Origin of the sequence: Achromobacter xylosoxidans, assembly GCF_002192695.1 — a bacterium.
GTDB lineage: Bacteria > Pseudomonadota > Gammaproteobacteria > Burkholderiales > Burkholderiaceae_B > Achromobacter > Achromobacter xylosoxidans_C.
In genome coordinates this window covers 57,672-287,170 of record NZ_MTLG01000053.1, presented here as the reverse complement: position 1 = coordinate 287,170, position 229,499 = coordinate 57,672, and the positions used below count along the sequence as shown (strand labels likewise).

204 protein-coding genes and 3 pseudogenes (2 of these 207 cut by a window edge) are annotated in these 229,499 nt (G+C 66.5%); 86 read left to right on the top strand and 121 right to left on the bottom strand.

All coding sequences use genetic code 11. The features are described 5' to 3' along the window. Positions 1-57, top strand: partial view of an enoyl-CoA hydratase/isomerase family protein gene (locus BRO63_RS07760; RefSeq protein ID WP_088139158.1) — the final stretch only. It extends 768 nt beyond the left edge of the window; the window shows 57 of its 825 coding nt (coding positions 769-825); its start codon lies beyond the left edge, outside the window; the stop codon is at positions 55-57. Here the strand turns inward: BRO63_RS07760 and BRO63_RS07755 are convergent. After that, positions 54-950 carry a LysR family transcriptional regulator gene (locus tag BRO63_RS07755; protein ID WP_088139157.1) on the bottom strand — a complete coding sequence of 299 codons (897 nt, stop codon included), beginning with the start codon at positions 948-950 and terminating at the stop codon, positions 54-56. The genes BRO63_RS07760 and BRO63_RS07755 overlap by 4 nt on opposite strands. A gap of 117 nt (positions 951-1,067) precedes the next feature. On the opposite strand from BRO63_RS07755, the gene BRO63_RS07750 reads away from it, so the two are divergent. The 8 genes and pseudogenes from BRO63_RS07750 (at position 1,068) to BRO63_RS07715 (ending at position 12,928) form a co-directional block, all read left to right on the top strand. Then, positions 1,068-2,681, top strand: a complete 1,614-nt coding sequence (locus tag BRO63_RS07750) for an FAD-dependent monooxygenase (RefSeq protein WP_088139156.1) — start codon at positions 1,068-1,070, stop codon at positions 2,679-2,681. Between the two features lie 85 nt (positions 2,682-2,766). Beyond that, positions 2,767-4,092 (top strand): MFS transporter, encoded by a 1,326-nt coding sequence (locus tag BRO63_RS07745; RefSeq protein WP_088139155.1) that lies wholly within the window; start codon positions 2,767-2,769, stop codon positions 4,090-4,092. 30 nt (positions 4,093-4,122) lie between these two features. Continuing rightward, positions 4,123-4,827, top strand: a complete 705-nt coding sequence (locus tag BRO63_RS07740) for an SDR family NAD(P)-dependent oxidoreductase (RefSeq protein WP_088139154.1) — start codon at positions 4,123-4,125, stop codon at positions 4,825-4,827. Positions 4,828-4,973: 146 nt separating this feature from the next. Beyond that, positions 4,974-6,127: pseudogene (gene wecB, locus BRO63_RS07735) on the top strand (non-hydrolyzing UDP-N-acetylglucosamine 2-epimerase). 31 nt (positions 6,128-6,158) lie between these two features. Next, on the top strand, positions 6,159-8,372 hold the full coding sequence (locus tag BRO63_RS07730; protein ID WP_088139153.1) for a cellulose biosynthesis cyclic di-GMP-binding regulatory protein BcsB: 2,214 nt from the start codon (positions 6,159-6,161) through the stop codon (positions 8,370-8,372). A 12-nt stretch (positions 8,373-8,384) separates the two neighbouring features. Beyond that, complete coding sequence (locus BRO63_RS07725) at positions 8,385-10,088, top strand: glycosyl transferase family protein (protein WP_088139152.1); 1,704 nt, start codon at positions 8,385-8,387, stop codon at positions 10,086-10,088. Continuing rightward, on the top strand, positions 10,085-12,442 hold the full coding sequence (locus BRO63_RS07720) for an NfrA family protein (protein ID WP_088139151.1): 2,358 nt from the start codon (positions 10,085-10,087) through the stop codon (positions 12,440-12,442). The genes BRO63_RS07725 and BRO63_RS07720 overlap by 4 nt, the downstream gene beginning before the upstream one ends. 135 nt (positions 12,443-12,577) lie before the next feature. After that, a complete protein-coding gene (locus BRO63_RS07715; RefSeq protein ID WP_256943257.1) occupies positions 12,578-12,928 on the top strand; it encodes a hypothetical protein in 351 nt (116 codons plus the stop codon). Between the two features lie 30 nt (positions 12,929-12,958). On the opposite strand, the gene BRO63_RS07710 is transcribed toward BRO63_RS07715, so the two are convergent. From BRO63_RS07710 to BRO63_RS07695, 4 genes are all read right to left on the bottom strand, one after another. Continuing rightward, complete coding sequence (locus BRO63_RS07710; protein WP_088139149.1) at positions 12,959-13,939, bottom strand: DUF4434 domain-containing protein; 981 nt, start codon at positions 13,937-13,939, stop codon at positions 12,959-12,961. A 20-nt stretch (positions 13,940-13,959) separates the two neighbouring features. Further along, positions 13,960-14,373 carry a YidB family protein gene (locus BRO63_RS07705; protein ID WP_088139148.1) on the bottom strand — a complete coding sequence of 138 codons (414 nt, stop codon included), beginning with the start codon at positions 14,371-14,373 and terminating at the stop codon, positions 13,960-13,962. Positions 14,374-14,484: 111 nt separating this feature from the next. Continuing rightward, positions 14,485-15,729 (bottom strand): lytic murein transglycosylase, encoded by a 1,245-nt coding sequence (locus tag BRO63_RS07700; RefSeq protein ID WP_256943256.1) that lies wholly within the window; start codon positions 15,727-15,729, stop codon positions 14,485-14,487. Between the two features lie 9 nt (positions 15,730-15,738). Beyond that, a complete protein-coding gene (locus BRO63_RS07695; RefSeq protein WP_088139147.1) occupies positions 15,739-16,560 on the bottom strand; it encodes a ferritin-like domain-containing protein in 822 nt (273 codons plus the stop codon). A 99-nt stretch (positions 16,561-16,659) separates the two neighbouring features. On the opposite strand from BRO63_RS07695, the gene BRO63_RS07690 reads away from it, so the two are divergent. Beyond that, on the top strand, positions 16,660-17,796 hold the full coding sequence (locus BRO63_RS07690; protein ID WP_088139146.1) for a GNAT family N-acetyltransferase: 1,137 nt from the start codon (positions 16,660-16,662) through the stop codon (positions 17,794-17,796). Positions 17,797-17,799: 3 nt separating this feature from the next. Here BRO63_RS07690 and BRO63_RS07685 read toward each other — a convergent pair whose 3' ends face one another. Both BRO63_RS07685 and BRO63_RS07680 read right to left on the bottom strand, forming a co-directional pair. After that, positions 17,800-18,270 carry a cyanophycin metabolism-associated DUF1854 family protein gene (locus BRO63_RS07685; protein ID WP_088139145.1) on the bottom strand — a complete coding sequence of 157 codons (471 nt, stop codon included), beginning with the start codon at positions 18,268-18,270 and terminating at the stop codon, positions 17,800-17,802. A gap of 21 nt (positions 18,271-18,291) precedes the next feature. Further along, positions 18,292-20,577, bottom strand: coding sequence for a cyanophycin metabolism-associated ABC transporter (locus tag BRO63_RS07680; protein WP_088139144.1), 2,286 nt, complete (start codon positions 20,575-20,577; stop codon positions 18,292-18,294). Positions 20,578-20,839: 262 nt separating this feature from the next. On the opposite strand from BRO63_RS07680, the gene cphA (BRO63_RS07675) reads away from it, so the two are divergent. The 5 genes from cphA (BRO63_RS07675) to BRO63_RS07655 all read left to right on the top strand — a co-directional run bounded on the left by cphA (BRO63_RS07675) (position 20,840) and on the right by BRO63_RS07655 (position 27,482). Beyond that, entirely contained in the window at positions 20,840-23,455 is a 2,616-nt protein-coding gene (gene cphA, locus BRO63_RS07675; RefSeq protein WP_088139143.1) for a cyanophycin synthetase, read from the top strand. A gap of 62 nt (positions 23,456-23,517) precedes the next feature. Next, positions 23,518-26,088, top strand: a complete 2,571-nt coding sequence (cphA, locus tag BRO63_RS07670; protein WP_088139142.1) for a cyanophycin synthetase — start codon at positions 23,518-23,520, stop codon at positions 26,086-26,088. A 593-nt stretch (positions 26,089-26,681) separates the two neighbouring features. Further along, positions 26,682-26,882, top strand: a complete 201-nt coding sequence (locus BRO63_RS07665; protein ID WP_006389412.1) for a CsbD family protein — start codon at positions 26,682-26,684, stop codon at positions 26,880-26,882. A gap of 27 nt (positions 26,883-26,909) precedes the next feature. Continuing rightward, on the top strand, positions 26,910-27,074 hold the full coding sequence (locus BRO63_RS07660; RefSeq protein ID WP_006389411.1) for a DUF1328 domain-containing protein: 165 nt from the start codon (positions 26,910-26,912) through the stop codon (positions 27,072-27,074). A 69-nt stretch (positions 27,075-27,143) separates the two neighbouring features. Further along, positions 27,144-27,482: a BON domain-containing protein gene (locus BRO63_RS07655; protein WP_088139141.1), complete on the top strand. Its 339-nt coding sequence runs from the start codon at positions 27,144-27,146 to the stop codon at positions 27,480-27,482. 103 nt (positions 27,483-27,585) lie between these two features. On the opposite strand, the gene BRO63_RS07650 is transcribed toward BRO63_RS07655, so the two are convergent. From BRO63_RS07650 to BRO63_RS07605, 10 genes are all read right to left on the bottom strand, one after another. Continuing rightward, positions 27,586-28,458, bottom strand: coding sequence for a PhzF family phenazine biosynthesis protein (locus BRO63_RS07650; RefSeq protein ID WP_088139140.1), 873 nt, complete (start codon positions 28,456-28,458; stop codon positions 27,586-27,588). A 78-nt stretch (positions 28,459-28,536) separates the two neighbouring features. Then, positions 28,537-29,934, bottom strand: a complete 1,398-nt coding sequence (locus BRO63_RS07645; RefSeq protein WP_088139201.1) for a 4Fe-4S binding protein — start codon at positions 29,932-29,934, stop codon at positions 28,537-28,539. 39 nt (positions 29,935-29,973) lie between these two features. Further along, the gene (locus tag BRO63_RS07640; protein ID WP_088139139.1) at positions 29,974-30,825 is read right to left on the bottom strand and encodes an FTR1 family iron permease; all 852 of its coding nucleotides are present in this window, start codon (positions 30,823-30,825) and stop codon (positions 29,974-29,976) included. Between the two features lie 13 nt (positions 30,826-30,838). Then, entirely contained in the window at positions 30,839-31,192 is a 354-nt protein-coding gene (locus tag BRO63_RS07635; protein WP_088139138.1) for a cupredoxin domain-containing protein, read from the bottom strand. Between the two features lie 2 nt (positions 31,193-31,194). Beyond that, entirely contained in the window at positions 31,195-31,731 is a 537-nt protein-coding gene (locus BRO63_RS07630) for an iron transporter (protein WP_088139137.1), read from the bottom strand. A gap of 281 nt (positions 31,732-32,012) precedes the next feature. Beyond that, positions 32,013-32,579, bottom strand: coding sequence for a polyhydroxyalkanoate synthesis repressor PhaR (gene phaR, locus BRO63_RS07625; protein ID WP_088139136.1), 567 nt, complete (start codon positions 32,577-32,579; stop codon positions 32,013-32,015). Positions 32,580-32,696: 117 nt separating this feature from the next. Beyond that, positions 32,697-33,434: an acetoacetyl-CoA reductase gene (gene phbB / locus BRO63_RS07620; RefSeq protein ID WP_088139135.1), complete on the bottom strand. Its 738-nt coding sequence runs from the start codon at positions 33,432-33,434 to the stop codon at positions 32,697-32,699. Positions 33,435-33,511: 77 nt separating this feature from the next. Next, a complete protein-coding gene (phaC, locus tag BRO63_RS07615; RefSeq protein WP_088139134.1) occupies positions 33,512-35,146 on the bottom strand; it encodes a class I poly(R)-hydroxyalkanoic acid synthase in 1,635 nt (544 codons plus the stop codon). Positions 35,147-35,270: 124 nt separating this feature from the next. Continuing rightward, entirely contained in the window at positions 35,271-36,035 is a 765-nt protein-coding gene (gene pgeF / locus BRO63_RS07610; RefSeq protein WP_088139133.1) for a peptidoglycan editing factor PgeF, read from the bottom strand. Further along, positions 36,023-37,021: an RluA family pseudouridine synthase gene (locus BRO63_RS07605; protein ID WP_088139132.1), complete on the bottom strand. Its 999-nt coding sequence runs from the start codon at positions 37,019-37,021 to the stop codon at positions 36,023-36,025. Before BRO63_RS07605 ends, pgeF begins: the two co-directional genes overlap by 13 nt. Before the next feature lie 137 nt (positions 37,022-37,158). On the opposite strand from BRO63_RS07605, the gene BRO63_RS07600 reads away from it, so the two are divergent. Continuing rightward, complete coding sequence (locus BRO63_RS07600) at positions 37,159-37,917, top strand: outer membrane protein assembly factor BamD (protein WP_256942918.1); 759 nt, start codon at positions 37,159-37,161, stop codon at positions 37,915-37,917. A 49-nt stretch (positions 37,918-37,966) separates the two neighbouring features. On the opposite strand, the gene BRO63_RS07595 is transcribed toward BRO63_RS07600, so the two are convergent. Beyond that, positions 37,967-39,073, bottom strand: coding sequence for a GlxA family transcriptional regulator (locus BRO63_RS07595; protein WP_088139200.1), 1,107 nt, complete (start codon positions 39,071-39,073; stop codon positions 37,967-37,969). Between BRO63_RS07595 and BRO63_RS07590 the strand changes: the two genes are divergently transcribed. Next, positions 38,994-40,205, top strand: a complete 1,212-nt coding sequence (locus tag BRO63_RS07590) for an MFS transporter (RefSeq protein WP_088139130.1) — start codon at positions 38,994-38,996, stop codon at positions 40,203-40,205. The genes BRO63_RS07595 and BRO63_RS07590 overlap by 80 nt on opposite strands. A gap of 69 nt (positions 40,206-40,274) precedes the next feature. Here the strand turns inward: BRO63_RS07590 and BRO63_RS07585 are convergent, their stop codons facing one another. After that, complete coding sequence (locus tag BRO63_RS07585) at positions 40,275-42,371, bottom strand: ATP-dependent DNA helicase (RefSeq protein WP_088139129.1); 2,097 nt, start codon at positions 42,369-42,371, stop codon at positions 40,275-40,277. Positions 42,372-42,576: 205 nt separating this feature from the next. Between BRO63_RS07585 and tex the strand changes: the two genes are divergently transcribed. Both tex and BRO63_RS07575 read left to right on the top strand, forming a co-directional pair. Continuing rightward, the gene (tex, locus tag BRO63_RS07580) at positions 42,577-44,952 is read left to right on the top strand and encodes an RNA-binding transcriptional accessory protein Tex (RefSeq protein WP_088139128.1); all 2,376 of its coding nucleotides are present in this window, start codon (positions 42,577-42,579) and stop codon (positions 44,950-44,952) included. A gap of 278 nt (positions 44,953-45,230) precedes the next feature. Further along, positions 45,231-45,737 carry a hypothetical protein gene (locus BRO63_RS07575; protein WP_088139127.1) on the top strand — a complete coding sequence of 169 codons (507 nt, stop codon included), beginning with the start codon at positions 45,231-45,233 and terminating at the stop codon, positions 45,735-45,737. Positions 45,738-45,771: 34 nt separating this feature from the next. Here the strand turns inward: BRO63_RS07575 and BRO63_RS07570 are convergent, their stop codons facing one another. The 13 genes from BRO63_RS07570 to BRO63_RS07510 all read right to left on the bottom strand — a co-directional run bounded on the left by BRO63_RS07570 (position 45,772) and on the right by BRO63_RS07510 (position 62,095). Further along, positions 45,772-47,124 carry a tryptophan--tRNA ligase gene (locus tag BRO63_RS07570; RefSeq protein WP_088139126.1) on the bottom strand — a complete coding sequence of 451 codons (1,353 nt, stop codon included), beginning with the start codon at positions 47,122-47,124 and terminating at the stop codon, positions 45,772-45,774. Positions 47,125-47,180: 56 nt separating this feature from the next. Next, positions 47,181-47,504, bottom strand: coding sequence for a DUF3325 domain-containing protein (locus BRO63_RS07565; RefSeq protein WP_088139125.1), 324 nt, complete (start codon positions 47,502-47,504; stop codon positions 47,181-47,183). Next, the gene (locus tag BRO63_RS07560; protein WP_088139124.1) at positions 47,501-49,174 is read right to left on the bottom strand and encodes a PepSY-associated TM helix domain-containing protein; all 1,674 of its coding nucleotides are present in this window, start codon (positions 49,172-49,174) and stop codon (positions 47,501-47,503) included. Before BRO63_RS07560 ends, BRO63_RS07565 begins: the two co-directional genes overlap by 4 nt. Next, a complete protein-coding gene (locus BRO63_RS07555; RefSeq protein WP_179215052.1) occupies positions 49,171-49,452 on the bottom strand; it encodes a DUF3649 domain-containing protein in 282 nt (93 codons plus the stop codon). Before BRO63_RS07555 ends, BRO63_RS07560 begins: the two co-directional genes overlap by 4 nt. A 23-nt stretch (positions 49,453-49,475) precedes the next feature. After that, positions 49,476-50,108 (bottom strand): DUF4198 domain-containing protein, encoded by a 633-nt coding sequence (locus BRO63_RS07550; protein ID WP_088139122.1) that lies wholly within the window; start codon positions 50,106-50,108, stop codon positions 49,476-49,478. 104 nt (positions 50,109-50,212) lie between these two features. After that, on the bottom strand, positions 50,213-52,717 hold the full coding sequence (locus BRO63_RS07545) for a TonB-dependent siderophore receptor (protein WP_088139121.1): 2,505 nt from the start codon (positions 52,715-52,717) through the stop codon (positions 50,213-50,215). A gap of 89 nt (positions 52,718-52,806) precedes the next feature. Further along, positions 52,807-53,751 (bottom strand): FecR domain-containing protein, encoded by a 945-nt coding sequence (locus BRO63_RS07540; RefSeq protein WP_088139120.1) that lies wholly within the window; start codon positions 53,749-53,751, stop codon positions 52,807-52,809. Next, complete coding sequence (locus BRO63_RS07535) at positions 53,744-54,277, bottom strand: sigma-70 family RNA polymerase sigma factor (RefSeq protein WP_088139119.1); 534 nt, start codon at positions 54,275-54,277, stop codon at positions 53,744-53,746. Before BRO63_RS07535 ends, BRO63_RS07540 begins: the two co-directional genes overlap by 8 nt. Positions 54,278-54,387: 110 nt before the next feature. Continuing rightward, entirely contained in the window at positions 54,388-55,479 is a 1,092-nt protein-coding gene (gene zapE, locus BRO63_RS07530) for a cell division protein ZapE (RefSeq protein ID WP_088139118.1), read from the bottom strand. Positions 55,480-55,555: 76 nt separating this feature from the next. Beyond that, positions 55,556-56,983, bottom strand: coding sequence for a dihydrolipoyl dehydrogenase (gene lpdA / locus BRO63_RS07525; RefSeq protein ID WP_088139117.1), 1,428 nt, complete (start codon positions 56,981-56,983; stop codon positions 55,556-55,558). Positions 56,984-57,100: 117 nt separating this feature from the next. Next, positions 57,101-58,327 carry a 2-oxoglutarate dehydrogenase complex dihydrolipoyllysine-residue succinyltransferase gene (gene odhB / locus BRO63_RS07520; RefSeq protein WP_088139116.1) on the bottom strand — a complete coding sequence of 409 codons (1,227 nt, stop codon included), beginning with the start codon at positions 58,325-58,327 and terminating at the stop codon, positions 57,101-57,103. Between the two features lie 101 nt (positions 58,328-58,428). Next, positions 58,429-61,296 (bottom strand): 2-oxoglutarate dehydrogenase E1 component, encoded by a 2,868-nt coding sequence (locus tag BRO63_RS07515; protein ID WP_088139115.1) that lies wholly within the window; start codon positions 61,294-61,296, stop codon positions 58,429-58,431. A gap of 328 nt (positions 61,297-61,624) precedes the next feature. Further along, the gene (locus BRO63_RS07510) at positions 61,625-62,095 is read right to left on the bottom strand and encodes an Lrp/AsnC family transcriptional regulator (protein ID WP_088139114.1); all 471 of its coding nucleotides are present in this window, start codon (positions 62,093-62,095) and stop codon (positions 61,625-61,627) included. Between the two features lie 181 nt (positions 62,096-62,276). On the opposite strand from BRO63_RS07510, the pseudogene BRO63_RS07505 reads away from it, so the two are divergent. The 4 genes and pseudogenes from BRO63_RS07505 (at position 62,277) to BRO63_RS07490 (ending at position 67,546) form a co-directional block, all read left to right on the top strand. After that, positions 62,277-63,292: pseudogene (locus BRO63_RS07505) on the top strand (1-aminocyclopropane-1-carboxylate deaminase). Between the two features lie 290 nt (positions 63,293-63,582). Next, complete coding sequence (gene puuE, locus BRO63_RS07500; RefSeq protein WP_088139199.1) at positions 63,583-64,527, top strand: allantoinase PuuE; 945 nt, start codon at positions 63,583-63,585, stop codon at positions 64,525-64,527. An 11-nt stretch (positions 64,528-64,538) separates the two neighbouring features. After that, positions 64,539-66,308: a 2-oxo-4-hydroxy-4-carboxy-5-ureidoimidazoline decarboxylase gene (gene uraD / locus BRO63_RS07495; protein WP_088139113.1), complete on the top strand. Its 1,770-nt coding sequence runs from the start codon at positions 64,539-64,541 to the stop codon at positions 66,306-66,308. 5 nt (positions 66,309-66,313) lie between these two features. Beyond that, positions 66,314-67,546 (top strand): M20 family metallopeptidase, encoded by a 1,233-nt coding sequence (locus tag BRO63_RS07490; protein ID WP_088139112.1) that lies wholly within the window; start codon positions 66,314-66,316, stop codon positions 67,544-67,546. Positions 67,547-67,577: 31 nt separating this feature from the next. Here the strand turns inward: BRO63_RS07490 and BRO63_RS07485 are convergent, their stop codons facing one another. Beyond that, entirely contained in the window at positions 67,578-69,623 is a 2,046-nt protein-coding gene (locus BRO63_RS07485; protein ID WP_088139111.1) for an OPT family oligopeptide transporter, read from the bottom strand. A gap of 224 nt (positions 69,624-69,847) precedes the next feature. Here BRO63_RS07485 and mdeB point away from each other — a divergent pair, with 224 nt between their 5' ends. The 3 genes from mdeB (at position 69,848) to BRO63_RS07470 (ending at position 75,604) form a co-directional block, all read left to right on the top strand. Beyond that, positions 69,848-72,529 (top strand): alpha-ketoglutarate dehydrogenase, encoded by a 2,682-nt coding sequence (gene mdeB / locus BRO63_RS07480; RefSeq protein ID WP_088139110.1) that lies wholly within the window; start codon positions 69,848-69,850, stop codon positions 72,527-72,529. A gap of 190 nt (positions 72,530-72,719) precedes the next feature. After that, on the top strand, positions 72,720-75,017 hold the full coding sequence (locus BRO63_RS07475; protein WP_088139109.1) for an NADP-dependent malic enzyme: 2,298 nt from the start codon (positions 72,720-72,722) through the stop codon (positions 75,015-75,017). Positions 75,018-75,151: 134 nt separating this feature from the next. Next, positions 75,152-75,604 (top strand): DUF2214 family protein, encoded by a 453-nt coding sequence (locus BRO63_RS07470; protein WP_013392314.1) that lies wholly within the window; start codon positions 75,152-75,154, stop codon positions 75,602-75,604. A 27-nt stretch (positions 75,605-75,631) separates the two neighbouring features. On the opposite strand, the gene BRO63_RS07465 is transcribed toward BRO63_RS07470, so the two are convergent. The 8 genes from BRO63_RS07465 to BRO63_RS07430 form a co-directional block, all read right to left on the bottom strand. Further along, positions 75,632-76,741 carry a hypothetical protein gene (locus BRO63_RS07465; protein WP_088139198.1) on the bottom strand — a complete coding sequence of 370 codons (1,110 nt, stop codon included), beginning with the start codon at positions 76,739-76,741 and terminating at the stop codon, positions 75,632-75,634. A 129-nt stretch (positions 76,742-76,870) separates the two neighbouring features. Then, on the bottom strand, positions 76,871-78,181 hold the full coding sequence (gene gltA / locus BRO63_RS07460) for a citrate synthase (protein ID WP_059375329.1): 1,311 nt from the start codon (positions 78,179-78,181) through the stop codon (positions 76,871-76,873). Positions 78,182-78,200: 19 nt separating this feature from the next. Further along, positions 78,201-78,461, bottom strand: coding sequence for a succinate dehydrogenase assembly factor 2 (locus BRO63_RS07455; protein ID WP_013392311.1), 261 nt, complete (start codon positions 78,459-78,461; stop codon positions 78,201-78,203). A gap of 133 nt (positions 78,462-78,594) precedes the next feature. Beyond that, a complete protein-coding gene (locus BRO63_RS07450) occupies positions 78,595-79,311 on the bottom strand; it encodes a succinate dehydrogenase iron-sulfur subunit (RefSeq protein ID WP_088139108.1) in 717 nt (238 codons plus the stop codon). A gap of 18 nt (positions 79,312-79,329) precedes the next feature. Continuing rightward, positions 79,330-81,108, bottom strand: a complete 1,779-nt coding sequence (gene sdhA / locus BRO63_RS07445) for a succinate dehydrogenase flavoprotein subunit (protein WP_088139107.1) — start codon at positions 81,106-81,108, stop codon at positions 79,330-79,332. Between the two features lie 3 nt (positions 81,109-81,111). Then, entirely contained in the window at positions 81,112-81,495 is a 384-nt protein-coding gene (sdhD, locus tag BRO63_RS07440; RefSeq protein ID WP_013392308.1) for a succinate dehydrogenase, hydrophobic membrane anchor protein, read from the bottom strand. Continuing rightward, positions 81,495-81,908, bottom strand: a complete 414-nt coding sequence (sdhC, locus tag BRO63_RS07435; protein ID WP_008161845.1) for a succinate dehydrogenase, cytochrome b556 subunit — start codon at positions 81,906-81,908, stop codon at positions 81,495-81,497. The genes sdhD and sdhC overlap by 1 nt, the downstream gene beginning before the upstream one ends. A gap of 121 nt (positions 81,909-82,029) precedes the next feature. Then, on the bottom strand, positions 82,030-82,809 hold the full coding sequence (locus BRO63_RS07430; RefSeq protein ID WP_088139106.1) for a GntR family transcriptional regulator: 780 nt from the start codon (positions 82,807-82,809) through the stop codon (positions 82,030-82,032). Positions 82,810-83,200: 391 nt separating this feature from the next. Between BRO63_RS07430 and BRO63_RS07425 the strand changes: the two genes are divergently transcribed. The 14 genes and pseudogenes from BRO63_RS07425 to BRO63_RS34425 form a co-directional block, all read left to right on the top strand. Beyond that, complete coding sequence (locus BRO63_RS07425; protein ID WP_088139105.1) at positions 83,201-84,190, top strand: malate dehydrogenase; 990 nt, start codon at positions 83,201-83,203, stop codon at positions 84,188-84,190. 252 nt (positions 84,191-84,442) lie between these two features. Continuing rightward, positions 84,443-85,333 (top strand): methylisocitrate lyase, encoded by an 891-nt coding sequence (gene prpB, locus BRO63_RS07420; protein WP_088139104.1) that lies wholly within the window; start codon positions 84,443-84,445, stop codon positions 85,331-85,333. A 94-nt stretch (positions 85,334-85,427) separates the two neighbouring features. Then, the gene (gene prpC / locus BRO63_RS07415) at positions 85,428-86,621 is read left to right on the top strand and encodes a bifunctional 2-methylcitrate synthase/citrate synthase (protein ID WP_088139103.1); all 1,194 of its coding nucleotides are present in this window, start codon (positions 85,428-85,430) and stop codon (positions 86,619-86,621) included. 64 nt (positions 86,622-86,685) lie between these two features. Next, a complete protein-coding gene (locus BRO63_RS07410; RefSeq protein ID WP_088139102.1) occupies positions 86,686-88,137 on the top strand; it encodes a bifunctional 2-methylcitrate dehydratase/aconitate hydratase in 1,452 nt (483 codons plus the stop codon). Positions 88,138-88,236: 99 nt separating this feature from the next. Then, positions 88,237-88,665 (top strand): CopD family protein, encoded by a 429-nt coding sequence (locus BRO63_RS07405; protein ID WP_179215050.1) that lies wholly within the window; start codon positions 88,237-88,239, stop codon positions 88,663-88,665. 34 nt (positions 88,666-88,699) lie between these two features. Next, positions 88,700-90,451 carry a THUMP domain-containing protein gene (locus tag BRO63_RS07400; RefSeq protein ID WP_088139101.1) on the top strand — a complete coding sequence of 584 codons (1,752 nt, stop codon included), beginning with the start codon at positions 88,700-88,702 and terminating at the stop codon, positions 90,449-90,451. Between the two features lie 254 nt (positions 90,452-90,705). Next, positions 90,706-90,894, top strand: a complete 189-nt coding sequence (locus BRO63_RS07395) for a hypothetical protein (protein ID WP_006389355.1) — start codon at positions 90,706-90,708, stop codon at positions 90,892-90,894. A gap of 132 nt (positions 90,895-91,026) precedes the next feature. Then, positions 91,027-91,545 carry an RDD family protein gene (locus BRO63_RS07390; protein ID WP_088139100.1) on the top strand — a complete coding sequence of 173 codons (519 nt, stop codon included), beginning with the start codon at positions 91,027-91,029 and terminating at the stop codon, positions 91,543-91,545. A 148-nt stretch (positions 91,546-91,693) separates the two neighbouring features. Next, positions 91,694-92,602: a DUF2167 domain-containing protein gene (locus BRO63_RS07385; protein WP_088139099.1), complete on the top strand. Its 909-nt coding sequence runs from the start codon at positions 91,694-91,696 to the stop codon at positions 92,600-92,602. A gap of 94 nt (positions 92,603-92,696) precedes the next feature. After that, positions 92,697-93,569, top strand: a complete 873-nt coding sequence (locus BRO63_RS07380) for a UDP-2,3-diacylglucosamine diphosphatase (protein WP_088139098.1) — start codon at positions 92,697-92,699, stop codon at positions 93,567-93,569. A gap of 127 nt (positions 93,570-93,696) precedes the next feature. Then, positions 93,697-95,412 carry an acyl-CoA synthetase gene (locus BRO63_RS07375; protein ID WP_088139097.1) on the top strand — a complete coding sequence of 572 codons (1,716 nt, stop codon included), beginning with the start codon at positions 93,697-93,699 and terminating at the stop codon, positions 95,410-95,412. A gap of 2 nt (positions 95,413-95,414) precedes the next feature. Then, a complete protein-coding gene (locus tag BRO63_RS07370) occupies positions 95,415-95,936 on the top strand; it encodes a gamma carbonic anhydrase family protein (RefSeq protein ID WP_088139096.1) in 522 nt (173 codons plus the stop codon). 73 nt (positions 95,937-96,009) lie between these two features. Beyond that, positions 96,010-96,939 (top strand): Hsp33 family molecular chaperone HslO, encoded by a 930-nt coding sequence (gene hslO, locus BRO63_RS07365; RefSeq protein WP_088139095.1) that lies wholly within the window; start codon positions 96,010-96,012, stop codon positions 96,937-96,939. Between the two features lie 67 nt (positions 96,940-97,006). Then, positions 97,007-97,186 (top strand): annotated as a pseudogene (locus BRO63_RS34425) (TadE/TadG family type IV pilus assembly protein); the annotation flags it as partial. A gap of 615 nt (positions 97,187-97,801) precedes the next feature. Here BRO63_RS34425 and ftsB read toward each other — a convergent pair. The 4 genes from ftsB to BRO63_RS07335 form a co-directional block, all read right to left on the bottom strand. After that, positions 97,802-98,215, bottom strand: a complete 414-nt coding sequence (ftsB, locus tag BRO63_RS07355; RefSeq protein ID WP_088139196.1) for a cell division protein FtsB — start codon at positions 98,213-98,215, stop codon at positions 97,802-97,804. A 68-nt stretch (positions 98,216-98,283) separates the two neighbouring features. Further along, positions 98,284-99,570: a phosphopyruvate hydratase gene (gene eno, locus BRO63_RS07350; protein WP_013392290.1), complete on the bottom strand. Its 1,287-nt coding sequence runs from the start codon at positions 99,568-99,570 to the stop codon at positions 98,284-98,286. A 4-nt stretch (positions 99,571-99,574) separates the two neighbouring features. Further along, complete coding sequence (locus tag BRO63_RS07345; protein ID WP_088139094.1) at positions 99,575-99,859, bottom strand: DUF1330 domain-containing protein; 285 nt, start codon at positions 99,857-99,859, stop codon at positions 99,575-99,577. A gap of 203 nt (positions 99,860-100,062) precedes the next feature. Continuing rightward, positions 100,063-101,715: a CTP synthase gene (locus tag BRO63_RS07335; RefSeq protein ID WP_088139092.1), complete on the bottom strand. Its 1,653-nt coding sequence runs from the start codon at positions 101,713-101,715 to the stop codon at positions 100,063-100,065. A 220-nt stretch (positions 101,716-101,935) separates the two neighbouring features. Between BRO63_RS07335 and BRO63_RS07330 the strand changes: the two genes are divergently transcribed. Continuing rightward, the gene (locus BRO63_RS07330; protein ID WP_088139091.1) at positions 101,936-102,937 is read left to right on the top strand and encodes a hypothetical protein; all 1,002 of its coding nucleotides are present in this window, start codon (positions 101,936-101,938) and stop codon (positions 102,935-102,937) included. A gap of 71 nt (positions 102,938-103,008) precedes the next feature. Here the strand turns inward: BRO63_RS07330 and BRO63_RS07325 are convergent, their stop codons facing one another. From BRO63_RS07325 to BRO63_RS07285, 9 genes are all read right to left on the bottom strand, one after another. Beyond that, a complete protein-coding gene (locus BRO63_RS07325) occupies positions 103,009-104,799 on the bottom strand; it encodes an aminopeptidase P family protein (protein WP_088139090.1) in 1,791 nt (596 codons plus the stop codon). 14 nt (positions 104,800-104,813) lie between these two features. Then, complete coding sequence (locus tag BRO63_RS07320) at positions 104,814-105,638, bottom strand: M55 family metallopeptidase (RefSeq protein ID WP_088139089.1); 825 nt, start codon at positions 105,636-105,638, stop codon at positions 104,814-104,816. 20 nt (positions 105,639-105,658) lie between these two features. Next, positions 105,659-106,753, bottom strand: a complete 1,095-nt coding sequence (locus BRO63_RS07315; protein WP_088139088.1) for a DmpA family aminopeptidase — start codon at positions 106,751-106,753, stop codon at positions 105,659-105,661. 108 nt (positions 106,754-106,861) lie between these two features. Next, positions 106,862-107,761: a glutathione ABC transporter permease GsiD gene (gene gsiD, locus BRO63_RS07310; protein WP_088139087.1), complete on the bottom strand. Its 900-nt coding sequence runs from the start codon at positions 107,759-107,761 to the stop codon at positions 106,862-106,864. A gap of 7 nt (positions 107,762-107,768) precedes the next feature. Then, positions 107,769-108,689 carry a glutathione ABC transporter permease GsiC gene (gsiC, locus tag BRO63_RS07305; protein ID WP_013392281.1) on the bottom strand — a complete coding sequence of 307 codons (921 nt, stop codon included), beginning with the start codon at positions 108,687-108,689 and terminating at the stop codon, positions 107,769-107,771. 89 nt (positions 108,690-108,778) lie between these two features. Next, positions 108,779-110,332 carry a glutathione ABC transporter substrate-binding protein GsiB gene (gene gsiB / locus BRO63_RS07300; protein ID WP_088139086.1) on the bottom strand — a complete coding sequence of 518 codons (1,554 nt, stop codon included), beginning with the start codon at positions 110,330-110,332 and terminating at the stop codon, positions 108,779-108,781. A gap of 66 nt (positions 110,333-110,398) precedes the next feature. Continuing rightward, complete coding sequence (locus BRO63_RS07295; protein WP_088139085.1) at positions 110,399-112,279, bottom strand: dipeptide ABC transporter ATP-binding protein; 1,881 nt, start codon at positions 112,277-112,279, stop codon at positions 110,399-110,401. 44 nt (positions 112,280-112,323) lie between these two features. Next, a complete protein-coding gene (locus BRO63_RS07290) occupies positions 112,324-113,304 on the bottom strand; it encodes an isoaspartyl peptidase/L-asparaginase family protein (protein WP_088139084.1) in 981 nt (326 codons plus the stop codon). Further along, on the bottom strand, positions 113,301-114,176 hold the full coding sequence (locus BRO63_RS07285) for a MurR/RpiR family transcriptional regulator (RefSeq protein ID WP_088139083.1): 876 nt from the start codon (positions 114,174-114,176) through the stop codon (positions 113,301-113,303). The genes BRO63_RS07290 and BRO63_RS07285 overlap by 4 nt, the downstream gene beginning before the upstream one ends. Positions 114,177-114,402: 226 nt before the next feature. On the opposite strand from BRO63_RS07285, the gene BRO63_RS07280 reads away from it, so the two are divergent. Further along, positions 114,403-114,861 (top strand): GNAT family N-acetyltransferase, encoded by a 459-nt coding sequence (locus BRO63_RS07280; RefSeq protein ID WP_088139082.1) that lies wholly within the window; start codon positions 114,403-114,405, stop codon positions 114,859-114,861. 45 nt (positions 114,862-114,906) lie between these two features. Here BRO63_RS07280 and BRO63_RS07275 read toward each other — a convergent pair whose 3' ends face one another. The 3 genes from BRO63_RS07275 to BRO63_RS07265 form a co-directional block, all read right to left on the bottom strand. Next, complete coding sequence (locus tag BRO63_RS07275) at positions 114,907-115,560, bottom strand: CoA transferase subunit B (protein ID WP_054450695.1); 654 nt, start codon at positions 115,558-115,560, stop codon at positions 114,907-114,909. 11 nt (positions 115,561-115,571) lie between these two features. Then, positions 115,572-116,270, bottom strand: a complete 699-nt coding sequence (locus tag BRO63_RS07270; RefSeq protein WP_088139081.1) for a CoA transferase subunit A — start codon at positions 116,268-116,270, stop codon at positions 115,572-115,574. Between the two features lie 185 nt (positions 116,271-116,455). Beyond that, positions 116,456-116,905, bottom strand: coding sequence for an acyl-CoA thioesterase (locus BRO63_RS07265; RefSeq protein WP_088139195.1), 450 nt, complete (start codon positions 116,903-116,905; stop codon positions 116,456-116,458). 112 nt (positions 116,906-117,017) lie between these two features. On the opposite strand from BRO63_RS07265, the gene BRO63_RS07260 reads away from it, so the two are divergent. The 4 genes from BRO63_RS07260 (at position 117,018) to BRO63_RS07245 (ending at position 121,119) form a co-directional block, all read left to right on the top strand. Continuing rightward, on the top strand, positions 117,018-118,664 hold the full coding sequence (locus BRO63_RS07260) for an electron transfer flavoprotein-ubiquinone oxidoreductase (protein WP_179215049.1): 1,647 nt from the start codon (positions 117,018-117,020) through the stop codon (positions 118,662-118,664). A 74-nt stretch (positions 118,665-118,738) separates the two neighbouring features. Continuing rightward, on the top strand, positions 118,739-119,602 hold the full coding sequence (locus BRO63_RS07255) for an NAD-dependent epimerase/dehydratase family protein (protein WP_088139080.1): 864 nt from the start codon (positions 118,739-118,741) through the stop codon (positions 119,600-119,602). A 72-nt stretch (positions 119,603-119,674) separates the two neighbouring features. Next, positions 119,675-120,778 (top strand): cytochrome, encoded by a 1,104-nt coding sequence (locus tag BRO63_RS07250; RefSeq protein WP_088139079.1) that lies wholly within the window; start codon positions 119,675-119,677, stop codon positions 120,776-120,778. Then, positions 120,775-121,119: an antibiotic biosynthesis monooxygenase family protein gene (locus BRO63_RS07245; RefSeq protein WP_088139078.1), complete on the top strand. Its 345-nt coding sequence runs from the start codon at positions 120,775-120,777 to the stop codon at positions 121,117-121,119. Before BRO63_RS07250 ends, BRO63_RS07245 begins: the two co-directional genes overlap by 4 nt. 10 nt (positions 121,120-121,129) lie before the next feature. Here the strand turns inward: BRO63_RS07245 and BRO63_RS07240 are convergent, their stop codons facing one another. The 5 genes from BRO63_RS07240 to BRO63_RS07220 are packed head-to-tail and all read right to left on the bottom strand — an operon-like array spanning position 121,130 to position 127,410. Then, positions 121,130-122,905: an ABC transporter ATP-binding protein gene (locus BRO63_RS07240; protein ID WP_088139077.1), complete on the bottom strand. Its 1,776-nt coding sequence runs from the start codon at positions 122,903-122,905 to the stop codon at positions 121,130-121,132. Next, the gene (locus BRO63_RS07235) at positions 122,902-123,723 is read right to left on the bottom strand and encodes an ABC transporter permease (RefSeq protein ID WP_088139076.1); all 822 of its coding nucleotides are present in this window, start codon (positions 123,721-123,723) and stop codon (positions 122,902-122,904) included. Before BRO63_RS07235 ends, BRO63_RS07240 begins: the two co-directional genes overlap by 4 nt. Positions 123,724-123,730: 7 nt before the next feature. Then, positions 123,731-124,675, bottom strand: coding sequence for an ABC transporter permease (locus BRO63_RS07230; protein WP_088139075.1), 945 nt, complete (start codon positions 124,673-124,675; stop codon positions 123,731-123,733). A gap of 6 nt (positions 124,676-124,681) precedes the next feature. Beyond that, positions 124,682-126,253 (bottom strand): ABC transporter substrate-binding protein, encoded by a 1,572-nt coding sequence (locus BRO63_RS07225; RefSeq protein ID WP_088139074.1) that lies wholly within the window; start codon positions 126,251-126,253, stop codon positions 124,682-124,684. Between the two features lie 50 nt (positions 126,254-126,303). Continuing rightward, positions 126,304-127,410, bottom strand: a complete 1,107-nt coding sequence (locus BRO63_RS07220; protein ID WP_088139073.1) for a C45 family autoproteolytic acyltransferase/hydolase — start codon at positions 127,408-127,410, stop codon at positions 126,304-126,306. Positions 127,411-127,567: 157 nt separating this feature from the next. Between BRO63_RS07220 and BRO63_RS07215 the strand changes: the two genes are divergently transcribed. Together BRO63_RS07215 and BRO63_RS07210 are read left to right on the top strand one after the other, a co-directional pair. After that, the gene (locus BRO63_RS07215) at positions 127,568-128,449 is read left to right on the top strand and encodes a GntR family transcriptional regulator (protein WP_088139072.1); all 882 of its coding nucleotides are present in this window, start codon (positions 127,568-127,570) and stop codon (positions 128,447-128,449) included. A gap of 160 nt (positions 128,450-128,609) precedes the next feature. After that, positions 128,610-129,944, top strand: coding sequence for an aspartate aminotransferase family protein (locus BRO63_RS07210; RefSeq protein ID WP_088139071.1), 1,335 nt, complete (start codon positions 128,610-128,612; stop codon positions 129,942-129,944). A gap of 14 nt (positions 129,945-129,958) precedes the next feature. Here the strand turns inward: BRO63_RS07210 and ltaE are convergent, their stop codons facing one another. The 6 genes from ltaE to BRO63_RS07180 all read right to left on the bottom strand — a co-directional run bounded on the left by ltaE (position 129,959) and on the right by BRO63_RS07180 (position 137,874). After that, positions 129,959-130,969, bottom strand: coding sequence for a low-specificity L-threonine aldolase (ltaE, locus tag BRO63_RS07205; protein WP_088139070.1), 1,011 nt, complete (start codon positions 130,967-130,969; stop codon positions 129,959-129,961). A 38-nt stretch (positions 130,970-131,007) separates the two neighbouring features. Then, the gene (locus BRO63_RS07200; RefSeq protein WP_088139069.1) at positions 131,008-131,895 is read right to left on the bottom strand and encodes a DMT family transporter; all 888 of its coding nucleotides are present in this window, start codon (positions 131,893-131,895) and stop codon (positions 131,008-131,010) included. A gap of 150 nt (positions 131,896-132,045) precedes the next feature. Beyond that, positions 132,046-134,025 carry an acetate--CoA ligase gene (gene acs / locus BRO63_RS07195; RefSeq protein WP_088139068.1) on the bottom strand — a complete coding sequence of 660 codons (1,980 nt, stop codon included), beginning with the start codon at positions 134,023-134,025 and terminating at the stop codon, positions 132,046-132,048. 218 nt (positions 134,026-134,243) lie between these two features. Next, positions 134,244-135,584 (bottom strand): MFS transporter, encoded by a 1,341-nt coding sequence (locus tag BRO63_RS07190; protein WP_088139067.1) that lies wholly within the window; start codon positions 135,582-135,584, stop codon positions 134,244-134,246. Further along, positions 135,581-135,988 (bottom strand): heme-binding protein, encoded by a 408-nt coding sequence (locus BRO63_RS07185; RefSeq protein ID WP_088139066.1) that lies wholly within the window; start codon positions 135,986-135,988, stop codon positions 135,581-135,583. Before BRO63_RS07185 ends, BRO63_RS07190 begins: the two co-directional genes overlap by 4 nt. Further along, positions 135,985-137,874, bottom strand: coding sequence for a propionate--CoA ligase (locus BRO63_RS07180; RefSeq protein ID WP_088139065.1), 1,890 nt, complete (start codon positions 137,872-137,874; stop codon positions 135,985-135,987). Before BRO63_RS07180 ends, BRO63_RS07185 begins: the two co-directional genes overlap by 4 nt. 287 nt (positions 137,875-138,161) lie before the next feature. Here BRO63_RS07180 and BRO63_RS07175 point away from each other — a divergent pair, with 287 nt between their 5' ends. Beyond that, positions 138,162-138,821 carry a C40 family peptidase gene (locus BRO63_RS07175; RefSeq protein WP_059374739.1) on the top strand — a complete coding sequence of 220 codons (660 nt, stop codon included), beginning with the start codon at positions 138,162-138,164 and terminating at the stop codon, positions 138,819-138,821. 157 nt (positions 138,822-138,978) lie between these two features. Here the strand turns inward: BRO63_RS07175 and BRO63_RS07170 are convergent, their stop codons facing one another. From BRO63_RS07170 to BRO63_RS07155, 4 genes are all read right to left on the bottom strand, one after another. Next, positions 138,979-139,302: a DUF2325 domain-containing protein gene (locus BRO63_RS07170; protein ID WP_042796837.1), complete on the bottom strand. Its 324-nt coding sequence runs from the start codon at positions 139,300-139,302 to the stop codon at positions 138,979-138,981. A 204-nt stretch (positions 139,303-139,506) separates the two neighbouring features. Beyond that, on the bottom strand, positions 139,507-140,451 hold the full coding sequence (locus tag BRO63_RS07165; protein WP_088139063.1) for a CysB family HTH-type transcriptional regulator: 945 nt from the start codon (positions 140,449-140,451) through the stop codon (positions 139,507-139,509). 94 nt (positions 140,452-140,545) lie between these two features. Beyond that, entirely contained in the window at positions 140,546-142,039 is a 1,494-nt protein-coding gene (locus tag BRO63_RS07160) for a CoA-acylating methylmalonate-semialdehyde dehydrogenase (RefSeq protein WP_013392252.1), read from the bottom strand. A 93-nt stretch (positions 142,040-142,132) separates the two neighbouring features. Beyond that, entirely contained in the window at positions 142,133-143,350 is a 1,218-nt protein-coding gene (locus tag BRO63_RS07155; protein WP_088139062.1) for an ABC transporter substrate-binding protein, read from the bottom strand. Between the two features lie 223 nt (positions 143,351-143,573). On the opposite strand from BRO63_RS07155, the gene BRO63_RS07150 reads away from it, so the two are divergent. Then, complete coding sequence (locus tag BRO63_RS07150) at positions 143,574-144,494, top strand: LysR family transcriptional regulator (protein WP_088139061.1); 921 nt, start codon at positions 143,574-143,576, stop codon at positions 144,492-144,494. 51 nt (positions 144,495-144,545) lie between these two features. Here BRO63_RS07150 and lptF read toward each other — a convergent pair whose 3' ends face one another. Continuing rightward, positions 144,546-145,649, bottom strand: a complete 1,104-nt coding sequence (lptF, locus tag BRO63_RS07145) for an LPS export ABC transporter permease LptF (protein WP_088139060.1) — start codon at positions 145,647-145,649, stop codon at positions 144,546-144,548. Positions 145,650-145,706: 57 nt separating this feature from the next. Here lptF and BRO63_RS07140 point away from each other — a divergent pair, with 57 nt between their 5' ends. The 9 genes from BRO63_RS07140 (at position 145,707) to BRO63_RS07100 (ending at position 154,461) form a co-directional block, all read left to right on the top strand. Beyond that, positions 145,707-147,215: a leucyl aminopeptidase gene (locus tag BRO63_RS07140; protein ID WP_054450650.1), complete on the top strand. Its 1,509-nt coding sequence runs from the start codon at positions 145,707-145,709 to the stop codon at positions 147,213-147,215. A gap of 22 nt (positions 147,216-147,237) precedes the next feature. Then, positions 147,238-147,702 (top strand): DNA polymerase III subunit chi, encoded by a 465-nt coding sequence (locus BRO63_RS07135; RefSeq protein ID WP_088139059.1) that lies wholly within the window; start codon positions 147,238-147,240, stop codon positions 147,700-147,702. Positions 147,703-147,749: 47 nt separating this feature from the next. Beyond that, positions 147,750-148,148 carry a hypothetical protein gene (locus tag BRO63_RS07130; RefSeq protein ID WP_088139193.1) on the top strand — a complete coding sequence of 133 codons (399 nt, stop codon included), beginning with the start codon at positions 147,750-147,752 and terminating at the stop codon, positions 148,146-148,148. Between the two features lie 130 nt (positions 148,149-148,278). Further along, positions 148,279-148,989 (top strand): Bax inhibitor-1/YccA family protein, encoded by a 711-nt coding sequence (locus tag BRO63_RS07125; RefSeq protein WP_013392245.1) that lies wholly within the window; start codon positions 148,279-148,281, stop codon positions 148,987-148,989. 97 nt (positions 148,990-149,086) lie between these two features. Then, positions 149,087-150,001 carry an aldo/keto reductase gene (locus BRO63_RS07120; protein WP_088139058.1) on the top strand — a complete coding sequence of 305 codons (915 nt, stop codon included), beginning with the start codon at positions 149,087-149,089 and terminating at the stop codon, positions 149,999-150,001. A 4-nt stretch (positions 150,002-150,005) separates the two neighbouring features. Then, positions 150,006-151,295, top strand: a complete 1,290-nt coding sequence (locus tag BRO63_RS07115) for an NTP/NDP exchange transporter (RefSeq protein ID WP_088139057.1) — start codon at positions 150,006-150,008, stop codon at positions 151,293-151,295. Between the two features lie 90 nt (positions 151,296-151,385). After that, positions 151,386-152,348 (top strand): Bug family tripartite tricarboxylate transporter substrate binding protein, encoded by a 963-nt coding sequence (locus BRO63_RS07110; RefSeq protein ID WP_088139056.1) that lies wholly within the window; start codon positions 151,386-151,388, stop codon positions 152,346-152,348. Positions 152,349-152,379: 31 nt separating this feature from the next. Then, positions 152,380-153,360 (top strand): succinylglutamate desuccinylase/aspartoacylase domain-containing protein, encoded by a 981-nt coding sequence (locus BRO63_RS07105; protein WP_088139055.1) that lies wholly within the window; start codon positions 152,380-152,382, stop codon positions 153,358-153,360. A gap of 3 nt (positions 153,361-153,363) precedes the next feature. Then, positions 153,364-154,461 (top strand): pyridoxal-phosphate dependent enzyme, encoded by a 1,098-nt coding sequence (locus BRO63_RS07100; RefSeq protein WP_088139054.1) that lies wholly within the window; start codon positions 153,364-153,366, stop codon positions 154,459-154,461. Positions 154,462-154,485: 24 nt separating this feature from the next. Here BRO63_RS07100 and BRO63_RS07095 read toward each other — a convergent pair whose 3' ends face one another. From BRO63_RS07095 to BRO63_RS07005, 19 genes are all read right to left on the bottom strand, one after another. Then, positions 154,486-155,394 carry a LysR family transcriptional regulator gene (locus BRO63_RS07095; protein ID WP_088139053.1) on the bottom strand — a complete coding sequence of 303 codons (909 nt, stop codon included), beginning with the start codon at positions 155,392-155,394 and terminating at the stop codon, positions 154,486-154,488. An 18-nt stretch (positions 155,395-155,412) separates the two neighbouring features. After that, the gene (recO, locus tag BRO63_RS07090; protein WP_054450631.1) at positions 155,413-156,000 is read right to left on the bottom strand and encodes a DNA repair protein RecO; all 588 of its coding nucleotides are present in this window, start codon (positions 155,998-156,000) and stop codon (positions 155,413-155,415) included. After that, on the bottom strand, positions 155,993-156,883 hold the full coding sequence (gene era, locus BRO63_RS07085; protein WP_088139052.1) for a GTPase Era: 891 nt from the start codon (positions 156,881-156,883) through the stop codon (positions 155,993-155,995). The genes recO and era overlap by 8 nt, the downstream gene beginning before the upstream one ends. Next, positions 156,880-157,641, bottom strand: a complete 762-nt coding sequence (gene rnc / locus BRO63_RS07080; RefSeq protein WP_042792396.1) for a ribonuclease III — start codon at positions 157,639-157,641, stop codon at positions 156,880-156,882. Before rnc ends, era begins: the two co-directional genes overlap by 4 nt. 2 nt (positions 157,642-157,643) lie before the next feature. Beyond that, positions 157,644-158,528, bottom strand: coding sequence for a signal peptidase I (gene lepB / locus BRO63_RS07075; protein WP_088139051.1), 885 nt, complete (start codon positions 158,526-158,528; stop codon positions 157,644-157,646). Between the two features lie 23 nt (positions 158,529-158,551). After that, positions 158,552-160,345 carry a translation elongation factor 4 gene (lepA, locus tag BRO63_RS07070; protein ID WP_088139050.1) on the bottom strand — a complete coding sequence of 598 codons (1,794 nt, stop codon included), beginning with the start codon at positions 160,343-160,345 and terminating at the stop codon, positions 158,552-158,554. A gap of 199 nt (positions 160,346-160,544) precedes the next feature. Continuing rightward, positions 160,545-162,035 (bottom strand): DegQ family serine endoprotease, encoded by a 1,491-nt coding sequence (locus BRO63_RS07065; RefSeq protein WP_088139049.1) that lies wholly within the window; start codon positions 162,033-162,035, stop codon positions 160,545-160,547. A gap of 40 nt (positions 162,036-162,075) precedes the next feature. Then, complete coding sequence (locus BRO63_RS07060) at positions 162,076-163,155, bottom strand: MucB/RseB C-terminal domain-containing protein (RefSeq protein ID WP_088139048.1); 1,080 nt, start codon at positions 163,153-163,155, stop codon at positions 162,076-162,078. Continuing rightward, on the bottom strand, positions 163,155-163,664 hold the full coding sequence (locus BRO63_RS07055) for a sigma-E factor negative regulatory protein (RefSeq protein ID WP_088139047.1): 510 nt from the start codon (positions 163,662-163,664) through the stop codon (positions 163,155-163,157). The genes BRO63_RS07060 and BRO63_RS07055 overlap by 1 nt, the downstream gene beginning before the upstream one ends. 12 nt (positions 163,665-163,676) lie before the next feature. Beyond that, entirely contained in the window at positions 163,677-164,276 is a 600-nt protein-coding gene (gene rpoE / locus BRO63_RS07050; RefSeq protein WP_006223829.1) for an RNA polymerase sigma factor RpoE, read from the bottom strand. Beyond that, positions 164,273-164,656: a hypothetical protein gene (locus BRO63_RS07045; RefSeq protein WP_256943255.1), complete on the bottom strand. Its 384-nt coding sequence runs from the start codon at positions 164,654-164,656 to the stop codon at positions 164,273-164,275. Before BRO63_RS07045 ends, rpoE begins: the two co-directional genes overlap by 4 nt. A gap of 106 nt (positions 164,657-164,762) precedes the next feature. Next, a complete protein-coding gene (gene fabF, locus BRO63_RS07040; protein WP_013392228.1) occupies positions 164,763-165,992 on the bottom strand; it encodes a beta-ketoacyl-ACP synthase II in 1,230 nt (409 codons plus the stop codon). A 192-nt stretch (positions 165,993-166,184) separates the two neighbouring features. After that, complete coding sequence (gene acpP / locus BRO63_RS07035) at positions 166,185-166,424, bottom strand: acyl carrier protein (RefSeq protein ID WP_003813816.1); 240 nt, start codon at positions 166,422-166,424, stop codon at positions 166,185-166,187. 213 nt (positions 166,425-166,637) lie between these two features. Further along, the gene (gene fabG / locus BRO63_RS07030) at positions 166,638-167,390 is read right to left on the bottom strand and encodes a 3-oxoacyl-ACP reductase FabG (RefSeq protein WP_088139046.1); all 753 of its coding nucleotides are present in this window, start codon (positions 167,388-167,390) and stop codon (positions 166,638-166,640) included. 4 nt (positions 167,391-167,394) lie between these two features. Beyond that, positions 167,395-168,330: an ACP S-malonyltransferase gene (gene fabD, locus BRO63_RS07025; RefSeq protein ID WP_088139045.1), complete on the bottom strand. Its 936-nt coding sequence runs from the start codon at positions 168,328-168,330 to the stop codon at positions 167,395-167,397. A 97-nt stretch (positions 168,331-168,427) separates the two neighbouring features. Then, complete coding sequence (locus BRO63_RS07020; protein ID WP_013392225.1) at positions 168,428-169,414, bottom strand: beta-ketoacyl-ACP synthase III; 987 nt, start codon at positions 169,412-169,414, stop codon at positions 168,428-168,430. Further along, the gene (gene plsX, locus BRO63_RS07015; protein ID WP_088139044.1) at positions 169,414-170,481 is read right to left on the bottom strand and encodes a phosphate acyltransferase PlsX; all 1,068 of its coding nucleotides are present in this window, start codon (positions 170,479-170,481) and stop codon (positions 169,414-169,416) included. The genes BRO63_RS07020 and plsX overlap by 1 nt, the downstream gene beginning before the upstream one ends. Before the next feature lie 59 nt (positions 170,482-170,540). Beyond that, a complete protein-coding gene (gene rpmF / locus BRO63_RS07010; protein WP_013392223.1) occupies positions 170,541-170,723 on the bottom strand; it encodes a 50S ribosomal protein L32 in 183 nt (60 codons plus the stop codon). A 52-nt stretch (positions 170,724-170,775) separates the two neighbouring features. Continuing rightward, entirely contained in the window at positions 170,776-171,324 is a 549-nt protein-coding gene (locus tag BRO63_RS07005) for a YceD family protein (protein WP_218824089.1), read from the bottom strand. A 170-nt stretch (positions 171,325-171,494) separates the two neighbouring features. Between BRO63_RS07005 and BRO63_RS07000 the strand changes: the two genes are divergently transcribed. Genes BRO63_RS07000 through BRO63_RS06990 form a run of 3 tightly spaced genes read left to right on the top strand, consistent with a single transcriptional unit; the run spans position 171,495 to position 173,593 of the window. Continuing rightward, entirely contained in the window at positions 171,495-172,097 is a 603-nt protein-coding gene (locus BRO63_RS07000; RefSeq protein ID WP_088139043.1) for a Maf-like protein, read from the top strand. After that, entirely contained in the window at positions 172,094-172,804 is a 711-nt protein-coding gene (locus BRO63_RS06995; protein ID WP_088139042.1) for an SAM-dependent methyltransferase, read from the top strand. The genes BRO63_RS07000 and BRO63_RS06995 overlap by 4 nt, the downstream gene beginning before the upstream one ends. Positions 172,805-172,807: 3 nt before the next feature. Next, positions 172,808-173,593, top strand: a complete 786-nt coding sequence (locus BRO63_RS06990) for an N-acetylmuramoyl-L-alanine amidase (protein WP_088139041.1) — start codon at positions 172,808-172,810, stop codon at positions 173,591-173,593. Between the two features lie 12 nt (positions 173,594-173,605). Here BRO63_RS06990 and msrQ read toward each other — a convergent pair whose 3' ends face one another. The 4 genes from msrQ to BRO63_RS06970 form a co-directional block, all read right to left on the bottom strand. Next, complete coding sequence (gene msrQ / locus BRO63_RS06985) at positions 173,606-174,256, bottom strand: protein-methionine-sulfoxide reductase heme-binding subunit MsrQ (RefSeq protein WP_088139040.1); 651 nt, start codon at positions 174,254-174,256, stop codon at positions 173,606-173,608. A 9-nt stretch (positions 174,257-174,265) separates the two neighbouring features. Then, the gene (gene msrP / locus BRO63_RS06980; protein ID WP_088139039.1) at positions 174,266-175,228 is read right to left on the bottom strand and encodes a protein-methionine-sulfoxide reductase catalytic subunit MsrP; all 963 of its coding nucleotides are present in this window, start codon (positions 175,226-175,228) and stop codon (positions 174,266-174,268) included. A gap of 173 nt (positions 175,229-175,401) precedes the next feature. After that, on the bottom strand, positions 175,402-176,052 hold the full coding sequence (locus tag BRO63_RS06975) for an HAD family hydrolase (RefSeq protein ID WP_088139038.1): 651 nt from the start codon (positions 176,050-176,052) through the stop codon (positions 175,402-175,404). 2 nt (positions 176,053-176,054) lie between these two features. Beyond that, positions 176,055-177,017, bottom strand: a complete 963-nt coding sequence (locus BRO63_RS06970) for an RluA family pseudouridine synthase (RefSeq protein ID WP_179215048.1) — start codon at positions 177,015-177,017, stop codon at positions 176,055-176,057. A 521-nt stretch (positions 177,018-177,538) separates the two neighbouring features. Here BRO63_RS06970 and BRO63_RS06965 point away from each other — a divergent pair. Next, a complete protein-coding gene (locus BRO63_RS06965) occupies positions 177,539-180,574 on the top strand; it encodes an Rne/Rng family ribonuclease (protein ID WP_088139036.1) in 3,036 nt (1,011 codons plus the stop codon). 143 nt (positions 180,575-180,717) lie between these two features. On the opposite strand, the gene BRO63_RS06960 is transcribed toward BRO63_RS06965, so the two are convergent. Beyond that, positions 180,718-181,614, bottom strand: a complete 897-nt coding sequence (locus BRO63_RS06960; protein WP_088139035.1) for a LysR family transcriptional regulator — start codon at positions 181,612-181,614, stop codon at positions 180,718-180,720. 174 nt (positions 181,615-181,788) lie between these two features. Between BRO63_RS06960 and BRO63_RS06955 the strand changes: the two genes are divergently transcribed. Further along, positions 181,789-182,724, top strand: coding sequence for a dihydrodipicolinate synthase family protein (locus BRO63_RS06955; RefSeq protein WP_088139034.1), 936 nt, complete (start codon positions 181,789-181,791; stop codon positions 182,722-182,724). 138 nt (positions 182,725-182,862) lie between these two features. Here BRO63_RS06955 and BRO63_RS06950 read toward each other — a convergent pair whose 3' ends face one another. The 7 genes from BRO63_RS06950 to argE form a co-directional block, all read right to left on the bottom strand. After that, a complete protein-coding gene (locus tag BRO63_RS06950) occupies positions 182,863-184,410 on the bottom strand; it encodes a UxaA family hydrolase (RefSeq protein ID WP_088139033.1) in 1,548 nt (515 codons plus the stop codon). Between the two features lie 49 nt (positions 184,411-184,459). After that, entirely contained in the window at positions 184,460-185,467 is a 1,008-nt protein-coding gene (locus BRO63_RS06945; RefSeq protein WP_088139032.1) for a Bug family tripartite tricarboxylate transporter substrate binding protein, read from the bottom strand. A 292-nt stretch (positions 185,468-185,759) separates the two neighbouring features. Continuing rightward, a complete protein-coding gene (locus tag BRO63_RS06940; protein WP_088139031.1) occupies positions 185,760-186,308 on the bottom strand; it encodes an acyloxyacyl hydrolase in 549 nt (182 codons plus the stop codon). A 235-nt stretch (positions 186,309-186,543) separates the two neighbouring features. After that, positions 186,544-187,419, bottom strand: a complete 876-nt coding sequence (gene accD, locus BRO63_RS06935; RefSeq protein ID WP_054450581.1) for an acetyl-CoA carboxylase, carboxyltransferase subunit beta — start codon at positions 187,417-187,419, stop codon at positions 186,544-186,546. 35 nt (positions 187,420-187,454) lie between these two features. Then, on the bottom strand, positions 187,455-188,318 hold the full coding sequence (trpA, locus tag BRO63_RS06930; protein WP_088139030.1) for a tryptophan synthase subunit alpha: 864 nt from the start codon (positions 188,316-188,318) through the stop codon (positions 187,455-187,457). Between the two features lie 10 nt (positions 188,319-188,328). Further along, entirely contained in the window at positions 188,329-189,528 is a 1,200-nt protein-coding gene (gene trpB, locus BRO63_RS06925; protein WP_088139190.1) for a tryptophan synthase subunit beta, read from the bottom strand. Positions 189,529-189,659: 131 nt separating this feature from the next. Then, a complete protein-coding gene (gene argE / locus BRO63_RS06920) occupies positions 189,660-190,811 on the bottom strand; it encodes an acetylornithine deacetylase (protein WP_088139029.1) in 1,152 nt (383 codons plus the stop codon). A 120-nt stretch (positions 190,812-190,931) separates the two neighbouring features. Here argE and BRO63_RS06915 point away from each other — a divergent pair, with 120 nt between their 5' ends. After that, entirely contained in the window at positions 190,932-192,245 is a 1,314-nt protein-coding gene (locus BRO63_RS06915) for an MFS transporter (RefSeq protein ID WP_088139028.1), read from the top strand. Positions 192,246-192,282: 37 nt separating this feature from the next. On the opposite strand, the gene BRO63_RS06910 is transcribed toward BRO63_RS06915, so the two are convergent. Beyond that, complete coding sequence (locus BRO63_RS06910; protein ID WP_088139027.1) at positions 192,283-194,550, bottom strand: RelA/SpoT family protein; 2,268 nt, start codon at positions 194,548-194,550, stop codon at positions 192,283-192,285. Positions 194,551-194,655: 105 nt separating this feature from the next. Between BRO63_RS06910 and BRO63_RS06905 the strand changes: the two genes are divergently transcribed. After that, complete coding sequence (locus BRO63_RS06905) at positions 194,656-195,489, top strand: M90 family metallopeptidase (protein ID WP_088139026.1); 834 nt, start codon at positions 194,656-194,658, stop codon at positions 195,487-195,489. Continuing rightward, positions 195,486-195,995 carry an NAD(P)H-dependent oxidoreductase gene (locus BRO63_RS06900; protein ID WP_088139025.1) on the top strand — a complete coding sequence of 170 codons (510 nt, stop codon included), beginning with the start codon at positions 195,486-195,488 and terminating at the stop codon, positions 195,993-195,995. Before BRO63_RS06905 ends, BRO63_RS06900 begins: the two co-directional genes overlap by 4 nt. A gap of 96 nt (positions 195,996-196,091) precedes the next feature. Here the strand turns inward: BRO63_RS06900 and BRO63_RS06895 are convergent, their stop codons facing one another. Both BRO63_RS06895 and pncB read right to left on the bottom strand, forming a co-directional pair. Continuing rightward, on the bottom strand, positions 196,092-196,442 hold the full coding sequence (locus BRO63_RS06895; RefSeq protein ID WP_042796825.1) for a RidA family protein: 351 nt from the start codon (positions 196,440-196,442) through the stop codon (positions 196,092-196,094). A 72-nt stretch (positions 196,443-196,514) separates the two neighbouring features. Further along, positions 196,515-197,690: a nicotinate phosphoribosyltransferase gene (pncB, locus tag BRO63_RS06890; RefSeq protein ID WP_173143444.1), complete on the bottom strand. Its 1,176-nt coding sequence runs from the start codon at positions 197,688-197,690 to the stop codon at positions 196,515-196,517. Between the two features lie 156 nt (positions 197,691-197,846). Here pncB and fdxA point away from each other — a divergent pair, with 156 nt between their 5' ends. The 14 genes from fdxA to BRO63_RS06820 all read left to right on the top strand — a co-directional run bounded on the left by fdxA (position 197,847) and on the right by BRO63_RS06820 (position 211,685). Further along, on the top strand, positions 197,847-198,170 hold the full coding sequence (fdxA, locus tag BRO63_RS06885) for a ferredoxin FdxA (RefSeq protein ID WP_006389264.1): 324 nt from the start codon (positions 197,847-197,849) through the stop codon (positions 198,168-198,170). Positions 198,171-198,219: 49 nt separating this feature from the next. Further along, on the top strand, positions 198,220-199,020 hold the full coding sequence (locus tag BRO63_RS06880) for a ferredoxin--NADP reductase (RefSeq protein ID WP_088139023.1): 801 nt from the start codon (positions 198,220-198,222) through the stop codon (positions 199,018-199,020). A 211-nt stretch (positions 199,021-199,231) separates the two neighbouring features. Continuing rightward, positions 199,232-200,458 (top strand): polyhydroxyalkanoate depolymerase, encoded by a 1,227-nt coding sequence (locus BRO63_RS06875; RefSeq protein WP_088139022.1) that lies wholly within the window; start codon positions 199,232-199,234, stop codon positions 200,456-200,458. A gap of 174 nt (positions 200,459-200,632) precedes the next feature. After that, a complete protein-coding gene (rsxB, locus tag BRO63_RS06870; RefSeq protein WP_088139021.1) occupies positions 200,633-201,277 on the top strand; it encodes an electron transport complex subunit RsxB in 645 nt (214 codons plus the stop codon). Next, positions 201,274-201,909, top strand: a complete 636-nt coding sequence (nth, locus tag BRO63_RS06865; protein ID WP_054450563.1) for an endonuclease III — start codon at positions 201,274-201,276, stop codon at positions 201,907-201,909. Before rsxB ends, nth begins: the two co-directional genes overlap by 4 nt. 355 nt (positions 201,910-202,264) lie before the next feature. Next, entirely contained in the window at positions 202,265-203,038 is a 774-nt protein-coding gene (locus BRO63_RS06860) for an ABC transporter ATP-binding protein (protein ID WP_088139020.1), read from the top strand. Then, complete coding sequence (locus BRO63_RS06855) at positions 203,035-203,745, top strand: ABC transporter ATP-binding protein (protein ID WP_013392192.1); 711 nt, start codon at positions 203,035-203,037, stop codon at positions 203,743-203,745. Before BRO63_RS06860 ends, BRO63_RS06855 begins: the two co-directional genes overlap by 4 nt. A 62-nt stretch (positions 203,746-203,807) precedes the next feature. After that, positions 203,808-205,022, top strand: coding sequence for an ABC transporter substrate-binding protein (locus BRO63_RS06850; protein ID WP_088139019.1), 1,215 nt, complete (start codon positions 203,808-203,810; stop codon positions 205,020-205,022). A 113-nt stretch (positions 205,023-205,135) separates the two neighbouring features. Beyond that, positions 205,136-206,023: a branched-chain amino acid ABC transporter permease gene (locus BRO63_RS06845; RefSeq protein WP_088139018.1), complete on the top strand. Its 888-nt coding sequence runs from the start codon at positions 205,136-205,138 to the stop codon at positions 206,021-206,023. Further along, entirely contained in the window at positions 206,020-207,003 is a 984-nt protein-coding gene (locus BRO63_RS06840) for a branched-chain amino acid ABC transporter permease (protein ID WP_088139017.1), read from the top strand. The genes BRO63_RS06845 and BRO63_RS06840 overlap by 4 nt, the downstream gene beginning before the upstream one ends. A gap of 113 nt (positions 207,004-207,116) precedes the next feature. Beyond that, positions 207,117-208,142 carry an ABC transporter substrate-binding protein gene (locus BRO63_RS06835; RefSeq protein ID WP_088139016.1) on the top strand — a complete coding sequence of 342 codons (1,026 nt, stop codon included), beginning with the start codon at positions 207,117-207,119 and terminating at the stop codon, positions 208,140-208,142. Positions 208,143-208,228: 86 nt separating this feature from the next. Continuing rightward, entirely contained in the window at positions 208,229-209,074 is an 846-nt protein-coding gene (locus BRO63_RS06830) for a branched-chain amino acid aminotransferase (RefSeq protein WP_088139015.1), read from the top strand. A gap of 71 nt (positions 209,075-209,145) precedes the next feature. Then, positions 209,146-211,290, top strand: coding sequence for a phosphocholine-specific phospholipase C (locus BRO63_RS06825; RefSeq protein ID WP_088139014.1), 2,145 nt, complete (start codon positions 209,146-209,148; stop codon positions 211,288-211,290). Continuing rightward, complete coding sequence (locus tag BRO63_RS06820; RefSeq protein ID WP_088139013.1) at positions 211,287-211,685, top strand: ASCH domain-containing protein; 399 nt, start codon at positions 211,287-211,289, stop codon at positions 211,683-211,685. The genes BRO63_RS06825 and BRO63_RS06820 overlap by 4 nt, the downstream gene beginning before the upstream one ends. Positions 211,686-211,735: 50 nt before the next feature. Here BRO63_RS06820 and BRO63_RS06815 read toward each other — a convergent pair whose 3' ends face one another. From BRO63_RS06815 to BRO63_RS06785, 7 genes are all read right to left on the bottom strand, one after another. Then, the gene (locus BRO63_RS06815; RefSeq protein ID WP_054450551.1) at positions 211,736-212,488 is read right to left on the bottom strand and encodes an ABC transporter ATP-binding protein; all 753 of its coding nucleotides are present in this window, start codon (positions 212,486-212,488) and stop codon (positions 211,736-211,738) included. Further along, a complete protein-coding gene (locus BRO63_RS06810; protein WP_088139011.1) occupies positions 212,488-214,323 on the bottom strand; it encodes a branched-chain amino acid ABC transporter ATP-binding protein/permease in 1,836 nt (611 codons plus the stop codon). Before BRO63_RS06810 ends, BRO63_RS06815 begins: the two co-directional genes overlap by 1 nt. 5 nt (positions 214,324-214,328) lie before the next feature. Continuing rightward, complete coding sequence (locus BRO63_RS06805; RefSeq protein WP_088139010.1) at positions 214,329-215,366, bottom strand: branched-chain amino acid ABC transporter permease; 1,038 nt, start codon at positions 215,364-215,366, stop codon at positions 214,329-214,331. A gap of 151 nt (positions 215,367-215,517) precedes the next feature. After that, positions 215,518-216,681: an ABC transporter substrate-binding protein gene (locus tag BRO63_RS06800; RefSeq protein WP_088139009.1), complete on the bottom strand. Its 1,164-nt coding sequence runs from the start codon at positions 216,679-216,681 to the stop codon at positions 215,518-215,520. Between the two features lie 242 nt (positions 216,682-216,923). Further along, positions 216,924-217,481 carry a biotin transporter BioY gene (locus tag BRO63_RS06795; protein WP_088139008.1) on the bottom strand — a complete coding sequence of 186 codons (558 nt, stop codon included), beginning with the start codon at positions 217,479-217,481 and terminating at the stop codon, positions 216,924-216,926. A 39-nt stretch (positions 217,482-217,520) separates the two neighbouring features. Next, a complete protein-coding gene (locus tag BRO63_RS06790) occupies positions 217,521-218,117 on the bottom strand; it encodes an energy-coupling factor transporter transmembrane component T family protein (RefSeq protein WP_088139007.1) in 597 nt (198 codons plus the stop codon). Beyond that, positions 218,114-218,791, bottom strand: a complete 678-nt coding sequence (locus tag BRO63_RS06785; RefSeq protein WP_088139006.1) for an energy-coupling factor ABC transporter ATP-binding protein — start codon at positions 218,789-218,791, stop codon at positions 218,114-218,116. The genes BRO63_RS06790 and BRO63_RS06785 overlap by 4 nt, the downstream gene beginning before the upstream one ends. A gap of 52 nt (positions 218,792-218,843) precedes the next feature. Here BRO63_RS06785 and msrB point away from each other — a divergent pair, with 52 nt between their 5' ends. The 4 genes from msrB to BRO63_RS06765 are packed head-to-tail and all read left to right on the top strand — an operon-like array spanning position 218,844 to position 220,939. Beyond that, positions 218,844-219,242 carry a peptide-methionine (R)-S-oxide reductase MsrB gene (msrB, locus tag BRO63_RS06780; protein ID WP_088139005.1) on the top strand — a complete coding sequence of 133 codons (399 nt, stop codon included), beginning with the start codon at positions 218,844-218,846 and terminating at the stop codon, positions 219,240-219,242. After that, the gene (locus BRO63_RS06775; protein ID WP_088139004.1) at positions 219,243-219,821 is read left to right on the top strand and encodes a septation protein A; all 579 of its coding nucleotides are present in this window, start codon (positions 219,243-219,245) and stop codon (positions 219,819-219,821) included. 54 nt (positions 219,822-219,875) lie between these two features. Next, positions 219,876-220,145, top strand: a complete 270-nt coding sequence (locus tag BRO63_RS06770; protein WP_013392175.1) for a BolA family protein — start codon at positions 219,876-219,878, stop codon at positions 220,143-220,145. Between the two features lie 17 nt (positions 220,146-220,162). Beyond that, a complete protein-coding gene (locus BRO63_RS06765) occupies positions 220,163-220,939 on the top strand; it encodes a peptidylprolyl isomerase (RefSeq protein ID WP_013392174.1) in 777 nt (258 codons plus the stop codon). Positions 220,940-221,020: 81 nt separating this feature from the next. On the opposite strand, the gene BRO63_RS06760 is transcribed toward BRO63_RS06765, so the two are convergent. Genes BRO63_RS06760 through BRO63_RS06745 form a run of 4 tightly spaced genes read right to left on the bottom strand, consistent with a single transcriptional unit; the run spans position 221,021 to position 225,033 of the window. Next, entirely contained in the window at positions 221,021-222,010 is a 990-nt protein-coding gene (locus tag BRO63_RS06760; protein WP_088139003.1) for an alpha/beta fold hydrolase, read from the bottom strand. A 9-nt stretch (positions 222,011-222,019) separates the two neighbouring features. Next, positions 222,020-222,862: a TauD/TfdA dioxygenase family protein gene (locus tag BRO63_RS06755; protein ID WP_256943254.1), complete on the bottom strand. Its 843-nt coding sequence runs from the start codon at positions 222,860-222,862 to the stop codon at positions 222,020-222,022. Positions 222,863-222,882: 20 nt separating this feature from the next. After that, on the bottom strand, positions 222,883-224,031 hold the full coding sequence (locus BRO63_RS06750) for a M24 family metallopeptidase (RefSeq protein WP_088139001.1): 1,149 nt from the start codon (positions 224,029-224,031) through the stop codon (positions 222,883-222,885). 21 nt (positions 224,032-224,052) lie between these two features. Next, positions 224,053-225,033: a tripartite tricarboxylate transporter substrate binding protein gene (locus BRO63_RS06745; RefSeq protein ID WP_088139000.1), complete on the bottom strand. Its 981-nt coding sequence runs from the start codon at positions 225,031-225,033 to the stop codon at positions 224,053-224,055. A gap of 149 nt (positions 225,034-225,182) precedes the next feature. Here BRO63_RS06745 and BRO63_RS06740 point away from each other — a divergent pair, with 149 nt between their 5' ends. After that, entirely contained in the window at positions 225,183-225,977 is a 795-nt protein-coding gene (locus tag BRO63_RS06740) for an IclR family transcriptional regulator domain-containing protein (protein WP_088138999.1), read from the top strand. Positions 225,978-226,000: 23 nt separating this feature from the next. Here BRO63_RS06740 and ligA read toward each other — a convergent pair whose 3' ends face one another. The 3 genes in view from ligA to smc are tightly spaced (at most 46 nt apart) and all read right to left on the bottom strand, a layout consistent with a single transcriptional unit that may run on beyond the window. Beyond that, positions 226,001-228,109, bottom strand: a complete 2,109-nt coding sequence (gene ligA, locus BRO63_RS06735; protein WP_088138998.1) for an NAD-dependent DNA ligase LigA — start codon at positions 228,107-228,109, stop codon at positions 226,001-226,003. After that, positions 228,110-229,189, bottom strand: coding sequence for a cell division protein ZipA C-terminal FtsZ-binding domain-containing protein (locus tag BRO63_RS06730; RefSeq protein WP_088138997.1), 1,080 nt, complete (start codon positions 229,187-229,189; stop codon positions 228,110-228,112). It abuts the gene before it with no gap. Positions 229,190-229,235: 46 nt separating this feature from the next. Continuing rightward, positions 229,236-229,499, bottom strand: partial view of a chromosome segregation protein SMC gene (gene smc / locus BRO63_RS06725; RefSeq protein ID WP_088138996.1) — the 3' portion only. The gene runs 3,270 nt beyond the window's last position; only the last 264 of its 3,534 coding nucleotides appear in the window; the start codon falls outside the window, past its right edge; it ends in the stop codon at positions 229,236-229,238.

Sequence of the window (229,499 nt, the reverse complement as noted above, 5' to 3'; positions counted from 1 at the left end):
GGCCGCTTTCTTGACAAGGTGGCGCAACGCTTCCAGTGGCCGGCAGCCGGCCTCTAAGCCTGGGCCCGCGCGCTTGCCCGCCGCGCCAGCGTGCAGTAGTACTCGGCCGCCGGCGTCAGCGGCAGGCCGGCGCGCTGCACGATACATACCGGCGGCGCGGGCAGCGGTTCCTTGACGCGGATTTCCTGGAACACGCCTTGCAGCAGCGGATACCGCAGCCATTGCACCGGCAGCATCATCAACAGGTCGGAATGGGTCAGGGCCGTGATGAAGGTCAGCGCGGACTGGGCCTTCAGGGCCAGGTGCGGCGGCGGCAGGCCATGCTTGTCGAACAGCGGGCCCAGCTCCTCTTCGGCCTTGTGCGTGATGGAGGTGGTGATCCATTGCGCCCCCGCCAGGTCGCGCAGGGAGCGGGCGCGCGCCAGCGGATGGCCCTTGCGGCCGATGATCACGCGCGTGTTGTCGAATAGCTTTTCCACCTGTAGTTCGCCTGGCGTGCGCGCGGGCACCGGCCCGATATAAAAGTCCACGGTGCCGTCCAGCAGGGACGCTTCGACCAGCGGGTAGACCCCGTCGATGATCTCCAGATGGGTATCCGGGTAGCGCGCCCGGAACTCGCGCAGCACTTCGGCGAACAAGCCCAGATGCGGCGCGGTCGACATGCACAGCGTGACGCGTCCGCGGGACTCGCCATTCAATTGGCCGATCTCGTCGCGCGCGCGCTGCATCTCATGGCGTATGGCGTTGGCCCGCCTGAGGAATACGGCGCCCATGGGGGTCAGGCGCACGCCCTTGGCATGCCGTTCGAACAGGACGCACCCCAGTTCTTTCTCGAGTTCGCGGATGCTGCGGGAGATGGCCGGCTGCGGCGCGTCCAGATGGCGGGCCGCAGCCCTGACGCCGCCGCGTTCGGCCACGGCCAGGAAATCCCGCAAGGTATTCAGCTTCATGGAAGTGAATCAAATTTGATATCGGTAAGCTGATTCTGCCATCTTTCAGCATCGGCGGCATAGGCCTAGGATGCGTCCAAAGCCTGCAGCGTAAGCAGGCAACCGAGGAGACCGAAGGTGGAAAAGCGAGCCTCGCCCCGCGTGCTGATCGTGGGCGCCGGACCGGCCGGACTGAGTCTGGCGATCGAACTGGGGCACAGGAAGATTCCGTGCCTGCTCATCGAGCGCAACGACCGCGTGGGATACGCGCCGCGCGCCAAGACGACCAATGTGCGCACGCGCGAACACCTGCGCCGCTGGGGCATCGCCGACCGCTTGCGCGCGGCATCGCCGCTGGGCGCCTACTACCCCTCCAACGTGGTGTTCTGCACCCGCCTGGCCGGCTTCGAACTCGCGCGGCACGAGAACGCCATGTACTGCGCGCCCGGCCGCAATCCGCTGTACTCGGAACACGCGCAGTGGATACCGCAATACACCGTCGAAGAAGTCTTGCGCGCCCATGCTGCTACCCTGCCCGATGTGGAGATCCGGTTCCGCTCCGAACTGCTGGACCTGGCGCAGGATGCCGGCGGCGTGCGCGCCCGCTTGCGCGATCTGGCGCAAGGCCGCGACATCGAGCTGGACGTGGACTATCTGGTGGGCGCCGACGGCGCGCGTTCCCTGGTGCGGGACCTGATCGGCACGCGCATGGAAGGCAGCCATGACCTGTCCCGCAACTACAACATCGTGTTCCGCGCCCCCGGACTGGCCCAGGCCCATCGGCACGGCCCCGCCATCATGTACTGGCAGATCAACGGCGACGCGCCCAGCCTGATCGGCCCGATGGACAGCGGCGACACCTGGTTCTTCATGCCCACTCACGTGGACCCGCAGCAGCGCGCCAGCGACATCGACGCGCGCGCCATGATCGCCCGCGCCACCGGCATCGACCTGCCTTACGAGGTGCTCAGCAGCGACGAGTGGACCGCCAGCAAGCTTCTGGGCGACCGCTACCGGCAGGGGCGCGTCTTCCTGGTGGGCGATGCCTGCCATCTGCACCCGCCCTTCGGCGGCTACGGCATGAACATGGGCGTGGCCGACAGCGTGGACCTGGGCTGGAAGCTGGCCGCCGCGCTGCAAGGCTGGGGCGGCCCCGCCCTCATCGACAGCTATGAGCGGGAACGCCGGCCGGTGCACCAGTGGGTGCTGGACGAAGCCGAGCACAACCATTCGATTCTCGGCAATCACTTGCTGGCCGATCATCTGGAAGAGGCCGGCGCGGCGGGCGAGCGGGCGCGCCAGGAAGCCGGCGCGCGCATCCGGGCGGCAAAGATGCGCGAGTTCGCCACCCTGGGCGTAGTGCTGGGCTATCAGTACGCGGATTCCCCCGTCATCGTGCCCGACGGCAGCCCCGCACCGGCCCGGGACTTCATCAACTACGTCCCTACGTCCCGTCCTGGCGCCCTGGCCCCGCATGCCTGGCTGCATGACGGCAGTTCGCTGTACGACCATTTCGGCCCGGGATTCACCTTGCTGGCCTTGCCCGCGGCAGCCGCCCGCGACGTCGAGGCCGCCGTCTCCGCGGCGCGGACGGCGGGCGTGCCCTTGACGCTGATCCGTCCGGAAGAAGGCGGCGTGGCCAACCTCTACCCCGCCCCGCTCACTCTGATCCGGCCCGATCAGCACGTCGCCTGGCGCGGCGCCGGCTGGCCGGATACCGACCTGTACGCCCGGGTGACGGGGCGCCACTGACATCGAGACTGGCAGCGCTGCCCCGCGCCGCCGCAATCCCAGCCTAGCGAGATCCGCCACCAAGGCGGACGACAGGAGACCTACCATGATCCGCAATGAAGATCTGGCGCAAGCCGAACAGGCCGTCGCCGGCTTTCGCAACCGCGTCCTGCCCTTGCTGTTCGCAGGATATCTGCTCAACTTCCTGGACCGCACCAACATCAGCTATGCGCAGCTGCAGATGGGCGCGGACCTGGGCATTTCCCTGGCGGCCTACGGGTTCGGCGCGGGGCTGTTCTTCATCGGCTACGCCAGCGTATGCGTGCCCGCCAACCTGGCGCTGCAACGCTTTGGCGTCAGGCGCTGGCTGGCCTGCATGTTCCTGGCCTGGGGCCTGGTCTCCTGCCTGATGGCCGCGCTGCATGGCGAAAAATCGTTCTACGCGCTGCGCTTCCTGCTGGGCGTGACGGAAGGCGGCTTCATTCCCGCCGTGAATTTCTACATCGCGTCCTGGATTCCGCCCCGCTACCGCAGCCGCATCAATTCGATCTTCATCATGGCGCTGCCGCTGGCCATGATCTTCGGCGGGCCGCTGGCGGGCGCGCTGCTGAAGATCGACGCCGGCATGCCGGGCTGGCGCTGGCTGTTCCTGATCGAAGGCCTGCCGACCATGCTGCTGGGCCTGCTGATCCTGCGCTACCTGCCTGGCACGCCGCAGGAAGCCAGTTGGCTCAGCGAAGGCCAGCGTCAGGGCTTGCGCGCCCTCATGGAACACGAGGCCCCCGCCCGCACGGCCGGCCCCACTGCTTCCTGGGCGCACGGATTCGCCGTCTTCCGCCAGCCCATGCTGTGGGGCCTGCTGCTGATTCTGCTGGCTGCCTACGCCGCGACCTTCGCCCTGGCGTACTTTCTTCCCACGATTCTCAAGCAGCTGTACGGCATCACGCCGCTGGAAATCGGCGCGCTGCTGATGATTCCCAACGTCGTGGCGCTGGTGTTCAGCTATGTGGTCGGACGCAGCAGCGAACGCACCGGCGACATCCGCTGGCACCTGGCGGCCGTCTGCCTGGTGGGCGCTGCCGGCTTCCTGATGCTGCACGGCGCGGCGACGGTGTCCCTGGCGGCATTCCTGGCCGTGGTGTCCATCATCACCGGCTACACCATCGCGTATTACGGTCCGCTCAATGCCGCCGTGCAGAACTACATCGGCGCCAGCGCCGGCCCGCTGGCACTGGTGACGACCATCGGCTCGCTGGGCGGCTTCTTCGGCCCGACCCTGACCGGCGCGGTCATGCAGGCCAGCGGCGGCGAATGGGAACTCGCGGCCCAGGTGTTCGCCCTGGCGACGCTGGCGAGCGCGGGCCTGGCGATCCTGTGCGTGCGCAACCGGCGCGCGGCGCCGGCCGCGCAAGCAGCGGCCTCCGGCACCTGAAATCAACACAACCCACATAGCGAGTCAGACATGAGCACGAATACTCAAGCAAAGATCGCCGTCATCACCGGCGGCGCAAGCGGAATCGGCCAGGAATGCGCGCGCCAGCTGCGCGCCGAAGGTTGGCAAGTCGTGGTGTGGGACCGGACCGCCGCGGACGGAGCCGTGGCCGTCGACGTTGCCGACTACGCCAGCGTGGCCCGCGCGGCGGCGCGGCTGGACGGCGTGGACCTGCTGATCAACGCCGCCGGCATCGCGGGCAGCCGTGCCCCGGTCGCGGAAAAGGATCCTGCGGAATGGGCCCAGGTCCTGGCGGTGAACCTCAACGGCACCTTCCATTGCGCGCATGCGCTGTATCCGGCGCTACGCGCCCGCGGCGGCGTCATCGTCAACATCGCCTCGGTCGCCGGCATGGTCATGATGAAGGGCCGCGCCCACTACGCCGTGTCGAAGGCCGGCGTGGCGACGCTGACCCGGTCGCTGGCCAACGAATGGGCCGGGGATGGCATCCGCGTCATCGCGGTGGCGCCCGGCTACGTCAAGACGCCGCTGATCCAGCATTCGATCGATGCGGGCGAACTGGACGAGGCCCGGCTCGCGGCCATGCATCCGATGAACCGCCTGGCGACCACCCAGGAAATCGCGGCGTCGATCATCGCGTTGAGCAGGCCGCCGTTCCTGTTCATGACCGGCTCGGTCGTCACCATCGATGGCGGCATGACACTGGGCAAATAGTCAGGGGTATCGCGCGAAAGCAACAGATTGTCCCTAAATTTTCCGACAACCCCCTTTTCTTGAAATAAACCGTCACATATTACGATTACTTTCAATCCATAATCTACGCAAGAAAATGCCACCGGCGTAGGGGGCCCGCTCTTGCGATGAAAGTCCTTTCCATATTCGGGACGCGTCCCGAAGCGATCAAGATGGCGCCCCTGGTGTCCGCGCTGCAAGGCGAACCCCGGATCCAGAGCGTCGTCTGCGTGACGGGCCAGCATCGCGAGATGCTGGATCAGGTGATGGCCCTGTTCGATCTGCGGGCGCAGCACGACCTGGACATCATGGTGCCCAACCAGACGCTCAACGGCCTCTATGCGCGGCTGATCAGCCGGGTCGACAGCGTGCTGGAAGCTGAGCAACCGGATTGCGTGCTGGTCCATGGCGACACCAGCACCGCATCGGCCTGCGCACTGGCCTCTTTTCATCGCCGCGCGCGCATCGGCCACGTCGAAGCGGGCCTGCGCACCGGCGACCTGAGCAAGCCCTTCCCCGAGGAAATGAACCGCCGCGTGGTCGACGCGATAGGCGACTGGCTGTTCGCGCCCACGGCGCAATCGCGCGCCAACCTGCTGCGCGAAGACCTCTCGGGGCGTATCACGATCACGGGCAATACCGTGATCGACGCGCTCGCCATGACCTGCGCCAAGCTCGCGCCCGATGGCACGCTCGCGCAGCAGCTGTCGGCTCGCTATGGCTGGCTGGATCCGCAGCGCCGCCTGCTGCTGGTCACCGGGCACCGGCGCGAGAGCTTCGGCGAGGGCTTCCGGCACATCTGCGCCGCCCTGGCCGAACTGGCGCGGCGCGAGGACCTGCAGATCTCTACCCCGTGCACCTGAATCCGCAGGTGCGCAACGTGGTGATGGCGCAGCTGGACGGCCTGTCGCGCGTGCATCTGATCGCCCCGCTGGATTACCTGGACTTCGTCTGGTTCATGCAGCGCGCCTACCTGATCCTGACCGACTCGGGCGGCGTGCAGGAGGAAGCGCCCTACCTGGGCAAGCCGGTGCTGGTGATGCGCGACGTCACCGAGCGCCCGGAAGCCGTGCAGGCCGGCACCGTGACGCTGGTCGGCACCGACACGCAGCGCATCCTGGCCGAAGTGAACCGCCTGCTCGACAACCCGGAACTGCACGCCTCGTTCTCGCGCCGCATCAATCCCTATGGCGACGGCCTCGCCAGCCAGCGCATCGTCGACGCGCTTTGCGGCCGCGCCGTATCCGAGTTTGCGCCTCAAGCACCGGCCGCGGCCCGCTAGCCGCCCCATGCCCCTCACCACCGGAGCCCTCATGCCCCACGCCCCGCATTCCCCCGCCGCCCGCACCCTCTGCCGCGCGCTGATCGCCGCCGGGTTGCTGCTCCCCTTGGGAGCGATGGCCAGTCCCGCGGGCGACGCCTTGCGGCGCTTGCTGGGCGACGACTGGGTGACGCGCGACACCAGCCTGGAAGACCTGGGCATCCGCGAACCGGTGGTGCTTAGCAATAGCGACGCGCGCCAGGAGTTCTATCTGCCGGTGCCCCGCGGCGTGCCGATAGCCGACGCCACGCTGGACTTCGACGCCCGCTACATCAAGGGCGAGCCGGGGCGCGCCAGCATGGTGCTGTGGGTGGACGGCGTGCCGCAGACCGCGCAGCGCATTGCCGACGGCGAAGGCTCGGCCACGCGCAAGCTGAACGTGGAACAGCGCGTGCGCGACACCGGCTTCGTGCGGCTGGCGGTGGACTGGCAATCGGAGATCGCGCTGCGCCGGTGCGAAAGCAACCGCGCCACCGCCAACGCCTTGATGGTGTCGCCGCGCACACGCCTGAGCTACCGCTACGACGCCTCGGCCATCGGCAGCCTGGACGAAGCCTGGAGCACCCTGCCCGGCAAGCCCGTGCTGATGGTGGCGGGCGCCAAGCTCGACCAGCAGGCCTTCGACAGCGCCTGGCGCATGGGCGTGGCAATGGCGCGCAGCGGCAAGCAGGTCGCGGTCCGCGCCTTCCCGGCGGTGGGCGACGAGGTCGACACGCGCGGCCTGCAGGCCCCGAACGGACTGGGGCAGGTGCCGGCGTTCGCAGCCCTGGCGGGGAATGACAAGCACAAGCTGGCCAGCCCCGCCGAGATCGGCGCGCTGTTGATCATGGGCGCCCCCGCCGTGAGCGGCGACGTGGTGATCGCCGACGCCGCGCTGCGCGCCCGCTACAACGAGGCGTTAGATGCCTTGCAGGCCCAATTGGCGCAGGACGCCGACGCCGCCGAGGCCTTCAAGGCCTGGCGCCAGCGGCGCATGCCCTTGGCCGGCCAGGACCTGCAGACCAAGGAAATCCGCCTGGCGCCGCTGGGCCGACAGGCGGTGATCGCGGTGTCCGCCGACGCCGGCGCGCAAGGCGCTGGCGCCTTCGACACGGCCTGGCGCCGCATCCTGGTCACGCGCCAGGCGCAGGTCAAGGCAGCCGAGCCGCCGCAGGCCTCCAGCGAGGACGGCATGCGCCTGACGGCGCTGGGCGGCTCATCCGCCAGCTTCGACGTGGTCGCGCGCGGCGACTGGAACGCCACGTTCCCGCTGGCCGCGGTCTCGGCGGACGGCAGCATGCCCGACGAACTGGTCATGGACCTGGCTGCCGCGCCGGGCGCCTCGGCGACCCGCCCGGTCGCCTCGGTGTTCTGGAACGGCATCCTGCTGGCCGCCAAACAGATGGACGCCGACGGCCATCCCGAACGCCTGACGGCGCGCGTGCCCGGCTATGCCCTGGGCCTCAGCAACGCCGTGCGCGTCACCTTCCAGCGCCAGCCGGTATCGGTGGACTGCAACGAAATCCCGCAAGGCTATCCCGTCAACGTCTTGCCCACCAGCTATGTAAGACCGGGCCGCGCGCAGCCCGACGGCACCTTCGTGGGACTGTTGCCGCTGCTGGCCGGCAGTCCCCAACTGCTCATCCCCGACACCTATCTGGCCGATGCGCCGGCCAACCTGCAGCGTGTGATCGGCATCGCCACGGCCAGCGGCCTGTCGGCCACGCGCGCGACGCTGTCGCTCACGCCGGCGGGCCAGGCGGCCAAGCCCAGCGGCCCGTTCGTGGCGATGGAAGTGGCCGTGGACGGCGCCAAGCCCATGGTCAAGGTCACGGACCGCAAGCAGTTGACGGTGGACGGCAAGAACGCGCCCTGGCTGGACATTTCCGGCCTGGACCAGCTGAGCACGGCCGAAGTCGTGCGCGCGGGCGGCCAGGACGGCCTGCTGTGGCACACGCTGGGCCAGCGTCCGGTGATGCCGCAGGCGCCCTTCGTGCTGAACCGCGGCAATATCGCCATCATCGGCGCGGCAGGGCCGCTGGCCTGGATCGACAGCGCCAATCCCGCGGCCGGCCAGCCGCCGGGCGCGGGCGCAAGCGCCTTCTTCGAATGGCGCAACTACCTGTCGTGGAGCGTGCCGGCGCTGAGCGTCGGTCTGCTGGTCCTGCTCCTGATCCTGATCGCCGCACTGCGCGTCACGCGCAGGAAGAACAAGGAAAGCAAGTAACCCGGAGGCGCCATGTCCTCGCTTTACTGGCCCTACCTCATCGCCGACTACTACCGCGGCCTGGAGATCGTGACGGCGGTGGTCGGCGTCATCATCCTGATGTCCAGCCTGGACGACCTGTTCATCGACGGCTGGTTCTGGCTGCGCGAGCTGCGCCGCGGGCTGACGGTCAAGCGCCAGTATGCGCCGCTGAGCGCGGAACAGTTGCGCGCCAAGCGGGAACAGCCGCTGGCGATCATGGTGCCGGCCTGGCTGGAATATGACGTGATCGCGCCCATGCTGGAAAACATGGTGTCCACGCTGGAGTACAAGAACTACACGATCTTCGCTGGCACCTACCAGAACGACGAGCGCACCATCAAGGAAGTGGAGCGCATGCGGCGCCGCTACCGCCAGCTGATACGGGTGGAAGTGCCGCACGACGGCCCGACCTGCAAGGCCGACTGCCTGAACTGGATCGTGCAGGCCATCTTCGCGCAGAACGCCCTGCAGCCCGAGCCGTTCGCGGGCGTGATCCTGCACGACAGCGAAGACGTGCTGCACCCGCTAGAACTCAAGTACTACAACTACCTGCTGCCGCGCATCGACTTCATCCAGCTGCCGGTGACCTCGCTGGAACGCGAGTGGCACGAGCTGGTCGCCGGCACCTACATGGACGAGTTCGCCGAATGGCACACCAAGGACCTGGTGGTGCGCGAAAGCCTGTCCAAGATGGTGCCGTCCGCCGGCGTCGGCACCTGCTTCTCGCGCCACGCGCTGGAGGTGCTGGCGGCAGAGACCAACAACCAGCCCTTCAATACCGATACGCTGACCGAGGACTACGACATCGGCGCGCGCCTGGCCCAGCGCGGCATGCGCCAGATCTTCGGCAAGTTCGAGGTCGAGTACGTGACGCGGCGCCACTCCTGGTTCGGCCTGGGACCGGAGAAGATCTCCGTCATCAGGATGCCGCTGGGCGTGCGCGAATACTTCCCCAACACCTTCCGCACCGCCTACCGGCAGAAGGCGCGCTGGACGCTGGGCATCGGCCTGCAAGGCTGGCAGCAGGTGGGGTGGACGGGATCGCTGGCCACCAAGTATCTGCTGTTCCGCGACCGCAAGGGCCTGTTCACCTCGTTCATCGCGATACTGGCCTATCTGCTGCTGGCCAACTTTTTCCTCTTCTTCCTGGCTGATCGCTTCGGCTGGTGGCAGGTCTACTACCCCTCCTACTTCCGTCCCGGCGGCTGGCTGGTGACGCTGATGTGGCTGAACGCGGGAGCGCTTCTGCTGCGCGTGGTGCAGCGCGCGTACTTCGTCGGCCGCATGTACGGCTGGGAGCATGCCCTGCTGTCCATGCCGCGCATGATCGTCGGCAACTTCATCAACGCCATGGCGGCGGCGCGGGCCTGGCGCCTGTTCATCGGCCACCTGATCACGGGCAAGCGGCTGGCCTGGGACAAGACCATGCATGACTTCCCCTCCACCGACCAGTTGGCGCAGCAGCGTCAGCGCCTGGGCGACCTGCTGCTGTCCTGGCAGGCCATCGACCACCAGATGCTGGAGCAGGCGCTGGAGATCCAGGCGCGCGAGAAGCGGCCGCTGGGCGAAATCCTGATGGAACGGGGCTGGCTCGATGAAAAGACGCTGCACGAAGCGCTTTCATTCCAGCAGGGCGCTCCGACACAGACCGAACATCCCGCGGACCCGCTATCGCACAGGCCTTCTCCTCCATGACCGTCATTTCGCGTTCGCTGGCTTTCAGCGCCCTGCTGCTGTGCGTGGCAGCGGCTCCCGAAGCCGCCGCCCAAGCCGCGGCCGCAACCGAACGGCCATTGGAGGGCGACGCTTACCAACTGGCCGACCAAGCCTATAAGCAGTACGACGCCGGCCACTACGAAACCGCCCAGATCATGGCGGAGAACGCCATCCGCCTGCGGCCCGACGTGGCCCGCCTGCGGCTGCTGCTGGTCTATGCCCTGGAAAAGCAAGGCAAGCGCCAAGAGGCCGCGCGCGCCGCCGACGCCGCCATCGCGGCCGGCCTGGGCTCGCCCGAACTGCGCCAGGCCCGCGCCAACCTGCAACGCCCGCCGGCCGTGGCCGCCACGCCTGCGCCGCCCGCGGCGCAAACGCCTGCGCAAGCGTCCGGACAAGCTCCCGCACCAGCTTCCAAGCAAGCGCCCGCACAAACGTCCGCGCCGGTCCGCAAGCCCGCGCCGCAAACACCGTACCAGCGGGCCTATCCCGTGGCGGCGCGCGCCTACGCGGACTACGCGCGGCAGGACTACGCCGCGGCCGCCGCAGGCGCCGAGCGCGCCTTCCGCGCCGCGCCCAGGCAAGGCGAATGGGCCTTGCTGTGGGTGGAATCGCTGGGCGCGCAGCAGCGCTACGAAGCCGCCAGCCAGGCGGTCGACACGGCGCTGGCGCTGGGCGCGCCCAACAAGGCAGCGCTGCAGGCCCGGCAACAGGCCTTTCAGAAGCAGATCGCCGCCAGCCAGGCGCCCGCCGCGCCGGCTCCGGGCAGCGTGGCCGCCACGGGCGCCTACGCCGCCTACGACCAGGGCGACTACCAGGAAGCCATCGCCCTGGCGCGCCAGGCCGTGGCGCAAGCCCCGGACAACGAGAGCTATGCCCAGCTGCTGACGACCGCGCTGGCGGCGGGCGACAAGGCGCAAGCCGCCGAGGCGGAAACCCGGCTCAGCGACGCCATCGCCCGCCAGCCGGACTCGGCCCAATTGCTCGCGCAGCGCGGCTACGCGCGCCAGCGCCTGGGCCAGCCCGCGGGCGCGGCGTCCGACTTCGCGGCCGCGCGCGCCACCGGCCAGGCGCCGCCGCGCCTGATCCTGGACCAGGCCTATGCGCAATCCGCAATGGGCGACAACCGCGCCGCCACCGACTCGCTCAAGCAAGCCATCGACATGGACGATGCCGGCCAGCTGGGCCTCACGCCGCTGGAACGCTACAACACGCGCAGCGGCGTCGCCGCCCTGTCGCGCGAATGGGGCGGCTCGTTTTCCGCGTCCTATCGCGGTGCGCGGCCGGCCAACTCCAGCATGGGCGGCGCCGCCATCAACACGCCAGGCGACGTGGTATTCAGCACTGCGGAAATCTTCTGGCGCCCGCCGCAGCTGAACAACCGCTGGGGCATGCTCGAAGCCTATGCGCGCAGCTCGAACACGCTGTACGACGGCGGCAGCACCTACGAGTCGCGCAGGAACGTGGATCCCTGCACCGGAGAAAGCACGCCGGACAACCGCTCGGCCGACGAACGCCTGCGCAACAGCAGCTCGGCCGCGGGCATCCCCAGTACCATCGGCGCGCTGGGCCTGCGCTACCTGCTGGCCGACACCGGTGTGACCTTCGGCATAGAACGGCGCTTCTTCCTGGGGTCGGCCACCCGCCAGGGCTACGCCTATCCGGAATCCAGCGCGGTGCAGTGCGCGGCGCAGCAGGCCTTCCACAGCGCCTATCCCAACCTGCAGGACCAGAGCGCGGTCGCGCGCTACAAGCTCAACGGCAACGCGGGCGGATGGATGACCTATCTCACCTACGGCTATTACCAGGGCCGCGAGCTGCGCGTGGACGTGCCTAGCTGGCTCACCATCGAAGGCTATGCGCAGGGCGGCTATCTCTGGGACGACAATAGCGCCAACTACACCGCCTACTCGGTGGACTCGAAGGGCCAGCGCCAGCAGGACCTGGGCAGCTCCTCGGGCCGCCTCAAGCGCGACCAGGCTTTCCTGTCCGGCGAGCTGCGCGTGGGCCGCAGCTTCCGCGCCACCGGCATCAGCGACAAGCTGGTGTTGTTTCCCTATGCGGTGGTGGGCGCGGACTGGCTGTGGCAGAAGAGCGTGGCAAAGCTCAACGACCTGCCCGGCTACGGCAGCCAGTCGGTGGTCCTGTCCGACCATGGCACCTCGTGGTCGCTGGGCGTGGGGCCCGGCTTCAACGTGCGCTACTGGTTCCGCGAAGACCACTACAACGCGCCGCGCTCCTACCTGGACTTCGGCGTCCAGTACCGCACCAGCTTGGGCGGCGGCGAGAGCGACCGCGCCAAGGGCTGGTTCATGAACATGACGCTGTCATACTGAGCCGCTGATACACACCATTACATCAGTTCATAAGCCTATAACAATGAATCGGGCATAGTGCTCCGCGCCACGCAGGCTGCGCGATCGCCAGGCGTGCAAACCTCATCCCTCACCGCGTTGGAGATTGAATTGCCGATGTTCAAACAAGCCCGTATCGCCCTGACGGCCGCCGCCCTGACCCTGGCCAGCGGCGCCGCCCTTGCCCAGCAGACCATGCCGGGCCAGATGCCCAACCTGGCGGCCGTGAGCGGCCAGATGCATGCCGCCGCCGAGTACTGCGGCGCCTACTCGGCAGCGCAGCTCGAGCAGATGAAGCAACAGCAGAAGACCGCGACCGGCGCCCAGGGCATGTCCGCCGCGGACTTCGACGCCGCTTTCTCGAAGTCCTACAGCCAAGCCAAGGTGCAACTGGGCACGCTGAGCGCGGCCGACAAGGAAAAGACCTGCGCGCAGCTCAAGGCCATGGCCGCGGCGCAACCGCGCTGACCCCTTCCCTCCAGACTGCTTGCCGGCCGCCTAGAGCGGCCATTCCTGGCGCAGGCGCTCGGCTTCGGGCGTAGGCCCGATCAGCCAGGGATCCGCGGCAAAGGCAACCACGCTTTGCGCGCGGTAGCGCCGCGCGATGCGCAATTGCCGGCGCACGCGCGCCGCGTCGGCGGAGCGGGCATTGAAGGTAGTGCCGTCCTGGCGTCCGGACGGCAGTTCCTCGAACAGTTCGACGATCAGGTCGAACGGCGCGCGACGCGCCAGCAGCATGCGGTGCAAGGGCTCCAGCGCCTCGTACGCCGCCATGCCGGACACGCCTACCCCGTCCTGCAGCATGGGCCTCAGGCTGGCGGCATCCAGCAATCCGCTCCACAGGTCGGCCAGTCCCAGCGTTCCCGGCAATTTGCTGTGATACGTGGAGATGGCGGGCATGCGCCCACTCTGTTGCGCAAGCGGATCGGACAGCTCGCGCAGCCATTGCGCCAGGCGCGCCTGGCGGCCGGGCGCGGCCCAGCTATGCTGCTCGATCTCGTAGGGGATGTACCAGCCGCGGAACGCGGCCAGCCCGATTGCGCTCGAGGCCCGCGCATAGGCCAGCGCCTGTGCCTGCGCGTCCTGCAGGAATGCGGCCAGCGCCGCCTCATCCGGATTGCCCAGCTGCCGCCACCAGCGCTCGTCGTAGGGCAGGCCCAGTTGCAGCCCCATGCCCAGGCGCTCGGCCTCGTCGAAGATCAGCGCCAGCGTGGCCGCAGGCAATTGCCACGGCTGGGGACCGCCGCCAGCCCCTACCCATTGGATGATGATCTCGCGGAATCCCAGCGCATGCATGGCGGCGATGCGCTCGCGCCAGGCCTCTGGACTCAATTCCAGATGGCTGGGCCATAACTGCCAGAAGGTGCTTTGCACCGACCAGGCCGGCGCGCAGGCGGGCAGGCTGGCGGCCAGCGCCGCCACGCCCAGGCCCTGCAACAGACGCCGCCGGCCGGTGGAAGCAGGCATCGATGCCAGCATGGGCTGCCTGGCGATAGGACTTAACCGCGGTTGCCGAAGATGCCCGACAAGGACGCCAGCAGGTCGGCCGGGTTGAATTGCTGCCCGCCCTGGACCTCGCCGTTGGGGGTGGCCTTGTCCACCAGTTGCGGCAGCAGCGAGGACAGCGAACCCAGCACGGAATCCGTGTCCTGTCCGGTCTTGGCGGCCAGTTCATTGACGACGCCGGGATCCAGCACGGAACCGAGCTGGTCGGCGCTCACCGGCATGTTCTGGCCGGTACCCACCCACGAGGCCACGATCTCGCTCAAGCCGCCCTTCTGGAAGCTGGCGATCAGGCCGGTCAAGCCGCCCGGGTACTTGTTCAGTTGCTCGATCAGCGCGGGCAGCAGCGAAGCCGAGCCCCCTTGCTGACCGCCGCCGGCCATCGAGGCCAAGGTATCCAATAGGCTCATCATCGTGCTCCTGAAAAAACGGAGATTCAGTATAGGCCCATGCCCGCCGCCCCGCCTGTCATCCGATGGATGACACCCGGCATCTTTGCAAAGCTTGTCGATTCCGTCCCTTCAATTGGCGGCCTTTCCCGCCTGCAAGGCCTGCAGCGACTTCAGGCCGGCGCGGCCGTCCGGCCGCAGGCCCAGTTCGCGCTGCACCGCCTGCAGCGCCTGCCGGGTGCGGGCGCCGATCATGCCATCGGGTTCGCCGATCTCATAGCCACGGGCAATCAACAGCCGCTGCAATTCTCGCCGCTGCGCGCGCGACAGGCCCGGATCGTCGGTCGGCCAGGCTTGCGCCAGCGGACCGCCGCCGCGCAGCCGATCGGACAGATGGGCGATGGCCAGCGCGTAGCTTTCCGCGGCGTTGTAGGAATACAGGGCGTCGAAGTTGCGCGTGACCAGGAAGGCGGGGCCGCCGCGGCCCGCCAGCAACAGCAGGCCGGCCGGCGTGTCGCCCGCGGGCAGCGGCTGGCCATCGGCGCGCGTCACGCCCCGTCCGGCCCAGTACGACATCGGGCGCTTGTTCTTGCGGCCCGCGCCCGAGGTATCCAGACCCGCCGGCAGGCGGACTTCATAGCCCCATTGCAGCGCGCTGTTCCAACCAGCGCGCTTGAGGAAGTTGGCCGTGGAAGCCAGTGCGTCCGGCACGCTGTCGACCAGGTCGCGGCGGCCGTCGCCGTCGAAATCCACCGCCAGCCGCAGGTAGGTCGAGGGCATGAATTGGGTCTGGCCGAAGGCGCCCGCCCAGGAGCCGGTCAGGCGTTCGGGCGCGATGTGCTCGTCCTGGATGATCTTCAGCGTGGCAAAGAACTCGCCCCGGAAATAGGCCTGGCGCCGGCCGAAGCAGGACAGCGTGGACAGCGACGTCAGCAAGGGCCGGCCGCCCAGGGTGCGGCCGTAGTTGCTCTCCACGCCCCACACCGCGGCAATGGTGGCCGCGTCCACGCCGTAGCGCGATGCGGCGCGGTCCAGGTCGGACTGCCAGCGCGCCATGCCGGCCTGGCCGTCGGCCACGCGCTCGTCGTCGACCAGGGCCGCCATGTAGTCCCAGATGGGCGTCTTGAATTCCGGCTGGGCGTCCAGCAGATCCAGCACCGTCATGTCGGGCGCGAGTCCCGCAGTCTGGGCGTCGAACGTGGCGCCGGACACGCCAGCCTTGAGCGCCGGGCCGCGCAATTGCGCGAGGCAGGCCGCGAACGCATCGGCGGCCGACGCCGCGGGCGCCAGCGAGATGAGAGCGCCGCCGGCCAGACCGCAGACCAGCGCGTGCAGCGGGCGGGCCCGCGGCGTCTTGAAGAAGTTGTGGTTGTTCATGTCGTCCAGTCAGCCGGCCTGCAGCGCGGCAAGTTCGGCATCGTCGAATCCGGCGGCGCGGCGCGCCTCCAGGTTGAAGGGGCCGCGCAGTCGGGGCGCGTCGTAACGCTGTGCGAGTTCGGCATAGCAGGACACGGGATCCTTGCCTGCCTGCTCGCACAGCTGCTTGTACCAATGGTTGCCGATGGCAACGTGGCCGATCTCGTCGGCCAGGATGATGTCGACGATGGCGGCGCTCTCCGCGTCCCCTGCCCCCGCCAGCTTGGCGCGGATCGCGGGAGAAGCATCCAGGCCGCGCGCCTCCAGCGTGCGCGGCACCAGCGCCAAACGGGCCAGCAGATCCTCTTGCGTGCGCTGCGCCATGTCCCAGAGACCGTTGTGGGCGGGCAAGTCGCCATAGGCGTAACCCATCGCGGCCAGGCGCTGCCTGAGCAGATCGAAGTGATAGGCCTCTTCGCGCGCCACGCGCAGCCAGTCGCGGTAGAAGGCTGGCGGCATGCCGGCAAAGCGCCACATGATGTCCAGCGCCAGGTTGATGGCATTGAATTCGATGTGCGCCAGCGCGTGCAGCAGCGCGGCGCGCCCTTGCTCGGTGGCCATGGAGCGTTGCTTGACCTGTGCGGGAGCCACCAGCTCGGGCCGCGCCGGGCGGCCCGGCAGTTCCGCCGTGGGCGTATAGGTCTGCTCGCAGTCCAGCGCCGCCTCATCCGACATGGCGCGCACTGCCGCCAGCTTGTCCTGCCAGGCCGTGGCGGCCAGGGCCGCCAGCGCCTGCCCGCGCAGGCAATCCGGGCGATGCCCGGCCGCGGCGGGCGTCGTGTTGCTATCCATATGCTTCTCTGTGCCGGGCGGCCTCGCGCCAGCCCGAAATCCCTTGAAAGCGCCGTGGCCGCAAGCCTCGCGCATACACGGAGACTTTATCATTCAGCCATGGATTCCCTGCGCCTGACCATAGAGACCGACCTGTCCCGCATCGACGCCCAGCAATGGGACGCGCTGGCGGGCGACCAGCCCTTTCTGCGCCATGCGTTCCTGCGCGCGCTGCACGAGACCGGGTGCGCCACGCCCCAGACCGGATGGGCGCCGCATTACCTGGCGCTGTGGCGCGACGATGCGCTGGTCGCCGCCGCGCCGCTCTACCTGAAGTCCCATTCGCGCGGCGAGTATGTGTTCGACTACGCCTGGGCCGACGCCTTCCAGCGCCACGGGCTGCGCTACTACCCCAAGCTGCTGTCGGCCATTCCGTTCACCCCGGTGACCGGACCCAGGCTGCTCGCACGCAGCGACGAAGACCGCGCCACGCTGGTGCGCGGGCTGGTCGCCTTTGCCGAAGAGCTCAAGGTGTCGTCGCTGCATCTGCTGTTCCCCGCGGACACCGACATGCGCGCGCTGCGCGAGGCCGGCTTCATGATCCGCGAAAGCGTGCAGTTCCACTGGACCAATCCGGGCTATGTGGACTTCGACGCCTTTCTGGCCACGATGAGCCACGACAAGCGCAAGAAGATCCGCCAGGACCGCAAGAAGGTCGCCGCCGCCGGGCTGTCGTACCGCTGGCTGCGCGGCGCGGAGATCGGCGCTGCCGAGCTGGATTTCTTCTACGAATGCTATTGCCGCACCTATTTCAGCCATGGCAATCCGCCCTACCTCAGCCACGAATTCTTCCGGCGCGCGTACCGCGAACAGGCCGAAGCCTTTGTGCTGATCCTGGCAGAACGCGACGGCCTGCCGGTGGCGGCCGCACTCAACCTGGCGGGCGGCGACGCGCTGTATGGGCGCTACTGGGGCGCGACCGAATACGTGCCGGGGCTGCACTTCGAGACCTGCTACATGCAGTCCATCGCCTACTGCATCGCCCACGGCATCGCCCGCTTCGAGGGCGGCGCGCAAGGCGAACACAAGATGGCGCGCGGGCTGCTGCCCACGCCCACCTGGTCGGCCCACTGGGTCGCGCACCCCGGCTTCGCGGACGCGATCCAGAACTTCCTGGACGAGGAAACGGCGGCGGTGGCGGACTACCTGGGAGAACTGGAAACGCACTCCCCGTTCAAGCGGCCGCGGGAAGGCTGAGGTCTAGAGGAAGCGGTCCAGCAGCTTGCGGCTGTGCTTGTCCAGCGACTGGATGTCGCGCACCAGATAGAAGATGCCGTGGCTGTCGGCGATCAGCAGCGTCTGCGGACTCAGGCGGCGGATGTCCTCTTCGCCGCGCAGCGTGAACGAGGTGGGGCCGCGGTCGGTATCGACCTGCCAGGTGCTCGGCGTGGCAAAGGTGGAGACGCTGGCCAGCTTGCGGATTTCGGGCATGAATTCCCGGCTCGCCAGCTCTTCCTCGATCAGCTCGCGCTGCGGCGCCGGCACATCGGACAGGTGTTCGATCCAGACCAGCTCGCGCCCGTCCGCCGTCACGAGCGACAGGCCGCGGCCCGGCTCGCTGATGGGAAAGGCCCGCACGGGCAACACGCCCTCGTGGTTCTGGCCATCGGCGGACTGGAACTCCAGGCGCCCGAAGGCATTGCGGCGCAACTGAAAAGACGGCAGGGTCATGACGATAATTCCGGTTCCGCGTCAGGCCACGGCGGCCATGTCTTCGCTGCCCGACGCCTGCGCGTCGGCCTCGGCCTGGCGCGCCTGCGCCTGGTACAGGCGATAGTAGGCGCCCTCGCGGGCCATCAGCTCTTCGTGCGGGCCCTGCTCCACGATCTGGCCGCGGTCCAGCACCACCAGGCGGTCCGCCTTGCGCAAGGTGCTCAAGCGGTGGGCGATGGCGATCGTGGTGCGGCCGCGCACCAGGTTGTCCAGCGCCTTCTGGATTTCCTTTTCGGTGGTGGTGTCCACCGACGAGGTGGCCTCGTCCAGGATCAGGATGCGCGGATCGATCAGCAGCGCGCGCGCGATCGAGATGCGCTGGCGTTCACCGCCGGACAAGGCCTGGCCGCGTTCGCCGACCAGCGAGTCGTAGCCATGCGGCAGCCGCAGGATGAATTCGTGCGCATGCGCGGCGCGCGCCGCGGCCACGATTTCGTCGCGGGTGGCGTCCGGCTTGCCGTAGGCGATGTTCTCGGCGATGGTGCCGAAGAACAGGAAAGGCTCCTGCAACACCAGCCCGATGTTGCGGCGGTAGTCGGCCACGCGCACCGAGCGTATGTCGGCGCCGTCCACCAGCACCGCGCCTTCGGACACGTCATAGAAGCGGCAGATCAGGTTGATCAGCGTGCTCTTGCCCGAGCCGCTGTGGCCCACCAGGCCGATCATCTCGCCTGGGGCGATATTCAGGTTCAAGCCACGGATGACCTGGCGGTTGCCGTAGCGAAAGCCCACGTCGCGCAATTCGATGCGGCCGTTGATATGCGGCAGCTTGGCGGGATTCTGCGGTTCCGGCACGCTGGAGACATGGTCCAGGATGTCGAAGATGCGCTTGGCGCCGGCGGCCGCTTTCTGCGTGACCGAGACGATGCGGCTCATCGAATCCAGGCGCATGTAGAAGCGCCCGATGTAGGCCAGGAAGGCGGCCAGCACGCCGACGGTGATCTGCTTCTGCGACACCTGCCAGATGCCGAAGATCCACACCACCAGCAGCCCCACTTCGGTCAGCAGCGTGACGGTGGGCGAGAACAGCGACCAGGTGGTGTTCACGCGGTCGTTGACTTCCAGGTTGCGGTTGTTGGCTTCGCGAAAGCGCGCCACTTCGCGCTTTTCCTGCGCGAAAGCCTTGACCACGCGGATGCCCGGTATGGTGTCGGCCAGGACGTTGGTGATCTCCGACCAGATGCGGTCGACCTTTTCGAAGCCATGGCGCAGGCGGTCGCGCACCGCGTGGATCATCCAGATGATGAACGGCAGCGGCACCAGCGTGACCAGCGCCAGCCATGGGTTGATGGACACCAGGATGACCGCGGTCATGACGATCATCAGGATGTCGTTGGCGAAATCCAGCAAGTGCAGCGACAGGAACACGCAGATGCGGTCGGTTTCGCTGCCGATACGGGAAATCAGGTCGCCGGTGCGCTTGCCGCCGAAATACTCCAGCGACAGCTGCTGCAGGTGTTCATAGGTGGTGGTGCGCAGGTCGGCGCCGATGCGCTCGCTGACCCAGGCCAGGATGTAGGTGCGGGCCCAACCCAGGCCCCAGGCCAGGAAGGCCGAGGCCAGCAGTCCGCCCAGATAGAGGCGGACCTTGTCGTAGTCGATGGGCGCGCCGTTCTGGAACGGAATCAGCACATCGTCCATCAGCGGCATGGTCAGGTACGGCGGCACCAGGGTGGCGGCGGTGCCCAGCAGGGTCAGCACGAAACCCGCCAGCAGCGGCCCGCGGTAGGGCCGGGCAAAACGCCACAGGCGCAGCAGCGCCCAAGTGGTGGATGGCGCCGCCTGTTCCTGGTTGCAGGTCGGGCATTCTTCCTCGCCCGCCGGAATGACGTTATTACAGACGGTGCAGGTGCGCTCAGCCAGCTCCTCGTCCTGATGGCCGGACAAACGGATGGCCTGCTGGGTCTCGAACTGCGCCAGCAGGCGCAGCGCGGCCGGATTGCGCGCCAGCGTGAAACGCCAGGCGCCCAGACGCGAGCCATCGTCGTTCAATTCCAGCAGCGCGGCGCCGGCGTGGTCGGTCAGGCTCAGCTTTAATTGGGGGCCGTATGCCCAGGATTCCCAGCGCGGCTCGTCCGGATGGCGGGCCAGCAGCCGGCGGTCGGTCGCGGCGACCAGCCCCGGGCGGAACTTCAGGCGCTGATCCAGGTCTATTTCAACCCAGGCCAACAAGGTTTCGCCATCCGCCAGTTCGGCGCGGATTTCATCCCGCCAGCGGGCAGGAAAGGCTTCGGCAAGGCCGGAAAGCAGGTTTGGTTTTTTCATTGGTACGCATACCGGGCCAGGACTCTGCCCTACTAGGCGGCAACCGGTTCGCAACCTGGACTGGCGGCAAACGTGTCCCTTCCTTACAACATAACGATTTCACGCTTTGAAGGCGTCGTATAGTAGCAGCCGATTTTTCTAATTAGGAATATCTGGGATCCCCCACTCGTTGGCATTATTCTAAAGGCGCAACCCCAATAAATTCGCGGTCTTGCATAGGGGCGTCCGCGCGTGCCAACCTGCTTCTCTCGTAAATTAAAACATGAAAAAGAAAGACATTGAATTTCTCGATGTCGTGGCTTTGCGCGGCCCGAACATTTGGACGTATCGCCCGGTACTCGAGGCGTGGGTGGATATCGGCGAACTGGAGGACTATCCCTCCAACACCATTCCCGGCTTTTACGAGCGCCTGACGGAATGGCTGCCGACCCTGATCGAGCACCGCTGCAGTCCTGGCGTGCGGGGCGGCTTCCTGTCGCGCCTGAAGGAAGGCACCTGGCCTGGCCACATACTTGAACATGTCACCCTGGAACTGCAGAACCTGGCCGGCTTGCGCGGCGGTTTCGGCAAGGCCCGGGAAACCTCCACCCGCGGCGTCTACAAGGTCGTGGTGCGCGCCTGGCAGGAACAGGTCACCCGCACCGCCCTGAACGAAGCCCGCGACCTGGTCATGGCCGCCATCGAGGACCGCCCCTTCGACGTGCCCGCCGCCATCGCCAAGCTGCGCAGCCTGATCGACAAGCACTGCCTCGGCCCCAGCACCGCCTGCATCGTGGATGCCGCCGACGACCGCGACATTCCCTATATCCGCCTGTTCGAGGGCAACCTCGTGCAGTTCGGCTATGGCTCGGCCCAGCGCCGCATCTGGACGGCCGAGACCGACCGCACCAGCGCCATCGCAGAAGGCATTTCGCGCGACAAGGACCTGACCAAGGAACTGCTGTCGACCTGCGGCGTGCCCGTGCCCGAAGGCCGCCTCGTGCGCAGCGAGGACGACGCCTGGGAAGCGGCCGAGGATATCGGCCTGCCGGTGGTCGTGAAGCCCTATGACGGCAACCATGGTCGCGGCGTGTTCACCAACCTGACGACGCGCGAGGAAGTGGTGTCGGCCTACCGCGTGGCCGTGGACGAAGGCAGCGGCGTGATCGTCGAGCGCTTCGTGCTGGGCAACGAGCACCGCCTGCTGGTCGTGGGCGACCGCATGGTGGCCGCCGCCGCCGGCGAACCGGCCTGGGTGACGGGCGACGGCAAGTCCACCATCACCGAACTCATCGACAGCCAGATCAATACCGACCCGCGCCGCGGCCGCACCGAGAACCATCCGCTGAATCCGGTGCGCCTGGATTCCGCCGCGCGGCTGGAAATCGCCCGCCAGGGCCTGTCGGAAGACAGCGTTCCACCCGAAGGCCAGCGCGTGCTGGTGCAGCGCAGCGGCAACGTCGCCTTCGACGTCACCGACCGCGTGCACCCCAGCATCGCCGCCACCGTGACCCTGGCCGCGCGCATCGTGGGCCTGGACATCGCGGGCGTGGACCTGGTGGCCGAAGACATCTCCCGCCCGCTGGAAGAACAGCGCGGCGCCATCGTCGAAGTCAATGCCGGTCCCGGCCTGCTGATGCACCTGAAGCCTGCCGACGGCACGCCGCGCCCGGTGGGCCGCGCCATCGTCGACCACCTGTTCCCCGAAGGCGACGCCGGCCGCATCCCCATCGTGGGCGTGACCGGCACCAACGGCAAGACCGTGGTGGCGCGTCTGGTGGCCCGCCTGCTGAGCCTGTCCGGCAAGCGCACCGGCCTGGCCTGCAGCGAAGGCCTCTATCTGGACCGCCGCCAAGTGCAAAAGGGCGACCGCGCCGATTTCGCCTCGGGCACGCGCCTGCTGATGAACCGCAACCTGGACGCCGCCGTCATCGAGAACGACAGCGGCGTGATCCTGGGCCAGGGCCTGGCCTACGACCGCTGCCAGGTGGGCGTGGTCACCAACATCGACGACGCCGACCACCTCGGCGACTTCGACATCAACGAAACGGAACGCATGTTCAACGTGTTCCGCACCCAGGTCGACGTGGTCCTGCCCGGCGGCTCCACCGTGCTGAACGCGCGCGATCCGCGCGTGGTGGAAATGGCCGAGCTATCCGACGGCGCCGTGATCTTCTTCGGCATCGACCCCGCCCTGCCCGCCATCGCCGCGCACCTGCAGCAGCACGGCCGCGCCGTGTTCGTGCGCGACGGCGGCATCGTGCTGGCTCAAGGCACGCGCGAGGAACGCCTGGCCACGGTGGCCTCGATCCCGCTGACCCATGGCGGGCGCGTGGCCTTCCAGGTCGAAAACGTGCTGGCCGCCGTGGGCGCGGCCTGGGCGCTGGATATCCCGGTGGAGCTGATCCGGGCCGGCATCGAAACCTTCGACATCGACCAGGCCGACGCGCCCTGGCAGTTCACGCTGTTCGAGCGCAACGGCAGCACCGTGGTGGTCGACGACGTGCACAACGCCTCGGCGCTGCGCCCCCTGATCACCGCCATCGACCAGTTCCCGTCGACCACCCGCGCCGCCGTCTACTCGGCCGGCGCGGACCGCCGCGACGCGGACCTGATCGAACAGGGCAAGCTGCTGGGCGACGCCTTCGACCGCGTGGTGCTCTACGACGACCTGACCGTGCGCAGCAAGCGCCCCGCCGGCGAGGCGCGCGCGCTGCTGCGCCAGGGCCTGGCGCAGGGCGCCCGCATCAAGGACATCCAGGACGAGCCGGACCACGGCAAGGCCATCCAGAGCCAGCTCGACGGCATCGCCGCAGGCGACTTCGTCCTGCTGCAGTCCGACGAGGCCTTCTCCGGTCCCACCATCGACCTGGTCCGCCGCTGGATTCAGCAATACTGACAATATCTGCGCGCGCCCTCGCCCAAGCGCGGGCGCGCGTGAGCTAGACAGGAATACCTGCCATGGAAGTTTCCCGTATCCGAGCACTGCGCGGCCCCAATCTGTGGAGCAAGAACACCGCGATCGAGGCCATAGTTTCCTGCGCCGACGCCGAATGCTCCATCGACAACCTGCCTGACTTCGAGGCGCGCCTGCGCGCGCGGCTGCCCCAGACCGGGCTGCTGCGTCCGGAAGGCCATCAGGGCGCGATCTCCATCGCGCATGTGCTGCAGATCGTGGCCCTGACGATGCAGGCGCACGCCGGCTGCCCCGTCACATTCGGCCGCACCGCCTCCACCATCGAGCCTGGCGTGTTCCAGGTGGTGGTCGAGTACAGCGAAGAAGAAGTCGGCCTGCTGGCGATGGAACTGGCGCAAGTGCTGGTGCGCGCCGCGCTGGACGACACGCCCTTCGATCTCGCCGATGCCTTGAAGCGCCTGCGCGAGCTGGACGAAGACGTGCGCCTGGGGCCCAGCACCGGCTCCATCGTCAACGCCGCCACCGCCCGCAACATCCCCTACCGCCGCCTGACCCAAGGCAGCATGGTGCAATTCGGCTGGGGCAGCAAGCAGCGCCGCATCCAGGCCGCCGAAACCGACCTGACCAGCGCCATCTCCGAGTCCATCGCCCAGGACAAGGACCTGACCAAGATGCTGCTGGACTCGGCCGGCGTGCCGGTGCCCATGGGGCGCTCGGTCACCACCGCCGAGGAAGCCTGGGCCGCGGCCGAGGAACTGGGCGGCCCGGTCGTGGTCAAGCCGCGCGACGGCAGCCAGGGGCGCGGTGTCGCCGTCAACATCGAAACGCGCGAACGCGTGATCCAGGCCTTTGAAGTGGCCGAGGAAATCAGCTCCGAAGTCATCGTCGAGCGCTACATCCCCGGCCACGACTTCCGCCTGCTGGTGGTGGGCGGCGCGCTGGTCGCGGCCTCGCGCCGCGACCCGCCGCAGGTCACGGGCGACGGGGTGCAGACCATCCGCCAACTGGTGGACCAGGTCAACGCCGATCCACTGCGCGGCGACGGCCACGCGACCTCGCTGACCAAGATCCGCTTCGACGACATCGCCCTGGCGACCCTCAAGAAGCAGGGTTTCGAGGCTGACTCCGTGCCGCCGTCCGGCACCCTGATCTTCCTGCGCAACAACGCCAACCTGAGCACCGGCGGCTCGGCTACCGACGTGACCGACGAGGTGCACCCCGAGATGGCCGCGCGCGCCGTGTCGGCGGCCCGCATGATCGGGCTGGACATCTGCGGCGTGGACGTGGTGGCCGAAAGCGTGCTCTACCCGCTGGAAGAGCAGAACGGCGGCGTGGTGGAAGTGAACGCCGCGCCCGGCCTGCGCATGCACCTGAATCCCTCGTTCGGCAAGGGCCGCGCCGTCGGCGAGGCCATCATCGCCAATATGTACGCGGACGGCGACGACGGCCGCATCCCGGTGGTGGCCGTGGCCGGCACCAACGGCAAGACCACCACCGTGCGCCTGACCGCCCATATCCTGGGCGTGGCCGGCAACCGCGTCGGCATGACCAACTCCGACGGCGTCTACGTCGACACCCTGCGCATCGACACGGGCGACTGCAGCGGCCCGCGCAGCGCCCGCAGCGTGCTGATGCACCCGGACGTCGACGCGGCCGTGTTCGAAACCGCGCGCGGCGGCATCCTGCGCGAAGGCCTGGCCTTCGACCGCTGCAACGTGGCCATCGTCACCAACATCGGCATGGGCGACCACCTGGGCCTGGGCTACATCAGCACGGTCGAGGACCTGGCCGTGGTCAAGCGCGTCATCGTGCAGCACGTGCACCCCACCGGCACCGCGGTGCTGAACGCGGCCGACCCCATCGTGGCTGACATGGCGGCGAGCTGCCCGGGTTCCATCACCTACTTCGCCGAAGACCGCAATCATCCCGTGCTGGCCACGCATCGCGCGCAAGGCCTGCGCTGCGTGTACCGCGACGGCGACTCCATCGTCACCGCGCAGGGCGGCGAAGAGACCCGCTACCCGCTGGCCGCGATTCCGCTCACGCGCAACGGCACGATCACCTTCCAGGTGGAAAACGCCATGGCCTCGATCGCCGCGGCCTGGGCGCTGGGCCTGGACACGGACATCATCCGCCGCGGCCTGGCCAGCTTCGTCAACGACGCCCAGACCGCGCCCGGACGCTTCAACGTGTTCGACTACCGCGGCGCCACGGTGATCGCCGACTACGGCCACAATCCCGACGCCATCCTGGCCCTGGTGCGCGCCGTGGACGCCATGCCCGCCAAGCGCCGTTCCGTGGTCATCAGCGGCGCGGGCGACCGGCGCGACGAAGACATCCGGATGCAGACCGAGATCCTCGGCGACGCCTTCGACGACGTGCTGCTCTACCAGGACCAATGCCAGCGCGGCCGCGCCGACGGCGAAGTGCTGGCCCTGCTGCAGCAGGGCCTGGTCAATGCCACGCGCAGCAAGCATGTCGAAGAGATCCACGGCGAGTTTCTCGCCATTGACACCGCGCTGGCGCGCCTGGGCGCAGGCGACCTTTGCCTGATCCTGGTCGACCAGGTCGAAGAGGCGCTGGACCACATTGCGCGCCGCATCGCGCAAGCCTGAGCCGTAAGCGGTTCCTGAAGTAAAGACGGGGCGCCCATGGGCGCCCCGTTTGCGTCAGCGCGCGCCGGTCAGCTGCTGGACGACGCCACGGGCGCGGCAGCCTGATAGCGGTCCGTCACGTGCGTGCATCCCATCGCCGCCATCGCGGCCAGCGCCAGCAAGATAGCGCTGCAAAGTCGTTGCGTCATGCGGGTTCCTCTTCCTTTTTCTGCGGCCGAACGTGGTTGCCGGTTCCGCCATGACTATACCGTCGCGCCCGCCCGCAAGCCAGCCGCGCCCGCCCCTGCATGACCCCGCAGATCCGGTTACCAGCCCCGCTCAAAAGAGGACAAGACATTGCCGGAATGTAACTGCCACATCTAGTGCGCCTGTAACCCCGCCCCGCTGGAAACCGGACCTTTTTGCGGACCTCTTGCCGTTACATTTGCCCACAGCCTGGTTTGACGGCCATGCCGCAGGCTCGTACGGTGAATGCATGGCCTGCACGACATCTTTTGCATCGGCAGGCTCTAGCTGATCAGTGTCCCACTCAACCGCGACAGCCCGGTTTACAGGCCGCAAACCGGATGGCGCAAGCAACAGGAGAGGTCACCATGAACAACGACATCATCGCTGGCAAATGGAAGCAACTGACGGGCAAGGCCAAGGCCGCCTGGGGCGAGCTCACCGACGACGAACTGACCCGCACCGAAGGCAACGCCGAACGTCTGGCGGGCCTGATCCAGGAGCGTTATGGCAAGACCAAGGAGCAGGCTGAAAAGGAAGTCCGCGACTTCTTCGACCGCAATCCTTGATCCGACCAACCACCAGGAGAAGCTGACATGTTGCACTACGCCGTAGTTTTCTTCGTCATCGCCATCATCGCGGCTGTCCTGGGCTTCGGCGGCATCGCCGCCGGCGCTGCCGGTATCGCCAAGATCCTGTTCTTCGTCTTCCTGGTACTGGCGCTGCTGTCCATCCTCGGCGGCGCTTTCCGCAAGAAATAGAACTCGCACCCAAGACACTACGCAGTTCCCGCGCCCCGACGCGCTGAACCACTAACAAGGAGCATGACTATGGAATTCCGCAAGCTGATCGCCGCCGCTGCACTGGGCACGGGCGCCGTCTTCACTTCCATGGCTTTTGCCGCCGACGACGGCAAGCCGAAGCAGTCCGTGGGTGAATACGCGTCCGACGCCACCGTGACCACCAAGGTCAAGGCCGCCATCGTGGCCGACAAGCAGCTGAGCGCGCTGGACATCGCCGTGGAGACCAACGGGGGCGTCACCAAGCTGACGGGTACCGTCGGCACCGCAGCCGAAGCCGATCATGCCGCCACCGTGGCGCGCGGCGTCGAAGGCGTCAAGCAGGTGATGAACAACATCAAGGTCGACCCGGCCAAGAACAAGAAGTAAGCTCGGCAGGGCCGTTCCGGCCCGGTCTTGAAAACAAGGCGGCGCCTGTGTCCAACACAGGCGCCGCCTTGTTTTTGCGCCGCGTCCCGCGCGGCGGTCCAGATCAGATGTCCACCACGCCCCGGCCTATCTGCAGCGCGCGTCCGCCCACTTGGATCCGGCCATTGGCCTGGACGTCCAGCAACAGCCGGCAGGGCCTGCCCATCTGGTCGCCCTGCTCCACCAGGATGCTGGCGGGCAAGGAACGCTTTTGATGCAGCAGCCAGCCGCCCAGATTGGCGCAGGCCGAACCCGTGCCGGCATCTTCGTTCACACCGCCGCCCGCCTTGGCGTAGAAATAGCGCGCCACCACCACCTGCCGGCCATCCTGCTGGCGGCTGTCGTCGAAAGCGAAGGCATACATGACCTTGCGGCCCAGGCTGTTGGCCTGCCAACGGTCCAGCCGCGAGGCGTCGGGCGCAACGCGGCGCACCGCAGCCACGCTGGCCAACGGCACCAGCAGTTGATCGGCGCCGGTGTCCAGCCAGATCGGATCGCCCAGCAGATCGCGCGCATCCAGTCCCAGCAGGCTGGCGATTTCGCCTCGATCCAGCGCGGGCGCGGCGGTGCGCACGCCATCCGGACACGGCGCGGTAAAGGTCCAGGCATCGCCGCGCGCCGTCACCGGCACCACGCCGGCGGCGAACTCCAGCGTCAACGCATCGCCGGTCTGCCGCAAGTCACGCACGACCTGAGAAGTACCTATGGTGGGATGGCCCGCGAACTTCATCTCGAAGCCCGGCGTAAAGATCCGCACCCGCGCCGCCGCCTTGTCGGATGGCAGGATGAAGGTCGTTTCGGAGAGATTGAATTGCGCCGCCAGGTTCAGCATGGTGGCGTCGTCCATGCCGCGCGCGTCTTCGAACACGCAAAGCTGGTTGCCGCTGAAGGTGGAGGAAGCGAAGACGTTGAGCAGGCGGAAAGCGTAGGTGGCCATGGCGGTAGCGATAGTTGAAAACGTTGCGCCGGCTTGGGCCGGCGCGTTCCCCACTTTATCGCAAGCCTCGGACCCGGGCTACCAGACCGCGAAGAACAATACCCAGGCCAGGCAGAACGGCGCCAGGCCGGCCGCCAGCACCAGCCAGGCCAGCCCCTTGCGCCAGCCGCTCGCCACGCGCGGCTTGAGCAGGCGCGCAAACAGGCGCAGCGTCCACAGCACCGCCAGGCTCAGCAGCGTGAAGCGCACGGGCGCGGCCCAGGCGGCCTGCATCCCTTCGTGCTTGAGCAGGTTGACCGTGGTGGCCGACAGGCCCAGGAACACGCCGATGCCGGCCGAAGGAATCAGGGCCTGCGCCAGCTTGTGCAGGCCAGGACGGCCCCAGCGCGTCGCGGGTTCGCCTGCCACGGGCGCGGCCGGCGCCAGGCGATCGGCGATCCACAACGACAGGAAACTCGCTCCACCTACGCAAATCGTGGCGCCGACGACGAACATCAGGATGCCCGCGCCGTCCAGCCACGAGAAGCTGTCGTTCACTTCCGGGTAATGCGTCAGGATGAACCAGGGCGCGTTGTCCAGCAGCGGCCACATGATGTCGTGCTCGACCAGCCAGGTCGCGGCCCACTGCTTGGCGGTCACGTACCAGGGGCTGGCGCTCCAGAGGAAGGCGCCGATCGCGATGCCCATCAGGCCGAAGCACAGCAGCGCGGTCTGCCACGGGTCGCCATGAGTGACATGCACGATCTCTTCTTCGGGCGAACGCGGCGTCAGCTCAATCGCGCCGCGATAGCCGCTGCAGCGTCCGCAGACATGGCAGTCGCCCGCGCCCTTCATGTGGCGCAGCGGCACCAGCGGCGCACAGTTAATGGGCTCGATGCGGATGACCGGATGGCGCCACTTCTCTTCGTCGACCTTGAAGTGCCAGGGCGCCAGCTTGGCCAGCAGATTGAAGACGCCGTTGACCGGGCACAGGTACTTGCACCACACGCGCTTGCTGCGGCCGTAACGCCAGCCGACGATCATGGCCGCCACCGTGGACCCGCCCAGCACCGCCAGCACCGCCAGCGGATACTGGTACACGCTGACCAGCTGGCCGTAAACGGTGGTCAGCGCAAACGCGACGAAAGGCCAGCCGCCCCAGCGCATCCATTTCGGGATCGCGTGGCCTTGGCCGCGCTCGCTGGCCCATTCCGTCAGCATGCCTTCGGGACAGAGCCAGCCGCACCAGGCCCGGCCCAGGATGGGCATGGAAATCAGCACGAACGGCCACCACACGCCCCAGAACGCGAACTGCGCCACGATGGTCAAGTTGTTGAACACCGAGGCCGCATTGTCCGGCAAGGGCAGGATCGCGGGCACGATCAAAAGGAACGCGTACATCGCAACAATGCCCCACTGCAACTTGCGCAACAGCGGGGCATGGTCACGGAGAAAGTCGGCGATACGGGAGGTTGCCCTCCCGAGTGCAGCTGCCATGGTCAAACCTTCAAGTATTCAGTCCGGCGATAGTCGGGTTCAGGACGCGCTGCGGACCGCGGCGGCAGCCTTCGCAGGCTTGCCTCCCACCCAGCGCAGCAGCGCCCACACAATGATCCAATAAGCCACCCACAACAGTACCGAGGTCAGGGCGGGCAAGGCACGGTAGCCGGCGAAGTCGGCCAGGACCTTGCCCACGCCGGTGCTGTCGCTCAGGAGCCAGGAGCTGTCCCAGACCGGATCCACGATGGTCGGAAGGACGTCCAGCGAAATCAGATGATCCAGGCCGCCCACCAGCAGCGAGCCGGCCAGCAGCAGCAACAGGATTTCGGTCACGCGGAAGAAGCGGCGCCAGGTGATGAGCTTGCCGCCCAATTGCAGCAGCCAGAACGTCAGCAGCGCCACCACGAAGCCAGCCGCGCCGGCCAGCGCCAGCATCAGCATGTCGCTGCCGCCCTCGCTCGCCGACACGGTGCCGTACAGGAACACGACGGTCTCGCTGCCTTCACGCGCCACCGCGATCGCCACCAGCACGAACAAGCCCCACCAGTTGTCGCTGGCGACCGAAGCCCGTGCGCCGCCTTCGAGTTCGCCCTTGAGCGTGCGGCCATGCTTCTTCATCCAGACGACCATTTGCACCACCAAGGCGCAAGCGGCCAGCGACATGATGGCCTGGAACCATTCCTGGCCTTCGTCGCTGAGCCAGTTGGACACGCCCAGCAGCACCAGCGCCAGCGCCACGGCCAGTGCCAGGCCTGCGGCGACGCCGCCCCACAGGTAGTTCAGGCCGCGCTTGCCCTCGGGCGTGGAGCGCAGCCAGGTGTAGAGTATGCCCACCACCAGCATGGCTTCGACGCTTTCACGCCAGACGATAAAGAGGACCTGTTCCATATATTGCTACCGCTTATTCCTTGGGTTTGACGACCAAGGTGCCTTTCACGCTCTGGTGAAAGTCATCAAAAAATGGATACTCGCCGGGACGGGAAATCGTGATCACGACAAAGGACTTCACGCCCGGCCCCAGGACTTTTTCCTTGCGCAGCGGAATGCTTTCGAATTCCACCGGCTCGTTGCTCTCGTTGATGAGCTCGATCTTGAAGCGACCCGCCGGCACTTCCAGCGTGGCGGGTTCGAACGTGCCGTTCGGCTTGAAGGTCAGCGTGAACGTGGGCAGTTCATCCGCCTGCGCGGTCGCCGCGCCGGCCAGACCTGCCAAGCCGATCAAGATTGCCGCGGCGACGCGAAGCAGGCTGCGCACGATCAGTAACCGCCCTTCTTGCCGGTGCCGGCGTAAACGAATTCATATTCCAGATCGAAAGGCTCGAACCATGGGCCCACGCCGGTTTCCTTGTCGATGTGGCGGCCGAAGTGACTCATCTTGTCCGCGGTCGGCGGCAGGATGGAGTACTTCAGCTTGTACTTGCCCGGACCTTCCAGCTTGACGTTCTCGCCGTAGTGCGGACCGTCGTTGGCGACCATGGGCATGAAGGTGCCCTTCTGCACGTTCTGGCTGCCGACCTTCTGGATTTCGTACTTCACGACCAGGTAAGGCACCCACTCGCCTTCAGGGAAGCCCGTCTTGTTGCCGGCAGTGGCGTGGATGTCGGCCTCGAGGTGCACATCCGAATCCTTGGCCGGGCGCATCATGCCCGGGGGGTCCATTTCGATCGGCTGCAGGTACACCGCGCCGATTTCCATGCCGCCCTTTTCCACCGGTTTGCCGATGGGGTATTCGGCCGCGTTCGCGGCGGAAACGCTCAGGGCGACGATGGCCAGGGCCAAGGCTTTCTTGATCATGTGCATAATCCTTGAGACACGAATGAGACGACGGCTCCTAAAATACAAACAAGAACCGTTTTCATTAATGTAACCAAATCAACTGACAGAACCCTGAACCTGGAGCCAGGAAAATCTGCGGATCATTGCGTTTGATCAAGCGCTGAAAGCGCTACGGACCGCCCCTACAGAGCCCGAGAAAAAAGCCTGAACGCGTCGATGAAAAAACACCCCAAGAACCGGAACGCCATCCGGCTTTTGGGGTGCTGATCGATGAGGCCGCGCCAGGCGCGGCCCCGCCGTTACTTGCGGCCGGGACCTTGCGGACCGCCGGGCGTGAACGGGAAGGTCGAGAACATGGCGCGGGTCTGGTCCTGCATCTGGTCCTGCATCTGCACGAACAGATTCTTGCTCTGGTCGATGTAGTTGTTCATCATGTTCTGCAGCATGGGCGTCTGCACGTTCATGAACTGGGTCCAGGCCTCGGGGCCGAACTGGCTGCCGTACAGGCCCTTGGACTGTTCCGCCATGCGCTGCTGGATTTCCATGAAGGCCTGGATGTTCTTTTCCAGGTAGGACCCCATGATGCCCTGCATGGCATGGCCGTAGAAACGGATGATCTGCGACAGCATGTTCGACGAGAACATGGGCATGCCGCCGCTTTCCTCTTCGAGGATGATCTGCAGCAGGATGCTGCGCGTCAGGTCTTCGCTGCTCTTGGCATCGACGACCTGGAATTCCTCATTGGCCAGGACCAGTTGCTTGACATCTGCCAGGGTGATGTACGTGCTGGTCCGGGTGTCGTACAGGCGACGGTTGGGGTACTTTTTAATCAGGCGCAGGCTGGCGCCGGTTTGTGCTTGCGTCATGGTTGTCCCCGGATCGGGCGATCTCTAAGGCTTCGGATAGGGTTAGTGTAATCCGGAGGGCCCTCTCCCCGAGGCCCTCCGGCGCCGACGGGCCGCCCGCTGGCGGCCCGCGATGGGTCAGCCCATGTGCAGGCCGCCGTTGAGCGAGAAGTCCGCGCCGGTCGAAAAACCGGACTCGTCCGAGGCCAGCCACGCTGTCATCGACGCGATTTCCTCCGGCGTGCCGAGGCGACGCACGGGAATGGTGGCGACGATCTTTTCCAGCACGTCGGGACGGATGGCTCGGACCATGTCGGTGCCGATATAGCCGGGCGAAATCGTATTGACCGTGACGCCCTTGCTGGCCACTTCCTGGGCCAGCGCCATGGTGAAGCCATGGATGCCGGCCTTGGCCGTGGAATAGTTGGTCTGGCCGAATTGTCCCTTCTGCCCGTTGACCGAGCTGATGTTGATGATGCGGCCCCACTGACGCTCGACCATGCCTTCGATGACCTGCTTGGTCACATTGAACAGGCTGTTCAGGTTGGTGTCGATGACCGCGCGCCAATCGTCGGCGCTCATCTTGCGGAACAAGCCGTCGCGGGTGATGCCCGCGTTGTTGACCAGCACGTCGACCGGGCCCAGTTCCTTCGTGACCCGTTCGAAGGCCTCTACCGTGGAGTCCCAATCGGACACGTTGCCCACGGACGCGTAGAACGTATAGCCCTGCGCTGCCTGCTCATCCAGCCATTGCTGGTAGTTGCGGCTGGGGCCGCAACCTGCCACCACGCGAAAGCCATCCTTGGCCAAGCGCTGGCAAATAGAGGTGCCGATACCGCCCATCCCGCCTGTAACGTAAGCCAGTTTTCCGCTCATTGGACTTCCTCCTGTGTGCGACGGACGCCTCGTTGATTAACCTTCTTCTTGTCTGGGCCTAACCGCTGGTCGCGGCTTCAGGCTGCCCGGACTTTCACATACCTGCCAGGCGCCGGCTCTATCGGCCGGTGCTTGGCATTGCCCAATTTTTCACGCGCCTTGACCTGCTTGCCCGAATGGCCCGACAGCCAGCCGGCCCAATCGGGCCACCAGCTGCCCGGCGTCTCGACGGCCTGCGCGAACCAGGTGTTCGGGTCGCCAGGCAGATGATGGCCCGACTGCTCGAGCTTGTCAGCCGCCCAATAGCTGCGGCGCTTCTTGGCCGGCGGATTCACCACGCCGGCGATGTGGCCGGATGCCCCCAACACGAAACGCTGCGGTCCGCGCAGCACCTGGGTCGACGCATACGCCGAGACCCAGGGCACGATATGGTCCTCGCGTGACCCGAAGATGTACGCCGGCATTTCGAGCCGCGTCAGGTCCAGCGGCAGGCCCGCGGCATGCGCGCGGCCCGGCACCTTGAGGTTGTTCTCCAGGTAGGTATTGCGGAAGTACCAGGAGAAGAACGGTCCGGGCAGATTGGTGCTGTCGCCATTCCAGAACAGCAGGTCGAACGCGGGCGGCTTCTGGCCTTTCAGATAGTTGCCGACCACATAATTCCAGACCAGTTCGTTGGGCCGCAGGAACGAGAACGTGGTGGCGAGGTCGCGCCCGGGCATCAGCCCGCCCTGTCCCAGCTGGTGGTCGCGCAGCAGCGCGTGGGCCTCGTCGACGAAAACGTTGAGGATGCCGGTATCGTGGAAATCGAGCAGCGAGGTCAGCAGCGTCAGCGACGCCACGGGATGCTCGCCGCGCGCCTCGGCCAGGGCCAGCGCGGAGGCCAGCATGGTGCCGCCCACGCAGAAGCCCAGCGCGTTGACTTGCGGCTGCTTGGTGATGTCGCTGGCCACGCGCAGCGCCTGCAGCACCGCATCGTCCAGATAATCAGACCAAGTCGCGCGGTCCACGCCATCGGTGTCACTGGACACCGGATTGCGCCACGAAATCAGGAACACCGTATAACCCTGGTCCACCGCATGCCGCACAAAGGAGTTCTCGGGCTGCAGGTCCAGGATGTAGAACTTGTTGATGTTCGGCGGCACGATGACCAGCGGCCGTTCGTGCACGGTGGCGGTCGACGGCGCGTACTGGATAAGCTGGAACAGCCGGTTCTCGAACACCACTTCGCCGGGCGTCACGGCGACATTGCGGCCGATCTCGAACTGCGATTCGTCGGTCTGCGTGATGCGGCCTTTCTTGACGTCGCCCAGCAGATTGGCCAGCCCTTCGTTGAGCGCGCGTCCGGCGCTTTCGACGATGGATTGCTGGGCATCCGGGTTCAGCGCCAGGAAGTTCGACGGCGACAGCGCGTCGACCCATTGCATGATGGAAAAGCGCAGGCGGTCGCGCATGGGCTCGCTCACCTGGGCCGCATCGACCATGCGCGACATGGCGCGCGCCGACAGCAGATAGGTATGCGCCAGCAACAGGTGCGAATGATGGGAGGCCCAGGCGTCGCCCGAAAAACGGCGGTCTGGCGGCGGCGCAAGCGCGCCACGGCGGGCGTCATCGCAAAGGCGCTGCCACTCGCGGGAAAATTCGGCCTGAATATCGGCCATGACATCCGGTGCCACGCTCACCGGAATGGGCCCTGCGGAGAGATTGGCATTCACTTCGACACCTTGTTATCGAAACTACGCGATTGATGTTGCATTCCGGGTCCGGGACTGTCAATGCGGGTATACAAGGAGGCCTGACAGGGTATGCCGCAAGGCCCGCCGCGGGCCTTGAGCCAGATCAAGCCGGGTCGAGCCAGGCCAGCAAAGCCATGCGTCCGGTTTCGCCGTCGCGGCGGTACGAGAAGAACCGCTCGGACTCGGCCACCGTGCACATCCCGCTCAAGGACACCTCTTGTACCCCGGCGCGACGCAGGCGGAAATCAGCCAATCCGGCGAGGTCGGCCAGCCATTTCCCGGAGATTCCGGGCCGCGGCGTGAAGTAGCGCAGGGTTGCCGGATCGTCCTTGGCGAACGCGTCCAGCACGTCCTGGCCGACCTCGAACGCCTGCGGGCCGATACCCGGCCCGACCCAGGCGCGCCAGCCGGAAGCCTGCGGCGCCTTGGCGCGCATGGCTGCCAGCGTGTTCTCCAGCACGCCGCCCGACAGGCCGCGCCAGCCGGCATGCGCCGCGCCCAGCACCGTGCCTTGCGCATCGGCGATGACCACGGGCAGGCAATCGGCCACCATCACGGCCAGGACTCGGCCAGGCCGCGCCGTGACGCTGGCATCGACCGCCGGCTCGTCCGGTAGGTCCGCCTGATCAGCGTCCACCACTTCGCTGCCATGGACCTGGCGCAGCCACAGGGGTTCGGCCGGCAGTGCAGCACGCACGCGGCGCCGGTTCTCAGTCACCGTGTCCGGATCGTCCCCGGCGCGGCGGCCCAGATTCAAGGTGTCGTGCGGCGCAACGCCCACGCCGCCTGCCCGGGTCGTGCAGAAGTAGTTCACGCCCGGCCATTGCGGGCCGGTCACCACCGGCAAGCCTGCCACTACGCGTTCCATGCAATCTCTTCCTGGACCAAGCTCATGTCGGGAGGCACGGCCGCGGCGAACTCGACTTCGCCGCGGCCGCCCGGATCTTCGAAATGCAGCGCGCGCGCATGCAGCATCTGCCGCTGCGCGCCCGCAATGTTCTTGCCGCCGTAGATCGTATCGGCCAGCAGCGGATGCCCCAGGCTGGCCATGTGCACGCGGATCTGATGGGTGCGGCCCGTTTCCAGGCGGCACACCACTTCGGTGACGCGGCCTCCGGGATCCGCCTCGCCGCGGCGGGCGGGCATGTAATGGGTGATGGCGGGCTTGGGCGCCACCGGGCGCTCCACGCTCATGCGGACCGGCACGCGCGAATCGCGGCCGATGGGACGGTCTACCTTGCCCCCCGCGGCCAGCCAGCCATGGGCCAGCGCCACGTACTCCCGGCCCATGCTGCGCGCCTGCAATTGGCGCACCAGATGCGTCTGGGCGGTTTCGTTGCGTGCCACGACCATCAGGCCGGAGGTGTCCTTGTCCAGGCGGTGCACGATGCCGGCGCGCGCCACCTGCGTCAGTTCGGGATAGCGGTACAGCAGGCCGTTGAGCAGCGTGCCGCTCCAGTTGCCGGCGCCGGGATGCGTCACCAGGCCCGCGGGCTTGTTCACCACGATCCAGTCGGGGCTTTCGGCCACGACCGCGAAATCCACGGGTTCGGGCGCAAAAGCCAGGGTTTCGGGTGCGGGCTGGGGCCAGACGGTGAGTTCGTCGTCGGGGCCGACCGTCTGGCGGACCTTGCCGGGCTTGCCGTTGACGTGGACGTTGCCGGCCTCGATCCAGCCCTGCAGCCGGCCGCGGGAATGTTCGGGCATCAGCCCCGCCAGCACCTTGTCCAGCCGGTCGGCGCGCGTGCCGGAAGGCACTGTTACAAATTGCGGCTCTCCCCGGGGATTTTCTTCGGAAATACCCAGGAGTTCGTCGTCGGAATTGAGATCCGCGCCGGAGGCTGTATCAGACATGGAGACAAATCATATAATCAGCCTTGCATGCTAACACCAAGGATACGATTCTCGTGATTCACCACTCCGCAGCTCCCTCGAATCCCGCCTCCCGAAGCGGGCCGGTCTTGCGCGTGGTTATCGCGCTGCTCGCCGTGATGGTCATTGCCGGTTGCGGCTCGACCAACAGCAAGTATGACAAGACCACCAACTGGAGCGCCGAACAGCTCTACGCGGACGCCAAGGCGGAAATGGCCTCGGGCGGCTGGAAAGAAGCGCGCGAACGCCTGACCGCGATCGAAAGCCGCTACCCCTTCGGCGTCTACGCGCAGCAAGCCCTGCTCGAGCTTGCCTACGTCAACTGGAAGGACGGCGAAAACGAACAGGCCCTGGCCGCCATCGACCGCTTCCAGCAGCTCTACCCCAACCATCCTGGCACCGATTACGCCCTCTACCTGAAGGGCCTGATCAACTTCACCCCGGCCAGCGCCTTCATGAGCAACATCACCGGCCAGGATCCCGCCGAGCGCGATCCCAAGGGCCTGCGCGCGTCCTACGACGCGTTCAACGAGCTGATCAAGCGCTACCCCGACAGCAAGTACACGGTGGATGCCGAGAAGCGCGTCGCCTGGCTGGTCAACACCATCGCCATGAACGAAGTGCACGTCGCCCGCTACTACTACGAGCGCGGCGCCTACGTGGCCGCGGCCAACCGCGCGCAGACCGTCATCACCGACTTCGAAGGCGCCCCCGCCACCGAGGAAGCGCTCTATCTGATGGTCGAGTCCTACGACAAGCTCGGCCTGACCGAGCTGAAGAACGACTCGCAGCGCGTGTACGACAAGAACTTCCCCAACAGCGAATTCAAGACCAAGGGCCTGAAGGCCGACCGGAGCTGGTGGAACCCGTTCAACTGACGCGCCGTTTCTCCAGCCTGGACCAAGCCCCTGCCATGCAGGGGCTTTTTCATGCCGGCACGGCGCGGCGCAGGGCTTGCGGCGGCTGCCCGTAGATGCGGATGAAGGCGCGGCGCATGCGTTCCGTATCGCCGAAGCCCACCCGGCGCGCGATGGCATCCATGCCGGCCTCGCCCTCCTCGACCAGTTCGCGGGCGGCCTCGGCGCGCACGCGCTCCACGGCCTTGGCCGGGGTCTGCCCGGTTTCCAGCTTGAACTGGCGGCAGAACTGGCGCGGGCTCAGGCAGGCCACGCCGGCCAGGCGCTCGATGTCCAGGACTTCGTCCAGGTGCTGGCCCACATGGGCCAGCACCTCGCGCATGCGTCCGCTGGCCGGCGCCAGATCCTGCAGCGCCGAGAACTGCGACTGCCCGCCCGTGCGCCGGTGATAGACCACCATCTCCCGAGCGGTGGCGCGGGCGACCGCCTCGCCGTGGTCCGCCTGCACCATGGCCAGCGCCAGGTCGATGCCGGCGGTGATGCCCGCCGAGGTCCAGACCGCGCGGTCCTCGACATAGATGCGGTCCGCCTCCACCGCCAGGGCGGGATGGCGCTGCTGCAGTTCGGCGGCGTGGCGCCAGTGGGTGGTCACGCGCCGCCCCTGCAGGATGCCGGCCTGCGCCAGCACGAAAGCGCCGGTGCAGACGCTGGCCACGCGCCGCCCGCGCGCATGCGCGGCGCGCAGATAAGCCAGCATGGCGGGGGCCGCCCGAGGTTCGCGCGCGCCCTGCCCGCCAGGCACCAGCACGGTGTCGGCGCGCAGGCCGCGCCAGGACCGCGTCTGCACGGCCACGCCGGCCGAGCAGCGGACCAGGCCACCCTCGGCCGACGCCACCGCCACCTCGTAGGCGCCCGGCACCAGTTCGGCGGCGATCTGGAAGACCGACAGCGGCCCGGCCATGTCGAGCAGCTGGAAGTTGGGCACGGGCAGGATGCAGACGCGATGAGTCACGGCCAGAAAAGAGGGAAAATAGTCATTCTTGCCAAAGTGTCCGCCGCTAGAGTGGGGGCTGTCAATCCTCCGGACTCCCACAGCCATGACCTCCTCCTCGCGCGGCCTGCGCAATGCCCGCATCCTCGCCGTCTGCCAGGGCCTGTACATCGCGGCGATCTCCATCGACCTGACCCTGACGGCGCTGACCGGCCAGATGCTGGCGCCGCATCCGGCGCTGGCGACGCTGCCCTTCGCGCTGATCACGGTGGCGGGCGCCGCGGTCACCTGGTATGCATCGCTGCTCATGCAGCGCATCGGCCGCCGCGCGGGCTTCATGCTGGGATCGCTGGCGGGCGCGGCCGGCGGGCTGATTTCCGTGGGCGCGGTCTTCGCCAGCGATTTCTGGTTCTTCTGCCTGGGCACGGCGCTGGTCGGCGTGTTCCAGGCCTTTGCGCAGTACTACCGGCTGGCCGCCGCCGACGCGGTGCCCGCCGAGGCCAAGAGCCGCGCCATTTCCGTGGTCCTGACGGGCGGCGTCATCGCCGCCATCGCGGGGCCGGCGCTGGCGGCCTGGGCCAAGGACATTTTCCCCGCCGCGATCTTTTCCGGCGCCTATCTGATGGTGGCCCTGCTGGGAGCGGCCAGCGCCTTGCTGCTCATCGCCTACCGCGACCAGGAGGGCGATGGCGGCCAGCCCGCCGACACGCAGGCCGCGGGCCTGCCGGCCCGTCCTTTGGGCGAGGTCATGCGGCAGCCGATTTTCGTGGCGGCCCTGGCCAACAACGTCGTGGGTTCGGTGTCGATGATGTTCGTCATGACGGCGGCGCCGCTGGCCGCGGTGGCCTGCCAGCACAGCATCGCCGACGGCGCCAGCATCATGCAGTGGCACCTGATCGGCATGTATGCGCCGGCCTTCTTCGCCGGCGCGCTGATCAACCGGTTGGGCTTGCCCCGCGTGCTCGGCATGGGCATGGCGCTGAACGCCGCCTGCTCGCTGATCGCAATGCAGTCGACGTCGCTCACGGCCTTCCACGCGGCATTGTTCTGCCTGGGCGTGGGCTGGAACTTCATGTTCGTCGGCGGCACCACGCTGCTGGCGCAGTCCTACCGCCCCGCCGAACGGGCGCGCGTACAGGGGGCCGCCGAGATGCTGCGCTATGCCACCACCGCCCTGGCCACGCTGGCCGCGGGTCCGGCGCTCGCGCGCATGGGCTGGGAAACGTTGAATGCCGCCATGCTGCCCATCGTGGGCCTGGCCGCGGTCATGACCGGTTGGTGGGCGATGTCGCGGCGGACGGAACGGGTCGCGGCCTGACGCGGCTGGCAGGGGTGCCCGCTGGCGCGGGCGGTCCCCAGGGCCGGCTCATTGTGCCGTGAACGGCCGCTAGTCCCGCGGTTCCTGCTTGCGCCGGTAAAACGCCAGCACCTCTTCCAGCTCGCGCGTCCGCGCGAACGGCGGCAGCCCGCGCCACAGGCGCTTGCCATAAGGCTTTTCGACCAGCCGCGCGTCGCCCACCATGAGCACGCCCCAATCCGATTCCGTGCGGATCAGGCGGCCGGCGCCCTGCTTGAGCGAAATCGCGGCTTCGGGCAACTGGTACTCCGCAAAGGGATTGCCGCCATGCGCGCGGCACGCGCGCAGCCGCGCCTCGATGACCGGATCGTCGGGCGGCGCAAACGGCAGCTTGTCGATCGCCACCAGCGTCAGCACGTCGCCGGGCAGGTCTATGCCTTCCCAGAAACTGGCGCTGCCCACCAGCACGGGATGCTCCAGCTTGCAGAAGCGGTCCAGCAGGTCGCGCCGCGTGCCCTCGCCCTGCTTGAGCAAGGGCCATTCGTGGCCGGCATCATCAAAGGCGTCGGCCAGCAGGTTGGCGACCTTGTCCACGGCGCGCAGCGTCGTGCACAGCACCAGCGTGCCGCCTGGGCTGGCTTCCAGCAAGGGCAGCAGCGTCTGCACGAAACGATCGAGGAACTGCGGCGATTGCGGTTCGGGCATGCCGCGCGGCACGAACAGCAGGGCCTGTTCGGGGTAGTCGAAGGGCGATTCCCATTTGCCCGTGCGCGCCTTCTCCAGCCCCAGCTGGCTGGTGAAGTGGGTGAACTCGCCGTTCACGGACAAGGTGGCCGAGGTCATGATCCAGGCCTGGCCCGGCTTGCGGTACTTGGAAAAAGCCTGGGCCACCGACAGCGGCGCCGAATGCAGGCGCACGTGATGCTGCCCGTGCTCGACCCAGCGTACCGCCGGGCCGGTCCATTGGGCCGCCGCCGCTGCGCCCTCCAGGAGGGCGGCGGGCGTGGACAGCCCGTCGCCCAGCGCGGATTGCACCGCAGGCTCGGGCGCCTGGTCGTCGCGGCCCCAGCCTTCCTCGGAATAGTCCGCGCCCGCCCGTCCCGGCGTGGCCCAGCGCTTCAGGCGCACCGAGATCTCGGCGCCGCTGCGCGCGGCGGCCATCAGGTCCGGGTGCTTTTCGGCCACCGCGCCCAGCGCCTTCGCCGCGCCGTCCACGGCTTCGCGCAGCGCCATCAGCGCCTCGTCGAATTCCTCGGGATTGGGGATGGCCTCGAAGGTGGCCTTGCGGCCGGGCATCCGGTCCAACGGCGCACAGACCAGGCGCAGCTCGCGCGCCGCCGTTTCCACATGGCGGCTGACGTCGCTCCATTTGGCGGCTTCGCGCGCATAGGCCAGGCCGGCTGCTTCCAGCGCGCGGCCGAAATCCAGCAGCTGGTGCGTGGACACGCTGCTGCCCAGGAAGCGGGTGGCGGTGTCCGGCAACTGGTGCGCTTCGTCGAAGATCACGGTGTCCGCTTCGGGCAGCAGATCGGTCACGCCTTCTTCGCGCAGCACCAGGTCGGCCATGAAGAGGGCGTGGTTGACGACCACCACATCGGCTTCTTGCGCCTGGCGGCGCGCCTTCACCACGAAGCAATCGCGGATGCGCGGACATTCCTGGCCCAGGCAGTTCTCGCGCGTGGAGGTCACGCGCTGCCAGATGTCGGCGTCTTCAGGCACCTGCGCCAGGTCGCTGCGGTCGCCGGTCTTGGTGATGCCAGCGAATACCTGGATCTGGCGCAGCTGCTGGATCTCGGTGCGCGACTTCAAGGCGCGCTCGTCGCCCTGCAGACGGTCCAGGTGGTAGTGGCAGACGTAGTTGCCGCGGCCCTTGAGCAGCGCGGCGGTCACCGGCGCGGCCAGCGCGGCGCGCACGCGCGGCAGGTCGCGGGCGAAAAGCTGGTCCTGCAGCGTGCGCGTGCCTGTGGAAATCAGCACCTTGCCGCCCTGGATGAAGGCGGGTACAAGATAGGCCCAGGTCTTGCCGATGCCGGTGCCCGCCTCGGCCACCAAGGTGGCGCGGTCCTGGATGGCCAGCCCTATGGCCTGCGAGAGTTCGATCTGCGACGGTCGCGGCTTGTAGCCGGGCAAGGCCGTGGCCAAGGGGCCCTCGGCGTCAAAGAATTCGGAGATATCCAGGTCCAGCATAGCGAGTCAACGGTGAACCGGTGCCGGTTGCGGTTCGGGCGCCAGACACATGTGTGGGAAAGGACCAAATGATACCCGCTGCCGGGCCGCGGATTGGCCGCCATGCCGCCGCAAGGGGGACATATCCGCCCATCCTGGCACGTTTTGTAACAGCGGCTTATGGCACAATCCGCCCCTTGTTTTTCCTTTTTGTCGTCGTATCGAGATGTCTGAAACTTCCGCTATCACGTACGTCGCCGCCGGCGTCGACAACGCCCGCATCGTCGCGCAGCTCGCCACCGAGCTGGGCACGCGCGCCTCCCAGATCGCTTCGGCGGTGGAACTGCTGGACGATGGCGCCACCGTGCCGTTCATTGCCCGCTATCGCAAGGAAGCCACCGGCGGCCTGGACGATACCGTGCTGCGCAACCTCGAAGTGCGCCTGGGCTATCTGCGCGAACTCGAAGAACGCCGCGGCTCCATTCTTGAATCCATCTCGCAGCAGGGCAAGCTCACGCAAGCGCTGCAGCAGGAAATCGCCACGGCCGACACCAAGCAGCGCCTGGAAGACTTGTACGCGCCGTACAAGCCCAAGCGCCGCACCCGCGCCCAGATCGCCCGCGAAGCGGGCCTGGAGCCGCTGGCCGACGGCATCCTGGCCGATCCCGCCTGCGACCCCGCCGCGCTGGCCGCGCAATACCTGAATCCCGAAGCGTCCATCAACGACGCCAAGGCGGCGCTGGACGGCGCGCGCGACATCCTGGCCGAGCGCTACGCGGAAAACGCGGACCTGCTGGCCGACATGCGTGAACACCTGTGGTCCACCGGACTGATCCATTCCAAGATGGTCGACGGCAAGGAGACCGAGGGCGCCAATTTCCGCGACTGGTTCGACTTCAACGAACCGCTGCGCACCCTGCCCTCGCACCGCATCCTGGCGCTGCTGCGCGGCCGCCAGCAAGGCGTGCTGGAACTGCGCCTGGGCCTGGAAGCCGAACTGGAAGCGCAGACGCCGCATCCCTGCGTGGCCCGCATCGCCGGCTTCCTCAAGCTGGGCAACGGCCTGTTCGCACTGGACGCCACGCCGCGCGCGCGCTGGCTGGGCGAAGTCTGCCGCTGGACCTGGCGCGTGAAGCTGCTGACTGCGTTCGAAAGCGAGCTGATCGGCCGCCTGCGCGAAAGCGGCGAAACCGAAGCCATCCGCGTGTTCGCCGCCAACCTGAAGGACCTGCTGCTGGCCGCGCCCGCCGGCCCCAAGGCCGTGCTGGGCCTGGACCCCGGCATCCGCACCGGCTGCAAGGTCGCGGTAATCGACCAGACCGGCAAGGTCGTGGACACCACCACGGTCTACCCGTTTGAGCCGCGCCGCGACCGCGAAGGCACCATCAACACGCTGGCCGCCCTGGTGGCCCGCCACAAGGTCGACCTGATCGCCATCGGCAACGGCACCGCTTCGCGCGAAAGCGAAAAGCTGGTGGGCGACATGATGGAACGCTTCCCGGACCTGAAGGTCACCCGCGTGGTGGTTTCCGAAGCCGGCGCCTCCGTCTATTCCGCCTCCGAAACCGCCGCGCTCGAATTCCCCGACCTGGACGTCACCCTGCGCGGCGCGGTGTCCATTGCCCGCCGCCTGCAGGATCCGCTGGCCGAACTGGTCAAGATCGATCCCAAGGCCATCGGCGTGGGCCAGTACCAGCACGACGTCAACCAGCGCGAGCTGGCGCGTTCGCTGGACGCCGTGGTCGAGGATTGCGTGAACGCCGTGGGCGTGGACGTGAATACCGCGTCGGCAGCCTTGCTGGCCCGCGTGTCCGGCCTGAATTCGCTGCTGGCCAAGAACATCGTCGCCTGGCGCGACGAGAACGGCGCCTTCCCGACCCGCGAAATCCTGCGCAAGGTGCCGCGCTTCGGCGACAAGGCCTTTGAACAAGCTGCGGGCTTCCTGCGCATCCCCAACGGCGACAACCCGTTGGACGCCTCGTCGGTCCACCCCGAAGCCTATCCGGTGGTCGAACGCATCGTCGCCAAGATCAAGGCCGAGGTGAAGCAGATCATCGGCCAGCGCGAAGCCCTCAAGGGCGTGTCGCCGTCGGACTTCACCGACGAGCGCTTCGGTCTGCCGACGGTGCGCGACATCTTCGCCGAACTGGAAAAGCCCGGCCGCGATCCGCGTCCGGAGTTCAAGACGGCGCAGTTCAAGGAAGGCGTCGAGACCCTCAACGACCTGTACCCCGGCATGGTGCTGGAAGGCGTGGTGACCAACGTGGCCAACTTCGGCGCGTTCGTGGACATCGGCGTGCACCAGGACGGCCTGGTCCACATCTCGGCCCTGGCCGAGAAGTTCGTGAAGGATCCGCGCGACGTCGTGCGCGTGGGCCAGACGGTCAGCGTGAAGGTGCTGGAAGTGGACGTGGCGCGCAAGCGCGTCGCGCTGACCATGCGCATGAACGACACCGCGGCTCCCGCTCGCCGCAGCGGCGACGCGCCCAAGGGCGCCGACCGCAACCGCCGCCCGCAAGGCGACGGCGGCCGCGGCGGTTCCGGGGCCGGCGCCGGCATGAACAGCGCCATGGCGGATGCGTTCGCCAAGCTCAAGCGCTGAGCGTAAGTCGCTCAACGAAAGACCGGCGCCTGGGGCGCCGGTTTTTTTTACCTAGGGCTTACCCGTAAAGCGACGGCTTACTTGTGTTCGCTCAAGCCGCAACTATCAAAAATGATAGAAAATATCTAATTGTGTCTAAATAATAAGACCCGGCGGCGCCAGGCCGCAAAGCGACACAAGCCCCCCGCGAGCAGGCGAGCCATGGCGCGCAGCGCCTGCCGGGGAGCAGCACAAGAACGACAGCGCCCTGCCCCGAACGACCGGAGATCTGCCCAGCCATGCCCCATACCATCACGCTTGCCGCCAATGAAACGGCAACCATCACCGCCGAGCAAGCCAACGCCAGCGGCGCCTACAGCGAAATCACCCTGGGCCAGTATTCGCACCTGCTTGTCGACGGCGCCGAAGTGAGCTTCAAGCACATCACGCTGGAGCGGCTGGGCAGCCGCGTCATCGAATTGAGCAATGGCGCGCAGTTGCACGTCGGCGCGCTGGGATTCGCCAGCATGGGAGCCAGCATCACTTACCGCATCGGCGCGGGTTGCGCGCTGACCTTCGACGCCAGCCAATGGGATCCGGAAGTGGTCGCCAACACCACTTTCGATTTCGCCAGCCAGGGCAGCGGCACGCTGAAGTACTTCCCGTTCATCAACCCGGAATGGCTGGACTGCCCGAACGTCACGGGCTACACGGAAGGCGACATGCTTGAGATCGCCGGCCAGGGCAGCGCCCAGCGCTTCCAGGTGCGCGACGGACGCATCGTGGCCAACGCCCGCGCCGCTTAGGCAGCCGGGCCGGCATTGCGCCGGCCCCTTGGGTTTATTCCTGCGACAGCGACGACAGCGCGGCGCGCGCGCGCGCCAGCAAGGCGCCGGATTCGTCCTGCGCGCCCGTCGGCGCGGTCGCCACGGCCACGCCGTCGATCATCGCGGCATAGCCCTGCCCGTCGGCCTGCAGCGCCACATCCGCCGGTTCGGCCTGCAGACGGCGCATGGCGGCGCCAGCTTCCTTCGGATCGGCGAAGCGCTGCGACAGCAGCAGTTCCTCGCCGTCGGCGGCCAGCAGGCGAAAACGGAAGCCGCCGTCTTCATCGCGGAAGCTGACGAAGCGCGCGCCCTTGCCCTTTTCCTTCTTGGGCTGCGCGGCCTTGGCGCCGGAACCGGCTTCCAGGTTGCGCAGGCCCACGGCCTGGCGCAGTTCCTGCATGAACGGCGTAGCCAGCTTGCGCGCCTTGGCGGCGCCGGCCTGCAGGATGTCTTCGATGCGGCCGGGGTTGGCCATCAGGTCGAAGTACTTCTCGCGCATGGGCGCCAGCAGGTTTTCCAGATGGTCGTACAGCGCCTGCTTGGCTTCGCCCCAGCCCATGCCCTCTTCGAGCTGCTTGCGCAGCGCGGCGGCTTGCTCGTGCGTGGCGAAGGCGCGGTAGATGGTGTACAGGTGCGAGTTTTCGGCGTCCTTGGGCTCGCCCGGCGCGCGCGAATCGGTCACGATGCGCATCACCGCCGCGCGCAGCGCGCTGGCGCCGCCCTCGAACAGCGGAATGGTGTTGTTGTAGCTCTTGGACATCTTGCGGCCGTCCAGGCCCGGCAAGGTCGCCACGTCTTCTTCGATCACGACTTCCGGCAGCGTGAAGTAGTCGCGGCCATAAAGGTGGTTGAAGCGCTGGGCGATGTCGCGCGCCATTTCCAGATGCTGGATCTGGTCGCGGCCCACCGGCACCTTGTTGGCGTTGAACATGACGATGTCCGCGGCCATCAGCACCGGGTACGAAAACAGGCCCATGGTCACGCCATCGTCCGGCTCCAGGCCCTTTTCCGTGTTCTGGTCCACCGACGCCTTGTAGGCATGCGCCCGGTTCATCAGGCCCTTGGCCGTGACGCAATTCAACAGCCAGGTCAGCTCGGGGATCTCGGGGATGTCCGATTGGCGGTAGAAGGTCACGCGCTCGTGGTCCAGGCCCACCGCCAGCCAGGTCGCGGCGATTTCAAGGCGCGAGCGGGCCACGCGGGCGGGGTCGTCGCACTTGATAAGGGCGTGGTAGTCCGCCATGAAGAAGAATGCGTCCACGCCGGGCTGCGCGCTGGCCTGGACGGCGGGACGGATCGCGCCCGCGTAATTGCCGAGGTGGGGAGTTCCAGAGGTGGTGATGCCGGTAAGGACGCGGGTATTCATGAGGCGAAGAGGCGTTTGCTAGGGGAAACGCCCAGTGTAACGTGCCGGACGGGCGGCTACAGAACGGCCAGTACCGGCGCCGCCAGCGCGCACAGGCCGCCGGCGGTCAGCGCGGCGCGCGGCCGGAACGTCAGGAACCAGATCAGCAGCAGTCCGGCAATGCTGAGAATGCCGATCCATTCGACCGTGCCGTAGCTCCAGCCCCAGACCGCCGCCGAAGCGCACAGGGACAGGGCCAGCGCCACCCAGCCGAACAGGCGCAAGGGCAGGCGATGGCGGCGGGGCAAGGCGCGGTCGAACAGGTCCTCGTAGTGACGGTCCATGCCCAGGCACAGGGCGGAAAAGCCCGCATAGGCCAGGCAGAAGGCGGCTAGCGTCATGGCGTATCCCCTCTAGGTTCGTAGGCGGGCTGGACAGGAGAAGTCTGCGGCTGCACGGCGGGCTTGGCGGCTACGTTCGCCTTGGCGGCCCCTTTGGCCGTCCCCTTGATTGGCGCCCTGGCAGCCGCCTTGCCGGCGCGGGCGGCCTTGCGGGCCATCCAGGCCAGCAGCAGCGCCCCTGCCAGGCAGGTCAGATCGAAACCGGCCATGACCCAGTCGCCCGCCGGCAGCGACACGCCCAGATGGCGCGCAGTCGTCAGGACGTTGACCACGGGCACCAGCGCCAGGGCAACGGCTGCGGCGGCCAGCAGATCGCGCCACTTGCGGTGCTGGAACAGGAAGGCGTAGACCAGCGACAGTCCCCAGGCGGCGAAGAAGGCGCGCGATTCCCAGAACTGCCTGCCCGGCAGATCCGCGGGCAAGAGGCGGTTGGCCCAGAAAAAGGCCGCGACCGAGATGAACAGACCCGCGATCGTGCCGGCATTGAGCGCATCCACCAGCCGCAGCGAGAACGCTTCACGCGCGCCCGGACGCGCCTTCTGGCGCCGCTTGGCGATCCACAGGACCATGCCCGTGCCGACCATGGCCGTGCCCGCCATGCTGACCAGGAAATAAAGCCAGCGCAGGAACGGTTCGGCAAACAGGCCGAGGTGCAGGCCGACGATGACGCCGGCGGTGCGCGCCGTGGCGCCGACTTCGTCCTCGCTTTCCTGCAGCGCGCCCGTGACGCCGTCAAAGCGCATATAGGGCGCCAGCTTGCCGAACGACACGCCATCGGCGGCGTCGCGCACCAGGGTCACGGTCGCGCCGGCATCGCCTGGGTGATTGACGGTGACGCGCCCCACCCTGCCTTGCCAATGCTGCTGCGCCTGCTCCACCAGCGGCGCAAGCGCGAGCAGCGGCGCGGGCTCGTTGCGCGGGGGGGTGATCTTGAACGACTTGAAGACGTCGTCGGAATACTGGCGCGGGCTCTCGTAAACGGCCAATATGCCGGCCGGCATCAGCATGGCCATGAACAGCACCAGCCCGCTGAACGTGATCATCAGATGGAACGGCAGCCCCAGCACCGACAAGGCGTTGTGGCCGTCCATCCAGGCGCGCTGCCCGCCCTTTCTGGGCCGGAAGGTGAAGAAATCGGTGAAGATCTTCTTGTGGGTGATGATGCCGCTGATGATGGCCACCAGCATGAACATGCCGGCGATGCTGGCGAGCCAGCGTCCCCAGGGAAACGCGGTTTCCAGTTCGAAATGGAAGCGGTAGAAGAAGTCGCCGCCGCGCGTCTCTCGCGCGGTCACGGCCTGGCCGGTGGCCGGGTCCAGCTTCACGCGCACGAAGCCGCGTTCGCCGGGCTTGGGCTTGGGCACCTGGTAAAGCAATTGGATCGACGGCTCGCGGTCGGACGGCGGCGTGATGAACCAGCGCGTGGCGTCCGGCGCATGTTCGCTCAGGTAGCGCTGCGCAGCCGTCACGGACTGCGCGGCAGGCGCGGGCCGCACCTGGATCTCGGGCTGCATCCAGGCCGTGATCTCGGGCCGGAAGAACGCCAGCGTGCCGGTCAGGAACATCGCGAACAGCACCCAGCCGAAGATCAGCCCCGACCAGGTGTGCAGCCACGACATGGATTGGCGCAGGCCTTCCTCGCCTGGCGCCTTGTCCACTTTCGCCTTCATGCCGCCCCCATGGTCCGGCCGGCCAGGAACAGCGCACCCATCAAGGCGGCGGGCAACAGCACGCCGGCCCAGGCGCGCCAGGCATTGCGCGTGGCGAACACCCAGATCACGCCGCAGGCGTAGAACACGAAGGACAGCATCTGCGCCGTGACCACGGCGTCCGGCCGCCGCATGGGCAGCCAGATCGCCAGGCAGGCGGCTGCCGCCGACGCCAGGACGTAGCCGCCCAGGATGGCGGCCGCCGCCCTGGAAAAGACGGCCAGACGGTAGCGCATCATGCCTGCGCCGGCAGCGGGAGCTTTCACTGGGACACGTTGAAGGTAGTGGTGGAAACGTAGCGGATCTTGGCGTATGCCTTGCCGTCGGCCTCGCCCGCCTTGTCCTCGACGTGGGCGGCTTCGAGCACGTACTGGCCGGGCCACGGCGTGGTGATTTCGATGCGGCCGTTTTCATCGCTGTGGAAGCGCTTCTCCCATTTGGGCGGGCCGAACACGGTGACTTCGGTCTTGGCCAGCGGCTTGCCCTTGAACTGCAGCACGAAGGCGTTGGTCCCGGCCGCGACCGGCACGAGTTCCAGGTCCAGCTTGCCCTCGGTGTCCGCACGGCCCGCCTTGGCGCCGTACTGCACCAGGGTGTCCTTGAACTGGTAGGCCTGGCGCAGGCGCACGTCGCCCTTGCCTGCCGCCGCGAATTCCAGGAAGTCCGCGCCCTCGCCCGAGGCCTTCAGCGCCTTGCCGTCGGTGCCCGTCACGACAGGCGCCACCATGATCTTGCCGAGCAGGCCGTCGCGCTTTTCGCGCACGTCGTCCGCCCATTCCCCGAAGTACGCCTTGGCCGGTCCCTCGGCGCTGCGTTCCAGCCAAACGAAATGCGCCTGCGCGGCGCCCGCCGCGCCCATGAGGGCGATGGCGGCCAAGGTTCTTGCGAATGTCATTGTTGATTTCCTTTAGAGGACCGGATCGGGCCAGCCCCGCGGCCAGGACCCGATTCGGAGGGTTTTAAATTATAACCATTCTCACTTCGAAATAGCGGCAAGTCTTACCAGCGATAGCGCAGGCTGGCCTTGATGGAGCGCTGATAGCCATACCAGCACCAGGACTCGCCCGAGCACGACGCGATGTATTCCTTGTCAAACAGGTTCTGCACGTTCAGCGCCACCTGCATGCCCTTGAGCGACGGCGAGGCGCGGCCCAGGTCGTAATCCAGCATCAGGTCGAACAGCGTGACCGACGGCACCTTCAGCGTGTTGGTCTCGTTGCCGTACGAGGAACCGATGTAGCGCACGCCGCCCCCCACGCCCATGCCCGCCAGCGAACCGTCCTGCAATTGGTAGCGGGCCCAGGCCGACGCCTGTTGCGAAGGCACGCCCACGGGCGTCTTGCCCTTCAGGTTCATGCCCGCGGCGTTGGGATAGCCCTTGGAATACTCGTTGTCCATCAAGGAGTACGCCGCCACCAGCGTCAGCCCGCGCAGGGGCTCGGTCTTGGCTTCGAATTCGATGCCCTGCGTGCGCAGCTCGCCCGCCTGGATGGAGCAGCGTCCGCCGGCCGTCCCGCAGATGTGGGTCGGATCCGGATCGGTGGTCGTCATGTTCTCGCGGCGGATGTCGAACGCCGCGACCGACAGCAGCGTCGCGCTGCCCGGCGGCTGGTACTTGATGCCGACCTCGTACTGGTTGCCTTCGATCGGCTTGAACGGCTTGTTCTGCCAACCCGTTCCCGACTGCGGCTCGAACGACTCCGAATAGCTGAAGTACGGCGCCACGCCGTTGTCGAAGTTGTAGATCACGCCCAGACGGCCCGTGAACTTCTCCGCGTTCAGCGAGGACGGCGCGACCCGTCCAGTGGCGATCGTGGTGGTTTCGCCCACGGTGCGCGACCAGTCGTAACGGCCGCCCAGCAACACCGAAAGGCGGTCGAGCTTGATCTGGTCCTGGAAGTACAGACCGGTCTGGTACTGCTTATTGGTCGCGTCCGTCGAGAACGCCGGCACCGGAATGTTCTGGCGGTTATTCGGGTTCAACACGTCCAGCGCAGGCGCGGTGCCGAAGCCGGACAGCGTGTCGGTCTTGACGTGCTGGTAGTCAAAGCCCACCAGCGTGGTGTGGGCGAAGGGACCGGTGTTGAAGCGCGCCTGCACGTTGTTGTCCAGCACCAGCGCGCCCACGTCCACGTCGGTCGCGATCGATGCGCGCTGCTGGTAGCGGTAGGTCTTGTCGGTGTAGCCGTAGTTGTTGGTCATGGCGCCGTAGATGCTGCGGTACTGCGCTTCCGCGCGCGTCCAGCGCAGGCTTTGCGATGCCTTGATGTTGTCGTTGAAGCGGTGCTCCAGCACATAGCCCAGCGAATAGCTCTTGCGGTCGCTCTTTTCGAAATTGGCGTCGCCGTCGTAGTAATCGGCCGGCAGGCGGATGCCGTCGGGCGCGGAAAGCAGCGTGCGCATGGCCGGCACGCTGCCGTAGGAACCCATGTCGGGATCGCGCTGGAAGTTCGTCAGCACCGTCAACGTCGTGTCGCTGCTGGGCTTCCAGGTAAAGGCCGGCGACACAAAGTAGCGGCGTTCCTTGGTGTCCTTGACCTGGCCGTCGGACATATAGCCCGAGCCGACCAGGCGGTACAGGAATTTGCCCTCGTCATCCACCGGACCGCCGAAATCGAAGTTGGCGCGGCGATAGTCATAGTTGCCGACCTGCACCTCGACCTCGCGCAGCGTCTCTTCCAGCGGGCGCTTGCTGACCTGGTTGACCACGCCGCCCGGACCGCCCTGCCCGTACATGACTGAGGCCGGGCCCTTCAGCACGTCCACGCGCTCCAGGCGATAGGCGTCCACCTGCGGCAAGGCGTCGCGGCCGCCGAACACCCGCAGGCCGTCCAGGTAGGTCGACGCCGAAAAGCCGCGCACGCTGAACTGGTCCAGGCGCGTGGCGGTGGCGCCGCGCGATTCCGTGGCCACGCCCGCGGTGTAGCGCAGCACCTGATTCAGCGTCTGCGCGCCCTGCTCCGTGATCTGCTCGCGCGTGACCACCGACACCGACTGCGGCGTTTCGATCAGCGGCGTGTCGGTCTTGGTGGCGCTGGCGCTCACCGTGGCCACATAACCCACCGTCGTGATTGCGCTTTCGGACATGCCCGACACGGTCACCGGCGCCAGCGTGGGCGTGTCGCCCGCGGGCGCGGCAACCTGCACCAGGGTCCAGGTATTGCCCGATTGCGCGCGCGCCTGCAGGCCGCTGCCCGCCAGGATGCGGGCGAACCCCGCGCCCAGCGAATAGGCGCCGTCCAGCCCTTCGGAGCGGCGTCCGCGCACCAGCGCGGGATCGAACGACAGGACCACGCCAGCGCTGCGCGCGAACTGCGTCAGGGCATCGGCCAAGGAGCCGGCAGCGATCTGGTAGCTGCGCGGCGCGTTCGCGGAGGCCGGCGCCGACTGGGCCCAGGCCTGCGGCATGCCAGCGGCAAGCCCGCCCGCGCATAGGGCGGCCAGCACGGCGATGCGGCCGGCGGACAAAGGGGCGCGCAAGCGCGGGTGAGATGAAGCGGACACAAAACTCTCCCTGTACGGTGGTATCTATCCCTGCCTTCCGTACGGGATCGGAAAACCTGCAAGCCTCAGGCAAAAAAAATTTGTAACGCTCAAGCCTCGCGCGGCCCGACGTGCAGCCAGTACCGCGTATGCCGCAACACTTGTATGGGCAAGGCTGGCTCCAGGGCCTTGAGCGCGCGCTCGGCGTCGTCCAGCGGGAAGACGCCCGACAGCCGCAGGCCGGCCACCGCCGGATCCACCCGGATCATGCCCAGGCGCTGGCGCGCCAGGTATTGCGCGAAGTAGTCCAGGCGCCAGTCCTTGGCCACCACCAGCCCATCGGTCCAGGCCAGCCTGTCAGGGTCGGAGGCGTGGCGGCCAACCTCTCCGCGCTCGGAGAATTGCAGGCGTTCACCGGCTTCGGCATGCGTGGCCACGCCGGCGCGCAGCAACACCACGCTGCCTTCGTACACGCCCACGCGCGCGCCTTCGGCGGTACGGCGCAGGTCGAAGCGCGCCCGTTCGGCGCGCAGCTCGCCATGCCCCGTGTCCACGCGCAGCGCCGCCGTGTCGGGCCGCATTTCGGTCCGTACCAGCACTTCGCCGCGCAGCAGATCCAAGCCGCGCGCATCGCCCTGCAAGTGCAGGCGCACCGCGCTGTCGCTGTTCAAGGTGATGTGCAGCCCATCGGCCACCGCCACCGCCAGCCGCTCGCCGACGCCGGTGCTGAGGTCCGCGGCCAGCCGTTGCCACGGCGTGTGGCGGTATGCGGCCCAGCCGGTAAAGGCCGTGCCGCCGATGGCCAGCAACCCGCGCAATACCGTGCGGCGGCCAGCCGACCGTGGTGCTGACAACGCGGAATGCGCCAGCGCCGCCGGCACGCGGCGCGCGTCCTGGCTGATGCGCTGCAAGCGGTCCCAGGCCTGACGGTGCGCGGGATCCTGCGCCAGCCATGCCTCACAGGACTGGCGTTCCGCCACGCCGGCCAGGCCGGATTGCAGCCGCACCCACCAGCCGATCGCCTGCTCCGCCACCGGATCCGCGGCGCTAGTCATCAAACGCCGCATAGCATGCAGTCATGGCGCGCACCATGTACTGCTGCACCGAACTCAAGGAAACCCCGAGCCGCTGGGCGATCTCGGGATAGGTCAGCCCGTCGAGCTGCGACAGCAGGAACGCGGAACGAGCCTTGGGCGGCAATCCGTCCAGCAGGCGGTCCAGCCGCGCCAGCGATTGCAGTTGCCCGGCCTGTTCTTCGGGGGACGGCGCATAGGCTTCGGGGATGGCGGCCAGATAGGCGAGATACGCGCGCTCCAGCGCCGCATGCCGCTGGTGATCCACCACCAGCCCGCGGGCGATGGTGGTCAGCAGCGCGCGGGCTTCGCCGGCGCGTACCGCCTTGCGGCCCTGGATCACCCGCAGGAACACGTCCTGCGCCAGGTCTTCGGCGCGATGCTCGCAGCCCAGCCTGCGGCGCAGCCAACCGAATAGCCAGGGGCGGTGATCGCGGTACAGGCCATCGACGGGCGCGGCGGAAGCGTCGGTGCGCGCGGCCGATGCGGACAAGAGGGTGGAAGACACGTTGGAAACTGCGGTACTGGACCAGAAGTCTCCAAATCTTAATTGATAATGACTTGTATTACCAATTTCAACCGTGATCTGCCCGGAAAATCCGGACAGATGCGGCGCGACTACAACGACACGGTGTGCCGGCGTTCCGACTCCAGGTACTCGCGCGACTGCATTTCCAGGATGCGCGAGACGGTGCGGTGGAACTCATTGGCCAGCGCACCCTCGGTATAGATTTCCTCGGGCTGGCACTCGGCGGACATGATGAGCTTGACGCGGTGGTCGTAGAACACGTCGATCAGCCAGGTGAAGCGGCGCGCCTCGGAGGCCTGGCGCGGTCCCATGCGGGGCACGCCCGACAGGATCACCGCGTGGAAGCGGTTGGCCAATTCCAGATAATCGTTCTGCGAACGCGGTCCGCCGCAAAGCGTGGCGAAGTCGAACCACACCACCGACCCGCCCAGCGCCAGCGCGCGGATCTCGCGGTGCTCGATATGCAGCACCGGGTCCTGGGGCGGCGTATCGGCCAGGCTGTCGAACGCCTTTTGCAGCGCCTGCTGGGCATGCTCGTCCAGCGGCGTGTGATAACACTGCACCTGTTCCAGCGAGCGGCGGCGGTAGTCCACGCCGGCATCCACGTTCATGATGTCCATGCGCGCCTGGATCAACTGGATGGCGGGCAGGATGCGGTCGCGATGCAGGCCGTCCGGATACAGGGTCGAGGGTTCGTAGTTGGACGTCATCACGAAGGACGTGCCGTACTCGAACAGCTTGAACAGCAGGCGGTGCAGGATCATCGCGTCGGCCACGTCGGATACGTGGAACTCGTCGAAGCAGATCAGGCGGTAGCGCTTGGCCACGCGCCTGGCGACTTCGTCCAGCGGATCCTGCATGCCCTTCACTTCTTCGAGTTCGCGGTGCACGCCGCGCATGAACTCGTGGAAATGCAGGCGCGTCTTGCGCACCACGGGCACGGTGGCGTAGAAGGCGTCCATCAGGAAGCTCTTGCCCCGCCCCACTCCGCCCCACAGGTACACGCCACGCGGCACGTCAGGGCGGTTCAGCAGCTTCTTCAGCGCGTTCGAGCGCATCGACTTGAACTTGACCCATTCGTCGAAATAGCGCTGCAGCCGGTCGATCGCCTTTTTCTGGGCTTCGTCGGGCTTGTAGCCGCGCTCGGCCAGGGCATGTTCGTAGTATTCGCGGACGTTCATGTGGGAGCAGGTAAAGCAGAATGAAAAAAGGGCGGATCCGTGAACCCGCCCCCGTCTTGCATCGGCTATGCGCGTATCAGAAGTTCAATGCGCGCTTGTCCACGGCCAATGCGGCTTCCTTCACGGCTTCCGACAGCGTCGGGTGCGCGTGGCAGATGCGGGCGATGTCTTCGGCGGCGCCGCGGAATTCCATGATGGTCACGGCTTCCGAGATCAGTTCCGAGGCCATCGGGCCCACGATGTGCACGCCCAGGACCTCGTCGGTCTTGGCATCGGCGATCACCTTGGCAAAGCCCGTGGTGTCGCCCAGCGCGCGGGCGCGGCCGTTGGCCAGGAAGGGGAAGCTGCCGGCCTTGTACTCGCGGCCTTCGGCCTTGAGCTGCTGCTCGGTCTTGCCGACCCAGGCGATTTCCGGCGAGGTGTAGATCACCCACGGCACGGTGTCGAAGTTGACGTGGCCGTGCTGGCCGGCGATGCGCTCGGCAACCGCCACGCCTTCTTCCTCGGCCTTGTGCGCCAGCATCGGGCCGCGCACCACGTCGCCCACCGCCCAGACGTTCGGCAGGTTGGTCTTGCAGTCGCCGTCCACGGCGACGAAGCCGCGCTCGTCGAGCTTCAGGCCCACGGCGTCGGCGTTCAGGCCGCCGGTGTAGGGCACGCGGCCGATCGAGACGATCAGCTTGTCGACCACCAGCTTCTGCTCGGCGCCCTTGGCGTCGACATAAGGCACGGTGACGGACTTGGCGGTCGCCTTGATCTCGCCGATCTTGATGCCCATCTGGATGTTCAGGCCTTGCTTGGTGAAGGCTTTCAGGGCTTCCTTGGCCACTTGGCCGTCAGCGGCGGCCAGGAATTCCGGCATCGCTTCCAGGATGGTGACTTCGGAACCCAGGCGGCGCCACACGCTGCCCATTTCCAGGCCGATCACGCCGGCGCCGATCACGCCCAGCGTCTTCGGCACGGCGCCGATGTTCAGCGCGCCGTCGTTGGACAGCACGACCTTTTCGTCGAACGGCAGGCCGGGCAGCTCGCGTGCCGACGAACCGGTGGCGACCACCACGTGCTTGGCAACCAGGTCTTCCTCGGCGGTGCCGGTGACCTTGATGGCCCAGCCGCCGTCAACCTGGCCGGCGAACGCGCCCTTGCCATGGAAGAAGGTGACCTTGTTCTTCTTGAACAGGTACAGGATGCCGTCGTTGTTCTGCTTCACCACCGTATTCTTGCGGCCGATCAGCGTGTCGAGCTTCAGGCTGACGCCCTTGACTTCGATGCCGTGGTCGGCGAAGTGGTGATTGACCTGCTCAAAGTGTTCGGACGATTGCAGCAGCGCCTTGGACGGGATGCAGCCGACGTTGGTGCAGGTGCCGCCGGGAGCCGGGCCGCCTTGGCCGTTCTGCCAGGCGTCGATGCAAGCCACCGACATGCCGAGCTGCGCGGCGCGGATGGCGGCAATGTAGCCGCCGGGGCCCGCGCCGATGACGACGACGTCAAATTGTTTGGACATAGTGTTCTCGCGATGAGGTATTGAGTGGAGCACGCCCCGCCCTGCGGGCCGGCACGAAGCCGGCCGGGGCGCCGCAAGACCCAGGGGTCGCTTGGGCGCCGGGCCGGGGCGTCGAGATTACAGGTCCAGCAACAGGCGCTGCGGATCTTCCAGGGCGTCCTTCATGGCGACCAGGCCCAGCACGGCTTCGCGGCCGTCGATGATGCGGTGGTCGTAGGACAGCGCCAGGTAGTTCATCGGGCGAATGACGATCTGGCCGTTTTCAACCACGGCGCGATCCTTGGTGGCGTGCACGCCCAGGATGGCCGATTGCGGCGGGTTGATGATCGGGGTCGACAGCATCGAGCCGAACACGCCGCCGTTGGAGATCGAGAACGTGCCGCCGGTCATTTCTTCAATGCCCAGCTTGCCGTCAGCGGCGCGGCGGCCGAAGTCGGCGATGGTCTTTTCGATGTCGGCGATCGACAGCTGGTCAGCGTTGCGCAGGATCGGCACAACCAGGCCGCGCGGGCTGCCGACAGCGATACCGATGTCGAAGTAGCCGTGGTAGATGATGTCCTTGCCGTCGATCGAGGCGTTGATCAGCGGGTACTTCTTCAGCGCGGCAACGGCAGCCTTGACGAAGAACGACATGAAGCCCAGCTTGATGCCGTGCTCTTTCTCGAACTTGTCCTTGTACTTGCTGCGCAGGTCGATGACGGCCTGCATGTTGACTTCGTTGAACGTGGTCAGGATCGCGTTTTCCTGCTGCGATTGCAGCAGGCGCTCGGCGATGCGGGCGCGCAGGCGGCTCATCGGCACGCGCTGTTCCGGACGGCCGTCCAGCGACAGCGTCGGGGGCGCGACCGGCGCGGCGGCCTTGGCCGGAGCGGCCTTGGCGGGTGCGCTGGCGGCCAGGGCGTCGCCCTTGGTCACGCGGCCGTCACGGCCGGTGCCGGCCACGGAAGCGGCGTCGACGCCCTTTTCGGCCAGGATCTTGGAGGCGGCGGGCGAAGCCACGCCGGCGGCAGCCGACGAAGCGGGAGCGGCGGGAGCGGCAGCGGCTTGTTCAGCGGCCTTGGGCGCTTCGGCGGCGGGCGCGGCGGCGGCGACGGCGGCCTTGCCAGCGGTGTCGATGCGGGCCAGCACTTCGCCGGAGGTGACGGTGCTGCCGTCGCCCTTGACGATTTCGGCCAGCACGCCCGAGGCGGGAGCCGGCACTTCCAGCACGACCTTGTCGGTTTCGACTTCGATCAGGATTTCGTCCGCTTCAACGGCAGCGCCCGGCTGCTTCTTCCAGGTCAGCAGCGTCGCTTCGGAGACGGATTCGGAGAGTTGGGGGACGACGACGTCGGTAATAGCCATTTTGTTTGTTCCGTAAAGTTTGTGTTCTGGTCGCGCTGCGCGGCAAGCCTCGAATCGGAATTCCAGAAACCTGCGCGCGCGGCGCGTGCATCAAGCGAGTGTTACTTCGTCAACATGACCTTGAACTTGGGCGCGAAGGCCGTTTCGATCAGGGCCTTCTGCTGCTCCTGGTGCTTGGCCAGGTAGCCCACGGCCGGCGATGCCGACGCGGCGCGGCCGGCGTAGCCCAGCTTCTGGCCTTCGACCATGTTTTCGTACACATGATGCTGAACGTAGAACCAGGCGCCCTGGTTCTGCGGTTCGTCCTGAACCCAGATCACTTCGGTTGCCTTCGGGTACTTGCGCAGTTCCGTTTCGAACGACTTGTGCGCGAACGGATACAGCTGTTCGACGCGGATGATCGCCACGTTGTCGGCGCCACGCTCGCGGCGGGCGTTGACCAGATCGTAGTAGACCTTGCCCGAGCAAGCCAGCACGCGCTTGACCTTGCTGGCGTCGATGGCCTCGTCGACCTCGCCGATGACCGGACGGAAGCTGCCGCCCGCCAGATCGGTCAGGGGGGAGCCGGCGTCCTTGTTGCGCAGCAGCGACTTGGGCGTGAACAGCACCAGCGGCTTGCGGAACGGGCGGATCATCTGGCGGCGCAACACGTGGAAGATCTGCGACGCGGAGGTCGGCTGGATCACCTGCATGTTGTTGTCGGCGCACAGCTGCAGGAAGCGCTCGATGCGGCCCGAGGAGTGCTCGGGACCCTGGCCTTCGTAACCGTGCGGCAGCATCAGGGTCAGGCCCGACTGGCGGCCCCACTTGGCTTCGCCGGAGCTGATGAACTGGTCGATCACGACCTGGGCGCCGTTGACGAAGTCGCCGAACTGGCCTTCCCAGATGGTCAGCGTGTTCGGTTCGGCGCTGGAGTAGCCGTATTCAAACGCCAGCACCGCCTCTTCGGACAGCACGGAATCGATCACGGTGAACGGAGCCTGGCCTTCCGAGACATTCTGCAGCGGAATGTAGGTGCCGTCGTTCCAGCGTTCGCGGTTCTGGTCGTGCAGCACGGCGTGGCGGTGCGTGAACGTGCCGCGGCCCGAGTCCTGGCCGGTGATGCGGATGGCGTAGCCCGAGGACACCAGGGTGGCGAAGGCGAGGTGTTCGCCCATGCCCCAGTCCAGGTTCATTTCGCCCTTGGCCATGGTGCGGCGGTCGTTCAGCAGCTTGGCGACCAGCGGGTGCACCGTGAAGCCTTCCGGCACGGCGGTGATGCGTTCGCCGATGCGCTTGAGTTCGGCCAGCGGCACGGCGGTGTCGGCCTGGTCGGTCCACTTGGCGCCCAGGAACGGCGACCAGTCGATGGCGTACTTGCTCTTGTAGTCGGTCAGCACCGGCTCGATGGTGCGCTGGCCGTCTTCCATCAGCTGGCGGTAGTCCTTGACGAGCTGATCGGCTTCGCCTTCGGCCAGCACGCCTTGCGTGGTCAGCTTGTCGGCATACAGTTTGCGCGTGCCGGGGTGGTGGCCGATGCGCTTGTACATCAGGGGCTGCGTCAGCGACGGGGTGTCTTGCTCGTTGTGGCCCAGCTTGCGGAAGCAGACGATGTCCACGACGATGTCGTGGCGGAACTGCAGGCGGTAGTCCAGCGCCAGCTTGGTGACGAACACCACGGCTTCGGGATCGTCGCCGTTGACGTGGAACACCGGCGCTTCGATCATCTTGACCACGTCGGTGCAATACAGCGTCGAGCGCGAGTCGCGCGGGTCGGACGTGGTAAAGCCGATCTGGTTGTTGATGACGATGTGCAGCGTGCCGCCCGTGCCGTAGCCGCGGGTTTGCGCCAAGTTCAGCGTTTCCATGACCACGCCCTGGCCGGCGAAGGCCGCGTCGCCGTGCACCAGCACCGGCAGCACTTGCTTGCCTTCGGCGTCGCCGCGGCGTTCCTGGCGAGCGCGCACGCTGCCTTCGACCACGGGGTTGACGATTTCCAGGTGGGACGGGTTGAACGCGAGCGACAGGTGGACCGGGCCGCCACGGGTGGACAGGTCGCTGGAGAAGCCGTTGTGGTACTTCACGTCGCCGTCGGTCAGGCCTTCGGCGTGCTTGCCTTCGAACTCGGCGAACAGGTCGCCGGGCATCTTGCCCATGATGTTCACGAGCAGGTTCAGGCGGCCGCGGTGGGCCATGCCGACCACGATTTCCTGGATGCCGTTTTCACCGGCGTGGTTCACCACTTCGTCCATCGAGGCGATGAAGCTTTCGCCGCCTTCCAGCGAGAAGCGCTTCTGGCCGACGTACTTGGTGTGCAGGAAGCGCTCGAGGCCTTCGGACTCGGTCAGCTGCTGCAGGATGTGGCGCTTTTCTTCGACCGAGTAGGTGGGCGCGCCCAGGGTGGTTTCCAGGCGTTCCTGGATCCAGCGCTTGGCGGCGGGGTCGGAGATGTGCGTGAATTCGGCACCGATGCTGCGGCAGTAGGTGTCGCGCAGCGCCTTCAGGATGTCGCGCAGCGTCATCGTGCTGGCGGTCGTGAAGTAGGTGTTGGTGGCCGAGTAGGTTTGGTCCAGATCGGCTTCGGTCAGGCCGTAGAAGGCCGGATCGAGTTCGGGGATCGGGGGACGTTCCTGGCGCTTGAGCGGATCCAGGTCGGCCCAGCGCGAACCCAGGGAGCGGTAGGCCGCGATCAGCGACTGCACCGAAACCTGCTTGCTGGCCACGGTCAGGTCGGGTTCGGCGGCGCGTTGCACGAAGGCATTGGCCTTGGCGCGCTGGGCGAACGATTCGACGATGGGAGCGTGGGCCTGGTCGCGGGTGGATTCCTGGCCGTCGGTGGCGGGAGCGTGTTGCAGCTGGTCGAAGTATTCGCGCCAGTTGTCAGGTACCGAACCGGGATTGTCGAGGTAGGCTTCGTAAAGCTCCTCAACATAAGGGGCGTTACCCCCAAAGAGATAAGACGTGGATAGAGATTCTATTTCCGAAGACATATCGCTTCACCTTTACGAGTGCTTCACTCGACACGATGCAGGAAAACCTTCCGCGACACGGGCTTCCCGTTAAGCGGATAGCAGGGGCAGAAGGCGCGTACAAGCCTTAAAAGCCGTATGGGATAAGAGTATAGCCCTTTGAGTTTAAGGACGTCTTCTTGCGTTTGCGTGACGCAAAAGCGCATTCGGAATGCCGTCATGCAGCATTGGAATGTCCAGCCAACCCCTTCCATTGCGCCGTCTACTCGCATTCAATTTCCGGCAACCCAAAATGCCGCGCCGCATCATTTTCACTGGCAGAAATGGCAGTGTTGCGCATTAGCCTCGTTCATACGGGCAATTCGGTGGTCGACAGGATCTCTTTCAGGACGAAAAACGTGCGGATCTGGCGTACGCCGGGCAGCTTGATGATCTCGCCCGCATGCAGCTTGTTGAAGCGCTCCAGGTCGCGGATGCGCAGCATCAGGAAGTAGTCGAACTCGCCCGCAACCAGGTGGCATTCCAGACAGCCGCTGATGCCGCGCGCCGCGGCTTCGAAATCCGTGAAGGACTCCGGCGTGGAGCGGTCGAGCACCACGCCCACGATGACCAGGGTGCCCATGTCCACTTCCGCCGGTTCGAGCAGGGCGACGGTCTTGCGGATGATGCCTTCGCTCTTGAGCTTTTCCACGCGGCGCAGGCAGGCGGCCGGGCTGAGATGGACGCGCGCGCTCAGTTCCAGATTGGTGATCTGGGCGTCCTGCTGCAGGACTCGCAGGATGTTGCGATCGATGCGGTCCAGGCTGGAAATGGCTGGCATTTGATACGTCCCTGAAAATTAAATTTCGATCAAGAATCCAATATTCAAATATTAAATAGAATTTCTTGAACCTATTTAATTATTTTCCTTTTAAACAATAAAAATACGCAATTGACGATAAATCTTTGAAATTCCTATGATTTTTCCATCCGCGCCACCCGGCCGGCACAGGAGAACTCACATGGATCTGCAACGATTTCCGCGCCACCGCCTGACCTTCGGCGACACCCCCATCGAAAAGCTCGAGCGCCTGTCCGCGCACCTGGGCGGCAAGGTCGAGATCTACGCCAAGCGCGAAGACTGCAACAGCGGCCTGGCGTTCGGCGGCAACAAGCTGCGCAAGCTGGAGTACCTGATCCCGCAGGCGCTGGAACAGGGTTGCGACACGTTGGTCACCATCGGCGGCATCCAGTCCAACCACACCCGCATGGTGGCCGCCGTGGCCGCCAAGCTGGGACTGGCCTGCGTGCTGGTGCAGGAAAACTGGGTGGACTATTCGGACGCGGTTTACGACCGCGTCGGCAACATCATGATGAGCCGCCTGATGGGCGCCGACGTGCGCCTGGTGGACCAGGGGTTCGACATCGGCTTTCGCCGCAGTTGGGAAGAGGCACTGGAAGACGTCCGCAAGCGCGGCGGCAAGCCCTACGCGATTCCGGCCGGCGCGTCCGACCACGAGCTTGGCGGCCTGGGCTACGTCGGCTTCGCCGAGGAAGTGCGGCGCCAGGAAGCCGAGCTGGGCTTCAAGTTCGACTACATCGTGGTATGCGCGGTCACGGGCAGCACGCAGGCCGGCATGGTGGTGGGCTTTGCGGCGGATGGCCGCGCGGACCGCGTCATCGGCATCGACGCCTCGGGCACGCCGGAGCAGACCCGGGCGCAGATCCTACGCATCGCGCGGCGCACGGCCGACATGGTCGGACTCGGGACCGCCATCGAGGAGCGCGACGTGGTGCTGGACACCCGCTATGCCTACCCGGCCTACGGCCTGCCGTCGGCCGAAACCAACGAGGCCATCCGTGTTTGCGCCCGGCTCGAGGGCATGATGACCGACCCGGTCTACGAAGGAAAATCCATGCAGGGCATGATGGACATCATCCGCCGCGGCGAGATTCCGGCAGGTTCGCGGGTTCTGTATGCGCACCTGGGGGGGTGCCGGCGATCAACGCCTACAGCTTTCTCTACCGCAACGGATAAGGGCGCCTACGGCGCCTTCGGCTGGCCTTGCGGCGACCTGCGCTGAAAGGCCGGCCAGGCCCAGGGCTTGCCAGTCCTGGCCGCCAGCGCCCATGATGAGCGCAGGAAGCGCAGCCCAGCCGGCGTATCCGCCGACTGGGCTTTTCGTGTGGGCTGACCATTCCCGCGTGTGGTCGCCGCATAATTATGTACATAGTTTGTATACAAAACTATGATTTCCAGCTATGGTGCTGAGCATCAGGAAGTCGTCCGCCCAACCACACCCGCCGTTGCATTCTGCCCGCCTGTCCATGACCGTCTACGATTCCACGCTCCCCTACCCTCGCGACCTGGCCGGCTACGGCCGCAATCCGCCGCATGCCCGATGGCCGGGCCAGGCGCGCATCGCGGTGCAGTTCGTGCTGAATTACGAGGAAGGCGGTGAGAACAGCGTGCTGCATGGCGACGCCGGGTCCGAACAGTTCCTGTCGGAAATGTTCAACCCCGCCAGCTATCCCGAACGCCATCTGAGCATGGAGGGCATCTACGAATACGGCTCGCGCGCGGGCGTATGGCGCATCCTGCGGGAGTTCGAGAAGCGCGGGCTGCCGCTGACCGTGTTCGGCGTCGGCATGGCCTTGCAACGCCACCCGGAACTGACCGCCGCCTTCACGGAACTGGGGCACGAGATCGCCTGCCACGGCTGGCGCTGGATCCACTACCAGCACATCGACGAAGCCACCGAACGCGAACACATGCGCCTCGCCATGGACGCGATCACGCAATTGACCGGCAGCCGTCCGTTGGGCTGGTACACGGGCCGCGACAGTCCGCGCACCCGGCGCCTGGTGGCCGACTACGGCGGCTTCGAGTACGACAGCGACTACTACGGCGACGACCTGCCCTTCTGGATGCGCGTGCAGAAAACGGACGGCAGCGTGGTGCCGCAACTGATCGTGCCCTACACGCTGGACTGCAACGACATGCGCTTCGCGCTGCCGCAAGGCTATTCGCACGCCGATCCCTTCTTCCAGTACCTGAAGGACAGCTTCGACGCGCTCTACGCCGAAGGCGACGAAGCGCCCAAGATGATGAGCATAGGCATGCACTGCCGCCTGCTGGGGCGGCCCGGCCGCATCGCCGCGCTGCAACGCTTCCTGGACCACATCGCCCGCCACGACCGCGTCTGGGTCTGCCGGCGCCTGGACATCGCGCGCCACTGGCAGGCGGCGCATCCCTACACCCCCAACGCCTGAACAGGACGGCCATGGCCCACACCCTAGCCCAACTCAATGCGGCGGCGCCCACGGACGCCGCCGCCATGCTCGACGCCCTGTACGGGCACGCGCCCTGGATCGCCGAACGCGCGCTTGGCCACCGGCCGTTCCGCTCGTTGGCCGACCTGGCGCAGCGCTTGCGCCACGCCGTGAACGAAGCGGACGCCGAAGCCCGGACGGCGCTGCTGCGCGCCCATCCCGAACTGGGAACCGCGCACGGCACGCGCCTGGATCCGGATTCGGCGCGCGAGCAGGATCTGGCCGGCCTGGCCGGCTGCACGCCCGCCGAACTGGCGCGCCTGCAGGAGCTGAATGCCGCCTACCTGGCCCGGTTCGGCTTTCCCTTCGTCCTGGCCGTGCGTGGCGCTCGCGGCGCCGGCATGGCGCGCCAGCAAGTGATCGACGAGTTCGCCCGCCGGCTGGACAACCCGCCCGACCTGGAGTTCGAAGAGGCCCAGCAGCAGCTGCACCGCATCGCCGAAATCCGCCTGCGGGATAGCTTTGGCGCCGAGCCAGCCATCGGCAACGACATCTGGGACTGGGGCGAGCAACTGGCCGTCCATAGCGATCCGGGCTATGCCGAAAAGAGCCAGTTGACCGTCACCTACCTGACCGCAGCCCACCGCGCCTGCGCCGGGCTGTTGTCGCAATGGATGCGCGATTGCGGCTTTGACGAAGTCGGCATCGACGCCGTGGGCAACGTGGTCGGCCGCTATCTGGCCGCCCGCCCCGACGCCCCCACCCTCATGACCGGCAGCCATTACGACACGGTGCGCAATGCCGGCAAGTACGACGGCCGGCTGGGCATCTTCGTGCCGATGGCCTGCGTGCGCGAACTCCACCGCCAGGGCAAACGCCTGCCCTATCACCTGGAAGTCATCGGCTTCGCCGAAGAGGAAGGGCAGCGCTATCGCGCCACCTTCCTGGGTTCGGGCGCGCTGATCGGCGACTTCAAGCCGCAATGGCTGGACCAGCAGGACGCCGACGGCGTCAGCATGCGCGACGCCATGGCGCAGGCCGGCCTGCGCAGCGAGGACATCCCCAAGCTCAAGCGCGACCCCGCCCGCTACCTGGGCTTCGTCGAGGTCCATATCGAGCAGGGCCCGGTGCTGTACGAAATGGGGCTGCCGCTGGCCGTGGTCACTTCGATCAACGGCTGCGTGCGCTACCAGGTGCGGATCAACGGCCTGGCCTGCCACGCCGGCACCACGCCCATGAACCGCCGCCGCGACGCCGCCACCGCCAGCGCCGAGCTGGCCTTGTACGTGGAGCAGCGCGCCGCCCGCGACGGCGACTCGGTAGGCACCATGGGCATGCTGGAAGTCCCCGGCGGCTCGATCAACGTGGTGCCGGGAGAATGCCGCTTCAGCCTGGACCTGCGCGCGCCCAGCGACGCGCAGCGCGATGCGCTGGCGCGCGACGTGCTGGCCGAACTGGAAGCCATCTGCCAGCGCCGCGGCCTGCGCTACACGCTGGAAGAAACCATGCGCGCCGCCGCCGCGCCCAGCGATCCCGCCTGGCAACAGCGCTGGGAACGCGCCGTGGACGCGCTGGGACTGCCCGTCCACCGCATGCCCAGCGGCGCGGGCCACGACGCCATGAAGCTGCACGAGGTCATGCCCCAGGCCATGCTGTTCGTGCGCGGCCAGAACTCCGGCATCAGCCACAACCCGCGCGAATCCACCTCCAGCGACGACATCCAGCTTGCCGTGCTGGCGTTCCTGAGCCTGCTCGACGACCTCGCCAACGACACCAAGTAAAGACCATGACCGACTACGCCCGACTCGACGCCTGGGTTGACGCCCACTTTGACGAAGAAGTCCGCTTCCTGCAGGAGCTGGTGCGCGTGCCGACCGACACGCCGCCCGGCAACAACGCGCCGCACGCCGAACGCACGGCCGCATTGCTGCAAGGCTTCGGCCTGGACGCCGAGGCCCATCCGGTGCCGGCGCAGGAGGTGCGGGACTATGGACTGCAATCGATCACCAACCTGATCGTGCGCCGCGAGTACGGCGCGGGCGGCCCGCGCGTGGCGCTCAATGCCCACGGCGACGTGGTGCCGCCGGGCGAAGGCTGGGAACATGACCCGTACGGCGGCGAAATCGACAACGGCAGTCTCTATGGCCGCGCCGCCGCCGTCAGCAAGAGCGACTTCGCCAGTTTCACGTTCGCCTTGCGCGCGCTGGAAGCCGTCGCCCGCCCCCGCCGCGGCGCGGTCGAATTGCACTTCACCTACGACGAGGAATTCGGCGGCCTGCTCGGCCCCGGCTGGCTGCTGTCCCAAGGACTGACCAAGCCCGACCTGCTGATCGCCGCCGGTTTCAGCTACGAGGTCGTCACCGCGCACAACGGCTGCCTGCAGATGGAAGTGACCGTGCACGGCAAGATGGCCCATGCCGCCATCCCCAGCAGCGGCGTGGACGCGCTGCAAGGCGCGGTCGCGATCCTGAACGCGCTGTACGCGCAGAACGCGCGGTACCGGGAGATCCGCTCCGAGGTGCCGGGCATCAGCCACCCCTACCTGAACGTCGGCCGCATCGAAGGCGGCACCAACACCAACGTGGTGCCGGGCAAGGTGGCGTTCAAGCTGGACCGGCGCATGATCCCCGAAGAAAACGCGGCCGAAGTCGAAGCCGACATCCGCCGCATCATCCAGGAAACCGCCGCGTCAGTGCCCGGCATCAGCGTGGACATCAAGCGCCTGCTGCTGGCCAATTCCATGCGCCCGCTGCCGGGCAGCCAGCCGCTGGTGCAGGCCATCCAGAAACATGGAGAGGAACTGTTCGGCGAGCCCATCGCCGCCATGGGCACGCCGCTCTATACCGACGTGCGCCTGTACGCCGAAGCGGGCATCCCTGGCGTGATCTACGGCGCCGGACCGCGCACCGTGCTGGAATCGCACGCCAAGCGCAACGATGAGCGGGTGGTGCTGGAAGACCTGCGGCGCGCCACCAAGGTCATCGCCCGCACATTGGCCGACCTGCTGGACGCCGCCTGAGGCGGCCGCCCGGCAGGACCGGCCGGGCGCCTCACGCCAGTTTCATCACCCGGCGCCAGAACAGGATCGCCACCGCCACGAAGACGGCCAGGCCCAGGAACGAGGCCGTGTGCTCGAAGCCTGCGCCCGCGATCGCCAGCGGCGCTTCGGTGCCGGCCGCGCCGATGATGCCGGCCATCAGCACGCCGACCAGGCTTTCGCCCACGATCAGGCCCGAGGCGATCAGCACGCCGCGGCGGTTGGCCGCGTCGGCAAACTGTTCGTAGGGCTTGCCGGCGGCGGCGCGACGGCGCAGGGCGCGTTCCAGCAGCCATGCCAGGACCGCGCCGACCACGATGGGCGCGGCAACGGTGGGCGGCAGATAGATGCCGATACCCACGGCCAGCACCGGAATCCGGGCCACGCGGCAGGTGCGCTTCATGATCTCGTCCACCACGATCAGGCCCACGCCGACCGCCATGCCGATCAGGATCATGGTCCAGTTGAGCTGGTGCGTGAAGATGCCGCGCGCGATCGCCAGCATCAGTGTCGCCTGCGGCGCCGACAGGGCCTGCGCCGGGTCCATGCCCTCGCGCGGCATGGCGTCGGCAAAACCGTAGGCGTTGTAGAGCAGTTCCAGCACCGGCGAAATCACCGCCGCGCCGGCCACGCAGCCGATCAGCAGCGCCACCTGCTGGCGCCAGGGCGTCGCGCCCACCAGCCAGCCGGTCTTCAGGTCCTGCAGGTTGTCGTTGGAAATGGAGGCCACCGCCACCACCGCCGAGGTGCTGAAGATCGACAGCGCAATCGCCATCTGCACGCCGTTCTGCGCGCCCAGCAATTCGCCGCCCAGCGCCAGCATCAGCAGCGACACCAGCACGATGGCGACAATGCCCACGCCCGAGATCGGACTGGTCGACGAGCCCACCAGGCCAGCCATGTAGCCGCAAGCCGCGGCCACCAGGAAGCCGAAGACGAAGGCGAACAGCACGGCGTAGGCCACCAGCTTCCAGATGCCGGCGGGCGAGAGCGGCGCGCCGGACAGGAACACCTGGAAGGTCACCACAAGAACCGCCACCAGCACCAGCGTCACGGCCGAGATCCAGCCGGCCGACAGGTCGCGCTCGGTGCGCGGCGCGCGTCCGGCACGGGCCGCGCCCGCCTTGGTCAGGGCCGCGAACGAGGCCTTGACGCCGCGCGCCATCGGCATGAACAGCGTGGCCAGCGTCCAGATGGCGCCCACGCCGATCACGCCGGCGCCGATGAAGCGCACCTGCGAGGCCCACAGGCCGGTGGCGTATTTCGCCAGCGACGTGCCCGCGGGCATGTCGCCCATGGCAGTCAGGATGGGTACGGCAATGCCCCACGAAATGATCAGCCCGGTCAGCATGGCCAGGCCGGCGACGATGCCGATCAGATAGCCCGCGCCCAGCAGCGCCAGCGAGAAGCCCATGGGCAGCCGGAACACCGCGCCGCCCAGCGCGAACCAGCCGCTGACGCTATCGCCCAGCACGCGCAGGCCGCTGGCCGCGAAGCTGACGGCGGCAGCGACCACGCCGCCGGCCACGATGTCGCCCATGCCGGTCTCGGCCTTGGCCGGCGCGCGTCCGTCCTCCGCGGCCTCGTCCTGGGCGCGCTCGGCGCTGCCCACCCGCAGGATTTCAGCGGCGGCCACGCCTTCCGGATACGGCAGGTCGCTCTGCACCACCATCACGTGGCGCAGCGGAATGGTGAACATCACGCCGAGCATGCCGCCCGCCGCGCAGATGCCCAGCGTCTGCCAGAACGGGAAGCCCTGCCAGTGCCCCATCATGACCAGGGCCGGCAGGATGAAGATGATGGAGGACAGCGTCCCGGCCGCGGAGGCCTGGGTCTGCACCATATTGTTCTCGAGGATGTTCGCGTCCTTGAACAAGCGCAGGACGGACATCGAGATCACCGCCGCCGGAATGGCGGATGAGAACGTCAGGCCGACTTTCAGCCCCAGGAAGACGTTGGAGGCCGTAAAGATCACGGTGATGATTGCGCCCAGGAGGATGCCGCGGAACGTAAGTTCGGGCAACGTGACCTCTGCCGGGACGCTGATGGGTTGGGTCATTGCAGTATTTCCTATCATGCCAGCCGCGAATTCTAGCGCCTTCGCGTCCACCCAGCGGCCACGCCCCTGGGGCGGTCGCTAGGTGCATCCTCGGCATAAGCTGCCGCCGGTCGCAAAACCTGCAACAGATTATGCTGAATTTTCGGGAATTCCCCCAAAATTTTGATTACCCATGCCTGGGGCTAGGGTCTAGCATGGACGTCACAACAGGAGACGACCAGACCATGCGCGACGCCAGTTCCGCCCGCCCCGGGCAAGACATCCAACACGACGCCGACCCCGCCGAAACCGCCGAATGGCGCGACGCGCTGGAATCGCTGGTACAGGCGGAAGGTTCCGAACGGGCGGGCTATGTGCTGGACAATCTGCTCGGCCATGCCGCCTCGCTGGGCCTGCGCGCCAACAGCCAGACCCGCACCGCCTACCTCAACACCATCCCCGCCGACCAGGAGCCGCCCTTCCCCGGCAACCTGGCCGTGGAGGAGCGCATCGCCCGCATCAACCGCTGGAACGCGCTGGCCATGGTGGTGCGCGCCAACCAGGCGCACGGCGAGCTGGGCGGCCACATCGCCAGCTACGCCTCGGCCGCCGACCTGTTCGAGGTAGGCTTCAACCACTTCTTCCGCGCGCAGAGCCAGGAAGGGCCGGGCGACCTGGTCTACATGCAACCGCATTCGGCGCCCGGCGTGTACGCCCGCGCCTACCTGGAAGGCTTCCTCGGCGAAGAGGACCTGGCGCATTTCCGCCAGGAGATCACGGCTGGCGCGCGCGGCCTGCGCGGACTGTCGTCGTACCCGCACCCGTGGCTGATGCCGGACTTCTGGCAGTTCCCCACGGGCTCGATGGGCATCGGCCCCATCAACGCCATCTACCAGGCGCGCTTCATGCGCTACCTCGAACACCGTTCGCTCATGCCCGGCGGCGACCGCAAGGTCTGGGGCATCTTCGGCGACGGCGAAATGGACGAACCCGAATCCATCGCCGCGCTGACGCTGGCCGCGCGCGAAAAGCTCGACAACCTGGTGTTCGTGGTCAATTGCAACCTGCAACGCCTGGACGGCCCGGTGCGCGGCAATGGCCGCATCATCGACGAACTCGAAACGCTGTACGCGGGCGCCGGCTGGAACGTCATCAAGCTGGTCTGGGGCAGCGACTGGGACGCCCTCCTGCGCCGCGACACCAACGGCGCCCTGGCGCGCGCCTTCGCCAATACCGTGGACGGACAGTTCCAGACCTTCGCGGCCAATGACGGCGCCTTCAACCGCGCCCATTTCTTCAACCAGAATCCCGAACTGGCCGCCCTGGTGGCCGACTGGAGCGACGAGGCCATCGACCGTCTGCACCGCGGCGGCCATGACATGGTGAAGATCCATGCCGCCTACCACCGCGCAGCCAACCATCGCGGCCAGCCCACCGTGATCCTGGCGCAGACCAAGAAGGGTTTCGGCATGGGCTCGGCCGGCCAGGGCAAGATGACCACGCACCAGCAGAAGAAGCTGGACGACGAGGCGCTGCTGGCCTTCCGCGACCGCTTCGCGCTGCCGATCTCGGACGCCGACTGCCTGGCGCTGAAGTTCTACCGTCCGGCCGAGGACAGCGCCGAACTGCGCCACCTGCAGGCGCGCCGCGCCGCCCTGGGCGGCCACATTCCCCGCCGCAACACCGAAGCGCCGCGCCTGGCGCCGCCCGAGGCCGAACATTGGGCGCGCTTCGCGCTGGCCGCCGACGGCAAGGAGATGTCCTCCACCATGGCCATCGTGCGCATGCTGACCGCGCTGCTCAAGGACGGCACCGTGGGTCCGCGCATCGTGCCCATCGTGGCGGACGAGGCGCGCACCTTCGGCATGGCCAACCTGTTCCGCCAGATCGGCATCTATTCCGCGCAAGGCCAGCTCTACCAGCCCGAGGACATCGGCTCGGTGCTGTACTACCGCGAGGCCCGCGACGGCCAGATCCTGGAAGAAGGCATCACCGAGGCCGGCGCGATTTCCTCGTGGACGGCCGCCGGCACCAGCTACTCGGTCAACGGCCTGCCGATGCTGCCCTTCTATATCTATTACTCGATGTTCGGCTTCCAGCGCATCGGCGACCTGATCTGGGCCGCCGCCGACCAGCGCACGCGCGGCTTTCTCATCGGCGCCACCTCCGGCCGCACCACTCTGGGCGGCGAAGGCTTGCAGCACCAGGACGGCTCCAGCCACATCATTGCGGCCACCGTGCCCAACTGCCGCGCCTATGACCCGGCCTACGCCTTCGAGGTCGCCGTCATCGTCGAACACGGCATGCGCCGCATGCTCGACGAACAGCGCGACGAGTTCTACTACCTGACCGTCACCAACGAAAACCTGGCGCAGCCGGACATGCCGGCGGGCGAGGACGTGCGCGAGGGCATCCTGCGCGGCATGTACCGCCTGCGGCCCGCGCGCGCGCAGGCCCAGGTGCGCCTGCTGGGCGCGGGCCCGATGCTGCGTGAGGCGGAACTCGCGGCAGAACGCCTGCAGGCCGATTACGGCGTGGACGCGGAAGTCTGGAGCGTCACCAGCTACTCCGAGCTGGCGCGCGCCGGCCGCGAAGCCGAACGCGCCCGCGCGCTGGGCCTGCCGGCCAGCGTCGACTGGGTCCGGACCTGCCTGGGCGCAAGCAACGCCCCGGTCGTCGCAGCCAGCGACTACGTGCGCGCCGTGCCCGAGCAAATCCGCGCCTGGGTGCCCGCGCCCTACCGCACGCTGGGCACCGACGGCTTCGGCCGCAGCGACACCCGCGCCCAGCTGCGCGACTTCTTCGAGGTCAGCGCGGACTGGATCGTGCTGCACGCCCTGGACAGCCTGGACCGCCAGGAAGACGCCAAGGCGTTGCGCGCCCGCTTGAATGCCGGCGCGCGCCAGACGCCGCCTTGGGAACTGTAGGATTGCGATCCGCGATGCAGCGAGGCCTTGCGCAAAATCGTCCATTCGCTGCACCGCAACAACCAATCGCCCGCGCTTTCTGTTGAAATACGGGTGTTCCCAAGCATTTCCAAAAAAATACGGCGGGCCGCGAGCCCGCCTTTTTCAATCCGTCTTCCTTTCCATTTTGTGCCCCTGAGGCCTGTATCCCATGGACGAAACTCTCACCAAAATGGCGTTGGACTACCACGCCTACCCCACCCCCGGCAAAATCTCGGTCACCCCGACCAAGACCCTGGCCAACCAGGACGACCTGTCCCTGGCCTACTCCCCCGGCGTGGCGGCCGCCTGCATGGCCATCTTCGACCAAGGCGATGACGCCGCCTCGAAGTACACCTCGCGCGGCAACCTGGTGGGCGTGATCACCAACGGCACCGCCGTGCTGGGCCTGGGCAACATCGGCCCGCTGGCCGCCAAGCCCGTGATGGAAGGCAAGGGCTGCCTGTTCAAGAAGTTCGCCGGCATCGACGTCTTCGACATCGAACTGGCCGAGAACGACCCGGACAAGCTGGTCGACATTATCGCGGCGCTGGAGCCCACCCTGGGCGGCGTCAACCTCGAGGACATCAAGGCGCCCGAGTGCTTCTACATCGAGAAGAAGCTGCGCGAGCGCATGAAGATCCCCGTCTTCCATGACGACCAGCACGGCACCGCCATCATTTCGTCGGCCGCCATCCTGAACGGCCTGAAGGTCGTGGGCAAGGACATCGGCAAGGTCAAGCTGGCCTGCTCGGGCGCCGGCGCCGCCGCGATCGCCTGCCTGGACCTGCTGGTCCACCTGGGCGTCAAGCGCGAACACATCTACGTGGTGGACTCGCGCGGCGTGATCTGGGACGGCCGCGACGAAAACATGGAAGCCAACAAGAAGCGCTACGCGCAGAAGACCGACGCGCGCACGCTGGCCGACGTGGTCAACGGCGCCGACGTGTTCCTGGGCTGCTCGACCGCCGGCGTGCTGACCGCCGACATGGTCAAGACCATGGCCGCCAGCCCGCTGATCCTGGCGCTGGCCAATCCGGAACCGGAAATCCGTCCCGAAGTGGCCAAGGCCGCCCGTCCGGACTGCATCATCGCCACCGGCCGTTCGGACTACCCGAACCAGGTCAACAACGTGCTGTGCTTCCCGTTCATCTTCCGCGGCGCCATGGATGCCGGCGCCTCGCGCATCACGGAAGAAATGAAGCTGGCTTGCGTCAAGGCCATCGCCGAACTGGCGCAAGCCGAACAGAACGACGAAGTGGCCCGCGCCTACGCCGGCCAGGAACTGTCGTTCGGCCCGGACTACATCATTCCCAAGCCCTTCGACCCGCGCCTGATCGTCCAGATCGCGCCGGCCGTGGCCCAGGCCGCCGCCGACTCCGGCGTGGCCGCCCGTCCCATCGAGGACATCGAAGCCTACCGCCAGAAACTGATGGGCTTCGTGTACCACTCGGGCCAGCTGATGCGTCCGCTGTTCGCCCAGGCCAAGAAGGCGCCCAAGCGCGTCATCTACGCTGACGGTGAAGACGAGCGCGTGCTGCGCGCGGTGCAGACCGTGGCCGATGAGAAGCTGGCGTTCCCGATCCTGATCGGCCGCCCGGCCGTCATCGAGATGCGCATCAAGAAGTTCGGTCTGCGCCTGGTCGCCGGCCAGGACTTCGAGATCGTGGATCCGGAAGACGACAGCCGCTTCAACGAGACCTGGGCTGCGTACTACCAGCTGAAGGGCCGCGAAGGCGTGACGCCGGCCATCGCCAAGGCGATGATCCGCAAGCACAACACGCTGATCGGCGCGATGCTGCTGCGTCGCGGCGATGCCGACGCGCTGCTCTGCGGCGTGGCCAGCAAGTACGACAACCAGCTCAAGTACATCGACGAAATCATCGGCAAGAAGGAAGGCCAGACCTACGCCGCCCTGAACGTGCTGATGCTGCCCGACCAGACGCTGTTCGTCACCGACACCCACGTCAACGAGAACCCCACGGCCGAGGAAGTCGCCAGCATCACCATCCAGGCCGCGGACGAAATGCTGCGCTTTGGCGTGGTGCCGAAGATCGCCCTGCTGTCGCACTCCAACTTCGGCAGCCGCGTGACGGAATCCTCGCGCAAGATGGCCGCCGCGCGCCAGATGGTGCAGGACCGCGCTCCCGACCTGGAAGTCGACGGCGAAATGCACGCCGACGCCGCCCTGTCGGAAAAGATCCGCGTCCTGGCCTACCCGGACAGCACGCTCAAGGGCCGCGCCAACTTGCTCGTCATGCCCACGCTGGACACCGGCAACATCACGTACAACATGCTGAAGATGACCGGCAGCAATGGCGTCGCGATGGGTCCGATCCTGCTGGGCGCGGCTCGCCCCGTGCACATCCTGACCACCAGCGCCACCGTGCGCCGCATCGTCAACATGACGGCGCTGGCCGTGGTGGACGCGCAGCAGGAAGCCGCCGAGGCCGCCAAGAAGCGTCGTTGATGATCGACCGCCGCTAAGGCAAAGAGCGCCCCTCGGGGCGCTCTTTTTCATTCCGGAGGGTCACGCCATCAAGATAGCTGCCCTACCCGCGCTGATGGTAAAAACCAAGTTCGACCTTGTTTTCTGGAGTCAACATGCTGGCCGACGCTTTGTATGCCTGGTTTCACTACCTGGCCATTTTCCTGCTCGTGGTGGTCCTGACGGCCGAAGCCGTGCTGCTGCGGCCCGATCTCAGCGCCAGCGGCCTCAAGCGCCTGGTCATTTATGACCGCCTCTATGCGCTGAGCGCCGTGGTCGTGCTTGTCACCGGCGTGCTGCGCCTGACGCTGGGCATCAAGGGCGCCGCGTTCTATATGAGCAATCCCTGGTTCCACGCCAAGATCACGCTCTTCGTCATCATCGGCCTCTGTTCGATCGCGCCTACGATGACATTCCTGCGCTGGGCCAAGCAGTCCCGCCAACAGCCGGGCTTCTTGCCTGCTGCGGCCGACATCAAGCGCGCCCGCCGCTGGGTCATGATCGAATCGCACCTGTTCATCTTCCTGCCACTGTTCGCCGTGCTGATGGCGCGCGGCATCGGCGCATAAGGCAGGCTCCCCGGCCTGCTGCGTGGCTCAGGGGCAGGCCGCGCGGCTGGGCTGCGGTTCCTCGTCGCCCACGATGATGGTGGCGAAGTGGAACACGCCCGCCTCATCGTTCTTGAGCACGTCCACGACCTCGCCGGCCAGCGTCTGCATGACCGACATGCCCTCGGGCACGTCGGCCTGACCGTCACGCCGGGCAACTTGGCCGTCCCAGGGACTCAGCACCAGCACGCCCGGATACGGCTCGCGCGCATCGCCGCGGCCGCGCCGCGCCGACTTGACCTGGGTGCCTGCGGCATAGCTCACGCCGCCGAAACGCGTCGGGCAGGCCAGTTCCGCATCGCTGACCCGCAACAGGCGCCGCGCCTCGTCAAGGTACAGCCGGGGCTCGCTCAAAGGCAGCCCGAATATCTTGACCGCCACCGGGTTCTTGACCTCGATGCGCCAGCGATCCGGATCGCGCGATCCATCGGTGTAGACGGTGCCGCTCGAGCCGTAGACGATGGAGCCCGGCGCAAGGTCCACGGTCTCGACCCGGTTGCCCGGGCCCAGCACGCACTTGTCGAACGCCTTCATGGCGCCGTCGCTCGCCACCTCGAATTCGATGTCCTGTGTGGCGTCGCACTGCCAACCCTGCACCGCCTGGCTACCCGCGCCGCGCAGGATCACATTGCGCGGGTAGCGGCGCAGCAAGGCGTAGGTTTCGTTGTCGTAATCGGTGTTGAGATAGCGCCGGGCGCTCGACGCCCGTACCCCGTACATGGCCACAGGCTGTGGAAACTCCGCTTCGAGATAGGTTTCCAGTTGCCCTTCGTCCTGCAGCTTCAGTCGCGTTCCCGCTGGCATGGCAATGCCGCCGACCGTGGTGGTTTCCTGCAGCGTGATATTGCGGGCGGCCTCCGCACGGGCGCCCTCCCGCTCGATCTGCCAGACCACCGTCTGGACCCAGGCATAGAAAGCGAACGGCACGGCCAGCACGATCGACGCCAGAGCGGAAGTCTTCCAGTACTTGCGTACGGTGCGGCGCGCGCCCGCGCTCACCGCCAAGACCACGGCCCAGCCGAGCAGCAGCAGGCCCGCAAGAAAACCCAGGGAAACGAAGATGTAGAAGCCGGCGGAAGGCAATGCTATGGGAATCATGGCCTGGATGATAAACGCCAAACCCAAACGCCAAGTTCAAACACCGGGTCGCCCGCCCGTCTTCGCACGGCAAACGGCAACAAAAAACCGCCCGGAGGCGGTTTCTTGTTCAAGCCAGGCAGCAGCGTATCAACGCTTGTCCATCGGCGGCACGTCGCGCGTGACCGAACCGGTGAACAGCTGGCGCGGGCGGCCGATCTTGTAATCGGGATCCGACAGCATTTCGTTCCACTGGGCGATCCAGCCCACCGTGCGGGCCAGCGCGAAGATGGCCGTGAACAGCGAGGTCGGGATGCCGATGGCGCGCTGGACGATACCCGAGTAGAAGTCCACGTTCGGGTACAGCTTGCGCTGGACGAAGTACGGATCCGACAGGGCGATGCGTTCCAGTTCCATGGCCAGCTTGAACAGCGGGTCGTTTTCCAGGCCCAGGGCCGAGAGCACTTCCTTGCAGGTTTCCTGCATCAGCTTGGCGCGCGGGTCGTAGTTCTTGTAGACGCGGTGGCCAAAGCCCATCAGGCGCACGCCCGAGTTCTTGTCCTTGACCTTCTCCATGAACTCGCCGACCTTGGCGATGCCGCCGTTGGCTTGCAGTTCTTCCAGCATCTGCAGGCAAGCTTCGTTGGCGCCGCCGTGAGCCGGGCCCCACAGGCAAGCCACGCCGGCCGAGATGGCGGCGAACGGGTTGGTGCCCGACGAGCCGCACAGGCGGACGGTCGAGGTCGAGGCGTTCTGCTCGTGGTCGGCGTGCAGGATGAAGATGCGGTCCAGCGCGCGCTCGACGACTTCGTTCACCTTGTAGTCTTCGCACGGCGTGGCGAACATCATGCGCAGGAAGTTGCCCGTGTAGGACAGGTTGTTCTGCGGGTAGATGAAGGGCTGGCCTTGCGAGTACTTATAGGCCATCGCGACCAGCGTCGGCATCTTGGCGATCAGGCGGATGGCCGAGATGTGGCGATGCTGCGGGTTCGTGATGTCGGTGGAGTCGTGGTAGAACGCGGACAGCGCGCCGACCAGGCCGGTCAGCACGGCCATCGGGTGCGCGTCGCGGCGGAAGCCGCGCAGGAAGAAGTGCAGCTGCTCGTTCACCATCGTGTGATGGGTCACTTGCGAATCGAAGTCGGCCTTCTGGTCCTTGTTGGGCAGTTCGCCGTTCAGGATCAGGTAGCAGATGTCCATGAAGTCGCAATTGACGGCCAATTGCTCGATGGGGTAGCCGCGGTACAGCAGTTCGCCCTTGTCGCCGTCGATGTACGTGATGCCCGATTCGCAGGCGGCGGTGGACATGAAGCCGGGGTCAAACGTGAACATGCCCGTCTGGCCGTACAGCTTGCGGATGTCGATCACATCCGGACCAACCGTACCCTTGTAAACAGGGAACTCAATGGGGGCGCTGCCATCCGAGAAGGATAGAGTGGCTTTTTTGTCAGACAGGTTCATGTTCATTCCTCTCAATTAATCAGAGCGCGCGCATCTGGCCAATGATGCTCCGAAGCCTGGGCGTGTCCAGCGCGCCCTCAAGCTCTTTGCGGGCCAGCAGCAGATCGAGAAGGTCGTTGTCTCCCATCTCGAAAAGCTGCGTCAATGCGGCTACGTCATCATCGGTAAGCTCAGCCTCGTGGGCATCCAGATACCGGGTGATGATCAAGTCGTTTTCGAGCAAGCCGCGGCGCGCCCGCCAACGCAAGCGCGCCCGCTCCAATTCAGTTAGCTTGCTCATCCTTCTTTGCACCTATAAAAGCCCCCACGCCGCACCCGCTACGCGGGCTTGCTGCCCCCCGAGGGGGCGTTTTTGCCTTGGGACGGCCCGGCGGCAAAAAATGCCGCCGGAGGCAAAATGCGCTTAATAAAAACTAGACCGTACGGCGAACCATCAGTTCCTTGATCTTGCCGATCGCCTTGGTCGGGTTCAGTCCCTTGGGACAGACGTCGACGCAATTCATGATGGTGTGGCAACGGAACAGGCGGTACGGATCGTCCAGGTTGTCCAGACGGCTGCCCGTGGCTTCGTCGCGGCTGTCGGCGATGAAGCGGTAGGCTTGCAGCAGGCCGGCCGGGCCGACGAACTTGTCCGGGTTCCACCAGAACGACGGGCAGGAAGTGGAACAGCACGCGCACAGAATGCACTCGTACAGGCCATCCAGCTCTTCGCGCGCCTCGGGCGACTGCAGGCGTTCCTTTTCGGGCGGCGGCGTGTCGTTGATGAGGTACGGGCGGATCGAGTGGTACTGGTTGAAGAAGTGCGTCATGTCCACGATCAGGTCGCGGATGACGGGCAGGCCCGGCAGCGGACGCAGAACGATGGGTTCCTTCAGTTCGCGCAGGTTGGTCGTGCACGCCAGGCCGTTCTTGCCGTTGATGTTCATGGCGTCCGAACCGCACACGCCTTCACGGCACGAGCGGCGCAGGGCCAGGCTGTCATCGACGTCGTTCTTGATGCGCACCAGCGCATCAAGCAGCATCTTGTCGGTCGGCTGGAGTTCGACTTCCAGCTTCTGCATGTACGGGCGCTCGTCCTTGTCCGGATCGTAGCGGTAGATTTCGAACTTGACGATTCTCTTGTTGCTCATAGTGGGCTCAATCCGGACTTAGAAGGTACGCGCCTTGGGCGGGAAGGACTCGACCGTCAGCGGCTTCATCTGCACGGGCTTGTAATCCAGGCGGCTGCCTTCGGAGTACCACAGCGTGTGCTTCAGCCAGTTTTCGTCGTCGCGCGTCGGGTGGTCGTCCAGCGCGTGGGCGCCGCGGCTTTCGGTGCGGGCGGCGGCCGACTTGATGGTGGCGCGGGCCACTTCCGTCATGTTCGCCATTTCCAGCGCCTCGACGCGCGCGGTGTTGAACACCTTGGACTTGTCCTTGAAGTAGATATTGTCGGCTTGCTTGGCCAGATCTTCGATCTGGGTCACGCCTTCGTTCAGCAGCTCCAGCGTGCGGAACACGCCGCAGTGGCGCTGCATCGAGAAGCGGATGGCGTTGCCGATATCTTGCGTCTTTTCGCCCGAGGTGCGCGATTCCAGCTTGTTGATGCGGTCCAGCGAGAATTCGACGGCTTGCTGCGGCACGGGCTGGTGCTCGTGCTGGCGTTCCGGGTGCGAATTGACGATGTGGTTGCCGGTGGCGCGGCCGAACACGATCAGGTCCAGCAGCGAGTTGGTGCCCAGGCGGTTGGCGCCGTGCACCGACACCGCGGCGCATTCGCCGATGGCGTACAGGCCGTTGACGATCTTGTTCTCGCCGTTTTCGCGCGTCAGCACCTGGCCGTGGTAGTTGGCCGGAATGCCGCCCATCTGGTAGTGGATGGTCGGAACGACGGGGATCGGTTCCTTGATCGGGTCCACGTTGCCGAACTTGATGGCGATTTCGCGGATCGAGGGCAGGCGCTTGTTGATCACGTCGGCGCCCAGGTGGTCCAGCTTGAGGACCACGTAGCTGCCGTCCGGACCGCAGCCGCGGCCTTCCTTGATTTCCTGGTCCATCGAGCGGGACACGAAGTCGCGCGGGGCCAGGTCCTTCAGCGTGGGCGCATAGCGCTCCATGAAGCGTTCGCCATCCTTGTTCAGCAGGATGCCGCCTTCGCCGCGCACGCCTTCCGTGATCAGCACGCCGGCGCCGGCCACGCCGGTCGGGTGGAATTGCCAGAATTCCATGTCCTGCAGCGGGATGCCCGCGCGGGCGGCCATGCCCAGGCCGTCACCGGTATTGATGAAGGCGTTGGTGGAAGCGGCCCAGATGCGGCCGGCGCCACCGGTGGCCAGCACCGTGGTCTTGGCTTCCAGGATGTAGATTTCGCCCGTTTCCATTTCCAGGGCCGTCACGCCCACGACGTCGCCCGCTTCGTTGCGCAGCAGGTCCAGCGCCATCCATTCGACGAAGAACTGGGTGCGCGCGGCGACGTTGCGCTGGTAGAGGGTGTGCAGCAGCGCGTGGCCGGTGCGGTCGGCAGCGGCACAGGCGCGCTGGACCGGCTTTTCACCGAAGTTGGCGGTGTGGCCGCCGAACGGACGCTGGTAGATGGTGCCGTCGGGGTTGCGGTCGAACGGCATGCCGAAGTGTTCGAGCTCGTACACGGCGTTCGGCGCTTCGCGGCACATGAATTCGATGGCGTCCTGGTCGCCCAGCCAGTCCGAACCCTTGACGGTGTCGTACATGTGCCAGTACCAGTTGTCTTCGCTCATGTTGCCCAGCGAGGCGCTCACGCCGCCTTGTGCGGCAACGGTGTGCGAACGCGTGGGGAACACCTTGGACAGCACTGCAACGGACAGGCCCGCTTGGGCCAGTTGCAGCGAACAACGCATGCCGGCTCCGCCGGCGCCAACGACCACCACATCAAACTGGCGGCGCGGCAGGGATTTCATGACAGAGACCACGGCTTAAATGCTCCAGAGGATTTGCGCGAAGTAAACGACCGAACCGACCAGCCAGAGGATCGTCAGCACTTGCAGCAGCAGGCGCACGCCCACCGACTTGACGTAGTCCATCCAGATGTCGCGCACACCAATCCAGGCATGCCAGGCCAGCGCAATGAATGCAAGGGTGGCCAGGATCTGGCCAACCGGAAGAACGCCCACGTAGAAGTTGAACAGCGCGGTCCAGTGTTCGTACGTGAAGGCCGGCATCATCAGGATGCCGATGAGCAGCACCAGCGTGTACACGGCCATGATGACGGCGGTGATGCGCTGGATGATGAAATCCATGACGCCGTAATGGGCGCCCACGACCAGACGCTTGGGTCCGTAGTTTTTGACGTCGGCCATTACAGCACTCCGAACAGTTTGAGGGCGAACACCAGGGTCAGAGCCAGGCTCACCCCGAAAACCACGCCGGCGCTCTTCTTGGCCGACAGCTTGTCGATGCCGATGTGCAGGTCCAGCAGCAGGTAGCGGATGCCGGCACAGAAGTGATGCAGGTAGCCCCAGACCAGGACCAGGAAGACAAGCTTGACGATCGGGTTGCCGGCGTAGGCAGCCACGGCTGCGAACGTCTGCGGCGCGGCCACGCTGGCTGCGAACAGCGGCAGAATGACCAAGGGAAGACAGAGGAACAGCAGCGCGCCGCTGACGCGGTGCAGGATGGACAGCTTGCCGGCCAGGGGCAGGCGGTAGCTGGCGAGTTGCGCAATACCAATATTGCGAAACTGCGGACGTGGCTTGGCAGCGGTGTCGGACATGACGGCCTCGGTGTTTCGGAACTAGGGAATCGTTACGGCGGAAATGCCGTCGCCCTTGCGGGCAAACACGGTATTTTCGCCCAGAGATAGGGTTGGTATCAAATCGTAGGTAAAAAGCTCATCAATTCAGACTATTGCGGTAGTGGTATCGATCGGTCAAGTACAACCCCCGGCGAATTTCCATGGGGCGGTCACCATACGTATAAGACACCCTATCCACCTGCAACAACGGCGTCCCGGCGGGAACATTAAGCAGCGGACAGACCTCGGCCGGCGCGATCACCGCGCGCAGCTTTTCGTCCGCGCGCACCATGCTCACGCCGAATTCGGATTCGAACAGACCATAGAGCGGCGCCTTGTTGGCGCTCAGCAGTTCCAGGGTCAGTCCACGGAAGATGGAACCAGGCAGCCAGATGTCGTCCACGACGGTGGGCGTCTGCCCCATGGACAGCAGGCGGCGGATCATGACGACGGTTTCGCCGGCCCGCAGGTCCAGGGCGCGCGCGATCTCGGCGGGCGCCCTCAGGCGCCGGCATTCCAGGATGCGGCTTTCGGCGCGGCCGGCCTCGCCTTCTTCGTCGGCGGCCAGGCGCAGGAAGCGGTAGCGCACGCGCGCTTCGTGGTGGGTGGCGACAAACGTGCCCTTGCCCTGGCGGCGCAGCAGCATGTGCTCAGCGGCCAGCTCATCGACCGCCTTGCGCACCGTGCCCTGGCTTACCTGGAAACGGGCAGCCAGATCGATTTCGCTGGGGATGAGCTCGCCGGGCTTCCATTCGCCGCGTTCCAGGCTCTGGACAAGCAGATCCTTGATTTGCCGGTAGAGCGGACTGAAAGCGGCCCCCTCGCCCGCCGTGCGGGCGGCGCGAATGCGTAAGGAGGTTTCGGGCCGGGGCTCTGCCATGGATCTTTTAGATTGAGTCATGTTTATCCGGGGAAATGGGAGGGCGGCGCAAGGCAGCGAACCCATCCGCAATGCGCTGCCGCCGCCAGTGTTCTGGCTTGATACAGGCGCGCAACCGAAACCGGGTTGCGGCGCATTCGAATAAACGCTCTATTGTGGCATATCGGCCGGGACGCTGTCCAACGTCTTATGTCTTATATAAGATAGAAGAGCAATTGACGGACACGTAAATTCGATCTAGGATTCAACGCTGCCCCGGGCCCTGCGCCAGCCGCTTGCGCGCCACCGCGCACGCCGCTGCGCACGCCGCTGCACACGCGTTGATTTTCACGCCCAACGATTACACTGATTGGTGAGATTTTTTCTCGCCAAACCATTACGGAGAACGTCCATGTCCAAGCCTGCCTTGCGTGTCGCCGTCACCGGCGCCGCCGGCCAAATCGGTTACGCACTGCTATTCCGCATCGCCTCGGGCGAAATGCTGGGTAAAGATCAACCCGTCATCCTGCAACTGCTGGAAATTCCCGACGAGAAAGCGCAAAAGGCCCTGAAGGGCGTCATCATGGAACTGGATGACTGCGCCTTCCCGCTGCTGCAAGAAGTCACCGCCCACAGCGACCCGCGCACCGCCTTCAAGGACGCCGACGTGGCCCTGCTGGTTGGCGCCCGCCCGCGCGGCCCCGGCATGGAACGCAAGGACCTGCTGTCGGTCAACGCCCAGATCTTCACGGCTCAGGGCAAGGCCCTGAACGACGTCGCCAGCCGCAACGTCAAGGTACTGGTCGTGGGCAACCCGGCCAACACCAACGCCTACATCGCCATGAAGTCGGCGCCGGACCTGCCCGCCAAGAACTTCACCGCCATGCTGCGCCTGGACCACAACCGCGCCCTGTCGCAACTGTCCGCCAAGTCGGGCAAGCCGGTCGCCGCGATTGAAAAGCTGGTCGTGTGGGGCAATCACTCGCCCACCATGTACCCCGACTACCGCTTCGCCACCGTCGGCGGCGAATCGCTGTCCAAGCTGATCAACGACGACGCCTGGAACCGCGACACCTTCATCCCCACCGTGGGCAAGCGCGGCGCCGCCATCATCGAAGCCCGCGGCCTGTCCTCGGCCGCTTCGGCCGCCAACGCCGCCATCGACCACGTCCGTGACTGGGTCCTGGGCAGCAACGGCAAGTGGGTCACGATGGGCATCCCGTCGGACGGCTCCTACGGCATCCCCGAAGGCATCATCTACGGCGTGCCGGTCACGACCGAAAACGGCGAATACAAGCGCATCGAAGGCCTGGAAATCGACGCCTTCTCGCGCGAGCGCCTGGACTTCACGCTGAAAGAGCTCCTCGAAGAGCGCGACGGCGTCAAGGACCTGCTGAAGTAAGCAGCGCATGAGTAAAGAATTGGGCCCGTTTGCGCGGGCCCAATTCCTAGGCAAGACCGAAACATAAATCTGTCCCTTTGCTCCTGCGCAAAGGAATGTCGCGAAGGGGACAGATTTATTTTCCGGGCCAGCGGTAATGTCAGGAACCAGGACGGGACGCATCCCGGCCCGGCCTGCAGCGCGCCAGTCCGCTGTCCAGTCGTTTCATCCGGGGCCCATGAAAACACCCGGTCCAAATTACGGAGACCACCCATGTCCAGACCCGAATCCGCCGGCTCCCTCTTTCGCCGCGCGCTTGCCGAAGAAAGCCCCCTGCAGATCATCGGCGCCATCAACGCCAACCACGCCCTGCTGGCCAAGCGCGCCGGCTACCGCGCCATCTACCTGTCTGGCGGCGGCGTCGCGGCCGGCTCGCTGGGCCTGCCCGACCTCGGCATCAACACCATGGACGACGTCCTGACCGACGTGCGCCGCATCACCGACGTCTGCGACGTGCCGCTGGTGGTGGACATCGACACCGGCTTCGGTCCGTCGGCGTTCAACATCGCCCGCAGCGTCAAGAGCCTGATCAAGTTCGGCGCCGCCGCCTGCCACATCGAAGACCAGGTCGGCGCCAAGCGCTGCGGCCACCGTCCGGGCAAGGAAATCGTCTCGACCGAAGAAATGGCCGACCGCGTCAAGGCCGCGGCCGACGCCCGCACCGACACCGACTTCTACCTGATCGCCCGCACCGACGCGATCGCCTCGCACGGCGTGGACGCCGCCATCGAGCGCGCGCTGGCCTGCGTGGAAGCGGGCGCCGACGCGATCTTCGCCGAAGCCGCCTACGACCTGCCCACCTATGACCGCTTCGTCAAGGCGGTCAAGGTGCCGGTGCTGGCCAACATCACCGAATTCGGCAAGACGCCGCTGTTCTCGGTGGAAGAGCTGAAGAGCGTGGGCGTGGGCATGGTGCTCTACCCGCTGTCGGCCTTCCGCGCCATGAACAAGGCCGCCGAAGCCGTCTACACCGCCATCCGCCGCGACGGCCACCAGAAGAACGTGGTGGACCTGATGCAAACGCGCGAGGAACTGTACGACCGCATCGGCTACCACGAATTCGAATCGAAGCTGGACGCGCTTTTCCAGAAGGGCAAGGCGTAAGCTGGCCCACGGTTTCCGGCGCCGCGGCAGCCGCCCGGCGCCTTGCATGCCCACCCCCATAGCAATGACCATCGCGAAAGGAAGGAGTAGAGACATGAGCACGGCTCCCAAGAAGCAAGTGGCCAAGACGGATGCCAAGCCGGAAGAAAAAGCCGGTTTCAAGCCCAAGAAATCGGTTGCGCTGTCCGGCGTCGTCGCCGGCAACACGGCGCTGTGCACGGTCGGCCGCAGCGGCAACGACCTGCACTACCGCGGCTACGACATCCTGGATATCGCTGACGCCAGCGAGTTCGAGGAAATCGCCCACTTGCTCGTCCACGGCAAGCTGCCGAACAAGGCCGAACTGAAGGCCTACAAGGAAAAGCTGCGCAGCCTGCGCGGCCTGCCCGCCCAGCTGCAAGCCGCGCTGGAAGCCCTGCCCGCCGCCAGCCACCCGATGGACGTGATGCGCACGGCCGTGTCGGTGCTGGGCTGCGTGCTACCTGAAAAGGACGACCACAACACCCCGGGCGCGCGCGACATCGCCGACCGCCTGATGGCCAACCTGGGCTCGGCGCTGCTGTACTGGTACCACTACAGCCACAACGGCCGCATCATCGACGTGCAGACCGACGACGACAGCATCGGCGGCCACTTCCTGCACCTGCTGCACGGCGAAAAGCCCAGCGACGAGTGGGTCAAGGCCATGCACATCTCGCTGAACCTGTACGCCGAACACGAGTTCAACGCGTCCACGTTCACCGCCCGCGTCATCGCCGGCACCGGCTCGGACATGTTCTCCGCGATCTCGGGCGCCATCGGCGCGCTGCGCGGCCCCAAGCACGGCGGCGCCAACGAAGTGGCCTTCGACGTGCAGAAGCGCTATGAAACGCCGGAAGAGGCCGAGGCCGACATCCGCCGCCGCGTCGAAGCCAAGGAAGTTATCATCGGCTTTGGCCACCCGGTCTACACCGTGTCCGACCCGCGCAACAAGGTCATCAAGGAAGTCGCCAAGAAGCTGTCCAAGAAGGCCGGCAGCACCAAGATGTTCGACATCGCCGAACGCTTGGAAACGGTCATGTGGGACATCAAGAAGATGTTCCCCAACCTGGACTGGTTCTCGGCCGTCAGCTATCACATGATGGGAGTCCCCACCGCCATGTTCACGCCGCTGTTCGTCATCGCGCGCACGGCGGGCTGGTCGGCCCACATCATCGAACAGCGCATCGACAACAAGATCATCCGCCCCACCGCCAACTACGTGGGTCCGGAAGACCAGAAGTTCGTGCCGCTGGACAAGCGCAAGTAAGACCCGGGACACGGACGAGGGCACGGCATGGCCACCTGTATTCATTCCATGGAGAGGTACCGCTATGTCTGCCCCGATCTCCAACGTCCGTCCCGATCCCGACCTGGTCCTGGTCGACATCGCCGACTACGTCCTGAAGTATGAAATCCAGAGCGGCCTGGCGTACGAAACGGCACGCAACTGCCTGATCGACACGCTGGGCTGCGGCCTGGAAGCGCTGGAGTATCCAGCGTGCAGGAAACTGCTGGGGCCCCTCGTCCCCGGCACGACAGTGCCCCACGGCGCCAAGGTGCCGGGCACCCAATTCCAGCTCGACCCCGTGCAGGCCGCCTTCAACATCGGCACGATGATCCGCTGGCTGGACTTCAACGACACTTGGCTGGCTGCCGAATGGGGCCATCCGTCCGACAATCTGGGCGGCATCCTGGCCACCGCCGACTGGCTGTCCCGCATCGCGGTCGCGGCCGGCAAGCCGCCCCTGCTGATGCGCGACGTGCTGACCGGCATGATCAAGGCGCATGAGATCCAGGGTTGCATCGCACTGGAAAACTCCTTCAACAAGGTCGGCCTGGACCACGTGGTGCTGGTGAAAGTGGCCTCCACCGCCGTGGTGGCGCAAATGCTGGGCCTGAGCCGCGAGGAAGTGATCAACGCGGTGTCGCTGGCCTGGGTCGACGGCCAGAGCCTGCGCACCTACCGCCACGCCCCCAACACCGGCAGCAGGAAGAGCTGGGCCGCCGGCGACGCCACCAGCCGCGCCGTGCGCCTGGCGCTGATCGCCCGGACCGGCGAAATGGGCTATCCGTCCGTGCTGACGGCCAAGACCTGGGGCTTTTACGACGTGCTGTTCAAGGGCCAGCCGTTCCGGTTCCAGCGCCCCTACGGCAGCTACGTGATGGAAAACGTGCTGTTCAAGATTTCGTTTCCGGCCGAATTCCATGCGCAGACCGCCGTCGAATGCGCGATGGAGCTCCATGGCCGGCTGCAGGCCGCTGGCAAGAACGCCGACGACATCGCGAAAATCACCATCCGCACGCACGAAGCCTGCATCCGCATCATCGACAAGAAGGGACCGCTGGCCAACCCGGCCGACCGCGACCATTGCATCCAGTACATGGTGGCCGTGCCGACGCTGTTCGGCCGCCTGACCGCGGCCGACTACGAGGACGCCGTGGCGCGGGATCCGCGCATCGACGCGCTGCGCGACAAGATCGTCTGCGTCGAGGACCCGGCCTACACCCGCGACTATCACGACCCCGACAAGCGTTCGATCGCCAATGCGCTGACGGTGGAATTCAAGGACGGCACGCGGCTGGACGAAATCGTCTGCGAGTACCCCATCGGCCACAAGCGCCGCCGCGCCGAAGGCATACCGCTGCTGGAAACCAAGTTCCGCACCAACCTGGCGCGCATGTTTCCCGCCCGCCAGCAGGACCGCATCCTGCAGGCCTCGCTGGACCAGAAGCGGCTGGAAGCCATGCCGGTCCACGAGTACGTCGACCTGTACGTGATCTGAGCCGCCTCGCCGCAAAGCCCCGTCTGCGGGGCTTTGCCTCTGGGCCTGAACGCGCAGTGGCGCAGCTTACAATGCGGCTTTCCTCGACTGGATCGCGCCATGGCCATGCTTTGGGTCAAGACCTTTCATATTGTCTTTATCGCTTCCTGGTTCGCCGGCCTGTTCTACCTGCCGCGCATCTTCGTGAACCTGGCGCAGCAATCGGACCCCGCCGTCCAGACCACCCTGCTGGGCATGGCGCGCCGCCTGTACCGCTTCACCACCATCCTGGCCATCGTCGCGGTCGTGTTCGGCATGTGGCTGTACCTGGGCTATGGCATCGGCGTGGGCCCCGGCAACGGCTGGATGCACGCCAAGCTCTTTTTCGTCCTGCTCGTCATCGGCTACCATCACGCCTGTGGCCTGATGCTGCGCAAATTCGAACAGGGCAAGAACACCCGTTCGCACAAGTTCTATCGCTGGTTCAACGAAGTTCCCGTCTTGCTGCTCTTGGTGGTGGTGGCGCTGGTCGTCGTCAAACCCTTCTGATACCCCCTACCTCTGCACATTCGCCAGGATTCGTATGTCCTCTGATGAACAGGACCGTCCGCGCAAGACGCTGACGATCAAGAAAACGGCGCGCGACGCCCACGCCGAAGACGCCCCCAAGCGCACCCGCACGGGCGCCCGCGCCCGCCTGGTCGCCCAGCAGGAGCGCACCAAGGAAAGCATCGAACGCCAGAAAGACCCCGTCGCCTATCAGCGGCGCAAGGACGAGGAAGCCCGCGGCCCGCGCGGCGCCGGGCGCGGCCCGTCCGCGCGCGGCGCGTCGGATCGGGCCGCGCCCGGCCGCGGCGCTTCGGACCGGCCCGCGCCGGACCGCAAGCGCGCCGAAAGCCCGCGCCGCGAGGCCGAGTCCGGCGGCCGCTCCGGCCGCGCCCCGCAGCGCGCGCCGCGCCTGCGCGACGACCAGTACATCGCGCCCGCCACGCCGGCGGGACGCTTCTACGACCCGTTCGAAGACGACGGCCCCGCGCCGGAGTACCCGCCCGAACCCGATCACGCACAGGAAGCGGATTTCACCGGAACCCGCGGTCACGGCCATGAACATGACCGCGACGAAGGGCGCGGCAGGCGCGAACCCGCCGTGGAGACCCGCAGCCGCCGTCCGCGCGAAACCCGCCAGGCGGAAGTATTTCCCATCTTCGCCCCCTGCCCCCAAGGGCTGGAAGAGGCGCTGACGGCGGAAATGCAGGCCCTGGGCTTCGAGGACGCCCAAGCCGGCCGCGCCGGCTGCTCCTTTACCGCCGACTGGGCGGGCGTGCAGCGCGCCAACCTGTATTCGCGCCTGGCGACGCGCATCCTGGTGCAGGTCGCCCATGCCGAGATTTCGCACGAAGACGACATCCTGGACCTGGCCCGCGACACCCCCTGGGAACGCTGGTTCGGCGCGGAGCAGACCCTGCGCGTGGATACCTCGGCCATCAAGAGTCCGGTGCAAAGCCTGCAGTACTGCAATCTGCGCGCCAAGGACGGCATCTGCGACCGCCTGCGCGAACTGGAAGGCGAACGCCCCAGCATCGACACCGTGCGTCCGGACGCCCGCGTGCACCTGTTCCTGACCGGGCATACCGCGACGTTGTACCTGGACACCTCAGGCGAATCGCTGTTCAAGCGCGGCTGGCGCCTGGACAAGGGCGAAGCGCCCCTGCGCGAGAACCTGGCCGCCGGCATGCTGGCGCTGGCGGGCTGGGATCCAGCCGCCCCGCTGCTGGATCCGTTCTGCGGGTCGGGCACCATTCTGATCGAGGCCGCCTGGATCGCGCTGGGCGTGCCGCCCGGCATCTCGCGCCCGTTCGGCTTCGAGCGCCTGCGCGGACACGACGCCTACCGCTGGCGCGACCTGAAGGACGATGCGCGCGCGCGCATCCTGCCGCAGTTGGACGCGCCACTGGTCGGCTACGACCTGGACCCGCAAGCCATCGAATTCGCCCGCAACAACGCCGAACGCGCCTGGCTGACCGAAGACTCCATCCGCTTCGAGGTCGGCGATGCCCGCCATGTCACGGCGCCCGCCGACCATGGCTGGATCGTCACCAACCCGCCCTACGGCGAGCGCATGGGGACGGAACAGGACGCGGACCTGTGGCGCGACTGGGCCACCTGCCTGAAGCGCAACTTCGCCGGTTGGCAATTGCACGTCATCACCAGCGACCTGACCTTGCCCAACCAACTGCGCCTGAAACCCAAGCGCCGCGTGCCGCTGCACAACGGTTCGCTGGACTGCCGCCTGTTCGGTTTCGAGCTGGTCGCGGCCGGTTACCGCGACGCCTGAGCGGCTCGCTCCGCGCCCCGGGCGGTTTCGGCCGCGGGGCGCCCTCCCTTTCCCCCTTGAACAGCGCGTTGTAAAGGCGCCGCAACATGGCGCGCTTATCTTTACTTATGGTTTTCCCCAGCCCCGTTTGAGAGCATCATCGCACCAAGGTGTTGCCAATATGCACCGGCCACTTGCACAAGTTCAGGGTTAACCCCTATAATTCGGGTTATCCCTAGTAGCTAAACAAACAGTGCAAGCCCGTGGAGGCTATTGTGATCAACCCGAACAACACCATCCGCCTGACCGACGAACTCGAGCGCCAACTGATGCTCCAGGCTATTGAAGAACAATTCCGTCCGCACCCGATGCGGGCGTTGGCCGCCGGCCTGCGTAAGCTGGCCCACGGCATCCGTGCCCTGGCTGGCAAGACGAGCGCCAAGAACGCGCACTCCGCCGCCTGAGCATGGCCCAGGCCACGGCCTGAACAGTTTTCCCCTTGGGGGCTGCACAGCCCCTTTTAAGACCCACCCTTACCGGTGGGTTTTTTTTTAACCAGGGCGCCGGAGTCCGGCTTTGTCGGATAATAGCGACCCATGACGACCGACGCCCTGCTCGACCAGACCCCCAACCGGCTGCGCCGGTTCGCCTGCATGATGTACGAAGCCGTGCTGCTGTTTGGCGTGGTGTTCCTGGCGGGCTACCTGCTGGATACGCTGACCCAGAGCAAGAACGCGCTGGAACTACGGGGCGCCCGGCAGGCTTGGCTGTTTGTCGCCATCGGCGCGTACTTCGTGCTGTGCTGGCGCCGCCGCGGCCAGACCCTCCCCATGAAGACCTGGAACATCCGCCTGGTCGACCGCGACGGCAATACCCCGTCCACCGGCCGGCTGATGCTGCGCTATGTCCTGGTCTGGCCCTTGGTGCTGGCCGGCGCGGCCGTCGTCTGGGGCGCCGCCAGCGCTACCGGCTGGGCCTCCATGGACATGTTCATCGTCGCCGCGCCCTTCACCATCTTTGTCTGGTCCTGGTTCGATCCCGACGGGCAGTTCCTGCACGACCGCATCCTGGGCACGCGCCTGCGCAACGCGCCGCGGCACAAGAAGGCCCGCTAGGCCCCGGATGACGCCACCGGCCGGCGCGCCGCATACATCCTGCGACAAATCGCAACATCGTGCGCCGAATTACCTGTTTGCTTTCAGAAAGTTGAAAGTCGACCGCAAAGACAATGGGGCCCCTTTTTTCAGACGCCTCAGAACCCACATGCGCGCTTTCCTTTCCCGAGTCGCGCTGGCCGCCGCCAGCGCCCTGTTCCTGATGCCCGCCGGCGCGCTCGCGCAGAACGCGGCCGCCCAGCAGGAAATCGAAGCGGCCACGAAAGCCGCCTTTGCCGCCGCCCAGGAAGGGCCGGCCGACGTCAAGCTGGGCGAGCAGGCGGTCGTGCATCTGCCCGAATCCATGTTCTTCGTGCCGCGCCTGCAGGCGGACCGGCTGATGGCGGCCTACGGCAACGGCAAGGATCCTTCCCTGCTGGGCGTGGTGATGCCCAAGAGCGACGACGACGACTGGGTCATCACCGTCAATTTCGACAAGGCCGGCTACATCAAGGACGACGACGCCAAGAACTGGAACGTCAACGAACTGCTGGACAGCCTGCGCGAAGGCACGGAGCAGTCCAACGAAGAACGCAAGAAGCGCGGCTTTCCCGAACTGATCATGGACGGCTGGGTCGAGGCGCCGAAGTACGACAGCCAATCGCAGCGCCTGGTCTGGTCGGTCGCCGTCAAGCACAAGGGCGAAAGCGCCACCGAAAACCCCACCGTCAACTACAACACCTACGCGCTCGGCCGCGACGGCTACATCACCCTGGACCTGATCACGCAGAAGAGCATGGTGCCCAAGGACAAGACGGCCGTGCTGACGCTGCTGGACAACCTCACGTACGTGGAAGGCAAGCGCTACGCCGACTTCGACTCGTCGACCGACAAGGTCGCCGAGTACGGCCTGGCCGCCCTCGTGGCCGGCGTGGCGGCCAAGAAACTGGGCCTGTTCGCCGTGATCGCCGCCTTCCTGGCCAAATTCGCCAAGGTCGGCCTGCTGGCCGCGGCCGCGCTGGGCGGCGGCATCTGGAAGCGCCTGCGGGCCAAGAAGGCCAACCAGCAGCAGCCCTGACCGCGCGGCGGGGTAGCGGCTGCCGCCCCGCCGTCACAACAGCGTCACATGGCGTTCACGTTCCGGTCATCGCCGGATGGTTTCATTCCCAGGCATGAGCACAGTCCCTGGGAAAGCTACCGTGAACGAAATCCGCCCCGCGCACTGGCGCGCCCTCTGGATTTCCGATATTCACCTGGGCACCGCCGGGTGCAAGGCGGAATTCCTCCTCGACTTCCTGGACCACAACGATTCCGACACCCTTTACCTGGTGGGGGACATCGTCGACGGCTGGCAGCTGCGCAAGCACTGGCACTGGCCCCGGGCGCACAACGACGTCATCCAGCGCATCCTGCGCAAGGCGCGCAACGGCACCCGGGTCGTGTTCATCCCCGGCAACCACGACGAATTCGCGCGTGAATTCGCCGGCTACGCCTTCGGCGATATCGAGATCCTGGACGAGGACGTGCACGTCACCGCCAAGGGGCAGCGCCTGCTGGTACTGCACGGCGACCAGTTCGACGGCGTGATCCAGCACAGCCGCTGGCTGGCGCACCTGGGCGACGGGCTCTATCAGCTGGCGCTGTGGATCAACCATCACTTCAACCGGCTGCGCCACCGCCTGGGCCTGCATTACTGGTCGCTGTCGCAGTACCTGAAGCACAAGGTCAAGAACGCCGTCTCCTTCATCACGGACTTCGAGGAGGCGCTGGCGGGCGAAGCCCGGCGCCGCGGCCTGGACGGCGTGGTCTGCGGGCATATCCACAAGGCTGAACTGCGCTACGTGGGCGAAATCCTCTACTGCAACGACGGCGACTGGGTGGAAAGCCTCTCGGCCCTGGCGGAGACGCACGACGGCCAGCTTCAACTGCTGGACTGGGCCGCCATCACGGCGGAACGCGAAGCCGACCCGGCTGCCCGTCCGCCCCGCTCGCTGACGCTGCCGGCCCTGCCCTCCGCGCTGCGCCGCCAAGGCAAACACCCGTGATAACCCGTATGCGTCCCCGTTACGCAACGGGGATGTTGCAGTTCACGGCCCTCTAGGTCATGCTTGCATCTGGGGCAACGGGCCAACTTGACCCGTTCACGCTGCAACATGCTCACAACATAGGGCCATGAACGACCAATATCAGGCGCTCTACCAAACATTCCGCTGGCTGGTACCCACCCAGTTCAACATCGCGGAAGCGTGCTGCCACCGCTGGGCATCCAGCAGTCCGGATGCGCGGCGCATTGCCATCTACTACGAAGATGAATCTGGCAACCGCGAGGTCTGGACCTATGCCCGCCTGGCGGAAGCGGCCAATCAGCTGGCCAACGGCCTGGTGAAAATGGGCGTGGGACGCGGCGACCGCGTCGGTGTGGTGCTGGGGCAACGGCCCGAGACCGTAGTGGCCCATATGGCCATCTACAGCGTCGGCGCGGTGGTACTGCCGCTGTCCGCCCTGTTCGGTCCCGAAGCCCTGGAAAGCCGCCTGCGCGATTCCGAAACCCGCGTCGCCATCGTGGATTACGCCTCCAGCGCCAACCTGCTGGCCGTGAGCGACAACTGCCCCAACCTGCAACAGATCATCGGCATCGGCTTCGCCGACGAGCGCGTATTGCCCTGGCGCAGCCTGCTGGCGCGCCAGCCCAGCGAGTTCAAGATGGTCCAGACCCGTTCCTCGGATCCGGCCATCCTGCTCTATACCTCCGGCACCACCGGCGCCCCCAAGGGCGCGCTGCTGCCGCATAGCGTGCTGATCGGCAACCTGCCGGGCTTCGTGGCCTCCCAGGACTGGTTCCCCAAGCCCGCCGACGTGTTCTGGTCGCCCGCCGACTGGGCCTGGACCGGCGGCATGATGGACGCCCTGCTGCCCACCCTGTACTTCGGGCACCCCATCGTCGGCACCCGCGGCCGCTTCTCGGTCGAACGCGCATTCGAACTCCTGGAACGCTACCAGGTCACCAACACCTTCCTCTTCCCCACCGCGCTCAAGATGATGATGAAAGCGGTGCCGGAACCGCGCGGCCGCTACCAGCTGGCCCTGCGTTCCATCATGAGCGCGGGCGAAAGCGTGGGTGAAACCGTCTTCGAATGGTGCCAGTCGGCCTTGGGCGTGACGCCCAACGAAATGTTCGGCCAGACGGAAATGAACTACGTGGTGGGCAACAGCCAGAAGCGCTGGCCCGCCAAGCCGGGCAGCATGGGCCGCCCCTACCCGGGCCACAACGTCGCCGTGCTGGACGAGGACGGCAAGCCGGTAGCGCCCGGCGCCACCGGCGAGATCGCCGTCAACCGGCTCGACATCCATGGCTTTCCGGATCCCGTGATGTTTCTGGGCTACTGGCGCAATGAAGCCGCCACCCAGGCCAAATTCAAGGGCGACTGGTGCCTGACCGGCGACCTGGCCAAGATCGACGCCGACGGCTACCTCTGGTACGCGGGCCGCGCCGACGACGTGTTCAAGTCCGCCGGCTACCGGATCGGCCCGGGCGAAATCGAAAGCTGCCTGATCGGGCATCCGGCCGTGGCCAACGCCGCCGTCGTGCCCAAGCCGGACGCCGAGCGGGGCGCCCTGGTCAAGGCCTATGTGGTGCTGACGCCGGAGTTCGCGCAGCGCGACCGCAACGACATCATCGAAAATCTGCAGGAGCACGTGCGCGAACGCCTGGCGCCGTATGAGTACCCCAAGGAGATCGAATTCGTCGACGAGCTGCCCATGACCACCACCGGTAAAATCCAGCGCCGCATCCTGCGCCTGCGCGAAGAAGAACGCTCGCGGGCGACCGCGAGCATGGCAGAAGCGCCGCACGCCCCCAAAGGCCTGACGCCGCAACCGGAGAACTAGGCATGCCCATTTACCAGCTCGACGACCTGATCCCCCGCATCGACCCGGCCGCCTACGTGGCCGACAGCGCCGACATCATCGGCAACGTAACACTGGAGTCAGGCGTCAGCATCTGGTCCAACGTGTCGATCCGCGGCGACAACGACGCCATCCTGATCAAGAGCGGCACCAATATCCAGGAAGGCAGCGTGCTGCACGTGGACGACGGCTGTCCCATGACCATCGGCCCCAACGTGACGGTAGGCCATCAAGCCATGCTGCACGGCTGTACCATCCACGAAGGCGCCCTCGTGGGCATGCAGGCCATCGTGCTGAACAACGCCGTCATCGGCCGCAACTGCCTGATCGGCGCGGGCGCCATCATTCCCGAAGACCGCGTCATTCCCGACAACTCCCTGGTCATCGGCATCGGCAAGATCGTTCGTGAACTCTCGGACGAGGAAATCGCCAATCTGCACAAGAACACCGCCCATTACGTGGCGCGCGGCCAACACTACAAGACCGCCCTGAAACGGATCGGCTGAGCGCCCTGGGGCGCGGCTTCGACCCTGCTGCCGGCAGGGGGAATAGACTGGCCTGATCGGCTAACATTCCCCCATGACCGATCAGCTCAAGAAATACCTTACCGAAGACCGCAGCGTCCGCATCCAGGCCGTGCGCCTGGACGCGACCTGGAAGGCCGTGCAGGCCAATCACGACTATCCCCCCGCCATCACCCACCTGCTGGGCGAACTGGTGGCGGCATCCACCCTGCTGGCCGCCAACATCAAGTTCGACGGCTCGCTGGTGCTGCAGATCCAGGGCGACGGCCCCATCGCCCTGCTGGTGGTGGAATGCCGCAACGACCTGAGCCTGCGCGCCACCGTCAAGATGCGCGAAGGCCACGAAGTGCCCACCGACGGCAATATGCAAAGCCTGCTGAACCCGGGCGGCAACGGCCGTTTCATCGTGGTGCTGGACCCGCAGCGCAAGCTGCCGGGCCAGCAGGCCTACCAGGGCATCGTGCCCCTGCAGGGCGACACGGTGGCCGAAGCGCTGCAACACTACATGAAGGCCTCCGAACAGCTGGATACCCGCCTGTGGCTGGCGGCCGACGCCGACCATGCCGCCGGCATGCTGATCCAGCGCCTGCCGTACCACGGAGGCTCGGACGCGCCGGTGCTCACCGAGCAGAACGCCGCCGAAACCTGGGACCGCGCCAGCGCCCTGGCCGGCACCATCAAGCGCGATGAACTGCTGGCCACCGACATCGACACGCTGATCCACCGCCTGTTCTGGGAAGAAACCCTGGTGGCGTTCGATCCGCTGTCCGTGCGCTGGCACTGCCCCTGCACCCGCGAGCGCGTGGCCAGCATGCTGCGCACGCTGGGCCAGGAAGAGATCAACAGCGTCCTGGCCGAACGCGGCCAGGTCGACGTGTCCTGCGATTTCTGCGGCAAGCCGTACAAGTTCGATTCCGTCGACTGCGCGACCTTGTTCTCGTCCAGCGCGGCCTCCGCCGCGGACGAACCACCCACGGTGCACTGACCCACGCCGGCGGCCCGGCCGCCGGGACGTTTCCGTCACGCCGGCTTATCCTCATCGACAGGCGGCCATGCCCGCGCCAGACTGCGCAGCCATGACCGCCTTTTTTCATGCGCCCTCCTGCCGGCAATACGGCGCCGCCGCCATCGAATTCGCGGTGGCGGCGACGCTGGTGCTGTTGCTGGGCCTCCTGGCGATCGAAACGGCCCGCTGGCAAGGCGTGCGCCAGCTGGCCCACCTGGCGCTGACGGAGGCGGCGCGCGCCGGCGCCACCGCGCACGGCGATCCGGCGCGCATGCGCAGCGCCTTTCTGCAGGCCTTGCTGCCGCGCCACGCCGATGCGCAAGGCCAGGCCGGCGCGCGCCGCCGCCAGGATGACGAACTGGCCGAGCTGGCGGCCATTTCAGGCACCCATCCCTGGCGCATCGAAGTCCTGCTGCCCGACGAGCAGTCGTTCCGCGAACACGCCCGCCCGGACCTCAAGGCGCCGGCGGCGGCGGGCCTGCGCGCCATCGACAACGGCTACCAGGACCTGCAGCATGCGCGCCGGCCGCCGCGTCCGGGCGGACAGAGCATTTTCCAGGCCAACACCCTGAAGTTGCGCCTGACCTATCTGCACAAGCCGCTGCTGCCGCCCTTGCGGGCGCTGCTGGCCGTGCTGGCCGTCGACCGCAACAGCTATGCGGGCAACGCCCAGGCCCGGGGCCTGTTGCCCTTGCGCATGGAACTGGAAACCGAGATGCACTCGCACCCGGTGGATTGGGCGCGCAGAACGCCGCAACCCGCCGGCATCGTGTACGGCGAATGCCGCAGCGTGCGCTGCGGCAGGACGAAACGGGGAATGAACAGGAACGGCGGCCGGCGCTCAGTGCCGGGCGTTGGTCTGATTGGCAGGCCTGGCAGGCGCAGCCGGCGGACGGGCGGCCGGTGCGCTGGCGCGCGCGGGCGTCGCCGGCTTGGCCGCGGCGTCGGCCGCCAAAGAGGCGCCGCCCGCCGGGGCCGGGGTGTTCTGCGGCAGGATGTGCACGAACACCTCGCCATCGCGCATCATGCCCAGTTCGCCGCGGGCGCGTTCCTCGATGGCGCCGGAGCCGCCTTCGAGGTCGCGCACTTCCGCTTCCAGTGCGGCATTGCGCGCGCGCAGGCCTTCGTTGGTCTCGCGCTGCTCCGCCACCTGGCGTTGCAGATCCCAGACCTTGAACCACCCGCCCTTACCCAGCCACAGCGGGTATTGGATCAGGCCTAGCAGCACGAACAGCACCAGGAACAACAGGCGCATACGCGGGAACCCTCAGCAATCGTGGCGTGGATGCGGCCCCTGGCTAACGCCTGGAGCCGCGCTTCTCATCAACGCAGGTTGTAAAAAGCTTCCAGGCCCGGATACGACGCGACTTCAGCCAGCTCTTCCTCGATGCGCAGGAGCTGGTTGTACTTGGCCATGCGGTCCGAACGGGACAGCGAACCCGTCTTGATCTGCATCGCGTTGGTTGCCACGGCGATGTCGGCGATGGTGGAGTCCTCGGTTTCGCCCGAACGATGCGACACGACGGCGGTGTAGCCGGCGCGCTTGGCCATTTCGATGGCGGCGAAGGTCTCGGTCAAGGTGCCGATCTGGTTGATCTTGATGAGGATCGAGTTGGCGACGCCCTTCTGAATGCCTTCGCGCAGGATCTTGGTGTTGGTGACGAACAGGTCGTCGCCCACCAGCTGCACCTTCTTGCCCAACTGGTCGGTCAGGAGCTTCCAGCCTTCCCAGTCGTTTTCGGCCATGCCGTCTTCGATCGAGATGATCGGGTACTTGTCGCACCAGGTGGCCAGCAGGTTGGTGAATTCCTGCGAGGACAGCGAGATGCCGCCTTCGCCGGCCAGCGTGTACTTGCCGTCGCGGTAGAACTCGGAGCTGGCGCAATCCAGGCCCAGGGCGATCTGCGTGCCCGGCTCGTAGCCGGCTTCGGTGATGGCCTTCAGGATCAGCTGGATGGCGGCTTCGTGGCTGGGCACGTTGGGCGCAAAACCGCCCTCGTCGCCCACGGCCGTGGACATGCCCTGGCCGTGGATCAGCTTCTTGAGCATGTGGAAGACTTCGGCGCCCCAGCGCAGGGCTTCGCGGAAGCTGCCCGCGCCCACCGGCAGAATCATCAGTTCCTGCAGGTCCAGCGTGTTGTTGGCGTGCGCGCCGCCGTTGATGACGTTCATCATCGGCACGGGCATGCTCATGGGGCCGCTGCCGCCGAAATAGCGGTACAGGGACAGGCCCGACTCGTCGGCGGCGGCGCGGGCCACGGCCATGGAGGCGGCCAGGATCGCGTTGGCGCCCAGGCGTTCCTTGGATTCGGTGCCGTCCAGCTCGATCAGGGTGCGATCGACGAAGGTCTGTTCCTGGGCGTCCAGGCCCATCAGGGCTTCCGAGATTTCCGTATTCAGGTTCTCGACGGCGCGCAGCACGCCCTTGCCCAGATAACGGCTCTTGTCGCCGTCGCGCAGCTCGATGGCTTCGCGCGCGCCGGTGGACGCGCCCGACGGCACGGCCGCGCGGCCCATGGCGCCGGACTCCAGCAGCACGTCGCATTCGACGGTGGGGTTGCCGCGCGAATCCAGAATCTCGCGGCCGATGATATCGACGATAGCACTCATGACTTTACATTCCCTGAACGATAAACATATTCATGACAGCCGCGCCTTCGCGGGCATTGCGGGCACGGCGGTACTGCCAGGAGTCGTAGAAAGCCTGGGCCGCGGCCATGGAGGGAAACTCCATGACGACGGTGCGGCCAGGTTCACGGCCCTCGAGGTGCCTGGAATCGCCGCCGCGCACCAGGATCTTGGCATCGTACGCGCGCATCGCGAGCGTGGACAGACGCTTGTAATCCTCGTATTGCGCGGGCTTGGTCACTGAGACGTCGGCGATGAGGTAGGCACTCATGGGGTTCCTTCAGAGCAGTTGCGTTGGTTTCGGTCTGACGCCGGATACGGCGATGCCGCCAGTGTCGCGCAAGGCGCCCTGGCGACGCATATCCGATGCTAATTGGTTGTATCCGAAAGAAGCGCCGCCGTACAGGGCGGCGCCGAGGCGGCGGCCTGCGGTCCCGAAGATCCGCTTACGGAACTCCAGACCGCAGACGCGCATTACGCCTCCTGACCGCGGCGAGCCTTCTGCTCGATGGCGGCGCGGATATAGCTGGAGAACAACGGGTGGCCGTCACGCGGGGTGGACGTGAACTCAGGGTGGAACTGCACGCCCACGAACCACGGGTGATCGGGCAATTCCATCATTTCCGGCAGATTCTCGGTCGGCGTGCGGGCGCTGATCACCATGCCGGCTTCTTCCAGGCGCGGCACGTAGACGTTGTTGACCTCGTAGCGATGACGGTGACGCTCGTTCACTTCGTCGCCGTAGATGGCCTGCGCGCGGGTGCCGGCCTTGATCGGCACGCGCTGCGCGCCCTTGCGCATCGTGCCGCCCAGGTCGGACGAGTTGTCGCGCTTTTCGACCTTGCCTTCGCGGTCCATCCATTCGGTGATCAGGGCCACCACGGGGTGCGGCGCCGAGGGATCGAATTCCGTGCTGTTGGCGCCGCCCAGGCCGGCGACATGGCGCGCGAACTCGATGACGGCCAGTTGCATGCCCAGGCAGATGCCCAGGTAAGGCACGCCGTTTTCACGGGCGTAGCGGATCGCGGCGATCTTGCCTTCGGTGCCGCGCTTGCCGAAGCCGCCCGGAACCAGGATGGCGTCCAGGTGCTTGAGCTGGTCGGTGCCGCGGGTTTCGATGTCTTCGGAGTCGATGTACTCGATGTTGATCTTCGAGCGCGTGTGGATGCCGGCGTGGACCAGGGCTTCCGTCAGCGACTTGTACGACTCGGTCAGGTCGACGTACTTGCCGACCATGCCAATGGTGAGCTGGTGCTGCGGGTGCTCCAGCGCCTCGACCAGGTTGTCCCACATGGACAGGTCGGCCGGCGGCGGGGTCAGGCCCAGCGCTTCGCAGACGATGTTGTCCACGCCCTGCGCATGCAGCATGGCCGGGATCTTGTAGATCGAGTCGGCGTCCCAGACGGAGATGACCGCGTCCAGGGGCACGTTGGAGAACATCGAGATCTTGGCGCGCTCGTCGTCCGGGATGCGGCGGTCGGCGCGGCACAGCAATGCGTTCGGGTAGATGCCGATTTCGCGCAGCTTCTGCACCGAGTGCTGGGTCGGCTTGGTCTTGAGTTCGCCGGCCGACGCGATGAAGGGAACCAGCGTCAGGTGCACGAAGGCTGCATTGTTGCGGCCCATGCGCAGGCTCATCTGGCGCGCGGCTTCCAGGAACGGCAGGGACTCGATGTCACCCACGGTGCCGCCGATCTCGACGATGGCGACGTCGGTGTTGCCGTTCCAGCCAGCTTCGGCGCCGCGGGCGATGAAGTCCTGGATTTCGTTGGTGATGTGCGGAATGACCTGGACGGTCTTGCCCAGGTAGTCGCCGCGGCGCTCCTTGCGGAGCACGGATTCGTAGATCTGGCCGGTGGTGAAGTTGTTCACCTTGTGCATGCGAGCCGAAATGAAACGCTCGTAGTGGCCAAGGTCCAGATCGGTTTCGGCGCCGTCTTCCGTGACGAACACCTCGCCATGCTGGAACGGGCTCATGGTGCCCGGATCGACGTTGATGTACGGGTCGAGCTTCAGCATGGTGACTTGCAGGCCACGCGACTCGAGGATGGCGGCGAGCGACGCAGCGGCGATGCCTTTGCCCAGGGAAGACACCACACCGCCGGTGACAAATACGTATTTGGTCATCGTAATGAGCACCCGGGACGAGCGGGCGCGTGCGGGAAATTTGGATTATAGCCGGGAGGCGGAGCTTATTTGGGTTTTCCCCTAGCTCCGGGGCGTAACATTTGGCAGCACTCGAATTGCCGCAAGGGCCATCGCGTTGTGTGGCGCGGCGCAGCGCCGTGCTATGTTCGATCCCTATTTTTTTGCTTGCTGTTTTTTCTCCACACTTCCCCATCCGCCGATGACCGATCCCGCCCGATCCCCCTACTCGCTCGCCTGGCGCCTCGCACTGACCGCCGTTTTCCTGCGGCTGGCTTACTCGCTGCTGGTCCAGTCCTACAGCCTGCTCGCCCTGCCACAGCTCGAGCATTTGCGGGAGATGTACAGCCAGCCCCAGTTCCTGGCGCCGCTGCTCGCCCATATCGTCGCAGGCGCGGTGATCGCCGGATTGACCACATGGGGAGCCATGCGCAGTTGGCTGGCGCGCCATGACGCCACGGCGGTGGACGAACCCCGCAAGCTGTACGGCACCTTCATCGCCCTGTTTCTGCTCTACACCCTGGCCGTGGCGGCGGGCATTGCCTTCCTGCAGAACACGCTGATGCGCTTCGCCATGGACAACCGCGACATGCTGCAGGACAAGCTCGGCTTCGGCATGATCGGGCAGTTCCTGGCCCTGAACATCATCACCAAGCTCATCTCCATCGCGCTGGAGATCATCGGCATCTGCGTCATCGTGCGCATTGCCGCCTGGACGGTGCAGCCCGCAGGCCAGGCCGGCGGCCCGGCCTATGAACGGCGCCACGCCGCCTGGGTTACCGGGTTGACCATGCTGGCCTGGCAACTGACCGTTTCAATCTCCTTGGGCAGTTTCCTGCAGATGCAGGCCCCGGGCGCGGGCTGGACGGCGTTTGCGCTGGGCTATCTGGTCCTGCCCGCGGCCCTGCTGGCGCTGTGCGTCCTGGTCTGCCTGAAGACACTGCCGCATCCGATAGGCACGGCCCGCTTTGGACGGGCCGCGGCTCACGGCACCCTCGCATTCTGGCTGGCCCAGGCGCTGGGCATAGGCCTGGGATTCCTGATCGTCCGGGCGATGACCTGGAGCCAATTGATCCGCGCCTCGGAATCGCACGCGGCGGCGGCCATGACGCTGCTGGCCTATGGCGCGCTGCTAGCCTTGGGCTGCGTGATCGGCAGGCTTGCGCTGTATCCCCGCGCCAAGGCCGCCGCGCCGGACAGCTGAACCAGCCTCACCCAAGCAAAAGGCCGCGGGCGAAACGCCCGCGGCCTTTTTTCATGCGCTTGCAGCGCGCGTCAGATCGCCGTGGTGCGGCGCTCCAGCCAGGCCAGCGCCTCGCCTTCGACCAGCGGCGACAGGCGTTCGCGCACGGTCTTGTGATAGTCGTTGAGCCAGGCGATCTCGTCGGCGCGCAGCAGCGAGGGTTCGATGCAGCGCGTATCGATCGGGCACAGCGTCAGCGTTTCAAAGCACAGGAACTCGCCCAGCTCCGACGTCAGCCAGCTGCGGTTGGCGACCAGGTTCTCGATGCGCACGCCCCAGCGGCCCGGACGGTAGATGCCCGGTTCGTTGGAGGTGATCATGCCCGGTTCCATCGCGGTGTGCGGGCCGGGCGCGGCGCGGTAGGAAATGACCTGCGGGCCTTCGTGCACGTTCAGGAAGTAACCCACGCCATGGCCGGTGCCATGGCCGTATTCCGCGCCGCCTTCCCAGATCGGCGCGCGCGCGATGGCGTCCAGCATGGGCGAAGGCGTGCCGCGCGGGAACGAGGCGCGCGACAGCGCGATCATGCCCTTGAGCACCAGCGTGAAGTCCACCTTCTGGTCGGCGCTGGGCGTCCCCACCGCGACCACGCGGGTGATGTCGGTCGTGCCGCCCAGGTACTGGCCGCCCGAGTCGATCAGCAGCAGGCCGTCGCCTTCGATGGTGGCGTGCGATTCCGGGGTGGCGCGGTAGTGCGGCATGGCGCCGTTGGCGTTGAAGCCGGCGATGGTGGCAAAGCTGGGGCAGACATAGGCCGGCCGGCGCGCACGAGCAGCAGTGATCTGCTCATCGATGGTCAGTTCGGTGATGGTTTCCTTGCCCAGCGCGCCTTCGAACCAGGCGAAGAACTCACAGAGCGCGGCGCCGTCCTGCGCCATGGCCAGCCGCACGTTGGCCAGTTCGGCGTCGGTCTTGCGGGACTTCAGCAGCGTGGACGGGTTGATGGCTTCGATGCGCGGCACGGCCGGATCCATGGCATGGAACACGCCGCAGGTCACGCGGGCCGGATCGATCAGCAGCTTCTGATCGAGTTCCAGCGAAGCCAGCGCATCGGCGGCCTGGGCATAGGCGGCCACTTCCACGCCATCGGCCGCCAGCACGGCGCGCAGGGCGTCGTCGATCTTGCCGTCAGCCACGAACAGCGTGGCGTGGTCCAGTCCGACCAGCGCATGGCCGACGAACACCGGGTTGTAGTCCACGTCCGCGCCGCGCAGGTTGAAGAGCCAGGCGATGTCGTCCAGCGTGCTGATGAAATGCACGTCGGCGCCATGCGTGCGCATGGCGGCGCGCACCTGCGCCAGCTTGTCGGCGCGGGCCACGCAGGCCTCGGGCGCCACGTGTTCATAAATGGCGGCGCCAGGCAGTCCGACGCGGTCCGCCCAGACGTCGTCCAGCAGATCCTCGCGGATTTCCAGGACGGCGCCGGCCGAGGCCGCGGCTGCCGACAGGGCGCGGAAGGCGCCCAGGCCCAGCACCTGGCCGTCCACCCCGATGACCTCGCCAGCCTTGGTATTGGCGGCCAGCCAGTCCACATGGCCCGGCGTCGTGGCCAGCGCGATTTTCATCAGCTGCACCCCGGTGCCGGCCAGTTGCGCTTCGGCCTGCACCCAGTAGCGGCTGTCCACCCACAGGCCGGCGAAATCGGCCGTGACCACCAGCGTGCCGACCGAGCCCGTGAAGCCCGACAGCCAGCGCCGCCCCTGCCAGCGCGCGGGCAGGTATTCGGACAGGTGCGGGTCCGAGGACGGAACGACATAGGCGGACAGGCCGCGGCGGCTCATGGCCTGCCGCAATTGGGCGATACGGGCGTCGGTGCTAGACATGGGGGATGGGATCCTTAGCGCAACATGAAAGACATGGCGGCCAGGCTGTTCAGCGTGCGGACGGCGGACTGCATGCTATCCGTGGTGAATCGCAAGGTCACGCCGTCCACGCGTTCCAGCGTGGGCCACATGCAGAACAGGTCGGCCAGGGCCGAGCTCTGCGTCTGCAACCGGCATTCTATAGGGGCGGGAATGCGGAAAGGAACTGCCGCGCCCTTCTTCAGATTGCGCACGGCGGTTTCGGCGGCCGCGGCGATCGCGCGGCGCGAAGCGGCCGGCGACAGGGTCACGCCGCTGCCCTGCCCATGCGCCACCTTGGTCTGCACCCACTCGGCGCCCGGGAAGGTATCGCGGGTTTCCTCGATGAAGGCATCGTCGCCGGTGCCCAGGATGACGGGCACGCCCATCTCGCCCGCCAGCGCGCCGTACAGGCCGGCCTCGCCCAGCTCCATGCCGTTGATGACCACGCGGGCAAACGCGAAGCTGTTGATGGTGTGGGCCAGGACGCCGCGGCCTTGCGAGCGCGAGTGGTAGCCGATCATGAAGACGGCGTCGCAGCCCTCTTCCAGGCCGCCCATCATGCCCAGGTAGCGCGGCTTGCCCAGCACCAGGCGGGCGCGCTCGTCCAGGCCGTCGGGCAGCAGGTTGCGAAAGCCGCCGTGCGAGTCGTTGACCAGGATCTCTTCGGCCCCGCCGGCGATGGCGCCCTGCACGGCCGCATTGGCCTCGGCGGTCATCCAGGCGCGGGCGCGCTCGTATTCGCCGTTGCCGGCGCGGACTTGTTCGGAATGGAAGACGCCAGCGACGCCTTCGATATCGGTGGAAATCAGGATCTTCATGGGATCAGCCTCGGAGGATTTCAGAATTCGGTATCGGACAGCCACTGGCGCCACTGCGGCGCCGCGTCGCGGATCGCGGCGCGCTGGTTGCCGTCGCGCCCCGTCACGCCATCGGCGTGCCACAGCGCGGAAATGATGGCTTGTTCGCAGGCCTCGGCGGCGGCTTCGAACAAGGGGTCGATGCGGGCTTCGTGCAGCATCGCCACCGCAGGCATGGGCTGCTCGGGCAGTTGCGGCACCGTGTAGGCCGTGGAAAACGCCAGCGCGATGTCACCGCTGCCATGGCCGAATACCGAGCCGGTGCGCGCCAGTCCCGCCCCCGCGCGCAGCGACAGGCGGCGCAGCTGGCGCGAGTCCAGCGGCGCGTCGGTGGCCAGCAGCAGAATGATCGAACCCTTCTCGGGCACGATGGCGGCATTCTCGCCCGCCTGGGCCAGGCCGCTGTCCAGCCGCTGCGCCAGCCGGCGGCCGAAAGGCCTGCCCGCCACGGTCAGGTTGGGCAGGCGGCCGAAGTTCGCCAGCACCAGCGCCCCGACCATGTACTGCGGTCCCGCCGGAATGGAGGCCACGCGCGAAGCCGAGCCGATGCCGCCCTTGAACGAAAAGCACGACATGCCCCGGCCAGCGCCGACGGCGCCCTGCTCGAAGGGCTTGTCCGCGGCGGCCAGCGCGTCGGCGTAGTGCGATTCCTGCACCGCCAGCGCCTGGATGTCATTCAGATAGCCATCGTTGCACTCGAAGACCAGCGGATTGACGGTCGCCATGCCACGGCCGATGCCGGGGTTGGCCGCGACCGCGGCTCGGATCTGCGCATTGGCCACCGTGCCCACGCCAAACGTGTTGGTCAGCGCGATGGGCGTTTCCAGCACGCCCAGCTCCTGCACCTGGACCAGGCCTGTGCTCTTGCCGAAGCCGTTCAGCACGGTCGCGGCGGCCGGCACCTTGTCCAGATAGGGATCGCCGCCATGCGGACGCACGACGGTCACGCCGGTCTGCAGCGGGCCGTCGGCCAGCGTATGGTGGCCGACGGTGACCTCGCCCACGTCACAGATCGAATCCAGCGGTCCCGAGGGCAGTACGCCGATGCGGGGAATGTCCAGCGCTTGTTTGTCCATGTTCACTGCGTGTCGCCACGCTCCTGAATGCAAAACGCCGCCGCCCTGGGGCGACGGCGGAAAAATTCGCCCTCCACGCCGGCCCTCCGTGGAGGTCCGGCGGCAGGATTACTTGCGGTCGATCTTGGGATCGAGCGCGTCGCGCAGGCCGTCGCCCAACAGGTTGAAGGCCAACACCGTCAGGAAGATCGCCAGCGCCGGGAAGATCGCCACGTGCGGCGCGATCACCATGTCGGCGCGCGCTTCGTTCAGCATCGCGCCCCACTCCGGCGTGGGAGGCGAAGCGCCCATGCCCAGGAACGACAGGCTGGCCGCGGTGATGATCGAGGTGCCGATACGCATCGTGCCATACACCACGATGGGCGAGATCGTGCCGGGCAGGATGTGGCGCATGATGATGGTCCAGTCGGACGCGCCCACGCTCTTGACGGCCTCGACGTAGGTCATCTGCTTGATCGACAGGGTGTTGCCGCGCACCAGGCGGGCAAACGCCGGCACGCTGAACACGGCCACGGCCACGATCACGTTGATCATGCTGGAGCCCAGGATGGCGACCACGCCGATGGCCAGCAGCATGCCGGGGAACGCCAGCAGCACGTCGGAGATGCGCATCGTGATGCGTTCCCACCAGCCTTCGTAGTAGCCCGCCATCAGGCCCATGAAGGTGCCGACGATGGCGCCCATGGCGACCGACAGGAAGCCCGCGGCCAGCGAAATGCGCGCGCCCATGATGATGCGGCTGAAGATGTCGCGGCCCAGCGAGTCCACGCCCAGCCAATGGGTGGTGGAAGGCCCGGCGTTCAGGGCCTCGTAGTCGAAGAAGTTCTCCGCGTCGAACGGCACGATCCACGGCGCGAAGATCGCGACCACGACGAGCAGCAGGACGAAGATGCCCGCGCCGACGGCGAGCTTCTGCTTCTTGAATTTGCGCCAGAACTCGGTGGCGGGCGTGCGCACGTCGCTCTTGGGAGCGGCTGCGATGGTCGCGGCGGGTGTCGTATTGCTCATGGCCGCCTCACTTGTAACGGATGCTGGGATTGATGACGCCATAGAGCACGTCGACAATCAGGTTGATCAGGATGAATTCCAGCGAGAACAGCAGCACCAGGCCCTGGATCACCGGATAGTCGCGCTGGGTCACGGCGTCCACCAGCAGGCGGCCGAGGCCGGGCCAGTTGAACACGGTCTCGACCACGATGGAGCCGCCCAGCAGGAAGCCGAACTGCAGGCCCATCATCGTGACGACCGGAATCAGCGCGTTGCGCAGCGCGTGCTTGATCACGACGCGGCGCTCGGTCAGGCCCTTGGCGCGGGCGGTCCGCACGAAGTCTTCCTGGATGACTTCCACGAAGGAAGCGCGGGTGAAACGCGCCATCACGGCGGCCACCGCGGCGCCCAGCGTGATCGACGGAAGTATGTAGTGTTGCCAGGTCGAGGCGCCCACGGTAGGCAGCCAGCCCAGATTCACGGAGAAAACCTGCATCAGCATCATGCCCAGCGCGAACGCGGGGAACGAGATGCCGGACACCGCCAGCGTCATGCCGAGACGGTCGGGCCAGCGATTGCGCCATACCGCCGACACGATCCCGATGATCATGCCGAAGGTCACTGACCACACCATGCTGGCGAGCGTGAGCCACAGGGTAGGCATGAAACGGTCGGCGATTTCGGTCGAGACGGGGCGCTTGGTACGCAAGGAGGTACCCAGGTCGCCTTGCAGCATGTGGCTGAAGTAGCGCACGAACTGCTGCGGCAGGGGCAGATCCAGTCCCAGTTCCTTGCGCACGAGTTCGACGGTTTGCTGGTCGGCCTCCTGGCCCGCGGCCAGTCGCGCCGGGTCGCCCGGAAGCATGTGCACAAACAGGAACACGACCACGGCTACCAGCAGCAGCGTGGGGATCATGCCCAGAAGACGTTTGACGATGTAGGTCAGCATTGAAATTCCTGCAACATCGGCGGGGACACCGCGCCCCCGCCGTATGTGGCCTTACAGGGGCGCGCAGGCCCCGAGAGTTACTGCCAGGTTTACTGCTTCAGGTCGATGTCGCCGAACCAGAACGAGGTGTCCGGCTCAACGTACACGCCCGACAGGTTCTTCGACTTCACGTACAGGTTGTTCTGGGTCACCAGGAAGGCCCAGGGGGCGTCCTTCCAGATGGTTTCCTGAACGTTCTTGTAGATTTCGGTCTTCTTGGCACGGTCGGTCGTGGCCAGGGCTTGCTGGATGCCGTCGTCCACCGACTTGTTCGAGTAGTACGACACGTTGTTGAGCACCGGCGGGAACGCGGCGGTGGTCAGCAGCGGACGCAGGCCCCAGTCGGCTTCGCCGGTCGAGGACGACCAGCCGGCGTAGTACATGCGGACCTTGGCGTCCTCAGGCTTCTGCACCTGTTGGACGCGCTGCACGCGCTGGCCCGATTCCAGCACTTCCACCGACACCTTGATGCCGACTTGCGCCAGTTGCTGCTGCAGGAACTGAACCACCTTCACCGAGGTGCCGTCGTTATAGGCGGACCACAGCTGGCTTTCGAAGCCGTTGGGGTAGCCGGCTTCGGCCAGCAGGGCCTTGGCCTTCTTGATGTCGTAGGGCCACGGGCCGGTCTTGTGGGCGAAGTCCACGCCTTGCGGCACGACGCCGTCGACGATGGTGGCGTAGCCCGAGAAAGCGACCTTGGCCAGGGCTTCCTTGTTGATGGCGTAGTTGATGGCTTCACGCACCTTGACGTTATCGAACGGCTTTTGCTGCGTGTTCATCGACAGGTAGCGCGCCATGATCGAGTTCTGGTGGTCGACCACGTCCAGCTTGTCGTTCTTCTTCAGCACGGCGGCTTGCTCGAACGGCACCGGGAAGGCGAATTGCGCCTCGCCCGTCTGCACCACGGCGGCGCGCGTGTTGTTGTCCGTCACGGTGCGGAAGGTCAGGGTGTCGACCTTGGGGTAGCCCTTCTTCCAGTAACCGTCGAACTTCTTGACCTTCAGGTACTCGGCCGGCTTCCATTCGACGAATTCGAAGGGACCGGTGCCCACGGGGTGGAAACCGATTTCCTTGCCGTACTTGGCCAGCGCGGCGGGCGAGATCATCATGGCGGCCGGGTGGGCCAGCGCGTTGATGAAGGCCGAGAACGGCTTCTTCAGCGTGATCTTGATGGTCATCGGGTCGACCACTTCGGTCTTTTCGATGACGCTGAACTGGATGTAGCGCGACAGGCGGTTGTCCGGATTGGCCGGGCGGTCGAAGTTGATCTTGACGGCTTCGGCGTTGAAATCGGTGCCGTCATGGAACTTCACGCCGGGACGCAGCGTGAACGTGTAGACCAGGCCGTCTTCGCTGACGGTGTAGTCGGTGGCCAGCACCTTCTGGACCTTCAGGTCCTTGTCGAATTCGAACAGGCCTTCGTAGTAGGCCTTGCCGGCCGCCTGGTTCAGCGTGCTGTTGGTGTTGTACGGATCGAGCGTTTCCAGCGCGATGGAGACGGCGAACGTCACGTCCTTGGCGGCATGCGCCAGCGGCGAAGCAAGCACGCCGAAGGCCAGCGCGGCGGCGGCCATCAGTTTGGTGGGGCGCAGAACTTTCATCATTGCAACTCCTGGTTCCAAAAAGGAATTAGGGGGTTTGGTGGAAGAAAAACAAGTACGACAACTGACTCAATACGCTCCGCCGACCGGGTGCCGGGCGACGAAGTGATCCGTTCCGACCTGCACCAGCGGCTGCACCACCGGCTCGTCGCCGAGCTTGCGGATGGGGCTGGGGATTTCGTCGGACAACAGCGTGCGCTTCATGTGGCGGCGGGCCGGATCGGCGATCGGCACGGCGGACATCAGCTTCTTGGTGTAAGGGTGCTGCGGATTCTCGAAAATGGCGCGGCGCGGGCCGATCTCGACGATCTGGCCCAGGTACATGACGGCCACGCGGTGGCTGACGCGCTCGACCACGGCCATGTCGTGCGAAATGAACAGGAAGGAAATGCCCATGTCGCGCTGCAGGTCGATCAGCAGGTTCACGATCTGCGCCTGGATCGACACGTCCAGCGCCGACACCGATTCGTCGGCGATCACGACCTTGGGGTTCAGGGCCAGGGCGCGCGCAATGCAGATGCGCTGGCGCTGGCCGCCCGAGAATTCGTGCGGATAGCGCTGCGCCATTTCCGCCGGCAGGCCCACGCGCTCCAGCAGCTCGGCCACGCGGCGCTCGGCATCGCGGCCGCGGGCCACGCCGTGCACCAGCAGCGGCTCCATGATGGAGAAGCCGACCGTCACGCGCGGGTCCAGCGAGGCGAACGGGTCCTGGAACACGAACTGGATATCGCGGCGCAGGGACTGCAGCTCATTGTTCTTCAAGCGCACGATGTCGCGGCCGCCGAACTTGATCTCGCCGCCCTGGCTGTCGACCAGGCGCAGCAGCGAACGGCCGGTGGTGGACTTGCCGCAACCGGACTCGCCCACCAGCGACAGCGTTTCGCCGGGGAACAGGTCGAAGCTGACCTGCTCCACCGCATGCACGCGGCGCTGCACGCGGCTCATGATGCCGCCGCGCAGGTCGAAGCGGGTGACCAGCTTGCGCACGCTCAGGATGGGTTCGCGCTTGGCGTCCGGCGCGGTGGGCGCGCTGACGGCAGCCGCCTCGGGCTGGGCCTGGCCTTCGGCCTGCAGCAGCGGGAAACGCGCGGGCAGGTCGGTGCCCTGCATGGCGCCCAGCTTCGGCACGGCCGACAGCAGCGCCTTGGTGTAGCGGTGCTGCGGCGTAGCGAACACCTGCTCGGACGGGCCTTCCTCGACCTTGTCGCCGCGGTACATGACCAGCACGCGGTCGGCCACTTCCGCGACCACGCCCATGTCGTGGGTGATGAACACCACGCCCATGTGCATTTCTTCCTGCAGCTGGCGGATCAGTTGCAGGATCTGCGCCTGGATGGTGACGTCCAGCGCCGTGGTGGGTTCGTCAGCGATCAGCAGCGCCGGCTTGCAGGCCAGCGCCATGGCGATCATCACGCGTTGGCGCATGCCGCCCGACAATTGGTGCGGATAGCGGTCCAGCACCGACTTGGCTTCCGGAATGCGCACCTGCTCCAGCATGCGCAGCGCCTCGGCGCGAGCGGCCGCGGCGTCCTTGCCCTGGTGCTGGCGGATCGATTCGGCGATCTGGTCGCCGGCGGTGAAGACCGGATTCAGCGAGGTCATCGGCTCCTGGAAGATCATGGCCATGTCCGCGCCGCGCACATTGCGCATGACACGTTGGCTGGATCCGGCCAGGTCGATCACGGAGCCGTTGCGCCGCCGCAGGGCCATGCTGCCCTGGGCGATGCGCCCGCCGCCGTGCTCCACCAGACGCATGAGCGCCAGGGACGTCACCGATTTGCCCGAACCCGATTCGCCCACGATGGCCAGGGTCTCGCCCCGGTCCACATGGAACGACAGATTGCGCACGGCTTCGACCGTGCGCTCCGATCCCACGAAGCGCACCGTCAGGTCGTCGACCTGGACCACGCGGTTTTCCGGCAGCGCCAGGCTGTTTGCGCGATCAACCATCTCTTTTGATTCCCCAAATACTGAAAAAACGAACCCGCCGCCGCTTATCGGTAGATAGCGGTGACCGGCTTCTCGCCGACGCGGGCGTAACCCCGATACATGCCTTCCGTGTTGAACGGCAAGGCCACATTGCCCTGGGCGTCGACGGCCACCAGGCCGCCCTTGCCTTCGATGGTGGGCAGCTTTTCATGCACGACGCGGTCGGCGGCCGCTTCCAGCGACGCGCCGCAATATTCCATCTGGGCCGCCACGTCATAGGCGGCGACCATGCGGATGAACATTTCGCCGGTGCCCGTGGTGGACACCGCGCAGGTCTTGTTGCTGGCATAGGTGCCGGCGCCGATCAGCGGCGCGTCGCCCACGCGGCCGACCTGCTTGTTGGTGATGCCGCCGGTCGAAGTGGCCGCGGCCAGGTTGCCCTGGGCATCCACCGCCACCGCGCCCACCGTGCCGAACTTCTTGTCCGCGTCCAGCGGATCGGCCGGCGCCGGCTGGCCGCGCGCGACCAGGGCCTGGCCGTCGTGGTCCAGCACCGCCGCTTCCGGCGTTTCGCGCTGCACGCGCAGCAGCTGTTCGCGGCGGGCCTCGGTGGAGAAGTAGGAAGGATCGACCAGCTCCACGCCTTCTTCCTTGGCAAAGGCTTCGGCGCCCTCGCCCACGAAGAACACGTGCTTGCTGTTTTCCATGACCTTGCGCGCGGCGAAGATCGGGTTGCGCACGCGGTGCACGCCGGCGATCGCGCCCGAGCGCAACGTGGCGCCGTCCATGATGGCGGCGTCCAGCTCATGGGTGGCGGCGCTGGTGAACACGGCGCCATGGCCGGCGTTGAACAGCGGACAGTCTTCCAGCAGGCGGACGGCCTCGGTCACGGCGTCCAGGGCGCTGCCGCCCCGGGCCAGCACGGCCTGGCCGGCGGTCAGGATGGATTCCAGCGCGCTCAGGTACTCCTGTTCTTTTTCGGGCGACATGGCCGCGCGGGACATCGCGCCGGCGCCACCGTGAATCGCGATCACGGGTTGAATCATCGTTTACCTACTCCATGGATGAGCCACGGCATGACGGACTGGGTCACCCCAGCGGCGGCCGCGACGGAATTCTTGGCCCGATAGGCCACCGCCGACGACAGGGCTTCGATCAGCCCCAGCGCGGCGGTTTCGGAATTGGGAATCAGCTGGCGCGCGGAATACGCGTACAGCACCACGGAAGCCGTGGGCGCCAGCGGGGACGTGGGTTTGTCGGTCAGCACCAGCACCGGCACGCCAGCCTGCTTGGCCGCGCCAGCCAGCGTCACCGTGTCGGCCAGGTAGCGCGGAAAGGCGATGGCGATCACCAGGTCCTTGGCCGTCATGCGCGCCATCTGGCGCGCCGCATTCGACACGCCGCCGGGACCGGCCAGCGATTCGACGGAATGCAGGTGCATGCACAGGCCGCGCTGCAGCAGGCCGGCCAGGAAGCCGCTGGCGCCGAAGCCGATGATGAAAACGCGCTCCGCGGCCAGGATGGCCTCCACCGCACGCTCGCAGGCGCCGGCGTCCAACGACTGCAGATTGCGCTGGGCGTTGCGGATGTCTTCTTCCAGCGTGGCGGCGAAGATCTGCACGGCGCTGGCGGAATGCGCCAACTCGGTGCGCAGCTTTTCCACCGGTTCCAGCGCGGCCTCGAAACCGCGCGCCAACTCGGCGCGGAACTGCGGATAGCCCGGCAGGTCCAGGGCGCGCGCAAAGCGGTTGGCAGTCGCCACCGACACCCCCACCGCCGCGGCGAACTCGTCGATGGTCATGGTGGCGACGCGGAACTGGTGCGCCAGCACGTACTCGGCCATCTTGTGCTGGGTACGGCTCAGCGCGGGCTGGGCCCGGGCGATCCGGTCAGCAATCGTGAGTGCGGCCTTGGTCATCGATTTGGAGGGAGGTGTAGCGGAGGTTTATGTAAATCTGTTTACAGGCAAATTTTAGATAAGAAAATAGATTTTCATACTAAGGGTATACCCGTGAATATATGTAACAGTGCATCAAATAAAACGGGGCCGGTTTGCGTTACGCTAAGGCCCGCCCCGATGGGCGCCTTTACACCGGGCGCCAACGACGGGGCGCCCTGCTCCCACGCCACACCGGATTGACGCCATGCCCGATTGGATCTGCAAGCCGCACCAGGAACTGACCGTGACCGAGATCTACGCGATCCTGCGGCTGCGAACGGAAGTCTTCGTCATTGAACAGAATTGCGTCTTCCAGGACATGGACGGCAAGGATCTGATCGGCCAGACCTCGCACCTGATGGCCTGGCAGGACGGCAAGCTCGCCGCCTATTGCCGCATCCTGGATCCGTCGCTGAAGGACGGCCAGATCGAGATCGGACGCGTCATCACCGCCCCCTGGACGCGCGGCCAGGGCCTGGGCCACGAGCTGATCCGCCACGCGATGCAGGAAGTGCGCCTGCGCTGGCCCGGCCGCGCCATGTACCTGGGCGCGCAGGCCCGCCTGCGCAACTACTACGGCGGACACGGCTTCGTGCAGGTCACCGAGGAGTACATCGAGGACGGCATCCCGCACGTGGGGATGCGGCTGGACGAAGCAGCATGAAAAAACGCCCCGAAGGGGCGTTTTTTCATGGGTGCGGCGCAAGGATTACTTGACTGCCGACACATCCAGCTTGGCTTGCGTCTTGGACTTGATCTCGTCCACCGTCACGCCCGGCGCCGTTTCCAGCAGCTTGAGGCCGTTCTCGGTGACTTCCATCACGCCCAGGTCGGTGATGATCAGGTCGACCACGCCCACGCCCGTCAGCGGCAGGTTGCATTCGGACAGCAGCTTGATGTCCTCGGTGCCGTCCTTCTTCTTGGCCACGTGCTCCATCAGGACCACGACGCGGCCCACGCCCGCCACCAGGTCCATGGCGCCGCCCATGCCCTTGACCATCTTGCCCGGGATCATCCAGTTGGCCAGGTCGCCCTTTTCGGACACCTGCATGGCGCCAAGAATGGCCAGGTTGATCTTGCCGCCGCGGATCATCGCGAACGAATCCGCCGACGAGAAGATCGAGGAACCAGGCAAGGTCGTGACCGTCTGCTTGCCTGCGTTGATGAGGTCGGCGTCGACTTCATCATCGGTGGGGAACGGGCCGATGCCGAGCAGGCCGTTCTCGGATTGCAGCCACACTTCCATGCCCTTGGGCACGTGGTTGGCCACCAGGGTCGGCAGGCCGATACCCAGGTTCACATAAAAGCCGTCTTGCAGCTCGCGCGCGGCGCGTGCCGCCATTTCATCGCGGGACCATGCCATGTCTGTTCTCCTTAGGCCGGGCGAGTGGTGCGTTGTTCGATGCGCTTTTCGGGCGTGGCATTCAGCACGATCCGTTGCACATAGATGCCGGGCAAGTGGATCTGATCGGGATCCAGGCTGCCGGTATCAACGATTTCCTCGACTTCGACCACCGTGAACTTGCCCGCCATGGCGACGTTCGGATTGAAGTTGCGGGCGGTCTTGCGGAACACCAGGTTGCCGCTGCGGTCGGCGATGTGCGCCTTGACCAGCGACACGTCCGGCACCAGCGAACGCTCCATCACGTACTGGTGGCCGTCGAACTCGCGGATTTCCTTGCCGTCGGCCACGATGGTGCCCACGCCGGTGCGAGTGAAGAAGGCCGGAATGCCGGCGCCGCCGGCGCGCAGCTTCTCGGCCAGCGTGCCCTGCGGCGTGAACTCGAGCTCGAGTTCGCCGGACAGGAACTGGCGTTCGAATTCCTTGTTCTCGCCCACGTAGGACGCGATCATCTTGCGGACCTGGCGCGTATTGAGCAGCTGGCCCAGGCCGAAGCCGTCCACGCCCGCGTTATTGCTGATGCAAGTGAGATCCTTGACGCCCGAATCGCGCAGCGCGGCGATCAGGGCCTCGGGGATGCCGCAAAGGCCGAAACCGCCCACGGCGATCATCTGGCCGTCCTTGACGATGCCTGCCAGCGCCTCCTGGGCGCTTGCAAAAACCTTGTCCATCGCTCCAACTCCTAGTTAAGGTCTAACCGAAGAGGGCGCGGCTGCCGGCGCCGCCTCCAGCAACGCCGTCCGGCGCCCTGTGCGGCTGGCGCCGAGGGTGGCGCGCCCTTATTGCTTTTTTGATTTTGCGCTAGATTTTACCGGCATGGCCGGCCAAAGCACGCGCTATTTTGGCCGGCGCCGACTCAAGCCGCGGGCTTGAACATGGCGCCCAGCTTGGACAGCACCTCTTGCGGCCACGGCGCGGACGCATTGGCCACATAGTCCATCCAGACTAGCACGTTGCGCGCGCGGGCATAAGGACCGCCCTCGTCGCCCGCCTTCTCCAGCAGCAATTCAAATTCCGCGCTGCTGCGGCCGATGCGCATGAGCTTGTGCGTCACGCGCACATTGGCGGGATAGGTCAGGGGCCGCAGGAAATCGCAGGACGCATGCGCCAGGATCAGCCCCTGATCGGCGGGCAGCGCGAAACCGGCGCCATAGAGTATCTGTATCCGGGCCTCTTCCATGAGGCGGAAATACATCGCGTTGTTCAGATGGTTCAGAGGGTCCGAATCGCCCCACCGCAAGGGCAGTTCGACCTGATGGATATCTCCCACGGCCAAGGTCCGCGCTGAGGTTTTGTCCGCGTTCACCAATTACTCCTGATGGCTCAAAGAAATACGAAGGCATACCTGACCTCCGCCTGCAATACAATCGCCGATAATACTTCCAGCAAAATATGGAATACATACGGGGAGCTTTGCAATGTCTGAACGCGAGTCGATGGAATATGACGTGGTCGTGGTTGGCGGTGGACCCGCCGGCCTGGCCACTGCTATCCGTCTTAAGCAGCTGGCCGCTGAAAAGAATCAGGAAATCGGCGTCTGCGTACTTGAAAAGGGCGCGGAACTGGGTGCGCACATCCTGTCCGGCGCCGTCATGGACCCGCTGGCGCTGACCGAGCTCATCCCCGACTGGAAGGAAAAAGGCGCGCCGCTGAACGTGCCCGTCACGCATGACAAGTTCATGTTCCTGTCCGAGACCGGCGCGCGCACCACGCCCAACTGGCTGCTGCCGCCCTGTTTCCACAACGAAGGCAACTACATCGTCCGCCTCGGCGACGTCGTCAAGTGGATGGGCGAGCAGGCCGAGGCGCTGGGCGTGGACATTTTCCCCGGCTTCGCGGCCGTGGAACTGCTGTACGACGAAAACGGCGCCGTCCGCGGCGTGGCGACCGGCGACATGGGCGTGGCCCGCGACGGCTCGCACACCGACCACTACCAGCCCGGCATGGAGCTGCACGCCCGCTACACGGTGTTCGCCGAAGGCGCGCGCGGCCAGCTGGGCCGCCAGCTGATCGAACGCTACAAGCTGGACGACGGCCGCAATCCGCAGTCCTACGGCATCGGCATCAAGGAAATGTGGGAAGTCGATCCGGCCCAGTCCAAGCCCGGCCTGGTGATCCACACCGCCGGCTGGCCGCTGGACGCCGACACCTACGGCGGCTCCTTCCTCTACCACCTGGACAACAACCTGGTGGCGGTGGGCATGATCGTGGGCCTGGACTACGCCAACCCCTGGCTGTCGCCGTTCGACGAATTCCAGCGCTACAAGACGCACCCCGCCATCCGCGGCACCTTCGAAGGCGGCAAGCGCATCGCCTACGGCGCGCGCGCCATCACCGCGGGCGGCCTGCTGGCCCTGCCCAAGCTGACCTTCCCGGGCGGCGTGCTGGTCGGCTGCGAGGCCGGCTTCCTCAACGCCTCGCGCATCAAGGGCAGCCACGCCGCCATCAAATCCGGCAAGCTGGCCGCCGAAGCCGCGTTCGACGCGCTGGTCGCCGACCGCCGCCAGGACGAGCTGGCCGCCTATCCCGCGGCCTTCGAGGCGTCCTGGCTGCATGCGGAACTGAACAAGGCGCGCAACTTCAAGCAGTGGTTCAAGAAGGGCCGCACCATCGCCACCGTGATGACCGGCGTCGAACAGCTGCTGCTCAAGGGCAAGATGCCCTGGACCCTGCGCCACAACAAGCCCGACCACGCCTGTCTGCAGCCCGCATCGCAGTGCGCGCGCATCGACTATCCCAAGCCCGACGGCAAGCTCACCTTCGACAAGCTCAGCTCGGTGTTCATCTCGAACACCAATCATGACGAAAACGAGCCCATCCACCTGACGCTGAAGGATCCGTCGATACCGGTGCAGGTCAACCTGGCCAAGTATGGCGGCCCGGAGTCGCGCTACTGCCCGGCGGGCGTGTACGAATTCGTCAAGGACGACCACGGCGAAGACCGCCTGCAGATCAACGCCCAGAACTGCGTGCACTGCAAGACCTGCGACATCAAGGACCCGACCCAGAACATCGTCTGGGTGGCGCCGCAAGGCGGCGAAGGTCCGGTCTACAGCGGCATGTAAAGCAACCGGACGCCAGCGCCCGGCCACCAAGGCGCCCCGCGGGGCGCTTTTTTTTCGACAGGCAGGACTATCCCATGACCGAACGCGTACTCCTCATCGGCTGCGGCGACCTGGGCCAGCGCGCGGCCCGGCGCTTCCTGGCGCGCGGCGACGAAGTCTACGCGCTGCGCCGCAATCCGCCGGCTGGGGATGCGGACGGCATCCGCTGGCTGCAAGGCGATATCTCCCGCGCCGACGGGCTGCCTGCCCTGCCCGAAGGCATCACCCGGCTCATCCACCTGCCCGCGCCCGGCGCGCGCGAAGCCGCCGCCTACCGCGCGGTTTTCGTCGACGGCCTCAAGCACGTGCTGGACGCGCTGGACACCACGCAGCTCAAGCGCATCGTGTTCATCTCGTCCAGCGCGGTTTACGGCGAACATCAGGGCGGCTGGGTCGACGAAGACACGCCGCCCGCGCCGCTGGGCGTCAATGGCCGCATCCTGCTCGAGGCCGAAGCCGCGCTGGCGGCGCGCGGCCTGCCCTCGACCGCCTTGCGGCTGGCGGGGCTGTACGGTCCCGGACGCCTGCAGTTGATCGAACGCCTGCGCCAGGGCGTGGCAGGCGCGCCGAGCTCTCCCGAGCACTGGGCCAACCGCATCCATATCGACGACGCCGCGGCGGCCGTGGTCCATCTGGCGCTGCTGCCCGATGCCGCGCCTGTCTACATAGGCTGCGACGACACGCCCCTGCCCCTGCATGAGCTGTATGCCGACCTGGCCAGGCTGATCGGCGCGCCCGCGCCACGGGAGGCGCCGGCGCCCGCCAACGTCGGCAGCAAGAAGCTCAGCAACGCCCGCCTGCGCGCCAGCGGCTTCACGCTGCAATGGCCGGACTCGCGGCAAGGCTATGCGGCGCTGTTGGCGCCATCCGGCAACGGCCCGGATACGCCGCAGGCATAGTTCGGCGCGCATCGAATCGTGGCCGCCAAGGCTGGCGGATACTGGCGGCCGGATCCACTACCGGCCATCGCCATGCATCCTGCCCATCCCCTGCAGGCGGTCACTCACCCCGACCCCTACCCGTATTACGCCGCGCTGGCGCGCGAGCGGCCGCTCTATCGCGAGCCGGCGCTGGACCTGTGGATCGCCAGCCATCCGGACACGATAGCGGCCATCATGCAGCACCCGGCCGCGCGCGTGCGCCCGATGGCGGAGCCCGTGCCCAAGGGACTGTGCCCAGGCGCGGCGGGCGTACTGTTCAGCCGCTTCGTGCGCATGAACGACAGCGCAACGCACACGCAGCTGAAGACCCTGCTGAGCGCCTACCTCCGCGAGCAAGCGGAGCAGGCCTGTACGCCCGCTTGGCCGGATCCCGGGCCGCTGGACGCCGCGGCCGTCGACCGTTACCTGAACACCGCGCCAGTGCATGCGCAAGCCGCCTTCCTGGGACTGCCGCCCGACCTGTACGCGGATTGTGCCGCCGATATTGCCGCGTTCCTGTCCGCGCTGCCTGCCGCCGCAACGGCAGATCGCATCGAAGCGGGGCACGCCGCCGCGCAGCGCCTGCAGACGCGCCTCGAATCGCATCTGCAGGTCCCTGACGCCGCGCCGGCCTTGCGCAGGCTGCGCGAAGACGGCGCGCGGGCCGGCATTGCGCCCGCGCTGCTGGCCGCCAACCTGGCCGGCCTGCTGTTCCAGTCCCGCGAGGCGGGCGCGGGCCTGCTGGGCAATGCGATCCTCCTGGCCGGACGCCGCGGCCTGCGCGCGGACTTCACGGAAGATGCGGCGCTGGCGCTGGTGGATGAAGTCGAACGCAGCGACCCGCCGCTGCACAACACGCGGCGCTTTCTCGCCGCCGACATCGACGTCGGCGGCCAACGCATCGAAGCCGGCCAGACCGTGCTGCTGGTGCTGGCCGCGGCCGCCACCTTGCAACCCGAGGCGCATTGGACTTTCGGCGCGTTCGGGCACGCCTGCCCCGGCCGCCCGCCGGCCCGCCAGCACGCGGCCGGCGCGCTTATCCGCCTGCGGCGCGCCGGCCTGGACGCCGCCGCGCTGGCGGCCCGCTTCCGCTACCGGCCGCTGCCCAACGCACGCGTGCCGCAGTTTGATTTTTACGAGGAACCAGCACCATGATCGCAGTGATATTCGAAGTCGAACCCGCCCACGGCAACCCCGATCCCTATCTGCGCATCGCCGCCGGCCTGATCGATGAACTCAAGGCCGTCGACGGCTTTATCTCGGTCGAACGCTTCCAGAGCCTGAGCGATCCGGGCAAGCTGCTGTCGCTGTCGTTCTGGCGCGATGAAGCGGCGGTCCAGCGCTGGCGCACGCTGGAGTCGCACCGCCGGGCCCAGGAGGCCGGACGCGGCGGCGTCTTCGCCAACTACCGCCTGCGCGTGGCGCAGGTGCTGCGCGACTACGGCATGAACCAGCGCGACGCGGCGCCTGCCGACAGCCGCGAGCGGCACGGCTGAGGCCCGCGCCTCAGGCCCCGGCGGCGGCCGCCGCCAGTGCCACCCGGTGGGTGGCGCCGGATTCGAACACTGCCGTCATCGCGGGCAGGCCCGGCGCGGACGAGGGATCGAAGTAATCGGCCTCGTCGCGCCCCTGGCCCGCCGGCAGGTCGCGCACTTCCACGCGAAAGCCCTCGGTCCGGTTGCCGCGCAGTTCCGGCACCGCCTGCAACAGGCGGCGCGTGTAGGGATGCGTGGGCCGGTCGAACACTTCGTCGCGCGTGCCTTCTTCGACGATATGGCCGCGCAGCATCACCACCACGCGGTCGGCGATCTGCTCGACCACGCCCAGGTCATGCGAGATCAGCAGGCAGGCGAAGCCGTGTGAGCGCTGCAGCGACATCAGGGTCTCCAGCACCTGCTTCTGCACGGTGACGTCCAGCGCCGACACCGGTTCGTCCGCGATGATGACCTCGGGCCGCAGCACCAGCGCCCGCGCGATGGCGACGCGCTGGCGCTGCCCGCCGGACAGCTCGTGCGCATAGCGCTCCGCGTAGTCCTCGCCCAGGCCCACGTCCCGCAGCGCCTCGGCCACGCGCTCGCGGCGGATTTCCGTCGTCATGCCGGCTTCCAGCCGCAGACCCTCGCCCACCAGGTCGCCGATGGTCATGCGCGGATCCAGCGATGAATAGGGGTCCTGGAACACCATCTGCACCCGCCGGCGCGCCGCCTGCCACGACTGGCCCGAACCGCCCGCGGGCAAGGCCTGGCCGTCCAGTTCGATACGCCCCTGGGCCTGCGGCACCAGTCCCAGGATGGACATCATGACCGTGGTCTTGCCGCTGCCCGATTCGCCGACGATGGCCAGCGTTTCGCCCGGCGCCACCGCGAACGTGGCGCGGTGCACGGCGCGCACCGCGCGCTTGCGGAACCAGCCCTCGCGAACCGAGTAGTCGATCGCCAATCCGTCCACCTGCAGGATGGGCGCTCCTTCGACGGCAGGCCGGGCCGGGCCGCGCTTGGGCAGCGCATCCAGCAGTCTGAGCGTGTACGGATCCGCCGGCCGCGACAGGACTTGGGCCACCGGCCCGGTCTCGACCGCGCGGCCGCGGCACATGACCAGCACGCGCTGCGTGTACGCGGCCACCAGGGCCAGGTTGTGGCTGATGAAGATCAGCGCCGTGCCCTGCTCGCGCGTCAACTCGCACATCAGGTCCAGCACTTCCTTTTGCACCACGCAGTCCAGCGCGGTGGTGGGTTCGTCCGCGATCAGGAGGCGCGGCTTGAGCAGCATCACGCCCGCCAGCAGGATGCGCTGGCGCATGCCGCCGGAGAATTCATGCGGATAGCGCTTCATGCAATCCTGCGCGTCGCGCACGCGCACCCGCTCCAGCATCCGGACGGCTTCGTCCCAGGCCGCGCGGCGCGCCATGCCACGACGCAGCACCAGCGCCTCGATGAGTTGTTCGCCCACGCGGAACGCCGGGTTGAGCGACACCATCGGCTCCTGGAACACCATGCCGATGCCGGTGCCGCGCATTGCCGGCCAATCGCGCGGCGCCTGCCGCAGCAGGTCCTGGCCTTCGAACAGCGCGTGCCCGCCTGTGATGCGGGCCGAATCGGGCAGCAGGCCCAGCAGGGCCTTGCCGATCAGCGTCTTGCCGCTGCCGGATTCACCGACGATGGACAGGGATTCGCCGGCGTGCAGGTCGAACGACACCCGGTTCACCACCGGCGCGGCATCGCGCTTGCCGGGAAAGCGGATTTCCAGGTCGCGCACGGACAACAGGGGTTGCGCGGCGGTCATGCCATCACCCCCCGCATGCGCGGATCCAGCAGGTCGCGCACCGCATCGCCCAGCAGATTGATGCCCAGCAGGCTCAACGAAATCATGGCGCCCGGGAACACTGCCAGCCAGATGGCCTGGTCCATGGCGTTGCGGCTCTCGGACAGCATGCCGCCCCAGGTGGCCAGCGGCGGCGGCACGCCCAGGCCGAGAAAGCTCAGCGCGCTCTCCGCCAGCAAGGCGGAACCGAAGATCGAGGTCGCGAAGATGAGCAACGGCGGCAGGCAATTGGGCAGCACGTGGCGGAACACCGTCCACAGGCCGCCATGCCCGGTGGCGCGCGAGGCGATGACGAAATCGCGCTGGCGCAAAGACAGCGCGGCGCCGCGCGCGATGCGCGACACCGACGGCGAATACGCCAGGCCCAGCGCCAGCACCACGCCCCATTTTGACGGGCCCAGCACGGTCATTATGCCCAGCGCGAGCAAGAGGCCGGGAAACGCCATCAGCGACTCCACCAGCACCGTGATGCCGCGGTCGACCCAACCGCCTGCATAGCCCGCCGTGACACCTATCGCGGTGCCCAGGAGCAGCGCCAGCAGCACGGAGAACACGCTGACCGCCACGCTGACGCCCGCCCCCGCCATCAACCGCGACAGCACGTCGCGACCGAATTCGTCGGTGCCCAGCCAGTACTCCGCCGAGGGCGGCGAAAAGCGCGCCAGGAGGTCGCCTTCCAGCGGGTCATGCGGCGTATAGAACAGCCCGACCAGGGCCAGCAGCACGACGCCCCCGACCAGCGCGCCGCCCAGGACGGCATTGGTATGTTTAATGGCCATGATGATCCTATTGAAGCTTCACGCGCGGGTCGAACAGCGGATACAGCAGATCCACCACCAGGTTGACCGCCACGTACAGGAGCGCGATGAACAGCAGGCAGCCCTGCACCACCGGGTAGTCCCGCGCATAGATGCTTTCCACCAGCAGGCGGCCGATGCCCGGCAGCGTGAACACGGTCTCGATCACCGCGGCGCCCGACAGCAGATGGCCCAGCATCAGGCCGATCACCGTCAAGGTGGGGCCAAACGAATTGGGCAGCACGTGGCGCAGCATGACGCGTTTTTCCGGCAGGCCCTTGGCGCGCGCATGCGCCACGTACTCCAGCCGCAGAGTCTCGATGGTGCTGGCCCGCATCATGCGCGTGATCGCGGCGATCTCCGTCAGCACGATGGCGCATACCGGCAGCACCAGATAGCGCGCCGCCCCCAGTCCGCCCTGGGCGATGGATTCGAAGCCATACACGGGCAGCCAGTTCAGCTTCACGCCGAACAGCCAGATCAGCAGGATGCCGACCCAGAAACTGGGCATGGACACGAACAGGATAGCCGTCGACACGATGGCGGTGTCGGCGCGGCGGTTCTGGCGCCAGGCGGCCACCATGCCGGCGGGCACCGCCACCAGGCAGGCCAGCAGCGTGGCGGTCAGCACCACCTGGGCCGTCACCGCGAAATGCGTCAGCACCAGGTGCATCACGGGCTCGCGCCGCGCGATAGACATGCCCAGGTCGCCCTGCAGCGCATTCCCCACCCAGATCAGGAACTGCTCGCCGACCGGACGGTCCAGCCCCAGCGCGTGGCGCATTTCCGCCAGCAGCGCCGGGTTGTCGATGTCGCCCAGCATCAGCGAAGCCGGATCCCCTGGAATCGCGCGTATCAGCGCGAACACGAGCACCGTGACCACGATCACGGTGGGCACCGACGCCGCGATGCGCTTGAGTAGATAGCCCAGCACGGCGCCTCAGTTCTTGGTCACGTTGAAGAAACGCGGCTTGCGCAGCGGCCAGCCGGTAAAGCCTTGCAGCTTGCTGGAGACCACCACATAGCCTGGCTTGTTGTAGTACATCAGCAGCGGCGTATCGCGCAGCATCAGGGCATGCAGTTTGTCGAAGGCCTGCTTGCGCACGGCGGGATCGGATTCGGCTTCTATGCCTTCCAGGATGGCCGCGGCCTCGGGGCTTTCCCACTGGGCCATGGGCGTCCTGGACTTGTCGCCGATCACGTCGCGGAACATCAGCGCGGGCTCGGTGCGCGCGGAGTAGGCGAATGCCATCAGCTGGAACTTGCCCTCGCGGAAGTTGGTCACCTGGGTGCCCCACTCCAGCATGTCCAGCTCGGCCTTGATGCCGGCCTTGCCCAGCAACTGCTGCGTCACCACCGCGACCCGGTACAGATAGGGATAGCGCTTGTTGGCCTGCAGTTTCAGGGGCTCGCCGCGATAGCCGGCGGCGTCGAGCAGGCGCTTGACCTCTTTCAGGTTCTTCTCGTAGCCGGCGCGGTCGGCTTCGGAGTAATAGACGCTGGCCGCGGGCACCAGGGACGGGTTATAGGCCGCCTGGCCGTTGTTCAAGGCCCGGGCGATGCCGGGAAAATCCAGCGCCAGCGCGATGGCGCGACGCATGTTCACGTCCGACAGCAAGGGCGCACGCGTCTGCATCAGCAGGTTGACGGTGTCCAGGCCCTGCTCGGTGACGATGTTCCAGCGCGGGTCCTTGGCCGGCAGATTGTCTTCGTCCGCGTTATAGGCGTCGACCTGCCCCGCCATGAGGGCCGCCTTCTGCGCGGCCGCGTCCGGGATCACGACAAAGCGCACGTTGGCCTGCGCAACCTTCCTGCCGGCCATGCCGCTGGGCGCTTCCTCGCGCGGCTTGTAGCCGGCGTACGGCGTCAGCAGCAGGTACTGTTCCTTCTTCCATTCGGCAAAAACGTAGGGACCCGTGCCTATGGGCTTGTCCCACTTTCCTGCGGCGTCGACGCTCTTGGCGCTCAGGACCGGCATCGGGCACTGGACGCTGGCCATCTGGTCCAGGAACAAGGCATAGGGTTGGTCCAGCCTGAACACCACGGTGGCCGGATCCGGCGTTTCCACCGCCACGACCTTGGCGCCCTTGCTGCCGTCGTAAAGATTCTTGCAGGAATACTCGGACTGGGCGCCATTGAGGTAGTCGTAGGTCCATTTGACGTCGGCCGAACTCATGGGCGTGCCGTCGTGGAAGGTCACGCCCTGGCGCAGCTTGAAGGTGTAGGCGCGCTTGTCGTCGGACAGCGTCCAGCTGTCCGCCAGCATGGGGGCCACGCTCATGTCGGCGCGCAGCGCCACCAGGGACTCCACCACGTGCGCCAGCACGTTGTCGGTGGAGGTATTGCGCGACCGTCCGCCGGGCAGCGTGGTCGGCGTGCCCGACCCTTCGGCGTAGCGGATTTCGGGCGCGGCGGCCTGCGCCCGCACGGCGGCGGGCAGACCGGCCACGACGGTCGCCAGCGCGGCGGACAACAGCAGCGCGTTCTTGGCGCGCATGGCATGCGAATTCATAGGGATCACTCCAGGCGCGGCGCTCGCCGCATACGGGTCTGGGGGCCGGCTCAGAAGAGCCGGTACTCCGCGAAGTTGCGTCCTTCGTAGGGCTTGCGCGCGATCCACATCACGCCGCTGGCCGGCTCCATCAAGGTGGTGGCCACCGTGGCAGAGATGCTGTCGAAGCTGGCCGGCTTGGGCGAACGCAGCACGCCGTCCGGCGCGGCAAAGTCGTCGGCCAGGATGCGCTTGACCGTGTCCCAGTCGATGCCGCCGGCCGCGCGCGCCAGCATGTCCTGCACCCGGCGCTGCCGGTAGATCGAATCCGGATTGGCCGCCAGCCCCTTGTCGAACAGCTTGGCGCGCGCGGGCGGGCTGATCCAATGGTTGGCGTGCACCAGCAGGCCGTCCTCGGGCGTGATCCAGAAGATCTCGTCGGGCGAGCACTCCAGGTCGACCGCCTCGCCCTGCGCCTGCGCCAGCATCAGGTTGTTGGAGCAGAAGCGGCGCGAGGCCCACAACACCTTCATGGCGTTGCAGGTATTGGTGGCTTCCAGCATCTTGCGCCGCACCAGCACCAGCGGCACCTCGGCCGGGCGCTGATAGTCATGTTCGCAAGACAGGAAATTGCCGGACAGGGAAACGCCAGCGCTGTTGAAGCCGTGACGCGCCAGGCTGCCCGCTTCCGTGAACACCAGCAAGTCGGGGCCGTCTTCGCGGCGCATGCGCAGCACGATGCCGGTATCCACGCATTCCTCGCGCCAGTCCCAGTTATGGGCGTGCATGAGCTTGCCGCCGGCGGCGGCCTCGGGCAGCACGACCAGGCCGGTGCAACCGTCGTCCAGCCCCTTGCGGGCGCGGCCCAGCTCGGCATGGCCGAACATCATTTCGGTGCGGCAGTTGATGACCACCACGTCCTCCAGCGCCTGGCCCGATCCGTCGGCGATGCCGCGCAGCTCTTCCAGGTAGGCCGCGTCATAGTCGCCCACCACCGGCACCATGGCGGCGGCCAGTTCCTTCAAGCGATCCGCGGCGACGCCGCGCCGCTCCAGCTGCCCACGGTAGAGGGCCACGCTGCGCGCCACGCGCTCGGGGACGGCGGCGCCATGCTGGCGGCCCCGTTCGTATGGGCTGCCCTGTACGTCGACCAGGGGGAAGGGGGTGGGCAAAGTCACGGCTCAAGGCTCCGGAGCAAGGTTCAAGACGGGTAAATTTTGTACTAATATATGAAAAAGTTCAATACAAGGGTTTCCCCGGAGCCGTCATCGTGAACGCCGCGCGCGTAGCTCTCCGGTACCATTCCGACTCCGTCGCCCTTCGCGCTCATCCTTCATGTCCAACGCCGCTCCCGCCCGCCCCACTCCGCTGCAAGTCGACCTGGCGCGGCTTATCGCGGAAGACATCGTGGCCCGGCGCCATGCGCCCGGCGACCACCTGTCGGAGGAAACGCTGGCGGCGAGCTACGAGGTATCGCGCACGCCCGTGCGCGGCGCGCTCAGGCTGCTGGCCGCGCAGGGCCTCATCACGCACCGCCCCAACAGCGGCTACACGGTGGCGACCCACACCGCCGCGGCGCCTCCCGCCATCGAAGGCACCGGCCCCACGCTGGACGAGCTGTACCGGCGCCTGATCGATGACCGCGCCTCGCGCGAGCTGCCGGAAACCTTCACCGAACGCGACCTGCAGCAGCGCTATCCGGCGCCGCGCAGCGTGCTGGCCAAGACCCTGCTGCAGCTGTCCGCGGACGGCCTGATCGAAAAGCGCAAAGGCCATGGCTGGCAATTCGCGCCATCGCTGGAAAACCGCGACGCGCTCAACGAGAGCTACCGCTTCCGCATGACCATCGAATGCGCCGGCCTGCTGGAACCCACGTTCCGCCTGGACCGCGAGGCGCTGGCCCGCATGCGCGCCGCACATGAAGCGCTGGCCGCGCGCAGCGACGCCGACATCTCGGCCACCGAGTTCTTCAACCTCAATGCCTCATTCCACGAGATGCTGGCCCGCTTCTCCGGCAACCGCTACATCCTGCAGGCGGTGCAGCAGCAGAACCAGTTGCGCCGGCTGGAAGAGCATGCCGCGTTCTACCGCGACGCGCGCTTCATCAACTCCAGCAGCGAACACCTGCAGATCATCGACGCGCTCGAGGCCGGCGACCAGGAATGGGCTTCGCAGCTCATGCGGCGCCACTTGAAGACCTCGCTGCAAGTGTCCTGACCCCCGTCTGCGCTTTCATTCATCCGCCAGCCCGCCGTCGCGGGCCCTCGGCATGCATGGCCTCCGCGTTGCGGATTGCTTTCGGGTCTTCTTGTATTGTATTTATCAATTGATTAATACAAAATAGAAAGCCCGAGTATCTCTCCACGCCGGAACTCCCATGTCATCGTCAGCGCCTCATCCCATCCCCGCCATCAACGCCGAAGCCTATTGGATGCCCTTCACCGCGAACCGCCGCTACAAGCGCGCACCCGTGCTGTTCAGCGCCGCCGAGGGCATGCACTACATCCGGCCGGACGGACGCCGCGTGCTGGACGGCATTGCGGGCCTGTGGTGCGTGAACGCCGGGCACCGCCGCCCGGAAATCGTCGAAGCCATCGCCCGCACCGCCCATGAGCTGGACTACGCGCCGTCGTTCCAGATGAGCCATCCCCTGGCCTTCGAGCTGGCCGAGGCCTTGCGCCAGGAAGCGCCCGCCGGGTTCTCCAACGTGTTTTTCTCGAACTCCGGATCAGAAGCGGTGGACACCGCGCTGAAGATCGCGCTGGGCTATCACCGCGCGCGCGGACAGGGCCAGCGGGTGCGTCTGATCGGACGCGAGCGCTCGTACCACGGGGTGGGGTTTGGCGGCCTGTCGGTGTCGGGCATCGCCGGCCACCGCAAGCCTTTCGGCAATCTGCTGCCCTACGTGGACCACCTGCCGCACACCTATGACCGCAGCCAGATGGCCTACACGCGCGGCCAGCCGGACTGGGGCGCCCACCTGGCCGATACGCTGGAGCGCATCGTCGCGCTGCATGACGCCTCCACCATCGCGGCCGTCATCGTGGAGCCCGTGGCGGGCTCGACCGGCGTGCTGGTGCCGCCCAAGGGCTATCTGCAGAAGCTGCGGCAGATCTGCGACGCGCACGGCATCCTGCTGATCTTCGACGAAGTGATCTGCGCCTTCGGCCGCATCGACGGCGCGTTCGCCTCATCACACTTCGGCGTCACGCCGGACATCATCACCAGCGCCAAGGGGCTGACCAACGGCGCCATCCCCATGGGCGCCACGCTGGTGCAGCAGCACGTCTACGACGCCTTCATGCAGGGACCGGACAGCGCCATCGAGCTGTCGCACGGCTACACCTATTCCGGCCATCCGGTGGCCTGCGCGGCCGGCTTGGCGACTCTGGACATCTGCCGCCGCGAAGGCCTGTTCCAGCGCAGCCGCGAACTCTGGCGCTATTGGGAAGACGCGGCGCACAGCCTGAAAGGACTGCCGCACGTGGTGGACATCCGCAACATCGGCCTCCTGGCCGCCATCGAACTGGAGCCGCTGGCAGGCAAGCCGGGGCAGCGCGCCTATGCCGTGCACCAGGCCTGCCTGGAACGCGGCTGCCTGATCCGTTCGGCGGGCGACACCATGCTGTTGTCGCCCCCGCTCATCATCGAGCGCGCGCAGATCGACGAATTGTTCTCGGTATTGTCGGACGTGCTGCGCGCGGACGCCTGAGCGCCCTGCCCTGCCTATGCCAGGTGCCGCGCCACCGCCTGGACCACCTGCCGCACATCCGCGGCGGACACGTCCAGGTGCGTGACCAGGCGCGTCGGGCCGCCATAGACGGCCCGCATCTGGATACCGTCGGCAGCCAGTTTGGCGGTGAGCTCCTCGCAGCGCACGGGCTCGAATTCCGCGAACACCATGTTGGTGTCCTGGCTCAATACCTTTACGCCCGCAATGGCGCGCAGCCCTTCCGCCAGCAGCCGGGCGTTCTCGTGGTCTTCGGCCAGGCGCTCCACGTTGTGCTCCAGCGCATACAGGCAGGCCGCGGCCAGCACGCCAGCCTGGCGCAAGCCGCCGCCCAGCATCTTGCGCCAGCGGCGGGCGCGTGCGATGAGTTCCACGCTACCGACCAGCACCGACCCCACGGGCGCGCCCAGGCCCTTGGAAAAACAGACGGACACCGTGTCGAAAGGCGCGCACAGGTCCGCCACCGGCTTGCCGCTGGCGACGGCCGCGTTGAACACGCGGGCGCCGTCCAGATGCGTCGCCAGGCCATGCTGGCGCGCCCAGTCGGTCGCGGCCCGCACATAGCTGGCCGGAATCAGCTTGCCGTGGAAAGTATTCTCCAGCGCCAGCAGGCGGGTGCGGGCGAAATGCGCGTCGCCCTCCGGCTTGAGCGCCGCGGCCAGCTTGTCCAGCGGCAAAGAGCCGTCAGCCGCATGTTCTATGGGCTGCGGCTGGATGCTGCCCAGCACCGCCGCCCCGCCGCCTTCGTACTTATAGGTGTGCGCGAGCTGGCCCACCAGATACTCGTCGCCCCGCTCGCAATGGGCCATCAGAGCACCCAGGTTGCTTTGCGTGCCGGACGGAAAAAACAGGCCGGCCGCCTTGCCCGTGCGCTCGGCAACCGCCTCCTGCAGGCGGATCACGGTCGGGTCGTCGCCCATCACGTCATCGCCCAGGGGCGCGGATACCATGGCCTGCAGCATGGCTGCGGATGGCCGGGTGACTGTGTCGCTACGCAGATCGATCATGGAAAGTCCCAGGATAGGAAAAGGAATTCGGAAAGCGCTTATTCGGCGCGCGCCGCCGGCGCCGCGCGGCTCACCACCCAGATGCCGGCCAGGATCAGCACCATGCCGCCCAGCTCGGCCGCGGTAGGCTGCTCGGACAGCAGCGCCCAGGCGAACAGCATGGCCACGACCGGCACGCCCAGGCTGGACAGGCCCGCGATCGACGCCGGCACCAGGCGCACCACCAGCAGCCACAGCAGCCAGCCCGCCGCCGTCGCGATCAGCACGATGTAGGTCATGCCGGCCCAGAGCTGCCAGCCCCACTGGGCGGGCATCTGCGGCACCAGAAAAGCGACCGGCGTCATGACCAGTCCGCCCAGCAGCATCTGCCAGGCCGTGAAAGTCATCACATCGGGCGCGTGGCGTTCGAACATGCGCTTGGACAGCACGGTGCCCACGCCCCAGCACAGGCCGCTGCCCAATCCCAGCAGCACGGGACGGATATCGCCCAGGCCGTTCCAGGGTTCGACGAAGCAGACCAGGCCGATGGCTGCCAGCCCGATGCCCAGCCCATGGCGCGCGGTGGGGCGCTCGCCCAGCAGCCCCCAGGCGAACAGGATCACCCAGAACGGCATCGTGTAGGCCATGAGCGAGACCTTGCCCACGCCGCCCGACACCAGCGCCGTCTGCACGAAGCCCTGGAAGCCGGCCGTCTGCGTCAGGCCGATCAGCAAGGTCAGTTTCCAGGGCGGCATCGCCAGCGGACGCCGCAACGCGATGGCCAGCGCGAACAGCACCAGGCCGCCCGAGACGTAGCGCAGCGCCACGAAGTCGAACGGGCCGATGTAGGGGACGATCAGTTTCATCGCGATCCAGCTGCCCGCCCAGACCAGGATGGTGCTGAACATCAGGGCTAGCCCTGCACGATCGAAACTGCTGCGGCTCACTGGCACGGCTCCGTAGGAAATTCTGGACGCAAAAAAGCAAATACGCCCGTACCGGCGGTTCCGATACGGGCGTATGACATTATGCGCCTGCCTGACCGCCGCTGGCGGCCAAAGGCGGGCCGTTCCCGTCCATCAAATGGACGGGAACGATCACAGGGACTTGGCCAACTGGTCCAGGATGGCCGGATTCTCCAGCGTGGAAACGTCCTGCGTGATTTCCTCGCCCTTGGCGACCACGCGCAACAAGCGGCGCATGATCTTGCCCGAGCGGGTCTTGGGCAGGTTGTCGCCGAAGCGGATGTCCTTGGGCTTGGCGATGGGGCCGATTTCCTTGGCCACCCAGTCGCGCAGCACCTTGGCGATGGCTTGCGCCTCGTCGCCTTCGGGACGCGAGCGCTTGAGCACCACGAAGGCCACCACGGCTTCACCGGTGGTGTCGTCCGGACGGCCCACCACGGCGGCTTCCGCCACCAGCTCGTGCGCCACCAGGGCCGACTCGACCTCCATCGTGCCCAGGCGGTGGCCCGACACGTTCAGCACGTCGTCGATGCGGCCCATGATCCAGAAATAGCCGTCCGCATCGCGCTGCGCGCCGTCGCCGGCCAGGTAGTAGCCGCGCAATTCGGGCGGGAAGTAGCTCTTCTTGAAACGCTCCGGGTCGCCCCAGATGTTGCGGATCATGGCGGGCCACGGACGCTTGATGACCAGGAAGCCGCCATTGCCCTGCTCCACATCGCCACCGGTCTCGTCGACGATCGCGGCGGCGATGCCCGGCAGCGGCAAGGTGCAGGAGCCCGGCTTGGTCGGCGTGGCGCCCGGCAGCGGCGTGATCATGTGGCCGCCGGTCTCGGTCTGCCACCAGGTGTCCACGATGGGGCAGCGCTCGCGGCCGATGTTCTTGTGATACCACATCCAGGCTTCGGGATTGATGGGCTCTCCCACCGTGCCGATGATGCGCAGGCTGTCCAGGTCGTAGTTCTTCGGATGCGCTTCGGGCGCGGCCTCGGCGGCCTTGATCAGCGAACGGATCGCGGTGGGCGCGGTGTAGAAGGTGGTGACCTTGTGGCGCGCGATCATGTCCCAGAAGCGGCCGGCGTTGGGATAGGTCGGCACTCCTTCGAACACCACCTGCGTCAGGCCGGCGGCCAGCGGGCCGTAGGTGATGTAGGTGTGGCCGGTGACCCAGCCCACGTCGGCCGTGCACCAGTACACGTCGTCCTTGCGGGCATCGAAGGTCCACTTCACCGTCAGCAGCGCCCACAGCAGGTAGCCCGCCGAGGAATGCTGCACGCCCTTGGGCTTGCCGGTGGAGCCGGAGGTATAGAGGATGAAGAGCGGGTGCTCGGCGTTGACCGGCACGGGCTCGCAGGTATCGGGCTGGCCGGCCTCGACGTCGTGCATCCAGAGGTCGCGGCCTTCGTTCCATTGCACCTTGCCGCCGGTGCGGCGGTACACGATGACCTTGCTGACGGCCTCGCAGCCGCCCATGGCGAAGGCTTCTTCGACCGCGGGCTTCAGCGGTATGGTCTTGCCGCCGCGCACCTGCTCGTCGGCGGTGATGACCAGGGACGCGCCCACGTCCATGATGCGCTCCTGCAGGCTCTTGGCCGAGAAGCCGCCGAACACCACCGAGTGCGTCACGCCCAGGCGCGCGCAGGCCTGCATGGCCACCACGGCTTCGATCGACATGGGCATGTAGATGATGGCGCGGTCGCCCTTCTTGTAGCCCAATGCGGCCAGGCCGTTGGCGAAGCGGCAGACGCGCGCCAGCAGTTCACGGTAGCTGACCTTGTTGACCTTGCCGTCGTCGGTTTCAAAGATGATGGCGGTCTTGTCGGCATTGCCGTTGGTCAGGTGCACGTCCAGACAGTTGGCCGACACGTTGAGTTCGCCGTCGCCGAACCAGCGGTAGAACGGCGCGTCCGATTCGTCCAGGACCTGCGTGAACGGCTTGGTCCACTGCAGGTTGTCGCGCGCCTGCCCGGCCCAGAATCCGTCGAAATCGTTCTCGACCTGCGCGCACAGCGCGTTGTAGGCCTCCATGCTGGGAATCGCGGCGCCTTCCGCGGCGCGCTCGGGCGGCGGGAACACCCGGGTTTCCACCAGTACGGACTCAATAGCGTTCGACATGATCTTTGTCTCCAATCGGTAATTCTGTTTGTTTGTGCCGCTTGTTCATTGCCCAACCGCAACCGTATCGCCACGCTCTTACGGGCACCTTACGCAAAATGCGGGCCGGAGCCCGCGGCGCAAGGCCGGCGCCGGGCAATCAAGGCGTGCCGCCGCTAGTCGCAACACGACGTCACCGGACAGTCCATAAGGATAGCAGCCTGCACGAACCGCGCGCCTCAGGCGGCGCGCCGCGCCAGCCCGCGCTTCACATCCACGCGCGACAAGAGGATGAGGCCGCCCACGAAGAACAGGCCGGTCACCAGGATCGCCAGCCGGTGGTTGCCGTGCGTGGCCCAGGTCACCAGGCCGTAAGTGAGCGGACCGATCACCGCGGCCAGCTGCACCGCGAAGGTCCACAGCGAGTAGAACTCGGCCAGCCGGCCGGCCGGAGCCAGCGCGCCGGTCATGGCGCGGCCCGCGCTCTGCGTGGTGCCCATGCACAGCCCGGCCAGCGTGGCAGCGACCCAGAACACGGGCGCGGTCACGGCGGCGTAGGCCACCAGCACCATCACGATCCAGCCGCACAGCGTCAGGGCCAGCGCCGGCTTGTGGCCGATGCGGTCCTGCACGTAGCCGAACGAGAAAGCGCCGGCCGCCGCGCCGATGTTCACGGTGAACACCAGCAACATGATCTGCGGCGTGGTGAAGCCCATGACTTCCGAGGCATAGACCGCGGCCAGCGTGATCACCACCGAGATCCCCGCCTGATAGCAGGCGATGCACATCAGCAGCCGGCGGAATTCCGGAAAGTGCTGCCCGGTTTCGCGCCAGGCATAGGCCAGGCGCTTGAGCATGTGCAACGCCTGCCGCTCGCCAGCCTGCGGCCTGGCGCGTTCGCGCAACAGGAAGAAGGACGGCAGCGCCGCCAGCGCGAACACCAAGCAGGTGACGACGATGACCCAGGGCACGAAATGCTCGGCCGTTTCACCGCGCGCCTCGGCCAGCGTCACGACGACCAGCGACAGGCCCAGCGTGAGCATGCCGCCGCAATAGCCGAAGCTCCAGCCCCAGCCCGACACGCGTCCCAGCGCGGCGGGCCGCGCGAGTTCCGGCAGGAAAGCCGCGACCACGGACTCGCCAACGCAATAGCAGTAGTTGGAAACGACGATGGCGGCCAGCGCCAGCCAGACGTCCCCAGGCCCGGCCTGCGTCAGCACCAGCGTGGCGGCCACGCAGCCCACCGTGCTCGTAAAGAGCAGGCGGCGCTTGCTGGCGTGTGCGTCCGCGCGAGCGCCCAACGTGGGCATGGTCAGCATGATGAGCAGGTAGGACAGCGACAGCGCCGCGGTCCAGGCCAGCGTGGCCCACGGGGCGCGCCCGCCGACCACGCCGACGAAATAAGTGCTGAACACCGCCGTGAGGATCACGGTGGTGTAGCCTGAATTGGCGAAGTCGTACATGGCCCAGGCCCAGACTTCGCGTTTGGCCACGCCGGGATTCAAGGGGCCGTCGCCCCCTGCTCCGGCGTTCTGCGCGGAAGCGCCAGCCGGCGCTTCCGACGGCTCGCCGTGGCTCATAGGCCCAGCGCGGCGATGCCAGCCTGCGCGATCAGCGCATCTTCGGTCGACTTCACGCCCGACACGCCGACGGCGCCGACGACATGGCCATTCGCCACGATAGGCACGCCGCCTTCCAGCATGCCTTCGAGGAGCGGCGCCGACAGGAACGAATAACGCCCGTTATTGATGATCTCTTCGTAGATCCGCGATTCGCGGCAGCCCATGGCGGCAGTCTTGGCCTTGGCCGGCGCAATATGGGAAGAAATCGGCGCCACGCCATCCAGGCGCAGCATGCCCATCAGATGCCCGCCATCGTCGACAACGGCGATGGCGACCGCCCATTTGTTCTGCAGGGCGTGTGCTTCGGCCGCAGCCAAGATCTTCTTGACGTCTTCGGCGGCCAGCACGGGTTTGGTATTCATTGCAGCGACTCCTTTATCTGTTCCAGGGCGGTGGGATCTTCTATGGTGGTCAGATCGCCGGGATCGCGTCCTTCGCATACCGCGACGATCGCGCGGCGCAAGACCTTGCCGGAACGGGTCTTGGGCAATGCGCCCACGAACCGGATCCTGGCGGGCCTGGCCACGGCTCCCAACTGCTCTTCCACCAGCCGCATGATATCGCCTTCCAGGCGCTTTGCCCCCTCTTCAGTCTCGGCCCCGGCGGGATTCTTGAGCACGGCGAACGCCATCGCGACCTGGCCCTTGAGCGAGTCCGCCACGCCCACCACCGCGCACTCGGCAATCGCGTTGTAGCTGTTCACGGATTCCTCGATCTCGCGCGTGCCCAGCCGGTGGCCCGCCACGTTGATCACATCGTCCGTGCGGCCCAGGATGAACCAATAGCCGTCGGCATCCACCAGCCCCCAGTCGAAGGTCGAATACACCTGGCGCCCGGGAATGGAGGTGAAGTAGGTCTGCACGAAACGCTCGTCGTCGCCCCAGATGGTGGACATGGCGCCCGGCGGCAGCGGCGGCACGATGGCCACCACGCCCTTCTGGTCGGGGCCCAGGTCCTCGCCGGTGGACTCGCTGACAATGCGCGCATCAAAGCCGTACACCGGGAACGATGGGCTGCCGTAGCGGGTCGGCACTTTTTCCACGCCCGGCTGGGCCGACAGGATCGGCCAGCCCGACTCCGTCTGCCAGTAGTTGTCGATGATGGGCTTGCCCAGGCCGCTGGAGATCCATTGCGCCGTGGGTTCGTCCAGCGGCTCGCCCGCCAGGTAGACCGCGCGCAGCGTGGACAGGTCGTGGCGCTTGAGCAATTCCGGATCCTGCCGCTTGAGCACGCGCACCGCGGTCGGCGCCGAGAACAGGGTGTTGACGCCGAACTGCTCCACCAGCTTCCACAGGATGGCGCCGTCCGGGCGCACCGGCGTGCCTTCGTACAGCACCGTCGCCTGCCCGCCGATCAGCGGGCCGTAGATAATGTAGGAATGGCCCACCACCCAGCCAATGTCGCTGGTGCAGAAGAAAGTGTCGCCGGCGCGGCCGTCGAACAGGTACTCCATGGACGAGGCCAGCGCCACGGCGTAGCCGCCGGTATCGCGCTGCACGCCCTTGGGCTTGCCCGTGGTGCCGGAGGTATAGAGGATGTAGCTGGGCTCCGAGGACTCCAGCCACTCCACCGGCACCCGGGCGCCGAGATGACGCTGGCGCAAGGTCGCGTAATCCAGGTCACGTCCTGCCACGGGTTCGAACGGCGCCAGGCCACGGTCGAACACCACCACCGAGGCCGGCGGCGTCTTGGCCAGCGCCAAGGCGCGGTCCAGCAGGGGTTTGTAGGGCACGACCTTGCCGCCGCGCGAGCCGCCGTCGGTGCAGACCACCACTTTGGGCGCCGCGTCATCGATGCGCTGGGCCAGGTTGACCGATGCGAAGCCGCCGAACACCACCGAGTGCACCGCGCCGATCCGCGCGCACGCCAGCATGGTAAACACGGCTTCCGGCACCATGGGCATATAAAGCAGCACCCGGTCGCCGCGCCCCACCCCAAGCTCCTTGAGCATGGCGGCGGCGGCGTTGACCTCTTCGTACATTTCCTGGCGCGTGTAGACGCGCTCCCGTTCAACCTCGGTGGACACCCAGATCAGCGCCGTCGCGTCGGCCTGGGTCGGCAGCCAGCGGTCGACGGCGTTGTAACAGAGATTGGTGCGCCCGCCCGTGAACCACTTGGCGAACGGCGGCCGGGAAAAGTCCAGCACGGACTCGAAAGGCGTCTCCCAGTGGATGCGGCCGGCCTCTTCCCGCCAGAACGCGTCGCGGTCATGTATCGAGCGGTAATGGAAATCCCGGGTTTTTTGCATTTATGTCTCCTGTTATCTTTCCTGGGCCTTAAGGCTGATTGATTTCTTCTCGAATCCTTTGGTCATTCTGGTAGGCGAACCTTGCACGAGGCTTGCCGCAAGTCAAAATGTTCTGCCAAATGTCCACGCTGCATGGACATTAACGCCGGTTTCGTAACGAACTGGTCTTAAAAGTTTGGTAGAATCCCCGCGAAGTTGTAGAACAATGTTGATTTTGCTGACATCTCGGCCACATTCACGGCGAATTCCGTGTTTTTTGCCGTTATCTGCGAATCACCCCCAGGCGCATGCATCGACACTCCAACCACGCGAGACTGAATCCTTCCTCCGGCCAAGCAACTCGCGGTCTGCGCTTGCTGGCGTTGGTTGCATGCGTGGTGGGTTTGGCAGGTTGTGCCGCTACAAATCAAAAGTCAACCGCCCATACGTCCGAGATTGACCCCTACGAGACGGAATGGGTCGCCACCTCCGATGATCCCATCGGCGTACTGGTAAGCCAGAAATTCAAGCGCGAACGCCAGAAGACCCATTCAGGCGTCAACAGCGACAACGCCCTGGTCAGCGAGGCCCTGAACCACCTGGGCATCCGCTACCGCTTCGGCGGCAATTCCCCCGACACTGGATTCGACTGCAGCGGCCTGGTCACGTACACGGCCGAACGTTCGCTGGGCCTGAAGCTGCCCCGCAACGCCGCCGAAATGGCGCAGCAAGGCGTCTCGATCGCCAAGAACGAGCTGAAGGCCGGCGACCTGGTCTTCTTCAATACGCTGGGCCGCCGCTACTCGCACGTGGGCATCTACCTGGGCGACGACCGCTTCGTGCACTCGCCCAGCGCCGGCGGCGTGGTCCGCGTCGAAAACATGACCATGGCCTACTGGTCCAAGCGCTACAACGGCGCCCGCCGCCTGGACAACAGCCTGATGGCGTCCGCCCGCGCCTCCAACTAAGTACCCCGCCAGGATAGCCGCGAGGCCCTGCACCCAACAAGCAAAACGCCGCCGGACTTTCCAGTCCGGCGGCGTTTTTCATATCTCTTCGCGGCCCTTGGGGCCGCAGGCCGTTTCGGCCTCCCCAGTTTTTGTTTGGCGGCGGCAGACTGCGTCTTCAGTGCACCGAGCCCGCCCGCGGGCATAGGCCGCATTGCTGCAGGGCCTGCTGCATGCTGCATACCGAACGCCGACAAGCGACGACGCGGATGCCGCCACGTTGCGCGGCGTTGCGGAAGGTTTTCATGACGTTGTGCCCCAGGAAGTCGGTCAGCAGGATGACCAGCTGGGTGCCCGAGGGCAGTTGCAACGTCTTCTTTTGATGCGAGGGATCACGCCCGCTGATGTGGTGCGTGATCGAAATATTGTGTCCTTTGAGCAGATCCGGAATGTTGCCGAGGCGGTCGGCGCCCACTACCACTGCACTTAATCCTGCCGTCATGATGAACCTCACTGGGTCGTTGAGACTGAATGTAATGATAATGATTCCTATTTTTTAGTCAACTCAAATGAGATCCGTTCTTATTTAATTATTTTTATGAGCATATGAAAGGGGATAGCGCGGACCGCGACGCACCCAGAAAAAAGGCGTGCCGCCCAATGGCGCCGCGCCTCTTGCCCCCGGAGAACCGGCCGCCCCGGCCTGCTACTTGGGCGCGCCCTGCACCGCCTCGGTCACCACCGCACGAGTCAGCGAAGGCGCCAGCATTTCCAGGAAGGTGTAGACGTAGTCGCGCAGGAACACCCCCGCCTTCACGCCCACGCGGGTCGTGTGCGTGCCGAACAGGTGGCCCACCGGCAGGCCCACCAGATTGCCGTCGCGGCGCGGATCGTAGGCCACGCCGGCGATGATGCCGATGCCCAGGCCCACGTCGACGTAGGTCTTGATGACGTCGGCGTCGATGGCTTCCAGCACGATGTCCGGATGGATGCCCTGGTTGGCGAAGATTTCGTCTATGGTGCTGCGGCCGGTGAAGGCGCGGTCATAGGTCACGATGGGATATTCCGCCAATTGCGCCAGCGACAGGCGCTTGGCGGCGCTGGAGGTCAGCTCGGCCAGGGGATGGTCCGGGCGCACCACTACTGTGTGTTCCCAGGCATAGACCGGCAGGGTCGCCAGGCCCGGCGTCAGGGCCAGGGATTCCGTCGCCAGCGCCAGGTCGGCCTGCTCGTGCAACACCATTTCGGCCAGTTGCGCGGGGCTGCCTTCGGCCAGCGACAGGTGCACCTTGGGGAATTGCTTGCGGAATGCGGGAATGACGCGCGGCAGCAGGTAGCGCGCTTGAGTGTGGGTGCAAGCAATGACGAGGCCGCCTTCGTCGCGGCGCGCGAACTCGTCGCTGACCTTCTTCAGGTTGTCGACTTCGCGCATGATGCGGTCGATGACCTGCGACACCGCCAGGCCGGGCTTGGTCAGCCCTTTGATGCGTTTGCCGTGCCGTTCGAAGATCTTGATGCCCAGTTCGTCCTCGAACTCGATGATCGCCTTGGAGACGCCGGGTTGCGAGGTGTAGAGCATCCGGGCGGCTTCGGTCAGGTTGAAGTCGCGCCGGATGGTTTCGCGCACAAAACGAAATTGCTGCAGGTTCATGAATTGGCCCCTGATAGACGGGCCAATTATAAGTAATAAGGACGCCTTATTATATAACTTATTTATATAAGCTTACGCGTAAGGCGTCCCCAGTTCAGCGCATGGAGATCGTGGTGTTCACGCTCTTGGCATGGGCCGACCAGCGCGCGGTGACGGTCTTGGTCTGAGTCCAGAACTGCACCGCCTGCTTGCCATTGGGGCCCAGGTCGCCCAGCTTGGAGCCGCGCGAGCCGGTGAAGCTAAACCAGGCCACCGGCACCGGGATCGGCACGTTGATGCCAACCTGGCCGACGTCGATGTTGTTCTGGAAGTAGCGCGCCGCGCCGCCGTCCTGGGTGAACAGCGCCACGCCGTTGCCGTTGGGATTGCGGTTGATGAAGGCAACCGCGTCCTCCAGCGTTTCCACGCCCACCACGCACAGGACCGGGCCGAAGATTTCCTCGGTGTAGATGGTCATGTTTTCGGTGACGCCGTCGAAAATCGTCGGGCCCACGAAGTTGCCCTGTTCGAAGCCGGCGACCTTCAGGCTGCGGCCGTCCAGCAGCAGCTTGGCGCCCTCGTCCACGCCCTTCTGGATCAGGCTTTCGACGCGCTTCTTGGCGTTGGGCGACACCAGGGGGCCGAGATCCGCTTCGCGGTCCATGCCCGAATTGACCTTGAGCTTCTTCGAGCGCTCGACGAAGTCAGGCAGCCAATTGCGGGCTTCACCCACCAGCACGGCCACGGACGAGGCCATGCAGCGTTGGCCGGCCGCGCCGAAAGCGGCGCCCACCAGCTGGTTCAGCGCGACCTCGGGATCGGCGTCCGGCAGGATCACGCAGTGGTTCTTGGCGCCCATCATGGACTGGCAACGCTTGCCGGCGGCGGAGGCACGGTTGTAGATCTCGGTGCCGACGCGGGTCGAGCCGATGAACGAGACCGCCTTGATGTCGGGGTGCTCGCACAGGCCGTTGGCGGTTTCCGGGCCGCCGTGCACCACGTTCAGCACGCCCGGCGGCAGGCCGGCTTCCAGCGCCAGCTGCGCCAGGAACAGCGAGGACGTCGGATCCTGCTCGGAGGGCTTGAGGATGAAGGTGTTGCCGCAAGCCACGGCGATCGGGAACATGAAGCAAGGCAGCATGACCGGGAAGTTGAACGCGGTGATGCCCGCGCACACGCCCAGCGGCTGGATCAGGGTGTAGACGTCGATGCCGGACGCGGCGTTCTCGGCGTATTCGCCCAATTGCAGGTTGGCGATGGAGCAAGCGTGCTCCACAACTTCCAGGCCGCGGCCGACTTCGCCCTCGGCGTCCGGCAGGGTCTTGCCGTGCTCGCGGGTGATCATTTCGGCCAGCTTGCCGGAGTTGGCGCGCAGCAGCTCCTGGAACTTCAGCATGACGCGCATGCGAGCGCCCTGCCCGCTGTTGCGCCAGGTCTTGAAAGCCTCCTTGGCGTTGGAGATGGCCAGGTCCAGTTCCTCGCGCGTGGCGAAGGGCACCTTGGCGACGACCTCCTGGGTAGCGGGATTGATCACGTCCCGCCATTCGGTGGTTTTGGACTGCACGAGCTTGCCGCCGATCAATAGCGGAACGCGGGGGACTTCACTCATTTGATGCTCCTCACACTGCATGGTCGATGCGGATGGAATCCGCGTACATGGATATTGAGGCGCCGGCGGCAAGGGCCTGCCGGCGCCCCGGGTTTACTTCTTGACCAGCGGGCAGCTCGAATCCGCCAGGGGCTGGAAGGCCTCGGCGGCCGGGATGGTGGCCACCAGCTTGGAATAGTCCCAGCCGCCCTTGGACTCGGCCGGCTTTTTCACTTCATACAGGTACATGTCGTGGATCACGCGGCCATCGGGACGGATGGAAGCGTTGCGCATGATCGGATCCTCGATGGGCAGCGCGCGCATCTTGTCGGCCACCACCTTGCCGTCGGTGCTACCGGAAGCCGCGACCGAACGCAGGTAGTGCCTCACGCTGGAGTACACGCCGGCCTGCGTCATGGTGGGCTTCAGGCCGCGAAAGGCTTTCTCGAAGCGTCCGGACCACTGGCGCGTGGCGTCGTCGTAATCCCAGTAGAAGCCGTCCACGTAGGACAGGCCCTGGGCGCTTTCCAGGCCCAGCGCGCGCAGGTCCGACAGGAAGATCAGCAGCGACACCAGGCGCTGGCCGCCAGCCACGATGCCGAATTCGCGCGCCTGCTTGACCGCGTTGACCGTGTCCTGGCCGCCGTTGGCCAGGGCCACGACCTGGGCCTTGGAGGCCTGCGCCTGCAGCAGATAGGACGCGAAGTCCGGCGCGTTCAGGGGATGGCGCACGCTGCCGGCCACGGTGCCGCCCAGCGCCTGCACAGCCTTGGCCGTGTCGGCTTCCAGCGAGTGGCCGAAGGCGTAGTCCACGGTGATGAAATACCAGGACTTGCCGCCCGCCCGCACGGTGGCCTTGGCGCCGCCCGCGGATTGCGAATAGGTGTCGAACATCCAGTGGAAACCCACCGGCGAGCATTCCTTGTTGGTCAGCGCCGTGGTGGCGGGACCCGAGAACATCACCACCTTGTTCTTTTCGCGCGCGATGCCCTGCACGGCCAGCGCCACCGCGGAGTTGGTCAGGTCGGCGATGGCGGTGACGCCGTCGCGGTCGAACCACTCGCGCGCCTTGGCCGCGCCCACGTCGGCCTTGTTCTGGTTGTCCGCGGACACCAGCTCGATCTTCATGCCCTTGCATTCCGCGGCCAGGCAGTCGTCGATCGCCAATTGCGCCGCCGCCACCGAACCAGGTCCCCCCATGCCGGCGTAGGTGCCAGACATGTCCGTCAGAATGCCGATCTTCACTGGCGGCTTATCCGCCGCCTGCGCCTGGCCGACCAGAGCGGCGCCCAGACACAAGCCTACGGCCAGCCCGCGTGCGTGCAATTTCATGGATTTGTCTCCTGAGTTTTATGCGTTATGGCGCCGTCTTCGCGGCCTGCGGTCCCGGGGCTGAGGCCCCTTGGAGCCTGGCTACAGGCCCCAAGCCCGCCGATCCAGTGTAGATGTGTGAAAATCAACAAGCAACACTAGAAATGCACATTCCTTGTGCATTCATGCACAAGCAGAATTTAGCCGGCGGCGCGGCGCGCAGCCCGGCCTGGAGAACCGGAAAGTGCTTGATTGGGACAGCCTGAGATATTTCCTGGAAGTGGCCCGCACCCAGCGGGTAAGCGCCGCGGCGCGCAAGCTCGGGGTCGAGCACACGACGGTGTCGCGGCGCATCCGCGCGCTGGAAGCCGAGCTGGACACTCTGCTGTTCGAGAAGTCGCGCGGCGCGGGCTTCGTGCTGACCGAAGACGGCCAGCGCCTGTTCGTCCATGCCGAGCAGATGGAAAGCACGGTGCACTCCGCCCGCGAAAACCTGTCGGGCATCGGCCAGGCGCTGTCGGGCCATTTGCGCATCGGCGCCACCGAGGGCTTCGGCAGCTATGTGCTGACGCCGCTGGCGGCGGACTTCCAGCGGCGCTATCCGCACATCACGCTGGACATCCTGCCGGTGCCCCGCTTTGTCAGCCTGTCCAAGCGCGAGGCCGACCTGGCCATCACCATCGAGCGCCCCCAGCGCGGTCCGTACGTGTGCAGCAAACTGTGCGACTACACGTTGCGCCTGTACGGCACGCCCGGCTATCTGGCCAGCCATCCGCCGATCCGGGAACGCGCGGACCTGGCCGACCACACCTTCATCGGCTACGTCGACGAGCTGCTGTTCAGCGAGCGGCTGCGCTATCTGGAAGACCTGCTGCCCGCCAGCAAGGTGGTATTGCGCAGCACCAGCGTGGTGGCGCAGTACCACGCCGCGCTGCAGGGCCAGTCGCTGGCGATCCTGCCCTGCTTCATTGCCGCGCAGGATCCGCGGCTCACGCCGGTGCTGGCGGATGAGGTCGAAATCACGCGCTCGTTCTGGATGTACTGCCACGAGGACCTGCGCAAGCTCAAGCGCGTGACGGTCTTGTGGGAATTCATCCGCAAGTCGGTGCTGAGAAACGCCGACCTGCTGGCCGGCAAGGGCGGCACGATGAAGTATCTGCCCTGAAAACGCCGCGGCCCGCTCAGAGCGGGCCGCGCGACGCCTGGTCTGCCGGCGTCAGGCGCTGTTCTTGGGCGCCTTCACGCGCAGGCGCCGCATCAGCAGGAAGACCGTCAGCGCCGCCACCGCGGCGTGGATGGCCCACACGCCCACGCCGAAGCTGAGCTTGCCGTTGGAGATCCAGGCGCGCGACAGGTTCATCAGGTTCATGTAGAGCAGGCCCACCAGGCCTGCGATGAGCAGGTCGCCCGAACGCCCCAGGCGCGGATTGACGGCGCCCAGGGGAATCGCCAGCAGCGCCAGGTTCAGCGCGGCCAGCGGCAACGAGATGCGCCACATCACCTGCGACCAGCTGCTGTTGGTGTTGTCGGCGATCAGCTGCGAGGTGGTGCGCGCCTTGGCGGAACGCTCGGCGTTGGCGCGCGCTTCGGCCACGGGATCGCCGCCCGACTTGCTTTCCAGGCGCAAGCCGTACTTGTCGAAATGCACCAGGCGGATCTCGGGCGTGCCCGGCTTCAGGTCGTAGCGATGGCCTTCGCCCAGCACCAGGAAGCGGTCGCCGTTGGGCAAGGTTTCGCTGTGCGCCTTGCTGGCGGTCAGCACGCTGAGCCATTCGGGGCCGTTTTCGCGCGCGAACACGTTGCCCAGTTCGTCGCTGGGCTCCAGGGGATCCTCGGCGAAGAACACGCGATTGCCGCCGGACGATTCCGCGAACTGGCCGGCCGTGACCTTGGACAGGTCGGACCGCTGCTCGAAGCGTTCGTGGTATTCGCCGATCTGACGGTACGCCCAGGGCGCCGCCACCAGCGTCAACCCGGCCACCGCCAGCGCCACGGGGATGGCGACGCGCAGCACTGGCCTGAGCCAATCGGCCAGCGACAGGCCGCTGGCGAACCACACCACCATTTCGGATTCGCGGTAGTTGCGCGTGACGGTGGTCAGGACCGCGATGAAAACGGAGACCGCGAGGATGGTCGGCAATGCGGTGATGGTCGACAGCGCGGCCAGCACCACCACGACGTCCGCCCCGATGTTGCCGCCCGCCGCTTCACCGAGCAGGCGCACGAGCAACACGCTGAGCCATACGATGAGCAACGTGGAAAAGACAACGCCAGCGTGACTGGTGATCTCGCTGACGACAGAGCGTTTGAATAGAGACATGGGAGAATATGCGGGATAATCGACCGCATTCTACACAGACGTACACGGGAAACCCTCATGGAATTTAGCACACAGACCACTGCTTCCCTGCACCAAGTCAAGACCGCGGCCCTGGCCGTCGGGGTCTATGCGGAAGGCGTGTTGAGCCCTGCCGCCGATCTGATCGACCGCGCTTCCAATGGCGCGGTGCGTTCGGTGGTCAAGGCCGAGTTCCGCGGCCGCGCCGGTTCCACGCTGACCCTGCGCAATCTGCCCGGCGTTTCCGCGCAGCGCGTGGTGCTGGTCGGCCTGGGCAAGCAGGAAGAATATTCGGCCCGCGCCCACGCCTCGGCCGAGCAGGCCTTCGCCGCGGCCTGCGTGTCGGCGCAGCTGGCCGAAGGCGTGTCCACGCTGGTCGCCAACCCGATCGCGGACGTGGCCGTCATCGCGCGCGCGCGCAGCGCCGCCATCGCGGCCGGCAACGCCACTTACCATTACGACGCCAGCTTCGGCAAGCCCGACCGCGACGCCCGTCCCAAGCTCAAGAAGATCGTGCAGGTCGTCGAACGCGCCGACGCGGCCCAGGCCCAGAAGGGCCTGCGCGAAGGCGGCGCCATCGCCAACGGCATGGACCTGACCCGCACGCTGGGCAACCTGCCCGGCAATATCTGCACGCCCACCTACCTGGGCGAAACGGCCAAGCGCCTGGCCCGCGAGTTCAAGTCGCTGAAGGTCGAAGTGCTGGACCGCAAGCAGGTCGAAGCGCTGGGCATGGGTTCGTTCCTGTCGGTCGCGCGCGGCTCCGAGGAAGCGCTGCGCTTCATCGTCCTGCGCCACGCCGGCAACAAGGCGGCCAAGAAGACCGCCAAGGGCGCGCAAGGCCCCATCGTGCTGGTCGGCAAGGGCATCACCTTCGATGCCGGCGGCATTTCGCTCAAGCCCGCCGCCACCATGGACGAAATGAAGTACGACATGTGCGGCGCCGCCAGCGTGCTGGGCTCGTTCCGCGCCCTGGCCGAACTGGAGCTGCCGCTGGACGTGGTGGGCCTGATCCCCGCTTGCGAAAACCTGCCCAGCGGCAAGGCCAACAAGCCGGGCGACGTGGTCACCAGCATGGCCGGCCTGACCATCGAAATCCTGAACACCGACGCCGAAGGCCGCCTGGTGCTGTGCGACGCGCTGACCTACGCGGAACGCTTCAAGCCGTCCGCCGTCATCGACATCGCCACCCTGACCGGCGCTTGCGTGGTGGCCCTGGGCAACGTCAACAGCGGCCTGTTCTCCAAGGACGACGCCCTGGCCGACGCGCTGGCCGCGGCCGGCCGCCAGTCGCTGGACACCGCATGGCGCATGCCGATGGACGACGCCTACCAGGAACAGCTCAAGTCCAACTTCGCCGACCTGGCCAACATCGGCGGTCCTCCGGCGGGCGCGGTCACGGCGGCCTGCTTCCTGTCGCGCTTCGCCACCTCGTACCGCTGGGCCCACCTGGACATCGCCGGCACCGCCTGGCGCGGCGGCAAGGACAAGGGCGCCACCGGCCGCCCCGTGCCGCTGCTGATGCAGTACCTGCTGGACCAGGCTTGAAACGGCAGCAACGGAACCCGGCATGACGCGCATCGACTTCGCCTTCGGCGCGCCCGACCGCTTGCGCACCGCCTGCCAGGTGGTGCGCAAGCGCTACCTGGCAGGGCAGCGGCTGGTGGTGTACTGTAGGGATGGCTCCCGCCTGGCCGCGTTCGACCGCATGCTGTGGGCATTCGACGACACGTCCTTCGTGCCGCACGTGCTGGCCAACGACCCGCTGGCGGCCGACACCCCGGTGATCCTGACCGCCGGGGACCCGCAACAGGCGGCCGCCGCGGCGGGCCAGGGCGGACAGCCCCAGCCGTCCTGGCTGCTGAACCTGGATGTCGACTGCCCCCCTGGTTTCGAAGCGTTCGAGCGCCTGCTTGAAATCGTCTCCGACGACCCCGAGGACAAGCAGGCCGCCCGCCAGCGCTGGCGGACCTACCTGGCCGCGGGCCACACGCCGCAAAGCCACGACCTCAGCCGCCAGCAGCCTGACGGTTGACCGCGCCGACCGTACCGGCGCGCCATCTCGATCATCCGGGAGCCACCATGCCCTCTCGCTCCGCCGACCCCGGCATTCCTACCCTGACCCAGCGGGCCGAACCCTCGCTCTACCAGCCATCGGCCCCGCACGACGCCGACGCGCCCGTGCTGACCGAACTGGCCGACGACGGCGCGCAAGCCCGGGACGACGAGGCCTTTCCGCTCCTGACGGAAGTGGCGGACGGCGTCGATGTGTCCCCTGATATCATTCAGCCCGTAGCGACCATCCCGGCGGCTCCGGCCGCGACGCCGGACGCGGCGGTCCTGAGCGCGCGCCTGCAGGCCGAGGTCGAGCAGCTGATGCGCGAGGCCCTGGCCGAAGCGATCGAACAGATCCAGGCCCGCATGGATGCGGAACTGCCGCGCATCGTGACCCGGGTGCTGCAGGACGTCAGGCCGGGTTGACCCGCCTGGAACCTATTCCCCGCCTCTGGTCTAATCCTAGTCAGAAGTGGATTCTTCAGGGAACTGTAAGGTATCCTACCCATCTAAGCCTTCTAGGCAACCACTACTCTGCCGCACACAGGAGTTCTCAATGAACGAATATCGTCCGTCCCCTTTTAACCGTTCCGGCGCCGTGGCCGGCGCGCCGGGCGAGGTCGCGCGCAACCAGGTGCTGCGCAACACCTATTGGCTCTTGGCGCTCTCGCTGATCCCGACCGTGCTGGGCGCGGCCGTGGGCATGTATACCGGCATCAACCGCGTCATGGGCGCAAGCCCCGGCCTGTCCGCCATCGTGTTCCTGGTGGGCGCGTTCGGCCTGATGTTCGCGATCGAAAAGAACAAGAACAGCTCGCTGGGCGTGGTCCTGCTGCTGGCCTTCACGTTCTTCATGGGCGTGATGCTGTCGCGCCTGCTGGGCTTCGTCATGGGCATGAGCAACGGCTCGCAGTTGGTCATGACGGCCTTCGGCGGCACCGCGATCGTGTTCGGCACGATGGCCACGCTGGCCACCACCATCAAGCGCGACCTGTCGGGATTGCAGAAATTCCTGTTCATCGGCGCGGTGGTGATCCTGGTGGCGGCCCTGGCGAACATCTTCCTGCAACTGCCCGCGCTGATGCTGACCATCTCGGTCCTGGCCATCGTCATCTTCTCGGCCTTCATGCTGGTCGACCTGCAGCGCGTGGTCAACGGCGGCGAAACCAACTACGTGTCCGCCACGCTGGCCATCTACCTGGACGTCTACAACGTCTTCTCGAACCTGCTGATGCTGCTGGGCATCTTCGGCGGCAACCGCGAGTAATCGCAACGCTGCCAAACCGGCGCAAAGGGCCTACATTCACGTGTAGGCCCTTTTTCTTTGGCCCGCCCGGGGCCGCGCTTCCTGCTGGAGCCTCGCCATGCCCGACCGCCGCCGCTTCCTCCAGACCGCCGCCGCCGCCCTGGCCGGTCCCGCCTGGCCGGTTCGCGCCCTTAGCGTGCTGACGCCCATGCTGGCCCGCACCATCCCCGCATCGGGCGAGGCGCTGCCCGTCATCGGCCTGGGCACTGCCGACACCTTCAACGTTTCTCCCACGGACAAGGCCGCCATGGCGCCGCTGGCGCAGGTGCTGGACACGCTGCTGCAGAAGGGCGGCAGGCTGATCGACACGGCGCCCAGCTATGGACAGGCGGAAGCGGTGACGGGCGCGCTGCTGGCCCGCGACGGCGGCCTGCGGGCCAGGACTTTCCTGGCGACCAAGATCAGCACGCAGGGCCACGAATCGGCCATGCGCCAGTTGCGCCAATCGCAAAAGGCGCTGGGCAGCGACAAGCTCGACCTGGTCCAGGTGCACAACCTGATCGACACCGCCAACCAGCTGGCGCTGCTGCGCGAGCTGAAACGGCAAGGCGTGATCCGCTACCTGGGCATCACGCACTACACCGACCACGCCCACGACGAACTGACCGAGCTGGTCGAACGCGAAAAGCCGGATTTCCTGCAGGTCAATCTGTCCGTGGGCGACCGCAACGCGGAAAAGCGCCTGCTGCCCGCCTGCCAGGCCCACGGCGTCGCGGTGCTGATCAACCGCCCGTTCCAGGACGGCGCGCTGTTCCGCCGGGTCAAGGGCCTGGCGCTGCCCCCGCTGGCCGTCGAGATCGATTGCGGATCCTGGGCGCAGATCTTCCTGAAGTTCATCATCGGCCATCCCGCGGTCACCGCCGTCATCCCCGCCACCTCCAAGCCGGCCAACATGGCGGACAACGCCCAGGCCGGTTTCGGGCCGCAGCCGGATGCCGCCATGCGGGAACGCATCGCCGCCCTGCTGGCCTGACGCCATGGCGTCCGCCCCCGGCAGCTTGGCGGGCCGCGCCGCGCAGGCGCTGGGCATCCCGCAGGAGGAACTGGCGCCGGCAGCCTGCGGCTTCGCGTTTTTCTTCTTCCTGTTCTGCGGCTATTTCATGCTGCGGCCGATACGCGAGACCATGGGCATCCAGGCGGGCGTCGACCAGCTGCAATGGCTCTTCACCGCGACCTTCGTCGCCATGCTGGCCGTGGTGCCGCTGTTCGGCTGGCTGTCGGCGCGCGTGCCCCGCGCCATGCTGGTGACCTGGGTCTATGCCGTCTTCGCCCTCAGCATGGCCGGCTTCGCCGCCCTGCTCCATCTGTGGCCCGGCAGCGTCTGGGCGGCGCGCAGCTTCTACGTCTGGCTGTCGGTCTTCAACCTGTTCGTTGTCTCCATCGCCTGGAGCCTGATGGCCGACGTGTTCCGCATGGAGTCCGCCAAGCGCCTGTTCGCGCTGATTGCCGCGGGCGCCAGCGCCGGCGGGCTGGCAGGCCCGCTGTTGGGCGGCTTTTTGGCTGGCGCCCTGGGCCCGGCCGGCCTGCTGCTGCTGTCGGCGCTGCTGTTGACCGCCACGCTGCCCCTCAAGCGCTGGCTGTTGCGCTGGCGCGCGGCCCACCGCGCAGATGCGGCGTCGGACGACATGCGCAGGCCGCTGGAAGGTTCGATCCTGGCCGGACTCTCCCGCATCTTCCAGTCCCCCTATCTGTTGGGGATTTCACTGCTGGTGATCCTGCTGGCCACGCTCAATACCTTTCTCTACATGGAGCAGGCGCGCCTGGTGGCGCATGCCTTTACCGACACGGCCCAGCGCATCCGGGTCTTCAGCGCGCTGGACTTCACGGTGCAGGCGCTGTCGCTGCTGTCGCAGATCTTCATCACCGGCCGCGTGGCCACCCGCCTGGGACTGCGCTTCCTGTTGACCGCCGTGCCGCTGACAATGATGGCCGCCTTCCTGGCGCTGGCGGCCTTTCCCGTGTTCAGCGTGCTGGCCGCGGCCATGATCGTGCGCCGGGTCGGCGAATACGCCCTGATCCGGCCGGGACGCGAAATGCTGTTCACGGCGGTCTCGCCCGAGGACAAGTACAAGACCAAGAACGTCATCGACACCGTGGTCTACCGCGCGGGCGATGCGGCCAGCGGCTGGGTCAAGGCGGGCGTGGACATGCTGGGCCATGGCGCAGTCCTGATCGCCGCGTTGGGCGCCGTGTGCGCACTGGCCGCCGCCGCGGTGGGCAACCGCCTGGGCCGGACGGCGGACCGGCGCAACGCCGATGATTCTTAGGTTTTGTTGAACATCCATCTCATTGAAACAAACATATTCCCTGGGCTGCGACCGCACAATGGCGCAGCTCTCAATGCCTGGGGAAACGTCATGAAACGCACCGCCTGTCTTGCCGCCCTGTTGCTCAGCCTGGCCGCGCCCGCCGCGCTGGCCGCCTATCCGGAACGCGCCATCACCCTGATCGTACCGGCCGCGGCCGGCGGCAACGCCGACATCACCGCGCGCCTGGTGGGCCAGGAAATGAGCCGCCAACTGGGCCAGCCCGTGGTGGTGGAAAACCGCGTCGGCGCGGGCGGGCGCATCGGCACCCAGGCGGTGGCGCGCGCGGCGGCCGACGGCTACACCATCGGCTACGCCCATGTCGGCACGCTGGTGCTGCACCGTTTCCTGTTCAAGCAGCAGCTCTACGACCTGGACCGCGACATCGCCGCCATCGGCCTGGTGGCCGAAACGCCCAACGTCATCGTGGTGAACGCGGCCTCGCCCTATCGCGACCTGAAGGGGTTCATCGAAGCCAGCCGCGCCCAGCCGGAACGCCTGACGATGACCTCGGCCGACCCGGGCACCACCAGCGAGGTCGGGGTCAAGCTCTTCATCGCCCAGACCGGCGCCGCCGTGCGCCAGATCCCCTACAAGGCAACGGCCGCGCAGCTGTCCGACCTGCTGGGCGGACATGTCGATTCCATGATGGAGAACCTGCCGCCGCTGATCGGCAACCTGAAGGACGGCCGCCTGCGCGCACTGGCGGTCACCACCAAGACCCGCGCCGCCTCCAATCCGGACGTGCCGACGGTGGCGGAACAAGGCTATCCCGACTACGAGCAATCGGCCTGGAGCGCGCTGGTCGCGCCCGCCGGGACCCCGCCCGAGGTCATCGCACGGCTGAACGCGGCGCTAAACGCGGCGCTGCGCTCGGACAGCGTCAGCAAGGAACTGCGCAGCCGCTCCCAGGAGCCGCTGGGCGGCACGCCGCAGGACGTACAGAACCAGATACGCAAGGAGCTGCCCAAATGGGAAGGCATCATCAAGGCCGCCGGCACCACGCTGGATTGAGCCGGACCTCGACATCCGCAGGAGCCGCCGCATGGCCACGGTAAGCCGCGAGGACTTTTCCTGCGCCGCGGCGACCAACCAGTCGGCCTACCGGCGCGTCACCATACCGATGCTGAGGATCGAGGCGGGGCCTGGCCCCGCCGTCGCCTTGATGGCGGGCGTGCATGGCGACGAATGGGAAGGCCAGGCCGCCATCCTGGAATTGTGGCGCCTGCTGCCCGGCATCCTGCGGCGCGGCACGGTCTACCTGCTGCCCGCGGCCAACGCCGAGGCCTCGCTGGCGGGCACCCGCCTGTCGCCGTCGGACGGCGGCAACCTCAACCGCGCCTTCCTGGGCTCCCCCGCGCGCGGCTACACGGAAAGCGTGGCGGCCGCGCTGGAAGCCCGCCTGCTGCCGCGCATACAGGCGCTGGTGGACGTGCACAGCGGCGGCGCGTCGCTGCGCTATCTGCCCTCGTCGGTCATCACGCGCTACGGCAATGATGCCTATGACGAACGCCTGCCTGCCCTGGCACGCGCCTTCGGACTGCCCGATTGCGTGTTCTTCCGCGGCACGGAATCCGGCTCCATGCCGGCGGCCGCCAGCCGCCACGGCGTGCTGCGCCTGAGCGCCGAAATCGGCGGGGGCCGCGAAACCAGCCAGGCGCTGGTCGACCGCTGCCGCGACGGCCTGCTGGGCTGCCTGGGCGAACTCGGCCTTTTGCCCGACCGGCCGTCCGCGCGCCGCCCCGAAGTCCGCCTCTACGACCTGGACGCCCCCGCCGCCACCGTGCGCGCCAGCGAAGCCGGCGTGTTCGTGCCCGCGGTCGAACTGGGACAAGTGATCAATGCGCGCCAGCGCATCGGCCAACTGATGGAACCCGCCCGACCCGACACCGCGCCGCGCGCCCTGACCAGCCCGCAGGCCGGCACCGTCGTCTGCCTGCGCGCCATCGCCCGCAGCGACGACGGCGATTGCCTGATCCAGGTCGCGCCCGCCCTTCCCCTCGATTCCCTTGCCTCGAAGTACTGACACATGCAGATGAACCCTAGCTTGTCCGGCCTGCGCTGCATCCGTTGCGCCAGCCTGTGGCCGCCGGCCGATTACCCCGAAGGCTGCCCCAGTTGCCTGGAAGCCGGCCACCCCGCCAGCCTGGAATGCCTGTACGAGCCCTCGACCGACAGCGCCATGCCCCTGCCGGTGCTGGACGCCGTCACGCTGGGCGAAGGCGCCACCCCCTGCCTCGCCGCGCCCGCCCTGGCGCAGACCGAGGGCGTGGGCCAGCTCTGGCTGAAATGCGAAAGCGCCAATCCCACCGGCAGCCACAAGGACCGCATGGCGGCCCAACTGGTGTCGCGTGCGCGCCTGGCCGGCGCCACCCGCGTGGCGGCCGCCTCCAGCGGCAATGCCGGCGTCTCGCTGGCCGCCTATTGCGCCGCCGCGCGGCTGGAAGCCGACATCGCCATCACCAGCAACTGCCCGCCCTTGCAGCGCGAGGCCATGCAGCGCTTCGGCGCCCGGCTGACTGCGTTCGAGGACAGCCTGAGCCGCTGGCCGCACGTCGAAAACCTGTGCCGCAACCACGGCGCCTTCGCCGGCACCAACTATCTGAATCCGCCCGTGGGCACCCACCCGTACGGCGTGGAGGGCTACAAGCCCATCGCGCTGGAAATCCTGGAAGCCTGCGGCACGCCCAGCGACATCGTGGTGCCCACCGCGCGCGGCGATCTGCTGTGGGGCATCTTTCTGGGCTGGCAGCATCTGCTGCAAACCGGCCGCATCGCGCGCCTGCCCCGCCTGCACGCCGTGGAACCGTACGCCCGCCTGTCGCGCGCCCGCGCGACAGGCGACGTGCGCAAGCAATGGGACGGCGTGACGGACCAGTATTCGATCGCGGGCAGCACCAGCACGCTGCAGTCGCTGGAAGCCTTGTCGCGCTCGGGCGGCACGCCCGTGGAGATCTCGGACGCGGCGGCCGCGCAAGCGCAGCAGCGGCTGGAACGCATGGGCCTGGCGACCGAGCTATCGTCGGCCGCGGCGCTGGCTGCCGTGTCCCGGCTGCGCCGCTCGGGTCTACTGGATGCGGAATCTTCTGTCGTGCTGATCGTGACCTCGGACGGGCGCCGCGGCTAGCGCCCCGGGACCGGCTTCGGCACGCTAGACGCCGAAGCTCTCCACCAGCGGCGCCAACGCGCCGCGCAGGCAGGTCGCCCAGAACTTGCCCGCCTCGGACAAGGGGCGGCTGCCGTGCAGGATCATGTGGCATTCGAAGTGCACCGGCGCGGCCAGCGGGCGATAGCACAGGCCCGCCGCCGCCATGCCGACCGCGGTGGCCGGGTTGGCGATGCCCACGCCATGCCCCGCCAGCGCCAGTTGGCACACGGTGCTGGAATAGGGTGTCTCGATAGCCACCTTCAGGCTCTGCCCCGCTTGCGCCAGCAGCGCATCCAGGCGCTTGCGCGAGCCGTCCTCGGCGTTCAGCGCGATTACGTCGGCGTCGGCCAGATGCGAGAACTCCACCTGTTCCAGCCGCGCCAGCGGATGTCCCTTGGGAAAGACCGCCACGGCGCGCAGGCTAGCCAGCCGGTGGCCGCGCAAGCCTTCCAGTTCGGACTCGTCGGCGACCGCGGCCAGGTCCAGTTCGCCGGACACCACCATGTCGCGCAAGGTGTTGGAATCCCGGATCTGCAGATATAGGCCGGTGTCAGGATAGCGCTCGCGAAAACGCGCGATGGTGTCGCTGATGATGGCGCCGCTGTAGGCATGGATGCAGCCGATGCGCAGGCGCGGCTGCGCCGCGCCGCGGATCGCGCGGATCTTGCGGCCCAGGCTTTCCAGGCCGACGTTAAGGCGGCGGATTTCTTCATACAGCAGGGTCGCCTCTGGCGTGCGCTGCATGCGCTGGCGCACGCGCTCGAACAGGCGCAGCTCGATGCTGGCTTCCAGCGCCGCCAGGGTCGCGCTGACGGTGGCGGGCGACACGTCCAGCCGCCTGGCGGCGGCGGTCACGCTTTCCGTTTCGTAGACGGTGCGGAAGGTCTCGACCTGCTTGAGCGTGAAGGTCATGGCCCGGTCGCGCTGCGCTCAGATGCGCTGCAGGTCCAGCAACACGCGCCGGGTCGACAAGGGACGGCCCGCCAGGATTTCGGCCAGCCGTTCGCGCAGGTCGCGGCGCAAGGCCGGCTCGATCGCCGGGTCGTCGAAATCGGGAGGATCCTCGTCCACGCCATAGCCCGTTTCGCGCAGCAGCGTCCATTCGAAACGGCGCAACGCGCCCGCCGCGCGGGTGCCGCCTGACAACTGCTGCAAGGCGAAATCGTAGGCGTCGAACAATAGCGGATGGGCGTCTTCGCGCGGCAACAGCCGCAGCAGCAGCTCGTTCATGTACCAGGCCGACATCAGCGCGGTGCCGGTCAGCGGCCGGATGCCGGCGATCTCGGCGCGGGTCAGGGTCTTGACCTCGCCATTGCCGGTCCACGACAGCAGCAGCGGCTGGAACGCGGACAGTACCGGACGCAGCACGGAGTACGGGCGCTTGGCGCCCTTGGCGACCATGGCCACACAGCCGTGATCGCGGGAGAAAGTCTGAACAATAAGGGAAGTCTCACGCCACGCAGTGGCGTGCAACATGTATCCGGGGCGATCCTGGACGCGAGGCGCCCTTCTACTCATAGCCCAGATCGCGGAGCGCACCCTCGCGGTCGGACCAGCCCTTGCGCACCTTGATGTAGACCTCCAGGTGCACCGGCTTGTCCAGCAGCTTGGCGATGTCCTGCCGCGCCTCCGTGGCGATGCGCTTCATATGCATGCCGCCCGTGCCCAACAGGATGGGCTTGTGGCTGTCGCGCTCGACCACCACGCAGGCATTGATGCTGGCGCCCTTGCTGGTCTCTTCCCATTGTTCGATGACGACGGTACAGCCGTAGGGCAGTTCGTCGCCGACCAGGCGGAAGATCTTCTCGCGCACCAGTTCGGCGGCGATGAAGCGCATGGGGCGGTCGGTCAGCGTGTCTTCCTCGAACATCGCCTCGCCTTCCGGCAGGCGCGACGCGATCTCATCCAGCAACTGGTCCAGCTGCTGCTTCTTGGTGGCGCTGACCGGCACCACCGCGCCATAGGGATGCAGCGCCATGATCTTGGACACGAAGGCGAACAGGTCGTCGCGGTTCTTCAGCGCGTCGATCTTGGACACGACCAGGATGGTGCGTTCGGGCGCGGGCAGGAGCGGCAGCAGCTTGGCGTCGCCCTCGGACCACTTGCCGGCTTCCACCACATGCACCACCACGTCCACGTCGGCCAGGGCCTGCGTGACCACGCGGTTCATCATGCGGTTCATGGCCCCGCCATGGCGGGTCTGGAAACCGGGGGTGTCGACAAACACGAACTGCTCGTGCTCGCGCGTCAACACGCCGTGGATGCGGTGGCGCGTGGTCTGCGCCTTGCGCGACACGATGGAAATCTTGGAACCGATCAGGGCGTTCGTCAGGGTGGACTTGCCCACGTTGGGGCGGCCCACGATGGCGACGAAGCCGGTACGAAAAGGGGTATCGCTCATTTAGTCTCTTGAGCCACTGCCACCGGCAGCGACAATTGCGCGGTTTTGCGCGCCTTGCCCGACTTGCGGGCAGCCTTGGTCGCCGGGCTGACGGCCAATGCGGCCTCCAGCGCCAGCTTGGCCGCCGATTGCTCGGCGGCGCGGCGGCTGGCGCCGGGCGCCATCACCTTGATCTCGAGCGCCGGAATGGCGCACTCGACTTCGAACTGCTGGCTGTGGGCCGCGCCATGCGTGGCCACCACCGTATACACCGGCAGCGCCAACTTGCGGCCCTGCAGGAATTCCTGCAGCAAGGTCTTGGCGTCCTTGCCCAGGGTCTTGGGATCGACCGAGGCCAGCACCGGCTGGTACTGCCGCACGATCACGCGGCGGGCGGCATCGAAACCCGCGTCCAGGAAGACGGCGCCGAACAGGGCTTCGACCGTGTCCGCCAGGATGGAGGGCCGGCGAAAACCGCCGCTCTTCAATTCGCCTTCGCCCAGGCGCAGATACTGCGACAACTCCAGCCGCTGGGCGATGTCCGCCAACGAGGCCTGCTTGACCAGGTTGGCCCGCAGGCGCGACAGATCGCCTTCGTCGATCTTGGAATAACGCTCGAACAGCATCGCGGCGACGACGAAGTTCAGCACGGAATCCCCGAGGAATTCCAGGCGCTCGTTGTGGCGCGCACCGTGGCTGCGATGCGTCAGTGCCTGTTCGAGCAATGCCGGATCACTGAAGTGGTGATCCAGGCGGTTTTCTAGCGTGGCTAGCGACATAATCAGTTGAACCGGCCAATGCGGCTGAGATCGCTGAAATTCATCCAGATGAAGAACGCGCGGCCGACGATATTGGATTCCGGAACGAAGCCCCAGTATCGGCTGTCGGCGCTGTTATCCCGATTATCGCCCATGGCGAAGAACTGCCCCTCGGGTACTTTGCAGCGTACCCCATTACGGCTGTATTGGCAGTTCTGGCGGTTGGGAAATTGCCACATCGGGCCATACTCCTGCGGCTTTCCTTCATCCAGCAGGATTTTGTGCTCAACTTCGCCTAACTTCTCTTTATATTGCGCAATATAAGAGACACGGTCCGGTTCGAAATAGTCGCCGTCGCGCACATGCGGCACCAATTCGCCGTTGATGTAGAGCTTTTTGTCCAGGTAGGCGACCTCGTCGCCCGGCAGGCCGACCACGCGCTTGATGTAGTCGACGTCCGGATCCACCGGGTAGCGGAACACGAACACGTCGCCGCGCTGGGGCTTGCCCACTTCGATGATCTTCTTGTCAATGACCGGCAGGCGCAGGCCGTAGCTGAACTTGTTCACCAGGATCAGGTCGCCCGACTGCAAGGTCGGCAGCATGGAGCCCGACGGAATACGGAAGGGCTCGACCACGAACGAGCGCAGCATGAACACGAACAGGATGACGGGAAAGAAGCTGACGGCGTATTCGATCCACCACGGCATGCGGCGCGCGGCGTCGCCGGCTTCGCGGCGCAGGCGCTCGGCTTCCTGGGCATCGCCCACCAAGGCCGTATCGTATTGCGCCATTGCCGCCTGGGCCCGGCGTTCGCGGCCCTTGCGCAGCACTGCCAGATCAAGCACCCAGATAATGCCGGTCAACACCAGCAAAACAAAAAGAATCAGGGCAAAGTTCCAACTCATCAGCTAACCGCCTTCTTTGGGTTCTATTTATCTTCCACTTGCAGGATGGCCAGGAACGCCTCCTGCGGAATTTCCACGCTACCCACCTGCTTCATGCGCTTCTTGCCGGCCTTCTGCTTTTCCAGCAGCTTCTTCTTGCGCGAAATGTCGCCGCCATAGCACTTGGCCAGCACGTTCTTGCGCAGCGCCTTGACGTTCTCGCGCGCGATGATTTCGGCGCCGATGGCGGCCTGGATCACGACGTCGAACATCTGGCGCGGAATCAGGCCGCGCATGCGGGTGACCACGTCGCGGGCGCGGTGGCGCGCATTGCTGCGGTGGACGATCACGGCCAGCGCATCGACGCGGTCGTTGTTGATCAGCAGGTCCACGCGCACCACGTCGGCCGAGCGGTACTCCAGGAACTCGTAGTCCATCGAGGCGTAGCCGCGCGACACCGACTTCAGCTTGTCGAAGAAGTCCAGCACGATCTCGGCCAGCGGGATCTCGTACACCAGATGCACCTGGCGGCCGTGGTAGCTCATGTTGACCTGCGAGCCGCGCTTGTTATTGCACAGCGTCATGACAGGACCCACATAGTCCTGCGGCATGAACAGCGTGACCTTCACGATGGGCTCGCGGATGTCGGCGATCTTGCCCACTTCAGGCATGCGCGACGGGCTTTCCACGGTGATCACGGAACCGTCGCGCTGTTCGACCTCGTACACCACCGACGGCGCGGTGGTGATGATGTCCATGTCGAATTCGCGTTCCAGGCGCTCCTGCACGATTTCCATGTGCAAGAGACCCAGGAAGCCGCAACGGAAGCCGAAGCCCAGCGCCTGCGACACTTCCGGCTCGAACATCAGCGCGGCGTCGTTCAGCTTGAGCTTGTCCAGCGAGTCGCGCAACTGGTCGTATTCGGAGCTTTCCACGGGGTACAGGCCCGCGAACACCTGCGGCTTCACTTCCTTGAAGCCGGGCAGCGGCTCGGCCGCGGGCTTGTTGGCCAGGGTGACGGTATCGCCCACCTTGGCGTCTTCCAGCTGCTTGATGCCGGCGATGATGAAGCCCACCTCGCCCGCCGACAGGTGCGGACGCTGCTGCGACTTCGGCGTGAACACGCCGGTCTGCTCGCACAGGTGGGTGGCGCCGGACGCCATCAGCAGGATCTTGTCCTTGGGCTTGAGCATGCCGTTGACGATGCGCACCAGCATCACCACGCCCACGTAGTTGTCGAACCACGAGTCGATGATGAGCGCCTGCAGCGGCGCGTCCGGATCGCCCTTGGGCGGCGGCACGCGGGCCACGACCATTTCCAGGATCTCGTCGATGCCCATGCCGGTCTTGGCGCTGGCCAGCACTGCCTGCGAGGCATCGATGCCGATCACGTCCTCGACTTCCTGGCGGGCGCCGTCGGGATCGGCCTGCGGCAGGTCCATCTTGTTCAGCACGGGCAGGACTTCCACGCCCAGCTCGATGGCGGTGTAGCAGTTGGCCACGGTCTGCGCTTCCACCCCTTGCGAGGCGTCCACCACCAGCAGCGCGCCTTCGCAGGCCGACAGGGAACGGCTGACCTCATACGAGAAGTCCACGTGCCCCGGAGTATCGATCAGGTTCAGGTTGTAGACCTTGCCGTCCTGCGCCTTGTAATGCAGTGCCGCGGTCTGGGCCTTGATGGTGATGCCGCGTTCGCGCTCGATTTCCATGGAATCGAGAACCTGCGCCGACATCTCGCGATCCGCCAATCCGCCGCAGCGCTGGATCAGGCGATCGGCCAGGGTCGATTTGCCGTGATCGATGTGGGCAATGATGGAGAAGTTGCGAATATGCTGCATGCTTGAAATTATAAGGGACGGAACACTCGGCACTGGGCCGGAAGACACCGCCGCCGGAGTACGCACGGCTGACGAGGGGGGCGCCAACGGGCCAGGCCCGGGCAAAACAAGGGGGCGCCATGCGCCCCCTCTTGCGGCAACCAGCCATTTTAGCCGGTCTTGCGCCTTTTTTCTGCGACCGCGTGGGACCGGCCCGGCATTACTTGGATGCCGGCACCGCCACCCACTGCGTCTGGTCGCCGCGGCGCACCAGCAGCCCGGCCGCGCGGCCCTTGTCCAGCTTGGCCACGAGTTCGCCGAACTGCTTGGCGCCCGTGACGTCGGTGTCGTTCAGGGCCAACACGATGTCGCCTTCCTGCAGGCCGGCCTTGCCGGCCGCGCCTTCGGCCACCTTGACCTGGACGCCGCCCTTGATGCGCAGCTTCTTCTGCACGTCGGCCGGCACGTCGATCACGCCCAGGCCCAGCGCATTGGTGACTTCCGGCACCGGTGCCGCGCCCTTCTTGTTGGCGGCGGCGGACTTCTCGGTCGGGATCTCGCCCACCTTGACCGACAGCGTCAGGTTCTTGCCCTTGCGCCACACTTCCATGTCGGCGCGCGTGCCGGGCTTGGTTTCGCCCACGATGCGCGGCAGATCGGACCAGCGCTTGATGGGCTCGCCGTTGAACTTGAGGATCACGTCGCCCGGCTGCACGCCCGCCTGCTCGGCGGGACCTTCGGCTTCCACGCTGCTGACCAGCGCGCCCTCGGCCTTGGGCAGGCCGATGGCTTCGGCCACGTCCTTGCCCACTTCGCCGATCTGCACGCCGACGCGGCCGCGCGTGACCTTGCCGGTGGCGCGCAGCTGGTCCACGACGCGCATGGCTTCGTCGATCGGGATCGCCAGCGAAATGCCCATGAAGCCGCCGCTGCGCGAAATGATCTGGGAGTTGATACCCACCACCTCGCCTTGCAGGTTGATCAGCGGGCCGCCCGAGTTACCCGGGTTGACCGCCACGTCGGTCTGGATGAAGGGCAGGTATTCGCCGGTATCGCGGCCGATGGCGCTGACGATGCCGGAGGTCACGGTGGAATCCAGGCCGAACGGCGAACCGATGGCCAGCACCCACTGCCCTTTCTTCAGCTTCTTGGGGTCGCCGATGACCAGCGGGGTCATGTCCTTGGCTTCGATCTTGATCAGCGCCACGTCGGTGCGCTCGTCCGTGCCGATGACCTTGGCCTTGAACTCGCGGCCGTCGGTCAGCGTGACGTAGATATCCGTCGCGTCCACCACCACGTGGTTGTTGGTAAGGATGTAGCCGTCGTCCGAGATGAAGAAGCCCGAACCCACGCCACGCGGCACGGTGCGCTCTTCGGGCTGCGAAGGCTGGGGACGCTGGCGCGGCGACGGGCCGGGCTGTCCGCCGCCGGGCGGCTGGAATTCGGGGCCGAAGAACCAACGGAACAGTTCGTAGGGATCGTTGCCGCCGCCAGGGCCCATGCCGCGCACCGGCACGGTGGCCGTGGTGCGGATATTGACGACCGCAGGGTCGGCTTTTTCGACAATGCTGGTGAAATCAGGCAGCCCCTGCACCTGGGCCTGCGCCTGCGCCTGCGCCGCCGGCGCGTAGGCGGCGGACATCATGACGCTGGCCGCGGCCGCCACCAGAAAGCGCCGGAAAAATGCATTCGACACTGTCATTGCTTTCATAAGTGTTACTCCGAAATTGCTGCTTGCCGCGCCCGGCCGATCACTTGGATTCGGCCGGCGCTGCTGCCGCAGGCGCGGCGGGCACATATTCAGTGGCCTGCGCCAGCTGTTCCAGCGTCGCGACGGGCACTTCGCCCACGGCGGTCAGCCAGAAATCAGCGATGCGCGTGCCATAGACCGTGATCGCCCCGCGCTGCGCGGCGCCATGGGGAGGACGGTGGCCGCGCTGGCTGTCATAGGGTTCAATGAACACGGAAATGGCCGCCAGTCCATCGGACAATACCATCTGGTTGACCGTGATGCCCTTCCCCATGGACCGGGCCACCTGCATGACAGGCTTGAACCCCTTGGGCGCCGGGATGCGCCAGCCCTGGGCGGCCAGGTCCACCGGCTTCATCGAGGGTTCCAGCACCTTCCAGTCGCGCGTGCTCCAGCGCGAGGTCAGCAATTGGGGATCGACTTCGGCGCCCAGCCGCAGCGAGGTGAACGACACCTGCTCGACCACGCCGCGCGCGGCATTCAGCGTCTGGGCCTTGAGCAGCAGATTGGTTTCGACGTCCGCGCACAGCCGGTAGCCGTAGCGCAGCTTGTCCAGCGGTTCGATCGTGATCAGGCGGCATTCCCGCCCGGCCACGCGGTGCAGGGCGGCCTCGGCGCGGATTTTGTAGTGTTCGGACAGGTTCGCGGCGTCTCCCAGCAGCAGGCCGGGGAAGCGGTCGCCGCGGCGGCGCTCCAGCAGCACGGTCTTGCGCTCGGGGAGGAGGCACTGCACGTCTTCGTTGTGGCGCAGGTACTCGCGGGGTTGGCCGTCGAGAATTTCCAGGCGTTCGCGTTCGCCAGTGCCGTCCACCACGTGCACCAGGCGCGAGGACTGGATGGTTTCGCCCTGCTGATACATGAAGACGCCCGCATAGTCCTGCTTGCGGGCGGCTTGTTGGATGCGGGTCAGCAGCTGGACCACGTCATCGGTGGCAGCGGGAGCGGCATCGGCGGCGCGCGCGGGTTCGTGCGCGGCCAGGAAAGCGGTCAGAAGCGTTACGGCAAACCAGCCGGCGCGGTGGGCCTGCAGCGTGGCGGCCCGGCCCAGCACCGGCCAGCGCGATGGGAGCACCAACGCCATCAGCGCCCCACTCCGGTATCGAAGGACACCTGGCGGACGGCGCTGGGGCCGGCCATCTGGCGATGCGCCTCCAGGTAGTCGCGCAGGCCCGAATCGTCGGCGGCCGCGGCCGGCGTGGTGCTGGCATCGGCCAGCACGCGCACCTCGGTGGCGGGTTCGCCGGTCAGGTAAGGCTGCGCCACCCAGGCGACGGTCGCCACGGCAGCGGCCACCGCCAGGCCGGACAGGCCGACCCGCAATGGCGAGCGGCGCCGAGGCGCCGCAACAATGGGCAATTCCGCGTCCAGCGCCCGTGCCAGGCGGGCCTGGAAGGCCGCGCTGGGGGTCAGCGCCAGATCGGCGTTGCGCAGGGAATCACCGATCAGATGATAGGTGTCCCAGGTCTCGCGCCCCTCGCGGGACAACAAGCCGGGAAATATATCGTCGGATTCTTCTCCGTCCATCCAGGCGGAAACCGACTCCTCCCAGGAGGACTCGGCGATCACAACGGATTTGGCTGCTGTTTGCATGACTGCCACTCCTTACCAGCGACGCTCGGCATCGGTGCCTAGCAACGGACGCAACTTGGTGGCGATGGCTTCACGCGCACGAAAAATGCGGGAGCGCACCGTACCTATCGGGCAATCCATGCTCTGGGCGATGTCTTCGTAACTCATACCTTCGATTTCACGCAGGACAATTGCGGTACGCAATTCTTCCGGCAATTCCTCAATCGCCGCGTTCACCGTCTCGGCGATTTCGCGGCTGGCGACCATGGATTCCGGCGTGCTTATATCGGTTAGGTTGTCGGTTTCGTTAAAAGTTTCACCGTCTTCCGTTTCTATCGCATTGGGCGCGCTGGGCCGCCGGCCCTGCGAGGCCAGCCAGTTGCGCGCCGTGTTGATGGCGATCCGGTACAGCCAGGTGTAAAAGGCGCTCTCCCCGCGGAACTGGGGCAAGGCGCGGTAGGCCTTGATGAAAGCCTCCTGGGCCACGTCCTCGATTTCCGAGGGGTCGCGGATCATGCGGGCCAGCAGACGGAGAATCTTGCGCTGGTACTTGAGCACCAGCAGGTCAAAAGCCTTCTTGTCGCCCCGCTGGACGCGCGCGACAAGCTCAGCGTCGACTTCGCGCTCGCTCATGACGCCTCCCGCAGGCTGGCCGCCGGACGCGCTGGCCGCGCCGCGCCGGCCAGCAGGCACAGGCGCCGCCAGGACTCGGGTCGCAACGTCCGCTGCCAGACGGTGAGGGTGATTTTGCTGTTGGTGAAGGCCGTACTCCCGGTGGGCTGCAAAGTGAGCGTCAGCCAGCGCGGCCCGCGCTGTCCTTGCAACAGCGTCGCGTCCTGCCAGCCTTGCGGCAGGCGGACCTGCCAGCTCCCTGCCCCGGCTGCCGCGCGCAAGGCGGATACGGGGGACAGGCTGCTCCGTGCCGAGTGTAACAGCCCGGCCAGCACAAGCAGGAGCGCGATCGCCGCGCCCGCCACCCATGCCAAGCCGTGCCAGGACGCCGCCGTCAGCACGCTGGCCCCAGCCGAGGCCAGCGCCAGGCCAGCAAGCGCGCAAGCGCTTCCTGGCCGCCGGACAGGCACGCGAAACGCCCAGCGCCCCCCGAGCGGCTCTTCCAAATCAGACCCGGCGAACGGCCATCGAGCCGTTGGTGCCGCCGAAGCCGAACGAGTTGGACAGGCCGACGTCGATCTTCATCTGTCGCGCCTCGTTGGCGCAGTAATCCAGATCGCATTCCGGATCTTGGTTGAAGATGTTGATCGTGGGCGGCGAGACCTGGTTGTAAACCGCCAGGGTCGTGAACACCGCCTCGATGCCGCCGGCCGCGCCAAGCAGGTGCCCGGTCATGGACTTGGTCGAATTGACCACCAGCTTCTTGGCGTGGTCGCCGAAAGCCAGTTTCAGCGCATCGGTCTCGTTCTTGTCGCCCAGGGGCGTCGACGTACCGTGGGCGTTGACGTACTGGATGTCTTCGGCATTCAGGCCGCCGTTGCGCAGCGCATTCAGAACGCCGCGGCGCGGACCGTCCTTGTCGGGAGCCGTGATGTGGTGAGCATCCGAACTCATGCCGTAGCCTGCGAGCTCGCCGTAGATGCGCGCGCCGCGCTTCTTGGCGTGTTCGTATTCTTCCAGCACCAGTACGCCCGCACCCTCGCCCAGCACGAAGCCGTCGCGGTCGCGGTCCCAGGGACGCGAAGCCGTTTCAGGATCGTCATTGCGGGTCGACAGGGCGCGCATCGCGGCGAAACCGCCGATGCCCAGCGGCGACACGGTCGACTCGGCGCCACCGGCCACCATGACGTCGGCATCGCCGTACTCGATCAGGCGCGCGGCATCGCCGATGCAATGCAGGCCGGTGGTGCAAGCCGACACCACCGCGTAGCTCGGCCCCTTCATGCCATACGTGATGGACAAGTGGCCGGAGATCAGGTTGATCAGCGAACCCGGCACGAAGAACGGCGAAATGCGGCGCGGCCCCTTGGCCAGGTACTCGACCTGCGTTTCCTCGATGCGCGGCAGGCCGCCGATGCCCGAGCCCACGATCACGCCGATGCGTTCCGCGTTGGCTTCGGTGACTTCCAGGCCGCAATCGCGCCATGCCTGCATCCCGGCAGCCAGGCCGTAATGGATGAAGGTATCCATCTGGCGGGCTTCCTTGGCCGAAATATAGGTGCTGATGTCGAAGTCTTTGACTTCGCCGGCAATATGCGTGGTGATGGCCGAGGGATCGAAACGGGTGATGCGGCTGATGCCAGAACGTCCGTTGACGATATTGTCCCAAGCGGTGGTCAAGTCGTTCCCGACGGGAGAAACGATACCCAGGCCAGTGATGACGACACGTCGCTTCACGGATGACTCCTCAAACAGACAAAAGAAAGGCGGTTTTCGGGATGCGCTGCACGTGCGGTCCACGCGAAAGCGGGTCGGGCATTACAACGCCCTTCCCGCATGCGGACCGCACGGCAAATTCCTGAAACCGCCCCGATTTCCCGGTTGGCTGCGACGGACGCCGCAAGGCAACCAGAAGGGTAAAAGCCCAGCTTACTGCTTGCCGTGCGAATTGATGTAGTCAATCGCTTGTTGCACGGTCGTGATCTTTTCGGCCTCTTCGTCGGGGATCTCGGTCTCGAATTCGTCTTCGAGCGCCATGACCAGTTCGACCATGTCGAGCGAATCGGCACCGAGGTCGTCAAGGAAGGAGGATTCGTTCTTGATCTCGGCTTCGTTGACGCCAAGTTGTTCAGCGACGATCTTCTTGACGCGCTGTTCGATGCTTTCCATGCAGATCTCCAATTGGGAAAAATCCCGCGAATTATAGCCAAGCGCGGAGTTTTGCGACGCCTGGCCGTGACAAAAATAACACCGCGCACTTGATCTGTCGCCGGGAATGGCGCAGGAAACCGGTGTGCGGCGTTTCCGGTTGAATCTCGCGTTGCCCCGCCGGTTGTCCGGCGGCGGCGCGGCGGCCTGGGCCGCCCACGCGCGATTCCTGATTTATTGCATGTACATCCCGCCGTTGACGTGCAGGGTGGTGCCGGTAATGTAACCCGCCTGCGGCCCGGACAAAAACGCCACGGCGTGGGCGATGTCGGCGGGCGAACCCAGGCGGCCGAGCGGAATCTGCTGCAGCAAGGCTGCAGTCTGATTTTCACCCAGCGCGCGCGTCATGTCGGTATCGATGAAGCCAGGCGCGACGCAATTCACGGTGATGTTGCGGCTGCCCAGCTCGCGCGCCAGGGCGCGCGACATGCCAGCCACGCCAGCCTTGGCGGCCGCGTAGTTGGCCTGGCCGGGGTTGCCGCTGGAACCGACCACGGAGGTGACGTTGATGATACGTCCCCAGCGAGCCTTCATCATGTTGCGCAACACGGCGCGCGACAGGCGGAAGACCGAGGCCAGGTTGGTGTCGATGACAGCCGACCAATCATCGTCCTTCATACGCATTGCCAGCGTATCACGGGTGATGCCGGCGTTATTGACGAGGATGTGGGGACCGCCGCCTTCCTTGCCCAGCGCGTCGATCAGCGCATCGCAGGCAGCGGCGTCGGTCACGTCCAGCACCACGCCGCGACCGCCCAAGGGCGCCAGCGCTTCGGTGATGGCGGCCGCGCCCGATTCGGAGGTGGCGGTGCCGACGACCGTGGCGCCGCGCGCGGCCAGTTCCTGGGCGATGGCGCGGCCGATGCCGCGCGTGGCGCCGGTCACCAGCGCGATCTTGCCCTGCAGTTCGATGGAGGTGTTGTCCATGTTCTTAATTTCCGTTGACGGCGGCCAACGCTGCCTCGAGCGAAGCAGGATCGGTAATGGCCATGCCCGTGAGTTCGGGATCGATGCGCTTGGTCAAGCCGGCCAGCACCTTGCCGGGACCGCATTCGATGACGTGCGTGACGCCCTGCGCCTTCATCGCGCGCAGGGTTTCAACCCAACGCACAGGATGCCATGCCTGACGCACCAGCGCATCCCGGATTGCCCCGGGTTCGACGGGCGACGCCACGTCCACGTTGTTGATCACTTGCACCTGCGGCGCGGACACCGTCACGTTGGCCAGCGCGCCGGCCAGCACGTCGGCTGCAGGCTTGAGGAGACTGGAGTGGAACGGCGCGGACACCGGCAGCAGCAGCGCGCGCTTGGCGCCCGCGGCCTTGGCCAGTTCGCAGGCACGCTCGACCGCGGCCTTGTGGCCCGCGATCACGACCTGCGCGGGCGCGTTGAAGTTCACGGCCTCGACGACCTCGCCCTGGGCGGCAGCCTCGCAGGCGGCGCGCACGGCGTCGTCGTCCAGACCCAGGATGGCGGCCATGGCGCCGGTACCGACCGGCACGGCGGCCTGCATGGCATCGGCGCGCACGCGCACCAGGCGCACGGCGTCTTCAAGCGCGAGCGAGCCCGCGGCCGTCAAGGCGGCATACTCGCCCAGGCTGTGGCCGGCCACGACATCGGGCTTGCGGCCACCCGCAGCGCACCAGGCCGCGTACATCGCGACCCCGGCAGTCAGCATGGCGGGCTGGGTATTGGTGGTCAGGTTGAGCTGTTCCGCAGGGCCTTGCGCGATCAACGCACCCAGGTCCTGCCCCAGCGCTTGCGTAGCCCGCGCCACGGTGTCCGTGACGGCCGCGACGCCGGACCAGGCGTCCAGCATGCCGACAGCTTGGGAACCTTGGCCAGGAAAGACAAATGCGATTTTCATGATTGACCGTATGGATTGATTCAGTGTCTGTGTGGAATGTCAGGCACATCGTTCCGGCGGCCGTGGCACATGCGCCACGCCGCGCCAGAGCGCGCCTTTACATGCGGGCCAGTACCGAGCCCCAGGTGAATCCGCCGCCCACGCCTTGCATCAGGATCAGCTGCCCCGGCTTGACGCGGCCATCGCGGCGCGCGGCGTCCAGGGCCAGCGGCACGCTGGCCGCGGAGGTATTGGCGTGGCTGTCGACGGTGACGACGACCTTCTCGACCGGCACGGCAAGCTTGCGCGCCAGGAAATTCAGGATGCGCACGTTGGCCTGGTGCGGGATCAGCCAATCGACGTCGGCGATCTCCACGCCCGCTTCGGCGCAGGTGTCGCGCGCGGAACGGTCCAGCACGGTGACGGCCTGCTTGAACACGGCCTGCCCGTCCATGCGCAGGAACGGATCACCGGTCACGTCACCGTAGGCGACGTTGCCCGCGGCGTTCAGGATCTTGGCCTGGCTGCCGTCGGCATGCAGTTGCGCGGCCAGGATGCCCGGCTTGTCGGAAGCCTTGAGCACCACGGCGCCGGCGCCATCGCCGAACAGCACGCAAGTGCCGCGGTCGTTCCAGTCCAGGATGCGCGAGAAGACCTCAGCGCCAATGACCAGCGCGCAACGGGCGCGGCCGGCGCGGATGAAGCTGTCGGCGGTGGTCATGGCGTAGACGAAGCCGCTGCACACGGCCTGCACGTCGAATGCCGCCGAGCCCTTGGCGCCGAGGTTGGCTTGCACGATGCAGGCGGTGCTCGGAAACACGAAGTCGGGGGTCGACGTGGCCAGGACGATCAGGTCGACCTCGGAAGCGTCCACGCCGGCGTCGGCCAGCGCGCGGCGCGAAGCCTCGGTGGCCAGCTGGCTGGTCGTGACGCCGCGCTCGGCCAGATGGCGCTGGCGGATGCCGGTGCGCTCGACGATCCACTCGTCGGAAGTGGCGATGTCGCGCGTCGCCAGCTCCGCCGCCAGTTCGTCATTCGAAACCACGCGTTCCGGCAGGAAGCTGCCGGTGCCCGCGATCACGGAATATTTCATTGCGGTATCCATCAAGCGGTGTCCCCAGCCACGTTTGGCGACGGCACCGAGGGGCCCTCGCCAGATTGAACGCGCTTGGTAATCTGAGCGACCGTCTCAGCGGTGCGCTCCAGCAGTTTACTCACTACGGCTTCGCGGGCGCGCTGCAACGCAAAACCATAGGCGTAGACGTCCGCGGAGCCATGGCTCTTGATGACCACGCCGCGCAGGCCCAGCAACGCGGCGCCGTTATAGCGCCGGTTGTCGACGCGGGTGCGCAGGCGGTTGAGCACCGGCTTGGCCACCGCGCCAGCCAGCAGCGTGATCAGATTGCGTTTGAACTCTTCGCGAATGACGCTGGACAACATCTTCGCCAGCCCTTCGACGGACTTGAGCACGACGTTGCCGACGAAACCGTCGCAGACGACGACGTCGACCGTGCCCTTGAATATGTCATCGCCTTCCACGTTGCCGTAGAAGTTGAGCGGGCTGCCGCGCAGAAGCTCGGCGGCTTCCTTGACGACTTCGTTGCCCTTGATGACTTCTTCGCCGATGTTGAGCAGACCCACGGAGGGGCGCTCGCGATGGTCGACCGCCTGCGACAGCGCGGCGCCCATGATGGCGAATTGAAGCAGGTGCTCTGCCGTGCAGTCCACATTCGCGCCCAGGTCCAGCACCGTGGTGGCGCGGCCTGTCTGGTTCGGAATGGACGTGGCGATCGCGGGCCGGTCTATGCCGTCCAGCGTCTTGAGCACATAGCGTGAAATGGCCATCCACGCGCCGGTATTGCCCGCGGAAACGCAGGCGTCTGCGCGCCCGTCCTTGACGGACTGGGCGGCCAGGCGCATGGAGGAGTCTTTTTTACGGCGCAGGGCGACCTCGACCGGGTCGTCCATGGTGACGACTTCGGAAGCCGCCACGATTTCAATGCGATCTCGCGCCACGCCGCGGTGCTCGGAGAGCGCCGCTTCAATAGCGTCGGGAAGCCCGACCAGCAATAGCCGGGTATCCGGAAATTGCCGGGCGAACTCGATCGCAGCCGGAATCGTGACGGGCAGACCGAAGTCTCCGCCCATACAGTCTATGGCGATGCGTATCACGGGTGCCAGGTATCAGCGCTCAGCCGAAATGGTCCGAGTACGAGTTCGGCCCGGGGGCCTTATTCGTCGGCCTTGGTCTTCAGGACCTTGCGGCCGCGGTAGAAGCCGTTGGGGCTGATGTGGTGACGCAGATGCGCTTCGCCCGTGTTGGGTTCGATCGCCGTCGGCGGGTTCACCAGAAAATCGTGCGAGCGGTGCATACCGCGCTTGGACGGGGACTTCTTGTTTTGTTGAACGGCCATGATGACTCCTAGAAACGGGGCGCATTGTACGCGATGCGGCCCGATGTTGATCTCAATCTTTGTGCTTCAGTTGTTCCAGCACCGCAAACGGCGACGGACGCTTGACAGCGGGCTCCTCGGGAGGAGCTTCACTGACCTTGGCCAGCGCGCCCGGGCATACATCATGCTTGGGCACATACGGAACGCTCAGAATGAGCTCATCTTCGATCTGGGCCAGCAGATCAAAATGATGCGAACCCACCACCTTTTCAGGCAGGTTGGACACAAAACCATTTCCTTCTTCGTCCTCGTCGTCCTCGCCTGACGACTCCCCATAGGAAGCGCCATCGTCGAGATCGGCTTCGGACTTGACCAGCTGCAAAAGGACTTCGCTGTCGATCGGATATACGAACGGCTCATTGCACCGCTGGCACACCAGCACCGGGTTCGCCTGCACGTGGACATGCAGTAGCGGCCGGCCAAGCATGAGGCCGGATTTGCCCATTTCGCCGCGCACGGACCATGTCACAAGCCCGGCATCGCCCTGCGGTTGTTCGGGTAGCCCTTCAACCGCGCGCGTAAGCCGCACAAGAGGTATGGTTCCTTGCGCTTCCTTGCCCATCTGGGCAAATGCGTATGCATCGATGCGCTTGATGTTCAGTCCTTTGCATTCGCGGGGCCTGCACGAGCCTGGTTGCGTATCTCGTCTTTCAAGACACACGCCCTATTCATGCAAAAATCCCGCAAAACGTTAGATAATACTGTGACTTACGTATCAACGTCAAATATCGCATGCCTTCAAAGCCCAGCCTGATCCTCGCGTCCAGCTCGCGTTACCGCAAAGAACTGCTGTCCCGCCTGCGCCTGCCCTTCACGGCGATTTCCCCCGATGTAGACGAAACGCCACAGTCCGGCGAAACCCCGGCAGCCCTGGCGCTACGCCTGTCCGTGGCCAAGGCCATGGCGGTCGCGGCCAGCCACCCCGGCAGCATCGTGATCGGCTCGGATCAGGTGGCCACCGTGGATGGACAACCCATCGGCAAACCGGGGGATTTTCCGCGCGCCTTGGCGCAATTGCAGGCCCTATCGGGTCAAATCGTGGAATTCCATAGCGCCCTGGCGGTCACGGACGGCCAGCGGGTGGAAAAAGCCGACATCGTCACGCGCTGCCATTTCCGCAAATTGTCGGACCGCGCCATCGAGGCCTATCTGCGCGCCGAAGAACCCTACGATACCGCAGGCAGCGCCAAGGCGGAAAGCCTGGGCATCGCGCTGATGGAAAGCATCCAGAGCGACGACCCCACCGCGATCATCGGCCTGCCGCTGATCGCGCTGACCGGCATGCTGGCGCGGTTCGGCCTGGATCCGCTGGACGCTCCCGGGGCGTCCGCATGAGCGGCGCGCTGCACCTGATTCCGGTCGGCCTGGGCGAAGCCGCGCCCGAGCGCTGGCTGCCCGCCGAGGTCCGCGCCCTGGCGGGCCGGCTGGATACCTATATCGCCGAAAACGCCAAGACCGCCCGCGCCTTCCTCAAGCTGATCGGCACCACCCGGCCGCTGCAGGAAATCACCATCCATACCCTGAGCGACAAGGTCGACGCCGCCCAGATCAAAGCCTGGCTGGAGCCAGCGCTCAAGGGCGCGGAAATCGGCCTGGTTTCCGAGGCCGGCTGCCCCGCGGTCGCGGATCCGGGGGCCAAGGTCGCCGACGCCGCCCACCGCCTGGGCATCGCGGTAAAGCCCTGGGTCGGCCCCTCTTCCATCCTCTTGGGCCTGATGGCCAGCGGCCTGGACGGCCAGCGCTTCGCCTTCCACGGCTATGCGCCGGTGGACCCGGCGGAACGCGCCAAGCAGTTGCGCGCCTGGGAACAGCACTCGGCCAAGCACAACCAGACGCAGTTGCTGATCGAGACCCCCTACCGCAACGCCGCCATGTTCGCCACGCTGCTGGCCAGCCTGAAGGGCGACACCAAGCTGTGCGTGGCCCGTTCGGTCACGACCGCCGACGAATGGATCGTCACCCGCAGCGTGGCCGACTGGAAGAAGCAGCCCGCGCCCCAGCTCGACAAGCTGCCGACGCTGTTCCTCTTCCTGGCGCGCTGAACCATGCGCCGTCTGCTTCTTGCGCCGCTTGCCGCGGCCATTCTTGCCGGATGCGCCGCGCGTGGCCCCGCCGGCCTGGACCTGGATACATCCATCACCGCCGTCAGCCAGGCCAGCCGCGTGCGCAGCATCGTGCTGCACTACACCAGCGTCGACGACGCCCGCTCGATGGAATTGCTCTCCAAGGGCAAGGTCAGCTCCCATTACCTGGTGTACGACTCCGGACGCGTCTACCGGCTGGTCGACGAGAACCGCGCCGCCTGGCACGCGGGCGCCAGCTCCTGGTATGGCAACATCGCCATGAACAGCACGTCCATCGGCATAGAAATCGTCAATCCGGGCTGGACCGAGGGCCCCGACGGCAAGCCCGTCTGGCACCCCTATGACGACAGGCAATTGCGCGCCTTGACCATACTGCTACGCGATATTGCGCAGCGGCACGGCATTGCGCCCGAAAACATCGTCGGCCACAGCGACATCGCGCCGCAACGCAAGGTGGACCCCGGCCCTCTTTTCCCTTGGAAAATGCTGGCCGAGGCTGGGATAGGACGTTGGTATGACGAAACCGGCGCCGCCGCGCACCTCGCACGCCTGCAGGCCCAGGGCGTCCCCGACGTGGCGTGGTTCCAGAAGCAACTGGCGCGGCTGGGCTACGCGTGCCCGCAGGACGGAACGCTGGACCCGGCCACGATCGGCGCACTGGCGGCATTCCAGATGCACTACCGGCCGGCGCTGTACGACGGCCAGCCGGATGCGGAGACCGCCGCCATCATGCTGGCGATGCTGTAGGCGCGAACAGCCCTAGCGCCGGCCGCGCAACCAGGCGAACAGCCGCCAGCCCAGCAACAGGGCCAGCACGGCGGCGTACATCGCGGGTTGCGCCAGATCGTTCTTGCCGGCCTTGTGCCACCAATAATGCAGCACCGCCAGCAAGCCTATGGCGTAGACGGCGCGATGCAAGGTCTGCCAGCGCTTGCCCAGCTTGCGCATGGCCCATTGCGTGGAAGTGGCCGCCAATGCCGCCATGAGCAGGAAGGCCGCGAATCCCGCCGTGATGAAGGGACGCTCGCCGATGTCGCGCAGCATGCCCAAGGGATCGAAGCCGCGGTCCCACCAGACCCAGGCCATGAAGTGCATGGAACCGTAGAAAAACGCGAACAGCCCGCACATGCGGCGCAGGCGCACCAGGGCGGGCTGGCCTGTCAGGCGGCGCAGCGGCGTGATGGCCAGCGTCACCAGCAAGCAGACCAGGGTCCAGGTGCCGGATGACCGCGTCAGGAACTCGACGGGATTCGCCGTCAGCCCGTTGTTCACGCCCAGCCAGATCCAGCGCGCAAAAGGCGCCAGCCCCAGCAGGAACAGGAACGGCTTGAAACGCCCCACCGCCTTGGCGGAAAGCTGGGTCTTGCGCGGCGGCGCGGCCGGAGCCGCCTGCGGAGTGCCGTCAGGCATAAAACCGCCTCAGTAGTTCGCCTTCAGGTCCATGCCCTGATAGAGCGACGCCACCTGTTCGGCATAACCGTTGAACATCAAGGTCTTGCGCTTGGGCGAGAACAGGCCGTCCTCGCCGATGCGGCGCTCCGTGGCCTGGCTCCAGCGCGGATGGGGCACGTCGGGATTCACATTGGCGTAAAAACCGTACTCCTGCGGCGCGGCCTTGATCCAGGACGACACGGGCGGCTTTTCGACCAGGCGGATCTTCACCAGGGACTTGGCGGACTTGAAGCCGTACTTCCAGGGCACCGCCAGCCTGAGCGGCGCGCCGTTCTGGTTCGGCAGCACGCGGCCGTAGACGCCGAACACCAGCATGGCCAGGGAATTCATGGCCTCGTCGATGCGCAGCCCTTCCACATAAGGCCACTCCAGGACCGCGGCGCGCACACCCGGCATGTTTTCGCGCTGCACGGCGGTCACGAATTCCACATACTTGGCATTGCCCGTGGGCTCGACCTGCTTGAGCAGCGTCGACAGCGAATAGCCGACCCAGGGAATCACCATGGACCAGCCCTCGACGCAACGCAGCCGGTAGACGCGGTCTTCCATGGGCGCCAGCTTGAGCAGCTCTTCGATGGAGAAAGTGCGGGGCTTGCCGACTTCGCCCTCGACGCTCACGCTCCAGGGACGAGTCTGCAACTTGCCCGCATTGGCGGCTGGATCGCCCTTGTCCAGGCCGAATTCGTAGTAATTGTTGTAGGACGTGACGTCGGCCAGCGAGGTCTGCTTGTCCATGACGCTCAAGGCCGCGTTGGCCTTGCCCGGCAGGGCGCCGGCCTCCTGGGCATGCGCGCTGCGCATGGCCCACCCCGGCAGGCCCGCGGCCGCCGCAGCCATCCCGGCGCGCAACATCAGTTCGCGGCGCGAGCGCCAGACGGTCTCGGAGGTGATCTCTGACGGAAGAATATCGTCGGGCTTGCTTATCAACATCATGGTCTCCGGTGTGGCGGCCGCAGGATCATGGGCGCGCCCTGCGCAAGCCATGGACGCCGCGCGGCCCCATGATATTCCGCGGCGGCCGGCGCTTGCGGGTATTTCCTATAGACCCGCAGGCGCGAAAGGCGTTCCGCACGCGCACCCGGAGCATCCCGGAGCCCGAATGGTCAGACGCGCGGCAGCAGCCACTCGCGCAACTTCGGCACGCTGTCGAGCACCGCCTGGGGCGAACAACCTTCCAGTTCCTTCAGGGTATGGGCGCCATAGGTCACGCCCAGGCCGTGCACGCCGGCATTGATCGCCATCTGCAAGTCGTGGGAGGTATCGCCGACCATCACCACGCGGTCCGGATCCACGTCCAGTTCCTGCATGAGCTCGTGCAGCATCGCCGGATGCGGCTTGCTGAAGGTTTCGTCGGCGGTGCGGGTGGCGTCGAACAGCGGCCCCAGGCCGGTCGCGGCCAGCGCGCGGGTCAGGCCCACGCGGCTCTTGCCGGTGGCGACGGCCAGGCGCACGTTCTGCCCCGCCAATTCGCCCAGCAGTTCCTGCACGCCCTCGAATAGGCGCAATTCCGGGTCGCGCAGCAGGTAGTGGGTACGGTAGCGCTCCAGGAAGCGCGGCAGCATCGCCTGCGTCAGTTCCGGCACCGCGCGGCGCAGGGCGCTTTCCAGGGACAGACCTATCACCCAGCTGGCGTCGGACGCCGAGGGCACCGCCAGTTCCAGGTCGCGGCAAGCGCCCTGGATGGCCGCCACGATGCTGTGCGTGGAATCCATCAGGGTGCCATCCCAGTCAAAAACGACCAGCGAATACGACATGATCAGACCGACTCCAATTTTTTCAGTATTTGCCGGCAGGCGGGGGGCAGCTCGGCGGTAAGCGTCAAAGGCTCGCCCGTCACCGGGTGAGCCAGGGTCAATTGGTGGGCGTGCAGGAACATCCTGCCGAAGCCCATGCGCGAGAACTGCGCGCGCACCTCGTCGTGGCCGTACTTGTCGTCGCCCACGATGGGAAAGCCGCTGGCGGCCAGGTGCACCCGGATTTGGTGGGTACGCCCGGTACGCAATTCGGCGTCGACCAGACTATAGCCACCAAACCGCTGCTTGAGCGTGACGATGGTATGCGCCGACTGGCCGTCCGGATCCACCTTGACCCGGCGCTCGCCGGACTGGGTGGTCCATTTGGACAGGCCCAGCTTGATGTGCTGGCGGTCGTTGACCCAATCGCCCTCGACCAGGGCCAGGTAGTGCTTGTCCCCTTTTCCTTCGCGCAGCATGGCGTGCAGCGCCAGCAAGGCGCTGCGCTTCTTGGCCACCATCAAGAGGCCCGAGGTCTCCCGGTCCAGGCGATGGACCAGCTCCAGGAACTTGGCGCCGGGGCGGGCGGCCCGCAATTGCTCGATCACGCCGAAGGACACGCCGCTGCCGCCGTGGACCGCCACGCCGGCGGGCTTGTCCACCACCAGCAAGGCCTCGTCCTCGAACACCACCGGGAATTCGGCGCCCGGAACCGGACGCGGCTTGCCCGGGTCCGGCAGCCGCAGTGGCGGAACGCGAACGACATCGCCTTCCGCGACCCGGTAGTCGGCGGAAGTCCGTCCCTTGTTTATCCGCACCTCGCCGCCACGGATGGCCTTGTAGATGTGCGTTTTGGGGACGCCCTTGCACAGCCTGGCCAGGAAGTTGTCCAGGCGCTGGCCGGCCTGCTCGGCATCGACCTCCACCATGCGGACGGCGGGGGGAGCTTTAGAGAGGGGAATGGAGGAGGAAGTTTCTTTGCGCATTGCGGAAAGCGACATATAATCGGGACAGCCTAAAGGGGCTGAACTAGCCGCCTGACGTAGAGATGCAACGTACGCAACTCCGTCGAGCGCGCGGGCCGCCATTGTACTGCCTGCTCATTCAACCCCCGGGGTCATTTGGTCGCCGGCGCAACCGCGCCCTGCCGGATAGTGGTGTGGCATTCATTTTGCCCGCTGTCCCAGCAGGTCCGTTGCATGCCGCAAGCGGCTCTGAAGCACCGCAAGAATCGTCGCATATTTAAAGCACCAGCTGCGCGTGGGCAACCAATCCGACCGCAACTGCCGTTCACAGCACTTTTCCGTCAAACCACATTCAGTGAAGCTGACCCTCCTGCTGACAGAACCCCGAGCCCCACGGCTCGACGTGCCCGCCTGACCCGCGGCGGATACGCCTGGGCGCCGCCCAGGTACGGTCCGCATTTCTTGCCCGCTTCAGCCGCAGCCCGAGTGACCCGAGGTCACGCGCCGATATCGGCGCGTCATGACAACGGAGAACCCCTCTCATGAAGCGCATGCTGTTCAATGCGACGCATCAGGAAGAATTACGCGTCGCTATCGTCGATGGGCAAAAACTCATCGACCTTGACATCGAGACTGCCGGCCGCGAACAACGCAAAGGCAACATCTACAAAGGTGTCATCACCCGGATCGAACCCGGCCTCGAAGCTTGCTTCGTCAACTACGGCGAAGACCGCCACGGGTTCCTGCCCTTCAAGGAAGTTGCCCGCAGCTTCTTCAAGGAAGGCGTGGACGTCCGTAGCGCCCGTATCCAGGACGCCCTGCGCGAAGGCCAGGAACTGATCGTCCAGGTCGAAAAGGAAGAACGCGGCAACAAGGGCGCTGCCCTGACCACGTTCATCTCGCTGGCCGGCCGCTACCTGGTCCTGATGCCCAACAACCCCCGCGGCGGCGGCGTTTCGCGCCGTGTCGAGGGCGAGGACCGCCAGGAACTGCGCGACACCATGGAGCAGCTCGATCTGCCCCAGGGCATGAGCATCATTGCCCGCACCGCCGGCATCGGCCGCAACGTCGAAGAACTCCAGTGGGACCTGTCCTATCTGTTGCAGCTCTGGACGGCCATCGACGGCGCTGCGCGCGACAACTCCGCGCCCATCCTGATCTACCTGGAATCCAGCCTGGTCATCCGGGCCATCCGCGATTACTTCTCCCCGGAAATCGGCGAGATCCTCATCGATACCGACGAGATCGCCGACCAGGCCACGGCCTTCATGAGCGTGGTGATGCCGGACAACGTCCAGCGCGTCAAACGCTACCGCGACGATATCCCCCTCTTCTCCCGTTTCCAGATCGAACACCAGATCGAAACGGCGTACTCGCGCACGGTCACGCTGCCCTCGGGCGGCGCCATCGTCATCGACCACACCGAAGCCCTGGTTTCCGTGGACGTCAACTCGGCCCGCTCCACGCGCGGCGCCGACATCGAGGAAACCGCGCTGCGCACCAACTCGGAAGCGGCCGACGAAGTGGCCCGCCAGTTGCGCCTGCGCGACCTGGGCGGCCTGATCGTCATCGACTTCATCGACATGGAGGACAGCAAGAACCAGCGCGCCGTCGAACAGCGCCTGCGTGACGCCCTCCACTTCGACCGCGCCCGCGTCCAGATGGGCAAGATTTCGCGCTTCGGCCTGATGGAGCTGTCGCGCCAGCGCCTGCGCCCGGCCCTGAACGAAGGCTCGCACATCACCTGCCCGCGCTGCAACGGCACCGGCGTGATCCGCGACGCCGAGTCCAGCGCCCTGCACGTGCTGCGCCTGCTGCAGGAAGAGGCCATGAAGGAAAACACCGCCGCCGTGCACGCCCAAGTGCCGGTCGACGTTGCCACCTACCTGCTGAACGAAAAGCGCGCCGACATCACCAAGATGGAAGCCCGCCTCAAGGTCAACCTGATGCTGATCCCCAACAAGCATCTGGAAACACCGCACCACCACATCGAGCGCCTGCGCCACGACGATCCGCGCCTGGAAGAGCTGAAGACCAGTTTCGAACTGGTCGAAGCCCCGGCCACGGACGCCCCCTGGCAGCCGCGCGAGCACGAGATTAAGTCGCGTCCGGAAGCCCTGGTCAAGGGCATCACGCCCTCGCAGCCTGCTCCGGTTTCGACGCCCGCCCCCGCGCCGGCTCCCGCCCCGGCAGCCACCGGCGGCCTGGGCGGCCTGTTCAAGCGCCTGTTCGGCTGGCTGGGCGGCAGTTCCGAAGCGGCCAAGCCCGCTCCCGCTGCCCAGGAAGACAGCGCCAAGCGCGCCAGCTCCGGCCGCGGCAAAGGCCGCAGCGGCCATGACGGCCAGGAACGCCGTGGCGAACGCCATGGTTCGGACCGCAACCGCAACCGCCGCGGTGAGTCGCGCGGCGAAGGCGCCGAGGCCGGCGAAGGCGGCCGCCACCACGTGCGCGGCAACCGCCGCCCCGAGGGCGAGCGCCAGGAACGCGGCGAACGCCACAACCGTGGCGAACGCGACACCCAGGCCACGCAAGCGGCCTTGGCGTCCAACCGCCCCGAGCAAGCCGTGGAAGCCGGCGGCGAGGACAGCGGCGCCGGCCGTAACCGCCGCCGCGGCCGTGGCCGCAACCGTCGCGAGGAAGGCCAGTCCGACGCCCCGATGAGCGAACAGGAAAGCATGGTCGCCGCGCTGGCCCAGACGGTCGCCACCGCCTTGCCCGAGACCAAGCCCACCCCTGAAGCCACTCTGATGGTGGCCGAGACCGCCGAGGCTGTCGAACAGACCGCCGATGGCGTGCCTGCCGTGGAAGGCGCCGAAGGCGCGGCCGACCCGGAACGCAAGCGCCGCCGCCGCCGCAGCCGCCGTGGCCGCCGCAGCCCGGACGAAGCCGGTCTGGCCGGTAGCGACGAGCAACTGGACGATGGCGCCGATGATGACGGCGCCGAGCAATCGGAAGAAGCCGCTGCCCAGCCCGCCGTGACCGCCGCGCAAGCCGTGGAACCCGTGGCCCAGGCCCAGCAGGTCGAAGCCGCTGCCGCCCCCGCTCCGGCGCAAGTCCAGCAGGCCGAAGCCGCGCCGGTTGAACCCGTCAAGGTCGCCGCCGCCCCGGTCGAAGCCCAACCGGCTGAACCCGTCCAAGCCGAAGCCGCGCAAGCCGTCGAACCCGTGGCGCAGCCCGTGCAAACGGCTGCCGTGGAAGTGACCCAGCCGGTTTCCGTGCAGGCCGCGAGCGAGGTTTCCGCCCCCACAGCGTCCGAACCGGCGCCGGTGGAAGCCGCCGCCGTCGAGCCCGTGGTTGCCCCCGCCCCCGCGCCTGCCGCGCAGGAAGCAGCTGCTCCGGCGCCCGCCGCCAGCCAGCCCATCGTGGTGCCGGCTGCCGCCCCGTCGGCCAAGGCCCAGGCCCTGCACGACGTGGTGAATGCCGCTGGCCTGCAGTGGGTGGAAACCGATCCGGACCGCCATGCCCAGACCCAGCTGCGCATTGCCGCGGCGCACACGCCGGTCCGCCTGGGCCGCGAGCGCAAGCCGGTCGCGCCCGTTTCCAACGAACCGCTGGTTCAGGTCGAAACGCGCCACTAAGCCACAGGCCCGCAAGGGCTTGGGACTGGCAGCACACCGCACCCCGGACGCTGGATACCGATCCAGCTTCCGGGGTGTTTTTCATGGCGGGTCCGTAGCGCAACGGCGCCCGGCGCGGTCCGCGGCGGCCGCGCGCCCCCCGCTCACTCGCCCTCTATCGGTTCCGCGGGCAGGTTCAAGGCCAGGCCGGCCTCTTCGACGAACGCTTCCGCCAGCGCCGAATGCGGCATGTGCCGGGCCCAGATGATCCCCATGCAGCGCAGCGGCGCGCGCCCGGGCAGCGGCACTCGCTTGACCCGCCGGCTGTCCAGCCAATCCGGCGCCCAATCGGGCACCAGCGACACGCCCAACCCTTCCGACACCATGCAGGCGATGCCCATCAGGCCGTCGACCTCCAGGCGTTCGCGCGGCACGATGCCGTGCTGGCGCAGATACTGGTCCGCCAGGCGCCCGCCCCAGACGTTGCGGTCATAGCGTATGAAAGGCTGCGTGCTCATCAGCTCGTGGGCGTCATTGCTCGCGGTATCGGGCGGCGCCAGCACCACCAGCGGCTCTTCCGCCACCAATTTCCAGGCGTAGCCCTTGGACAGGTTGAACTGCGGCTTGACGATGAAGGCCGCGTCCAGGTCGCCGTTGATCACCCGGTGATACAGGTGATTGGACGTGCCCGGCTCGACGAAGACGGCCAGCTTGGGCAGGCGCCGGTACAGGCGCGCCAGCACGGTGGGCATGATGCCCGTCAGTGCCGACACCGACACGCCCAGGCGCAGTTCGCCCAGCGGCGCGTCGTCGCTGGCGCTGGCGCGCAGGTCACGCACTTCGCGCAGCACGCTGCGGGCCCGCTCCAGCACCTTCAGGCCCGCTTCGGTGGCCTTGACGCTGCGGCCGACGCGCTTGATGAGGATGGCGCCCAGCTCCTCCTCCAGGGTGCGCACCCGCGCCGCGATGGCGGCGGGAGTCAAGTCCAGCCGGCGCGCCGCCTCCGCCAGCGATCCACATTCGACCACCGACACGAAACTCTGCACATATCGCGTATCCAAGGCGTCCCCCCTTTTCTCTGCATGCATGGTTTGAGCCAGGGCAAACCACAACAATTTTATGGATTGAAGCAATTAAACAGCAGATGTTCATCGGCCGCTTCGGTGCCAGAATCAGACGTTGCCGCTGCGCATTCCTGCGCACCTTTTTCATTCACCAGAAAACGAGTAGAGACAATGAGCACCCAAGCCAGCATTCCCGGCGTTTTTTCTCCGGTCCTGACGCCGTTCGACGCCGCCTATCGCCCGGCCCTGGGGCGCTACGTGAAGCACTGCCGCTGGTTGCGCGAACAATCCGTCGGCCTGGCCATTTTCGGCACCAATTCGGAAGCCAACTCGCTCGCCCTGTCGGAAAAACGCAGCCTGCTGGACGCGCTGCTGGAAGCCGGCGTGGAGCCGTCCGCGCTGATGCCCGGCACAGGCGCCTGCGCGCTGCCCGACGCGATCGAGCTGACCCGCCACGCCGTGCGCAGCGGCAGCATGGGCGTGCTGGTCCTGCCGCCCTTCTACTACAAGGGCGTGAGCGACGAGGGCCTGTTCCGCTACTACGCGGAACTGATCGAGGGCGTGGGCGACGACCGGCTGCGCATGTACCTGTATCACATCCCGCCCGTCAGCCAGGTGCCCCTGAGCCTGGACCTGATCGACCGCCTGTTGGACCGTTACCCCGGCCAGGTCGCGGGCGTGAAGGACAGTGGCGGAGACTGGAACAACACGGCGGCCATGATCGAACGTTTCGCGCCACGCGGCTTCCGGGTCTACGCGGGCAGCGAGGCGTTCCTGCTGCAGACGCTGCGCGCGGGCGGCGTGGGCTGCATCACCGCCACTGGCAACGTCAACCCGGGCCCCATCGTCGCGCTGCAACAGCGCTGGCAGGAAGCCGACGCCGACGCCCGCCAGGCCGGACTGAACGCGACCCGCAACGTGTTCGGAAAATTCCCCATGATCCCCGCGATGAAGGCCGCCATTGCCTGGAAGTCCGGCGACCCCGCCTGGGCGACGGTGCGCCCGCCGCTGGTGGAACTGAACGCCGAACAGCGCACCGCCTTGCAGGCCGCCCTGGACGACAACGGCTTCGATATGCCGGGTGCGGAAACGCTGGCGGACAATTGATCCCAAGTCCCGCGGGCGCACCGCCGCCTACGGGATCGCACAACGCAGCGGCACATCCGCGGCGAGAAAAAAAGCCCCGGCGCACGGCCATCCAGGACCGTGCGCCGGGGCGTTTTCTGGTTTATGCGGCGGCGCGCCTCAGCTCACCACGCCGATGTTCCAGGGCACGAACTCGTGATCGCCCAGCCCCAGGAGCTCGCTCTTGCTGCGGGTGCCGGAAGCCACCAGCAGGATTTCCTCGAAGATGCGCTGCGCCACTTCCTGCAAGGTCGCGGTGCCGTCCAGGATGTCGCCGCAATTGACGTCCATGTCTTCCGTCAGCCTTTCGTACATTGGTGTATTGGTCGCCAGCTTGATCGAAGGCACCGGCTTGGCGCCGAACATCGAACCGCGCCCGGTGGTGAAACAGATCATGTTGGCCCCGCCGGCGATCTGTCCGGTCGCGGACACTGGATCGAAGCCGGGCGTATCCATGAACACCATGCCCGGCTGGCGCACCGGCTCCGCGTAGCGGTAGACCTCCATCAGCGCGGTGGTGCCGCCCTTCATCGAGGAGCCCAGCGATTTCTCGAAGATGTTGGCCAATCCGCCCATCTGGTTGCCCGGGCTGACCTTGCCGTTGATCTGCACGTCGCGCCCCGGCGAATACTCTTCCTTCCACCAGCGGATGCGCTGCACCAGCTTCTCGCCAACCTCGCGGTTGCGGGCGCGCGACGTCAGCGTGTGCTCCACGCCGTAGATCTCCGGGGTTTCGGACAGGATGGCGGTGCCGCCGTGGCGCACCAGGATATCCATGGCTGCCCCCAACGCCGGATTGGCGGTGATGGAGGAAAAGCCGTCGGAGCCACCGCATTGCAGCCCGACTGTCAGGTGGCTCGCCGGCACCGGCACGCGTTCGACCTGATTGGCCTCGGGCAGCAGAGCCTGCACCGCGGCGATGCCCGCCTCGATGGTTTTGCGCGTGCCCCCGGTCTCCTGCATGATGAAAGTCTTCAGCCGCGCGCCCGCCTCCAGGCCCTGGTCCTTGAGCAAGGCGTCGAGCTGGTTGCGTTCGCAGCCCAGCCCGACGATCAGCACCGCGGCGAAGTTGGCGTGACAGGCGTAGCCGCCCATCGTCCGGCGCAACAGGTCCATGGGCTCGCCGGACATTTCCATGCCGCAGCCCATGCCATGGCTCAGCGCCACCACGCCATCCACATTGGGATAGGCGGCCATCAACTGCGGCGTGAAGGCTTCGGCAATGCGGTGCACCACCGTCGCCGAACAATTGACCGTCGCCATCACGCCTATGTAGTTGCGCGTGGCGACCTGCCCGTTGGCGCGCACGATGCCGAGAAAACGCGCCTGCTCGGACTCGGGCAGGACCGGCGTCGCCACGTAATCGCGGGCATGCGCGTAGTCGCGGTCGAACTCCTGGAAGTCCATGTTGTGCGAATGGACATAAGTGCCGGCTGGAATGTCGCTTGCCGCAAAGCCGATGCAGACGTTGTACTTGAGGATGGGCTCGCCGGCGCGCAGGTCGCGCGCCGCGATCTTGTGGCCGGCCGGAATCTGGCTGCGGCTGACGATGCCCTCGGAAGGCACGGCCGCGCCTATGCCGATGGGCACGCGCGCCACCACCACGTTGTCCGCGGAGTGCAGGCGGATGACGGGGCCGGCAGCGCGTTTTTCGGTTAGATCGATCATGTCTTGGTCTCGTAGGAATGAAGGTAGCGCCTGGCGGCGGGCGGACCCGCTATTCGGGCTTGATGCCGATGTCGCGGATCAGCACCGACCAGCGCGGCAGCTCCGAGCCCACGAAGCGCGTGAAGGTATCGGAGTCGCTGCCCACCACCGTGAATCCCTGCTCGCTGAGCTTGGCCTGCATGTCGCTCTGCTGCAGGGCGGCGCGGATGGAATCAGAAAGCTTGCCCACCACGGGCTTGGGCGTGTTGGCCGGCGCAAACACGCCATACCAGGTCGACACCTCGAAGTCCTTGAAGCCGGACTCGGCCAGGGTCGGAATCTGCGGGGCCTTGGGGTCGCGCTTCAGGCTGGTGATGGCCAGCGGCCGGACCTTGCCCGATGCGATGTACGGCAAGGCCACGGGCAGATTGGCGAACATGTACGGCACATGTCCGCCCAGCACGTCGGCCATGGCCGCCGATTCGCCCTTGTACGGCACATGGGTCACCTTGGTGCCCACCATGTGCGCGTACAGCTCGCCGGCGATGTGCTGCGGACCGCCCTGGCCCGACGAGGCGTAGCTCATCGCGCCATCGCCGGCCTTGCGGATCTGTTCAGTCAGTTCCTGCACGGTCTTGGCGCTCACCAGGGCCGGATTGACCACCAGGATCAGGGGCATGGTTACCACCTGCGAGACAGGCGCGAAGTCTTGCTCGGGCTTGAACGGCAAGGACGGGAACAGCGAAGGCGCCACCACCATCGTGGATTGCGAGCCCAGGAACAACGAATAGCCGTCGGCAGGCGAACGGGCAACGTTGTCGGCGGCGATGGTGCCGGTGGCGCCGGCCCGGTTTTCGACCACCACCTGCTGTCCCAGGCTTTCAGCCATCTTGGCGCCGACCAGGCGCGCCACGATGTCCGCGCCGCCCCCGGGAGCAAAGCCCACGACCATGCGCAGCGGCTTGTTCGGAAACGTCTCGGCCATGACGGCGGACGAGCCGCAGGAAAATGCGAGGGCCAGGCCCAGGGCGGCGGTCATGCGCGCCAGGGGACGCGCGGGCGTACAGGGGATGTTCATGCGTTGGTCTCCGTATGCCATCGTCGCGCCTCCTTCCCGGGCGTGGTCATGCGTGCCGGGAATCGGAGCCGCGCGGCGGCTCGTTGTGTGTAGTGCAGTGCCAGAGCATTCTGGCGATTGCACTCCCTACCAACAAGTATGCGTACGCAGCGTCAGAACATAATATTTTTGATGTGTTGGATAGAACCCTCCCGAACGCAGCGCGGCCGCCCAAAAAAAATCCACCCCTGAGGGTGGATCTGTCTGTGCGGCGCGCCCTTGGGGCCGCGCCACGCGCGCATGCGCGGCGGAATCAGAACTGGTAGGTGTAGGTCAGCTGCACCACGTCCAGGCCCGGGTTCGGGCGCTTGATGCTGGCGTTCGAAAAGTGGGAATAGCGCAGGCCGATGCGATTGTTCGGCGTCACGAGAAAGCCCATGCCGATGTGGTCGCCAAACTGGAAGGCCGTGCTGATGTTCTCGTCGGCGAAACGCGTGCTGGAGAAGAGCGTGGCGCCGATACCCGCTTCAATGTAGAAGCGCTCGCCGGTCCACCAGCGGAACATCGGGATGGCGTTGAGCTGCCAGACATGGCCCGGGGAACGCGAGCCATTCGCCTTCCAGTACGACGCGCCGAGTTCAGGCGTCAGGTCCAGGCGGCCCCAGTTGCCGCCGAACTGGTAGGTCCAGACCGAGGCCGTTTCGTAGTTGATCGTCAGGCGCTGATAGTGGTCTCCAATGCCGTAATGCACGCTGACGCCGCCCTGGGTGCCCTCGGACGATTGGGCGCTTGCCAGCGACGCGGTTGCAGCCAGGGCAAGCCCCACAAGGCCGGTAAGCATCTTCTTCTTGGTCAACTGCATTGGAAAACTCCGTAGATTTCAAACCTAGTACGCAACATAGCAAAATCCGGGCCGGACGGCTCCCCGTTTGTCGCACGCAGGCAACATCGCGGGTGGAAAACACTGTTCCGCGAAACATACCTCACTGGCGGGCGCGGGCCCATGCAAAACAATGCCGCCGAAAGCCTGAAGCTGCCGGCGGCATTGTTGCCACTAAGCACCCGGTGCGCCTGGGGATGGCGCTGGCCGGGCAAAATCAAGCCGTGACCACGTCCGCCGGCTGATTGGTCAGCAGGGCCAGCAGGCGGGCGATTTCCTCGCGCAGCTGGCGGCGGTCCACGACCATGTCGATGGCGCCCTTCTGCAGCAGGAACTCGGCGCGCTGGAAGCCTTCCGGCAGCTTTTCGCGCACGGTCTGTTCGATCACGCGCGGACCGGCAAAGCCGATCAGCGCCTTGGGCTCGGCGATGACCACGTCACCCATGAAGGCGAAGCTAGCCGACACGCCGCCCATGGTCGGGTCGGTCAGCACGCTGATGAACGGCAGGCCGGCCGCCGACAGGCGGGTCAACATGGCGTTGGTCTTGGCCATCTGCATCAGCGACAGCAGGCTTTCCTGCATCCGCGCGCCGCCCGAGGCAGCCACGCAGATGAAGGGCGTCTTGTTGTCCAGCGCGGCCTGCGCGCCGCGCGCGAAGCGCTCGCCCACCACCGAACCCATGGAACCGCCCATGAATTCGAACTCGAAGCAGGCCAGGGTCGCGGACACGCCGCGGATCGAGCCGCTCATGACCACCAGGGCGTCGGTCTCGCCGGTCTGCTTGACCGCTTCCTGCAGGCGCTCGGGATACTTGCGCGTGTCCTTGAACTTCAGCGTGTCGACCGAACGCGTGGTCTGGCCGATCTCGACGCGGCCCTCGACATCCAGCAGCGAATCGATGCGGGCGCGGGCCCCGATGCGCATGTGGTGGTCGCACTTGGGGCAAACGTGCAGGTTGGCTGCCAGGTCTTCGCTGTACAGCACCGATTCGCACGACGGGCATTTCACCCACAGGCCTTCGGGCACGCGGCGGGGGCCGCTTTCGCTGGTTTTGTTGATGCGAGGAGGCAGGAGTTTTTCGATCCAGCTCATTGATTATTCATCCCGTATGAGGTCACGCCCGCCGCTCAGGCCGACGCGTTTGCTCGTTTTACTTGATCCAGCGCTTGCCGGATGGTGCGCAGCCAGCCGCTGGCGGCGGTGACTGCGGCGTCGGTTTTCTGGGCTGCGGGGGCATTCGCCGCCGCCTGCTCCATGGTTTCTATCAGTTTGCTGCCGATCACGACGGCGTCGGCCGCGCGCGCCACGCGCTGCGCGCTCTCGGCGTCGCGGATGCCGAAGCCCACGCCTACCGGAATGTCGCGCACGTGGCGGCGGATCACGGCCAGGCGTTCGGCAACGTCATCGGTATTGAGCGAGCCCGAACCCGTGACGCCCTTGAGCGACACGTAGTACACGTAACCCCGGGCGACCGCGGCGACGGCCTTGATGCGCGCTTCCGTGGAAGTGGGCGCCAACAGGAAGATCGGCGCAATGCCGTGCTCGCCCAGCGTGGCGGCGAACTCGACGACTTCTTCGGGCGGATAGTCCACCACCAGCACGCCGTCCACGCCAGCTTGCTCGGCGCGACGCGCGAACTCGGCCTGGCCCATGCGTTCGATGGGATTGGCGTAGCCCATCAGCACCACCGGGGTGGCGGCATCGCGCTGGCGGAACTCGGCCACCAGCTCCAGCACGCGGGCCAGGCCCACGCCCTGCGCGATGGCGCGGTCGGCGGCACGCTGGATCACCGGGCCATCGGCCATGGGATCGGAGAACGGCACGCCCAGCTCGATGACGTCGGCGCCGGCCTCGACCAGCGCATGCATCAGGGGAACGGTGGCGGCGGGCGAAGGATCGCCCGCGGCAATGTAGGGGATCAGCGCCGCGGCGCGGCCGGATTCGGCGGTACGCGCAAACGCGGCGGCAATGCGGTCGGTGCGAGTGGTCATGGACAGGGCCTCAGAGCTCGATGCCGGCCTGTTCGGCCACGGTATGCATGTCTTTGTCGCCACGGCCCGACAAATTGACCAGGATGACGGCGTCGCGCGGCAGCGTGGCCGCCATCTTCACGGCTTGCGCGATGGCGTGCGACGACTCCAGCGCGGGCATGATGCCTTCGATGCGGCAGCAATCATGGAAGGCCTTGAGGGCTTCCGCGTCGGTGATGCCGACGTACTCGGCGCGGCCCGAGTCCTTCAGCCAGGCGTGTTCCGGGCCCACGCCGGGATAGTCCAGGCCGGCGGAGACCGAATGCGTTTCCTGGACCTGGCCGTCGGCATCCTGCATGACGTAGGTGCGGTTGCCGTGCAGCACGCCCACCTGGCCCGCGGCCAGGGAAGCGGCGTGGCGGCCGCTGTCCATGCCCTCGCCCGCCGCCTCGACGCCGATCAGGCGCACGTTTTCGTAGGGAATATAGGGATGGAAGATGCCCATGGCATTGGAGCCGCCGCCCACCGCCGCCACGACGTAGTCGGGCTGGCGGCCGGCGGCCTCAGGCATTTGCGTCAGGCATTCGTTGCCGATGACGGTCTGGAAATCCCGCACCATGCGGGGATAGGGGTCGGGACCCGCCACCGTGCCGATGATGTAGAACGTGTTCTCGATGTTGGTGACCCAGTCGCGCATGGCTTCGTTCAGCGCGTCCTTCAGGGTGCGCGAACCGGAGGTCACGGGCACCACGGTCGCGCCCAGCAGCTTCATGCGGTAGACGTTCGAGGCCTGGCGGCGGACGTCCTCGCTGCCCATGTAGACCACGCATTCCATGCCGTAGCGCGCCGCCACCGTGGCGGTGGCCACGCCGTGCTGGCCGGCGCCGGTTTCGGCGATGACGCGGGGCTTGCCCATGCGCTTGGCCAGCAATGCCTGGCCGATGCAGTTATTGACCTTGTGGGCGCCGGTGTGGTTCAGGTCTTCGCGCTTGAACCAGATCTGGGCGCCACCCACCATTTCCGACCAGCGGCGGGCATGGTAGACCGGGCTGGGACGGCCCACGAAATGCTTGAGTTCATAGTTGAACTCTTCCTGGAAGGCGGGGTCGACACGGTAATGGTCATAAGCCGCGCGCAGCTCGTCGAGCGCGTGCATCAGCGTTTCCGCCACGAAAACACCGCCGTAAGGGCCGAAATGGCCCTGGGCATCCGGAAAGTCGTAAGGTTTCACCAAGCATCTCCCCCGGGTATCGCGGCGGCCACTGCCGGCCGCAAATCCGGTTTGCAACCCGTCATTTTACCTGACGCCGGGAGCGGCCGGGCGCAAGGCCGCGCGCCGCCCCGGGAACCGCCAGCCTGCCCTCAGAGCGACTGCCCCAGGCGGCGCAGGAAGGTGTCGCAGGCGGCCAGCTGGTCCAACGCGACGTACTCGTTGGGCTTGTGGGCCTGTTCGATGTGGCCGGGGCCGCAGACCACCGTGGGGATGCCGATGCCCTGGAACAGGCCGGCCTCGGTGCCGTAGGCGACCTTGCGGGTGGCGCGGTCTTCGGTCAGCGCGCGCACCAGCTGGGTGATGGCGGCCTCCTCGGAAGCTTCCAGGGCGGGAGCCGCGGCGCCGGTTTCGATTTCGATGCTGGCGCCGTCGAACTCGGCCTTCATGCGCGGCAGGAGCTCTTCGCGCACGTATTTTTCGACTTCTGCCTGGATCCCGTCGGGCTGCATGCCGGGCAGGTTGCGGAATTCGTAGGTGAATTCGCACAGCTCGGGGATGGTGTTGACCGCGATGCCGCCCCGGATCTGGTTGGTGGTCATCGTCGAGAACGGCACGTCGTAGAACTGGTCATAGGGGCCATTGGCCTTGAAGCTGTCGGCCAGGTCGCGGATGCGGCAGATCAGGCGGGCCGCGTACTCGATGGCGTTGCAGCCGCGCGGGGTCAGCGACGAGTGCGCCGCCTTGCCGTGCACCTTGCAGCGGAACAGGTTGATGCCCTTGTGCGCCACCACCACCTGCATGCCGGTGGGCTCGCCCACCACGCAGCCTTCGGGGCGAATGCCGCGCTCATGCAAGTCGGCCAGCATGTAGGGCGCGCCGGCGCAGCCGACTTCCTCGTCATACGAGAACGCCAGATGCATCGGCTTCTTGCGCGGCATGGCCAGGAATTCCGGCACCAGCGCCAACGAGCTGGCGATGAAGCCCTTCATGTCGCAGCTGCCGCGGCCGTAGAGCAGGCCGTCTTTTTCGACGAGCTTGAACGGATCCGTGCTCCAGTCCTGGCCGTCCACCGGCACCACGTCGGTGTGGCCCGACAGCACGATGCCGCCCTGCATGCCGCCGTCCTGCGCGGGCAAGGTGGCGAACAGGTTGGCCTTGGTGCGCTCCGGATTGTGCGCCAGCCATGCGTCGACGCCCTGGCCCTTGAGCCAATCCCGGACGGTTTCGATCAGGGCAAGATTGGAATTGCGGCTGGTGGTGTCAAAGCCAACCAGCGTTTCCAGCCAGGTGCGCGCGTTCATGTCACTACTCTCTTGGGGAAAAACAGGAGTGTAAGGCCAGCGCGCGTCCGCGTCTCCGAAGGGCCAGGATGCGCAAGCGCCTAGAATGTCGCCCGGTTAGGCAAACCCCAAGGAGAAACCGTGCAGCACAAAGCAGTTCCCACACGCAACATCGTGGCGGCAGTAATAGGCAATGCCCTCGAATGGTATGACTTCCTGGTGTTCGCGTTCATGACGCCGATCATTGCGAAGCTGTTCTTTCCCACCGACCCCAGCATTCCCGGTAGCGAGCTGAACGCCATCCTGATGACCACCGCCATCTTCGGCGTCGGCTTCTTCATGCGTCCGGTCGGCGGCATCATCCTCGGCCTGTACGGCGACAAGAAAGGCCGCAAGGCGGCCATGGTCATGGTGACCTCGTTGATGGCCGTGTCGATCGCGCTGATCACCGTGGCCCCCACCTATCACGCAGCCGGCATCCTGGCCCCGATCTTCATCCTGATCGCGCGCCTCCTGCAAGGCTTCTCCGCCGGCGGCGAATTCGGCACATCGACCGCGCTGCTGATCGAAATGGCGCCCAACGGCAAACGCGGTTTCTACGGCTCCTGGCAGATGGCCGGCCAGATGCTCGCGCTGCTGATCGGCGCGGCCTGCGGCACGCTCATCACCGAGTTCTTCACCCCGCAGCAGATCGCCGACTGGGCGTGGCGCCTGCCGTTCGCCTTCGGCCTGGTAATTGTCCCCATCGCCATCTATATCCGCCGTAACGTCGACGAAACCGACGCTTTCAAGCAGATGAAGGAAGAAGAACGCCAGGCTGCCGCGCGCGGTGAAGTCCAGCGCCTGAGCCTGGGCCAGATGCTGAAGACGCATACCCGCGAAACGCTGATCGGCGTGGGCCTGGTCGTGACCGCGACCGTGTCCATCTACATCACCTTCACGTACCTGGTGACCTACTCCACGCAGATCCTGAAGCTGCCGCTGAACCAGACCTTCCTGGTGCAGATGGCGGGCGCGGCGCTGATGGTGCTGCTGACGCCCTTCATGGGCGCCTGGTCCGACCGCATCGGCCGCCGCCCCCTGGTGATCGGCTCGCTCATCGGCTACCTGATCGTGCTGTATCCGCTGTACTACTGGCTGTCGGACGCCCCCTCCATCGGCCGCCTGCTGACTGTGCAGGTCGTGGTCTGCCTGTTCGTGTCGGCGTTCTTCGGCGTGTTCAGCACGGTGATGGCGGAACTGTTCCCGGCGCGCGTGCGGTCGGTGGGCCTGTCCCTGGCCTACAACGTGGCCGTGATGATCTTTGGCGGCTTCGCGCAGTTCATCGTGACCTGGCTGATCAAGACCACCGGCTCGCCGATGGCGCCCGCCTACTACGTGATGTTCGGCGTGGCGCTGGGCCTGATCGCCGCGTTCTACATGCGCGAGCGCGCGCACGAGCAATTGGACGACTGAGCACCGCGCCCGCCCGGACCGTACGCGGTCCGGGTTTCTAGCGGCGCGTCGCCGACGACACGCCCTGCACTTCAGCCAGGGCGTCCAGCGCGCGCGACAGGGATTCCCCGCCGCGCACTTCCACCGTGAACACCATATGGGCCAGCGACTGCTTGCTCTGCGTGTTCACGCCTACCACGTTCAGGCGCAGCCGCGCGAAGACTTCGGACAGGTCCCGCAGCAGGCCGGAACGGTCGTGCGCGCGCACACTGATGTCCACGGGGTAGAACGTGTCGGCAGTCTCGCCCCAGGCCACCTCGATGACGCGCTCGGGCTCGCGCGCCGCCAGCGCCAGATAGCTGTGGCAATCGCTGCGATGGATCGACACCCCGCGCCCGCGCGTGACAAAGCCCGCGATGGGGTCCGGCGGCGCCGGACGGCAGCAGCGCGCCAACTGCGTCAAGAGCGATCCCACCCCCACCACCAGCACGCCGCTCTTGCCGCTTTTCTCGGCGCTGCCGGCGCTGGCGTGGCGCAAGGCGGCCGGCTGCGGCTCGACGGCCGGCCCGGGCTGCTGGAACAGGGTATCGATCTGCCGCAGGCTGAACTCTTCCTTGGCCGCCGCCACGTACAGGTCGTCGGCGCGGGCGAACCCCAGGTTCTGCGCCAACTGCTCCAGGTTGACGGCGGTCTTGCCCAGGCGCTGCAATTCCTTTTCGACCAGCGCCTGGCCCTGGGTGATGCGCTGCTGCAGCTCGATGGCGTTGAACCACATGCGCACCTTGGCGCGGGCCCGCGGGCTGGCCAGAAAGCCCAGCTGCGGGTTGAGCCAGTCGCGCGACGGCCCGCCTGACTTGGCGGAGATGATCTCCACGGTCTGGCCGGTGGACAAATGGGTCTGCAACGGCACCATCTGCCCATCGACGCGCGCGCCGCGGCAACGGTGGCCCAGGTCGGTATGCAGGTGATAGGCGAAATCCACCGGCGTGGCGCCGGCGGGCAATTCGATCACGCGCGCCTGCGGCGTCAGCACGTAGATGCGCTCATCGGTATGGGGCGGCGCCGTCGCCGGGCCGCGCTGCTTGCCCGATGCCGGCTTGGCGGGCGCGGGCTGGGCGGGTTCGCCGCCGCCCTCGACATCGCTGTTCCAGGCCAGCAGCTGGCGCATCCACGCCAGTTGCCGGTCGTATTCGCTGGAGGCCGCCACCTGGCCGCCCTTGGCGCCCGCTTCCTTGTAGCGCCAGTGCGCAGCCATGCCGTACTCGGCGAACTGGTGCATTTCGCGCGTGCGGATCTGCACTTCGAACGGACGGCCGTCGTCGTCGGCCACCACCGTGTGCAGCGACCGGTAGCCGTTGGGCTTGGGCCGCGAAATGTAGTCGTCGAATTCTTCCGAGATCGGCGTCCACATTTCATGCACCATGCCCAGCGCCGTATAGCAGCCGCGCACGTCGTCCACGATGATGCGCAGCGCGCGCAGGTCGTACATCTGCGAAAAATCCAGCCGCTTCACCCGCATCTTGTTCCAGATGCTGTAGATGTGCTTGGGCCGGCCGCTGACCTCGGCTTCGACCCCCGCCTTGGCCAATCCGGTCTGCAGGCGCTGGATCGCGCCGGCGATGAAGGCCTCGCGCTCCACCCGCTTTTCTTCCAGCAGGCGGGCGATCTGCTTGTACTTTTCAGGTTCCAGGAAGCGGAACGCCAGGTCTTCCATTTCCCACTTGATCTGCCAGATCCCCAGGCGGTTCGCCAGCGGCGCATACAAGTCCAGGGTTTCCCGGGCGAAATCGGTGGAGCACGGCGCCTTGCTTTCGGCATGCCAGCGCAAGGTGCGCAGCCGCGACGCCAGCCGCATCAGCACGATGCGCAGGTCCGCCGCCATGGCCAGCAGCATCTTGCGCTGCATTTCTTTTTGCGAACCGCTTTCGGCCGCGGCGTCGCTCGCCTGCCGCGCCACCACACCCAGCCGCAGCAACGCGCGCGTGCCTTGCAGCAAGCGCGCGATCTCGGCGCCGAAGGCCGTCGCGACCGGATCGTTGCGCAGGGACGGCGCGGGCGCCATCAGGTCGGTCGGCAGTGCCGCTAGCAGCGCCGCGGCGCGGGTGGCGGCATCGGTATGCAAGGCCGCGAGGATGCGGACCACGCCCGCGCCGTGCCCGGCCAGGGGTTCTCCGGTCAGCGCCTGCTGTCCTTCGAAACGCGGCTCGGCCCAGGCCACCGCCCGGTCGATCAGCGCCATGCCGTCGGCGTCCAGGCCGACGCCTACCTCCTGCCGCCAGGAAGCGTCGAAAGGCGTAGGCGCGTCGGGAACAGGCGGGGCGGACATGACGGACGGCAGGCGGATGTAGTTTGATATCCCGACACTCTACACTAGGGTTTGTAGACACCAAAAGAAGCCGCTAGCCCCGGCATATGGAAGGAACCGAAGCTTATGTTGCGCTGGCTGAAGGGCCGGGGCGCCCGCCCCTCCGCTGTGGCAGAAATGCAGGCCCGCATCTCGCCGGAATTGTGGCAGCAGGTGCTGGATGCCCACCCGTTCCTGGCGGCATTGAACGCCGAAGAAGCGGCCCAGTTGCAGGCGCGTTCCGCCTGGCTTCTGGCCAGCAAGCACATCAATGGCGCGCAAGGCCTGGAGGTCTCGGATTTCATGCGCCTGAGCATCGCGGCCCAGGCCAGCCTGCCCATCCTCAACCTCGCGCCGGAGCTGTACGAAGGCTGGGACGAGATCATCGTGTACCCGGCCAGCTTCCGCATCCCGCGCTCCAGCCAGGACGACGACGGCGTGGTGCACGAATACATGGAAGACGCGGCGGGCGAAGCCTGGGAAGGCGGGCCGCTGGTGCTGTCCTGGGAAGACACGCAACTCTCCGATGGCGGCTTCAACGTGGTCATCCACGAGTTCGCCCACAAACTGGACCTGCGCTCGGGCTACGCCGACGGCATGCCCTCGCTGGCCGCGCACCCCGAACTCAAGCCCCAGGCCTGGCGCCGCATCCTGGACGACAGCCTGGACCGCTTCATCGCGGCGGTGGACGCGGTCGAGGCCGCCATCCCGCACGACGTGGATCCGGAAAGCGAGGCCGCCGACGCCTGGTACGGCCAGTTGCCCATGGACCCCTATGCCGCCACCGACGAAGCCGAATTCTTCGCGGTCAGCTCTGAGCACTTCTTCGTGGACCCCTACGCCATGCACGAAGCGCTGCCACAGTGGTATGGGCTGCTGCGAGCCTACTACCGGCAGGATCCCCTGGAACGCTACGCATGAAACAGCTGCTGATCGTGTGGCATTCGCGCACCGGCGCCGCACGGCAGATGGCCGAGGCCGCGGCGCGCGGCGCGCGCGCGGCCGCCACGCAACTGGAACAGGCGTCCGACCTGAACGTGGTCCTGCGGCGGGCCGCCGACACGCAGGCCAAAGAACTACTCGCCAGCCAGGCCTATCTGTTCTGCGCCCCCGAGAACCTGGCCTCGCTGAGCGGCGAGATGAAGGAATTCTTCGACCGCAACTACTACGCGGTGCTGGACCGGATACAAGGGCTGCCCTATGCCTGCGCCATCAGCGCGGGCAGCGACGGCGCGGGTGCGGCGCGGCAGGTCGAGCGCATCTGCACCGGCTGGCGGCTCAACGCCCTGGCGCCACCGCTCATCGTCAACATGGGTGCGCAGACGGCGCAGCAGATCCTGGCGCCCAAGACCGTGGCGAGCGCGGATATTGTGAAATGCGAGGAATTGGGCGGCCTGCTGGCCGCGACGCTGTTGCTCGGGCAGTAGCCGGCACAACGCGGGATGAAGAGACGGGTGGCGCACGCGCCTTCCCGTCCCCCCTGCACGCATCAGGCGCCCATGGCGCCCGACGCGGCAAGCGTCTTAGACGGCAGCCGTCACGACGATTTCGACCTTGTAGTCCGGATTGGCCAGGCGGGCTTCAACCGTGGCGCGCGGGGGCGAATTGCCGTCAGCGACCCAAGCGTCCCAGGCCTTGTTCATGCCATCGAATTCCTTCATGTTGGCCACGTAGATCTGGGCCATCAGGATCTTGGTCTTGTCGGTGCCGGCTTCGGCCAGCAGGCGGTCGATCGTGGCGAGCACCTGTTCGGTCTGGCCGGTGATGTCCAGCGTGGAATCGTCCGGCACCTGGCCGGCCAGGTACGCGACGCCGTTGTACACGGCCATGTCGGACAGGCGCTTGGCCACGTGGAAGCGCTTGATGCTGCTCATGAATAATCCCCTAGATTCGAGTGGGTTGGGTGGAACAATGCAGAAGAACCCGCAATTTACCCCGAGCCGCCCTCAGGCGGGAGGCAGCTGGAATACCTGGCGCAAATAGGCCAGGTAGGCCGGATCGTCGCACATGGTCTTTTCCGGCGCGTCGGACACCTTGGCCACCGGCTGGCCATTGCAGCGGACCATCTTCATGACGATCTGCAAGGGCTCGTGGCCCAGATCGTTGGTCAGATTGGTGCCGATGCCGAAAGATACCTTGCAGCGGCCGGAGAACTGGCGGGCCAGCTCGATGGCGCGCGGGAAGGTCAGCGAATCCGAAAACACCAGCGTCTTGGCGCGCGGATCCACGCGGTTCTTGCGGTAGTGCTCGAGCAGGCGCTCGCCCCAGACAAAGGGATCGCCCGAGTCGTGGCGCGCACCGTCGAACAGCTTGCAGAAATACATGTCGAAATCGCGCAGGAAAGCATCCATGCCGTAGACGTCCGACAGCGCGATGCCCAGGTCGCCACGGTACTCCTTGGCCCACACTTCCAGCGCGTACACCTGCGAATCGCGCAGCCGCGGGCCCAGCGCCTGGCAGGCCTGCAGGTACTCGTGGCCCATGGTGCCCAGCGGCAGGACCTCGTGCTGCCTGGCCAGCAGCACATTGCTGGTGCCGGCGAAGTGCTCGCCCATCTGCGCCTTCATGGTCGACACGATCTCCTCGTGCCACACCTTGGAGAAGCGGCGCCGCGTGCCGTATTCGGCCACGCGGAAATCGGCCAGCGCCGGATCGTCCAGCACTAGGTGCATCTTGGACTGCAAGCGCTTGCGGCCCTCTTCCCAGTCGGGGTTCTTGCGCGTATTGCGGAAATAGACCTCGTTGACGATGGCCAGCACCGGGATCTCGAACAAAATCGTGTGCAGCCAGGGGCCCTTGACCTCGATACTGATTTCGCCCGGCCCCTCGCCCACGCCGATGTGGATGCAGCGCTCCGGCAGGTGGAACAGTTCCAGGAAATCGATGAAGTCGCTTTTGATAAAGCGCAAGCCGCCCAGATATTTAAGTTCATCCTCGGTGAAGCGCAGCTGGCACAGCAGGCGTACTTCTTCGCGGATTTCATCCAGGTAGGGACGCAGGTCGACCCCGGGCGTGCGGCATTTGTAACGGTACTCGACCTGGGCAGCGGGAAACTGATGCAGAACCACCTGCATCATGCTGAATTTATACAGATCGGTGTCGAGCAGCGAAGTGATTATCATGATGGCGCGTTTCGTTTCGCGACACCATAGCATAGAGCCCCCCGCGTTAAGGGCGAAGGGCCACTATGTCAATACGGGTATTGCCGGCACATCGGCGCGGCATTGGGTAAAATCCGCCCAACAAGACACAAAAGCCGCCGCTCCCGGAGTTCCTGAATGACCCACGTTGTCACCGAAAACTGTATTAAGTGCAAGTACACCGACTGCGTAGACGTGTGCCCGGTGGACTGTTTTCGTGAGGGTCCGAACTTCCTCGTGATCGACCCTGACGAATGCATCGACTGCGCCGTCTGCATCCCGGAATGCCCGGCCAATGCCATCTACGCCGAAGAAGACGTGCCGCAGGACCAACTGAATTTCATCGCCCTGAATGCCGAACTCTCGCCCGAGTTCGCCAGCATCAGCCGCGCCAAGAAGCCCCTGCCCGACGCCGACGAATGGAACGGCAAGCAGGACAAGCTGCAATACCTGGAAAAATAATCCGCGAACGCCGGCCCCAGCCTGGCGGCCGGCCTCGCGCGATGTGCCGATGACCGACGACTCCAAATACACGCGCCAGACCGTAACCCACGTCCAAACCTGGGTGCCCGACAAGCTGTTCTCCGTGCGTGTGACGCGCGACGACGCGTATACGTTCCAGCCCGGCCAGTTCGCCCGGGTCGGTCTGCCGGAGGCCGGCGCTGCCGACGACACGCCCACACTGTGGCGCGCCTATTCCATGGTGTCGGCGCCGCACGAACCCTGGCTGGAGTTCTATTCCATCGTGGTCCCCGAAGGCCTGTTCAGCCCGCGCATGGCGCGGCTGCAGCCGGGCGATTCCCTGTATGTGGAAAAGGCTCCCTACGGCTTCCTGACCCTGGAGCGCTTCGCGCCGGGCGGCGATCTCTGGCTGCTGGCCTCGGGCACCGGCCTGTCGGCCTACCTGTCGATCCTGCGCGACCCCGCCGTCTGGCGCGCCTACCGCCGCATCATCCTGGTGCACGGCGTGCGCACCGCCGCGGAGCTCGCCTACCGCGGCGAAATCGAATCCTGGCGCAATCAGCCCGAACTGGCCGAGGCTTTTGCCGCGGATCCGCAGAAGCTCGTCTACCTGCCCATCGCCACCCGCGAGGCCCTGCCCGGCATGCCGCAGGAACGCCTGACCACCTTGATCGCCGATGGTCGCCTGGAGCAGTTGGCGGGCCAGCCGCTGGATCCCGCGGTGGCCAAGATCATGCTTTGCGGCAACCCCGACATGCTGGCCGACGCCCGCAAGCTACTGGGCGAACGCGGTTTCAAGCCGGGACGCCGTGGCATCCCCGGCAATCTGGCGGTCGAAAACTACTGGTAGTTCTCTCCGTCCGACTTAGTGCATAAATCCTCCCTTTGATATGACAGCAGGGTGTAAAAAGCGCCCTAAACTGGTGCTCAATGGGTATTGGGTCGCTTTTTAGCAACAGATTTGCTTTTTTTGTCGGCGTTTCTTAAGGCTGTTTAGAAATATCGTTAGTCCCCAGAGCAATAATCGGGACACACGCACGACCCAGAAGGACTTTCCTCAAATGCTGTATCAATTGCACGAAATGCAGCGCGCCTTCCTGACTCCGTTCGCAGCATTCACGGACGCCGGTTCCCAGCTGTTTTCCAGCCCCTACAGCCCTCTCGCCTATACCCCGATTTCCCGCCAGATGGCGGCCGGGTATGAGCTGATGACCCGCATCGGCAAGGAATACCAGAAGCCTGCCTGGAATTTGCCCACCACCGAGATCAAGGGCAAGTCCGTCCGCGTCATCGAAGGCGTGGCGATGGACAAGCCCTTCTGCCGCCTGCTGCACTTCCAGCGCGACGTCCGCCACGCCGGCCACGGCGATCCCAAGGTCCTGCTGGTCGCGCCGCTGTCGGGCCACCACGCCACGCTGCTGCGCGATACCGTGCGCGCCCTGCTGCCCGCGCACGACGTCTACGTCACCGACTGGGTCGACGCCCGCATGGTGCCGCTGTCGGCCGGTCCGTTCCATCTGAACGACTATGTGCGCTACGTGCAGGACTTCATCCGCCACCTGGGCCCAGACGTGCACGTGATTTCCGTGTGCCAGCCCACGGTGCCGGTGCTGGCCGCCGTCTCGCTGATGGCCTCTGCCAACGATCCCTGCCAGCCGCGCAGCATGGTGATGATGGGCGGTCCCATCGACCCGCGCCAGTCGCCCACGCAGGTGAACCGCCTGGCCACGACCAAGCCCTACAGCTGGTTCGAGAACCAGGTCATCCATCCGGTGCCGCCGCGCTATCCGGGCGCGGGCCGCAAGGTCTACCCGGGCTTCCTGCAGCACGCGGGGTTCATGGCCATGAACCCCGACCGCCACATGAAGTCGCATTACGACTTCTACCTGGACCTGCTGCGCGGCGACGACAGCGACGCCGAAGCGCACCGCCGCTTCTACGACGAATACAACGCCGTGCTGGACATGCCAGCCGAGTTCTACCTGGACACGATCCGCATGGTGTTCCAGGAATTCCAGCTGCCCAACGGCACCTGGGAAGTGGACGGCAAGCTGGTGCGCCCGGCGGACATCAAGAAGGTCGCCCTTCTGACCATCGAAGGCGAACTGGACGACATCTCGGGCCAGGGCCAGACCCGCGCCGCCATCAAGCTGTGCAAGAACATCCCGGCCGAGCGCAAGACGCACTACACGGCGCCCAACTGCGGCCACTACGGCATTTTCTCGGGCCGCCGCTGGCGCGAAATGATCTGTCCTAAAATTGCCGAATTCATCCGGCAATCTGCGTAGGATGGGTGTAGCGCGAGCCAAGCCGGACTAAGGCCCGGACCTCCGACGCGCGCAACCCATCAAACAGCGGTGGCTAGAAATATCACTGCTGTTTGATGGGTTGCGCGCGATCTGCATTGGGATCCCTGGCTTCCGTCTTTCGCGCCCCCGTCCCACGATTTCTTCTTCACATCCATGTCCTGTCGCTCACTAGCCGACCGCATCGATGCCTTGCTGCCCCAGACGCAATGCACCAAGTGCGGATATGACGGCTGCCGGCCCTATGCCGACGCCATCGCGGACGGCTCCGCCCCGATCAACCGTTGCCCTCCGGGAGGCGATGAAGGCATCGCCGCGCTGGCGGCCCTGCTCGATACCCCCGTCCTGCCGCTGGACGCCAGCCGCGGCGAACCCGGTCCGCTGCTGGTCGCGCGCATCGACGAAGCGCACTGCATCGGCTGTACGCTGTGCATCCAGGCCTGTCCCGTGGATGCCATCGTGGGCGCCAACAAGCATATGCATACCGTGCTGGCCGACTGGTGCACCGGCTGCGACCTGTGCGTGGCGCCCTGTCCGGTCGATTGCATCCAGATGGTGCCGGCAGGCCGCGCCTGGGGTTCGCACGATGCCGCCATCAGCCGCCAACGCCACCGCAGCCATCTGGCGCGCACCGAACGACTGGCCGCCGACAACGCGCGCCTGATGGCGCCCGAGCCCACCGCCGTGCCCAGCACGCCTGCTCCCGCCGCCGACGAAGCGCGCAACGAGGACCGCAAGCGCTCCGCCATTGAATCCGCGCTGGCCCGCGCACGGGCCCGCCGCAACCCCACGCAATCATGAACGCAGCCAAACGCCGAGAGATCTTCGCCCGCCTGCAGGCCGCCAATCCGCACCCGACCACCGAGCTCGAGTACGACACGCCGTTCCAGTTGCTGATCGCGGTGCTGCTGTCGGCGCAGGCGACCGACAAATCGGTCAACATCGCCACGCGCAAGTTCTTCCCTGCTTACGGCACGCCGCAGGCCCTGCTGGCGCTGGGCGAAGAAGGCCTGGCGGATTACATCAAGACCATCGGCCTGTACCGCACCAAGGCGAAGAACACCATCGCCACCTGCAAGATCCTGATCGAGCAGCACGGCGGCGAAGTGCCGCAGACGCGCGAGGCGCTCGAAGCCCTGCCCGGCGTGGGGCGCAAGACCGCCAACGTGGTGCTCAACACGGCCTTCGGGCAACCGACGATGGCGGTGGACACGCACATCTTCCGCGTATCGAACCGTACCGGCATCGCGCCCGGCAAGAACGTGCTGGAGGTCGAACAGAAGCTCGAGAAGTTCGTGCCGCGCGAATACATGCAGGATGCGCATCACTGGCTGATCCTGCTGGGCCGCTACGTCTGCGTCGCGCGCAAGCCCAAATGCCCTCAATGCGGTATTTCCGATCTCTGCGAATTCAAGCAGAAGACGCCCGCCTGACGGCGCATAAGCTTATGCGCCGACACGGCATTCGGCGCACGCAAATCGGGTTTTCCCTCGCTCTCAAATCCATCAGGCGTTGATGACGATCAACGCATATTTGCTGCATTGCATTTCCATTACGGAAAGGCTCTCTTCCCTTGTGGCGCAAGCATTGTCGGCCTGCCGACAATTGCCCTTGCCGCACTGCAAAACCTATGACAAACCCTCATGGAATTTTGATAAATAGGTGCGCATACTCGCCGGCAACTCATAAGAAAACTGCGATTTCCTCGACAGTTTTCCAGCCCCTGCGGGGACCTGGCGCAACGACGGCAGGTGAGACCGAAATAAATACAACGCCGGTGCAGCGAACATGGACGACACGATCCTGGAGACAAAAGGCCTCACCAAGGAATTCCGCGGATTCGTCGCGGTCAATGGGGTCGATTTGCGTATCAAGCGGGGCGAGATTCATGCCTTGATCGGGCCTAACGGCGCGGGCAAGACCACTTGCTTCAACCTGCTTACCAAGTTTCTTTCTCCCACGTCGGGAACCATCAAGTTCAACGGAATCGACATTACCGGCGAGCGGCCCGCGCAGATCGCGCGGCGCGGCGTGATCCGTTCATTCCAGATCTCGGCGGTGTTCCCGCACCTGACCGTGCTGGAGAACGTGCGCATCGGCCTGCAGCGCAAGACCGGCCTGTCCTTTCACTTCTGGAAAAGCGACAAGCAGCTGTCGGTGCTGGACGCGCCGGCGCGCGACCTGCTGGAGCAGGTGGACCTGGGCGCCTTCGCCAACGAAACCACCGTCAACCTGCCCTATGGCCGCAAGCGCGCGCTGGAAATCGCCACCACGCTGGCGATGGAACCCGAGCTGATGCTGCTGGACGAACCCACGCAGGGCATGGGCCACGAGGACGTGGACCGCGTCACGCAACTGATCAAGCGCGTCAGCGCCGGGCGCACCATCCTCATGGTGGAGCACAACATGAATGTCGTGTCCTCCATCGCCAACACCATTACTGTGCTGGCGCGCGGCAGCGTGCTGGCCGAAGGATCGTACGCCGAAGTCTCCCGCCATCCGGCCGTGATGCAGGCTTACATGGGCACCACCGAGGGCGAACTTCAAGGAGCGCACGCATGAGCACCCCGGCACTCGAAATTTCGGGCCTGCAGGCCTGGTACGGGGAATCGCATATCCTGCACGGCGTGGATATGCGCGTTGGACAAGGCGAAGTGGTCACGCTGCTCGGACGCAACGGCGCCGGGCGCACCACCACCCTGCGGGCCATCCTGGGCCTGACGGGATCGCGCAAGGGTTCGGTACGGATCCACGGCACCGAAGCCATAGATCTGCCCACCTACAAGATCGCCCATCTGGGCGTGGGCTACTGCCCCGAGGAACGCGGCATCTTCGCCAGCCTGTCCTGCGAAGAGAACCTGCTGCTGCCTCCGGTCGTGGGCTCGCTGGGCGGCGGCATGTCGCTGGCCGAGATCTACGACATGTTCCCCAATCTGCAGGAGCGCCGGAATTCTCCCGGCACGCGCCTGTCTGGCGGCGAACAGCAGATGCTGGCCGTGGCGCGCATCCTGCGCACCGGCGCCAACCTGCTGCTGCTCGACGAAATCTCCGAAGGCCTCGCCCCTGTCATCGTGCAGGCGCTGGCGCGCATGATCACGGCGCTGAAGCAGCGCGGCTACACCATCGTCATGGTGGAGCAGAACTTCCGCTTCGCCGCGCCCTTGGCCGACCGCTTCTATGTCATGGAGCACGGCCAGATCGTCGAGCACTTCGAAGCCGCCGAACTTTCAGAAAAACAGGACACGCTCAACGAATTGCTGGGCGTCTAGAACCTGTGTCATCCGCCGGAAATCCGGCAACACTACACCGTAGGGAAGAGAGGAGTCATCCCATGAAGCTGCACACCATCACTGCTGCACTGGCCATGGCGGGCCTGGGATTTGCTGGGGCAACCGCCCACGCGCAAGGTATCTCCGACGATGTCATCCGCATCGGCTTCATCACTGACATGTCGGGCGTGTATTCCGACATCGACGGCAAGGCCGGTCTGGAAGCCGTGCGCATGGCAATCGAGGATGCCGGCGGTTCGATCAACGGCAAGAAGATCGAAGTCGTGTCGGCCGACCACCAGAACAAGGCCGACGTGGCCTCGGCGCGCGTGCGCGAATGGTTCGACGAGCAGAAGGTGGACGTCATCATCGCCGGCACCAACTCGTCGACCAGCCTGGCCATGGCCGGCGTGGCCGCCGCGAAGAAGAAGCCCTTCATGGCGATCGGCGCGGGCGCGTCGGACCTGACCAACGCCCAATGTTCGCCCTACACCGTGCACTACGCCTACGACACCGTGGCCCTGGCGCGCGGCACCGGTTCGGCCGTGGTGAAGGACGGCGGCAAGAGCTGGTTCTTCCTGACCGCTGACTATGCCTTCGGCCACGCGCTCGAGCGCGACACCATGGCCGTGGTCAAGGCCGCGGGCGGCGAGGTCAAGGGCCAGGTGCGGGCGCCGCTGGGCGCATCGGACTTCTCGTCCTTCCTGCTGCAGGCGCAATCGTCCAAGGCGCAGATCCTGGGCCTGGCCAACGCGGGCGGCGACACCATCAACTCGATCAAGGCCGCCAATGAATTCGGCGTGACCAAGACCATGAAGATGGCCGGCCTGCTGGTCTTCATCAACGACGTGCACGCGCTGGGCCTGCAAGCCACGCAAGGCATGTACCTGACCGACGGCTGGTACTGGGACCAATCCGACGCCTCGCGCGCCTGGTCCAAGAAGTTCGAAGCCAAGGTCGGCCGCAAGCCCTCCATGCTGCAGGCGGGCGACTACTCCGCCACGGCCTTCTACCTGAACGCCATCAAGGCCACCGGCTCGGACGACGGCGATGCCGTGATGAAGTGGATGAAGTCGAACAAGGTCAACGACTTCTTTGCGCAAGGCGGTTATGTGCGCGAAGACGGCCGCATGATCCACGACATGTACCTGATGCAGGTCAAGACCCCGGCCGAATCCAAGGCGCCGTGGGACTACTACAAGGTCGTGGCGACGCTGCCCGGCGACGAGGTCTACACCAAGTTGTCCGAGTCCACCTGCAAGCTGGTCAAGAAATAAACCAGCACACATGCCCCAGACGCGACCCGGCGCACCTACCCGCCGGGCCGCGTTCTGGCCGGGCCGCGTTTTGATTAGCTCGCTTCCATCCGTACGCGCAGGATTTTCATAAGATGACTGACATTTTCGGCATCCCCATACAGGCCTTGTTCGGCCAGCTATTGCTAGGCCTGGTCAACGGCTCCTTCTACGCCATGCTGTCGCTCGGGCTGGCCGTCATCTTCGGGCTGCTGAACGTCATCAACTTCGCCCACGGCGCGCTCTACATGCTGGGCGCGTTCGTCGCCTGGATGGGCCTGTCGTACTTCGGGTTGAACTACTGGGTCATGCTGATCCTGGCGCCGCTGATCGTCGGGTTGTTCGGCATCATCATAGAAAAACTGTTGCTGCGGCACCTGTACAAGCTCGACCACCTGTACGGGCTGCTGCTGACCTTCGGCTTGACGCTGCTCATCGAAGGCCTGTTCCGCAGCTTCTATGGCGTATCGGGCCAGCCCTACCCCACGCCCGACGCGCTGCGCGGCGCCACCAACCTGGGCTTCATGATCCTGCCGAACTACCGCGGCTGGGTCGTGGCGGCCTCCCTGGTGGTGTGCCTGGCCACCTGGTTCGTCATCGAACGCACCCGCCTGGGCGCCCTGCTGCGCGCCGGCACCGAAAACCCGCGCCTGGTCGAGGCCTTCGGCGTGAACGTGCCCCGCATGATCACCCTGACCTATGGCTTCGGCGTGGCGCTGGCGGGCTTTGCTGGCGTGCTGGCCGCGCCGGTGCTGCAGATTTCCCCCCTGATGGGTTCCAACCTCATCATCGTCGTGTTCGCCGTGGTCGTGATCGGTGGCATGGGGTCCATCATGGGCGCCATCGTGACCGGTCTGGGCCTGGGCGTGATCGAAGGACTGACCAAGGTGTTCTGGCCTGAGGCCTCCAGCACGGTCGTGTTCATCATCATGGCCATCGTTCTGTTGATCCGCCCGGCCGGGCTGTTCGGAAAAGAAAAATGAATCGTCAATTCCTGGGCTATGCGGTACTGGCCGTCGTGGTGGCCATTCTTCCCTTTGTCGGGGTCTATCCGATCTTCGCCATGAAGATCATGTGCTACGCGCTCTTCGCCTGCGCATTCAACCTGCTGCTGGGCTTTACCGGGCTGCTGTCGTTCGGGCACGCCGCCTTCCTGGGCAGCGCGGCCTACGCCACCGGCCACGCGCTCAAGGTCTGGGGCTTTCCCACCGAAATCGGCCTGCTGTTCGGCGTGGCCGTGGCGGCGCTGCTGGGCCTGGCGATGGGCGCCATCGCCATCCGCCGCAGCGGCATCTACTTCGCCATGATCACCCTGGCGCTGTCGCAGATGGTGTTCTTCTTCTTCCTGCAGGCGAAGTTCACCGGCGGCGAGGACGGCTTGCAAAGCGTGCCGCGCGGCAACCTGTTCGGGCTGATCGACCTGTCCAAGGACATCAACCTGTACTACGTGGTGATGGCCATCTTCGTCATCGGCTACTTCATCATCTGGCGCGCGGTGAACTCGCCCTTCGGGCAGGTGCTGCAAGCGCTGCGCGAGAACGAACCGCGCGCCATTTCGCTGGGCTATGACGTCGACCGCTTCAAGCTGCTGGCCTTCGTGCTGTCGGCCGCGCTGGCCGGCCTGGCGGGCGCCACCAAGACCCTGGTCTTCGTGTCGGCCACCCTGTCCGATGCCACCTGGCAGATGTCCGGCCTGGTCATCTTGATGACACTGATCGGCGGGCTGGGCACCTTGACCGGCCCCATCCTTGGCGCCTTCATCGTGGTGCTGCTGGAAAACAAGGTGGGCGACTTCGGCCAGATGATGGCCAACCTGACCGGCGTGGACTGGTTCCTGCGCCTGGGCGAATCCGTCACCATCGTGATCGGCCTGATCTTCGTGATCTGCGTGCTGGCCTTCCGCCGCGGCATCGTGGGCGAGGTCGGCGCCCTCATCAACCGCCGGCGCGCCGCCCGCGCCTGAAACGTCCACGGCTAGCCGCCGACACGGGGCCGCATGATGCGGCCCCGTTCTCATTGGGCGAGGCCGCAGCCCCCCGTACAATGAACGGCACCCGACCAAACAGGTGCCTGACCATGCGCAACCCGCATCCGCTCGCCCCCGTCCTTGGCGCCCTGGCGCTGGCCGCCGCGCTCATTCCCGCGGCTGTGCAAGCCGCCGATCCCGCCCCTCCCGTCTGCGAAATCGACCGGCCGGTCCGCTTCAGCGGCCTGAACTGGGAATCCAACCTGGTGCTGGCCGGCATCGAACGCTACGTGCTGGAACACGGCTACGGCTGCAAGACCAGCGTCGAGATCGGCGAGACCCTGCCCATGCTGGCCGCGCTGCAACGCGGCGACGTCGACGTCACCCCGGAAGTGTGGCCCGGCCAGATCGAGGGCGCCTGGAAGAAGGCCCTGGCCAGCGGCAAGGTGCTCGGCGTGGGCCACGTGTACGACGCCGGCGAAGGCTGGTACGTGCCGCGCTACACCGTCGAACGCCATCCCGGCCTGAAGTCCGCCGCCGACCTGGCGCGCTTCAAGGACGCGTTCGCGGACCCCGAGGAACCCGGCCGCGGCCGCATCTACGGTTGCCCGGCGGGCTGGGCCTGCGGCACCCTGAACGAAAACCTGTTGCGCGCCCTCAAGCTCGATAAGGATTTCGCGATGTTCGCCCCCGGCTCCGGCGCCGCGCAGAAGGCCGCCATCGTGTCCGCCTACAAGCGCAAGCGCGACATCGTCTTCTACTACTGGACGCCCACCTCGCTGGTCGGCGCGCTGGACCTGGTGAAGCTGGAACTGCCCGCCTTCGACCAGGCCGCCTACACCTGCATGACCGATCCCAAATGCGCGGATCCCGTACCCACCGAGTTCAAGCCCAACCCCGTGGTCACGGGCGTGAACGCCGCGTTCGCGAAACAGGCGCCGCAGATCGCCGAGTTCCTGGGCAAGCTGACGGTGCCCAGCGACGCCATCGACGCCACCCTGGGCTGGCTGGAAAACGAAGGCAAGGAACCCGAGGACGCCGCGCGCTATTTCCTCAAGCATTACGGCCCCGTCTGGCGGCAATGGATGCCGCCGCAGGCGGCCGACCGGGTGCAGGCGGCGCTGGCGCGCGAGTGACGGCCGGGACCCGGCCGCCGCCTCATGTATCCTGACGTTTCGGCGCGCCGATAGCGCCAGCCCAATTCAAGCGAAGGAAGACAACCATGGATGCCCTGTTCTGGCACAACGGTCACTGGACCACTGAAAACCCCAAACTGCTCGGCCCGGCCGACCACGCCTTCTGGATGGCCAGCATGGTGTTCGACGGCGCGCGCGCCTTCCGCGGCCTGACGCCGGACCTGGACCTGCACTGCCAGCGCGTGGTGCGCTCGGCCGAAAAAATGCTCATGAAGCCCCAGATCGGCTGGGAAGAAATCCAGAAGCTCTGCCTGCAGGCCGTGGCCAAGTTCCCGCAAGGCAGCGAGCTCTACATCAAGCCCATGTTCTATTGCGCCGACGGCTTCCTGCTGCCGGACGCCGACAAGACCCAGTTCGTGCTGCACGTGTTCAAGGTGCCGATGCCGGGCGACCAGGGCTTCTCCGCCTGCTTCTCCAGCTTTGCCCGTTCCTGGCCCAACATGGCGCCCACCGACGCCAAGGCGTCCTGCCTGTACCCGAACGGCCAGCGCGCCATCCGCGAAGCCGCTGAAAAGGGCTTCGACAACGCCATCATGCTGGACGGCGCGGGCAACATCGCCGAATTCGCCACCAGCAACCTGTGGATCGCCAAGAACGGCGTGGTATCCACGCCGGCCGACAACGGCACCTTCCTGAACGGCATCACGCGCCGCCGCGTGCTGGCCCTGCTACAGGCCGACGGCGTCGACGTCCAGGAACGCAGCCTGACCCGCGCCGACATCGAAAGCGCCGACGAAGTGTTCTCGTCCGGCAACTACGGCAAGGTGGTGCATGTGAACCGCGTGGAAAACCGCCAGCTGGAGTACGGCCCCATGGCCCGCCGCGCTCACAAGCTGTACATGGATTACGCGGAAAGCACCGGCGCGAAATAAGATCGCTGCCACATCAGCCTCTTCCACGCTGCCCGCCCCTGTGCGGGCAGCGTCGTTCTCAGGAATGCCTCATGCAGACCCGACGCGACTTTCTCCGCAGCAGCGCCTCCCTGGCCGGCACCGCCAGCGCCCTGGCCTTGCTGCCCGCCTCCATCCGCCGCGCGCTCGCGATTCCGGCAGCGCGGCGCACGGGCACGATCCGCGACGTCGAACACATCGTGATCTTCATGCAGGAGAACCGCTCGTTCGACCACTACTTCGGCGCGCTGGCCGGCGTGCGCGGGTTTGGCGACCGCTTCCCCATTCCGGTGCCGGACAGCCCGGATGCGCGCCATCGCAGCGTCTGGGCGCAATACAACGACAAACCCGATGAAGGCGCGCCGCGCACGGTGCTGCCGTTCCATCTGGATACGCGCGTAGCCTTCGAGACCATGCGCGTGGCCAGCACGCCGCACACCTGGTCCAATGCCCAGGACGCCTGGGACGCCGGCCGCATGGGCAATTGGCCGGCCGCCAAGAAGAACCATTCCATGGCGTACTTCACCGATGAGGACATGCCCTTCCAGTACGCCATGGCGCGCGCCTTCACGGTCTGCGATGCCTATCACTGCTCTTTCACCGGCGGCACCAACACCAACCGGCTGTTCGTCTGGACCGGCACCAACGACGGCCTGGGCCGCGGCAACGGCCCGGCCTTGGGCAATACCTACAACAAGCTCAAGGGCGGCGATCCGGCGCGCGCCTATACCTGGACGACCTATCCCGAACGCCTGGAGGCGGCGGGCGTCAGCTGGCGCATCTACCAGAACATGGCGGACAACTACTCCTTGAATCCCACCGCCGGGTTCAAGGCCTATCGCGACGCCTATCACGGCGCGCCGGGATCGGCCGCCGCGTTGAAGGACAAGGCGCTGACCACGCGCGACCTGGATCTGCTGCGCCAGGACGTGCTGGACGGCACGCTGCCGCAGGTCTCATGGATTTGCGCCACCAAGGCCGGCTCGGAGCATCCCAGCCCGTCCAGCCCGGCGCAAGGAGCCGACTACACGGCCCGGGTGCTGGACGCGCTGACGGCCAACCCCGAAGTCTGGAGCAAGACCGTCCTGCTGCTGATGTTCGACGAGAACGACGGCTTCTTCGATCACATGCCGCCGCCCGCGCCGCCCTCGCGCGATGCCTCGGGAGCACTGGCCGGGGCGTCCACCGTGGATACGCGCGGCGAGTATCACGAGATCGTCGCCGGCGCGGAGAAAGACGACACCGCGGCCCATCTGCACGGCGTCTACGGCCTGGGTCCGCGCGTGCCCATGTATGTGCTGTCGCCCTGGACCAAGGGCGGCTGGGTCAACTCCCAGGTGTTCGACCACACGTCCGTGCTGCGCTTCGTCGAGCAGCGCTTCGGCGTGGCCGAGCCCAATATCTCGCCCTGGCGCCGCGCCGTGTGCGGCGACCTGACCTCGATCTTCGATTTTTCCGCGCCGGACGGCGCGGGCCTGCCCAGCGGCTTTCCGGCCACGGCAGAACGCGCCGGTCTCGCATCGGCGCTGCCAGGCACGGTCACGCCGTCCGCGCCGTTGCAGCCGGGACTGGCGCGGCAGCAGGCCGGCACGCGCCCGTCGCGCCCCCTGCCCTATGCGCTGCAGGTCCACGCGCGCGCGGACGCTGAAAGCGTCACGCTACGTTTCGAGAACAGCGGCGCGGCGGGCGCGGTGCTGCACGTCTACGACCGCCTGCACCTGGAACGCGGCCCGCGCCGCTACACCGTGGAAGCCGGCAAGCAGCTGGAAGGCGCATGGCAGACCGCCGACGACGACGGCCGCTACGATCTGTGGGTGCTGGGCCCCAACGGTTTGCATCGCCATTGCACCGGCCGCGCCGGCCTGCCGCCGCTGGAGGTCCGGGCCGCTTACCAGGGGCCCGGCGCATCGCTGCAACTGACGCTGCACAACCCCGCCCCGCAGGCACGCTCGTTCCGGGTCGAGGCCAATGCCTACGGTTATCCCCAAGGGCGCGACACCACGCTCGCTCCTGGCCAGACGGTCATCCTGTCCTGGGACATGAGCCGCAGCGCCGGCTGGTACGACCTGACCGTGCGCGACAGCGGCGATCCGTCCTATACGCGCCGCTTGGCCGGACGCATCGAAACCGGCGCGCCCTCCACTTCCGACCCCGCGATGGGACAGGAGCTGATACTGCAATGGACACCCCTGGCATGAAACCACCCGCCCCCTATGAAGACGCCGTGACCTTCCAGTTCGGCGACTCGCCCGAGTTGGCCGACGAGTTGCTGGCGCTGGTGCTGGCCGGCACAAAGACCGCCACCTGCGGCGCGTTGCGCGACTTCAACGAACAGGAGCCCGTGCCCCAGGCCGGCCGCCGCGACGTGGTGCTGGACGGATCGGGCCGCCCGGCTTGCGTGATCGAGACCACCAGCGTATTGATCCAGCGCTTCGACCAAGTGGACGAAGCGTTCGCGCTGGCCGAAGGTGAAGGACCTTACGAGACCTGGCGCGATGCGCACATCGCCTATTTCGACCGCAATGGCGGCTATGCGCCCGACATGATGCTGGCGTGTGAACGCTTCAGGGTGGTCGAAGTCTTCGAGCGATAGAAAAGGCCGGACGCCTTACGGCGTCCGGCCTATCATGCGCTCGGGGCTGGTCAGCTTTGCTCGCCGCCCTTGCCCAGGCCCAGATAGCTTTCGATGACCTTGGGGTCGCCGGCCAGCTCGCGCGCCGGGCCGTGCAGGATGACCTCGCCGGTTTCCAGCACGTAGCCGTAATCGGCCACTTGCAACGCCGCGCGCGCGTTCTGTTCCACCAGCAGGATCGCCACGCCGGTTTCGCGCAGGCGCGCGATGATGTGGAAGATCTCGCGCACGATGCGCGGCGCCAGGCCCAGGCTGGGCTCATCGAGCATCAGCAGGTTGGGCTTGGCCATCAGCGCGCGGCCGACGGCCAGCATCTGGCGTTCGCCGCCCGACAGCGTGCCGGCCTGCTGGGCACGGCGCTCGCGCAGCCGCGGAAACAGGTCGAACACTTCGTTCAGCGTGTCGCGCCAGCCGCTTTCGCGGGCGCGGTAGCGGCGGAAACCGCCCAGCAGCAGGTTGTCTTCCACCGACATGGTGCCGAACAGTTCACGGCGCTCGGGCACCAGCGACATGCCGGCCGCGACGCGGCGTTCGACCTGCCAGCCCGATACGTCGGTGCCGGCGTACTGCACGGTGCCGGCCGCGTGGCCGGTCTGCGGCAGCGAGCCCATCATGGCGTTCAGCATGGTGGACTTGCCGGCGCCGTTGGCGCCGATCACCGTGACGATGCTGCCTGCGGGCACGGTGAGCGAGGCGCCCACCAGCGCGCCCACCTTGCCGTAGCGGGCGGACAGGTTGCTGACTTCGAGTACGGGAGCGCTCATCACACGCCTCCTGCCGACACGGGCTTGGCCTGGTCCGCTTCGGGCAGGTCGTCATCGATGCCGCCCAGGTAGGCTTCCAGCACCGCCGGGTTCTTTTGCACGTCGGCCGGCACGCCTTCCGCCAGCTTGGTGCCGAAATCCATCACCACGAGGTGGTTGGTCAGACGCATCACAAAATCCATATCGTGTTCGACGAGCAGAATGCTCATGCCCTCGGCGCGCAACTGTTCCAGCACGCGCGCCAGGTCCTGCTTTTCCTTGTAGCGCAGGCCCGCGGCGGGTTCGTCCAGCAGCAGCAGCACCGGGTCGGCGGCCAGGGCACGCGCGATTTCCAGGATGCGTTGCTGGCCCAGCGCCAGGTTGCCGGCCTGCTCGTATAGGTACTCGCCCAGGCCGACGCGCTTGATCTGTTCGGCGGCCTCGTGCAGCAACTGCGCCTCGCGGGCGCGGTCCGAATGCAAGGCGCCGGCCAGCACGCCAACGTCCGAGCGCAGGTGCGCGCCCAGCGCCACGTTCTCCAGCACCGTCATGCCCGGCAGCAACTGCACGTGCTGGAAGGTGCGGCCCACGCCCAGCTTGGCGATCTCGCGCGCCGAACGGCTGTCGATGCGCTGGCCCATGAAGGTGACCTGGCCGCGCGTCACCGGCAGCACGCCGCTGATCAGGTTGAAAGTCGTGCTCTTGCCGGCGCCGTTCGGGCCGATCAAGCCCATGATCTCGCCGGAAGCGACCTTGAAGGAGATGTCGTTGACCGCGACCAGGCCGCCGAACTCCTTGCGGATGGCGTCGACTTCGAGCACCACCTGGCCGGCTTGCGGGCGTGCGCGCGTCGGCAGGGCCGGCGCAGCCGCGGGCGGAGCCATGTTGCGGCGCGAACCGTCGGCGCCGGTGATGCTGCCCCACCAGCCCGCCAGGATCGGCCACAGGCCGTTGCGGGCATATTGCAGCATCAGGATCAGCAGCACGCCGAAGACGATCATCTCGAAGTTGGCGTTGGTGTCCAGCAGCTTGGGCAGGAGGTTCTGCAGCTGGTCCTTCAGCACCAGGATGACGCCGGAGCCCAGCAAGGCGCCCCAGACGTAGCCGGCGCCGCCGACCACCGCCATGAACAGGTACTCGATGCCGTAGTTGATGCCGAAGGGGCTGGGGCTGACGGCGCGCTGCATGTGCGCGTAGAGCCAACCCGAGACGCAGGCCAGCAGCGCCGCCCAGACGAAGATCACGACCTTGTAGGCGGCGGTGTTCACGCCCATGGACTCGGCCATGCCGGCGCCGCTCTTGAGCGCGCGGATGGCGCGGCCCGGACGCGAGTTCAGCAGGTTGCGGGTGGCCCACAGCGCCAGCAGCACGAACACCCAGATCAGGTAATAGATGTGGCGGCCGCTGGCCAGCGACATGCCGAAGATGCTGATGGGCTCGATGCCGGCGATGCCGTCATGCTTGCCCAGCCAATCGATGTTGCCGAACAGGAAGTACAGCGACAGGCCCCAGGCGATGGTGCCCAAGGGCAGGTAGTGGCCCGACAGGCGCAGGGTGATGGCGCCCAGCAGATAGGCCACGACGGCCGTCAGGATCAGCCCGGCCGGCAGCGCCAGCCAGGGCGAGACATCGTATTGCGTGGTCAGGTAGGCGGTGGTGTAGGCGCCCAGGCCCACGAACGCCGCCTGGCCGAACGAGGTCAGGCCGCCCACGCCGGTCAGCAGCACCAGGCCCAGCACCACCAGGCTGGCCAGCCCGATGTAATTGAGTTGCGTCACCCAGAATTCGGGCGTGACCGACAGCATCGGCAGGCCCGCCAGGACGACGAGGAAGAGGACGAGCAAAATGCGGTTCATGACGTTTATTCCTCTTCGTCCACGTGATGGGTGCTGAACGAACGCCAGACCAGAACCGGGATAATCAAGGTGAAGACAATCACTTCCTTGTAGGCGCTGGCCCAGAAGGACGAGAAGGATTCCAGCACGCCCACCAGCAGCGAGCCGGCGGCAGCCACCGGATAGCTGGCCAGGCCGCCGATGATGGCGCCGACGAAGCCCTTCAGGCCGATCAGGAAGCCGGTGTCGTAGTACACGGTGGTGATGGGCGCGATCAGCATGCCGGACATGGCGCCGATGGCGACCGCCAGCGTGAAGGTCAGGCTGCCGGACATGGTGGTGCTGATGCCGACCAGGCGGGCGCCGCGGCGGTTGACGGCCGTGGCGCGCAGCGCGCGGCCGTACAGCGTCTTGCCGAAGAACAGCCACAGGCCGATGATCAGGATCGCGCAGGTCGCCACCACGAACAGGCTTTGCGCCGACCAGGTCATGAAGCCCAGGTCGACCTGGCCGCTGACGAAGGCCGGGGTGCGCCAGCCTTCAGCGCCGAAGAACACCAGCGCCAGGCCGGTGAGCGCAAAGTGCACGGCCACGGAAACGATCAGCAGCACCAGCACGGTGGCTTCGGCCAGCGGCTGGTAGACGATGCGGTAGACCATGGGACCCATCGGGATCACCAGCAGCAGCGTCAGCAGCATGTTCAGCCACAGCGAATTGCCGGGCGCGGTGTAGGTCACGGTCAGCCAGAGCAGCGCCAGCGGCAGAACCACACAGGTGGCGACGGCCTTGGGCAAGGCGGCGGCGCTGCGGGTGCGCAGCGCGCGCAACAGCTCGAGCGCCAGGCAAACGACGCCCAGCAGCGGCAGGAGATAGGCGGTGCCCGGCACTTTGCCGTCCACCAGCATGGCCAGGGTCAGGGCGCCGAACGCCACGAATTCGCCCTGGGGAATGAAAATGACGCGCGTAACGGCGAATACCAGCACCAGAGCCATGCCCAGGAGGGCATAGATGGCGCCGTTGACGACACCGTCTTGCAGCAGGATCAGCGCAATTGAGGAATCCATCTAACAACCTTATTTATTCTGGTGTTCCGGCCGCACCCGGGACACTGATACGACACACCGGCCGGAAAGGCCGGTGCGAAGCATTGCTGGGGTGCCGCGCGGCGGGCGCCGCCGCGCTTTGCGCACCCTTGGATCGGGCGATCCTGGAGGATTACAGGCCGGGCTGGTAGACCCACTTGCCGCCTTCCACCTTGACCATCACGCGCGAGCGCTCGTCAAAGCCGGCGTGGTCCGTCGGCGACATGTTGAACACGCCTTGCGAAGCGGCCAGGTCCTTCACGCCTTCCAGGGCGTCGCGCATGGCGACGCGGAATTCCGGCGTGCCGGGCTTGGCGCCCGACTTCAGCGCCACGGGCAGCGCGGCCACGACCAGTTGGCCGGCGTCCCACATATGGCCGCCGAACGTGTTGGTCGAACCGGCGCCGTTGGCCTTTTCGTAGGCTTCGACATAGGCCAGGGCCGACTTCTTGACCTGGTTGCTGTCCGGCAGCTGGGCCGCAACCAACAGCGGGCCGGCCGGCAGCAGCATGCCGTCGCAGTCCTTGCCGCACACGCGCAGCACGTCGTTGTTGGCGGCGCCGTGGGTCTGATAGATGGTGCCGCCGTAGTTGCGGGCCTTCAGTTCCTTCTGCGGCAGGGCCGAGGGGGTGCCGGCGCCGGCGATCAGGATGGCGTCGGGCTTGGCGCCGACCAGCTTGAGCACCTGGCCCGTCACGCTGGTGTCGGTGCGGCTGTATTTCTCGATGGCGACGATCTCGATGCCCTTGGCCTTGGCGGCCTTTTGCATCACGTCCAGCCAGCCGTCGCCGTAGGCGTCGGCGAAGCCGATGAAGCCCAGGGTCTTGACCTTGGACTTGGCCATGGCGTCAGCCAGGGCGCCGGCCATGAGAGCGTCGTTCTGCGGGGTCTTGAAGACCCAGCGGCGCTTGTCGTCCACGGGCTCGACGATCTTGGCGCTAGCGGCCACGCTGATCATGGGCACCTTGGCTTCGGCGGCCACGTCGACCATGGCGAGCGAGCCCGGCGTGACCGAGGTGCCGATCAGCACGTCGACCTTGTCGTCGGTGGCCAGCTTGCGCGAGTTCTTGACGGCTTGGGTCGTGTCGGTGGCGTCGTCCAGGACGATCCATTCGATCTTCTGGCCAGCCACTTCCTTGGGCAGCAGAGCCACGGTGTTGCGCTCGGGGATACCCAGCGACGCGGCGGGGCCGGTGCTGGACACGGTCACGCCAACCTTGACCTGGGCGTTCGCCAGTAGCGGCAGGGCCAGGGCAATGGCGGCAGCCGCCGCGGACAAGCCGAAGTGCTTGCGCATATTTTTGTCTCCTGTGGTGGCTCTGTGGCGCCTCGGACGAGGCAGGGCGAGCCTAGTTAAAGTTATACAGAAAAAAATATTATAGGGTTAAAACAGTATCAGATGACGATGCGCAACTCCGGTAATTCCCTGACGTGCTACGAAAAACGCAATTCAGCAAACGCATTCGTTAATGGCGAACTTGTACTAGAAAAGCTTGGCGGCCGTCAGTTGGGGGATTCCCTTGGACGGCAACGCTCCTCTCAACGCCCCAACATCGGCCACACGCGCTCCACCCGCGACGCCACCCAGGCGGCAACCACGGCCTTGGCCAAGTCGCCGGGCAGAAACACCGCCACCGCCATCGCAGCCTTGGCCAAACCCATTTTCGTCACGGCGGCCAGCCAGGGCACGCCGCAGGCGTAGACCACCGCAATGCCGCCGACCACGCATGCCGCCAGATAGCCGGCAAATTTCGCCCAGCCCCCTGTTGCACGGCCGGCAAGGCTGCGCGCCAGCCAGCCCGTCACGAGGGCGCCCGCCACCAGGCCGACGAGAAAGCCGCCGGTAGGCCCGAAAAAGGCGCCCAGCCCTCCCCGGCCTCCCGGCAGCACGGGCAGCCCGACCGCGGCCAGCGCCAAGTACAGCAGGCAGGCCAGCGCGCCGCGGACGGGTCCGAGCATCGCGCCCGCCAGCATGGCGCCCAAGGTCTGCAGCGTGACCGGCACCGGAATGGCGGGCAGCGGAATCGGCGGGATCAGGCTCAGGACGACGATCAGCGCCGCGAACAGCGCAATCAGAACGGTATTACTGGATTTCACGGTTTTCCCCTTTGGGAGATGGAACTGGGCGCGCGGCCCTCAGTGGCTGCGCGCGTCTATCGCTTCGGATACTTCCTGCGCTCTTTTCAGCGTCAACACGATCAGGGGCACGATCAGCGCGACCGGATTGGCGCCCAGGCCGCGGGCCGCCTGCGCTTCGCGGATTTCCTGGAAGTTGCGCCAGATTTCAGGCACGAAACGCAGGGTCAGCGCCAAGGCCAGCGCGACCTTGCCGGCGTCCACCAGCCGCATGCGTTCAAGCGGCATCAGCGCCTTTTCGCAGACGGCGATCAGATCGGACGTGCGGGTGGCCAGCGTCACGGCCAGGGCCAACGCCACCATCGCCCCCACGCGCAGCAGCACGGCCAGCGCCTCCATCCCACCCTGGAACCAGGCGGTGAACAAGCCGATGGCCAGCAGCACCCAGGCCAGTCCCTTTACCTGGCGCCAGACCGTGGCCGCGGCCACGCCCGTGGACCAGACCAGGGCGGCGGCGGCCAGGAAGGCCGGCGCCAGCCAGCGCGGATCGTGCAACAGGAACAGCCCCGCGCCCGCCGCCATCAGCACCAGCAGCTTCAGCCAGGCGGGCAGGCGATGCAGCCAGGTGTCGCCCGCGACGTACAGTGGCTCCATCATGCGCAGTGCTCCCGGTACCAGCGCAGCGCGGCGGCCGGCTGGTCGTCGGCCGCGACATTGCCGTCGCGCACCACCACCACCCGGTCGAAATCCTCCAGTAGCTCCAGGTCATGGCTGACGACGATGGCGTCATGGGGCAGGCCCGCGATGGCGTCGCGCACGCGATTGCGGTTGCGCAGGTCCAGCTGGGTGGTGGGTTCGTCGAACACGATCAGCGCCGGCTCCATCACCAGCACCGCCGCCAGCGCCACCAGTTGGCGTTCGCCGCCGGACAGCGTGTGGCTGGTCCGGTCCGCCAGGTGGCCCACGCCCAGGCGGCCCAATTGCGCGTCGATGCGAGCTTCGCGCTGTTGGCGGTCCGGGGCCAGATGCTTCAGGCCGAACGCCAGGTCCTCGCGGACGATGGGGAAGACGATCTGGTTTTCAGGGTTCTGGAAGACGAAACCGACCTGGCGGCGCACGGCCTTCAGGTCGCGCCGGGTATCCAGCCCGCCCACCCGCACGCTGCCGGCGGAAGGCAGGACCAGCCCGTTGACCAGGCGCGCCAGCGTGCTCTTGCCGGCGCCATTGGGGCCGACGATGCCGATGCGGCGCTCGGCCAGCGTCAGGCTCACCCCATTCAGCACTTGCGCCTGGGGCGTGGAAACAACCGCCTGGTCAAACTCGATTAACATGGGGCGGGATTATGCCCGAACCATTTCGGGCATCGGGACTCCAAGAGCTCATATGGACAAAGTACGAAAATCCGACGCCGAATGGCGTGCCCAGCTTTCCCCCGAAGAATACGTCGTCACCCGCGAAAAGGGTACCGAACGCGCGTTCACCGGGCGTTACTGGAATACGTTCACCCATGGCATCTACCGCTGCGTGGGCTGTGGCACGGCACTGTTCGCTTCCGACACCAAATTCGACGCCGGCTGCGGCTGGCCCAGCTACTTCCAGCCGCTGGATCCCGAACTGGTGCGCGAAGAGCGCGACACCACCCACGGCATGGTCCGCACCGAAGTGCTGTGCAACGTCTGCGACTCGCATCTGGGACACGTCTTCCCCGACGGCCCCGAGCCCACCGGACTGCGTTACTGCATCAATTCCCTGTCGATGACGTTTGAACCCATAGAAGACTGAATGAAGAAGTTCCTGTTCGACCTGTTTCCGCTGTTCCTTTTCTTCATTGCGTATCGGTACACGGATATTTTCATCGCCACGGGCGTCGCCATGGCGGCGGCCGTGCTGCAGATCGTCTGGCTGAAGGCCACGGGCCGCGCCACCGAGGCCATGCACTGGATCAACCTGACCGTCATCCTGGTGTTCGGCGGCGCCACGATCTGGCTGCACAGCGATGTCTTCATCAAGTGGAAGCCCACGGTGCTGTACTGGCTGTTCGGCGGCGCGCTGGTCTTTGCGCGCCTGTTCTTCGGCCGCAACCTGATCCGCCGCCTGATGGAAAAGCAGATCCAGTTGCCCGACGCCGCCTGGGAACGGCTGAACCTGGTCTGGGCCGGCTTCTTCCTGATCGCGGGCGCGCTCAACCTGTACGTGGCGTTTTCCGGCCACTTCACCGAATCGCAGTGGGTCAGCTTCAAGGCCTTCGGCCTGATGGGCCTGATGGTGGTCTTCGTGATCGGCCAGTCGATCTGGCTGGGCAAGCACATCCAGACGGAGGATCAGGCCCCTTCCTCCGACACCCCGCCCCGCCAGCCCTGAACCCTTTCCGAATCCGCGGCCGGCGTGCCGCGCCGGAACCAAACCCCTACCCAAATGTCAGACACCACCGACCGCATTTCCCTGATCCGGGAGCGGCTAGCCGTCCTGGAGCCCGTCAGCCTGGACATCCTGGACGACTCGCATTTGCATGCCGGCCACGAAGGCAGTAAAAACGGCGCCGGCCACTATCGCGTGATCATCGTAGCGCCTTGCTTTGCGGGGCTCTCGGCCGTTGCGCGGCATAGGCTGGTGTATCATCATTTGCAAGATTTGATCCCTTATCCGATTCATGCGCTTGCGCTAGATGCCCAGGCTCCCAAATAGAAAGTAAAAGGATATTCATGAAACGCATCGTCATGCTGGCTGCGGCCTGCGTCATCGCCGTGCCTGCTTTTGCGCAGAACGTGGCTACCGTCAACGGCAAAGCCATCCCGCAGAAGAGCCTGGATCAATTCGTCAAGCTGCTGGTCAGCCAGGGCGCCACCGATTCGCCGCAACTGCGCGAACAGGTCAAGCAGGAAATGATCAACCGCCAGATCTTCGTGCAAGCCGCCGAAGCCAGTGGCATCGCCAAGCAGGCCGACGTCCAGACCGAAGTCGAACTGGCCCGCCAAGGCATCCTGGTCCGCGCCCTGATGGCCGACTACCTGGCCAAGCACCCGGTGTCCGACGCCAAGGTCACGGCCGAGTACGAGAAGATCAAGAAGGAACAAGCCGGCAAGATGGAATACAAGGTCCGCCACATCCTCGTCGAAGACGAGAAGACGGCGAACGACCTGCTGGCCCAGATCAAGAGCAACAAGAGCAAGTTCAACGACCTGGCCAAGAAGAACTCCAAGGACCCCGGCAGCGCCGAAAAGGGTGGCGATCTGGGTTGGGCTCCCCCGACCAACTACGTCCAGCCGTTTGCACAGGCCGTGACGCAGCTGAAGAAGGGCGAACTAGTCGACAAGCCGGTGCAGACCCAGTTCGGCTGGCACATCATCATGGTCGACGACACCCGTCCGGTGGAATTCCCGCCGCTCGACCAGGTGCGCCCGCAACTGGAAGAAATGCTGCGCCAGCAAACCCTGGCCGACTACCAGAAGGAACTGCGCGAAAAGGCCAAGATCCAGTAAACCTTGCCGCACAGATGAAAAATGCCCGCGCAAGCGGGCATTTTTTTCGCCTGGATTTTTCGGCGCCGGGGTCGCGCCCCCTTAAGCCAGCGCCTGCCGCAGATGGGCGTCCCAGAGCGGGCCTTCCAACAATGGCGACAGATGGCCGTAGCGCCCGGCCACGCGGGTCTGGACGACGTGGGCGGGGTACGGGATCCGCGCCCCCGCGCCCGGATCGTCGGGCGCAAAGAGCTCGTCCGATACGCAACGCAGCCAGCGCACGGGCGTGGCGGTTTCCAGCAGCGCGTCGCGCGCGTCGTAGCGGCAGGCGGACGTCCTGAGCGCCGCCATGGACCATGGTGAAAAGCGCGCCGCCCAGGCCTGGGCCTCGGTCCTCAAGCGCAGCTCCACGGCGGATTCGCCGGTGTCGGCCAGCCATTGAGCATAGCCATAGCGGCGCAAGGTCGCGCAGCGCAGCTCGACCCAATCGCTCCAGGCATCCGCATCGCCCGCATCGAGAGCGGCAGCGATCCGGCGCAAGCGCTGCGCATCCGCCATGCTGCCGCCGCCGCGCGGCGCCGAGGCCAGCGCCACCACCCGCCCGACGGGCAAGGGCGCGGCCGCCGCCCACTGGAAGGCCTGGTAGCCGCCATAGGAATAGCCCACCACCGCATCCAGACGCTCGACCCCTATCCCGCGCAGCCATTCCCCCTGCAGGCGCACGCCATCGGCGATCGAAAAGTCGGGAAACGCGCTGGCCGCGGCCCCGGCCGGCGCGCTGCTGCCGAAGCAGGAACCCAGCGCGTTGGGCGCCAGCACGCAGGTATCGCGCGTGTCCAGCGCCGCCCCCGGTCCCAGCCACGGACTGGCCCAGCCGGCGTCGAGATGGACTTCCCCCTCGTCCGGCTGCAAGGCCTGGTGGCTGCCGGATATGCCGTGCAGCAGCAACACCACGGCGCGCGCGCGATGCGGCGGCGGGCCATGGCGGGCCCAGGCGAGCCGGGCCGGCGCCAGCGCGCCGCCGCCGTCCAGCGGCAAGGATGCCAGCTGCGTCACGCCGCAGGCGAGCTCCGTGGGCGGATGGGCGGCCATCGGCGACTCCTAGACCGGGCGCTCGCCCATGACCGTGGTGCGATAGATCGTGCGCCGCATGCTGGCCGGCAGTTCGCGGGTGGTGGCCTTGTGCATCACGCAGCGGTTGTCCCACATGACCACGTCGCCCGGCTCCCATTGCAGCGCGTACTGGTACTGCTCCTGCGTGCAATGCGTAAACAGGCGCTCCAGCAACTCCTGGCTGTCCGCCTCGCCCCAGCCGGACACCTCGGCCGTCATGCCGGGATGCACGTACAGCGCCTTGCGGCCCGTCTCGGGATGGGTGCGCACGATGGGGTGTTCCACGTCAGGCGTGCCGGCCAGCTGGCTGGCATCCATCTGCACCTGGGTGCCCTCGTCGGCCCTGGTGTTCTTGCGCCGGTAGCGGTGCACCGCCCGCAGGCCGGCCAACTGGGATTGGACCGCGCCCTCCAGTTCCTCGTAGGCCTGGTACATGTTGATGAACAAGGTGTTGCCGCCTTCCGGCGGAATCAGCTGCGCATTCAGGATGGTGGCCTTGGCCGGACATTCACGGAAGGCAAAATCCGAATGCCAGTACGAACCGCCGTCGGCAATGCCCGCCGGCACGCCGTTCTTGACCTCGTTGGACAGCACGAATATCTCGGGATACTCGGGATGGTTGTACTGGGCCAGCACGTGGATATCCAGCTCGCCCAGGCGGCGGCTGAAGCGCAGTTGGCCCTCGGGCGAGAGGCGCTGGTTCTTGAAGACCAGCAGTTGGTGGCGCAGGAACAGCGCATTCACGTCCGCGAAGGCGGCGTCGTCCAGGGTTTCCAGAACCACGCCATGCACGGCCGCGCCGATCAGCGGGCTCAGGGGTATCGCTTTCATCATCAGGCTCCAGCAGAGGTTCAGGGAAGACGGTGCACGCGGGCCTCGGTGCGCACCAGCGGCTCGGCGCCGTGCTCTCCGATCAGCACCGGATACTCCAGCCGCATGCCGCCCACGCCCGGGCGGTACAAGTGCGTGCCCAAGGCCACCACCATGCCGGGCGTCACCACGTCGCGGCTGCGCAGGTTGATGAAGGGCCGGGTGCGCGCGCAGGTGCCCAGGCCGTGGCCGAACAACGGCAGGCCGAACTCGCTCAGACCGTGCTTTTCGAACACGGCAATGCCGCGGCTGGCGCACTCCGCTATCGGCCGGCCGGGCGTCAGGGATGCGAGCATGGTCTGCACGGTCTCTTCCCAGCAGTCGATCAGCTTGCTCTGCGCGGCGTCCGGTTTGCCCAGGAACACCGGCAAGGCGGTGTCCGCCATGTAGAGATCCAGCAAGGGGTGCAGGTCCAGGATCACGAATTCGTTTTGGCGGATCGCGCGATCCGTCGCCTGCTGGGTGACGCCGCGCAGGAATCCCGTGCGCTCGCCCGCGCCGACCTCGGTGCCGCCCGTCACGGCCCAGGACCAGGTGCTGCCGCGCTGCCGGATCGCGCGCTCGATTTCGCCGGCGATCTCGTTCTCGGTCGCGCCCGCCCGCACCGCGTTCATGCCCTGCTCGAAGCCGTAGTCCGAGACTTCCGCCGCATGGCGCAGGCGCTCGATCTCGGCCGCATCCTTGATCAGCATGACGTCGTCGATCACGTCCACGCCATTGGCGAAACGGATGTCCGGCAGGTGGCTGGTCAGGTCGAAGTATTCCGCTGCGGTCAGCATGCCCGGCGCCACCTGCGCGGCCCCCGGATGCGACAGGTCCAGCGCGACCTTGCCCCGCGTCAGCCCGTGATGCTCCAGGCGCTGGCGTATCAGTTGCGGAAAGTCCGAAAACTCGAATTCGTACATCTCCATTTCATGGCCTTCCGCCCGCACCCGGGAAGCGTCCATGGCCCAGTAGATGAATTCGCAATGCCCGTCCGCCGTGACCAGCACGGCGCCGCGCCACGGCATGAAGGCGCCGCTCAGGTAATGCAGCGCGCCCTGGCGGGTGCCCAGGTAGGCGTCAAAGCCGAGTTCGCGCGCGTGCTGGGCGACGCGCTTGCGGCGGGCCTGAAAATCGATGGACTGCATGTGTCTCTCCTTTTTGGGGATTCAGGAAACCGAGGCGCCGGAAGCCTTGACGACGGGCGCCCACTTCTCGGTTTCGTCGGCGGTGAAGCGGGCAAAGTCGTCGGGCTTGCTGGCCACCGGATCGGCGGCCTGCGACACCAATTGCTCGCGCACGCGGGGATCGGCCAGCGCCCGGGCGATTTCCTGCTGCAGGCGTTCGACGATGGGACGCGGCGTGCCGGCGGGCGCGAACACGCCGATCCAGGACGTCATGGCATAGCCCGGCAGGGTTTCGGCCACGGTGGGAATGTCGGGCGCGGCGGGGGAACGCTCAGGCCCGGTCACGGCGATGGCGCGCAGCTTGCCGGCCTTGATCAGGGGCTGGGCGATGACCAGGCTGTCGAAGGCCAGGTCGGCCTGTCCGCCGATCACATCCGTCAGCGCGGGCAGGCTGCCCTTGTAGGGGATGTGCTGCATCTGCACGCCGGCCATTTCGTTGAAGAGCTCGCCGGACATGTGCATGGAAGTGCCGCTGCCGCCCGAGGCGCGGTTGAGCTTGCCCGGATTAGCCTTGGCATAGGCAATCAGGTCCGCCACCGAGTGGATCGGCAGCTTGGGGTTGACCACCACCACCAGCGGATACGACACCACCTGCGTCACCGCCGTGAAGTCCTTCAAGGGCTGGAACGGCATGGACTTGTACAGCGTCTGGTTGATGGCGTTGGTGCCTATCGTGCCCATCAGGATGGTGTAGCCGTCGGGGGCCGCCTTGGCCACGGCGTCCGCGCCGATATTGCCGCCCGCCCCGGGCTTGGCCTCGACGATGACCGACACGCCCATGCTCTGCGTCATGCGTTCGGCCAGCAGCCGGGTGACGATTTCAGTGGGTCCGCCGGCCGCGGCGGGCACCACGAAGCGGATGGGTTTGCTGGGGTAGGCCTCGGCCGCGCTGGCGGCGGAACTGGCCGCCACCCCCGCCGCCAGGGCGCATGCGCCCAAGGCGCGCAATAGTCTCCTGCACATGGCATGTCTCCGTTGTTGCGGGACGTACCGGGCGGGTGCCCTGGCCGACCCATCCAATTAACGAACAATTGTTCGCTAATTGGCATTTTATGGAGATTGCCGCGGATGTCAAACTACAATCGAGCCTTCAACGACAAGACCGCCGATACATGGACACGACATTGCCGGAACCAAAAGAAAGAAAAGAGGAGTTTCTCGACAGCCTGGCCAATGGCCTGCAATTGCTGCAGATCTACGCCACCGGCGTGGCCAGCGTGACCGTGCAGGAAGCCGCGGAACAGTTGGACGTGACGCGCGCCGCATCGCGGCGCATCCTGCTGACGCTGGAAAAGCTGGGCTATGTGCGCCAGGACGGCAGGAATTTCTCGCCCACGCCCAAGGTCATGGACCTGGGATACGCCTACTTCGCTTCGCTCAGCCTGCCCAAGCTGACCCGCGCGACCATGCGCGAAGTCGCGCAGGCCGTGGGCGAAACCTGCTCACTGGGGGTGCTGGACCGGCAGCATGTCGTGTTCCTGGCGCGCGAGGAAGGCCCCAAGCTGCTCAAGCTGGACCTGTCGGTGGGCAGCCGCCTGCCCGCCTACGCCCATTCCCTGGGCCGCACGCTGCTATCGACCCTGGATGACGAGGCGCTCGACGCGTATCTGGAAAGCGCGGACCTGAAGCGCCTGACGCCCTACACGACGGTGTCGCGCAGCGCCCTGCGCAAGCTGATCCGGCAGGTGCGCCAGGACGGCTACTGCATTTCGGTCAGCGAATTGGTGGATGGTTTCGCGGGCGTGGCCGTGCCGCTGTACAACCACGAAGGCCGCGCGGTGGCGGGCCTGAGCGTCAGCATGGTGCTGGGCTCCCGCCAGCCCGACGAATTGAAGCAACAGCATCTGCCGGCCTTGCAGCGCGCTGCAGCCGCCATCCGCGACATGATGCCGCGCAGCACCATCTGATTGACGCTGGCGGCCCGGCGGCCTCAGCCGCCCTGCTCGCCCAGCAAGGCCTTCAGGCCGTCCTCGTCCAGCACCGCCACGCCCAGTTCCTGGGCCTTGGCGAGCTTGCTGCCGGAGTCCTCGCCGGCCACCAGATAGGCCGTCTTCTTGGACACGGAGCCGCTGACCTTGCCGCCCGCCGCCTGGATGCGCATCGAGGCCTCTTCGCGCGTCCAGTTGGGTAGCGTGCCGGTCAAAACGAAAGTCTTGCCGGCCAGCGTGGTCGCTTGCGGCGCCGCCTCGGCCACGGGGTTCACGCCCTGCGACTTCAGCTGTTCGATGACGTCGCGGTTGTGCTGTTCGGCGAAGAAGCGGCGAATCGATGCCGCCACCACCGGCCCCACGTCGGGCACGGAGGACAAGGCTTCCTCGTCGGCGTCCATGATGGCGTCGATGCTGCCGAAATGGCGCGCCACGTCGCGCGCCGTGGTCTCGCCCACGTGGCGGATGCCCAGCGCGTACAACAGGCGGTTCAACCCCGGCTCGCGTGCCTTGTCGATGGCGGCCACCAGGTTGTCGGCGGACTTCTGGCCCATGCGGTCCAGGCCCACCAGCTCCAGCGGGCGCAGGCTGTACAGGTCGGCCAGGGTCTTGACCCGGCCGCTGTCGACCAGTTGATCCACCAGTTTTTCGCCCAGGCCTTCGATGTCCAGCGCCTTGCGGCTGGCGGCGTGCCACAGCGTCTGCTTGCGCTGCGCGCCGCAGAACAGGCCGCCGGTGCAGCGGGCGATGGTCTCGTCTTCCAGGCGTTCGATGGCGGAACCGCAGACCGGACAGGCCGTGGGCATGACGAATTCACGGGCGTCGTCCGGGCGCTTTTCCAGCACCGGGCCCAGGACTTCCGGAATCACGTCGCCCGCGCGGCGCACGATAACCGTGTCGCCGATGCGCACGTCCTTGCGCCGAATCTCGTCTTCGTTATGCAGCGTGGCGTTGGTGACAGTGACGCCGCCCACGAACACCGGCTTCAAGCGCGCCACCGGCGTGATCGCGCCCGTGCGGCCCACCTGAACCTCGATGTCGAGCAAAGTGGTGGTGGCTTCCTCGGCAGCGAACTTGTGCGCCAGCGCGAAGCGCGGCGCGCGCGCCACAAAGCCCAGCACCTTTTGCGCGGGCAGCGAGTCCACCTTGTAGACCACGCCGTCGATGTCGTAGGGCAAGTCGGGGCGCAGCGCGCCGACCTTGGCGTAAAAGGCCATCAGGCCCTCGGCGCCGCGCGCGCGGTGGTTGTGCTTGACGTTGACCGGCAGGCCCAGCGAGGCCAGCCAGTCCAGCATGGCGCCGTGGGATTTCTCGGGCAGCTGCGAGGCCTCGGCCGCGCCAGCCGACGCTTCGGCGAACAAGCCGCCCTGCGAACCCGCCAGGCCCTGGACCTCGCCCCAGCCATAGGCGAAGAAGCGCAACGGCCGCTTGGCGGTAATGCGAGGATCCAGCTGGCGCAGGCTGCCCGCGGCCGCATTGCGCGGATTGACGAAGACTTTTTCGTCGCGCTTGGCCTGGGCCTGGTTCAGTTTCTCGAAGTCGGCGCGGTTCATCAGGACTTCGCCGCGGACTTCCAGCACCTTGGGGAACGCGCCCTTGAGCTGCAGCGGAATCGCCTTGATGGTGCGGATGTTGGAGGTGACGTCTTCGCCCGTCTGGCCGTCGCCGCGCGTGGCGGCCTGCACCAGGCGGCCGTCCTCGTAGCGCAGGCTGATCGCCAGCCCGTCCAGCTTGAGCTCGCAGAAGTAATCGGCTTCCTGCGCCGGACCCAGCAGGCCCGCGCCGCGCAGCGTATCAGTGACGCGGCGGTCGAAGGCCGTCACGTCCTCTTCGTCGAAGGCATTGCCCAGCGACAGCATGGGCACCACGTGGCGCACGCTGCCGAAGGCGGACACAGGCGCCGCGCCCACGCGCTGCGTGGGCGACTCCGGCGTCACCAGTTCCGGGTGTTCGGCCTCCAGGGCCTGCAGTTCGCGCATCAGCCCGTCGTACTCGGCATCCGAGACGGACGGGTCGTCATAGACGTAGTAGCGGACGTTGTGCTGTTCGATTTCGGCGCGCAAGCGCGCTGCGGCTTGCGCCGCGTTTTCACCGCCAGACGCGCCGCTCATTTAGGCAAACACCCTTAGGGCGCGCTCGCTGCCGGCGGGCAGGCCCGCTTGTTCAAGCTGGCCGAACAGCACCTGGAGGCGCTCGTCGATGACCGTTTCCGACCCATCGGCCAGCGGCTTGCCCTGGTCGTCGACCAGATCCGCGCGCAGGCGGGCGGCCAGGTCGCGGCCCACGTCGACCATGCGGCCGAAAGCGCGCTCGTCCGCCGGGCTGCAGGGCACGTCCAGCAGCAGGTACAGGCGTTCGATTCCGCCCATGCCGGCATCGAAGGCCGCGCCGTCGCCGCGCGCCAGCGTGAAGCGGGCCACGCCATTTTCCGCTGGCCAGGCCAGGCGGCTGCCGTCGGAGACGAAACCGAGGTCGCGCGCCACCGCCAGCACTTCGGCGGCGGGCTGGGCCGTGCCCAGCAACAGGGTCAGGCCGACCTGGGTGTCCAGGGCGGCGCAGGTGTCGTCCAGGCGGGCGCCTTGTTCAAGCACGGCCTGCTGGTCCGGGCCTTCGATGGTGGCGTCGAAGCGCTCGGCCATGTCCTGGGCGCGGGCCCAGGCCTGGGACCATTCGATGGCGGTCAGCGGACCGCTGCGGTTGGCCAGCAGCACGGCCAGCTGCATGGACGCATAGGACTCGCCGGCATGGACGCGCGCACGGTGGCGGCGCTGGTCGGTTTCGGCGAACACGCGCATGGGCTTGCGGCCCACGTGGCGCAGGCTTTGCATGTAGGGCAGCAGGTCGGCGCCGCGCACGGCGTCGGCGAAGTTGATCTCGATGACCACTTCGCAGGCGGGATCGGGCTCTTCGGTATCGTCGGCATCGCTGCCGGGATCGACCGGGGCTGGCTGGCCAGGCTGGGCGCGAGGCGCCTCGCCGCCCATGCCGGGCTCGCGGCGCGGGGCTGCGGCGCCGGCTGTCGACGCGGCGCCTGTGGCGGCCCCCGCTCCCAACAGCGGATCCTGCTCGGTCGATGGGAAGTGGGTCTGCATCTTGCGCCGGACACGCCGGTCCTGCCACCAGTTGAATCCCAGCACCAGCAGTATCAGCAATACGCCCAGGGCTATCAGCCCGATCTGCAAATCACTCATGTATAAATCCCGCGCCGAAACCCCGACGCCCTTCTGAATATTGGGTTTATGCCGCTTCGGAGGCCATCATCTGGACGGCCGAGTCTATGTCTACCGCAACGATACGCGAAACCCCTTGCTCTTGCATGGTTACACCGATCAGTTGCTTGGCCATCTGCATCGCGATCTTGTTGTGCGAGATGAAGAGGAACTGGGTCTGCTCGCTCATGTTGGCGACCAGGTTCGCGTAGCGTTCGGTGTTGGCGTCGTCCAGCGGCGCGTCCACCTCGTCCAGCAGGCAGAACGGCGCGGGGTTGAGCTTGAACAGCGC

Coding starts and splice junctions, on each gene's coding strand:
- BRO63_RS07755 (WP_088139157.1), bottom strand. CDS start 950: ATGAAGCTGAATACCTTGCGGGATTTCCTGGCCGTGGCCGAACGCGGC.
- BRO63_RS07745 (WP_088139155.1), top strand. CDS start 2,767: ATGATCCGCAATGAAGATCTGGCGCAAGCCGAACAGGCCGTCGCCGGC.
- BRO63_RS07740 (WP_088139154.1), top strand. CDS start 4,123: ATGAGCACGAATACTCAAGCAAAGATCGCCGTCATCACCGGCGGCGCA.
- BRO63_RS07730 (WP_088139153.1), top strand. CDS start 6,159: ATGCCCCACGCCCCGCATTCCCCCGCCGCCCGCACCCTCTGCCGCGCG.
- BRO63_RS07725 (WP_088139152.1), top strand. CDS start 8,385: ATGTCCTCGCTTTACTGGCCCTACCTCATCGCCGACTACTACCGCGGC.
- BRO63_RS07720 (WP_088139151.1), top strand. CDS start 10,085: ATGACCGTCATTTCGCGTTCGCTGGCTTTCAGCGCCCTGCTGCTGTGC.
- BRO63_RS07715 (WP_256943257.1), top strand. CDS start 12,578: ATGTTCAAACAAGCCCGTATCGCCCTGACGGCCGCCGCCCTGACCCTG.
- BRO63_RS07710 (WP_088139149.1), bottom strand. CDS start 13,939: ATGCTGGCATCGATGCCTGCTTCCACCGGCCGGCGGCGTCTGTTGCAG.
- BRO63_RS07705 (WP_088139148.1), bottom strand. CDS start 14,373: ATGAGCCTATTGGATACCTTGGCCTCGATGGCCGGCGGCGGTCAGCAA.
- BRO63_RS07700 (WP_256943256.1), bottom strand. CDS start 15,729: ATGAACAACCACAACTTCTTCAAGACGCCGCGGGCCCGCCCGCTGCAC.
- BRO63_RS07695 (WP_088139147.1), bottom strand. CDS start 16,560: ATGGATAGCAACACGACGCCCGCCGCGGCCGGGCATCGCCCGGATTGC.
- BRO63_RS07690 (WP_088139146.1), top strand. CDS start 16,660: ATGGATTCCCTGCGCCTGACCATAGAGACCGACCTGTCCCGCATCGAC.
- BRO63_RS07685 (WP_088139145.1), bottom strand. CDS start 18,270: ATGACCCTGCCGTCTTTTCAGTTGCGCCGCAATGCCTTCGGGCGCCTG.
- BRO63_RS07680 (WP_088139144.1), bottom strand. CDS start 20,577: ATGAAAAAACCAAACCTGCTTTCCGGCCTTGCCGAAGCCTTTCCTGCC.
- cphA (WP_088139143.1), top strand. CDS start 20,840: ATGAAAAAGAAAGACATTGAATTTCTCGATGTCGTGGCTTTGCGCGGC.
- cphA (WP_088139142.1), top strand. CDS start 23,518: ATGGAAGTTTCCCGTATCCGAGCACTGCGCGGCCCCAATCTGTGGAGC.
- BRO63_RS07665 (WP_006389412.1), top strand. CDS start 26,682: ATGAACAACGACATCATCGCTGGCAAATGGAAGCAACTGACGGGCAAG.
- BRO63_RS07660 (WP_006389411.1), top strand. CDS start 26,910: ATGTTGCACTACGCCGTAGTTTTCTTCGTCATCGCCATCATCGCGGCT.
- BRO63_RS07655 (WP_088139141.1), top strand. CDS start 27,144: ATGGAATTCCGCAAGCTGATCGCCGCCGCTGCACTGGGCACGGGCGCC.
- BRO63_RS07650 (WP_088139140.1), bottom strand. CDS start 28,458: ATGGCCACCTACGCTTTCCGCCTGCTCAACGTCTTCGCTTCCTCCACC.
- BRO63_RS07645 (WP_088139201.1), bottom strand. CDS start 29,934: ATGGCAGCTGCACTCGGGAGGGCAACCTCCCGTATCGCCGACTTTCTC.
- BRO63_RS07640 (WP_088139139.1), bottom strand. CDS start 30,825: ATGGAACAGGTCCTCTTTATCGTCTGGCGTGAAAGCGTCGAAGCCATG.
- BRO63_RS07630 (WP_088139137.1), bottom strand. CDS start 31,731: ATGATCAAGAAAGCCTTGGCCCTGGCCATCGTCGCCCTGAGCGTTTCC.
- phaR (WP_088139136.1), bottom strand. CDS start 32,579: ATGACGCAAGCACAAACCGGCGCCAGCCTGCGCCTGATTAAAAAGTAC.
- phbB (WP_088139135.1), bottom strand. CDS start 33,434: ATGAGCGGAAAACTGGCTTACGTTACAGGCGGGATGGGCGGTATCGGC.
- pgeF (WP_088139133.1), bottom strand. CDS start 36,035: ATGGAACGCGTAGTGGCAGGCTTGCCGGTGGTGACCGGCCCGCAATGG.
- BRO63_RS07605 (WP_088139132.1), bottom strand. CDS start 37,021: ATGTCTGATACAGCCTCCGGCGCGGATCTCAATTCCGACGACGAACTC.
- BRO63_RS07600 (WP_256942918.1), top strand. CDS start 37,159: ATGGTCATTGCCGGTTGCGGCTCGACCAACAGCAAGTATGACAAGACC.
- BRO63_RS07590 (WP_088139130.1), top strand. CDS start 38,994: ATGACCTCCTCCTCGCGCGGCCTGCGCAATGCCCGCATCCTCGCCGTC.
- BRO63_RS07595 (WP_088139200.1), bottom strand. CDS start 39,073: ATGGAGATCGCCGCGATGTACAGGCCCTGGCAGACGGCGAGGATGCGG.
- BRO63_RS07585 (WP_088139129.1), bottom strand. CDS start 42,371: ATGCTGGACCTGGATATCTCCGAATTCTTTGACGCCGAGGGCCCCTTG.
- tex (WP_088139128.1), top strand. CDS start 42,577: ATGTCTGAAACTTCCGCTATCACGTACGTCGCCGCCGGCGTCGACAAC.
- BRO63_RS07575 (WP_088139127.1), top strand. CDS start 45,231: ATGCCCCATACCATCACGCTTGCCGCCAATGAAACGGCAACCATCACC.
- BRO63_RS07570 (WP_088139126.1), bottom strand. CDS start 47,124: ATGAATACCCGCGTCCTTACCGGCATCACCACCTCTGGAACTCCCCAC.
- BRO63_RS07565 (WP_088139125.1), bottom strand. CDS start 47,504: ATGACGCTAGCCGCCTTCTGCCTGGCCTATGCGGGCTTTTCCGCCCTG.
- BRO63_RS07560 (WP_088139124.1), bottom strand. CDS start 49,174: ATGAAGGCGAAAGTGGACAAGGCGCCAGGCGAGGAAGGCCTGCGCCAA.
- BRO63_RS07555 (WP_179215052.1), bottom strand. CDS start 49,452: ATGATGCGCTACCGTCTGGCCGTCTTTTCCAGGGCGGCGGCCGCCATC.
- BRO63_RS07550 (WP_088139122.1), bottom strand. CDS start 50,108: ATGACATTCGCAAGAACCTTGGCCGCCATCGCCCTCATGGGCGCGGCG.
- BRO63_RS07540 (WP_088139120.1), bottom strand. CDS start 53,751: ATGACTAGCGCCGCGGATCCGGTGGCGGAGCAGGCGATCGGCTGGTGG.
- zapE (WP_088139118.1), bottom strand. CDS start 55,479: ATGAACGTCCGCGAATACTACGAACATGCCCTGGCCGAGCGCGGCTAC.
- lpdA (WP_088139117.1), bottom strand. CDS start 56,983: ATGTCCAAACAATTTGACGTCGTCGTCATCGGCGCGGGCCCCGGCGGC.
- odhB (WP_088139116.1), bottom strand. CDS start 58,327: ATGGCTATTACCGACGTCGTCGTCCCCCAACTCTCCGAATCCGTCTCC.
- BRO63_RS07515 (WP_088139115.1), bottom strand. CDS start 61,296: ATGTCTTCGGAAATAGAATCTCTATCCACGTCTTATCTCTTTGGGGGT.
- BRO63_RS07510 (WP_088139114.1), bottom strand. CDS start 62,095: ATGCCAGCCATTTCCAGCCTGGACCGCATCGATCGCAACATCCTGCGA.
- puuE (WP_088139199.1), top strand. CDS start 63,583: ATGACCGTCTACGATTCCACGCTCCCCTACCCTCGCGACCTGGCCGGC.
- uraD (WP_088139113.1), top strand. CDS start 64,539: ATGGCCCACACCCTAGCCCAACTCAATGCGGCGGCGCCCACGGACGCC.
- BRO63_RS07490 (WP_088139112.1), top strand. CDS start 66,314: ATGACCGACTACGCCCGACTCGACGCCTGGGTTGACGCCCACTTTGAC.
- BRO63_RS07485 (WP_088139111.1), bottom strand. CDS start 69,623: ATGACCCAACCCATCAGCGTCCCGGCAGAGGTCACGTTGCCCGAACTT.
- mdeB (WP_088139110.1), top strand. CDS start 69,848: ATGCGCGACGCCAGTTCCGCCCGCCCCGGGCAAGACATCCAACACGAC.
- BRO63_RS07475 (WP_088139109.1), top strand. CDS start 72,720: ATGGACGAAACTCTCACCAAAATGGCGTTGGACTACCACGCCTACCCC.
- BRO63_RS07470 (WP_013392314.1), top strand. CDS start 75,152: ATGCTGGCCGACGCTTTGTATGCCTGGTTTCACTACCTGGCCATTTTC.
- BRO63_RS07465 (WP_088139198.1), bottom strand. CDS start 76,741: ATGATTCCCATAGCATTGCCTTCCGCCGGCTTCTACATCTTCGTTTCC.
- gltA (WP_059375329.1), bottom strand. CDS start 78,181: ATGAACCTGTCTGACAAAAAAGCCACTCTATCCTTCTCGGATGGCAGC.
- BRO63_RS07455 (WP_013392311.1), bottom strand. CDS start 78,461: ATGAGCAAGCTAACTGAATTGGAGCGGGCGCGCTTGCGTTGGCGGGCG.
- BRO63_RS07450 (WP_088139108.1), bottom strand. CDS start 79,311: ATGAGCAACAAGAGAATCGTCAAGTTCGAAATCTACCGCTACGATCCG.
- sdhD (WP_013392308.1), bottom strand. CDS start 81,495: ATGGCCGACGTCAAAAACTACGGACCCAAGCGTCTGGTCGTGGGCGCC.
- sdhC (WP_008161845.1), bottom strand. CDS start 81,908: ATGTCCGACACCGCTGCCAAGCCACGTCCGCAGTTTCGCAATATTGGT.
- BRO63_RS07430 (WP_088139106.1), bottom strand. CDS start 82,809: ATGGCAGAGCCCCGGCCCGAAACCTCCTTACGCATTCGCGCCGCCCGC.
- BRO63_RS07425 (WP_088139105.1), top strand. CDS start 83,201: ATGTCCAAGCCTGCCTTGCGTGTCGCCGTCACCGGCGCCGCCGGCCAA.
- prpB (WP_088139104.1), top strand. CDS start 84,443: ATGTCCAGACCCGAATCCGCCGGCTCCCTCTTTCGCCGCGCGCTTGCC.
- prpC (WP_088139103.1), top strand. CDS start 85,428: ATGAGCACGGCTCCCAAGAAGCAAGTGGCCAAGACGGATGCCAAGCCG.
- BRO63_RS07410 (WP_088139102.1), top strand. CDS start 86,686: ATGTCTGCCCCGATCTCCAACGTCCGTCCCGATCCCGACCTGGTCCTG.
- BRO63_RS07405 (WP_179215050.1), top strand. CDS start 88,237: ATGGCCATGCTTTGGGTCAAGACCTTTCATATTGTCTTTATCGCTTCC.
- BRO63_RS07400 (WP_088139101.1), top strand. CDS start 88,700: ATGTCCTCTGATGAACAGGACCGTCCGCGCAAGACGCTGACGATCAAG.
- BRO63_RS07390 (WP_088139100.1), top strand. CDS start 91,027: ATGACGACCGACGCCCTGCTCGACCAGACCCCCAACCGGCTGCGCCGG.
- BRO63_RS07385 (WP_088139099.1), top strand. CDS start 91,694: ATGCGCGCTTTCCTTTCCCGAGTCGCGCTGGCCGCCGCCAGCGCCCTG.
- BRO63_RS07380 (WP_088139098.1), top strand. CDS start 92,697: ATGAGCACAGTCCCTGGGAAAGCTACCGTGAACGAAATCCGCCCCGCG.
- BRO63_RS07375 (WP_088139097.1), top strand. CDS start 93,697: ATGAACGACCAATATCAGGCGCTCTACCAAACATTCCGCTGGCTGGTA.
- BRO63_RS07370 (WP_088139096.1), top strand. CDS start 95,415: ATGCCCATTTACCAGCTCGACGACCTGATCCCCCGCATCGACCCGGCC.
- hslO (WP_088139095.1), top strand. CDS start 96,010: ATGACCGATCAGCTCAAGAAATACCTTACCGAAGACCGCAGCGTCCGC.
- ftsB (WP_088139196.1), bottom strand. CDS start 98,215: ATGCGCCTGTTGTTCCTGGTGCTGTTCGTGCTGCTAGGCCTGATCCAA.
- eno (WP_013392290.1), bottom strand. CDS start 99,570: ATGAGTGCTATCGTCGATATCATCGGCCGCGAGATTCTGGATTCGCGC.
- BRO63_RS07345 (WP_088139094.1), bottom strand. CDS start 99,859: ATGAGTGCCTACCTCATCGCCGACGTCTCAGTGACCAAGCCCGCGCAA.
- BRO63_RS07335 (WP_088139092.1), bottom strand. CDS start 101,715: ATGACCAAATACGTATTTGTCACCGGCGGTGTGGTGTCTTCCCTGGGC.
- BRO63_RS07330 (WP_088139091.1), top strand. CDS start 101,936: ATGACCGATCCCGCCCGATCCCCCTACTCGCTCGCCTGGCGCCTCGCA.
- BRO63_RS07325 (WP_088139090.1), bottom strand. CDS start 104,799: ATGTCTAGCACCGACGCCCGTATCGCCCAATTGCGGCAGGCCATGAGC.
- BRO63_RS07320 (WP_088139089.1), bottom strand. CDS start 105,638: ATGAAGATCCTGATTTCCACCGATATCGAAGGCGTCGCTGGCGTCTTC.
- BRO63_RS07315 (WP_088139088.1), bottom strand. CDS start 106,753: ATGGACAAACAAGCGCTGGACATTCCCCGCATCGGCGTACTGCCCTCG.
- gsiD (WP_088139087.1), bottom strand. CDS start 107,761: ATGAGCAATACGACACCCGCCGCGACCATCGCAGCCGCTCCCAAGAGC.
- gsiC (WP_013392281.1), bottom strand. CDS start 108,689: ATGCTGACCTACATCGTCAAACGTCTTCTGGGCATGATCCCCACGCTG.
- gsiB (WP_088139086.1), bottom strand. CDS start 110,332: ATGATGAAAGTTCTGCGCCCCACCAAACTGATGGCCGCCGCCGCGCTG.
- BRO63_RS07295 (WP_088139085.1), bottom strand. CDS start 112,279: ATGGTTGATCGCGCAAACAGCCTGGCGCTGCCGGAAAACCGCGTGGTC.
- BRO63_RS07290 (WP_088139084.1), bottom strand. CDS start 113,304: ATGATTCAACCCGTGATCGCGATTCACGGTGGCGCCGGCGCGATGTCC.
- BRO63_RS07285 (WP_088139083.1), bottom strand. CDS start 114,176: ATGACCAAGGCCGCACTCACGATTGCTGACCGGATCGCCCGGGCCCAG.
- BRO63_RS07280 (WP_088139082.1), top strand. CDS start 114,403: ATGCCCGATTGGATCTGCAAGCCGCACCAGGAACTGACCGTGACCGAG.
- BRO63_RS07275 (WP_054450695.1), bottom strand. CDS start 115,560: ATGGCATGGTCCCGCGATGAAATGGCGGCACGCGCCGCGCGCGAGCTG.
- BRO63_RS07270 (WP_088139081.1), bottom strand. CDS start 116,270: ATGGACAAGGTTTTTGCAAGCGCCCAGGAGGCGCTGGCAGGCATCGTC.
- BRO63_RS07260 (WP_179215049.1), top strand. CDS start 117,018: ATGTCTGAACGCGAGTCGATGGAATATGACGTGGTCGTGGTTGGCGGT.
- BRO63_RS07255 (WP_088139080.1), top strand. CDS start 118,739: ATGACCGAACGCGTACTCCTCATCGGCTGCGGCGACCTGGGCCAGCGC.
- BRO63_RS07250 (WP_088139079.1), top strand. CDS start 119,675: ATGCATCCTGCCCATCCCCTGCAGGCGGTCACTCACCCCGACCCCTAC.
- BRO63_RS07245 (WP_088139078.1), top strand. CDS start 120,775: ATGATCGCAGTGATATTCGAAGTCGAACCCGCCCACGGCAACCCCGAT.
- BRO63_RS07240 (WP_088139077.1), bottom strand. CDS start 122,905: ATGACCGCCGCGCAACCCCTGTTGTCCGTGCGCGACCTGGAAATCCGC.
- BRO63_RS07235 (WP_088139076.1), bottom strand. CDS start 123,723: ATGGCCATTAAACATACCAATGCCGTCCTGGGCGGCGCGCTGGTCGGG.
- BRO63_RS07225 (WP_088139074.1), bottom strand. CDS start 126,253: ATGAATTCGCATGCCATGCGCGCCAAGAACGCGCTGCTGTTGTCCGCC.
- BRO63_RS07215 (WP_088139072.1), top strand. CDS start 127,568: ATGTCCAACGCCGCTCCCGCCCGCCCCACTCCGCTGCAAGTCGACCTG.
- BRO63_RS07210 (WP_088139071.1), top strand. CDS start 128,610: ATGTCATCGTCAGCGCCTCATCCCATCCCCGCCATCAACGCCGAAGCC.
- ltaE (WP_088139070.1), bottom strand. CDS start 130,969: ATGATCGATCTGCGTAGCGACACAGTCACCCGGCCATCCGCAGCCATG.
- acs (WP_088139068.1), bottom strand. CDS start 134,025: ATGTCGAACGCTATTGAGTCCGTACTGGTGGAAACCCGGGTGTTCCCG.
- BRO63_RS07190 (WP_088139067.1), bottom strand. CDS start 135,584: ATGAGCCACGGCGAGCCGTCGGAAGCGCCGGCTGGCGCTTCCGCGCAG.
- BRO63_RS07185 (WP_088139066.1), bottom strand. CDS start 135,988: ATGAATACCAAACCCGTGCTGGCCGCCGAAGACGTCAAGAAGATCTTG.
- BRO63_RS07180 (WP_088139065.1), bottom strand. CDS start 137,874: ATGCAAAAAACCCGGGATTTCCATTACCGCTCGATACATGACCGCGAC.
- BRO63_RS07175 (WP_059374739.1), top strand. CDS start 138,162: ATGCATCGACACTCCAACCACGCGAGACTGAATCCTTCCTCCGGCCAA.
- BRO63_RS07170 (WP_042796837.1), bottom strand. CDS start 139,302: ATGACGGCAGGATTAAGTGCAGTGGTAGTGGGCGCCGACCGCCTCGGC.
- BRO63_RS07165 (WP_088139063.1), bottom strand. CDS start 140,451: ATGAACCTGCAGCAATTTCGTTTTGTGCGCGAAACCATCCGGCGCGAC.
- BRO63_RS07160 (WP_013392252.1), bottom strand. CDS start 142,039: ATGAGTGAAGTCCCCCGCGTTCCGCTATTGATCGGCGGCAAGCTCGTG.
- BRO63_RS07155 (WP_088139062.1), bottom strand. CDS start 143,350: ATGAAATTGCACGCACGCGGGCTGGCCGTAGGCTTGTGTCTGGGCGCC.
- lptF (WP_088139060.1), bottom strand. CDS start 145,649: ATGTCTCTATTCAAACGCTCTGTCGTCAGCGAGATCACCAGTCACGCT.
- BRO63_RS07140 (WP_054450650.1), top strand. CDS start 145,707: ATGGAATTTAGCACACAGACCACTGCTTCCCTGCACCAAGTCAAGACC.
- BRO63_RS07135 (WP_088139059.1), top strand. CDS start 147,238: ATGACGCGCATCGACTTCGCCTTCGGCGCGCCCGACCGCTTGCGCACC.
- BRO63_RS07130 (WP_088139193.1), top strand. CDS start 147,750: ATGCCCTCTCGCTCCGCCGACCCCGGCATTCCTACCCTGACCCAGCGG.
- BRO63_RS07125 (WP_013392245.1), top strand. CDS start 148,279: ATGAACGAATATCGTCCGTCCCCTTTTAACCGTTCCGGCGCCGTGGCC.
- BRO63_RS07120 (WP_088139058.1), top strand. CDS start 149,087: ATGCCCGACCGCCGCCGCTTCCTCCAGACCGCCGCCGCCGCCCTGGCC.
- BRO63_RS07115 (WP_088139057.1), top strand. CDS start 150,006: ATGGCGTCCGCCCCCGGCAGCTTGGCGGGCCGCGCCGCGCAGGCGCTG.
- BRO63_RS07110 (WP_088139056.1), top strand. CDS start 151,386: ATGAAACGCACCGCCTGTCTTGCCGCCCTGTTGCTCAGCCTGGCCGCG.
- BRO63_RS07105 (WP_088139055.1), top strand. CDS start 152,380: ATGGCCACGGTAAGCCGCGAGGACTTTTCCTGCGCCGCGGCGACCAAC.
- BRO63_RS07100 (WP_088139054.1), top strand. CDS start 153,364: ATGCAGATGAACCCTAGCTTGTCCGGCCTGCGCTGCATCCGTTGCGCC.
- BRO63_RS07095 (WP_088139053.1), bottom strand. CDS start 155,394: ATGACCTTCACGCTCAAGCAGGTCGAGACCTTCCGCACCGTCTACGAA.
- recO (WP_054450631.1), bottom strand. CDS start 156,000: ATGAGTAGAAGGGCGCCTCGCGTCCAGGATCGCCCCGGATACATGTTG.
- era (WP_088139052.1), bottom strand. CDS start 156,883: ATGAGCGATACCCCTTTTCGTACCGGCTTCGTCGCCATCGTGGGCCGC.
- rnc (WP_042792396.1), bottom strand. CDS start 157,641: ATGTCGCTAGCCACGCTAGAAAACCGCCTGGATCACCACTTCAGTGAT.
- lepB (WP_088139051.1), bottom strand. CDS start 158,528: ATGAGTTGGAACTTTGCCCTGATTCTTTTTGTTTTGCTGGTGTTGACC.
- lepA (WP_088139050.1), bottom strand. CDS start 160,345: ATGCAGCATATTCGCAACTTCTCCATCATTGCCCACATCGATCACGGC.
- BRO63_RS07065 (WP_088139049.1), bottom strand. CDS start 162,035: ATGAAAGCAATGACAGTGTCGAATGCATTTTTCCGGCGCTTTCTGGTG.
- BRO63_RS07060 (WP_088139048.1), bottom strand. CDS start 163,155: ATGGCGTTGGTGCTCCCATCGCGCTGGCCGGTGCTGGGCCGGGCCGCC.
- BRO63_RS07055 (WP_088139047.1), bottom strand. CDS start 163,664: ATGCAAACAGCAGCCAAATCCGTTGTGATCGCCGAGTCCTCCTGGGAG.
- rpoE (WP_006223829.1), bottom strand. CDS start 164,276: ATGAGCGAGCGCGAAGTCGACGCTGAGCTTGTCGCGCGCGTCCAGCGG.
- acpP (WP_003813816.1), bottom strand. CDS start 166,424: ATGGAAAGCATCGAACAGCGCGTCAAGAAGATCGTCGCTGAACAACTT.
- fabG (WP_088139046.1), bottom strand. CDS start 167,390: ATGGACAACACCTCCATCGAACTGCAGGGCAAGATCGCGCTGGTGACC.
- fabD (WP_088139045.1), bottom strand. CDS start 168,330: ATGAAAATCGCATTTGTCTTTCCTGGCCAAGGTTCCCAAGCTGTCGGC.
- BRO63_RS07020 (WP_013392225.1), bottom strand. CDS start 169,414: ATGGATACCGCAATGAAATATTCCGTGATCGCGGGCACCGGCAGCTTC.
- rpmF (WP_013392223.1), bottom strand. CDS start 170,723: ATGGCCGTTCAACAAAACAAGAAGTCCCCGTCCAAGCGCGGTATGCAC.
- BRO63_RS07005 (WP_218824089.1), bottom strand. CDS start 171,324: ATGGGCAAGGAAGCGCAAGGAACCATACCTCTTGTGCGGCTTACGCGC.
- BRO63_RS07000 (WP_088139043.1), top strand. CDS start 171,495: ATGCCTTCAAAGCCCAGCCTGATCCTCGCGTCCAGCTCGCGTTACCGC.
- BRO63_RS06995 (WP_088139042.1), top strand. CDS start 172,094: ATGAGCGGCGCGCTGCACCTGATTCCGGTCGGCCTGGGCGAAGCCGCG.
- BRO63_RS06990 (WP_088139041.1), top strand. CDS start 172,808: ATGCGCCGTCTGCTTCTTGCGCCGCTTGCCGCGGCCATTCTTGCCGGA.
- msrQ (WP_088139040.1), bottom strand. CDS start 174,256: ATGCCTGACGGCACTCCGCAGGCGGCTCCGGCCGCGCCGCCGCGCAAG.
- msrP (WP_088139039.1), bottom strand. CDS start 175,228: ATGTTGATAAGCAAGCCCGACGATATTCTTCCGTCAGAGATCACCTCC.
- BRO63_RS06975 (WP_088139038.1), bottom strand. CDS start 176,052: ATGTCGTATTCGCTGGTCGTTTTTGACTGGGATGGCACCCTGATGGAT.
- BRO63_RS06970 (WP_179215048.1), bottom strand. CDS start 177,017: ATGCGCAAAGAAACTTCCTCCTCCATTCCCCTCTCTAAAGCTCCCCCC.
- BRO63_RS06965 (WP_088139036.1), top strand. CDS start 177,539: ATGAAGCGCATGCTGTTCAATGCGACGCATCAGGAAGAATTACGCGTC.
- BRO63_RS06955 (WP_088139034.1), top strand. CDS start 181,789: ATGAGCACCCAAGCCAGCATTCCCGGCGTTTTTTCTCCGGTCCTGACG.
- BRO63_RS06950 (WP_088139033.1), bottom strand. CDS start 184,410: ATGATCGATCTAACCGAAAAACGCGCTGCCGGCCCCGTCATCCGCCTG.
- BRO63_RS06945 (WP_088139032.1), bottom strand. CDS start 185,467: ATGAACATCCCCTGTACGCCCGCGCGTCCCCTGGCGCGCATGACCGCC.
- BRO63_RS06940 (WP_088139031.1), bottom strand. CDS start 186,308: ATGCAGTTGACCAAGAAGAAGATGCTTACCGGCCTTGTGGGGCTTGCC.
- accD (WP_054450581.1), bottom strand. CDS start 187,419: ATGAGCTGGATCGAAAAACTCCTGCCTCCTCGCATCAACAAAACCAGC.
- trpA (WP_088139030.1), bottom strand. CDS start 188,318: ATGACCACTCGCACCGACCGCATTGCCGCCGCGTTTGCGCGTACCGCC.
- argE (WP_088139029.1), bottom strand. CDS start 190,811: ATGAACGCGCGCACCTGGCTGGAAACGCTGGTTGGCTTTGACACCACC.
- BRO63_RS06910 (WP_088139027.1), bottom strand. CDS start 194,550: ATGTCCGCCCCGCCTGTTCCCGACGCGCCTACGCCTTTCGACGCTTCC.
- BRO63_RS06905 (WP_088139026.1), top strand. CDS start 194,656: ATGTTGCGCTGGCTGAAGGGCCGGGGCGCCCGCCCCTCCGCTGTGGCA.
- BRO63_RS06900 (WP_088139025.1), top strand. CDS start 195,486: ATGAAACAGCTGCTGATCGTGTGGCATTCGCGCACCGGCGCCGCACGG.
- BRO63_RS06895 (WP_042796825.1), bottom strand. CDS start 196,442: ATGAGCAGCATCAAGCGCTTCCACGTGGCCAAGCGCCTGTCCGACATG.
- pncB (WP_173143444.1), bottom strand. CDS start 197,690: ATGATAATCACTTCGCTGCTCGACACCGATCTGTATAAATTCAGCATG.
- fdxA (WP_006389264.1), top strand. CDS start 197,847: ATGACCCACGTTGTCACCGAAAACTGTATTAAGTGCAAGTACACCGAC.
- BRO63_RS06880 (WP_088139023.1), top strand. CDS start 198,220: ATGACCGACGACTCCAAATACACGCGCCAGACCGTAACCCACGTCCAA.
- BRO63_RS06875 (WP_088139022.1), top strand. CDS start 199,232: ATGCTGTATCAATTGCACGAAATGCAGCGCGCCTTCCTGACTCCGTTC.
- rsxB (WP_088139021.1), top strand. CDS start 200,633: ATGTCCTGTCGCTCACTAGCCGACCGCATCGATGCCTTGCTGCCCCAG.
- nth (WP_054450563.1), top strand. CDS start 201,274: ATGAACGCAGCCAAACGCCGAGAGATCTTCGCCCGCCTGCAGGCCGCC.
- BRO63_RS06860 (WP_088139020.1), top strand. CDS start 202,265: ATGGACGACACGATCCTGGAGACAAAAGGCCTCACCAAGGAATTCCGC.
- BRO63_RS06855 (WP_013392192.1), top strand. CDS start 203,035: ATGAGCACCCCGGCACTCGAAATTTCGGGCCTGCAGGCCTGGTACGGG.
- BRO63_RS06850 (WP_088139019.1), top strand. CDS start 203,808: ATGAAGCTGCACACCATCACTGCTGCACTGGCCATGGCGGGCCTGGGA.
- BRO63_RS06845 (WP_088139018.1), top strand. CDS start 205,136: ATGACTGACATTTTCGGCATCCCCATACAGGCCTTGTTCGGCCAGCTA.
- BRO63_RS06840 (WP_088139017.1), top strand. CDS start 206,020: ATGAATCGTCAATTCCTGGGCTATGCGGTACTGGCCGTCGTGGTGGCC.
- BRO63_RS06835 (WP_088139016.1), top strand. CDS start 207,117: ATGCGCAACCCGCATCCGCTCGCCCCCGTCCTTGGCGCCCTGGCGCTG.
- BRO63_RS06830 (WP_088139015.1), top strand. CDS start 208,229: ATGGATGCCCTGTTCTGGCACAACGGTCACTGGACCACTGAAAACCCC.
- BRO63_RS06825 (WP_088139014.1), top strand. CDS start 209,146: ATGCAGACCCGACGCGACTTTCTCCGCAGCAGCGCCTCCCTGGCCGGC.
- BRO63_RS06820 (WP_088139013.1), top strand. CDS start 211,287: ATGAAACCACCCGCCCCCTATGAAGACGCCGTGACCTTCCAGTTCGGC.
- BRO63_RS06815 (WP_054450551.1), bottom strand. CDS start 212,488: ATGAGCGCTCCCGTACTCGAAGTCAGCAACCTGTCCGCCCGCTACGGC.
- BRO63_RS06810 (WP_088139011.1), bottom strand. CDS start 214,323: ATGAACCGCATTTTGCTCGTCCTCTTCCTCGTCGTCCTGGCGGGCCTG.
- BRO63_RS06805 (WP_088139010.1), bottom strand. CDS start 215,366: ATGGATTCCTCAATTGCGCTGATCCTGCTGCAAGACGGTGTCGTCAAC.
- BRO63_RS06800 (WP_088139009.1), bottom strand. CDS start 216,681: ATGCGCAAGCACTTCGGCTTGTCCGCGGCGGCTGCCGCCATTGCCCTG.
- BRO63_RS06790 (WP_088139007.1), bottom strand. CDS start 218,117: ATGATGGAGCCACTGTACGTCGCGGGCGACACCTGGCTGCATCGCCTG.
- BRO63_RS06785 (WP_088139006.1), bottom strand. CDS start 218,791: ATGTTAATCGAGTTTGACCAGGCGGTTGTTTCCACGCCCCAGGCGCAA.
- msrB (WP_088139005.1), top strand. CDS start 218,844: ATGGACAAAGTACGAAAATCCGACGCCGAATGGCGTGCCCAGCTTTCC.
- BRO63_RS06775 (WP_088139004.1), top strand. CDS start 219,243: ATGAAGAAGTTCCTGTTCGACCTGTTTCCGCTGTTCCTTTTCTTCATT.
- BRO63_RS06770 (WP_013392175.1), top strand. CDS start 219,876: ATGTCAGACACCACCGACCGCATTTCCCTGATCCGGGAGCGGCTAGCC.
- BRO63_RS06765 (WP_013392174.1), top strand. CDS start 220,163: ATGAAACGCATCGTCATGCTGGCTGCGGCCTGCGTCATCGCCGTGCCT.
- BRO63_RS06760 (WP_088139003.1), bottom strand. CDS start 222,010: ATGGCCGCCCATCCGCCCACGGAGCTCGCCTGCGGCGTGACGCAGCTG.
- BRO63_RS06755 (WP_256943254.1), bottom strand. CDS start 222,862: ATGAAAGCGATACCCCTGAGCCCGCTGATCGGCGCGGCCGTGCATGGC.
- BRO63_RS06750 (WP_088139001.1), bottom strand. CDS start 224,031: ATGCAGTCCATCGATTTTCAGGCCCGCCGCAAGCGCGTCGCCCAGCAC.
- BRO63_RS06745 (WP_088139000.1), bottom strand. CDS start 225,033: ATGTGCAGGAGACTATTGCGCGCCTTGGGCGCATGCGCCCTGGCGGCG.
- BRO63_RS06740 (WP_088138999.1), top strand. CDS start 225,183: ATGGACACGACATTGCCGGAACCAAAAGAAAGAAAAGAGGAGTTTCTC.
- ligA (WP_088138998.1), bottom strand. CDS start 228,109: ATGAGCGGCGCGTCTGGCGGTGAAAACGCGGCGCAAGCCGCAGCGCGC.
- BRO63_RS06730 (WP_088138997.1), bottom strand. CDS start 229,189: ATGAGTGATTTGCAGATCGGGCTGATAGCCCTGGGCGTATTGCTGATA.